This window comes from Streptomyces sp. NPDC058001, from assembly GCF_042886315.1.
Lineage (GTDB): Bacteria > Actinomycetota > Actinomycetes > Streptomycetales > Streptomycetaceae > Streptomyces.
The window spans coordinates 167512-391373 of sequence record NZ_JBHVQT010000009.1 but is presented as its reverse complement, the minus strand read 5'-3'; the positions used below and the strand labels follow the sequence as shown (position 1 = coordinate 391373).

The window sequence follows — 223862 nt, the reverse complement described above, 5'->3', positions numbered from 1 at the left end:
CTCCGCCGCGACGGCGGGACGTGGGACGGCGTATTCCGGCGGTGCCGAGCCCACTCGGGTGGTTTCGGTGTGGCCTCGGCGTCAGCCGGGTGTTTTTCGGCGGTGCAGAGCCGCCCCGGGTCGGTTTCGGTGTGGCCCCGGCGGCAGCGGGGCCTTTCTCCGCCGCGACGGTGGGGCGTGGGACGGCGCATTCCGGCGGTGCCAAGCCGTCCCGGGGTTGGTTGGTGTGGTCCCGGCGGCGGCTGGGCCTTTCTCCGCCGCGACGGCGGGACGTGGGACGGCGTATTCCGGCGGTGCCGAGCCCACTCGGGTGGTTTCGGTGTGGCCTCGGCGTCAGCCGGGTGTTTCTCGGTGGTGCCAAGCCGCCCCGGGGTTGGTTCGGTGGTGGTCCCGGCGGCGGCTGGGCCTTTCTCCGCCGCGACGGCGGGACGTGGGACGGCGCATTCCGGTGGTGCCACGCCCGCCCGGGTGGTTTCGGTGTGGCCTCGGCAGCGGCCGGGATTTCTCCGTCGGGGCGGCGGGAAAAGGGACCGCGCAGCCCGGCCGGCAAGGCCAATGCACCCGCAGGGGGAACCGCCGGCACAAGCCCCGGTCACCCGCCGGGACGGCACCCGGCTTTCCGCTGTCAGACCAAGATGGCAACCTTGGACCCGTGACCGAGATTGACGCAAAGATCGATGCTCTCGTCCCCGCCTGGCTCACCGTCCCCGACATCGCCGAACAGATCGGCGTCGAGGTGACGCGCGTCCGGCAGCTGGTCAAGGAGGGCCAGCTGATCGCGGTGCGCCGTGGCGAGAACAGGGCGCTGCATGTGCCCGCCGCCTTCATTGACGGCGACAAGGTCGTCAAGGGCCTCAGCGGCACCCTGACGCTCCTGCGGGACGACGGCTTCAGCGACGAAGAAATGCTGGAGTGGCTTTTCACCCCGGACCCGAGCCTGCCCGGCACCCCCGCGCAGGCGCTCAGTGAGAATCGCGGCACGGAGGTGAAGCGCCGCGCCCAGGCGCTCGCCGTCTGAGCACTCAGAGCAGTCCCGGTGGTCCGGGCACAGGTAGCCCGGACCGCTGAACAGCACAACCGCACGCGTACGGACCTCGGACCACGGCCCTGGCGGCAGCGGCCCGGGTCCGTACGCCACCGACCACACGCCCAGGGGGGCCTTCGCCATGCCCAACCGTCTCGACGACGCCCGGCTCTACCTCTGCACGGACGCCCGCACCACGCGCGGCGACCTCCCGGAGTTCCTGGACGCGGTCCTGGCCCAGGGCGTCGACGTGGTGCAACTGCGCGACAAAGGCATGGAGGCGGCCGAGGAACTGGAGCACCTCCAGGTCGTCGCCGACGCCTGCCGGCGCCACGGCACCCTCCTCGCCGTCAACGACCGCGCGGACATCGCCCACGCCATAGGCGCCGACGTCCTGCACCTCGGCCAGGGCGACCTCCCCGTCCCGGCGGCCCGCGCGATCCTCGGCGACGGCATCCTCGTCGGCCGCTCCACCCACGCCCCCGCCGAGGCGGACGCCGCCGCGGCCCAGGACGGCGTGGACTACTTCTGTACGGGCCCCTGCTGGCCCACCCCCACCAAGCCGGGCCGGCACGCCCCGGGCCTCGACCTCGTACGCCACACGGCGTCCCTGGGCACCGACCGCCCCTGGTTCGCCATCGGCGGCATCGACCTCGGCAACCTCGACCAGGTGCTCGACGCGGGCGCCCGCCGGGTCGTCGTCGTACGGGCGATCACCGAGGCGGACGACCCGGGAGCCGCGGCGGCGGAGTTCGCCAAGCGCCTGCGCGCGGCCGTCTGACCCCCGGCCCGCACTCACGCCCGCTGTCCAGCGGGTGTCCGAGGCGTGGACAACAGTCCGGCATTCGCGACAAAAGGCATGCGCCCGGTTGGGGGACTCACGCCACCTGGCTAACCTGCCGGTATGGCCCTTGGCACAGCTTCCACCAGGACGGATCGAGCCCCCACGGTGCGCGACATGCTCGCGTCGGGCAAAACCACGTACTCCTTCGAGTTCTGGGCGCCCAAGACCCCGAAGGGCGAGCGCAACCTGTGGAACGCGCTGCGCAGGGTCGAGGCCGTCGCCCCGAGCTTCGTCTCCGTGACGTACGGCGCGGGCGGCTCCACGCGCGCGGGGACCGTGAAAGCCACCGAGCGGATCGTCGAGGACTCGACGCTGACCCCGGTCGCCCACCTCACCGCCGTGAACCACTCCCTCGCCGAACTGCGCAACATCATCGGCCAGTACGCCGACGCGGGCATCCGTAACATGCTCGCCGTCCGCGGCGACCCGCCCGGCGACCCGATGGGCGACTGGATCCCGCACCCCGAGGGCCTGACGTACGCGGCCGAACTGGTCCGGCTCATCAAGGAGTCCGGCGACTTCTGCGTGGGCGTCGCGGCCTTCCCCGAGACCCATCCGCGCTCGGCGGACACGGAGTCCGACGTACGGCACTTCGTGGACAAGTGCCGCGCGGGCGCCGACTACGCGATCACGCAGATGTTCTTCCACCCCGAGTCGTATCTCCGGCTCCGCGACCATGTCACCGGGGCGGGCTGCGCGACCCCGATCATCCCCGAGGTCATGCCCGTGACCAGCGTGAAGCAGTTGGAACGGCTGGCCCAACTCAGCAACGCCACCTTCCCCGCCGGGCTGAAAGAGCGGATCCTCACGGCGCGGGACGATCCGGCCGCTGTACGCTCCATTGGCATCGAGTTCGCGACCGAGTTCTGCGCGAGGCTGCTGGACGAAGGTGTCCCCGGGTTGCACTTCATCACGCTCAACAACTCGACGGCGACACTGGAGATCTACGAGAATCTGGGGCTGCATCACCCGCAGGTCTAGACCGGCCGTACGCGGTGGGGCACCGACCGCAGGAGAGGGGCGTACATGGGCTGGATGGTCCTGTACATCGCGTTCGGCATCGTCGCCTTGTGGCTGCTCGGTGAGGTGCTGCTCCAGTACAAGGCACGGCTGCGCTGGCGCGCGCTCGCCTTCTGCGGCTTCCTCGGGGTCGTCCTCGGGGTCCTGATCCCCTCGATCGTGGTGATCGCGCTGGGCGCCATAGCCTTCGCCGTGGGGCAGACGTACGTCACGCTGTCGTTCCGCCGCGGCTTCTCCACCGGCTGGGCCATCGGCGGCCGGCCGGGCGGCAGCAAGCGCCGCAGGACCGGCTCGCGCGGGCGCCAGGAGCCCACCCTTGAGGTGTCGGACCTGGAACCCGCCGACGGCTACTACGCCCCGGGCGAGCAGCACGCAGACGGCACCCACGCCGACGACGGCGCCTACGCGCGCGACACCACCGCTTACCCCGGTGACACCGCCTACGCCGACGACGACGTGTTCCGCAACGACCGCGACCCCAGCTACGCCGCCGAAGCCGCCACCCACGCCGGAGCGGCGGCCTACGGGTACGACCAGTTCGGCGCCGGACCGGCCTCCACGGTCTACGAGCCGGAGCCACTGCCCGACGACACCGGCCAGTACGGCGTGTACAGCGACACGGCCTACGCGGCAGCCGCCGCCCAGGGCCAGGGCGGCACCCCGGACCCCACCCAGAACCAGGGCACCCCGGACTACGGCTACGACTCCTACGCCGGATACGACCAGCAGCAGGGCTACGACCAGGACGCACATCAGTACGCGGCCTACTCCGACCCGTACATCGGCACGCAGGGCTACGACGGGCAGGCATACGACCCGTACGCCCAACAGGCGTACCCCCAGGACGCCTACGCGCCCGGTGGCTACGGCGAGACCCCGCCCGGTGGCGTCTGGGTCCCGCAACAGCGAGGCGTCGAGGGCCAGTCCGACCCGTACGGCGGCGAACTCCCGCCCGAGCAGCCGTATCCGTACCAGAACGACGGCTATCCGGCCGCCGACCCGGGCGCCGGGTACGACGGGCAGCAGCAGTACCGGTACTGACTCCCGTCTCCCCGCGCTCAGCGTGAGCCGCGGAACTCCGGTCCCTCCACGACGAGTCCGGCCACCAGCGTGCCCGACATGCCCGCGTGCGGCAGCCCGCCGCCCGGGTGCGACCAGCCGCCGACCGTGAACAGGCCCGGCAGGGACGTGCTGTTCGACGGGTGCAGCAGCCGGCCCCCGGCCGCCGCCAGGGCGGGCGCGGGAACCGCCCCTCCCGGCGCGCCCGTGGCCGCCTCGATGTCCGCCGGGGTCCGTACCTCGCGCCAGAGCAGCCGCTCACGCAGCCCCGGTATCGCCCGCTCGGCGGCCTCGATCATGCGGTCGGCCTGCCGGTCGTGGTCGGCGGGCGGACCGTCGGCGCGGTGGGACGGGACCGTCGTCGTCAGGGTGACCGCCTCGTGCTCCGCGTCCGGGACGCCCGCGGGGTCGCCGGGACGCAGCACCGTGACCGTGGGACGCTCCGGGGGGCCCGGGGCGGTCCCGAAGACGGCGTCCAACTCGGCGTCGCGGTCCGCCGCGTGGACCACCGTGCGGTGCGGGGTGCCGTCAGGGCGGGCGCCGCGCAGCGCCAGCAGGACGATCAGCCGGCTCGGCATCCCCGACCGGGGCGCCATGCCGTCCCCCGCGCGCGGGTCCGTACCCGGCAGCATCGCGGCGAGGGGACCGGGCGCGACGCCCGCCACCACGAAGTCGGCCTCCTCGACGGTGCCTTCGGCGCACTCCACGCCCGCCGCGCGCCCGTCCTTCTCGACGATCCGCGTCACCTCCGCGCCGAAGCGGAACTCGACCCCGCGCGCGAGGCACCGCTCGTACACGGCACGCGCGAGGGAGCGCGTCCCGCCGCGCACCGCCCACACGCCGAACGTCTGCTCCAGATACGGCAGCACCGCCGCGCTCGGCGGTGCCGTGCGCGGGTCGAGGCCCCACACCAGCGCGTACTGCTCCAGGAGCGCCCGCAGGCCGGGGTCGGCTTCCAACTCCAGCTCGGCGACCTCACTCAGCGTGGCCGCCACCCGGTCCTTGCGCAGCAGTCTGCGGTACGGCACCGCCGGATAGGGCTCACGGTCGGCCAGCACCTGCCAGTTCGGCCACAGGGGCTCTTCGAGGAGCGGCCGGCGTGAGCGGTCCCACGCCTCCCGCGCGCGGTTCATGAAACCGGCCCACAGCGCGCCCCTGCCCGCGCCGAGCGCCGCGTCCAGGGCCTCGCCGACGCCCGCGCGCGACGCGTTCGGCAAGGAGACCTCGGTGCCGTTCGCGAAGACATGGCGCACCGCGGGCTCCACCTGGGACAGCTCGACGCGGCTCTCCAGAGGCTCCTTGCCGGTCTTGAGGAACAGGTCCCGGTAGACGGCGGGCAGGAGCAGCAGCCCCGGTCCCGTGTCGAACGCGAAACCGTCCCGCTCGACGGCGGCCACCGCCCCGCCGTACGTCTCCGCGCGCTCGAACACCACCACCCGGTGGCCCGCGACGGCCAGCCGGGCGGCGGTCGCCAGGGCGCCCATCCCCGCGCCGATCACCACGATCCGTGCCATGTCAGGACTCTATCGGCCACCACTGACAACCCCGCCGGGAGCCCGTTCCGAGCCGGCCCCGCGGCCTACCAGCGGCGCACGGGGCCCGGTTCGCCGGGTGGCGCACCAGCCCCGGGCGGTGCTCCGAGTGGCCCTCGGCGGCGCTCCTCGCGGCGCTGTGCGCGCCGCCGCAGGAACCGTCTGATCCGCGAGATCAGGAACACCGTGAGGACCAGGCCCAGGAGCAGCAGCACGCCCGCGATGACCGCCGCGGTCCGCGGATAGAACATCGCGAACGTCACGAGTCCGCCGACACCCAGGTCCTCCGCGGTGCTCACGATGAAGTTGCTGAACGGCTCGGGCGAGGAGTTGATCGCCATCCGCGTACCGGACTTGACGGCGTGACTGGCCAGCGCCGTCGACCCCCCGATGGCGCCCGCCGCGATGTCCGGGAGCGAACCGCTCTGCCCCGCCAGGAGCGCCGCCACGACGGCCCCCGACACCGGACGGATCACCGTGTGGACGGTGTCCCAGACCGAGTCCACATAAGGGATCTTGTCCGCGACGGCCTCGCACAGGAAGAGCACCCCGGCGGCGATCAGTACCGGAGTGCTCTGGAGCGAAGCGGGCACCTCGTCGGTGACACCGGTCGCGCCGAATATGCCGAGCAGCAGGACCACCGCGTACGCGTTGATCCCGCTCGCCCAGCCGCTGGTGAAGACCAGGGGGAGTACGGACACGGACGCGATCGTAACCAGTAGGCGACGTCGCGTCCTGAGGTTGCGTGCGCAGGTCTGAGTATCCGTACCTAGTACGGGAGATGAGTACGGACGCGGATGGGGTCCGACCTGCGCGGAAGGAAGAGTGGTGTCACGGAAGGGGCGTCCCGCCGGTACCGCGGACACGGGGCTGCGGAACGGCGCGGGCGCCCTTGGCCGACTCGTCCCGGTGACCACGGGAGCGAGGACCGATGGGCCCGAAGTAAGGACCGTACGGGCCCGACGGGGGAACGAAACGGGGGATACGCCGGTCCGGTGCGGTCTCAGAGGGATGAGACCGCGCCGGACCGGCGCCGTCCGGCCCGCACCGCCCCTGCCCGCTGTCAGCCCTTTCCGGTCACGCGCCCCTGCAACAGCCGTGACAGCGTGGCGTGGACGTCGTCGAGGGAGCGCTCCGGCTGGAACGCCTGCCGGTCCAGGGCGGCGACCAGCACCATGCCGACCAGCGCGGCGGCCGTCAGCGGGATGTCGACCTCCTCGCTCACCTCACCGTTCGCGACACCTTCGCGCAGTACGCCCTCCACGACCGCGAGGACCTCTTGGCGCACCACCATGAGGGTGGACTGCCAGGCCCTGTTGGTGCGCCACAACTCGGCGACGTACAACTGCGTGAAGGCCGGAGAGCGGTCGATGAAGGCGAGTCCCGCGCGGATCATCGCGTCCAGCGCGTCGGCCGTGCCGCCGCCCTCGCGCGCGGTGCGCTCGGCGGCGTCGCGCAGCGAGGCCGTGAGCAGGCCGACGCCGTGCCGCAGCAGGTCCTCGAAGAGGACGGACTTGCTGGCGAAGTTGTAGTAGACCGTGCCTTTCGCGACCCCGGCCCGTTCGGCGATCTCGTCCACCGTCGTGGCCGAGAAGCCCTGCTCGGCGATGAGCGTGACGGCCGCGTCGTACAGCTTCTGCCGGGTCGCCCGACGGCGGGTGCTGCTGCTGTCCATGGCCCCGATTCTCCCAGGCTTGGCTGTCTCGAATGTGCGATCGAAACAAAACCGCAGGTCAGGCCGCGTTGTCAGTGGCGTCGTTCACGATGGACACATACGGCCACCACGCCGTGACACAGACGACAGGAGGTTCGTCATGGCCAGCTCTTCCGCAGCCGCCGCCCACCGGCGCCGCGCCGGCGGCCCTGCCCCCTCACTGACCGGCCCGCCGAGCGATGTGCACCCCGTGCTCCGCCGGGCCACGGCACCGCCCGCCGCCCTCGATCTGCTCGCCCAGGCCCGCGCGGGCCTGGAGGAGGCGAGCCTGCTCGAAACGTCGAACGAGCGCTATGCGACCGCCCACCTCGCCGCCCTGCGCACCGCCGCGGCCGTGCTCGCGGCCCGGGGCCGCCCGGCACCCACCGAGCGACGGCGCGCCAGAATCCGGAGCGCCTGGGAAGTGCTCCCCGAGATAGCCCCCGAACTCACCGAGTGGAGCGCCCTGTTCGCCTCCGGAGCGAGCCGCCGCGCCCGCGCCGAGGCGGGCATCCGGGGCGCGGCGACCACGCGCGACGCCGACGATCTGCTGCGCGATGTCGCGATGTTCGTGCGCCTGGTCGAGCGGATGCTCGTCCTCCAGCCGGTGCTGCCCCAGCCACGCGCCGATGACGGGCCACCGGGGACGCCGACGGCGGAGGGAGGTCCGGGGGCGGCCTGAGGGCCGGACACCAGAGGGACGGAGCGCGGGGCAGCCGGTCCGAGGCCATAGGGTGGGAAAGCCTGAACCTCCCCGTCCGCCCCGGATCATCCGCCGGACGACGGAGGACGCCCATCGCTCCGCCCCACGACAGGCGGTGCCGCGCCGAGGAGTCAACTGCCGTGTCGGACCCGATGCGCCCCCGCGCTTCTCTCCGAACCGCCGTGGTCTGGGACGTTCTCAAGGACGCCCTCGACCGCCGGGTCAAGACCACGGGACGCGACGCGCTCGACGTCCTCGACACGGGCGGCGGCAGCGGCAACTTCGCCGTGCCCGTCGCCCGGCTCGGCCACCGCGTCACGGTGGTCGACCCCAGCCCGAACGCGCTGTTCGCACTGGAGCGCCGGACCGCCGAGGCCGGCGTCGCCGACCGGGTCACCGGCGTCCAGGGCGACGCGCTCGGCCTGTTCGACGTGGTCGAGCGCGAGGGGTACGACGCGGTGCTCTGCCACGGCGTCCTGGAGTACGTGGACGACCCGGCCGAAGGCGTCCGCAACGCCATCGGCGCGCTCCGCCCGTCCGGCGTCCTCAGCCTGCTCGCCGCGGGCCTGGGCGGCGCCGTCCTCGCGCGGGCCCTCGCCGGCCACTTCAAGGAGGCCCAGCGGGCGCTGACCGACCCCGACGGGCGCTGGGGCGACGGCGACCCGGTACCCCGGCGCTTCACCACCGAGCAGTTGACCGGTCTTGTCGAGGCCGCCGGTGTCCGCGTCGACGCCGTGCACGGCGTACGGGTCTTCGCCGATCTGGTCCCCGGAGTCCTCGTGGACACCGAACCGGGCGCGCTCGAAGCCCTGCTGAAACTGGAAGCAGCGGCGGCGGAACAGCCCGCCTTCCACTCCGTGGCGACGCAACTCCACGTGCTCGGCGAGAAGCGTGGAACGGCCGAGGCGTGAGTCGACACCCGGGGCGTCCCGGGAGTCAGCCGCTGATCAGGGGCGCAGCGGCACATGGAGTACGCCACAGGCGTCCCGATCGGGCGCCACTCGCCGTATGATCGAGGGGGAAGGTTCGGCATGACGGACGGCCCGCCGGGGAATGGACGCCTCAGCGAGCTGGAGCGCCATGGCGGGTTCTGACTGGCGAATTGGCGTAGAGGGGCGGGTTTCACGGGGGCGATTCCCTGCCTATCCTGAAGGGAACCCCCCGGTCGCCCCGGCGACTGCACGATGAGGAGGACTCCGTGCCGCTCTCGGAGCACGAGCAGCGAATGCTCGAGCAAATGGAGCGAGCGCTGTACGCCGAAGATCCCAAGTTCGCGACAGCGCTTGAGGGAAGCGGGCTGCGTACGTACACCCGGCGACGGGTATACCAGGCGGTCGCAGGCTTCCTGGTGGGTATCGCGCTCCTCATGGCCGGAATGGTCGCCCAGCAGATCTGGGTCAGCGTGGTGGGATTCCTCGTCATGCTGGGCTGCGCGGTACTTGCCGTCACCGGTTGGCGTAAGGCCCCGAAACCAGGTGAGCAGCCCAGTGCCGGTGCGGCGCCGGGTGCTCCGCCGTCACCCCGGCGTCAGAGCCGGCAGCGCAAGGGGATGATGGACCGGATCGAACAGCGCTGGCAGCGACGGCGTGACGACCAGGGTGGCCATCAGTAGCCCCCGTAGCCCTACTCGCGTGGGGCCATCCAAAACCGAAGCTGTGTGAGGGGCGACCGAGAACGGTCGCCCCTCTCTCATGCCCTCCGGACGACAAGATCCGCTGCGCGGGGCCCAGGCGCGGCGGAGACCATACCCCTGCGCGGTACCCCCGGCTCCGGCCCGGCACCGAGAACACCCCTGCGGGGTACCCACCAGGAGCACCCCGCGCTTGGGCACCGTACGTGCCCTGCCGGTGTCGGACCGTTACCCCGTGTGGCTGGGGTTTTCCTTTCCGGGGCGGTGGGGCCAGGACCGGGCGGTTCGGATACGGAGGGATGTCAGGCGGTCCGATGCGGCCCACAGGACGCGGACCGTCGAGCGGGGGACGAACAGGGCGCGTAGGCGCGTGCCGCGGCTCACCGACGCGCTCAGGGCCGCCCGTACCCGACGTACGTCCTCCGCCGACCCCGGCACCGGTTGCGGCGCCGGTGCGTACAGGGCTTGCTCCACCGCCGCTGCGAGGCGCTGCACGGACTCCGCCGCCGCCGGGTCGAGCGGGCCGAGGCGGATGATCCGGGCGGCTGTCCCGCGCGGTGTCAGTGAGTCGTCGGGAACGATGCCGAAGTCCCAGGCGGTGTCGGTGAGTTCGAGCCAGGCCGCCAGTGTTCTCGCCGTCGCGTCCGCCTGCGTACGACCCGATGAGCCGAGCCGTACGGACCGCGTGCGCATCCGCGACAGCATCGGCAGCAGCGGCAGCCCAACGGCCAGGACCACACCGAGCGCGATCAGGAAGATCGTCTTCAGCGGAGGGCCGCCGCTCCCGGAGCTGTCCTCGGCGGAGGGGGCCGTACTGGCACAGCCGTCCAGCTTCTTCTGCTGCGCCGTGCAGCTCTCGGACTGCGAGGGCGCGGCGGACGGTGCGGTGCTCGCCGACTGCGAGGGCGCCGCCGGATCGCTGGGCGTACCGGCCGGGGTGTCCGCCCGGGTGTAGTCGGGCACCGTGCCCCGGTTCGGCGTCGGCTCGAAACGGGTCCAGCCCACACCCTCGAAGTACAGTTCCGGCCACGCGTGCGCGTCCTTGAGGCCCACCGACATTGTGCCGTCGGCCTGCGGGGTGCCCGGCGTGAAACCGACCGCTACGCGCGCGGGTATCCCCAGCGTCCGCGCCATCGCCGCCATCGAGAACGAGAAGTGGACGCAGAAGCCCTCCTTCTGCTCCAGGAACCGGGCGATCGCCGCCGAGCCACTGCCCGCCGAGACCTCCGTGTTGTACGTGAAGCCGCCGTTCATGGCGAAGTAGTCCTGGAGCTTCACCGCGCGCTCGTAGTCGTTCGCGGAGCCCGCCGTCACCTTGAGGGCCGTCTCCGAGACGACCGGCGGCAGCGACGCCGGCACCTTCGTGAACTCGCGCGCGAAGTCCCGTGACGGCGCGGGCGCGTTCGCCAGTTGGTCGGCGGTCGGCTGCACGATCAGGCTGGTCACCTGGTAGTTCGCGCCCCGCGTCGTCTGGCCGTGGTCACCGACGAGGGTGCGGCCGACCGGCTCGTACCGCCAGCGGCCGTCGATGCGGACCTGGCTCGCCGGATAGGGCATCGGCAGCCAGTCCTGGGCGTACCAGTCGGCCGCCGAGATCCGGGTCGTGACCTCGGTACGGCGTACGTCGCCGCCGAGCCCGGGGGGCGCCGGCAGGGACGAGGGCACATCGCTGATGCGCCGCACGGACGGCTTCCAGGCGGTGCCGTCGAACTCGTCGAGCGAGACGATCCGCAGATACAGGTCCTGCTTCTCCTCGGAGTCCGTGTCGTACGACATGACCTCGCGGTCCTCGGGCTGGTTCAGGCTGTTCTGGAGCGACACCAGCGGGTTCACCGCTGAGATGGTGCCGCCGCCCCCGGGGCCGGTGCCCGCGCCGCCGCCCGTCCCGCCCAGGAGTCCGCCGTCCAGCGCGGGCAGCGCCATCGGCACCACGACCGCGATGCCCAGCGCGAGCGCGCCGATCCGGCGGCCCGTACGCACCGGAGCGACCGCCCCGCCGCCCGAGGTGTCCAGGCCGCCCGCGACGCTGCCGGGACGGCGTGGTGTGCCGCCGAAGACCCGCCCCCACTGCGCGAGCCGGTCCCGGCCCTCCGCGAGGAGCAGCAGCAGATACCCGGCCGCCGCGAACAGGAACCAGAGCCAGCCCCAGCCGCCCTCGCCGAGTCCCGCGGCCACCGAGTACAGCGCGAGCAGCGGAAGTCCCGCAGGGGCCGCGCTGCGGAACGTCACCGCGAGCGCGTCGACCGCGAGACCGATCACCACGACGCCGCCCACCAGCATCAGCCGGATCCCGGGGGACAGCGGCGCCGGTATCGCGTACCGGCCCACGTCGTCCCCGCCGGCCTGGAGCAACTCGCCCATCCGCCGCACCGCGTCGGGGCCCGGGATCAATCCGGCGACGGCCTGCTCGCGCGCGAAGACCAGCGTCAGCAGCAGCAGCGTCACCAGGGCCTGCACGGCCACCGTCAGCGGCCGGGCCACCGGCACCCGCCGCGCGGCTGCGCCCACCGCGGTCTGGATCGCCAGCAGGATCGCCGCCTGGAGGAACCAGGTCGCCGGATCGACCAGCGGCAGCAGCGCGGTAGCCGCGAGCAGCGTCGCCGCCGCCGAGCACAGCGCGAGCCGTGCGCGCCCACTCATGACCAACCCCCTGTCGTCCCCGCCGACGGCGTCGGGCCCGCGGTGATGCGTTCCCGGTCCGCCTGCTCCCACAGCGCGGCGACCGACCTGCCCGGTGGCGCGGCGACCGCGGTCCAGCCCGCCTCACGCAGCATCCGCAGCCGCTCCTCGCACCGCTGGATCGGCGCGCCGCCGTCCGCACCGCGTGCCCAGGCCGCGCTGTCGAGCACGAACGCGATGGCGGCGCCGCTGCGTTGGCGCATCTTGGCGACCATGGTGGCCTGTTCCTCGTCCAGGTCGCCCAGGAAGGCGACCAACAGCCCTTCGTGTCCGCCGCGCAGCACGTCGTACGCGCGCGAGAGGCCCGCGCCGTCGGAGTGGTCGACGACGGCGAGCGTGTCCATCATGATTCCGGCCGAGTCCGCCGACCCCTGGCTCGTCCCGGCGAATCCGTCGGAACCCTCACCCGGCACGGAGGTGCCGGTGTCCGTCAACAGCCGTACCGAAAAGCCTCGTTCGATCATGTGCACCAGGACGGACGCCGTACCCGATACCGCCCATTCGAAAGCCGAGTCGGGACCCGCGCCGTGGAACGCGAGGTACCGGGTGTCCAGGAGCACCGTGCACCGCGCGCGTTGCGGCTGTTCCTCGCGGCGCACCATCAACTCGCCGTAGCGCGCGGTCGAGCGCCAGTGGACGCGGCGCAGATCGTCGCCGTAGCGGTACCCGCGCGGGATGACGTCGTCCTCGCCGGCGAGCGCGAGGGAGCGCTGACGGCCGTCGCCGTACCCCTTCGCCTCGCCGGTCAGTCGTACCGACGGCAGCGGTTCCACGCGCGGGATGACCGTCAGCGTGTCGTACGTCGAGAAGGAGCGGGTCAGTTCGCACATGCCGAACGGGTCGTTCAGCCGCAGTTGCAGCGGGCCCAGGGGGTATCGGCCGCGCAGATCGGAGCGCACACGGTACGACACCTCGCGGCGCCCGCCGGCCTCCACCCGGTCCAGGACGAACCGGGGGCGCGGTCCCAGTACGTACGGCACCCGGTCCTGGAGCATCAGCAGGCCCGTGGGCAGCCGCGAGACGTTGTCCATACGCAGATGGACGCGGGCCTCGGAGCCGGCGGGCACCCGCGCGGGCGCCAGCCGGCGGCTGCCCGCAACGCGGTAGCGGGTGCGGTACAGGACGGCCGCGCAGACCAGCGGCAGCACGGCGAGCAGCAGTCCTACCTGCAGCAGATCGCTCTGCCCGAGCACATAGGCGCACACGGCCGCCGCGACGCCCGCGGCCAGGAAGGAGCGACCTCGGGTGGTGAGCCCCGCGAGTGCCGTCCGCAGACCGCTCTTGTCACCCGCGTCGCCGCCGTCCCCGCCGATCCCGTGGTCCTCGTCGGCCCGCGTCGCCGCGGGGCCGCCGGGTGCCGTCATCACAGCCTCCGGGTGCCCGGCGGACGCTCACCGAATCCCATGACCGACGAATTCGGCGTACGGCCGGTGTAGCCGCCGTGGGAGTTCGTCTGGGGCGCGGCGGGCACCGGGGTGCGCTGAAGGATCTCCTGTACGACCTGCTCGGCCGACCGGCGGTTGAGCTGGGCCTGGGCGGTCGGCAGCAGGCGGTGTGCCAGGACCGCGACGGCGAGGGCCTGGATGTCGTCCGGCAGGGCGTACTCGCGCCCGGCGAGGGCCGCCGCCGCCTTTGCCGCGCGCAGCAGATGCAGCGTCGCGCGCGGTGACGCGCCGAGTCTCAGGTCCGGGTGGCTGCGCGTCGCCGAGACGAGGTCGACGGCATAGCGCCGGACCGTGTCCGCGACATGCACCGTACGGACCGCGTCGATCAGTTTCACCATGTCGTGCGCGTGCGCCACCGGCTGGAGGTCGTCCAGGGGCGAGACGCCGCCGTGCACGTCCAGCATCTGGAGTTCGGCCTCCGCGCTGGGATAGCCGATGGACACCCGCGCCATGAAACGGTCGCGCTGCGCCTCCGGCAGGGGATAGGTGCCCTCCATCTCGACCGGGTTCTGCGTCGCCACCACCATGAAGGGGCTGGGCAGTTCGTAGGTCTGCCCGTCGATGGTGACCTGGCGCTCCTCCATGGACTCCAGGAGCGCGGACTGTGTCTTGGGCGACGCGCGGTTGATCTCGTCGCCGATCACGATCTGCGCGAAGATCGCGCCCGGTTTGAACTCGAAGTCCCGCTGCTGCTGGTCCCAGATGGACACACCGGTGATGTCCGACGGCAGCAGGTCGGGCGTGAACTGGATACGGCGCACCGAGCAGTCGATCGACCGCGCGAGCGCCTTGGCGAGCATGGTCTTTCCCACGCCCGGTACATCTTCGATGAGCAGATGCCCCTCGGCGAGGAGCACGGTCAGCGAAAGCCGTACGACCTCCGGCTTGCCCTCGATCACACTCTCCACCGACCTGCGGACACGCTCCGCTGTGGTGGTCAGATCAGTGAGGCTCGCTCGATCGTCATAGGTCGTCACCCGGCCCTCCTCGGCCCTACCCCGCGCTCGGTCAGGAGCGGGGGATACCCCAACTTCCGGGCCGACGCTCTGCGATGCGGACCGGCCCACCCCGAAACAACGGACACCACACACGAATGATTCAGCGTGCTGTCACATCCGCATTCTTGTTGCCGTTACCGGTTCGTGTCACTCGCTGTGGACAACTGGCGGTGATATGTCCAGCTTCTCGGTGCTCCGTTGATCGCTTTGTTGATCTCAGGGTAGGCGGTCCGCACGCAGGAAGGCTCGTTCAGACGGTTCTCAGAGGATTCTCAAAGGTTCGCCGCGCCGCTCGTCACGGGAGTCGCCGCTCGTTCGCGCCGGACGTCACGTCGGGTCGATCTCGCGGAGCAGTCCCGTCTTCACATCGAAGACAAAGCCCCGGACGTCGTCGGTGTGCACCAGGAACGGTGAGGTCCGCACCCGCTGCATCGACTGCCGTACGTCCTGGTCGACGTCACGGAACGCCTCGACGGCCCACGCGGGCCGCTGGCCGACCTCCATCTCCAGTTCGTGCCGGAACTCCTCGGTCAGGCTCTCCAGACCGCAGCCCGTGTGGTGGATCAGCACCACGCTGCGGGTGCCCAGGGCGCGCTGGCTGATGGTGAGGGAGCGGATCACGTCGTCGGTGACGACACCGCCCGCGTTGCGGATGGTGTGACAGTCGCCCAGCTCAAGGCCGAGGGCGTCGTGCAGGTCGAGCCGGGCGTCCATGCAGGCCACCACGGCGACGTGGAGGACGGGACGGGCGTCCATACCGGGATCGGAGAAGGCGGAGGCATAGCGCTGATTCGCATCGACGAGACGGTCCGTGACCGTGCCACCGGTTCGTATGGCGCCTTCGGTGCCTGCGGGGAGGGATGCAGAAGTCGTCATACCTACGACGGTAGTGGTCAGAGGCGGTCCGGGCAGGTGATGGGAGTGGACAAAGAAGGTCAATGAGCCTTGTTGTGAGGTAACCCACAAGGAGGGCATCGGCTCACCCGTACGGGTGGCTCCGCCCGGTTTGCGGCTTCGGACGACGCGGAGCCGCGCCGCGCACGCCGGTTGATTGACCGCGCGACACCGTGGACTAAAGTGACGCGAAGTGGGAGGCCGGACACGCTCCCCGCTGGACTGTTGTTCCCGGAGATCTGGCGATCTCCCCACGCGCGCGGTCGCGTACGTACGGCTCGGCCTCCTCCCGCTCACGGTCGGCTGACGCCATTCCCGGCGCCGGTGGGCCATCCCCTTCACGAGCGGGCGGGGACCCGGCGGTGCGTGCGCGGCGCCGGACCTGAGAGGGCGCCTTGAGCCAGACCCGACATGTCCCGGTGATGCTGCGACGGTGCCTGGACCTGTTGGCCCCCGCACTCGACCGCCGCGGCGACGGTCCGCCACCGGTCGTCGTGGACTGCACCCTCGGACTCGGCGGCCACAGCGAGGCCCTGCTCACCGCCTTCCCCGAGGCCCGCCTTGTCGCCCTCGACCGCGACAAGGAGGCCCTGCGCCTCTCCGGTGAACGCCTCGCCCCCTTCGGTGACCGGGCCACCCTCGTGCACGCGGTCTACGACGAGCTGCCCGACGTACTCGACCGGCTCGGCACCCCCCATGTCCAGGGCATCCTGTTCGACCTCGGTGTGTCGTCCATGCAGCTCGACGAGGCCGAGCGCGGCTTCGCGTACGCCCAGGACGCCCCCCTCGACATGCGCATGGACCAGAGCACCGGAATCAGCGCCGCCGAGGTCCTCAACACCTACCCGCCCGGTGAGCTGGTGCGGATCCTGCGCGCGTACGGCGAGGAGAAGCAGGCCAAGCGGATCGTGAGCGCGATCGTGCGGGACCGTGAGAAGGAGCCGTTCAGCACCAGCGGGCGGCTCGTCGAGCTGATCAGGGACGCGCTGCCGCAGGCCGCCAAGCGCACCGGCGGCAACCCGGCCAAGCGCACCTTCCAGGCCCTGCGGATCGAGGTCAACGGCGAACTCTCGGTCCTGGAACGGGCCGTGCCCGCCGCCGTGAAGGCGCTCGCCGTCGGTGGCCGGATCGCCGTGCTCTCGTACCACTCGCTGGAGGACCGTCTCGTCAAGCAGGTGTTCGCGGCGGGCGCCGCGAACACCGCGCCGCCCGGGCTGCCCGTCGTGCCCGAGCGCTACCAGCCCCGCCTCAGACTCCTGACCCGGGGCGCCGAACTGCCCACCGAGGAAGAGGTCGCCGCGAACCGCAGGGCCGCCCCCGCGCGGCTGCGGGGCGCCGAGCGGATCCGCGAGGAGGAGACGGGATGAGCGGGAAGCCGCGGCTACGGGGGCGGGCCGCGCGGCTGGCGCGGCTGCTGCCCGCCGGGCCCAGCCAGGCCGCCCGCACCCCCTTCGTGCTGCTCGTGGTGCTGCTGCTCGGCGGCGGGCTGATCACGCTGCTGATGCTCAACTCCTCGCTGAACGAAGGGTCGTTCCAGCTGAGCGCGCTCAAGAAGGAGACCACCGAACTCACCGACGAGGAACAGGCACTCCAGCGCGACGTGGACGCCTATGCCGCGCCCGACGCGCTGGAGCGCCGCGCCCGCGAGCTGGGCATGGTCCCCGGCGGCGACCCCGTCTTCCTCGGCCCGGACGGGAAGGTACGCGGCGTGCCGGCACCGGCGCCCTCCGCGCTGAGCGAGCCCGCCGCACCGCTCGGGCAGCCGCCCGTACCGGCCCCGTCGCCGGAACCCCCGGCGCCGCCCGGACCGAGCGGCGCCCCCTCGGGCCCGCCGTCCGCCGCGCCCCCGGCACCCCCGTCGGATCCCGGCCCGCCGGCCCTCGCACCGTCGGCCGCCGCCACGCCCGCTCCCACGACCTCCGGCAGGTGACGCCGTGACCGACAGGGAACCGCCACGTCGCCGGGTGCCAGGACCCGCCAGGCCCGACCGCTCCGAGCGCGCCGGGCGCGGCGACCGCGCGGGACGCCCCGCCGGGCGCCGCCCGGGACCCGGGGCCCGGCCCCCGCGCCGCCCCCGCCCGGCCGCACCCAACAAGGCCCGCGCCATCCGGCTCGGCAGCCCCCGGCCCCGCCTCCGCATGATCAGCCTCGGCCTCACCCTGGTCCTGATGGTCTTCGTCGTACGGCTGCTCCAGGTGCAGGCCGTCGACGCGAACGCCTACGCGGGCAAGGCCGAGAAGAACCGCTACCTCACCCACGTCCTGGCCGCCGAGCGCGGCGGCATCACCGACCGCAACGGTGTCGCCCTCGCCACCAGCGTCGACGCGTACGACATCACCGCCGACCCGACGATGTTCACGCGCGAGGAGACCAAGACCGACGACGCGCCCGAGCAGGCCGCGGCGCTCCTCGCGCCGATCCTCGGCCAGGACGCCGGCGAGGTGGCCAAGAAGCTCAGGACGCCCAAGACCCGGTACGTGATGCTCGCCCGTCGCCAGACCCCGCAGGTCTGGAAGCAGATCAAGGACATCAAGAGCACGCTCGCCGACCGGGCCCGTACCGACAAGACCGCGCCGAACGTCCTCGCCGGTGTCTTCCAGGACCCCAGCAGCAAACGCGTCTACCCCAACGGCGACCTCGCCGCCGGGATACTGGGCTGGGTCAACGCCGACGGCAAGGGCGGCGGCGGAGTCGAACAGCAGTGGGAGAAGGACCTCGCGGGCAAGGCAGGCGAGATCACCTACGCGCAGTCCGGCGGACGTCAGGTGCCGACCGCGGGCAGCACCGAGACCCCCGCGGTGCCCGGCTCCGAGGTCGAGCTGACCATCGACCGCGACATCCAGTGGGCCGCGCAGAACGCCATCACGGAGCAGGTCAAGCAGTCCAAGGCGGACCGCGGCTACGTCATAGTGCAGGACACCCGCACCGGCGAGATCCTGGCGATGGCGAACGCGCCCGGCTTCGACCCCAACGACCTCTCCCGCGCCGGATCCGGATCGCTCGGCAACGCCGCGCTCCAGGACGCCTTCGAACCCGGCTCCACCGCCAAGGTCATGTCGATGGCCGCCGTCCTTGAGGAGAACGCGGCGACCCCCGCGACCCGGGTCACGGTGCCCAACCGGCTGCACCGCGGCGACCGGCTCTTCCAGGACGACATCGACCACCCGACCTGGTACCTCACGCTCAACGGCGTCCTCGCCAAGTCCAGCAACATCGGCACGATCCTCGCCACCGGACAGCTCGGCAAGACCCAGCCCGAGGCCAACCGCACCCTCTACTCGTATCTGCGCAAGTTCGGCATCGGCAGCCCCACCGGGCTCAGGTTCCCCGGCGAGACCCCCGGCATCCTCGCGGCCCCCGACAAGTGGTCGACCTCGCAGCAGTACACGATCCCTTTCGGCCAGGGTGTGTCGATCAACGCGATGCAGGCGGCGTCCGTCTACTCCACCATCGCCAACGGCGGCGTCCGCGTCGAACCCACCCTCGTCCGCGGCACCAAGGGACCCGACGGACGCTTCACGCCCGCGCCGGAGCCCGGCAAGAGCCGGGTCGTCAGCGAGAAGACCGCAAAGACCCTGGCACAGATGCTGGAGTCGGTGGTCGACGACGAGGAGGGCACCGGCGTCAAGGCCCGCATCCCCGGCTACCGGGTCGCGGGCAAGACCGGCACCGCCAACCGCGTCGATCCGGCCACCGGCAAGTACCGCGGCTACACGTCGTCGTTCGCCGGATTCGCCCCCGCCGACAACCCCCGTATCACCGTCTACTGCGCGATCCAGAACGCCACCAAGGGCAGCTACTTCGGCGGCCAGATCTGCGGACCCATCTACAAGCAGGTCATGGAGTTCGCCCTGAAGACCCTCCAGGTACCGCCCACCGGCACACCGCCCGCCCGGCTCCCCGTCACCTACACGCCGTGACCCCGGGAACCGGCCGTGACCACCGAGGACCCGCGAGGGACCACCGAGGACCCACCAGGAACCGCTCAGGAACCGCCCGTGACCATGATCACTCCCGGCTCGGGGAACCAGCCCGGCAGCCACCCCACGCCACGCCCCTCACTTCGCTCCCGGGCCGCCGCGCCCGGTACGCTCACCGCCGTGCCACACGCTGATCACTCCCAAACCACCCAGAAGGGCGCTTCCGTGACCTATCCGGGACCGCCACGACCGGTTCACGTCACCGCGACACCGCTCGTGGAACTCGCCGATCAGCTGGGCATCGCCGCCCCCGGATCGGGCGAGGTCACCGGCATCACCCATGACTCACGGGCGGTACGCCCCGGCGATCTCTACGCGGCCCTGCCCGGCGCCCGCGCGCACGGCGCCGACTTCGCCGCGCAGGCCGCCGACCTCGGCGCCACCGCCGTCCTCACCGACCCGGCGGGCGCCGGCCGCGCGGGCGCCACCGGACTGCCGGTGCTCGTCGTGCCCGACCCGCGCGGCCGGATGGGCGAACTGGCCGCGACGGTGTACGGCCACCCCGGCGACGGTCTCCTCCAGATCGGCATCACCGGCACCTCCGGCAAGACCACGACCGCGTACCTCGTCCAGGGCGGCCTGGACGAGGCGGCGGGCGGTGTCTCCGGACTCATCGGCACCGTCGAGACCCGGATCGGCGACGAGAGCGTCAAGTCCGAGCGGACCACGCCCGAAGCCACCGACCTCCAGGCGCTGTTCGCCGTCATGCGCGAGCGTGACGTCCGGTCCGTCGCCATGGAGGTCTCCAGCCACGCGCTGGTACTCGGCCGGGTCGACGGCTGCGTCTTCGACCTCGCCGTCTTCACCAACCTCAGCCCGGAACACATGGAGTTCCACTCCGACATGGAGGACTACTTCCGGGCCAAGGCGCAGCTCTTCACACCGAAACGCAGCAAACAGGGCGTCATCAACTACGACGACGAATACGGCCGCAGGCTGGTCAAGGAGGCGTCCGTCCCGGTCGTCACCTTCTCCGCCGAAGGCCACCCGGACGCCGACTGGCGCGCCGACGACGTCGAGGTAGGACCGCTCGGCTCCACCTTCACCGTCCTCGGCCCGGGGGGCGAACGGATCACCGCCAGGGCGCCCCTGCCCGGCCCCTTCAACGTCGCCAACACCCTCGCCGCGATCGTCACGCTCGCCGTCGCCGGACTCGACCCGCGGACCGTCGCCGACGGTGTCGCCGCCGTCCCCGGCGTCCCCGGCCGCCTGGAGCGCGTCGACGCGGGCCAGCCCTACCTCGCCGTCGTCGACTACGCGCACAAGACGGACGCCGTCGAATCGGTCCTGCGGGCGCTGCGCAAGGTGACCGAGGGCAAGCTGCACATCGTCCTCGGCTGCGGCGGCGACCGGGACATCACCAAACGCGGGCCGATGGGCGCCGCCGCGGCCCGGCTCGCCGACACCGCCGTACTGACCTCCGACAACCCCCGCTCCGAAGACCCCCTCGCGATCCTCGCCGCGATGCTCGCGGGCGCCGCCGGGGTACCCGCCCACGAACGCGGCGAGGTCCAGGTGTTCGAGGACCGGGCCGCCGCCATCACCGCCGCCGTCGCACGCGCCGAGCCGGGCGACACCGTACTTGTCGCCGGCAAGGGCCATGAACAGGGCCAGGACATCGCCGGGGTGGTCCGTCCCTTCGACGACCGCCAGGTGCTGCGCGCAGCAATCCAGAAGACCCAGGGATGAACTTGTGATCGCCCTCTCTCTCGCCGAGATCGCCAGAGTCGTCGGCGGGCAGACCCACGACATACCGGATCCATCGGTGCGCGTCACCGGGCCGGTCGTCCGGGACTCCCGTGAAGTGGTACCCGGCAGCCTGTTCGTCGCCCTTGCGGGCGAGCGCGTGGACGGCCACGACTTCGCCGCCGACGTGGTCGCGGCGGGCGCCGTCGCGGTCCTCGCCGCGCGGCCCGTCGGCGTCCCCGCCGTCGTCGTCGACGATGTCCAGACCGCGCTCGGCGCCCTCGCGAGGGCCGTCGTGGAACGCCTCGGCGCGACCCTCGTCGCGCTCACCGGCTCCGCGGGCAAGACCAGCACCAAGGACCTGATCGCGCAGGTGCTGCGGAGCAAGGCGCCCACGGTTTTCACGCCCGGCTCGTTCAACAACGAGATCGGGCTGCCGCTGACCGCGCTGAGCGCCACCGACGAAACCCGTTACCTCGTCCTGGAGATGGGCGCGCGCGGCACCGGCCACATCCGCTATCTCACCGGCCTGACCCCGCCCCGTATCGGCGTCGTCCTGAACGTCGGGACCGCGCACATCGGCGAGTTCGGCAGCCGGGAGCAGATCGCCGAGGCCAAGGGCGAACTCGTCGAATCCCTTCCCCCGGAGGGCGAGAACGGCGGAATCGCGATCCTCAACGCGGACGATCCGCTCGTCCGCGCGATGGCCACCCGGACCAAGGCACGCGTCGTCCTGTTCGGGGAATCCGACGAAGCGGACGTAGGTGCCAAGAACGTCCGGCTCACGGACAACGGACAGCCCGCCTTCAGGCTTCACACACCCTCCGGGTACGCCGACGTGACCTTGCGCCTGTACGGTGAGCACCACGTGTCGAACGCGCTCGCAGCAGCCGCCGTCGCCCATGAGCTGGGCATGTCCGTGAACGAGATCGCCCTCGCGCTCTCCGAGGCGGGCACCCTCTCCCGCTGGCGGATGGAAGTCACCGAGCGCCGGGACGGCGTCACAGTGGTCAATGACGCCTACAACGCGAACCCCGAGTCCATGAGGGCCGCTCTGCGCGCGCTGGTCGCGATGGGCGCCACCGCGCGGGAACGAGGGGGACGTACGTGGGCGGTGCTCGGCCCGATGGCCGAGCTGGGCGACGAGGCGCTCACCGAACACGACGCGGTCGGACGGCTCGCCGTCCGGCTCAACGTGAGCAAGCTCGTGGCAGTCGGGGGCAGGGAAGCGGCCTGGTTGCGCATGGGCGCCTATAACGAGGGTTCGTGGGGTGAGGAGTCGGTGCACGTGTCCGACGCACAGGCGGCGATCGACCTGTTGCGCAGCGAGCTGCGCCCGGGGGACGTCGTCCTCGTGAAGGCATCCAGGTCGATCGGCCTGGAGCGGGTTGCCATGGCGCTGCTCGACGCGGACGCGACCGGCGAGGGTGAGGTTGCCGCCCGATGATGAAGCAGATCCTGTTCGCGGGAGTCATCGGCCTCTTCCTGACTCTCGTGGGCACACCGCTGTTGATCAAACTCCTTGCCCGCAAGGGGTACGGCCAGTACATCCGCGACGACGGCCCGCGTGAGCACCACGCCAAGCGCGGTACGCCGACGATGGGTGGTATCGCCTTCATCCTGGCGACGATCATCGCCTACTTCATGAGCAAGGTGATCACGGGCGCGCCCCCCACCTTCTCGGGCCTGCTGGTCCTCGGGCTGATGGCCGGCATGGGTCTGGTCGGCTTCCTCGACGACTACATCAAGATCGTCAAGCGCCGGTCGCTCGGTCTGCGGGCCAAGGCGAAGATGGCCGGACAGCTCATCGTCGGCATCTCCTTCGCGGTCCTCGCGCTCCAGTTCGCGGACAACCGCGGCAACACCCCGGCGTCCACCAAGCTGTCCTTCATCACGGACTTCGGCTGGACCATCGGACCCGTACTCTTCGTGGTCTGGGCGCTGTTCATGATTCTCGCGATGTCCAACGGCGTGAATCTGACGGACGGTCTGGACGGTCTCGCGACCGGCGCGTCCGTGATGGTGTTCGGCGCCTACACCTTCATCGGCGTCTGGCAGTTCCAGGAGTCCTGCGCCAACGCGGCGACCCTGACCAACCCGGCCGCCTGCTTCGAGGTACGCGATCCACTCGACCTCGCCGTCGTCGCCTCCGCCCTGATGGGTGCCTGTTTCGGCTTCCTGTGGTGGAACACATCGCCGGCGAAGATCTTCATGGGCGACACCGGTTCGCTGGCACTGGGCGGCGCGCTCGCCGGTCTGGCGATCTGCTCCCGCACCGAACTGCTGCTCGCGCTCCTCGGCGGCCTGTTCGTCCTCATCACGATGTCGGTCGTCATCCAGGTCGGCTCCTTCCGGCTCACCGGGAAGCGGGTCTTCCGGATGGCCCCACTCCAACATCACTTCGAACTCAAGGGCTGGTCCGAAGTCCTGGTCGTGGTCCGCTTCTGGATCATCCAGGGCATGTGCGTGATCGTCGGACTCGGCCTCTTCTACGCAGGGTGGGCGGCCGACAAGTGACGCACTCGTCCCCGGGGGGCACGGCGGAGTTCGCGGGGCGGCACATCACCGTCGCCGGTCTGGGAGTGAGCGGCATCAGCGCCGCCCGCGCCCTGGCCGGCCTCGGCGCGTCGGTGACCGTGGTGGACGGCGGCTCGTCACCGGCGCACCGGGAACGGGCGGACGCCCTCGCGGCGGACGGCGTCGCGGTACGTCTCGGGGACGCGGCGACGCTGCCCGAGGGCACCGAACTGGTCGTCACCTCACCCGGCTGGAAGCCCGATTCACCGCTGTTCGCCGCGGCGGCCGACGCGGGCGTGGACGTCGTCGGGGACGTGGAGATCGCCTGGCGGCTGCGCGGCCCGGACGCGGCGCCCTGGCTCGCGATCACCGGCACCAACGGCAAGACCACGACCACGCAGATGCTCGCCTCGATCCTGAGCGCCGCCGGACTGCGCACCGCCGCCGTCGGCAACATCGGGACGCCGATCATCGACGTCGTCACGGGCGACGAGACGTACGACGTGCTCGCCGTCGAACTCTCCAGCTACCAGCTGCACTGGGCGCCGTCGCCGCGCGCGCACTCCGCCGCGGTCCTCAACCTCGCCCCCGACCACCTCGACTGGCACGGCTCCATGGAGGCGTACGCCGCCGACAAGGGCCGGATCTACCACGGCAACCAGGTCGCCTGCGTGTACAACGTCGCCGACAAGGCCACCGAGGACCTGGTGCGCGCGGCCGATGTCGAGGAGGGCTGCCGGGCGATCGGCTTCACGCTCGCGGCGCCGGGGCCGTCCCAACTCGGCGTCGTGGACGGCATCCTGGTCGACCGCGCGTTCGTCGAGGACCGGCAGCGGCAGGCGCAGGAACTCGCGGAGGTCGCGGACGTCCGGCCGCCCGCGCCGCACAACATCGCCAACGCACTCGCCGCCGCCGCGCTCGCCCGCGCCTTCGGGGTGCCCGCCGGCGCCGTACGGGACGGGCTGAGGGCCTTCCGCCCCGACGCGCACCGGATCGAACACGTCGCCGATGTCGACTCGGTCGCGTACATCGACGACTCCAAGGCCACCAACACCCATGCCGCCGAGGCGTCCCTCGCGGCCTACGATTCGATCGTGTGGATCGCCGGCGGGCTCGCCAAGGGCGCGACCTTCGACGAGTTGGTCGCCAGGTCGGCGACGCGGCTGCGCGGCGCGGTGCTGATCGGCGCCGACCGTGCCCTCATCCGTGAAGCGCTCGCGCGACACGCGCCCGAGGTCCCGGTGGTCGACCTCGACCGGACCGACACTGGGGCGATGTCCGAGGCGGTCCGGGCCGCGCGGCGGCTTGCGCGGCCGGGCGATACGGTGCTGATGGCTCCGGCGTGCGCCTCGATGGACATGTTCACCAACTACAACCGGCGCGGTGACGCTTTCGCGGACGCGGTTCGTGCGCTGGGCGCCGCCGACGCCTGAGCCCTCCGGGAGGGACGCGGTGACCGCGATGTGGCCAGGGTTTCGTGGGCGGCCTTCCGCCGGTGGCAGGGCGCCGTACCTGAGAGGTGGCCGTGGTCGGCACTAGCGGGCGGGCCTCCGCGCGGACCGTCAAGCGGCCCGCCGTACGCGTGCCACGGCAGCGTCGGGAGAATCCGCTGCGACGGCTGCGGGGGCAGGTCAAGCGGGCCTGGGACCGGCCGCTGACCGCGTACTACCTGATCCTCGGCAGCAGTCTGCTGATCACCGTGCTCGGTCTGGTGATGGTCTACTCGGCCTCGATGATCAAGGCGCTCCAGCTCTCGCTGCCCGCCTCCTACTTCTTCCGCAAGCAGTTCCTGGCCGCCGCGCTCGGCGCCGTCCTGCTGGTGGTCGCCTCCCGGATGCCCGTGAAGCTGCACCGCGCGCTGGCGTACCCGATGCTCGCCGGGTCCGTGTTCCTGATGGTCCTGGTGCAGATCCCCGGGATAGGGATGGCCGTGGGCGGGAACCAGAACTGGATCGCGCTCGGCGGGCCCTTCCAACTCCAGCCGAGCGAGTTCGGCAAGCTGGCCCTCGTCGTATGGGGCGCGGATCTCCTCGCCCGTAAGCAGGACAAGCGTCTGCTGGCGCAGTGGAAGCACATGCTGGTGCCGCTCGTCCCGATGGCGTTCCTGCTGCTCGGGCTGATCATGCTCGGCGGCGACATGGGCACGGCGATCATCCTCACGGCGATCCTGTTCGGGCTGCTCTGGCTCGCGGGCGCGCCGACCCGGCTGTTCGCGGGGGTCCTCTCGGTCGCCGTGCTGATCGGCGTGATCCTCATCAAGACCAGCCAGAACCGGATGTCCCGGCTCGCCTGCCTCGGCGAGACCGAACCGGGACCCGGTGACTCGTGCTGGCAGGCCGTCCACGGGATCTACGCCCTGGCCTCCGGCGGATTCTTTGGTTCCGGGCTCGGTGCGAGTGTGGAAAAATGGGGTCAACTGCCGGAAGCACACACGGACTTCATCTTCGCCATCACCGGGGAGGAACTGGGTCTCGCGGGGACGCTGTCGGTACTCGCCCTCTTCGCGGCTCTAGGCTATGCGGGTATCCGCGTGGCCGGACGCACGGAGGACCCCTTCGTGAGGTATGCCGCGGGTGGCGTGACCACCTGGATCACGGCGCAGGCCGTGATCAACATCGGTGCGGTGCTCGGCCTGCTGCCGATCGCCGGAGTCCCGCTCCCGCTGTTCTCGTACGGGGGATCCGCCCTGCTGCCGACCATGTTCGCCATCGGGTTGCTGATCGCCTTCGCGCGCGACGAACCCGCTGCGCGGGCGGCGCTCGCGATGCGGCAGTCCGCCTTTGCCAGAAAGCGGGCCGCGGTGAGAGGGTCCCGGACGGAGCGGGGACCTCGCAGATGGAACACGATGCGACGGCGCGTCAGTGCGCGTTCGTCCGGAGAGCGGTGAATTTCGGTGCATGTCGTACTCGCCGGTGGGGGGACCGCCGGCCACATCGAGCCCGCGCTCGCCCTCGCGGACGCCCTGCGCAGGCAGGACCCCACCGTGGGTATCACGGCCCTCGGCACGGAACGCGGCCTCGAAACCCGGCTCGTTCCCGAACGGGGCTACGAACTCGCGCTGATCCCCGCCGTCCCCCTGCCCCGTAGGCCGACCCCCGAGCTGATCACCGTCCCGGGGCGGCTGCGCGGCACGATCAAGGCGGCCGAGCAGATCCTGGAGCGCACCAAGGCCGACGCGATCGTCGGCTTCGGCGGCTATGTCGCGCTGCCCGGCTATCTCGCGGCCAAGCGGCTCGGCGTACCGATCGTGGTCCACGAGGCGAACGCGCGCCCCGGCCTCGCCAACAAGATCGGCTCCCGGTACGCGGCCCAGGTCGCCGTCTCGACGCCGGACAACAAGCTGCGCGGCGCCCGCTACATCGGCATCCCGCTGCGCCGCTCCATCGCCACCCTCGACCGGGCCGCCGTACGCCCCGAGGCGCGCGCCGCCTTCGGGCTCGATCCGAACCTGCCGACGCTGCTGGTCTCCGGCGGCTCGCAGGGCGCCCGGCGCCTCAACGAGGTCGTCCAGCAGGCCGCGCCCTACCTCCAGCAGGCCGGAATCCAGATCCTGCACGCGGTCGGCCCGAAGAACGAACTGCCGCACATCGACAACATGCCCGGGATGCCGCCCTATGTCCCGGTACCGTACGTGGACCGGATGGACCTCGCGTACGCCGCGGCGGACATGATGCTCTGCCGTGCGGGCGCGATGACCGTCGCCGAACTCTCCGCCGTCGGGCTCCCGGCCGCCTATGTCCCGCTGCCCATCGGCAACGGCGAACAGCGGCTGAACGCCCAGCCGGTGGTGAAGGCGGGCGGCGGACTGCTCGTCGACGACGCCGAGCTGACGCCGCAGTGGCTGCAGGGCAACGTCCTGCCGGTACTCGCCGATCCGCACCGGCTGTACGAGATGTCCCGCGCCGCGTCGGAGTTCGGCCGTCGGGACGCCGACGAGCTTTTGGTCGGCATGGTCTACGAAGCGATCGCGTCACGCGCCAGGGCGTGACCCAGGGCGCGTCACACCACGGTGTGTGACAGAAGGCAGGGAGCGTGGCCGGACCGACGACCGCCGAGCGCGGCACACGGCAGCAGTCGATGTCCGGCCCACCCGGGCCGCCCCGGGGCCCGTTGCTGCGACGGCTGCGGCTCCCAAGGCCCCGGCTGCCGCGCGGGCGCGTGCTGCTCGTACTGATCGCCGGCACGGCGCTCCTCCTCGGGGGCGCCGCGTGGGTGCTCTACGGCTCGCAGTGGCTGCGGGTGGACCGGGTGACCGTGTCCGGCGCGCGGGTCCTGACGGCCGACGAGGTGCGTACGGCGGCGGCCGTACCGGTCGGCTCGCCATTGATTTCCGTCGACACCGGTCGTATTGAAGAACGACTTCGCCAGAAATTGCCCCGAATTGACTCGGTTGATGTCGTCCGTTCCTGGCCCCAGGGAATCGGACTGAAAGTGACCGAGCGAGTGCCGGTACTGATTGTCGAAAAGGGCGGAAAGTTCATCGAAGTGGACGCCGGAGGGGTACGGTTCGCGACCGTATCCGATCCACCCAAGGGCGTACCGACACTGGAATTGGCCGCCGGTGGATCACCGAGCCTGCGGCGATTCGGGACCGACCGTCTGGTGCGCGCCGCGGTGCGCGTCGCCGGTGACCTCCCGGCCCAGGTCGCCCGCGACACCCGGAACATCAAAGTCCGTTCATACGACTCCCTCACCCTGGAGTTGAGCGCGGGACGCACCGTCGACTGGGGAAGCAGTGAGAAGGGTGACGCGAAGAGCGTCACGCTCACCGCACTCATGAAAGCGGCTCCCAAGGACCGGCACTTCGACGTGAGTGTTCCCACCGCCCCTGCGTCATCAGGGAGTTGACGCACAACTGCGCAGGCCAACCCCCTGGCTGGGCACCGCAACGGCTGATCACATAGGGTGAAAAGAAAAACGGGAGGTTCGGCGTGTTCGTTGAACGCGCGCCACTTGTCGACTTAGTGTCCTGTTCGGAAGCGTGAGAAGAAACGCAGCAACGGACACACTGGTAACCCTAAACTTCAGCGTTAGGGTTCGGGTCGGCGTTCGGACCGTCCCATTCGGCATCAAGTCGTCGCACCGCGACAAAGCAAGCGACGACACGTAATCGAGGCGAGAGGCTCTCGACGTGGCAGCACCGCAGAACTACCTCGCAGTCATCAAGGTCATCGGTGTCGGCGGCGGTGGTGTCAATGCCATCAACAGGATGATCGAGGTCGGTCTCAAGGGCGTCGAGTTCATCGCCATCAACACCGACGCGCAAGCCCTGTTGATGAGCGACGCCGACGTCAAGCTCGACGTGGGCCGTGAACTCACCCGCGGCCTCGGCGCCGGCGCCAACCCGGCCGTCGGCCGCAAGGCGGCCGAGGACCACCGCGAGGAGATCGAGGAGGTCCTCAAGGGGGCCGACATGGTCTTCGTGACCGCCGGAGAGGGCGGCGGCACCGGCACCGGCGGCGCGCCCGTCGTGGCCAACATCGCCCGCTCGCTCGGCGCCCTCACCATCGGCGTGGTCACCCGGCCCTTCACCTTCGAGGGCCGCCGCCGCGCCAACCAGGCGGAGGACGGTATCGCGGAACTCCGCGAAGAGGTCGACACCCTCATCGTCATCCCCAACGACCGGTTGCTGTCCATCTCGGACCGCCAGGTCAGCGTGCTCGACGCGTTCAAGTCCGCGGACCAGGTACTGCTCTCCGGTGTGCAGGGCATCACCGACCTCATCACCACGCCCGGCCTGATCAACCTCGACTTCGCCGACGTCAAGTCCGTGATGTCCGAGGCGGGTTCGGCGCTCATGGGCATCGGCTCGGCACGCGGCGACGACCGCGCGGTGGCCGCCGCCGAGATGGCGATCTCCTCGCCGCTGCTCGAAGCGTCGATCGACGGCGCCCGCGGTGTGCTCCTGTCCATCTCCGGCGGTTCGGACCTCGGTCTCTTCGAGATCAACGAAGCCGCCCAACTGGTCAGCGAGGCCGCGCACCCCGAGGCCAACATCATCTTCGGCGCGGTCATCGACGACGCGCTCGGCGACGAGGTCCGGGTCACCGTCATCGCCGCGGGATTCGACGGCGGCCAGCCGCCGGCCAAGCGGGACACCGTCCTCGGGTCCACGTCCGCCAAGCGCGACGAGCCGACCCCGGGCCGGGGCACCGAGGCCCGCCCGTCCTTCGGCGGACTCGGCAGCGTCACCTCGCGCGACGAGCCCGTGAAGTCCGCGCCCGCCGAGACCACTTCGGCGAGCGAACTGTCCTCGGGGCCGCACTCCTCGCCGCAGGTTCCGCCCGCGCGCTACCAGGACAGCGCCGCCGAAGAGCTGGACGTGCCGGACTTCCTCAAGTGATAGCCCGGCCTGACGCGGTGACCTCCGAGAACGGCGCGCACTTCGCCTTCACCGACCGGTGGGGCGGGGTGAGCGCCGTTCCGTACGAGGAGCTGAACCTCGGCGGAGCGGTCGGCGACGACCCCGACGCCGTACGCGCCAACCGGGAGCGCGCCGCACGGGCCCTCGGACTCGAACCGGGGCTCGTGGTCTGGATGAACCAGGTGCACGGCACCGAGGTCGCCGAGGTCGAGGGACCGTGGACCACCCGGCTCACCCCGGAGGTCGACGGTCTGGTGACCGCCCGCCGCGGACTCGCCCTCGCCGTGCTCACCGCCGACTGCGTCCCGGTCCTGCTCGCCGATCCGGTCGCCAAAGTGGTCGCCGCCGCCCACGCGGGACGGCCCGGAATGGTCGCCGGGATCGTGCCCGCCGCCGTCGACGCCATGAAGTCCCTGGGCGCCGACCCCGCGCGGATCGTCGCCCGCACCGGACCCGCCGTCTGCGGCCGGTGCTACGAGGTACCGGACACCATGCGCGCCGAAGTCGCCGCCGTGGAACCCGCGGCGTACGCCGAGACGAGTTGGGGCACCCCCGCCGTGGATGTCGCCGCCGGGGTGCACGCGCAATTGGAACGGCTGGGGGTGCGCGACCGGGCGCGTTCGCCGGTCTGCACGCGGGAGTCGCACGACCACTTCTCGTACCGCCGCGACCGGACCACCGGTCGCCTCGCGGGCTATGTCTGGCTGGACTGATGGGGCATGACGGACCGTAAGGCACAAATCGCCGCGAATCTGGCGAGAGTAGAGGACCGGATCACCGCGGCCTGCGGGGCGGCGGGTCGTGAGCGTGCGGAAGTGACCCTCATCGTGGTCACCAAGACCTACGCCGCGAGCGATGTGCGGATTCTGTCGGAACTCGGTGTACGTCATGTCGCCGAGAACCGTGACCAGGACGCGGCGCCCAAGGCCGCCGCCTGCTCCGATCTGCCCCTCATGTGGCATTTCGTCGGTCAGTTGCAGACCAACAAGGTACGTTCTGTGGCGGGTTATGCCCAGTTCGTGCAGTCCGTCGACCGGGCCCGACTCGTCACCGCGCTCTCCCGGGAAGCGGTTCGCGCTGAGCGGGAGATCGCCTGTCTCATCCAGGTGGCGCTCGACGCCGGGGAGAGCGGACGCGGTGAGCGCGGCGGTGTCGGACCGGACGGGATCGGGGAGTTGGCCGACCTGCTGGCCGGGGCCGAGGGGCTGCGGCTCGGCGGGCTGATGACGGTCGCGCCGCTGACGGGTCCCTACGCCGGACGGCAACAGGTCGCGTTCGAGCGGTTGATGGATTTGTCGACTGCCCTGCGCGCGGACCATCCTGCTGCGAACATGGTGTCAGCAGGGATGAGTGCGGACCTCGAACAGGCCGTGGCGGCGGGAGCGACACATGTGCGCGTCGGCACTGCGGTACTCGGAGTCCGACCCGGGCTCGGGTAACGTCGCCAAGAAGTCGGACCACAGCAGAAAATATGGTCATTCCCGCCGATCGGCGGGGCGGGCCTCGTGGATCGCGGAGACTTGGTTGGCGTCAAGCCGATCCACCACGCCGATCCACCACAGAGCGGAGGACTCAGAGCATGGCCGGCGCGATGCGCAAGATGGCGGTCTACCTCGGCCTCGTGGAGGACGATGGGTACGACGGCCGGGGTTTCGACCCCGACGACGACTTCGAACCCGAGCTGGATCCGGAGCCCGAACGGGACCGTCGACGGCATGAGCCGTCCCATCAGTCCCACCAGTCTCACCTGTCCCAACGGGACGATTCGGTACGAGTGGTGCAGCCGCCCGCCCCGCGCGATCCGGTCCCCCATGCGACCGCGCTGCCCTCGGAGTCAGGGCGTCCGGCGCGAATCGCCCCCGTGGCATCCATCACACCTGAACGCCAGAACCTGGAGAAGAACGCACCGGTGATCATGCCCAAGGTCGTGTCCGAGCGGGAGCCCTACCGGATCACCACACTTCACCCCCGGACCTACAACGAGGCCCGTACCATCGGGGAACACTTCCGCGAAGGCACCCCGGTGATCATGAACTTGACGGAGATGGACGATACGGATGCGAAGCGACTTGTCGACTTTGCCGCCGGCCTTGTGTTCGGTCTCCATGGGAGCATCGAGCGGGTGACGCAGAAGGTGTTCCTGTTGTCGCCTGCTAACGTCGATGTCACGGCGGAGGACAAGGCTCGCATCGCAGAGGGCGGGTTCTTCAACCAGAGCTGAGACGCAGTACCGGTCAACAGAGGCGAAACAGGGGAGAGGGAAGCACGAGATGCGCGTGTTCTTGGATGTGGTCTACATCGCGCTGATGTGTTTCCTCATCGTGCTGATCTTCCGGTTGGTCATGGACTATGTGTTCCAGTTCGCCCGCTCATGGCAACCCGGCAAGGCGATGGTGGTCATTCTGGAGGCCACCTACACTGTCACTGATCCACCGCTCAAGCTTCTGCGGCGGTTCATCCCGCCGCTGCGTCTCGGGGGCGTGGCGCTCGACCTGTCCTTCTTCGTATTGATGATCATCGTCTACATCCTGATCTCCGTGGTGATCCGGCTGTGAGCGATGATGGGGCCCCTCATGCCCAGGGGTATCCCGATACGGTCTTGCCGATTGCCGACGACTACGTTGAGGTGAAGAGATGCCATTGACCCCCGAGGACGTGCGGAACAAGCAGTTCACGACCGTCCGCCTCCGAGAAGGCTATGACGAGGACGAGGTCGATGCCTTCCTCGACGAGGTGGAGGCGGAGCTGACCCGCCTGCTCCGGGAGAACGAGGACCTGCGGGCGAAACTGGCCGCCGCGACGCGCGCCGCCGCCCAGAACCAGCAACAGGCCGGCATGCGCAAGCCGCCAGAACAGCAGGATCGACCCGGCGCCCCCGTGCCCGCCGCCATATCCGGACCGCAGCCGGTACCGCCCCAGCAGCATCAGATGGGGGGCCCGCCGCAGCAGCACCAGATGGGCGGCCCGCCCCAGCTGCCGAGTGGCGCCCCGCAGCTGCCCGCCGGTCCCGGCGGCCACGGACCGCAGGGCCACGGCCCGGGTCCGATGGGCCAGGGTCCCATGGGTCAAGGTGGTCCGATGGGCCAGCAGATGGGCGGCCCGATGGGCCAGGGCCCCATGGGTCAGGGCGGTCCGATGGGCCAGCAGATGGGCGGCCCCATGGGCGGTCCCATGGGTCATCCGATGCAGCAGCAGCAGCCCGGTCCCCCTCAGGGCGGCCCCGGTGGCGACAGTGCCGCACGGGTGCTCTCCCTCGCGCAGCAGACCGCCGACCAGGCGATCGCGGAGGCCCGTTCCGAGGCCAACAAGATCGTCGGCGAGGCCCGCAGCCGCGCCGAGGGCTTGGAGCGGGACGCCCGTTCCAAGGCCGATGCCCTGGAGCGGGACGCCCAGGAGAAGCACCGCGTCGCGATGGGCTCCCTGGAGTCCGCCCGCGCGACCCTGGAGCGCAAGGTCGAGGACCTGCGGGGCTTCGAGCGTGAGTACCGGACCCGGCTGAAGTCCTACCTGGAGTCGCAGCTGCGTCAGCTGGAGACCCAGGCCGACGACTCGCTGGCTCCGCCGCGGACGTCCGCCGCGGCCTCTCTGCCGCCGTCGCCCGCGCCCTCGATGGCGCCGGCCGGTGCGAGTGCGCCGTCCTACGGCGGTAACCCGTCCATGGGCGGCGGTATGGGTGGGGGCATGGGCGGTAACCCGCCCGGTGCGCCTTCCTATGGTGGGCAGCAGCAGATGTCGCCCGCGATGACGCAGCCCATGGCGCCGGTGCGGCCTCAGGCTCCGCAGCCCATGCAGCAGGCTCCTTCGCCGATGCGGGGTTTCCTTATCGACGAGGACGACAACTGAGCAGCGCGAGTACTGCGTAGGCGTCGGCAGCCTAAAAGGGCGGGGCCCCGGATCTCTCCGGGGCCCCGCCCCTTTGCGTTGCTTACGGTGCCGGGCTACTCGGCCTTGCGTAGGTGGAAGGTCAGGGACAAGGGTTCGTCTGTGAAGGCGGGGCCGTAGGTTTCGTCTGGGTCGGCCTGGGTGAAGTCTGTGGCCAGGACCTCGTCCGCGATCAGGGTGGTGTGGTCCGCGAGGGCGGTGATGACTGCCGGGTCCGTGGAGGTCCAGCGGAGGGTGATGCGGTCGGCGACGTCCAGGCCGCTGTTCTTGCGGGCCTCCTGGATCAGCCGGATCGCGTCACGGGCGAGCCCCGCGCGGCGCAGCTCCTCCGTGATCTCCAGGTCGAGGGCGACCGTGGCGCCCGCGTCCGAAGCCACCGACCAGCCCTCGCGCGGCGTCTCCGTGATGATGACCTCGTCCGGGGCCAGCGTCACCGTCTCGCCGTCGACCTCGACGGACGCGGTGCCCTCGCGCAGCGCGAGCGACAGGGCGGCGGCGTCGGCGTCGGCGACGGCCTTCGCGACCGCCTGGACGCCCTTGCCGAAACGCTTCCCGAGCGCACGGAAGTTCGCCTTCGCGGTCGTGTCGACCAGCGAGCCGCCCACCTCGGCCAGGGAGGCCAGCGAGGACACGTTCAGCTCCTCGGCGATCTGGGCGTGCAGCTCCGGTGACAGGGACTCGAAGCCCGCCGCCGAGACCAGCGCGCGGGACAGCGGCTGGCGGGTCTTCACGCCCGACTCGGCGCGGGTCGCCCGGCCCAGCTCGACCAGACGCCGGACCAGGACCATGTGCCGGGACAACTCGGGGTCGATCGCCGTCAGGTCCGCCTCCGGCCACGACGACAGGTGCACCGACTCGGGGGCGTCCGGGGTCACCGGCACCACCAGGTCCTGCCAGACCCGCTCGGTGATGAACGGGGTCAGCGGCGCCATCAGCCGGGTCACCGTCTCGACGACCTCGTGCAGGGTGCGCAGGGCCGCCTTGTCGCCCTGCCAGAACCGGCGCCGGGACCGGCGTACGTACCAGTTCGACAGATCGTCGACGAAGCCCGACAGGAGCTTGCCGGCGCGCTGGGTGTCGTACCCCTCCAGGGCCTGTGTCACCTGGTCGGTGAGGGCGTGCAACTCGGACAGGAGCCAGCGGTCGATGAGTGGGCGCTCGGCGGGCGCCGGGTCGGCGGCCGAGGGTGCCCAGCCCGACGTACGGGCGTAGAGCGCCTGGAAGGCGACCGTGTTCCAGTACGTGAGGAGGGTCTTGCGGACGACTTCCTGGATCGTGCCGTGGCCGACCCGGCGGGCCGCCCACGGGGAGCCGCCGGCCGCCATGAACCAGCGCACCGCGTCCGCGCCGTGCTGGTCCATCAGCGGGATCGGCTGAAGGATGTTGCCCAGGTGCTTGGACATCTTGCGGCCGTCCTCGGCGAGGATGTGGCCGAGGCACACCACGTTCTCGTACGAGGACTTGTCGAAGACCAGGGTGCCGACCGCCATCAGCGTGTAGAACCAGCCACGGGTCTGGTCGATGGCCTCCGAGATGAACTGCGCCGGATAGCGGCTCTCGAACAGCTCCTTGTTCTTGTACGGGTAGCCCCACTGCGCGAACGGCATCGAACCCGAGTCGTACCAGGCGTCGATGACCTCCGGGACACGGGTCGCCGTGCCCGCGCACCGCTGGCAGGGGAACGTGACGTCGTCGATGTACGGGCGGTGCGGGTCGAGGGCCGACTGGTCGGTGCCGGTCAGCTCGGTCAGCTCCGCGCGGGAGCCCACCACCGTGAGGTGGTCCTCCTCGCAGCGCCAGATGGGCAGCGGGGTGCCCCAGTAGCGGTTGCGGGACAGGGCCCAGTCGATGTTGTTGTTCAGCCAGTCCCCGTACCGGCCGTGCTTGACGGAGTCGGGGAACCAGTTCGTCTTCTCGTTCTCTTCGAGGAGGCGGTCCTTGACGGCGGTCGTGCGGATGTACCACGACGGCTGCGCGTAGTAGAGCAGCGCCGTGTGGCAGCGCCAGCAGTGCGGATAGCTGTGCTCGTACGGGACGTGCCGGAAGAGCAGACCCCGGTCGTGCAGGTCCTGGGTCAGCGCCTCGTCGGCCTTCTTGAAGAAGACCCCGCCGACCAGCGGGACGTCCTCCTCGAAGGTGCCGTCGGGGCGGACCGGGTTGACGACCGGCAGGCCGTACGCCCGGCAGACCTTGAGGTCGTCCTCACCGAACGCGGGGGACTGGTGGACCAGTCCGGTGCCGTCCTCCGTCGTCACGTACTCGGCGTTGACGACATAGTGCGCCGGGGCCGGGAACTCGACCAGCTCGAACGGACGTTGATAGGTCCAGCGCTCCATGTCGGCGCCGGTGAAGGTCTCGCCCGTGGTTCCCCAGCCCTCGCCGAGCGCCTTCTCGACCAGCGGCTGGGCGACGACCAGCTTCTCGGTGCCGTCGGTCGCGACGACATAGGTGACATCGGGGTGCGCGGCGACCGCCGTGTTGGACACCAGCGTCCAGGGCGTGGTCGTCCAGACCAGGAGGGCGGCCTCGCCCGCGAGCGGACCGGAGGTGAGAGGGAAACGGACGAAGACGGACGGGTCGATCACCGTCTCGTAGCCCTGCGCCAGTTCGTGGTCGGACAGGCCCGTGCCGCAGCGCGGACACCAGGGGGCGACACGGTGGTCCTGGACCAGCAGGCCCTTGCCGAAGATCTCCTTCAGCGACCACCACACGGAGTCGATGTACTCCGGGTCCATCGTGCGGTAGGCGTCGTCGAGGTCGGTCCAGAACCCCATACGGGTGGTGAGCGCTTCGAAGGCGTCGGTGTGCCGGGTCACGGACTCGCGGCACTTGGCGTTGAACTCGGCGATGCCGTACGCCTCGATGTCCTTCTTGCCGTTGAAGCCCAGCTCCTTCTCGACGGCCAGCTCGACCGGCAGGCCGTGGCAGTCCCAGCCGGCCTTGCGGGCCACGTGATGGCCGCGCATGGTGCGGAAGCGCGGGAAGACGTCCTTGAAGACGCGGGCCTCGATGTGGTGGGCGCCCGGCATGCCGTTGGCCGTGGGCGGGCCCTCGTAGACCACCCACTCGGGGCGGCCCTCGGTCTGCTCCAGGCTCTTGGCGAAGATCTTGCTCTCGCGCCAGAAGTCGAGCACGGCGTGCTCAAGGGCGGGCAGATCTACCTGGGCGGGCACCTGGCGGTACTGCGGCGGCGTCATCGACGGCTCCTCCAACGGACTGCTTTCTTCCGTCGGAGGGACGAGAGCCGGTCGCCGTGCGGCGGTGCTCCCGCGGTACCACCCTCCTTGGCCCTCCGGCGTGCCCGCCGGGGAGCCCCCTCATTGGGGTCGCGACACCGGGTCTACTCGCCAGGGCCCCTGGCTTTCTTCCGGCGGCTCCGGGGTGATCTTCACATCGCGCTCGCCCCCGGGCTCTCACCGTCCCCGGGTCGCTCCTGGCCGCTCACGGCGCTACTCGTCCCCATCCACGCTTTTCGCTCTGCCCAGTGTACGGGGCCCGCAGGGGCGTGGCTCACCGGTTTTTCGGGGGGCCGGTGTGACCCGAATGGCCATGGGGGCGGTACGGGATCCGGGGGCGCGGCCGTCCGGGCGGGGACCCGGTCGGTTACCGGGCGGATTACCTGGCGGGGAGCGGGGCACAACCCGTGGGGCGGGCGAATCGGGCGGCGTGCCCCGTTGCCGCCGGGCTGTTGTCGATTTATCGTCCCAGCACGATTCGCGTGCAAGATCACAATATGTGAAGGGGCCGCGGCCATGGTGGCGAAGAAGACCGCCGTACAGCGTTCGGCGTCCAGCAGATCCACCCGGCCGGCATCGGCGCCGGCCGGCGGGGAGAGCGCGGCCAAGGCTCACGTCGGTGCCCGGACCGCCGCGAGGAAGCCCGCGAAGAAGACCGTCACGCGCGGTGGGGCGGCTGTCTCCGGTGCCCCCGCCGGGGTCGAGGGCGAGGACGTCACGACGGGGAAGAAAGCCGCTGTCCGGAAGGTTGCGGGCGGCGCGGGTGCTGCCAAGAAGGTGGCGTCCAAGAAGGCCGCGCCCAAGAAAGTGGCGTCCAAGAAGGCCGCGTCCCCTGCGCGGGACGCTTCCGGCGAGGGCGGTGCCGAGGGCGTGGAGGGCGGTGCCGATCGTGCGGCGCCCGTCAAAAAGGCCACTAAGAAGGCCACTAAGAGAGCCACCAAGAAGGCCGCCACGAAGACCGTACGTGGCAGGAAGACGGTCGGCGGGAAGAAATCCGTTGCCGTCGTCGGCGACGGCACGGAGGCTGTTCCCGCTGGTGGCGAGGGCCGCAAGGCGGCCGGAGGCCGGGCCTCCGGTGGTGTGAAGGCGTCTGGTAAGAAATCGGCTGCGAAAACGACGGGAGCCACGACGGTGGTTGCGAAGAAGACCCGGGGCACGGCCACTGCGGCCAAGAAGCCCACCCCCGTGCCCAAAGCGCGTATCGCCGCAGCGGAGCCGGGCGAACTCGCGGTCCGTCCGGGCGAGGACCCCTGGACCCCGGAAGAGGTCGAGGAGGCCCGTGCGGGGCTCCTCACGGAGGCCCAGCGGCTGCGCGACGAGATCGCGTCGTCCGAGGCGTCGATCGTCGGCCTGATGCGTGACTCCGGCGACGGCGCGGGCGACGACGAGGCCGACACCGGCACCAAGAACATCACCCGCGAACACGAGATGGCCCTCGCGGCCAACGCGCGCGAGATGCTCGAACAGAGCGAACGCGCCCTGGAACGCCTCGACGCCGGCACCTACGGCATCTGCGAGAACTGCGGCAACCCGATCGGCAAGGCCCGTATGCAGGCGTTCCCCCGGGCCACCCTCTGTGTGGAGTGCAAGCAGAAGCAGGAGCGCAGGTACTGAGCGAACAGGGACGCGGATACCGGCTCGGATACAGGGCACACGCGGGTTCCGGCCACCGGTACCGGACAGGGGCGGTGAGGCGCCGGGGGCCGCGGACCTGTGCCGTACCCTCGTCCTCAGTCAGGTACCTAACTTGAGGGACTCACGTGACAGAGGCGGAGCGCATCATCGGTACTCCGGACATCCCCGAGACGGCGGGAGCCGAGCCGGACCCGGCCGACGAGCGGGACAAGAGCGCCGACGAGCGGGACGAGAACAAAGGCGCGAGCGAGGAGCAGTCCCGCGGCAAGCGCCGTATCGCCGTGCTCTTCGCCGTCGCCGTCCTCGCGTACGCGCTCGACCTCGGCAGCAAGATGCTCGTCGTCGCGAAGCTGGAGCACCACGCGCCGATCGATGTGATCGGTGACTGGCTCCGCTTCGAGGCGATCCGCAACGCGGGCGCGGCCTTCGGCTTCGGTGAGGCGTTCACCGTCATCTTCACGGTGATCGCCGCGTCCGTGATCGTCGTGATCGTCCGCCTCGCGCGCAAGCTGTACAGCACGCCCTGGGCGATCGCGCTCGGCCTGCTCCTGGGCGGGGCGCTGGGCAATCTCACCGACCGGATCTTCCGCGCGCCCGGTGTGTTCGAGGGCGCGGTCGTCGACTTCATCGCGCCGAAGCACTTCGCCGTGTTCAACCTCGCCGACTCGGCCATCGTCTGCGGCGGCATCCTGATCGTCCTGCTCTCCTTCCGCGGCCTCGACCCGGACGGCACGGTCCACAAGGACTGAGCCCCGACAAGGGTTCGGTCCGGGGTGTCCGAGGCGTCCGGCATACTCGACAGGTGAGTACGCTTCCCGAGATCCGAACCCTGCCCGTGCCGGACGGCCTGGAGGGCGAGCGCGTCGACGCCGCCATCTCCCGGATGTTCGGCTTCTCCCGTACCAAGGCGGCCGAGCTGGCCGCGGCGGGCAAGGTGCTGGTCGACGGCACGGCGGTCGGCAAGTCCGAGCGGGTGCGGGGCGGCGCCTGGCTGGAGGTCGAGATGCCCGGGGCCCCCGCGCCCGTGCAGATCGTCGCCGAGCCGGTCGAGGGCATGGAGATCGTGTACGACGACGACGATGTGGTCGTCATCGACAAGCCGGTCGGTGTCGCCGCGCACCCCAGCCCGGGCTGGACCGGCACCACGGTGATCGGTGGCCTCGCCGCCGCCGGGTACCGCATCTCCACCTCCGGCGCGTCCGAGCGCCAGGGCATCGTGCACCGGCTCGACGTCGGGACCTCGGGCCTGATGGTGGTGGCCAAGTCGGAGTACGCGTACAGCTCGCTGAAGCAGCAGTTCCGGGAGCGCACGGTCGACAAGCGCTATCACGCGCTGGTGCAGGGCCACCCCGACCCGACCAGCGGCACCATCGACGCTCCCATCGGACGGCACCCGAACCACGACTACAAGTGGGCGGTCACCGCCGAGGGCAAGCCGTCCGTCACGCACTACGACCTGATCGAGGCGTTCCGCGCGGCCTCGCTGCTCGACATCAAGCTGGAGACGGGCCGTACGCATCAGATCCGGGTGCACATGGCGGCCCACCGGCACCCGTGCGTCGGCGATCTGACCTATGGCGCAGATCCCACGCTCGCCAAGCGGCTCGGTCTGACCCGGCAGTGGCTGCACGCGATGCGGCTCGGTTTCGAGCACCCCGGCGAGGCCCGCTGGGTGGAGTTCGAGAGCAGCTATCCCGACGATCTTCAGCAGGCGCTCGACCGGGTCCGCGCGGAGAGCGCGTGAACGCCCCTACCGGCGCCCCCACCGGGGCGGGCGCGTTCGTGGTGCGCGTGGCCGGGGACGACAGCGACCGCGCGGCGTGCTTCGCGGTCCGCAAAGAGGTCTTCGTCGGGGAACAGCGGGTCCCCGAGGACATCGAGTACGACGCGTTCGACGCCGAAGCCCTGCATCTACTGGCCATCAGCGCCGACGGGGTGCCGCTCGGCACGGGTCGGCTGCTGCACGGTCCCGCGGCGCTCGACCGGACCGGCGGCGACCCCGCCGTCGGCTCGCTCGGACGGCTCGCGGTCGTCGGGGCCGCCCGTGGCCTGGGGGTCGGGGCCGCGCTGGTGCGGGGCATCGAGGACGCGGCCCGGGAGACCGGGCTGAGCGCGGTGGACCTGCACGCGCAGACCCACGCGCTCGGCTTCTACGAGCGGCTGGGGTACGAGGCGTACGGGCCCGAGTTCCCCGACGCCGGGATCCCGCACCGGGCGATGCGCAAGCCACTCCGACCGTAAGCGGCTCCGGCGACCGTAAGCGGCTCGACGCCGTAAGCCTCCCTCACCGTAGGCCGGTGGAGCGGGTCTCGTCAGTCCGGCAGCCCCCACCCCGTCCACGCCCCCAGCGAGGGCACGTCACGCGGGCCGGTGCCGGCCGTCCCGCCCTTCGGTGTGATCACGGCGGTGCGTTCCCTCGGCAGGTTGACGCGTACCCGGCCGGGCCCGGTCTCGCGCCACGGCAGCGGACGGCCCCGCTCGTCCCGTACCGTCACGGCGCCCGGTATCCCGTGCTGGACGGTCAGCGGTGACCCCGCCTCGCTGTGCACCCGGACCCAGCGCGTCGTACCGGCGCTGCGGTCCGCGTCGACGAGGAAGGCGCCCGGGGTGCGCAGGGACGTGAACGAGGCGTCCGGCCAGCGGGCCGAGACCGACGGGAAGACCTTCACGACGCCGTCTTGGCCCTGCACCGCCATGTCGAGGAGCGACTGGGCCGCGCTCAGCGGGCTCTCCAGGGCGAAGTTCCGGCCCTCCCGGTACATGGTGTTACGGGTCATCGCGCAGTCCGCGACCACCTTCAGATCCGTGAAGAAGGTCAGGAAGTCCAGGGCCGGTTCGGGTTGGTCCATGACCGAGTACATCGAGGACGCCGTCGCATAGCTGTAGCCGTGCCACAGGTCCCGCATCGACACCCAGTGGTCCATGCTGCGGCGCATCACGTCACGGTCGCCCGGCCGGTCCCAGGTGCGCTCGCGCAGCGGGTACAGCCACAGCAGATGCGAGTGGTGGCGGTGCGAATCGGCGAGCGGCACGTCCTTGCCGATCATGACTCCGGCGGTCGGGTCCTCCGCGTACGGGGTGAGGCGCCGGGCGATGTCCCGCCAGCGTGGTGCGCGCGGGTCGTCGGTCCGCAGCAGCCGTGCCGCGTCGAGGAGGGTGCGGGCGCCCCAGCGGATCAGCGAGAGGTCGTAGGCGCAATCGGCGGCGTTGGCGTACTCGGGGGAGCGGGTCGTCGGGAGGTGCAGTATTCCGTCGGGGCCCTCGTGCAGGAAGTGCGCGTAGAAGTTGATCGCGCGGGCCAGGACGGGCAGCACGACATCGCGCAGGACCGCGCGGTCCATCGAGTGCCGGTACGCCTGCCACACGTTGTGCAGGGCCCAGGTGAGATTGCCGAAGTTGTCGGAGATCCGGTCGCCGCCCGGTGTCCCCACGTCGTACTGGTCGCCGGCACGCAACTGCCAGTCCGACGGGTGCCCGAGCGCATAGGTCTCGCCGTCGCGGTGGGCGGCCGGGACGGAGGTCGGCAGGTTCTTCTCGAATTGGGCGAACGTGCTGGTGACCGAGTCGAGTTCGGGATGGTTCGAGCCGAGCACCGGCGCCATACCGATCTGGACGTTGAGGTTCCACCACACCGCCGTCCAGTTGTTGCCGACCTCCGGGAACCACGGCCCCCACTCGGAGATCGTCGGCCCGCCGGACCGGGTCGCCGACGCGAGTTTGTAGAGCTGGATGACGTAGAAGGACTGAAGTCGCTTGTCCGGTACGGACAGCAGGCTGCGGTGGTGGAAGCCGTGCCACCAGTGGCGGTGCCGGGCCACCGAGGTCTCCAGGTCCTGCCCCAGGGTCCGGTCCACCGCGCTTCTGGCCGCGCGGGTCGCCTCGGTCGCCTCGCCGGGGAAGCGGTACACGAGATGCGCGGCCAGCAACCGGCCGCCGCCCTCGCGCCGTTCGCGCCACGCGGTGCTCCAGCCGCCGCCCGCGAGCAGGGGCTGCTGTACGTAGCCGTCGCCGACCTCGGGGTCCGGGTTCGGGGTGTACTCGGGGGGCTTGCCCGAGGTGCGGGTGGTCGCGGCGGTCAGCCAGGTGAACGTCCACGCGGCGGACTCCTCGCCCGCGCTGGGCCGGGTCGCCACCAGGAGGGCGCCGGTGTCGTTGTGGATCAGTGCCGTGAACGCCACACTGCCGCGCGTCGTGGTGACCGTGCCGCGCAGCTCGGCGTCGTACACGTCGAGCGTCCAGTCGACCTCGGTGATCGTGCCGGCGAGGGTCAGGGTGAAGTACCCGATGGGCAGGCGTGAGTAGCCGATGCCGCCGCGCCACTGGCCGCGCTGGTCCTGCACCTCGGTGTGGCTGAGGATCAGCTTCAGGGTGCCGGCCCGCTCACCCGCGTAGAGCTGGGCGCCGAGTCGGCCGTTGCCGAGGAACGGGCCGTCCTGCCAACTGGTCGGCAGCCGCCGCCAGAGCGGGGACGCGGCACGGACGAGCCGTTCGTGGACGTCCTGTTCATGGACGCCTTTGTCGACAGGTCGGCCCGGCGCGGCCCACGCGGTGCCGGACGAGGCCGACCAGAGGGCGGCGCCCGTCGTCGCGGCGGCGGCGACGAAGGTGCGGCGGGTCAGGGGCGAGGGGGGTTCGGCCCTGTCGGGCGTCGCGGGGTGGCCTGCGAAGGGCATACGCACTCCAGTCAGCGGCGGAACGGCAGTTGTAGCCGACGGTCACATATGTGGTGCCTGTTCTGGTTCCTGATCGATGCCACTTCGCATAGTGCCCGTACCGACCTCGGACCGGAACCCCCTGTGCGCCACAGACATCGGATGAAAGTCGCCGTCAGTTCGCCACCCGGTCGGCGAATTCGACCACTCTTGTTCCGATTACCGCCCAAACGCGTGGCAGGCTGGACCCGTTGATCGTCCAACCCCCGTCCAGCCCCGTCCAGCCCTCGCCCCACCCTCGCCGAACCGTCGTCGGAGCGCACCCCGTGAATCAGTTGGCCCTGTTGTTCGTCCTGCTGCTCGGGGCCGTGGTGAGCGTGCCGCTCGGCGACAAGATGCGGCTGCCGGCGCCGGTCCTGATGACCCTCGCCGGAATCGTCCTGGCGCTGCTCCCGTTCGTCCCGAATATCGACATCCCGCCCGAGCTGATCCTGCCCGTCGTCCTGCCGCCGCTGCTCTACGCCTCCGTACAGCGCACCTCCTGGCGGCAGTTCGCGGCGAATCTGCGGCCGATCCTGCTGCTCGCCGTCGCGCTGGTCTTCGTCACCATGGCCGCCGTCGCCTTTGTCGCCCACGCGATCGTGCCCGGACTGCCGCTCGCCGCCGCCCTCGCACTCGGCGCGCTCGTGGCGCCGCCCGACCCGGTCGCCGCGACCGCCGTCGCCGGACAACTCGGACTGCCCCGCCGGCTGGTGTCGATCCTGGAGGGCGAGGGGCTGTTCAACGACGTGACCGCGATCGTGCTCTACCACGTCGCCATCGCCGCCGTCGTCAGCGGCAGCTTCTCGCTCCCGCACGCCGCCTTCGAGCTGGTCCTCTCGGCCGTCGTCGCCCTCGCCGTCGGACTCGGGCTCGGCTGGGCCGCGAACAAACTGATGGGCCTCCTCGGCGACCCCACGCTCCAGATCGGCCTCACCCTCCTGGTGCCCTATGTGTCCTACGTCATCGCCGAGGCACTCAAGGGCTCCGGCGTGCTCGCCGTACTCGTCACCGCGCTGTTCCTCGCCGAGTACGCGCTCGGCGCCGACGACGTCACGGCCCGCCTGGCCGGCAACACCTTCTGGGAGATCGTCGACACCCTCGTCACCGGAGTCGCCTTCGGACTCATCGGACTCGAACTGCACAACGCCATCAGGACCGCCCAGGGCCACTGGAGCGAGATGCTCGGCTGGGCCGGGGCGATCGTCGCCGTCGTCGTCATCGTCCGCCTGCTGTGGCTCCTCCCGGCGACCTGGCTGACGAAACGGCTGCACGCCCGCCGGGACGTCGACGAGGAGATCCCGACGAGCCTGCGCGAAACCGTCGTCATGTGGTGGGCCGGTATGCGCGGCGTCGCCTCGGTCGCCCTGGCGCTCGCCATTCCGCTCAAGGTGGACGACGGATCGCCGTTCCCGGACCGCGACGAGATCATCTTCATCGCCTTCGGGGTGATCATGGCCACCCTCGTCGTCCAGGGACTCAGCCTGCCCTGGCTGGTACGGAAGCTGAACGTCCGGGCGGACACCGACGCCGAGGCCGCCTTCGAGAAGGAACTCGCCGTCCGCGCCACCAGGGCCGCCCGCCGGCGTCTCAAGGACATCGAGGAGGTCGAGGAACTCCCCGAGGAAATCTCCGAGCAACTGCTGCGCCGCGCCTTCGAGATCGGCGTACGCATCAGCCCCGACATGGGCGACGACGAGCGGCGCGAGGCGCATACGCAGCGCATCCAGCGGATCAAGAAGGTCCGACGTATCCAGGGCGAGATGCTGTCCGCCGCGCGCCACGAGGTCCTCGCGGCGCGCAGCGAGCCCGGCGCGGATCCGGAGGTCGTGGACCGGGTCCTACGGCATCTGGATGTCCGCAGCCTGCGGTGAATCGGGGGACCGGTGCGGTCCTGCGCCGGCGCGGGTGTTGACGGCTGTCGCCCGGTGTCGGCGGGTGTTGGTGGGTGTCAGCCTCGGCCGCGGCGCGGAATCTCGCCGTCCGGCGCGTGCTCCGGATGCGGGACGCCGCCCGGCGCGGGGATCGCCGGGGCCGTGGTCACCCGGGGCAGCGCGTACGGATGGTGCTCCGCGAGCCAGCCGATCAACTGCTCGCGGACCGTGACCCGTACCGTCCAGATGTCGTCGGCGTCCTTCGCCGTGACCAGCGCGCGGACCTCCATCGTGGTGGGCGTCGTGCCGGTCACCGCGAGCCCGTAGTCACGGCCGTCCCACGCCGGGCACGCGCGCAGGATGTCCCGCAGCTTCTCGCGCATCTCGTGGACCGGGGCGCTGTGGTCGAGATGCAGGAAGACGGTCCCGGTCATCTGGGCACCGCCGCGCGACCAGTTCTCGAACGGCTTGCTGGTGAAGTACGACACGGGCATCGTGATGCGCCGCTCGTCCCAGGTCCGTACGGTCAGGAAGGTCAGCGTGATCTCGTCGATCGTGCCCCACTCGCCGTCCACCACCACGGTGTCCCCGAGCCGCACCATGTCCCCGAACGCGATCTGCAACCCCGCGAAGAGATTGCTGAGCGTGGACTGCGCTGCGATACCGGCGACCACCCCGAGGACTCCCGCCGACGCGAGGAGCGACGCACCGGCCGCCCGCATCGCCGGGAAGGTCAGCAGCATCGACGCGACCGCCACCACCCCGACGACCGCCGAGACCACCCGCTGGATCAGCGTCACCTGCGTCCGCACCCGGCGCACCCGCGCGGGATCACGGTGCGCGCTCGCGTAACGGGTGTACGTGGCGTCGACCACGGCGTTCGCGATCCGCACCGCCAGCCACGCGGCGGCGCCGATGAGCACCAGCGTCAAGGTCCGGCCCACGCCCGCCACATGCCCGTCCGCGAGACCCGTCTCCCGGTACGACCCTCTCAGCAGGGCCGCGCAGAGCACGAGTTGGAGCGGTAGCCGGCAGCGGCGCAGGAGGCCCCACAGCGGGGTCTCGCCGTGTCGTGCGTCGGCCCGGCGCAGCAGCCGGTCCACCGCCCAGGTGACGAGCAGCGTGAGCACGACCGAGCCACCGATGACGATCAGCGGACGCAGTACGTTCTCCATGCCCCCGACCGTAACCGGACCCCGCCCGTCCTGAACATGGCGCCGGGTACCGACCGTGCGGGCCGGCGTCGTCGGTGACGAGGGCCGGCGTTGTCGGTGGTGGCTGGCACCATGGGCCTCATGAACATCATGCTTTTTCACTCGACCTATGGACCGCGGCCGGCGGTGCGCGCGGCTGCGGACCGGCTGCGGGCGGCCGGACACGAGGTGTGGACCCCGGACCTCTTCGAGGGCCGCACCTTCGACACCGTCGAGGACGGCATGGCCTTCAAGGACGAGATCGGCAAGGACGAGTTGCTCAAGCGCGCCGTCCTGGCCGCCGCGCCCTACTCGGACCGGGGCCTGGTGTACGCCGGGTTCTCGTTCGGTGCCTCCATCGCGCAGACCCTGGCCCTCGGCGACGAACGCGCGAAGGGCCTGCTCCTGCTGCACGGCACCTCGGACATCGCGGAGGGCGCCCACGTGGACGAACTGCCGGTGCAGTTGCATGTGGCCGAGCCGGACGCCTTCGAGACCGACGACTGGCTCAGCTCCTGGTATCTCCAGATCCGCCGGGCGGGCGCCGACGTGGAGGTGTACCGCTACGCGGGAGCGGGACACCTCTACACCGACCCGGACCTCCCGGACTACGACGAGGAGGCCGCCGAGACCACCTGGCGCACGGCCCTCGGCTTCCTGGAGACCTTGTAGGGCCGAAGCCGAAGAGCGGGCGAACAGCATGTGCTCGCCCGCTCTTTCACCGTATGCCGCCGTGAGCGGCCCGCCCGGTGACCGGCCGCCCGGCGGTGGCTCAGCCCTTGAGGGCCGCGTCGATCGCGGTGTTGTACGCCTCGACCGTCATCGGCGCGTTCTGCCCGCCGGAGTCGGTGACCTTCTTGCCGTCCATGACGAACGACGGGGTGCCCTGGACACCGTCCTTGTTGTCGTCGAACACCTTCGACATCTCCAGCGCCCAGCGGTCGTAGGTGCCGTTGTTGACCGCCGACTGGAACTTCGCGTTGTCCTTCAGCGCGGGCACCTGGTCGGCGATCTCGATGAGATACGCGTCGTTCTTGAACTTGTCGTCCGTCTCCTCGGGGTGGTACTTCGCCGAGTAGAGCTGCGTCTTGTAGGCGAGGAAGGCGTCCGGGCTGACGTTCAGCGCGGCACCCAGCGCGCTGAGCGCGTTGCGCGAGCCCTCACCGGTGCGGTCGAGGAATGTGGCGCCCACGAACTGGATCTTGTACTTGCCGTCCTTGAGGTCCTTGTCGACCGTGGAGCCGACGGTCTGCTCGAACTGCGCACAGACCGGGCAGCGCGGGTCCTCGTACACCGTCAGCGTCTTCTTGGCGCTGCTCTCGCCGAGGATGACCGTCGTGCCGTTCTTGCCGGAGGTGTTCGCCGGCTCGACCAGCTTGGCGTTCTTCGCGGACTCCCAGTACGACGGCTTGGTCGTCTGCACGACCGCGTACGAGATACCGCCCGCGGCGGCCAGTACACCGACGATCGACAGGGCCACGACCACCTGCCGCTTGGCCTTCGTCTTCTTCGCCTGCCGCTCGCGCTCTTCCCGAAGCCGCTCGCGCGCCGCCGACTTCGCGGCCTGGCTGTTCCTCTTGCTCATGATGGGGTTCTCCGTGTGATGACGTACCCGCCCAGGGCGGGTACGGGGTGGGGGACTGCTCCTGCTCGGCCGAATCCTGCTCAGTCGAAGACCGGCGTACGGGGCGGTCCCCGCCGTCCCACGGAGTGCGCCCACAGCCGGGGGCGCGCGATCCGGGCGCGCAGTGCCGGGCGGGGCGCGCGGCGCACCGGCTCCCGGCGCGCCGTGACCGCGGCGACCGCGATCAGCAGCGGCCGGAACGTGCTCGCGGCCACCGCGCCGATGAGCTGGGCCAGCGCCCGCTCGCCCCGCCGCAGCCAGGCCGCGGCGAGCAGTCCGACACCGACATGCGCGCCGAGCAGCAGCCAGGCGGTGCCCGGCTCGGCCTGGGCCAGCAGGGCCGCCGTGCGGCCGTCCTCGCCGCCCGTCATCCGGGCCAGCGGGATGCCCACACCCGTACCGCCGCAGAGCACGTCCAGGCCGACCGAGCGCAGGGGGCCCGCGACCGGGCCGCCCGCCGGTCCGTAACAGACGTGCTGGCCGGTCGTGAACACCGTGTCGGCGGCCAGTTCCAGCGGGATCAGCAGTGCCGCGATCCGGCCGAAGCCGCGCTCACGGCGGCCGGCGAGCACATACGCGACGCCGAAGACGGCTGCCGCGATCACGCCGACGGTGGCCAGCGGCAGCGGGGCCCGGGACAGCAGGACGTGCGACGCGGTGGAGAGCGTCACGACAACCGCCGTGAACAGGGCCGCGCGCACGGCCCTGAGCTGGGTCCCTGATATGTCCATCGCCGAGGAGTGTCCCATGGCCGCCCATAAGAGACCCCTAAAGGGTTCCTGTGGGTGCCTGACTGGTGCTGACTGGTGCTGAGCGGGTGCCGGACCGGTGCCGGACGGGGGTGCCGGTGGCTCCGTGCCGTGGCCCTACAGGCCCGGTATCCGGCCGTTGCGGAAGAGGTCCACGAACGTCTGGTGGTCACCCCGCGCGCGGGCGCCGTAGCTGTGCGCGAAGTCCACCAGGAGGTCGCCGAAGCCGTCCTCGTCGGCGGCGATCGCCGCGTCGATGGCGCGCTCAGTGGAGAACGGGACCAGCTCCGAGTGGCCGCTCTCGTCGTCCGCCGCCGCGTGCATCGTCGCCGTCGCCCGGCCCAGGTCGGCGACGACCGCCGCGATCTCCTCCAGGTCGTCGATGTCGGACCAGTCCAGATCCACCGCGTACGGCGACACCTCCGCGACGAGCTGTCCCGAACCGTCCAGCTCGGTCCAGCCGAGCCACGGGTCGGCGTGCGCCTGGAGGGCGCGCTGCGAGATCACCGTGCGGTGGCCCTCGTGCTGCCAGTACTCCCGGATCGCGCGGTCCGTGACATGCCGCGAGACCGCGGGGGTCTGGGCCTGCTTGAGGTAGATCACCACATCGTTCTCCAGGGCGTCGCTGTTGCCCTCCAGAAGGATGTTGTACGACGGCAGTCCCGCCGACCCGATGCCGATCCCGCGCCGCCCGACGACGTCCTTCACGCGATACGAGTCCGGACGGTCGAGGGACGAATCCGGCAGCGTCTCCAGATAGCCGTCGAAGGCCGCGAGGACCTTGTACCGGGTGGCCGCGTCCAGCTCGATGGAGCCGCCGCCCGGCGCGAAACGGCGCTCGAAGTCACGGATCTCGGTCATCGAGTCGAGCAGCCCGAAACGGGTCAGCGAGCGGGCGTCCCGCAGCGCGTCCAGGAGCGGCCCCTCGGCGGTGTCCAGCGTGAAGGGCGGCACCTCGTCGCTCTTCGCGCCGGTCGCCAGCGCGTGGATCCGCTCGCGGTACGCGCCCGCGTAGATCCGCACCAGTTCGGTGATCTGCTCGTCGCTCAGCGCCTTGCCGTACCCCACGAGCGCGACCGACGCGGCGAAGCGCTTCAGGTCCCAGGTGAAGGGGCCGACATACGCCTCGTCGAAGTCGTTCACATTGAAGATCAGGCGGCCCTGGGAGTCCATGTACGTGCCGAAGTTCTCCGCGTGCAGGTCGCCGTGGATCCACACGCGCGCGGTGCGGTCGTCCAGATAGGCACCGCCGGCCGTGTTCCCGCCGGACCCGTCCGGGCCGACTGCGTCCAGGTCGTGGTAGAAGAGGCACGCCGTGCCGCGGTAGAAGGCGAACGCCGAGGACGCCATCTTGCGGAACTTCACCCGGAACGCGGCCGGATCGGCGGCCAGCAGCTCACCGAAGGCGGTGTCGAAAACGGCGAGTATCTCTTCGCCACGCTGCTCGGCGCTGGGCTGCGGGACCGACATCGCTGGGTGCCTCCTGGTGCGGATCGTGCGGGACCATGGTGCGTGACGTGCGGGACATGGCGGAAGGTGCCGTGACGCCCTCCCCCTTCAACGGACGAGCCCTTCGGCTAGTGCCCGGTGACGGTACTCGCCGCGTTCTTCCCGGATACGAGTTCTCCCCGGAAACGCCACGGCGAATCCCGGGTGCGGGCCGACCGTACCCCCGAGCGCCCGTCCACTGTCAGTGCGGAGACGTAGACTTCCACGCTGTTCCCCCAGACCGTCGCCGACTGTTTCCGCTGGAGGCCGCACCGTGTCGAAACCGCCGTTCACGCACCTGCACGTCCACACCCAGTACTCGCTGCTGGACGGTGCCGCGCGGCTGAAGGACATGTTCAACGCGTGCAATGAGATGGGCATGTCCCATATCGCGATGAGCGACCACGGAAACCTGCACGGGGCGTACGACTTCTTCCATACGGCGAAGAAGTCGGGGGTGACGCCGATCATCGGGATCGAGGCGTATGTGGCGCCGGAGTCGCGGCGCAACAAGCGGAAGATCCAGTGGGGGCAGCCGCATCAGAAGCGGGACGACGTGTCCGGTTCGGGTGGTTACACGCACAAGACGATCTGGGCGGCGAACAGTACCGGTCTGCACAATCTGTTCCGGCTCTCCTCGGACGCGTATGCCGAGGGCTGGTTGCAGAAGTGGCCGCGGATGGACAAGGAGACCATCGCGCAGTGGTCGGAGGGGCTGATCGCGTCGACCGGGTGTCCGTCGGGTGAGCTTCAGACCCGGTTGCGGCTGGGGCAGTTCGACGAGGCGGTCAAGGCCGCCGCCGACTACCAGGACATCTTCGGCAAGGACCGGTACTTCCTGGAGTTGATGGACCACGGCATCGACATCGAGCGGAGGGTACGCGACGACCTGCTGCGCGTCGGCAAGAAGCTCGGCATTCCGCCGCTGGTCACCAATGACTCGCATTACACGTACGCGCATGAGGCGACGGCGCATGACGCGCTGCTGTGCATCCAGACGGGTAAGAACCTTTCCGATCCGGACCGGTTCAAGTTCGACGGCACCGGCTATTACCTGAAGTCGACGGACGAGATGTACGCGATCGACGCGTCGGACGCCTGGCAGGAGGGGTGTGCGAACACGCTTCTGGTGGCCGAACAGGTCGACACGTCGGGCATGTTCGAGTCGCGGAACCTGATGCCGAAGTTCGACATCCCGGACGGCTACAGCGAAGTCACCTGGTTCCAGGAGGAGGTCCGGCGCGGGATGGAGCGCCGCTTCGCCGGCGCTGTCCCCGAGGACCGCCAGAAGCAGGCGGACTACGAGATGGATGTCATCATCCAGATGGGGTTCCCCGGCTACTTCCTGGTGGTCGCCGACTTCATCATGTGGGCCAAGAAGCAGGGCATCGCGGTCGGCCCCGGGCGCGGATCGGCGGCCGGCTCGATCGTCGCGTACGCCATGGGCATCACCGACCTCGACCCCATCCCGCACGGCCTGATCTTCGAGCGGTTCCTCAACCCCGAGCGCGTCTCGATGCCCGATGTCGACATCGACTTCGACGAGCGCAGGCGCGTCGAAGTGATCCGGTACGTCACCGAGAAGTACGGCGCCGACAAGGTCGCCATGATCGGCACCTACGGAAAGATCAAGGCGAAGAACGCCATCAAGGACTCCGCGCGCGTACTGGGTTATCCGTACGCGATGGGGGACCGGCTCACCAAGGCCATGCCCGCCGACGTCCTCGGCAAGGGCATCGATCTCGACGGCATCACCAACGCCTCGCACCCGCGCTACAGCGAGGCCGGCGAGATCCGCGCGATGTACGAGAACGAGCCGGACGTGAAGAAGGTCATCGACACCGCCAAGGGTGTCGAGGGTCTGGTCCGGCAGATGGGTGTGCACGCGGCCGGCGTCATCATGTCCAGCGAGCCCATCGTGGATCACGCCCCGATCTGGGTGCGGCACACGGACAATGTGACCATCACGCAGTGGGACTACCCGCAGTGTGAGTCGCTCGGCCTGCTGAAGATGGACTTCCTCGGCCTGCGCAACCTGACGATCATGGACGACGCCGTCAAGATGGTGAAGTCCAACAAGGGCGTCGACATCGACCTCCTGAGCCTCCCGCTCGACGATCCGACGACCTTCGAACTCCTCCAACGCGGCGACACACTTGGCGTGTTCCAGTTCGACGGCGGCCCCATGCGCTCGCTGCTGCGGCTGATGAAGCCCGACAACTTCGAAGACATCTCCGCCGTCTCGGCGCTCTACCGTCCCGGCCCGATGGGCATGGACTCGCACACCAACTACGCCCTGCGCAAGAACGGCCAGCAGGAGATCACCCCCATCCACAAGGAGCTGGAGGAGCCCCTCAAGGAGGTCCTGGACGTCACCTACGGCCTGGTCGTCTATCAGGAGCAGGTGCAGAAGGCCGCCCAGATCATCGCCGGGTACTCCCTCGGTGAGGCCGACATCCTGCGCCGCGTGATGGGCAAGAAGAAGCCCGACGAACTCGCCAAGAACTTCACCATCTTCCAGGCCGGCGCCAAGAAGCACGGCTACAGCGACGAGGCGATCCAGGCCCTGTGGGACGTCCTGGTCCCGTTCGCCGGATACGCGTTCAACAAGGCGCACTCCGCCGCGTACGGACTCGTCTCGTACTGGACCGCCTACCTCAAGGCGAACTACCCCGCCGAGTACATGGCCGGGCTGCTGACCTCCGTGAAGGACGACAAGGACAAGTCGGCGGTGTATCTGAACGAGTGCCGGCGTATGGGGATCAAGGTGTTGCCGCCGGATGTGAACGAGTCGATGGCGAACTTCGCGGCGCAGGGTGACGACGTGATCCTGTTCGGTCTGTCGGCGGTGCGGAATGTCGGCACGAACGTGGTCGAGTCGATCATCAAGTCCCGTAAGGCGAAGGGAAAGTACGCGTCGTTCCCGGACTATCTCGACAAGGTGGAGGCGGTCGTGTGCAACAAGCGCACGACGGAGTCCTTGATCAAGGCGGGTGCGTTCAGCACGATGGGGCACACCCGTAAGGGTCTGACCGCGCAGTACGAGCCGATGATCGACAATGTGGTGCAGGTCAAGCGCAAGGAGGCCGAGGGGCAGTTCGACCTGTTCGGCGGGATGGGTGACGAGGCGGACAGTGAGCCGGGGTTCGGGCTTGATGTCGAGTTCTCGGACGACGAGTGGGAGAAGACATATCTGCTCGCGCAGGAGCGGGAGATGCTCGGTCTGTATGTGTCGGACCATCCGCTGTTCGGTCTGGAGCATGTGCTGTCGGACAAGGCGGACGCGGGGATCGGGCAGTTGACCGGGGGTGATTACTCGGACGGTTCGGTGGTGACCATCGGGGGGATCATTTCGGGGCTTCAGCGGAAGATGACCAAGCAGGGCAATGCGTGGGCGATCGCGACGGTGGAGGATCTGGCGGGTTCGATCGAGTGCATGTTCTTCCCGGCGACGTATCAGCTGGTGTCGACGCAACTCGTCGAGGACGCCGTGGTGTTCGTGAAGGGGCGGCTCGACAAGCGCGAGGACGTGCCACGGCTCGTCGCCATGGAAATGCAGGTCCCCGACCTGTCGAACGCCGGGACCAACGCGCCCGTGGTGATCACCATTCCGACCGTCAAGGTCACCCCGCCGATGGTCAGTCGCCTCGGCGAGATCCTCAGCCACCACAAGGGCAACAGCGAGGTACGGATCAAGCTTCAGGGCGCCCGTAAGACCACCGTGCTGCGGCTCGACCGGCACCGGGTGCAGCCCGATCCCGCGCTCTTCGGCGACCTCAAGGTGCTGCTCGGCCCGTCCTGCCTCGCGGGCTGAGCAGACACCCGAGAGGGGCACCCGGTGATCCGGGTGCCCCTCTTTTCTTCGTCCTTCTCTTCGTCGTGCGTAGGTGATGCGTGGTGCGTATGTGGAGGGTGTGCGCGCTGTGGCGGCGACGTCAGTTGTGGCCGAAGCGACGCTGGTGCTTACGGGCAACGTCCGTGGGAGTGCCCTGTCCTATCGACTGCGATTCCGAACGGGCCTCCGTGGAGGACGACTGGGCCCGCTCCGCCGCGTGCTCGGCCTGCGAGCCGCGCTTGTGGTCACTGCCCTTGTGGTCACTGCCCTTACGGTTCTTGTTCTTGGCCATGGTGATGCCTCCTGAGGGGGATCTGGCGGCCAGCGACGCGACCAGATTCACATACGATGACAAGCAGCGCATTTCGGAGAATTACCGTGCGTCATAAGGGCTGTCGGAGAGCGAACTCCGGATCCGCCACGCCGAAGATCGAGTTCGGGCCGTTAAGCCCCGCACGGTCGGGCAGACTCCAAGGAAACCCGAAGCGAACCCGCATGCGTTGCCCCGTGCGGGCCTCCGAATGTCCTGGAGGGGACCTTCAGGACACCTCATCAGGGAAAGAGGGTGGATCGCGTGGACCGCTGCATCGTCCTGGTGGACGCCGGGTATCTGCTGGGGGCCGCCGCGAGTCTCCTCGCCGGGGAGCCGTCCCGCTCACGCATCACCGTCGACCACGCCGCCCTGATCCAGGGGCTGCGCGAGCGCGCCGAGTCCGACACGGAGCGCCCGCTGCTGCGGATCTACTGGTTCGACGGTGCCCCCGACCGGGTGCCGCAGCCGGAGCACCGCAGGCTGCGCGTCATGCCGCGCGTGACGGTACGCCTCGGTGCGCTCACCCGGAGTGACGGGCGGTGGGCGCAGAAGGGCGTCGACGCCGCCATGCACGCCGAGCTGACGGAACTCGCCCGTAACCGCGCGTGTTCGGACGTGGTCCTGGTGACCGGGGACGGCGATCTGCTGCCCGGGATGATGGCCGCCAAGGAACACGGCGTCGCCGTCCACCTGTGGGCCGTCCAGGCCGCCGACGGCGACTACAACCAGTCCGAGGACCTGGTCGCGGAGGCCGACGAGCGGCGGGTACTCGACCGGGCCTGGATCACCAAGGCCGTCCGTGCCAAGGACCTCGGCGGGGTGTGCGCCCCGCCGCCCGCGCCGCGGCCCGAGATCGCGGCGATCCTGTCGGCGCCGCTGCCGGATTCCGCGATGGCCGCCGCAGCCGCTGAGCGGGCCGCCGCCGAGCGGGCCAGGGACGAGGAGCAGGCCGGGGTCCAGCACGAGTCGGCGGGGCGTACGGAGAACGGCGCAGGGGAGCGCGGAGCCGCCGCCAAAGGGGTGCCCACGCCCAAGGACCTCGCCGCACTGCGCGGGCCCGGGGCGCAGCCCGCGCAGCACCCGGCGCAACACCCCGCCAGTGCCACGCTGCGGTGGTCGTCGGACAAGGGGTGGGTGGACCGGCCCGGTCTGGTGACCGAGCCCGCCGACGCCGCGTCCCTGCCGACGCTCGCGCAGCTCACCACGGCGGAGCAGCGGTGGGCCGACCGCGAGGAGGACATCACCACGGTCGGCGGTGATCCCTTCGAGGTGGGGCAGGTGTTCGCACGGCGCTGGATGGCGCGGATGCCGGAGTCGGCGGTACTCCAGAGACTGTCGACCATGTACCCACGGATTCCGCACCGCATCGACGGTGAACTGCTGCGGTACGCCGCCCGGTTCGGGCTCCTCGCGCACAAGGACGACCAGATCGACGAGCACGACCGGTATGCGATCAGGGCCGGATTCTGGCGAGAATTCGACATCAACACAGACATCAACACAACGGAACCGGCCACACCGACACCCGGAAGCTGACCGGTCCGCACCAGGCGGCCCGGAACACCGCCGGGCGGCCGGGTTGACCCCGGAGGGGTGGCGTGGCGGCGGGACCCCGTAGGCTCTCTGATCGTGAGTACGCGTGTCGCATATCCGGGTCAACACGGCGATGTGGTGTGCGCGGTGCGCGATCTCGTGAAGACCTACCCGGCGACACGGGGCCGGCGGGGGACTCCCGCGACGCCCGAGGTGCGGGCCAACGACGGTGTCCGGCTCGATATCCGACGGGGTGAGATCTTCGGACTCCTCGGCCCCAACGGCGCCGGCAAGTCCACCCTCGTACGCCAGTTGACGGGCCTGATGCGGCCGGACTCCGGCACCGTCGAGATCCTCGGCCACGACATCGTCCGCCACCCCGACCGGGCCGCCCGCGTCCTCGCGTACCTCGGTCAGGAGTCCAGCGCGCTCGACGAGCTGACCGTCGCCCTCGCCGCCGAGACCACCGCACGGCTGCGCGGCCTCGACATCCGCGCCGCCCGCAGGGCACGGGACACCGTCCTGGACGAACTCGGCCTCACCCCGCTCGCCGGGCGCCCCCTCAGCAAGCTCTCCGGCGGCCAGCGCCGCCTCGCCTGCGTCGCCTCGACGCTCGTGGGCGAGCGGTCCCTGCTCGTCCTGGACGAGCCCACCACCGCCATGGACCCGGTCGCCCGCCGCGCCGTATGGGCCGCCGTCGACCGCCGCCGCGCCGAACACGGCACCACCGTCCTGCTCGTCACGCACAACGTCATCGAGGCCGAGACCGTACTGGACCGCGTCGCCGTACTCGACCGGGGCCGCGTCATCGCCTGCGACACCCCGGCCGGACTCAAGGAACAGGTCGCCGGCGAGGTACGGGTCGACCTGGTCTGGCGCGAGCGCGCACCGCTGGACATCCCGGAGGTGGCCGCGCTGCGGTCCTCCGCCGTCGTGTCGGGGCGCCGCTGGGTCATGCGGCTCGCCCCCGACGAGGCCCGCGCCGCCGTCGCGGCCGTCACCGGCGGCGCCGCCTTCGCCGCCCTGGACGACTTCACGCTGGCCACCCCCAGCCTGGAGGACGTCTACCTGGCACTCGGCGGCAGCGACCACACCGCCAAGGGCCTGGTGAAGGCATGACCCCGACCACCCGCAGCCGCCGCCACAGAGACAGTCACAGAGACAGCCGCAGAGAGACAGGAGCCGCGCACGGTGAGTGTCGTACCCGCTGAGGCGCTGCCCGGTGCCCGCCGGACGCAGGACGGACACCCGGCGGCCCCGGAGGGCCCCGCGCCCCTCGCGCCCCGCACCCGGCTGCGTCCCGCCCTCGCCGCCGTCTACCGCGCCCAGCTCTCCCGCGCCCGCGTCGCCAGGATCCCGCTGCTGTTCGTCGCCACCTTCCAGTCCGTCGGGATCATGATCCTGATGCGGGGAGTCGTCGACGGTGGGGCGGAGGCCCGTGCCGTGGTCGCCGGATCGAGCGTCCTGGTCGTCGCGTTCGTCGCCCTGAACCTGCTCGCCCAGTACTTCGGCAGGCTCCGCTCCGACGGCGGCCTCGACCACTACGCCACCCTTCCGGTCCCCCCGGCCGCCGTCGTCCTGGGCGCCGCCGCCGCGTATGCCTCCTTCACCGTTCCCGGTACCCTCGCCACCGCTGTCGTCGGCTGTGTCCTCTTCCAGTTGCCGCTCACCCATCTGTGGATCCTCGCCGCCGTCATCCCGCTCGCGGGCGCCGCGCTCGCCGGGCTCGGCGCCGCCCTCGGCCTGCTCGCCCCCCGGCCCGAACTGGCAACACTGCTCGGCCAGTTGGGCATGTCCGCCGCCCTGCTCCTCGGCGTGCTGCCGGCCGACCGGCTGCCCGTCGCCGTGCAGTACGCCCGCGACCTGCTGCCGTCGACGTACGGCGTGGAGGCGTTCGCCCGTACCTTCGGACCGCACCCGGACTGGGCGGCCGTGGGGGTCGACCTGGCCGTCTGCGCCGCCGTCGGCGTCATCTCACTGGCCGCGGCCACCTGGGCGTACCGCCGGGCAGCCGTCCGGTGACGCGCGGGCGCGGTGGGCCTGGCACGATGTCAGGGTGACCGCACCGCTGACTCCGCCGCCGCACCACCAGCCGCCGCACCAGCCCTGGGGGGCCGCGTACACCGGTGGGCGGGTACCCCCTGCGGCGTACGAGGAGGACGGTCCCGGAATGAAGACCGAACTGCGGCAGGCCGCCGTGATCACCCTCGCGACCACCGTCGGCGGACTCCTCCTCGGCTTCCTCTGGCTCTGGCTGACGCCGCGGGTGCCGCTGATCGCGTCCGGCGACGCGGTGTACCTCAAGGACACCGAGGGCGAGCAGTCCATCGCCATCGACGGAACGTTCACGCTGCTCGGCCTGGGGTTCGGTGCCGTCACCGCCCTGGTGGTGTTCCTGGTGCGCAGGCGCGGCGGGATCCCGCTGGTCGCCGCGCTGGCGCTCGGCGGGCTGCTCGGCTCGGTCGTCGCCTGGCGCTTCGGCGTCTGGCTGGGCCCCATGCAGGACGTCGTGGCGCACGCCAAGGAGGTCGGCAGGGGCATCACCTTCGACGCGCCACTGGAACTCAAGGCGAAGGGCGCCCTGCTCGCCTGGCCGGTCGGCGTCCTCCTGGTGCACCTCGGTCTGACGGCTCTGTTCGGCCCGCGCGACCCCGACCCGTACCCGTACCCGAGCCCGTACATCCCGGCGGGGCAGAACTCGTTCGCCTACGGCCCCGAGGCCGGCCGGCCCACTCAGCCGCCGGTCGGGCCCTACGGGAAGCAGCCGCCGAGGCCCCCGCACCACGAGGGACCGCCCCGCGATCAGCCGTAGCGGCGGTACGGGCCCGGGAGGGGGCCGTACTCAGGCCGGGCGGCGTCCGTGGTTGGCCCGGCGTTTCCTGATCCGCCACTTGCGCTTCCGCGTCCTCTTCGACATGTCCTCGGTACTTAACCGAAGACGGGCCGTCCGTCGAGGGGTCGCGCGCCGGCGGTGGCGTCCGTCAGCCGCGTCCCACGGGTGCGAGCACGGCGTCCGTGAGGGCCGCCAAGTCGCCCGGGGCCAGCTCGACTTCGAGACCCCGGCGGCCCGCCGACACACAGATCGTCGGATGCGCGCCCGCCGACTCGTCCAGGACCGTCCGCAGCTTCTTGCGCTGCCCGAGCGGCGAGATACCGCCCCGCACATAGCCGGTGACCCGCTCGGCCGCCGCCGGGTCGGCCATCGTGGCGCGCTTGCCGCCGACGGCCGCCGCCAGCGCCTTCAGGTCCAGCGAACCGGCGACCGGCACCACGGCGACCGTCAGCTCGCCGTCCACGTCCGCGACGAGCGTCTTGAACACCCGCTCCGGAGAGACCCCCATCGCCTCGGCCGCCTCCTCGCCGTACGAGGGGTGCGCCGGGTCGTGCTCGTACGCGTGGACCGTGAAAGCCGTACCCGCGGCCGTGAGGGCGACCGTGGCGGGCGTACCACCGGACTGCTGCTGCTTCTTGGACTTCTTGGCCATGTAAGGGGACTTTCGTGAGATCGGGGAGCGCCCCGCCAGGGGCGCGGGGAACTGCACGACCAGCCACCGACGGCCCGCAGTCTCCGCACCGGCCCGAAGCCTCCGCACCGGTTCCGCAGCGGAACGCCTAGTTCAGGCTGGTCGGGCCTCGGGTCAGGTCGATCGCGGGCAGGGACGGCAGATTGCGGATCACGGCGGTCTCGGCGCGCAGCAGGGTCAGCTCGTCCCGGAGCCGCGACGCCGTGTCCGGGGCCTGGAGCAGCCGCTGCTTCGTGGGTGTGTCGAGCACGGCGGCTGCCGCGACCAGGTACGACACCACGGACGGCTCGTCGGGCAGGTCCGCACTGGTCGACAGGGAACGCTCACGGGCCCCCGCCAGCCGCTTCTGATACGCGCGGAACGCCCGCAGCACACCCTCGGCCAGCGCGCCCGCCTCGTCCCCCGGCTCCTCGGGCAGCTCCTCGAACTCGGCCGTGAGATAGGGGCCCGAGGCGTCGACCGACAGGATCTTCACCCGGGTCGTGCCGGTGGCCAGGACCTCGAAGCCGCCGTCGGCGCGCTCCCTCAGCGTGGCGGCGTCGGCGACGCAGCCGACGGTGTGGAACGCCGCCAGCGGGTCGTCGCCGAAGCCGGCGGTGGGGCCGCGCTCGGGTACGGCGGTCTGGTCGGGCAGCCCCGGCGCCGAGGTCGCGACCTCGTGGCCGTCGCGGATCGCGACGACGGCGAACCGGCGTGGTTCGCCCTCCGGGGTCTTGAGCAGGTCGCGCATCATGGCGCGATAACGCTCCTCGAAGACGTTCAGGGGCAGGACGAGCCCCGGGAACAGCACCGAGTTGAGCGGGAAGAGCGGGAGCCGGGCGGTGGTCACGACCGGCAAGCCTAGTGGCCACCGGGCCTGGCGGGATCCGGGGAGCCTCCCCGGGGGGCGGGCCGGGCGCCCCGCGAGGCGTCGACGGCCGCCTGTCAGCCTCGGCTGAGAAGTCTCGTCGCGCCCGCCGCCACCGCTGTGGCCAGGATCCAGCCCAGGATGACGAGGGCCGATGCCGCCCACTGCCAGGTGCCCGTCAGTCTCCAGTAACCGTCCTGGCCCAGGTTCATCACCGGGATCAGCAGGTCCAGGGCGAAAAGTGGCGCGTTCCACTCGGGGTGTTCGCCCGGTCGCACGGGTGGGTGGTCGGCGTGCGAGAACGCCACCGTGGACACCGCCCACAGCACCGCCATCCATACGGCGGCGCGGCCGGGCCGGTACCCGTACGCGACGGTCCAGTCCTGGGCGTACCCCCACAGCTTCGCGGCGGGGGGCAGGGTCTCGCGGCGGCGGCGCTGTTTCGCGAGGAGGACCTCGCGCGCGTCGGCGTCCTCGCCGCTGTCACGCAGCACGGTCGCCAGCCGCTCATACGGCTCCGGGTTGTACTCCGGGGTCGCCGTCGCCACCCACTCCAGGCGCCGGGTGAGCGGGAAACTGCCCAGGGGCACCAGATTGTCGTAACTGAAGCCGCCCATCTGGAGGTTCCCGGGGCCGGGCCAGCTCGTGGACTTGTCGACCAGATTGCCCACCCGGGCGCCGGACAGGACGACCCGGCCGTGCGCGGGCCGCTCACCGAGGAACCGCAGCTCCGGGGTCTGGACGCGGCGCAGGGACAGCTCCTGGTCGTCCCTGAGGGTGAACCGGGCATGCGTCAGGTCGAGCGCGTCCCCGAACCTGCCGTCGTCAAGGCGGATCCCGCCCTGGCACTCGAACCGCTGCACCAGGGTGCCGCGCGCGGGGGTCGTGCCGCTGCTGAACAGCGGGTCGCCCACGCTCGCCGGGGTCAGATACAGGGACCGCTCGACGGTCAACTGCGGGGCGTTCAGGGCCTGTCGGCCGTAGGGATGGCTGAGTCGGCTGCCGCGCAGGCTGAGCGAGACGCCGATCTTGGCGCCGCGCAGGCTCAGCTCGCCGTCCGCCTCCATCAGTTCGGCCTGGAGGTCTTGGCCCACGCTCAGCCCGTCGCCCATGACCGCCTTGCCGCGCCGGTCGCCGTGCACGACGGCCTGGTTGAGCAGCAGGTCCGTGGTGATGTGCGCGTCGGTGAGGCGGATGCCGTGGCGGAAGCGGCAGCGCGGCAGATGGAGATCGCCCTCGGTGTGCAGCCGGGCCGCCTCCAGGCGCGGTACCGCGCAGTCGACCAGCCGCAGGGTGGTGAACCGGGCCTCCGGCAGCAGCACCTCCTGGTCGAAGCGGCACCACTTCAGTTCGACGAACGGCACGACATGGCCGCCCGCCAGGTCCAGCACGTCAGTGATGCACACGCCCGTCAGCTTCAGGGACGAGACCCGGCCGGACAGCGCGGGCGGGCCGTCCAGGAGGAGCATGCACACCACGCGCGCCCGCACCGTCCGCTCCGGACCCCAGGGTGGGCCGTTGTGCGGGTCGTCGGCCGCCGGGTCACCTCTGCGCAGGTCGTACACACTGCCGTTGCGGAACGCCTGCCACATGCCGATCTCGGTGGCGGTGAGCCCGTCCGGCGGGTCCCCGATGCCGATCCCGGTGCCGTCGATCACCACGCTCGCCCTCTCCGTACTCTCCGTGACTCTCCGTGTTCTCCGTGCCCTGCTCCCCGTACTCACTCGTGCTCCCCGTGCTGTTCGCGCCCCGTGCGACCCACCTACTCGCCGGTTCTCACAGTCGGCATGCCCGCTGAGTGACGGGGCGAACACGAAAAGTGATGATGATTTCACGCAGAGTGTGTCAGGAGGTCTCATGGGGCGTGTATCAGCCACTGATACGGGCGTCCGGCGATCTCGGCCGGTCTGCGAGAATTGGCCTCGTGCACTCTCTTTCCCTGGCCCGAATCGATCTGCGCGGCGACGCCCTCCCCGAGGGTGGAGCGCTCCGCGATCTGCTGCCCCGTGCCGAGTTCGACGTGGAAGCCGCCCTGGAGAAGGTCCGGCCCATCTGCGAGGACGTGCATCATCGCGGCGACGCGGCGCTCATCGCGTACGCGCAGAAGTTCGACGGTGTCCAGCTCGACCACATCCGGGTGCCGGCCGCCGCGCTCACCGAGGCGCTCGACCGGCTCGACCCGGCGGTCCGCGCGAGCCTGGAGGAGTCCGTACGCCGCGCCCGGACCGTGCACCGCGCCCAGCGCCGCGCCCCGCACACCACCCAGGTCGTCCCGGGCGGCACGGTCACCGAGAAGTGGGTACCCGTCGAGCGCGTCGGCCTGTACGCGCCGGGCGGCCGGTCGGTCTACCCGTCGTCCGTGATCATGAACGTGGTCCCCGCGCAGGAGGCCGGGGTCGCGTCGATCGCGCTCGCGTCGCCGCCGCAGAAGGAGTTCGGCGGACTGCCGCACCCCACCATCCTCGCCGCCTGCGCCCTCCTCGGCATCGACGAGGTGTACGCCGCCGGAGGCGCCCAGGCCGTCGCGATGTTCGCGTACGGCACCGAGTCCTGCGCCCCGGCGAACATGGTCACCGGCCCCGGCAACATCTGGGTCGCAGCGGCGAAGCGGTACTTCACCGGCCGGATCGGTATCGACACCGAGGCGGGCCCGACCGAGATCGCGATCCTCGCCGACGACACGGCCGACCCGGTGCATGTCGCCGCCGACCTGATCAGCCAGGCCGAGCACGACCCGCTCGCCGCCGCCGTCCTCGTCACCGACTCCGCCGAACTGGCCGACGCGGTCGCCAAGGAGCTGGAACCGCAGATCGCCGCGACCAAGCACGTCGAGGACCGGATCGTGCCCGCCCTTGAGGGCCGTCAGTCCGCGATCGTCCTGGTCGACGGCGTGGACGAGGGCCTGCGCGTCGTGGACACCTACGGCGCCGAGCACCTGGAGATCCAGACCGCCGACGCCGCCGCCGTCGCCGACCGGGTCAAGAACGCCGGCGCGATCTTCGTCGGCCCCTTCTCGCCCGTCTCGCTCGGCGACTACTGCGCGGGCTCCAACCACGTCCTGCCGACCGGGGGCTGCGCCTGCCACTCCTCGGGCCTGTCCGTACAGTCCTTCCTGCGCGGCCTGCACATCGTGGACTACACCCGCGACGCGCTCGCCGACGTGGCCCACCATGTCGTGACGCTCGCGGAGGCGGAGGACCTGCCCGCGCACGGAGCGGCGGTCAAGGCGAGGTTCGGATGGAAGGTTCCGGAGAGCAAGTGACCGACGAGCACCAGACCGACGTACGCGACGAGCAGTTGACCGGCGTACGCATTGACGACCTGCCCGTCCGCGAGGAACTGCGCGGCAAGTCGCCCTACGGCGCGCCCCAACTCGACGTCCCCGTACGGCTGAACACCAACGAGAACCCGTACCCGCTGCCCGAACCGCTGGTCGAGCGGATCGCCGAGCGGGTCCGAGAGGCCGCCCGGCACCTCAACCGCTACCCCGACCGGGACGCGGTGGAACTCCGCACCGAACTGGCCGCCTACCTCACCCGCACCGCGGGACACCGGGTCACCCGCGAGAACGTCTGGGCGGCCAACGGCTCCAACGAGGTCATCCAGCAACTCCTCCAGACCTTCGGCGGCCCCGGACGCACGGCGATCGGTTTCGAACCGTCGTACTCCATGCACGCCCTCATCGCGCGCGGCACCGGCACCGGCTGGATCTCCGGGCCGCGCCGCGAGGACTTCACCATCGACGTCGAGGCGGCCGGGCGCGCCATCGCCGAGCACCGCCCCGACGTCGTCTTCCTCACCACCCCCAACAACCCCACGGGCAACGCCGTTCCGCCCGAGACGGTCCTCGCGCTGTACGACGCGGCGCAGGCCGCGAAGCCGTCGATGGTGATCGTGGACGAGGCGTACGTCGAGTTCAGCCACGGCCACTCGCTGCTGCCTCTTATCGAGGGACGGCCGCATCTCGTCGTCTCACGGACCATGTCGAAGGCGTTCGGCGCCGCCGGGCTGCGCCTCGGCTATCTCGCCGCCGACCCCGCCGTCGTGGACGCCGTGCAACTCGTGCGGCTCCCGTACCACCTGTCCGCGGTCACCCAGGCGACCGCGCTGGCCGCCCTGGAGCACACCGACACGCTCCTCGGGTACGTCGAGCAGCTGAAGGCCGAGCGGGACCGGCTCGTCACCGAACTGCGGGCCATCGGCTACGAGGTCGTGGAGTCCGACGCCAACTTCGTGCAGTTCGGCCGCTTCGACGGCGAGGGCGGCGCGCACGCGGCCTGGCGGAGCATCCTCGACCGGGGCGTCCTGGTCCGGGACAACGGCGTACCGGGATGGCTGCGGGTCTCCGCCGGAACCCCCGACGAGAACGACGCGTTCCTCGACGCGGTACGTGAACTGAAGAAGGAGCAGAGCGCATGAACCGCGTGGGCCGAGTCGAACGCACCACCAAGGAGACCTCCGTCCTGGTCGAGATCGACCTGGACGGCACCGGCAAGGTCGAGGTGTCGACCGGGGTCGGCTTCTACGACCACATGCTCGACCAGCTGGGCCGGCACGGCCTGTTCGACCTCACCGTGAAGACCGAGGGCGATCTGCACATCGACTCGCACCACACCATCGAGGACACCGCCCTCGCGCTCGGCGCCGCCTTCAAGCAGGCACTCGGCGACAAGGTCGGCATCTACCGCTTCGGCAACTGCACGGTCCCGCTCGACGAGTCGCTCGCCCAGGTCACCGTCGACCTCTCGGGCCGCCCCTACCTCGTGCACACCGAGCCCGAGAACATGGCGCCCATGATCGGCGAGTACGACACGACGATGACCCGGCACATCCTGGAGTCCTTCGTCGCGCAGGCGCAGATCGCCCTGCACGTCCACGTGCCGTACGGGCGCAACGCCCACCACATCGTGGAGTGCCAGTTCAAGGCCCTCGCCCGCGCCCTGCGGTACGCCAGCGAGCGCGACCCGCGCGCCGTCGGCATCCTTCCCTCCACGAAGGGCGCGCTGTAATCCCATGAACGGACTCGCCACCGTCCTCATCGTCGTCGGGCTCTTCCTCGTCGGCGGGATCATCTCCTTCTTCAAGCAGGGGATGCCCCGGAGCCTGATCACCCTGCTGTCCATCGGCGCCGGCATGTGCCTGGTCGCCGGTGTGCTGCGGCTCGACTACTGGAACTGAGGAGGCCGCCGATGAGCACCTCGCCCAAGAAGGTGGTCGTCTTCGACTACGGCTTCGGGAACGTCCGCTCCGCCGAGCGCGCCCTCGCCCGCGCGGGCGCGGACGTCGAGATCACCCGCGACTTCGACCGGGCCATGAACGCCGACGGACTCCTCGTCCCCGGCGTCGGCGCGTTCGCCGCCTGCATGAAGGGTCTGCTCGACGCGCGCGGCGACTGGATCATCGACCGCCGGCTGTCCGGCGGCCGGCCCGTCCTCGGCATCTGCGTCGGCATGCAGATCCTCTTCGCACGCGGCATCGAACACGGCGTCGAGGCGGCGGGCCTCGACGAATGGCCCGGCACCGTCGCGCCGTTGAAGGCCGAGGTCGTGCCCCACATGGGCTGGAACACCGTCGAAGCACCCCCGCGGTCGCAGCTCTTCGCGGGCCTCGACGCCGACGCCCGCTACTACTTCGTGCACTCCTACGCGGTCCACGACTGGTCCCTGGAGACGACGAACCCGGCGATACGCGCCCCGTTGGTCACCTGGGCCACCCACGGCGAACCCTTCGTCGCGGCCGTCGAGAACGGCGCCCTGTGGGCCACCCAGTTCCACCCCGAGAAGTCCGGCGACGCCGGCGCCCAGCTCCTCACCAATTGGATCGAGACCCTCTGATCATGGCTCAGAAGCTTGAACTCCTCCCCGCCGTCGACGTCCGCGACGGCCAGGCCGTCCGTCTGGTCCACGGCGAGTCCGGTACGGAGACCTCGTACGGCTCCCCGCTGGAGGCGGCGCTGGCGTGGCAGCGGTCGGGCGCCGAGTGGCTGCATCTCGTCGACCTGGACGCCGCGTTCGGCACCGGCGACAACCGGGACCTGATCGCCGAGGTCACCCGCGCCATGGACATCAAGGTCGAGCTGTCCGGCGGCATCCGCGACGACGCCTCGCTCGCCGCCGCCCTCGCCACCGGCTGCACCCGCGTCAACCTCGGCACCGCCGCCCTGGAGACCCCCGAGTGGGTCGCCAAGGTCATCGCCGAACACGGCGACCAGATCGCGGTCGGCCTCGACGTACGCGGCACCACGCTGCGCGGCCGGGGCTGGACCCGCGACGGCGGCGATCTGTACGAGACGCTGGAGCGCCTCAACTCCGAGGGCTGCGCCCGCTATGTCGTCACCGACATCGCCAAGGACGGCACCCTCCAGGGCCCCAACCTGGAGCTGCTGCGGAACGTCTGCGCGGCCACCGACCGCCCGGTCGTCGCCTCCGGCGGGGTCTCCTCGCTGGACGACCTGCGCGCCATCGCCGAACTGGTCCCGCTGGGTGTCGAGGGCTCCATCGTCGGCAAGGCGCTGTACGCCAAGGCGTTCACGCTGGAAGAGGCACTGAAGGCGGTGGCGTCATGACCGAGCCCGTGCGGCGGGTGCAGGACGGGTCCCCCTGGGAGGACTCCATCGGCTTCGCGCGCGCCGTGGCGGCCGGGGACCGGGTCCTGGTCGCCGGCACCACGTCCTTCCGGGGTCCGGTGCTGCACGGCGAGGGCGACCCCTACGAACAGGCCAAGGCCGCCTTCGCCAACGCCCTCGCTGCGATCGGCGAGTTCGGCCTCGGCGTTGAGGCCGTGATCCGTACGCGGATGTACCTGACTCATGTACGGGACGTGGACGCGGTGGGCCGGGCCCATCTGGAGCTGTTCGGCGCGGTCCGCCCGGCGGCGACCCTCGTCGTCGTGACCGGCTTCGTCGACCCGCGCATCATGGTCGAAGTGGAACTCGAAGCCTTCAGGGGAGCCCCCGCCGAAGGCACGGCGGAGGAGTCCGAGCGGTCATGACCCTCGCGGTCCGAGTCATTCCCTGCCTGGACGTGGACAACGGCCGGGTCGTCAAGGGCGTCAACTTCCAGAACCTGCGCGACGCGGGCGACCCCGTCGAGATGGCCAAGGTGTACGACGCCGAGGGCGCCGACGAACTCACCTTCCTGGACATCACCGCCTCGTCCGGCAACCGCGCGACCACCTATGACGTGGTCCGCCGCACCGCCGAGCAGGTCTTCATCCCGCTCACCGTGGGCGGCGGCGTGCGGACCGCCGACGACGTGGACAAGCTGCTGCGGGCCGGCGCCGACAAGGTCGGCGTCAACACCGCCGCCATCGCCAGGCCGGACCTGATCCGGGAGATCGCGGAGCGGTTCGGGCGGCAGGTGCTGGTGCTGTCCGTGGACGCCCGCCGTACCCCTGCCGGGGGGTTCGAGGTGACGACTCACGGGGGCCGTGAGGGTACCGGTATCGATGCCGTGGAGTGGGCGCATCGGGCCGCCGAGTTGGGGGCCGGGGAGATTCTGCTCAACTCCATGGACGCGGATGGGACCAGGGACGGGTATGACCTGGAGATGATCGCGGCGGTGCGTCGGCATGTGACCGTGCCGGTCATCGCTTCGGGGGGTGCGGGGCGCCTCGCGGATTTTGCGCCGGCCGTTTCCTGCGGCGCTGATGCGGTGCTCGCTGCCTCCGTTTTTCACTTCGGGGATTTGCGGATCGGGGACGTGAAGAGGGCGTTGCGTGAGGCCGGGCATCCTGTGAGGTAGCCGGTGCGTCCGTGCGGGTTGTTGCGCAGTTCCCCGCGCCCCTTATTGGGTGGGTTCCGGTTCGTTGTCCGGTGCGGGTCGTGCGTGGCTGGGTGCGCAGTTCCCCGCGCCCCTTGAGGGGGTGGGTGCCGGTTCGTTGGCCGGTGCGCGCAGTTCCCCGCGCCCCTGATGGGGCGCTATTGGCGGCGGAGCCAGTGGGCTCTGCGTTGGGTGTGTTGGGGTGTCGGGGGCTGTTGAGGGGTGGGCGTCGGGGGTGGGGTGTCCTTCGGGGGGTGTAGGCCCTCTGTTGAGTAGTCCGTTCGGGCGATGGCCTCCACCATCTGGTCGTCGGTGAACTCCTCCGAGCCCGGGATGTGCGGGACGAAGCCGACCAGGGAGCCCTCGCTGACGACCTCCGCGTCGAGTCCGGCGGCCCCGTCGATGTCCCAGAGGGCCTCCAGGTCCTGGTCCAGGACGACCCGTACCCCGAACTCGTAGACCCCCGCGTCGACCACGTGAGCCATCACGTTCCTGGCCCGCAGTGCCGTCACCAGACGGCGCGCCCGTTCCTCATCCATGCCGGTTACTCCTCGCTCTCACTTCTTCTCGGGCGACCGCAGGCTCGGGCGGCCGTTGACCGCCGGGTCCGCCGGGGGAGTCGTCGGCTGGAGCGAGTGCAGGATCGCCAGGCCCTGCCCGACCACGCCGGCCGCCACCTCGTTGACGCCCTCGGTGCCGTTGAGGACGGTCAGCGACGCGCCCGACATGGCGCGGGCCGCCGCCTCGGCGAGCGCCGGCAGGTTCTCCACGACACGGTTGGCCGCGATGAGTTCCTGGTTGCCGTCGCGCAGCGAGGCCGCGCGGGCGGAGTTGGCGTCCGCCTGGGCCTGGGCGAGGGTCCGCTCGGCGTAGGCACCGCCGTCCGCCTCGAACTTGACCTGGTCGCGCTTGGCCTCGGCGAGCGTGCGCTGCCGGTACGCCTCGGCGTCCGCCGGACGCCTGACCTCGGCCTCCAGTCGCTGCGCCGCGAGACCGGCCTGGCGCTGTGCCAGCGACGTCTGCTCCTCGATGACCTGCTGGGACGCCTTGGCCTGGGCCAGTGGGCCCGCCTGCGCCGCACGGGCGTTGTACTGCTCGGTCTCGGCCAGGAAACCGGCCCGCTTGATCGCGGTGTCCCGCTCGTACTCGGCCTTCAGCGCGGAAGCCTGCTGCTCGCGCTCGGTGGCCTCCTGGTCGGCCCTGGCCTGGGCGATCCGGGCCTGGCTCGCGACCGCCGCCGCGTGCGGTGCCGCGAGGTTGTTGATGTAGCCGGTGGCGTCCTCGATCTCCTGGATCTGGAGGGCGTCCACGACGATGCCGAGCTTCTCCATCTCGCCATGGCTGCCCGCGACGACCTCCTGCGCGACGCGGTTGCGTTCCCGGATGATCTGCTCGACGGTCAGTCCGCCGATGATGGACCGAAGGTGTCCGGCGAAAATTCGGCCGACCAGTTCGTCCATCCGGTTCTGTTCCGAGAGGAAGCGCCGGGCGGCGTTGGCGATCGACACGGTGTCGTCGCCGACCTTGAAGACGCATACCGCGCGTACCGCGAGGCGTATGCCCTGCTGGGTGACGCAGTCCTCGGCGATCTCCGCCTCGCGCAGCGCCAGGGACAGCATGCGGGCCTTCTGCTTGACGGGCATGACGAAGCTGCCGTGCCCGGTGACGATACGGAACTGTGTGTCCTGCACCTGCCGCTTGGAACCCGAGATGAGCATCGCCTCATTCGGTGCGGGAACCTGCCAGAACAACATGAGAGACCACCTGACCTGCTTCATGGTGGGGAAGACGCCGGACGAGCCGACGCCGGGAAGGACCGGGAAGACTCGGGGGAGGGGGCCCGAAGGACGTCCCTCATGTCGGCAGCGGCTCGACCATCACCGACCGCGCCGAGATCATGTCGACGACAATGACGCGGATGCCTCTGCCGATCGACGTGCCGGACCAGGCGGCGTAGACCTCCGAACCGCCCCGCACGCTCACCAGTACCTCGCCCGGCCCGTCCGGCGGGATGGGCACGGTCACTCTGCCGACCGCCCCGACCGGGCTCTGTGCCGCATCATCGTCCTCGCGCATAGGCCCTCAGCAGCCGACGACCACCATCCCTTGCGTTCAACGGTACTCCGGGACGCCCCACTTGGTTCTGCGAGAAGTTCCCGGCGAGTTCCCAGGAAGCCCCCTTTACGAAGCTCCCTTGAGGGTCCGGGTTCCGCAAGGAAAGTTGCGCAATTTCTGTTGCGCAATATTTCTTTCCTATCTACGGTGACTGCATGGCCGAGAACAAGAGAAACCGCATCACCGACCTGGAAACGCTCAAGGCGTTCGGGCACCCCCTGCGGATGAAGCTGTACCGCGCGCTGTTCATCGCCCGGACCGCCACCGCGTCCCAACTCGCCGAAGGCGTCGACGAAGCGGTCTCGCTGGTCAGCTACCACCTGCGCAAACTCGCCGAGCACGGTCTGATCGAGGAGGCCGAGGGGGAGGGCACGGACGGCCGGGAGCGCTGGTGGAAACCGGCCTCGCAGGGCCTCAGCTTCCGCGACGCGGACTTCAGCGACGCCCCCGAGAAGGTCGCCGTGAAGGCCGCCGTCACCCGCCTGTCCTTCGAGCAGCAGGCCGAGCTGTACCGGGGCTATCTGGACCAGACGGGTGTCTGGTCCACCGAGTGGAGCGGCGCCGCCACCGCGTCCGAGTACATGCAGCGGCTGACCGCCGCCGAGCTGGCCGAGCTGACCGCCGAGATCGACGGCGTCATCAAGCGCTCCGACGAGCGTGCCAGGGCCGCCGAGGCCGCGGGCGACACCGAGGGGCGGGAGAACGTCGCGGTACACGTGTACGCCTTCCCGTTCCGGGCCTGAGGGGGGCACGGCATGCGACAGGAGAGCGGGAAAGGGACCGGGACGGAGGCGGACCCCACGGCGGCCGGGACCGTGGGCGCGCCCAGGGCACCCGAGGCCCGGGCCGCCCAAGGCACCCCGGCAGCCCCGCGCCCCGCCCACCGCGACGGCAACGTCCTGCGCTGGGTCGGCGCCTATGCCTCGTCGATGATCGGCGACAACATCTACTACCTCGCCCTGTCCTGGGCAGCCGTCAGCGCGGGCAGCCCCGCCCAGGCCGGGCTCGTGATGGCCGTCAGCGCCGTGCCCCGGGCCCTGCTGATGCTGTTCGGGGGCGTGATCGCCGACCGGTTCGGACCGCGCCGGGTCGTCATCGTGTCCGACGCCGCCCGCTGCGCCGCCGTCCTCGCGGTCGCGGGTGCCCTCCTCGCCACCAGCCCGGCCGTCTGGCTGCTCGCCGTCCTCGCGGTCGTCTTCGGCACCGTGGACGCCGTCTTCATGCCCGCCGTCGGCGCCCTCCCGGCCCGGATCACCACCCGCGACCAGCTCGCCCGGGTCCAGGGCATGCGCGGCATGGCGGTCCGCGTCGCCCACGTCCTGGGGGCACCCCTGGGCGGCCTCTGCGTCGCACTCGGCGGGGCCGCCACCGCCTTCGGGTTCGCCGGTCTGCTCTTCGCCGCCTCGGTGCCGCTGCTGATGGCCGTACGCGTCCGGGACCTCCCCGGCAAGGCCGAGGGGCGCGCGAGCGGTGCGTGGGGGGACCTCGCGGACGGGATGCGGCACATCCGGCGCAGCCGGGTTCTCGCGCCGCTCCTCGTCCTCATCGCGCTCAGCGACCTCGGTTTCGTCGGCCCGCTCAACGTCGGCCTCACGCTCCTCGCCGACCAGCGCGGCTGGGGCGCTTCCGGCCTGGGCTGGATCCTCGCCGGGTTCGGCGTGGGCGCCGGGGCCGCGTCCCTGACGCTGACCGTGTGGGGGCGTGTCCCGCGCGCGGGGCTCGTGCTGTCCCTGGCCGGTATCGCCGGCTCGCTCGCCATCGCGGGCCTGGCCCATGTCCCGGGTGTCTGGTACGCCGTCGGCATGGCCGGCGCCGTGGGCCTGCTCGCCGGGCTCAGCGGCGCCCTGTGCGGCGCTCTCGTCCAGACCGAGTCCGATCCGGCGTACGTGGGCCGGGTGACGTCCGTGTCGACGTTCTTCAGCCTCGGTATCGCCCCGCTCACCTTCCCCGTGACGGGCGCCGCCGTCGACCTGTGGGGCACCGGGCCGGTCTTCACGGTGAGCGCCGCTCTGAGCTGCCTGGGCGGGATGTACGGGCTGCTGCGCGGGCCCCTGCGCAGGGCGGAGCTACCGCGCTGAGCGCCGGGCCCGGGTCGCCGTGGCTCAGATACCGAGCTGCTTGGTGCCGTGGAGCTTCTCGACGGCGTCCTTGTCGCCCTCCACCTGCACGTCCGCGACGTCCTGGCGGCCGAACGCGAACATCGTCAGCTCGCCCGGCTCCCCGGTCACCGTCACGGCCGGTGCGCCCCGGTGCGCCACCACCGTCTGGCCGTCCGGGCGCCGCAGCACCAGACCGACCGGCGCCTTACGGCCCAGCATCCGGGCGGCCCGCTCCAGACGCGACCACAGCGTGTCCGAGAAGACCGGGTCCAGGGGGCGCGGCGTCCAGTCCGGCTGCGCACGGCGTACGTCCTCGGCGTGGACGTAGAACTCGACCGCGTTCGACACCTCGTCGATCTGCTTCAGCGCGAACGGCGAGAACCGGGGCGGACCCGTACGGATGAGCTGGATCAGCTCCTCGTACGGCTTCGCGGCGAATTCGGCCTGCACGCGTGCGAGGCGATCGGCCAGTGGCTTGATCAGAATTCCGCCCGCCGCGTCCGCGCGGCGCTCACGCACCACGACATGCGCGGCCAGGTCACGCGTCTGCCACCCTTCGCACAGGGTCGGCGCGTCGGGGCCCGTGGCCTCCAACAGGTCGGCGAGGAGCAGTCGTTCACGCTTGGCATGGGTCGACATGCCGTCAGCCTACGGCGGCGCCTGTCGCCCTGCCACGGGACGTACGCCGCTTCGGGGAGCCGGCGAGTCGGTCGGCGAGCCGGTCGGCGGGGCGTCCGGCGGCCGGACGGTCGCACCGGGATGTCGTACCCGTCGCGCACAATGGCAGACATGACCAGCACGCCCGCCGGGCCCAGCCCGCTCGACCCGGAGATCGCCGCCCGCCTCAAGCGCGGCGCCGACGGTCTCTTCCCCGCCATCGCCCAGCAGTACGACACGGGGGAGGTGCTGATGCTGGGCTGGATGGACGACGAGGCGCTGCACCGCACCCTGACGACGGGCCGCTGTACGTACTGGTCCCGCAGCCGCCGGGAGTACTGGGTGAAGGGCGACACATCGGGCCACGTCCAGTACGTGAAATCGGTGGCCCTCGACTGTGACGCGGACACCGTTCTGGTGAAGGTCGACCAGGTCGGCGCCGCGTGCCACACCGGCGACCGGACCTGCTTCGATGCCGGCGACCTGCCGCTGGGCCAGTAGGGTCACCGGCCATGGACCTGGAGACCTTCCGCAAGCTGGCCGGCGACCGCCGTGTGATCCCCGTGAGCCGCAAACTCCTCGCGGACGGGGACACGCCCGTCGGGCTCTACCGCAAGCTCGCCGCCGAGCGCCCCGGCACGTTCCTGCTGGAGTCGGCGGAGAACGGCCGTTCGTGGTCCCGGTACTCGTTCGTCGGCGTCCGCAGCGCCGGCACCCTCACCGAGCGTGACGGCCAAGCACACTGGCTGGGCACCCCGCCCGTCGGCGTCCCCGTCGACGGTGACCCGCTCGCCGCGCTGCGCGCCACCGTCGAGGCCCTGCACACCCCCCGCGACCTGGCCTCCGGGATGCCCCCGTTCACCGGTGGCATGGTCGGCTATCTCGGGTACGACATCGTGCGCCGCCTGGAGAAGATCGGCCCCGGTGAGCGCGACGACCTGAAGCTCCCCGAACTGACGATGCTGCTCACCTCCGACCTCGCCGTCCTGGACCACTGGGACGGCTCGGTGCTGCTCATCGCCAACGCCATCAACCACAACGACCTCGACACGGGCGTCGACGAGGCGTACGCGGACGCGGTCGCCCGGCTCGACGCCATGGAGGCCGACCTGTCGCGGCCGGTCGCCCAGCCGCCCGCCGCGCTCCCGCCGTCCGAACTGCCGCCGTTCACCGCCCTGTGGGGCGGCCCGGACTACCAGGTCGCGGTCGAGGACATCAAGGAACGCATCCGCGCGGGTGAGGCGTTCCAGGTCGTGCCCTCGCAGCGCTTCGAGACGCCCTGCACGGCGAGCGCCCTCGACGTCTACCGCGTACTGCGGGCCACCAACCCGTCGCCGTACATGTACCTGTTCCGCTTCGACGGCTTCGATGTCGTCGGGTCGTCGCCCGAGGCCCTGGTCAAGGTCGAGGACGGCCGCGCGATGGTGCACCCCATCGCCGGTACGCGACCACGGGGCGCGACACCGCAGGAGGACCAGGCACTCGCCGAGGAACTCCTCGCGGACCCCAAGGAGCGCGCCGAACACCTCATGCTGGTCGACCTCGGCCGCAATGACCTGGGGCGCGTCTGCGAGCCCGGCTCCGTCGAGGTCGTCGACTTCATGTCCGTCGAGCGGTACTCGCACGTGATGCACATCGTGTCCACGGTCACCGGCCGCGTGACCGAGGGCCGCACGGCGTACGACGTCCTGACCGCCTGCTTCCCCGCGGGCACCCTCTCCGGCGCCCCGAAGCCACGGGCGATGCAGATCATCGACGAACTCGAACCGTCCCGGCGGGGGCTGTACGGCGGCTGCGTCGGGTACCTCGACTTCGCCGGCGACTCGGACACCGCCATCGCCATCCGCACCGCCCTCCTCCGCGACGGCACGGCGTACGTCCAGGCCGGAGCGGGGGTCGTCGCCGACTCGAACCCACAGGCGGAGGACACGGAGTGCCGCAACAAGGCGGCGGCGGTACTGCGGGCGGTCCACACAGCGAACCACCTTTAGGCGCACCGGCCCCCTTCCGACGCTCCGCGGGCCGCTGCGCGCGGGGCGGGACCGGACCCACTGCCGACCGCTCCGCGTCGGCCCAAGGCATCCGCCTGCTCGGCACCGCCGGTCAGGAGGCCGTGGGCCGAGCACCGCTGCGGCGGAAAGGAAATCCCGGCGAACCGGAACCCTTCCGGCTCCGCCGGGCCACCGGGCTGGTCCTGGCCGCAGGCCGGAGTTTCTTTTCCGCCGCGGCGGTGCTCAACCCGCGCCGGGGTGACCGGCGGTGCTGAACCGCTGTGGCGGGGCAGGGAATCCGGCGAGGCCGGGCCCCGCGCGGGCGGCGCCCCGCCGTGGCGGGCTGGTCCTGGCCGTAGGCCGGGTTTTCTTTCCGCCGCAGTGGTGCTCAACCCCCGCCGGGGTGACCGGCGGTGCCGAACTGTCTCAGCCCCCGGTCTCCTACCGTCTCGGGGTCTGGTGGATAGTAGGGAGGTGACTTCTGCCGTGCCGCCCCATTCCGTCCCCGGTGCCGACGCCGCCCTCGGTGCGAGAACCGGTGCCCGAACCCGGTCCACCGCCGGAGGCACAGGCGCGCGCCGGAGTCTCGGTGCCGCCCTCCTTCTCGGTGCCGTGGGCGCGGCCGTCGCGCTGCTCGCGACCCGGCAGGGCTGGGCCTCCGGCACGGCGTTCGTGCCGGGCGGTACCTACCCGGTGAGTGCCAAGGGCAGCGACGTCACCGGCGTCCCCGCGGCGCTCGCGATAGTCGGCCTCGCCGCCCTGGTCGCCGTGTTCGCCGTCCGCCGCTCCGGCCGTCTCCTGGTCTCCGCGCTCCTCGCGCTCAGCGGCGCCGGTACGATCGCCGCCGCCCTGATCGGCGCGGGCGACAGCGCCGCGCTGGACGAGAAGGCCGCCGAGGTGTGGTCCGGTGGCGCGGCCGGCGTCAGCGACCTCAGCCACACCGCCTGGCCCTACGTCGCCGCGGTCGGAGGCGCCCTGATCCTCGTCGCGGGCCTGCTCGCCCTGCGGTACGGCAGCGGCTGGCCCGCCATGTCGGGCCGCTACGAGCGCGACGGCACCCCCCGTCCCCGTAAAGCTCCCACCGTCGACCCCGACCGTCCCGAGGACATCTGGAAGGCCCTCGACCGCGGCGAGGACCCCACGGGCTGACGGCGCGCTGCCGTCCCACCCCGCGCTCACCCTCGGCGATCGCGTACGGGACAATGGGCGACGAGCGTCCGGCTCACCACGCACACACCAAACGCATACAGCAACCACGCTTACAGCAACGAGGAGCAAGTCATGGCGGGCAGCAGCCACGGTCACACCCCGGCCGCCTGGACCGGTGTCATCATCGTCTTCATCGGTTTCTGCGTCGCGGGTGCCTTCATGGTCATGGCGAACACGGCCGGATTCTGGGTGGGCATGGCGGTCATCGCCGCCGGTGGCATCGTCGGCGGCGCCATGCGCCTGGCGGGCCTGGGCCAGCGCCGCCCGCAGCTTCCCGCCGGCTCCGAGAGCTGAGGCAGCACACCCCACTGCACACCCCGCGACACCCCGCGGACCGCACCGGAGGCGGGCACCGGCAGCACGCCGGCGCCCGCCTCCCGCGCGTACGGAACCGGTCACACGGACCGCACGCGCACCCGTACCCCCGCCCGTCGCGCACCCCGTGCGTGGGCGGGGCAGAATGCTCGGGTGACCGCCGAACCCGAGAGCGCCCAGGCCCCAGGCCCACCGCGGATGCCCCCGCCACCACCGGCCCGGTACCTCGCGTTCGCCCCCGCCCCGCCCCAGGGCAACCTCTTCCGGAGGCTGCTCACGCCCGTCGGGGTGCTCGGCTCGGTTGCCGCCGCCTTCGCATACGTCGGCAGCGTCGACCCCAACCAGCCCGGCCACTACCCGGCCTGCCCCCTGCTGCGCCTCACCGGCCTGTACTGCCCCGGCTGCGGCGGCCTGCGCAGCGCGCACGCCTTCATCCACGGCGACCTGGTGACCGCGCTCGGCGCCAACGCGCCCGCCGTCATCGGCTACGTCGCCTTCGCCGTCCTGTGGGTCGTCTGGGCCGTCCGGGCGGCCCGGGGACAGCCACTGAGGATCGTGCCGCGCCCGGCGGTGCTGTGGAGTGCCGGCGCGCTGGTGCTGATCTTCACCATTGTCCGAAACCTGCCGTTCGGTGGCTGGCTGCATCCTTGATCACCAGGGGAACGTCCAGGTAGTGGGACCGCGCGCCACCGGATGCGAGGCAGGCCCCGTGCTGCGGATATCATCGCTGTGACCACCGGAACCGCTTTTCGGGCCGGCCGGTCGACAGCTTCACCAGTTCACCGTCAGGGAAAGGGGTCCGCTCGCGTGAGTGTGCTCGACGAGATCATCGACGGAGTCCGTGCCGACCTCGCGGAACGACAGGCGCACGTCAGCCTCGACGAACTCAAGGAGCGCGCCGCGAAGGCTCCCCGGGCGAAGGACGGCGTGGCCGCGCTGCGCGGTGAAGGCGTCAAGGTCATCTGCGAGGTCAAGCGGTCCAGCCCCTCCAAGGGAGCCCTCGCCGCGATCGCCGACCCGGCGGCCCTGGCCGCGGACTACGAGGCGGGCGGCGCCGCCGTCATCTCCGTCCTCACCGAACAGCGCAGGTTCGGCGGCTCACTCGCCGACCTGGAGGCCGTCCGCGCCAAGGTCGAGATCCCCGTCCTGCGCAAGGACTTCATCGTCACCTCGTACCAGCTGTGGGAGGCCCGCGCGTACGGCGCCGACCTCGCCCTGCTGATCGTCGCCGCCCTCGACCAGCCCGCCCTGGAATCCCTCATCGAGCGCGCCCAGTCCATCGGGCTCACGCCGATCGTCGAGGTCCACGACGAGGACGAGACCGAGCGCGCCGTCGACGCGGGCGCGCGCGTCATCGGAGTCAACGCGCGCGACCTGAAGACCCTCAAGGTCGACCGGTCCACCTTCGAGCGGGTCGCCCCCGAGATCCCCGACGAGATCGTGAAGGTCGCCGAGTCCGGTGTCCGCGGGCCGCACGACCTGATCGCGTACGCCAACGCGGGCGCCGACGCCGTACTCGTCGGCGAGTCCCTGGTCACCGGCAAGGACCCCCGGGCCGCCGTCTCCGACCTTGTCGCGGCGGGCGCCCACCCGGCACTCCGGCACGGCAGGAGCTGACCCCACCATGCCCATCGCGTCCCGCCTCGCGCGCGGTTGCCGCCCCCGCGGCTGCCGGGCGCCCGCGCGGCGCGTGCACGGGCGGCGGGTGCGGTACGTCATCGGGGACGAGCCCGGTCAGGTCAACGGCAGGCGATGGCGCCGGTGCCGGGGCTGAGCCCCGGCACCGCTCCATGACCTCTGTCAGACCCAGACCCAGGGTGCCGTCGCGCACCCGGTGAGGTACCGCATGTCCAGTGAGTTCTTCATTCCCGATCCCGACGGGCTCGTGCCCAGCGCCGAGGGGTACTTCGGTGCCTTCGGCGGGAAGTTCATTCCCGAGGCGCTCGTCGCCGCCGTGGACGAGGTCGCCGTCGAGTACGACAAGGCCAAGTCCGACCCCGCCTTCGCCGCCGAGCTGGAAGACCTGCTCGTGCACTACACCGGGCGGCCCAGCGCGCTCACCGAAGTGCGCCGGTTCGCCGAACACGCCGGTGGCGCACGGGTGTTCCTCAAGCGCGAGGACCTCAACCACACCGGCTCACACAAGATCAACAATGTCCTCGGCCAGGCGCTGCTCACCCGGCGCATGGGCAAGACCCGGGTGATCGCCGAGACCGGCGCCGGACAGCACGGCGTGGCCACCGCCACCGCCTGCGCACTGTTCGGCCTCGAATGCACCATCTACATGGGCGAGATCGACACACAGCGGCAGGCGCTGAACGTCGCCCGGATGCGGATGCTCGGCGCCGAGGTCATCGCCGTGAAGTCCGGCTCCCGCACCCTCAAGGACGCCATCAACGAGGCGTTCCGCGACTGGGTCGCCAATGTGGACCGTACGCACTACCTGTTCGGGACGGTCGCGGGTCCGCACCCCTTCCCCGCCATGGTCCGGGACTTCCACCGGGTCATCGGCGTCGAGGCGCGGCGGCAGATCCTGGAGCGGGCCGGGCGGCTGCCCGACGCGGCCGTCGCGTGCGTCGGCGGCGGATCCAACGCCATCGGCCTCTTCCACGCCTTCATCCCCGACGCCGCCGTACGCCTCATCGGCTGCGAGCCCGCCGGACACGGCATCGAGACCGGGGAGCACGCGGCGACCCTCACCGCGGGCGAGCCCGGCATCCTGCACGGCTCCCGGTCCTACGTACTCCAGGACGAGGAGGGCCAGATCACCGAGCCGTACTCGATCTCGGCGGGCCTCGACTACCCGGGCATCGGCCCCGAACACGCGTACCTGAAGGACACCGGGCGCGGCGAGTACCGGGCCGTCACCGACGACGCGGCCATGCAGGCGCTGCGGCTGCTGTCCCGTACCGAGGGCATCATCCCGGCCATCGAGAGCGCCCACGCGCTCGCGGGCGCCCTGGAGGTCGGGCGCGAGCTGGGCCCGGACGGACTCATCGTGGTCAACCTCTCCGGACGCGGCGACAAGGACATGGACACCGCCGCGCGCTACTTCGGCCTGTACGACACGGACGCCGCCGTCGAGGCGGACGCGAACGGCGGCGCCGCCGAGATCCAGGGGGACGCGAAGTGACCGGGACACCTTCCGGCGGCGGCAAGGGACAGTTGCTCGGCGACACGCTCGCCGCGGCCAGGGCCGAGAACCGCGCGGCCCTCATCGCCTACCTCCCGGCCGGTTTCCCCACCGTGGACGGCGGCATCGAGGCGGTCAAGGCGGTCTTCGACGGCGGCGCCGACATCGTCGAGGTCGGCCTTCCGCACAGCGACCCGGTGCTCGACGGGCCCGTCATCCAGACCGCCGACGACATCGCGCTGCGCGGCGGCCTCAAGATCGCCGACGTGATGCGTACGGTCCGTGAGGCCCACGAGGCCACCGGGAAGCCGGTCCTCGTGATGACGTACTGGAACCCGATCGACCGGTACGGCGTCGAGCGGTTCACCACCGAGCTGGCCGAGGCGGGCGGCGCCGGGTGCATCCTGCCCGACCTGCCCGTCCAGGAGTCCGCGACCTGGCGCGAACACGCCGAGAAGCACGGACTCGTCACCGTCTTCGTGGTCGCGCCCAGCAGCAAGGACGCACGGCTCGCGGAGATCACGGCGGCCGGTTCCGGCTTTGTCTACGCGGCGTCCCTGATGGGTGTCACGGGCACCCGTGCGTCGGTCGGCGCACAGGCGCAGGACCTGGTGCGGCGCACCCGCGCCACCACCGACCTGCCGGTCTGCGTCGGCCTCGGCGTCTCCAACGCCGACCAGGCCGCCGAGGTCGCCGGCTTCGCGGACGGCGTCATCGTCGGCTCGGCCTTCGTCAAGCGGATGCTCGACGCGCCCGACGACGCGGCGGGGCTCGACGCGGTGCGGGAGCTGGCGGGCGATCTCGCGCGGGGAGTGCGACGAGGCGCGTAACTCGTCCGAGTGGACCTGGGACCGGGGAGGCACGCTGGTGCCTCCCCGGTTCGTTGGCGGGGTGTGAGTGAGAAGAACCGTGAGGGAAAGCGCACTGCGCGTGAGCGACTGGCCGCCGAGCGACAGCGCGACAAGAGCCGGGACAAGCGGCGCCGGGGCCTGATCGTGGGCGGAGCCGTCGTCGGCGTCCTCGCCCTGGCCGCCGTTATCGGCGTGATCGCCGCGAACACCGGCGGCAGCAAGAGCGACACATCGGGGCCGGTCGTCGCGCCCAAGGGGGCGAGCGGCAAGGACTCGCTGGCCATTCCGGTCGGCCAGGACAGCGCCAAATCGACCCTCACGATCTGGGAGGACTTCCGCTGCCCCGTCTGCAAGCAGTTCGAGGACATGTACCGCTCGACGATCCATGAGCTGACCGGCAGCGGAAAGCTCAAGGTCGAGTACCACTTCGCGACCCTCATCGACGGCAATCTCGGCGGCAGCGGCTCGCTGCACGCGGCGAACGCGGCGGCGTGCGCGCAGGAGGTCGGCAAGTTCCCCGAGTACCACGACACGCTCTTCGAGAACCAGCCCGCCGAGACCGACGACGCCTTCGCGAACAACGGCAAGCTGATCGAGCTGGCCGGCAAGGTGAACGGCCTGGTCACGGACAGTTTCAAGAAGTGCGTGGACGACGGGACGCACAACAGCTGGGTCGCCCAGTCCAACAAGGCGTTCCAGGCCGGCAAGTTCCAGGGCACCCCGACGGTCCTGCTCGACGGCAAGAATGTCTACGCGGACCAGCAGAATCCGCTGACCCCCCAGAAGCTGACACAGATGGTGGACGCGGCGAACAAGTAGGGCCGTGCGGGGGGCCGGAAGTGGCCGGGACAGGGGGTGGGGACCGGGCGGTGGCGGGGTCCTGTCGCAGCGGTCCTGTTATGGAGCCGTAGCCGTGGGGGTTGTCGCCCGTCCGGTCCAGCAGGGTAGCGTCGACCCTGCCATGGAACTTGCCTTCATCCCCAGCCCCTCGCGCGGTGTGGTGCACCTCGGTCCCATTCCGCTGCGCGGCTACGCGTTCTGCATCATCATCGGCGTCTTCGTGGCGGTGTGGCTCGGCAACAAGCGCTGGGTCGCCCGCGGCGGACAGCCCGGCACGATCGCCGACATCGCCGTCTGGGCCGTGCCCTTCGGCCTGGTCGGCGGCCGGCTCTACCACGTGATCACGGACTATCAGCTGTATTTCAGCGACGGTCGTGACTGGGTGGACGCCTTCAAGATCTGGGAGGGCGGCCTCGGTATCTGGGGCGCCATCGCGCTCGGCGCGGTCGGTGCCTGGATCGGGTGCCGTCGGCGGGGTATCCCGCTGCCCGCGTACGCCGACGCGGTCGCACCCGGTATCGCCCTCGCGCAGGCCATCGGACGCTGGGGCAACTGGTTCAACCAGGAGCTGTACGGCAAGGCGACCGATCTGCCCTGGGCCGTGAAGATCACGTCCACGACGGACGGACGAGTGCCGGGGACCTACCACCCGACGTTCCTGTACGAGTCCCTGTGGTGCATCGGGGTCGCGGTCCTGGTGATCTGGGCGGACCGGCGGTTCAACCTCGGGCACGGGCGGGCGTTCGCGCTGTACGTCGCCTCGTACTGCGCGGGGCGGTTCTGGATCGAGTACATGCGGGTCGACGAGGCCCACCAGGTGCTGGGCCTGCGCCTCAACAACTGGACCGCGCTCGGCGTCTTCCTGCTCGCGGTGCTCTACTTCGTCCTCTCGGCGAGGTCCCGTCCGGGCAGGGAAGAGATCGTCGAACCGGCGGCCTCCGGCCAGGCCGACCAGGAATCCACCGAGGCGGTCGACTCCGTCGACACCGCCGAGGCAACCGGGGACGACCCGGCCCCGGACCCGACAGAACCAAAGCCCAAGGCCGACAAGGTCTGACACCCGCCGGGTGGGGTTGGACGCACAGGTGCCTTTCACCAGTTCCGCCGCGGCGGTGCTCAGCCCCGTGAGTCCTGTCCGGCGGTGACCGCCGGGCCACGCGGTGGGGCGTCTCGCCGTCGCGGCGGGAAGAGCGCCCGGTGGGTGTGGGGTGGCGTCCTGGGCGGGTGCCGGGGCGTGTCTTCGGCAGGCAGCGTCTTCCCTTGCCGGTCGCCTCTTTTCTTCCGCCGCAGCGGTGCTCAGCCCCGTGGGTCCTGTCCGGCGGTGATCGCCGGGACGCGCCGTGGGGCGTCTCGCCGTCGTGGCGGAGAAGAAAGAAACACCCGCCGGGTGCTTACTCGGTCTGTTGGGTCATCGTCAGGGTGTGGTGGGCTGCTCTGACGATGGCCGCGTCGATGAAGTGGCCGTTGGGGAGGGCTTGGGCGCCTTCCTGGTGGGAGGCCGCTGCCAGGACCTCCCTCGCTCGGGTCACCTCCTCCTCCGAGGGGAGGAACGCTTTCTCGATCACCGGGAGCTGGCGGGGGTGGATCGCCATACGGCCGAAGAAGCCCAGGGCACGACCCCGCGCACAGGAGGCCGCCAGGCCGTCCAGGTCCCGTACATCGGGGAACACCGACTGCGGGGGCGCCGCGAGCCCGGCCGCGCGGGCCGCGACGATGACCCGGCCCCGCGCCCAGTCCAACGCCGAGTCCTCCCGTACGCCCAGGTCGGCCCGTAGATCCGCCTCGCCGAGCGCGAGGCCCCGTACCGACGGATGGGCCTCCGCGATGGCGAAGGCGTGCTCGATGCCCAGGGCCGATTCCAGCAGGGGATGCAGCGCCGGCACCTCCGTGATGTCCCCGCCGTCGCCCGGGGCGCAGCACTCGCCGGTGCCGAAATCCGCACGGGGAGCGCACTGCCGCGCCACGCCCCGGACCTGGACAGGACCGGTCACCTTCGGGAGCCGCAGCCCCGACACCCCCGCCAGACCCGCCATCGCGGCCACGTCGGCCGAGGCCAACGGCCCGTCGACCGGGTTCACCCGGACATGCACCGGCAGCGGCTGCGGCGCCGACAGACGCTCGGCAGTGGCCGCTCGGGCGTACTCCTTGCGGTCGGGGGCGACCGCGTCCTCCAGGTCGATCACCACGACATCCGCACCCGCCACCAGCGCCTTCGTGACCACATCGGGCCGGTCCCCAGGCACGTAGAGCCAGGTCAGAGGCGTCATACGGCACCTTCCGCGCGCAGCGCCCCGATCTCCGCGCCGGTCAGGCCCAGCTCGGTCAGTACCGCGTCCGTGTCGGCGCCGTGCGCCCGGCCCGCCCAGTGGATCGCGCCGGGCGTCTCGGAGAGGCGGAAGAGGACGTTCTGCATGCGCAGCGGGCCGAGTTCCGGGTCGTCCACGGTGGTGACCGTGTCCAGGGCCCCGTACTGCGGGTCCGTCATGACGTCCCGTACGTCCTGGATCGGCGCCACCGCCGCCTCCGCCTTCTCGAACGACGCCACCACCTCCTCGCGGGTGCGCAGGGCGATCCAGTCGCCGACCGCCGCGTCCAGGACGTCCGCGTGCCGGGCCCGTTCGACGCCCGTCGCGAACCATGGCTCGTCGACCAGGTCCGGGCGCCCCACCAGCCGCATCACCCGCTCCGCGACGGACTGCGCCGACGTGGACACGGCGACCCAGGCGCCGTCCGCCGTGCGGTAGAGGTTGCGCGGCGCGTTGTTCGTGGAGCGGTTGCCGGTCCGGGGCTGCACATGGCCGAGCTGGTCGTACCAGAGGGTCTGCGGGCCGATCGCCAGCAGGATCGGCTCGATGATCGCGAGGTCCACGACCTGCCCGCGCCCGGTACGGTCCCGGGCGGCGAGCGCCGTCATCACCGCGTACGCCGTCGCGAGGCCCGCGATGGAGTCGGCGAGCCCGAAGGGTGGCAGCGTCGGCGGCCCGTCCGGCTCCCCGGTCGCCGCGGCGAAGCCGCTCATCGCCTCGGCGAGCGTCCCGAACCCGGGGCGGCGGGCGTACGGCCCGAACTGGCCGAAGCCGGTGACCCGCGCGAGCACGAGCCGGGGGTTCGCGGCCGACAGTTCCTCCCAGCCCAGGTCCCATTTCTCCAGGGTTCCCGGGCGGAAGTTCTCGATCACCACATCCGCGTCGGCGACCAGGCGCAGCAGCGTGGCGCGTCCGCCGGGCGCCGACAGGTCGAGCGTGATCGGCCGTTTGTTGCGGCCGAGGAGCTTCCACCACAGGCCCACGCCGTCCTTCGCGGGACCGTGGCCCCGGGACGGGTCGGGCCTGCGCGGATGCTCGACCTTGATCACCTCGGCGCCGAAGTCCCCGAGCATCGTCGCGGCCAGCGGTCCGGCGAAGAGGGTCGCGAGATCGAGGACGCGCAGTCCGGAGAGGGGCGAGGGACGGGGCGTTTTCGTCGGGTCGGTCATCAGGTGTCGGTTCCTGTCCGTGCGTCGGCGGCGGGTGTCACGGGCCGTGCCACCGTGAGTTCGTGGGTGAGGGCGGCCAGCGCGTCGAAGCCGATGCCGTCGAAGTCCGCGACCGAGGTGGCGAGCCGGTTCTTCAGCGGCGCCGTCCAGCGGGACGGCAGCGCGTCCGGGTGACCGGCGATGAGACCGGCGATCGAACCGGCCGTCGCGCCGTTCGAGTCGGTGTCCCAACCCCCCGACACCGCACGGCAGATGGACCCGCCGAAGTCGCCGTCGGCATGGGTGAGGGCGGCGGCGACCAGGGCGGCGTTGGGCAGGACGTGCACCCAGTGGTGGTCGCCGTACACGGTGTGCAGCTGGTCCACGACCGTGTCGAAGTCGCGTTCCTGCCGGGCCAGCCGAATGCCCTGCCGTACCGCGCGCGCGAGCCGTGACTCCGGCGGCACGACGGCGAGCCCGGCCCGCAGACAGGCGTGCACGTCGGCCGAGGAGCGTCCCGCCGTGCCGGTGGCCGGCCCGCCCGCCGCCGTGGCGATGACGGCGGCCGTGAACATCGCCCCGTACACGCCGTTCGCGGTGTGGGTCAGGGTCGCGTCGCGGTGGGCCTGCGCGGCGGCGGCACCCGGGTCGCCCGGATGGGTCCAGCCGTGCAGATCGGCGCGGATCAGCGCGCCGATCCACTCCCGGAACGGATTGCGGCGCCGGGCCGTGTCCGGTGGCTCGACCCCGTCGAGGAGATTGCGGTACGCGATCCGCTCGGCGGTGAACGTCCGGCCCGCGGGGAGTTCGTCCAGCCAGAGCCGGGCCACGTCCGCGGTACTGAATCCGGGGCCGTGGCGGCGCAGCAACAGCAGGTTCAGGAGCGGGTAGTTGAGGTCGTCGTCCTCGGGCATGCCGTCGATGTTCTCGGCGAGCGAGGTCGTGGCGGAGCGCCGGTTCCAGGGGTGGGCGCGGGCGAGGTCCCCGGGGACGCCGCGTGCCGTGAACCAGGTGCGCAGCGGCCAGTTCCCGGTGATCCCGGCGAGTGCGCGGATCCCGGCCAGCGGCAACTTCTCGACCGGTTTGCCGAGCAGACAGCCGACGGACCGGCCGAGCCAGGCGGCCTCAAGCCGGGCCACCGGTACGGCGCCCATCGGGGTCGCCGGAGAGGCCGGCCAGTGCGCGCACAGTGCCTTGATCTCGGCGAGGTCGGTGGGCTCGTGGGCGGCCGAGGGACACGGCAACGCGTCCAGCGCGTCTAGGAGTTCGACGGCCAGTGCCTGCAGCTCGGGGGACGCCGGCGCCGGGGACGCGCCGGCCCGGTCGGGCGCCGCCGGGCCGCCGGCCGCGCGCCAGCGGGCCGCGATCGCCGAGGCGTCGCGGCCGTCCTGCGCGGCCTGCCGCAGCTCGTGCCCGACCAGGTCCTCGGGCTGCACCCAGGTGAGCCGCAGCGGGTCCGCCGCCGGGCGCATGAGGGAGGTCATCGCGGGTCCGCGGAAACGTCCGAAGCGGTCAGGCGGGCGAATTCCGTGTCGCGCGTTTGGTGCCGCTCCCGGTCCCGGGCCGCGATCTCGTACGTGACCTCCGTGAGCGTCCTGGCCGGGCCGTCCAGATCGAGGCGGCTGGCCGTGCACACGGTGTCGGTCCACTCCTCGGGCACCGGCGAGCCCAGGGCGCCCGCGAGCGCGCCCGCCATCGTGGCGATCGAGTCGCAGTCCCGGCCGTAGTTGACCGCGCCGAGCACCGCCTGCCGGCAGTCGCCGGAGGCCACCAGGAGCATGCCGAGCGCGATCGGCAACTCCTCGATCGCGTGCAGCCGGGACGGTCGGCGGGCACCGAGTCCCGGCGCGCGGTAGTCGGGTCCGACCGTGTCGTACGGCGCGACGGCGGCCCGCAGCGGACCGAGCGCGGACTCGAATTCGTCGTGGCGGGCGGCGACTTCGCAGACCGCCTCGATCGCGGTCCGCGTGCCGTCCTTCGCGAGGCCGAGGCAGGCGTCGACCACGGACTCGGCCGTCGCGCCCGGCCGGCACGCGACGGCGACGGCCGCCGCGAACACACCGGCCGCCTCCCGCCCGTACGACGACTGGTGGGCGCCCGCCATGTCGAGGGCCTCGGCGTAGGCGCCGCGCGGATCGGCCGCGTTGACCAGGCCGACGGGGGCCATGTACATCGCGGCGCCGCAGTTGACGATGTTGCCGGTGCCCGCCTCACGCGGGTCCACATGCCCGTAGTGCAGCCGGGCCACCAGCCACTTCTCGGCGAGGAAGATCCGTTGCAGCGGCAGCGCCTCGGCCTCCAGCTCCGGGATCCAGACCGGCTTGGTCATCAGCTCGGGCACCAGATGCTCGGCGACGGCATACGCGTCGAGGTGGTCGCGGACCTTGCCGTACACGCGGATCAGGGCGTGCGTCATCAAGGTGTCGTCGGTGACATGCCCGTCGCCCTTGTGGTACGGGGCGATCGGCCGGGCGGTGCGCCAGTCGTCGCCGTACCAGGGGCCGACGACGCCCCGCACCCGGCCGCCGTGCCGTTCGGTGATCTGCTCGGGTGTCCAGCCCTCGACCGGGCCACCGAGCGCGTCGCCGACCGCGGCGCCCGCGAGCGCGCCGGCCACCCGGGCGGCGAGGTCGGGCTCCCGGTGAGGGATTCCGGCGGCGGTTCCGGTCTCTGCCCCGGTATCCGTCCCGGTGTCCCCTGCGATGTCCCTTTCGGTGTCTGCGAGCGTCATGTCCGGATCAGCCTCCTGGCGTGGTCGGTTCGGTGGCGGTGAGATGGTCGGCCAGCTCCACGAGGTCCGTACCCGTCAGACGGGGGAGCGCACAGCCCGACAGGGTGCGGCACGCGGCGCGCCAGGTGGCGGGCAGCGCGTCGCCACCGCCGAGCGCGCCGGTGAGCGCGCCCGCGAGGGCCGGCGCGGAGTCCGCGACTCGCGACAGACAGGCCGCGGCGGGCACGGCCTCGGCGATACGGCCACGCGCGGCGATGGCGAGCGCGAGGGCGACCGGGACGGTCTCGGCGGCGGCGATGCCGTAGCTGTAGACGTGGTCCACGATTTGGTGTTCGAGGAGCGGTACGAGGGCGAAGGCGCCGTCCGTGTCGCGGGCGAGCCGGATCGCGTGCCGGGCGTTGCGGCCGATCTCGGTGGGCTCGGGGAGCTGGGCGAGCGCCGCGCTCACACAGGCGTCGACGTCCCCGCCGCCGAGCGCGACCGCGACGGCGGCGGCCATCGCGCGGGCGCCGTGCACACCGTCACCGTCCTGGGTGTACCGGGCGTCGAACTCGGCGAGTTCCGCGGCCTGTTCGGGGTCGCCCGGGTGGACCACGGCGAGCACACAGGCCCGTACGCAGGCGGCGTCGTCGAAGTAGTGCGGATTGTCGTGGCCGGTGGCGGGCGGGCGCAGTCCGGCGGCGAGATTGCCGAGTCCCGCACGGACCGAAATCCGGGCGCGCAGGGGGAGTACGGCCGACTCGACCTCGGGGGCGCGGTCCGCCGCGGCGGCGATCTCGGCGGCGAGGCGGGTCCAGGACAGATCGAGCGCGGAGCGGGTACGGCGACTTCGGCTCAGGTCGTCGAGCGACCCGGCGTCGGCGGCGCGCAGAACGGCCTCCGCCGTGAACACCGCCCACTCGGCGTCGTCGGACGGGCCGAGGCGGAGGGGTTCCGGCGGCTGGTTGAGCGCGATCGGTACGGGCAGGGTCGTGGTCGCGTTCTGCTCGGCGAAGGTGTCCAGCTCCCGGGTGAGACGCCGGGTCCACTCGGGCATCCGCGCGGCCCGATGCCGCGCGGCGGGCCATCCGGCGGCGTCCCCGGCGGCGAGACCGATGAGCAGCCCTTCGATACGGCGGGGCGGGCGGGGTGTGGGGGGCGCTGTCGGGGGGGTAGCGGGGGCGCGGACTGTGATGTGGGGGGTAGCCAAGGTTGTGTGGACGGCGGTGCCTGCGGCGGTGTGGTGGGTGGTGACTGCGGCAGTCCCCGCGCCCGTGTCGACGGCAGTCCCCGTACCCGTGTCCACGGCAGTCCCCCCGTCCGTCGTGGCGCGGGTGGCGCTTGTCGCCGTGTCGTGGGTCGATTCGCCGGTGGGGGATTCGGTGCCCCCGGCGCGCGGGTCCACCTGGCCCTCCGGGTCTCCCTGACCGGAGGCCACATACGCGGGGCTCACGCGATCACCCCGTGGCGGGCGATACGGCACTCGGGGACGTCCTCGTCCGGGGTCAGGAGATCCGCGATGTCCAGGACGTGGTGGCCCTTCATCGACGGGAGACAACTGCCCCGGCACGGGCCGATGGGGGTGGTCCAGTCGGGTGGGATCGCCGCGACGCCGCGGGTCGCGCCCGCGAGCGCGCCGGCCACGGCCGCCGTGGTGTCGGCGTCGCGACCCATGTTGACCGCCGTCAGCACCGCCTCGGTGAAGTCGCCGTCGGCGGCGGCGTACGCGCCGAAGGCCAGACCGACCGCCTCCGGTGCGAGGTCCGTCCACGGGTAGCCGCCGATCACCACCGCCGACCGCACCGCCCGCTCCCCGAGGTGCGCGACCGTGACCGCGCGGCGCAGTGAGCGGGCGGTCCAGCAGTCCTCGGGGATGACCGACAGCGCCGCCGCGACCACCGAGACCGTCGGCGCGCCCGCCATCGCCGCCGCGACTCCGGCGGCCACCGCCTGGCCGCCGTAGATGCCCTCGCCGTCGTGACTGACCGTGCCGTCGATGGCGACGAGCCGGGCGGCCTCGGCGGGGCGGCCCGCCGCGAAGACGCCGAAGGGCGCCGCCCGCATCGCGAGTCCGTCGCTCCACGCGTGCCGGTGCTGTGCCGAGATCGGGGCGGCGAGACCGCGCCGCAGATTCTCCAGGGTGCCGCGTTCGCTGAAGCCCGCGCCCCGGAACGGGCCCTCGTCCAGGTCCGCGATCCACTGGTGCCAGGCCGCCTCGACATGGGCCACGGTGAGTGCGGAGCCGTGCCGGGCGAGCAGCAGGCCCGAGAAGATCGCGTACTCGGTGTCGTCGGTGCCGGCCGGGCTGTCCACCACGTATCCGGTGATACGGCCCCAGCGGGCGCGGATCTGTGACGGTCGCATGTTCTCGGCGGGTGCGCCGAGGGCGTCGCCGACGGCGAGGCCGAGGAGCGCGCCGCGGGCCCGTTCGCGCCGGCCGCCGGGGGGCGGCGGCGGGAGTAGGGGAATGCGGGCAGGGGACGCCATGGAAGTGCCGCCTCTCCGAGGCTGGGTCTGCTTCATGGATCTGTCCCACATTGCGCTCTCACTGGACCTCGGCGGGGCGAGTGTCACCCCTTCGACATATGTGCGGCCCTCTCTTCGAATGAGCGACACCGTGACGGAACCAACGGGCCGCACCCTTGCCGCACCCTGTCGAACCGGTCCCTCACGGCGCCCATTTCCCTAGGTAAGTACGGCCTTCCTTGCTGGCGGGAGGCGTTTTTCGTGCGTAGGTTCGACGGTGTTCAAGGGGGAGCGGTAGCCCGTGGAGCGTCGCTTCGGGGTGCCCGTTTCCGTGGGGAGAGGAGTACGGCGACCATGGCGATCATCGACACCGAGGCGAGCCTGCACGAGGCGCATCGCGACAATCACACGCACCGCGATGTCAACGGGGGCTGGCTGCGTCCGGCCGTCTTCGGCGCCATGGACGGACTGGTGTCCAACCTCGCCCTGATCACCGGTGTGGCCGGCGGAGCCGTCGCGCAGCAGACCGTCGTCATCACCGGCCTCGCCGGGCTGGCCGCCGGTGCCTTCTCGATGGCCGCCGGCGAGTACACCTCCGTCGCCTCGCAGCGTGAACTCGTCGAGGCCGAGCTGGCCGTCGAGCGCCGTGAGCTGCGCAAGCACCCCCAGGACGAGGAGGAGGAACTCGCCGCGCTGTACGTGGCGCGGGGTGTCGATCCCGAGCTGGCCGGTGAGGTCGCCCGGCAGCTTTCCAAGGACCCGGAACAGGCGCTGGAAATCCACGCGCGCGAGGAACTGGGTATCGACCCCGGCGATCTGCCCTCGCCGACCGTGGCCGCCGTGTCGTCCTTCGGCTCCTTCGCGCTGGGTGCCGTGCTCCCGGTCCTGCCCTATCTGCTGGGCGCGACCAGCCTGTGGCCCGCCGTACTGCTCGCCTTCGTCGGACTCTTCGCGTGCGGTGCCGTCGTGGCCAAGGTGACGGCGCGATCCTGGTGGTACAGCGGTCTGCGGCAGCTCGCCCTGGGCGGCGCGGCGGCCGGTGTGACGTACGCCCTGGGCACACTGTTCGGTACGGCGCTAGGGTGACCCCCGCCGCCCTCCGATCGCGCACCTATGCAAGGGACCGCATAGCTAGCCGTTACGTGGCGGTTTCGATTCCTTGACGGCGGGGCATGAGCCGTAAGCGCCGCGGGCAATGACGCCTGCTCCGTCATCTCGCAGTACCTCTCGCAGTACATCTCGTACGTACATGTCGCAGTACCTCTCGCAATACACCCCGCAGCATCCCTCGCAGTACCGGACCGGCGGTCATCGATCTGTCCGCCATGGTCCCCAGACGTCACCAGAAGTCCGGGCCTCAGCCGTCACCCACGCGGCGCCACCACCGCACTGCCATCGCTCTGACACCGCACCAGCAGTGTCCGCATGCTGGAATGAAGTATCCACTTTTCGAGAAACATTCCATCATGTAACCTGCACGAAATTTCTCGCAGAGGGCCAACGTCGTCCCTCGGCACCTGCTATATGCCACCGACGACGACGGGAGAGCCGATGCGTACGCCGCGCCAGCCGTCCCAGCACTCCATGAGCGGCCAGAACTGGTCACACATGGATGCTCGCCCTGCCGCGCAGGGGATGTACGACCCGCGCAACGAGCACGACGCCTGCGGCGTCGGCTTCGTGGCCACCCTCACCGGCGAGGCGAGCCACACGCTGGTCGAGCAGGGGCTCACGGTTCTGCGGAACCTGGAGCACCGTGGCGCCACCGGCTCCGAACCCGACTCCGGCGACGGCGCCGGAATCCTCTCCCAGGTCCCCGACGCGTTCCTCCGCGAGGTGGCCGGATTCGAGCTGCCCGAGGCCGGCGCGTACGCCGTGGGCACCGCGTTCCTGCCGCCGCACGGCACCGAGGACGCCGTCTCACGCATCGAGACGCTGGCCGCCGATGAAGAGCTGACGGTCCTCGGCTGGCGTGAGGTCCCCGTCGCCCCCGGACTCCTCGGCGCCACGGCCCGTTCCACCATGCCCGCCTTCCGGCAGCTCTTCGTCACCGACGGCCGCAGCACCGGCATCGACCTCGACCGCAAGGTCTTCGTGCTGCGTAAGCGCGCCGAGCGTGAGGCCGGGGTGTACTTCCCCTCGCTGTCCGCGCGGACCCTCGTCTACAAGGGCATGCTGACCACCGGCCAGCTGGAGCCCTTCTTCCCCGACCTGTCGGACCGCCGCTTCGCCAGTGCCATCGCCCTGGTGCACTCCCGGTTCTCCACGAACACCTTCCCGAGCTGGCCGCTCGCCCACCCGTACCGCTTCGTCGCGCACAACGGTGAGATCAACACCGTCAAGGGCAACCGGAACTGGATGCGGGCCCGCGAGTCGCAGCTCGCCTCCGACCTGTTCGGCCCCCAGGACGCCCTGGCGCGGACCTTCCCCGTCTGTACGCCCGACGCGTCCGACTCGGCCACCTTCGACGAGGTCCTGGAACTGCTCCACCTCGGCGGACGCTCCCTGCCGCACAGCGTGCTGATGATGATCCCCGAGGCATGGGAGAACCACGCCTCCATGGACCCGGCCCGCCGCGCCTTCTACCAGTTCCACGCCACGCTGATGGAGCCCTGGGACGGGCCCGCCTGCGTCACCTTCACCGACGGCACCCAGGTCGGCGCCGTCCTCGACCGCAACGGACTGCGCCCGGGACGCTACTGGGTCACCGACGACGGCCTCGTCGTCCTCGGCTCCGAGGTCGGCGTCCTCGACATCGACCCCGCCAAGGTCGTCCGCAAGGGCCGCCTCCAGCCGGGCCGGATGTTCCTCGTCGACACCGTCGAGCACCGCATCATCGAGGACGACGAGATCAAGGAAGGACTCGCCGCCGAACAGCCGTACCGCGAATGGCTGGAAGCCGGCGAGATCGAGCTGGAGGACCTGCCCGAGCGCGAGCACATCGTGCACACCCACGCCTCGGTCACCCGCCGCCAGCAGACCTTCGGCTACACCGAGGAAGAGCTGCGGGTCCTCGTCGCGCCGATGGCCAAGGCCGGCGCCGAACCGATCGGCTCGATGGGTACGGACACCCCGATCGCGGCCCTGTCCACCCGCCCCCGGCTGCTGTTCGACTACTTCACCCAGCTCTTCGCGCAGGTCACCAACCCGCCGCTGGACGCCATCCGCGAGGAACTCGTCACCTCGCTGCGGTCCTCGCTGGGCCCGCAGGGCAACCTCCTGGAACCCTCCGCCGCGTCCTGCCGCAGCGTCACGCTGCCGTTCCCGGTGATCGACAACGACGAGCTGGCCAAGCTCATCCACATCAACGCCGACGGCGACATGCCGGGCATGAAGGCCGTGACCCTCTCCGGCCTCTACCGGGTCTCCGGCGGCGGCGCGTCGCTCGCCGCCCGGATCGAGGAGATCTGCGGCGAGGCCGACGCGGCCATCGAGGCCGGCGCCCGGCTCGTCGTGCTCTCCGACCGGCACTCCGACGCCGAGCACGCGCCGATTCCGTCGCTGCTGCTCACCGCCGCCGTGCACCATCACCTCATCCGGACCAAGCAGCGCACCCATGTGGGCCTGGTGGTGGAGGCGGGCGACGTCCGCGAGGTCCACCATGTCGCGCTGCTCATCGGTTTCGGCGCCGCCGCCGTCAACCCGTACCTCGCGATGGAGTCCGTCGAGGACCTGGTCCGGGCGGGCACCTTCCTGCCCGGCACCGAGTCCGAGACCGCCATCCGCAACCTGATCCACGCCCTCGGCAAGGGCGTACTCAAGGTCATGTCCAAGATGGGCATCTCCACCGTCGCGTCCTACCGCGGCGCCCAGGTCTTCGAGGCCGTCGGACTCGACGAGGGCTTCGTCGAGAAGTACTTCAACGGCACCACCACGAAGATCGGCGGCGTCGGCATCGACGTCATCGCCCGCGAGGTCGCCGCCCGGCACGCCAAGGCGTACCCGGCGTCCGGTATCGCGCCCGCGCACCGCGCCCTCGACATCGGCGGCGAGTACCAGTGGCGCCGCGAGGGCGAGCCGCACCTCTTCGACCCGGAGACCGTCTTCCGGCTCCAGCACGCCACGCGCAGCCGCCGCTACGACATCTTCAAGCAGTACACCGGCCGCGTGAACGAGCAGTCCGAGCGGCTGATGACCCTGCGCGGCCTGTTCGGCTTCGCCCGTGGCCGGCAGCCGGTCCCGCTGGACGAGGTCGAGTCGGTCTCCGAGATCGTCAAGCGGTTCTCCACCGGCGCCATGTCGTACGGCTCCATCTCGCGCGAGGCCCACGAGACCCTCGCCATCGCGATGAACCAGCTCGGTGCCAAGTCCAACACCGGCGAGGGTGGCGAGGACGCCGACCGGCTCTACGACCCGGCGCGCCGCTCCAGCATCAAGCAGGTCGCCTCCGGCCGCTTCGGCGTCACGTCCGAGTACCTGGTCAACGCCGACGACATCCAGATCAAGATGGCCCAGGGCGCCAAGCCCGGCGAGGGCGGCCAGCTGCCCGGCCACAAGGTGTACCCGTGGGTCGCCAAGACCCGGCACTCCACGCCCGGCGTGGGCCTGATCTCGCCGCCGCCGCACCACGACATCTACTCCATCGAAGACCTCGCCCAGCTGATCCACGACCTGAAGAACGCCAACCCGCAGGCCCGGATCCACGTCAAGCTGGTCTCCGAGGTCGGCGTCGGCACGGTCGCCGCTGGCGTCTCCAAGGCCCACGCGGACGTCGTCCTCATCTCCGGCCACGACGGCGGTACGGGCGCGTCGCCGCTCACCTCGCTGAAGCACGCGGGCGGCCCCTGGGAGCTGGGCCTCGCCGAGACCCAGCAGACCCTGCTGCTCAACGGGTTGCGGGACCGGATCGTCGTACAGACCGACGGCCAGCTCAAGACCGGCCGTGACGTCGTCATCGCCGCGCTGCTCGGCGCCGAGGAGTTCGGCTTCGCGACCGCGCCGCTCGTCGTCTCCGGCTGCGTCATGATGCGCGTCTGCCACCTCGACACCTGCCCGGTCGGCATCGCCACACAGAACCCGATACTGCGGGAACGGTTCTCCGGCAAGGCCGAGTTCATCGTGAACTTCTTCGAGTTCATCGCCGAAGAGGTCCGCGAGATCCTCGCCGAGCTGGGCTTCCGCACCCTTCAGGAGGCCGTCGGGCACGCCGAGCACCTCGATGTCGCCCGCGCCGTCGACCACTGGAAGGCCCAGGGCCTCGACCTGGCGCCGCTGTTCCACGTCCCCGCGCTGCCCGAGGGCGCCGTACGCCACCAGGTCATCGCGCAGGACCACGGCCTGGAGAAGGCGCTCGACAACGAGCTGATCAAGCTCGCCGCCGACGCGCTCGCCGCGAACGCCCAGTCCGACGCGCAGCCCGTACGCGCCCAGGTCGCCATCCGCAACATCAACCGCACCGTCGGCACCATGCTCGGCCACGAGGTGACGAAGAAGTTCGGCGGCGCCGGTCTGCCCGACGACACCATCGACATCACCTTCACCGGCTCAGCGGGCCAGTCGTTCGGCGCGTTCGTGCCGCGCGGGGTGACCCTGCGCCTGGAGGGCGACGCCAACGACTACGTCGGCAAGGGCCTCTCCGGCGGCCGGATCGTCGTCCGCCCGGACCGGGGCGCCGACCACCTCGCCGAGTTCTCCACCATCGCGGGCAACACCATCGCGTACGGAGCGACCGGCGGTGAGCTGTATCTGCGCGGCCGGACCGGTGAGCGGTTCTGCGTCCGCAACTCCGGTGCCACCGTCGTCGCGGAAGGTGTGGGCGACCACGGCTGCGAGTACATGACCGGCGGCCACGCCGTCGTACTGGGCGAGACGGGACGCAACTTCGCGGCCGGCATGTCCGGCGGTATCGCCTATGTCGTCGACCTCGACCGGGACAACGTCAACGCCGGGAACCTCACCGCGATCGAGGCCCTGGACGACACCGACAAGCAGTGGCTGCACGAAGTGGTGCGCCGCCACCAGGAGGAGACCGGCTCCACGGTCGCCGAGAAGCTCCTCGCCGAGTGGGACACCGCGGTGGACCGCTTCACCAAGATCATCCCCAGTACGTACAAGGCCGTGCTCGCCGCCAAGGACGCCGCCGAGCGAGCCGGACTCTCCGAGTCCGAGATCACCGAGAAGATGATGGAGGCGGCGACCAATGGCTGATCCCAAGGGCTTCCTGAACCACGGCCGTGAGGTCGCCAGGACCCGCCCGGTCGACGAGCGCCTGCGCGACTGGAACGAGGTCTACGTCCCCGGCTCCCTGCTGCCGATCATCAGCAAGCAGGCCGGCCGCTGCATGGACTGCGGCATCCCGTTCTGCCACAACGGCTGTCCGCTGGGGAACCTGATCCCCGAGTGGAACGACTTCGCGTACCGCGAGGACTGGAGCGCCGCGTCCGAGCGGCTGCACGCCACCAACAACTTCCCCGAGTTCACCGGGCGGCTGTGCCCCGCTCCCTGCGAGTCGGCGTGCGTCCTCGGCATCAACCAGCCGGCTGTGACCATCAAGAACGTCGAGGTCGCCATCATCGACAAGGCGTGGGAGGGCGGCAGCGTCGCCGCGCAGGCCCCCGAGCGGCTGTCCGGCAAGACGGTCGCCGTGGTCGGCTCGGGCCCCGCGGGGCTCGCCGCCGCCCAGCAGCTCACACGGGCCGGCCACACCGTCGCCGTGTACGAGCGCGCCGACCGCATCGGCGGGCTGCTGCGGTACGGCATCCCCGAGTTCAAGATGGAGAAGCGGCACATCAACCGGCGGATCGAGCAGATGCGCTCGGAGGGCACCAAGTTCCGTACGGGCGTGGAGATCGGCCGGGACATGGACGCCGCGAAGCTCCGTAAGCGCTATGACGCGGTGGTCGTCGCGGCCGGTGCCACCGTCTCGCGTGACCTGCCGGTGCCGGGCCGCGATCTGAACGGCATCCACTTCGCGATGGAGTATCTGCCGCTCGCCAACAAGGTGCAGGAGGGCGACTACGTGGCGCCCCCGCTCACCGCCCAGGGCAAGCATGTCGTCGTCATCGGCGGCGGCGACACCGGCGCGGACTGCGTGGGTACCGCCCACCGACAGGGCGCCGCCTCGGTCACCCAGCTGGAGATCATGCCGCGCCCCGGCGACGACCGGGCGCCGGGCCAGCCCTGGCCGACGTTCCCGATGCTCTACAAGGTGACATCGGCGCACGAGGAGGGCGGCGAGCGGGTCTACTCCGTGTCGACCACCCACTTCGAGGGCGACGAGGACGGCAACGTCCAGTTCCTGCACCTCATCGAGGTCGAGTTCACCGACGGCAAGCTCACCCAGAAGCCGGGCACCGAGCGGAAGATCCCCGCCCAACTCGTCACCCTCGCCATGGGCTTCACCGGCACCGACCAGGAGAACGGTCTGGTCGCGCAGTTCGGCCTGGAGCTGGACGCGCGCGGGAACATCGCCCGCGACGCCGACTTCCACACCAATGTCCCCGGAGTCTTCGTCGCCGGTGACGCGGGCCGTGGCCAGTCCCTCATCGTGTGGGCCATCGCCGAGGGCCGCTCAGCGGCGCGCGGCGTGGACCGCTTCCTCACCGGTGCCAGCGAACTGCCGGCCCCGATCCGCCCCACGGACCGCGCCCTGACGGTCTGACCACATACCGGACCTGACGGCACGCCCTGACGGTCCCTCAAAAACGTCCCGTACAAAGGCGTACGGAACACAGCGCGGCGCCTGCCTCCCTGTCCCCGACCGGACGACTTGGCAGGCGCCGTGACGTATCCCTCTGTGGGGGCCTCGGCGGGATGTGTCAGTTGACGTGGTCCACGCGGAAGGTTTCGCCGTAGACCTTCCACTCCAGCGGGGTGCGCAGGGTGAGGTTGCCGTCGTAGAGGAACTGGCGCTGGGCCGTGTCGATGCGGGTGGTGTCCTGGTGGCTCTTGTCGGACCTCATCGCCGTGCGGCGGATGTCCAGGAAGATGTCGAGGTAGTTCTTCTCCGTGCCGCCCTGTGCCGGGGTGTCGGCCTCGGCCATGGCGGCTTCGCGCAGGCCGTAGAAGCCGTCGGGTTCCGTGCCGGGGCCGTGCAGGACCATGGCGTCGTAGTAGATGAACTGGCCCAGTGTGCCCAGGCCGTCGAGTTTCGCGAGGCGGACCGCCGGGTTGAAGTAGAAGCGGTCACGCTCGGCGTTCTGGGCCGCGCGGAAGGCGGGTACCTCGGCCTCCTTCTTCCAGGCGGCGGTGAATCCGGGGTCGAGGCCCTGGTGTGACGGGGTGCCGTCTACCGCGCGCAGGGCGGGGAGATAGCGGGCAAGGCCGTTGTCCGGGTGGGCCTTCGTATAGCGCTCGACCATGGCTACCAGGTCATGCGTGCCGGTGCAGAAGCCGATGATGCCCGCGGTGTAGCCCTGGCCGTCGCCTATGTCCTCTATGTAGGAGTACTGCGCCTTCCAGTCGAGCGAGGAGTTCTCGGCGCTGGCGATGATGCGCTGCGCGAGTTCCTTCTTGTCGGGTGCCGCGAGACCCGGCGGAAGCGTTTTGAGGTACGCGTCGTCCCGCTTCTTCTCGGTCGCCGTCCGCTCGTCGGCGCCGTTCGTCGCGGTCGGCTCCGCGGATGCCTTTCCTCCGCTTTCCGACCCTTGGGCCCCGGAGTCCGCGACCGCCGAGTACAGGAACACACCCGCCGTGGCCAGCGGCGCGACAAGGAGAAGCAGCAGTCCGGGACGTTTCATTTCGGCAGGATACGGGGGCCTTCGGCGGGCTCGGTTCCAGGGCTCCGGCGGGCTCGATTCATTGACATGTGACCATCTGGTCACCTATCTTTTGTGGTGTGACCGATGACGACCGCGTGTTCAAGGCGTTGTCCGACCCGACCCGCAGGCTGCTGCTCGACCGACTCTTCGAGCGGGACGGACGGACGCTCACCGACCTCGAATCCGATGTCGACATGACGAGATTCGGTGTGATGAAGCATCTGCGGCTCCTTGAGGAGGCCGGGCTCGTCATCGCCCGAAAATCAGGCCGGGAGAAGCTGCACTTCCTCAACGCGGTGCCCATCCGGCTCATCCACGACCGCTGGATCGACAAGTACACCGAGCCTCAGGTATCGGCCCTCGTCGACTTGAAGAACGAGTTGGAGACAGCCATGACGACCACCGAGAAGACCGGGACGACCGTGCAGGTGCACCGCGTCTACATCAAGGCGACCCCGCAGCAGATCTGGACCGCGATCACCGACCCGGAGTGGACGCGCCGCTACGGATACCGCGCCGTGTCCGAGTACGACCTGCGCCCCGGTGGCACCTTCCGCGCCCTCGCCGGTGACGGTATGCCCGGTATGGACGCCGACGCCTGCATGGTCGAGGGCGAGGTCGTCGAGGTCGACCCGCCGAGCCGACTGGTGCAGACCTGGCGGCCGACCTGGCTGGACGAGCCCTTCACCAAGCTCACCTACGAGATCAAGGAGGGCGAGAACGGTGTGTGCTCGCTGACCCTGACCCACGACGTGCGGGACGCGCCGCAGACCGGTGCGCAGGTCGCGGGCGAGGCCGAGGGCGCCGGCGGCGGCTGGCCGGAGACGCTCAGCGACCTCAAGTCGCTGCTGGAGACGGGCGAGAGCCTGTACGCCTGAGTCTGTAGGCGCGCCTGTCCGCCTGAGCCTCCGTCAGGCGTCAGCTCTGGGGTCGCCGGCCGCCCGGTCCGTGGGGTCGGCGGCCCAGGAGTGCCAGGAACTCCCGGGTCGCCGGCGAGGGTGTGAAGCCGCTCGCCGTGGCCGCGTACACCTGGCGGGGCGGGATGTCGTCGGGGTGCAGCAGTGCCAGCGCGATGTCGGGGCGCACGGCGTCGGCCGCGAGCGAGGGGACCAGGGTGATGCCGACCCCGGCGGCGACGAAGCCCTGCTTGGCCATCCAGTCCCGCGCGACGAACCCGATACGCGGCTGGAACCCGGTCCGCAGACAGGAACTGATCAGGGTGTCCTCCGGCCGTGAACTCCCCGCGATCCACTCCTCGTCGGCCAGATCGGCGAGCCGCAACTGCCGGGCCCCGGCGAGCCGGTGGTCGGCGGGCAGGGCCACGTACATGTAGTCGTCGCACAGCTTGCGCAGGTCGAAGCCGTCGATGTGGTGCGGTCCCGGATAGCTGACCACGGCGACATCGGCGTCCCCGGCGGCCAGCAGGGCGAGGAGTTCCGGCGTGAACCCCTCCCTGAGCGTGACCGTGACCTCCGGGTAGCCGCGCCGGAACGCCGAGACGGCCCGCGGTACGAGGGCCGCGTCGGCGGTGGCGAAGGCGCCCACGCGCAGCCGTCCGGTGGCCAGTTCACGCAGATCGGCCAGATCGCGGCGGGCGGTGTCGAGCCGGTCGAGTACGGCCTCCGCGTGGCCGAGCAGCCGCCGCCCCGGCTCGGTGAGCCGCACCCCGCGCGGCAACCGGTCGAACAGCACCGTCCCGGCCTCGTCCTCAAGCGCGGAGATCTGCCGGGAGATCGCCGACTGGGTGTACCCGAGCACGGGACCGGCGGCGGTGAAGGACCCCAGCCGGGCCACCTCCACGAACACCCGGAGCAACGGTGTGGACAAATCCCGTGATCCGGGCGCGGAACCGGGCGCGTCATGCGGGATGGGCATGGAGCCCATGCTAGACATTCGCTTTTCACATCGCAAAGGGAGTACCTAGCGTGGAGAGCGTGAACACGGACAGCGAAGACCAGAAGGCGGGACACCCGCGCGTGGCGTTCCTCGGCCTCGGCACCATGGGGGCGCCCATGGCACGGCGAGTACTGGCCGCCGGCCACCCGCTGACCGTATGGAACCGTTCCCCGGAACGCTCGGCGCCGTTCGCCGACAGCGGTGCCCGCGTCGCGGACTCGCCCGCCGACGCGGTACGGGACGCCGACGTCGTCATCACGATGCTCGCCGACCCGGCGGCGGTCCGCTCGGTGGTCACCGCGATCGCCCCCGCGCTGCGTCCCGGCACCCGACTGGTCGAGTCGTCGACGATCGGTCCCGAGGCGCTGCGCGAGGTCGCGGCCCTGCTGCCCGAGGGTGTGACGCTGATCGACTCACCGGTGATGGGCAGCGCCGACCGGGCCGCGTCCGGGGAACTCTCGCTGCTCGTCGGCGGCGACGCGGACCCGGTACTGCCGCTCCTTGAGGTGTTCGGCACGGTGACGCGTACCGGCCCGGTCGGTACGGGGGCGGCCCTGAAGGTCGTCCTCATCAACGGTGTGATCAACGGCGTCGCCGTGGTCGCCGAGGCGATGGCCGTCGCGGACGCGCTCGGTCTGCCGGAGGAGTTGGTGAAGGGCGCGATGGCGTCGTCACCGCTGGCGGGAATCGCGGGCCGCGCGTTCGCACGGTGCGCCCACTACCCGATGCGCCTCGCGGCGAAGGACGTGTCCCTCGCCCTGTCCTCCACCGGAACCGAACTGCCGGTCGCGGCGGCGGTACGGGATCTCCTGCTCGCGGACCCGGCGGCGGCCGACGATGACCTCGGACAGGTCGTCGGGCACATGCGGTCGGCGCGAAAGTAGCTCCCGCCGAAAGCCGAAGTAGCCCGCGCCGAAACCGGTCCGCGTCACACGTCCCGCAGTACCGTTTCCCGGCACTCGCCCGGGGTGCCCCACGCGTCCCTCAGCGGGCGGGCCTTCCGTAGCCAGAGGGAGAGGTCCAGTTCCTCCGTGTAGCCGATGGCGCCATGGAGTTGGAGTGCCGTGCGGGCCGCCGTGTACGCGGCCTCGCCCGCCGTCGCCTTGGCCGCCGCCACATCCGCCGGGGCCATCGTCACCGCCGCCCCCAGCGCCAGGGGGCGCGCGAACTCCAGCGCCAGCAGGGTGTCCGCCAGACGGTGCTTCACCGCCTGGAACGAGCCGATCTCGGTGCCGAACTGCCGTCGCTGCCTGGCGTATTCGACCGTCCGGTGCAACAAGGCCAGCCCGACACCCAGTGATTGAGCAGCCGTCAGAAGCCGGGCCCACGTCAGGGCGCGGGACATCGCCTCCGCCATGTCCCCGCCGCGCGCCAGCAGTTCGCCGCCCTCCGGCACCCGGTACAGCCTCCGTGCCGGGTCGGCGGACGCTTCCATCGGGCCGTGTCCCGGCGCGATCCGCAGGGCGTCACCCTCGACCGTCAGCACCACGTCCACCGCGTCCGCGTCCAGCGCGAACGGCGACCCCGGCGGACGTACCGACAGCATCACCTCGCCCACAGCCACCCTCGGCAGCCACACCTTCGAGGCGTCCGGCGCCGCGTGCGCCAGGAGGGAGACCGCCACCGCCGTCTCCACCAGCGGACCCGGTACCGCGTGACGGCCCAACTCCACGTAGGTGATGACCAGTTCGACCGGGAGTGGCCCGAGCCCGCCCTCGTACGCCACCGGGACCGCGAGCCCGGTCACGCCCGCGTCCGCCAGCCGGGACCAGATGGCGCGGCCCGGTCCGTGGTCGCCGGCCGCCCAGGCCCGTACCGCACCCGGGGTGTCGGCCGCCGTCAGCATCCGGTCCAAGGTTCGCCCGAACTCCCGCTGCTCCGGCGTCGGCAGGAACCCCATCAGCGGCGCCCCTTCGGCAGGCCGAGCAGCCGCTCGGCGATGATGTCGCGCTGGATCTCGTTCGTACCGGCGTAGATCGGTCCCGCGAGAGAGAACACATACCCCTCCGCCCAACCGTCGCCGCCGTCCGCCACCTCGGCCTCCGGGCCCAGCAGATCGAGCGCCGTCTCGTGCAGCGCGATGTCGTACTCGGACCAGAACACCTTGTTCAGGCTCGACTCCGCGCCCATCGGCTCACCGGCGGCGAAGCGGGACGCGGCGGCCCGGGTGAAGAGCTGGTAGGCACGGGCCCCCATCCGCGCGTCCGCGACCCGGTCCCGCAGCGCCGGATCGCGGCCCCGGTCCCGCCACAGCGCCGTCAGCCGGTCCGCCGCCGCGAGGAACCGGCCCGGCGAACGCAGCGTCAGGCCCCGCTCGTTCCCCGTCGCCGACATCGCGATCCGCCAGCCCTGGCCCGGCTGCCCGATCACGTCCTCGTCGGGCACGAAGACACCGTCGAGGAAGAGTTCCGCGAACGCCGGCTTCCCGTCGAGACGGCCGATCGGCCGGACCGTCACACCGGGCGCACGCAGGTCGAACATCAGATACGTCAGCCCCTGATGGGGCTTCGGCGCCTCGGGATCCGTACGGAAGATGCCGAACGCGCGATCGGCGAAGGCGGCACGTGACGACCAGGTCTTCTGGCCGTGCAGGAGCCAGCCCCCGTCCACGCGGACCGCGCGCGAGGTGAGCGAGGCGAGGTCCGAGCCCGCTTCCGGCTCGGACCACGCCTGCGCCCACACCACCTCACCTCTCGCCATCGGCGGCAGCACACGGGCGCGCTGCTCGGGAGTTCCGTGGTCGAAGAGGGTCGGCGCGAGGAGGTTGATGCCGTTCTGGCTGACGCGACCCGGTGCGGTGGCCGCGTAGTACTCCTCCTCGAAGATCAGCCAACTGAAGATGTCGGCGCCCCGGCCCCCGTACTCCTCGGGCCAGGACACCACCGACCAGCGGTCCGCGGCGAGCGTCGCCTCCCACGCGCGGTGCCGGGCGAAGCCGTCCTCGGTCTCCAGCGAGGGCAGCGGTGCGGCGGGGACATGGGCCGCCAGCCAGGCGCGTGCCTGTGCGCGGAAGGCGTTCTCCTCCGGCGTGTGGTCCAGATCCACGCGTCACCCACTCCCTTCATCCCACCGATGACCGGTTCCCTAACAAGTGTTTGGTAGGTTAGCCTGATGAGGTGACAGACAACAAGCCGTCGTACGTTTCCGGGCACGGCCTCCTCGACGGGCGCACCGCCGTCATCACCGCCGCCGCGGGCGCCGGCATCGGCGGGGCCACCGCCCGCCGGTTCCTGGAGGAGGGCGCCCGGGTCCTCATCAGCGACGCCCACGCGCGGCGGCTGACGGAGACGCGGGCGGACCTCGCGGACACGTTCGGCGCGGAACGTGTCACCGCGCTGCCCTGCGACGTCACCGACGAGGACCAGGTCACCGCCCTGTTCGCGGAGGCCGGGCGGGTGCACGGCGGAGGGGACATCGTCGTCAACAACGCGGGACTCGGCGGCACTTCGGACCTCGTCGACATGACCGACGACCAGTGGTCACGCGTCCTCGACGTCACCCTGAACGGCACCTTCCGCTGCGTACGGGCCGCTCTGCGGGGCTTCCGTGACAGCGGGCGCGGCGGTGTCGTCGTCAACAACGCGTCCGTCGTCGGCTGGCGTGCCCAGGCCGGACAGGCGCACTACGCCGCCGCGAAGGCCGGCGTCATGGCACTCACGCGGTGCGCCGCGATCGAGGCCGCCGCCTACGGGGTGCGGGTCAACGCCGTGTCGCCGAGCCTCGCCATGCATCCGCACCTGGTGAAGGTGACCTCCGCCGAACTCCTCGACGACCTCACCGCACGGGAGGCGTTCGGGCGGTACGCGGAACCGTGGGAGGTGGCCAACGTCATCGTCTTCCTGGCCTCCGAGTACTCGTCGTACATGACGGGCGAGACGGTATCCGTGAGCAACCAACATGCCTAGACCGACAATGGGTGGGTGCCCAGGACCCATGACCATCAGCCCAAGAAGCCCCCGGTGACCCCCTCGCCCGCGCGGCGTCGTGAACTGCTCGACACCGCCGCCGAGGTGTTCGCCGCGCAGGGCTACAACGCCACCACCGTCCGCAAGATCGCCGACGCCGCCGGGATGCTCGCCGGCAGTCTCTACTACCACTTCGACTCCAAGGAATCGATGGTCGACGAGATCCTGTCGACCTTCCTGGACGAGCTGTGGGGCCGCTACGACGCCGTGCTCGCCGCCGGGCTCGGGCCGCGCGCCACCATCGAGGCGCTGGTCACCGAGTCGTTCCGGGAGATCGACCGGCAGCTCGCCGCCGTCGCGATCTACCAGAAGGAGGCACGGCACCTGTCCACGCAGCCCCGCTTCCAGTACCTCGCCGACTCCCAGCAGAAGTTCGAGAAGGCTTGGCTGGGCACGCTGGAGCGCGGGGTCGTGGACGGCACCTTCCGTAAGGACCTCGACATCCGTCTGACCTACCGCTTCGTGCGCGACACCGTATGGGTCGCCGCGTCCTGGTACCGGCCGGGCGGGCACCACAGCCCCGAGGAGATCGCCCGCCAGTACCTGTCGATGGTCCTGGACGGCATCGCCGTACGGGAGACCTGAACACGAGAACCGAGCACACGCTGAGAACGACTTGAGCACCACCGGCAGCGCGCTGGACGCGCATGAAGCGGAGGATCGGTCATGGCCGAGGCGTACATAGTCGAAGCGGTCCGCACACCCGTCGGGCGGCGCAGGGGCGGACTCGCCGCCGCGCACCCCGCCGACCTGGGAGCGCACGTCCTGACGGCCCTTGTCGAGCGGTCCGGCGTCGACCCGGCCGCCGTAGAGGACGTCGTCTTCGGTTGTCTCGACACGGTCGGGCCGCAGGCCGGGGACATCGCCCGCACCTCCTGGCTCGCGGCCGGACTGCCCGACGAGGTACCGGGCGTCACGATCGACCGGCAGTGCGGATCGTCGCAGCAGGCCGTCCATTTCGCCGCGCAGGGCGTCCTGTCGGGCACCCAGGACCTGGTCGTCGCGGGCGGCACCCAGAACATGTCCATGATCCCCATCGCCTTCGCGTCCCGGCAGGCCGCCGAGCCGCTGGGGCTCACCGAGGGTCCCTACGCGGGCAGCGAGGGCTGGCGGGCGCGGTACGGGGACCAGCCGGTGAACCAGTTCCACGGCGCCGAACTCATCGCGACCAAGTGGGGCATCTCCCGGCGCGACCAGGAGGAGTGGGCGCTGCGGTCGCACCAGCGGGCGATCCACGCCATCGACGAGGGGCGCTTCGCACGCGAGACCGTCGCCTACGGTGACGTGTCCCTGGACGAGGGGCCGCGCCGTGACACCTCGCTGGAGAAGATGGCGGGCCTGAAGCCGGTGATGCCCGGCGGCACCATCACGGCGGCCTGCTCCTCGCAGGTGTCGGACGGCGCCGCCGCACTGCTCATCGCCTCCGAACGGGCCCTACGCGAACACGGGTTGACGCCCCGCGCCCGCATCCACCATCTCTCCGTACGCGCCGAGGACCCCATCCGGATGCTGTCCGCGCCGATACCGGCGACCGCGCACGCGCTGAAGAAGACCGGCATGGGCATCGGCGACATGGACCTGGTCGAGATCAACGAGGCGTTCGCGCCCGTCGTCCTCGCCTGGCTGAAGGAGACCGGCGCGGACCCCGACCGGGTCAATGTCAACGGCGGGGCCATCGCCCTCGGCCACCCGCTCGGCGCGACCGGAGCGAAGCTGATGACGACCCTGCTGCACGAACTGGAGCGCACGGGCGGCCGGTTCGGGCTCCAGACGATGTGCGAGGGCGGCGGCCAGGCCAATGTGACCATCGTGGAACGGCTGTAGTCCCCCCGGTGGCCGAGGCGGTCAGTCCTGCGGGCTCGGTACGCCGATCGGGTTCGGGAAGCGGAGGGTGCGGGCGGCGGCTCGGGCCAACGGGGCGAGCGTGGACCGGAGTTCGGCCGCCGCCTCCGGGTCGAGTCCGGGCCAGGCGCGGGCCGCCGCGCGTTCCGTGGCGCGCTCCACCCCGGCGAGCAGATCGCGTCCGGCCGGGGTCGCCCGGCCGTCCCCGGTGAGCAGCCCCCGGTCCGTCAGCCGTCCGGCCGCCGCGTCCCACTCCTCGTGGGTCCAGCCCCGGTACGGCTGAAGTTCCGTACGCGGAAGGTCCGTTCCGGCGCGCAGGGCCAGGGTCTCGCAGCCGTCGAGGCCGGCCGCGACCAGCGCCGCGACATGGCCGTCGCCCCGGTGCTCACGCAGCAGCGTCGTGCTGTGCCAGAGCAGGTCGAGGGGTGCGCCGGGGACGGGCAGCGCGGCGTTCGCCCCGGCGAGGACGCGGCCCGCGCTGTCGAGGCCGGTGGCGTACGGGGCCAGCAGCGCGGCGGCGCGTTCGACCTCGGCGTCCAGGCCCGCGAGCAGGCGGCGCAGGGCGTCCCGCGCACCGGTGCGCCGCGCCTCCAGGGCGCCTTCGGGGTCGGTCAGCTCCCATACGGACGGCAGCGCCCGCGCCACCATCGACGGCGCGAAGGAGAAGAACGCCGCCGTGACCTGCGGCGCCCCCACCGCCCCGAAGGGCGCGGCCCGCCCCGCGAAGTACCCACGCCAGAAGCCCCGCAGCCCGGCACCCTCGAACGCGGCGGCGGCCTCGGGCGCGAAGTAGGTGACGGCGTGCACGGGTTCGAAGAGGGTCCAGAGGGCGCGGGGGAGTCCGGGGTCGGCCGCGGCGCTCGTGTCGGTGGTCATGGCAGGCATTCTGCTACGCGTGCCGGCCGGTCCCGGACTGTTGCGAATCTGTGAACCGAATTCACAGGCAAGCAGGGTGAGTCTGGTGTCAAAATGCTGCCATGGGAAACCGAACTCCATCGAACAAGCCGCAGCGCCTCCTGGGCACCGCGGCCGGGGTCTGCGTCGCCGTCGCCGTCCTGCCCGGGATAGCCGTCGAGGGACAGATGTCCAAGGCCGTGTCGCTCTTCTTCGCCGTCGCCGTCTTCGTGGCCGCCAACCAACTGATCTACAGCTACCCGGAATCCATCAGAACCGCCCCGCCGCTCATGGTGGTGGTCCTCGCCCTGATCGGCTTCGTGCAGGACACACTCCTGTGGCTGCTCGTGTCCTGGCTGGCGGGCACCATGGGCGGCGGCGTCGATGTCGACGGTTTCGTCCCGGCACTCCTGGGCGGAATGATCGTCCGCACGGCCGTCCTGGTGTTCCTCACGATCGCCCCGGCACCACGCGCCACCGCGTCGGACTAGGGCGCCGGAAGCCGGTGGAGTACGTCCGTGGCCTCCCGCACGATCCGGGTGATCAGCTCCTCGCAGCTCGGCAGGTCATCGATCACGCCCGCCACCTGCCCCGCGGCCATGACACCCAGGTCCGTCCGGCCCTCCACCATCGACGCCCGCAGCAGCATCGGCGTGTTCGCGGCCAACAGGACCTGACTCCAGGTCAGTTCGCGGCCGTGCCGCATCGCCAGACCGTCCCGCACCAGCCGGGGCCAGCTCAGCCCCGACAGCTTCCGGAAGCCCGCCGCATGCCGCACCGCCCGCGCCAACGTCCGTACCCTGCCCGCCTGTTCGAGGGAGCGCACCAGATCGGACCGGAGCATCCGGTGCGGCATGCCGTCCACCGCCGTCGTCACCGTCACATCCCGCACCGTCGCCGCCAGATACGCCGCCTTCACCGCGTCCGGCACCGCCGAGTCCGACGTCAGCAGGAACCGCGTCCCCATCGCGATCCCCGCCGCACCGTACGCCAGCGCCGCCACCAGACCCCGGCCGTCGTGGAAGCCGCCCGCCGCGATCACCGGGATGTCCACCGCGTCGACCACCTGCGGCAACAGCACCGTCGTCGCCACCTCGCCGGTGTGGCCGCCGCCCTCACCGCCCTGCACAAGGACCGCGTCCGCGCCCCACGCGGCGACCTTCTCGGCATGCCGCCGCGCCCCGATCGACGGGACGACGACCACACCCGCGTCCTTCAGTTCGGCGATCAGCTCCCGTGAAGGCGCCAGCGCGAAGGACGCGACCCGCACGCCCTCCTCGACCACGATCCGCACCCGCTCCCGCGCGTCCCCCGCGTCCGCCCGCAGATTCACCCCGAACGGCGCGTCCGTACGGGACCTGACCTTCCGTACCGCCGCGCGCAGTTCGTCCGGGCTCATGGTCGCCGACGCCAGGATGCCCAGCGCCCCCGCGTTCGCGGTCGCCGACACCAGACGGGGGCCCGACACCCAGCCCATCCCGGTCTGGACGATCGGATGCCGGACCCCGACAAGCCGCGTCAGCACCGTGTCCAGCACACCGTCCCCGCTCACCCCCCGACCTCCCGGTTCCGCAGCCCCTTCGGGTCCAACTCCTCCCGGATGAGCGCCAGTTCACCGGCGGTCGGCTCCCGCGTGTACGGGACGCCGTCCGGAACCACCAAGGGGAACGCCGTCGCCGCGCGGACCTCCTCCACCGTCACCCCCGGATGCAGCGACGCCAAGCGCATCGCGTGGTCCGGGGCCGCGAAGTCGAAGACACCCAGGTTCGACACGACCCGGGGGATCCGGTGGAAACGGGTCGCCGAAGGGCTGGCCGCCGCCGCACGGTCGTACCCGACCCCGCACACCATGTCGACCCGCTCCACGAAGACCCGCCGCGAATGCTTCGGCACCCAGTAACTCGTCGGATTGTTCAGGGTGTTGACCGGCGCGCCACGCACCCCGAGGAGTTGGCGGGTCGGCCGCTGCCAGTCGCCGATACAGGAGATGTTCTGGTTGCCGTACCGGTCGATCTGGCTCGCGCCCATCATCACGTGCCGCCGCCCACCGGTCACCAGCGCCAGATGCTGCCGGTACGGAAGCCACCCCTCGCACTCCCCGTCCGCGCCGACGAGCATCGCCTCACCGTCCGTGAGCAGCAGATCCGGCGCGAACGTCCGCCGGGCCAGACGCGCCCCCACCGACGGGATCAGGCCCATCGGGCTCGCCAGGATCTCCCCGCCGCCGCGCCATGCCTCGGCGCAGGCGATCACGCAGTACTCGGCCCGGGTCACGGCACCGTTCGTCATTGAGACTCCTCGTGCCAGGACTGGACGGCGGACTGGTACGCGCGCTCGTCGCCCCGCAGGAAACGGTCGGCGAACTCCGCCCAGGGCGTGCTCGCGTACAGCCGCTGGAAGGGCTCGTCGCGGTCGTAGTCGGGGGCGCAGGACGTGAAGTGCGCGCCGTTCGGGGTCTCGACCACCCCCGTCACCGTGTGCCGCTTGACCAGCAGACTCTGCGGCGGACCCGCCTTCGACAGTTCCGCCGTGTCCACGATCCGCTCGCAGGACATGTACGCGGTGTCGGCGGCCTCGCAGAACAGGTCGTCGAAGTACGGGTCGGGCCCCAGATACTGACCGTTGCCGAGCCGGTCGGCGCGATTGAGATGCACCAGCGCCGCGTCCATCCGCAGCGCCGGCATCGCGACCAGCTCCTCACCGTCCTCGTACGGCGAAGTCACCGTCCGCAGACCGGGGTTGACCCGCATCACGTCCGAGCCGATGCCCGCGCGGACCGGCAGGAAGGGGAGCCGGTGCGCGGCGGCGCGCAGCCCCCACATGAACATCGCCTCGTCCACCTCCGTCAGCTCGAACGCACCGCTCTCACGCGCCGCCCGATAGCGAGGCTCCAGCGGGATCGAGTCCAGCGTCACAAAGGCCGCGACCAGCTTGCGGATCCGCCCCGCCGCCGCGAGCAGCCCGACATCAGGACCGCCGTACGAGATCACCGTCAGATCCGTCAGATCCGACGCGAGGATCGCCCGGACCAGCGCCATCGGCTTGCGCCGCGACCCCCAGCCGCCGATCCCGATCGTCATCCCGCTACGCAGCCGGGAGACGACATCGGACGGGGACATGGTCTTGTCGCTCATGACGACCCGCCCTCCTTCCTCTCGTTGGGGCTCTCGGTGGGGCCTTCGCCGGGACCTTCGTCAGGGCTTTCGGCAGGGCTTTTGTCGGGCGCCCCGAAGGTGTCCCGCACCCGGGCGGCGACACCGCTGAGTCCCGCCTCGAAGGTGAACCCCTGCTCGAACCGGTAACTGCGACGCACGTCGACCGGGTCAATACCGTTGATCGCGGCCTTCGCCAGCCGGATCAGCCGCCCGTCCTTCGCGGCGATCTCGTACGCCAACTCCCGTGCAGCGTCCAGCAGTTCGGCACGCGGTACGACCCGCCACACGGAACCGTGGGCATGCAGCTCGGCGGCCGTGACGGTACGGGACGTGTAGTACAGCGTCCGCATCAGATGCTGCGGGACCAGCCGGGCCAGATGCGTGGCCGCACCGAGCGCGCCCCGGTCCAGCTCCGGCAACCCGAAGGTCGCGTCGTCCGACGCCACGATCGCGTCCGCGTTGCCGACCAGACCGACCCCGCCGCCGAGACAGAACCCGCCTACCGCCGCGACGACCGGGACCTCGCACTCGTAGACCGCCGCGAACGCCTCGAAACAGCCCCGGTTGGCGCCGATCAACGCGTCGTGGCCCGGATCGTCCCGCAGCTCCTTGATGTCGACGCCCGCGTTGAAGCCGCGCCCCTCGGCGGTCAGCACGACACAGCGGACCTCGGGGTCCCGGCCCGCCGCGCGCACGGCGTCCGCCAGGTCGTACCAGCCCTGCACGGGAAGGGCGTTGACAGGTGGATGGTCGACGGTCACGAAGGAAACGCCCTTTTCCGGGCCGGTGGTGGAGACACCCATGAGCGGATCAGCTACCTTTCCACCAAACATTTGTTAGGTGATTCGTCAGGTAGGGAAGGTAGCACCGCATGGAACTGAAGGGGAGGGTCGCCGTCGTCACGGGCGGCACACGCGGGGTCGGCGCCGGCATCGCACGGGCGTTCCTCGCGGCCGGCGCGCACGTCGTCGTCTGCGCCCGCCGCTCACCGGACCGGCCGGTGACCGCCGGGGGCCGTACGGCCGAGTTCCGCGCCCTGGACCTGCGGGACACGGACGCCGTGGACGCCTTCTTCCCCTCGATCGCCGCCGCGCACGGGCGACTTGACGTACTGGTCAACAACGCGGGCGGCGGCCCCTACCGGCCGCTCGCCGTGGGCGGCGCCGCTCGGCACGCCCGGGTCCTCGCGCTCAACCTCACCGCGCCGCTGACGGCGAGCGTCGCCGCGTATCCCCAACTGCGGGCCGCGCGGGGCTCGGTGGTGATGATCGGCAGCGTCAGCGGGACCCGGGCCTCACCCGGTTCGGCGGCCTACGGCGCGGCCAAGGCGGGCCTGGACAACCTCGCCCGCTCGATGGCCGTGGAGTGGGCGCCCGAGGTCCGCGTCAACACGCTGGTCCTCGGCATGGTCCGCACCGAACTCGCCCATCTGCACTACGGCGACGAGGACGGCGTGGCCTCGGTGGGCCGCACGGTACCGCTGGGCCGCCTCGCCGAACCGGACGAGATCGGCGACGCGGCGGTGTTCCTGGCGTCGCCCCGGGCCGCGTACATCAGCGGGGCGAGCCTGTTGGTGCACGGGGGCGGCGAACGGCCGGCGTTCCTGGACGCGGCGACGGTGAACAAGGCGGAAGAGGCTGAAGAGGCTTACGGGAAAGGGGAGTTGACGTGACGGACATATCGGTGGACGGGGCGGACCGGGGCGGGCTGTGCGCGGGGCGGGTGGTCGTGGTCACCGGGGCCGGGCGGGGGCTGGGACGCGCCCATGCGCTGGCGTTCGCCGCCGAGGGCGCGCACGTCGTCGTCAACGACCTCGGGGTCACGCTCGACGGCTCACCCGACGGCACGGAGGCGGGTCCGGCGGACCTCGTGGTGGCGGAGATCCGTGCGCTGGGCGGCAGCGCGGTGGCCCACGGCGGGGACATCGCGACCACGGCCGGCGCCGCGTCCCTGGTCGCGGCGGCCCTGGACACCTTCGGCCGCCTGGACACCCTGGTGAACAACGCCGGTTTCCTACGGGACCGGATGCTCGTGAACCTCGACGAGGACGAGTGGGACGCCGTGATCCGGGTCCACCTCAAGGGCCACTTCCTGCCGTTGAAACACGCGGCGGCGCACTGGCGGGCGGAGACCAAAGCGGGCCGCACACCCGTGGCCCGGGTCGTCAACACCAGTTCCGGAGCTGGCCTGTTGGGGTCCGTGGGGCAGGGCAACTACAGCGCCGCGAAGGCCGGCATCATCGGCCTCACACTGGTCGCGGCGGCGGAACTCGCCCGGTACGGGGTCCAGGTCAACGCCATCGCCCCCGCGGCACGCACCCGTATGACCGAGCGGACCTTCGCCGGGACGATGGCCGCGCCCGGCGCGGGCGCCTTCGACGCGATGGCCCCCGACAACGTGTCCCCGCTGGTCGTCTGGCTGGGCGCCGCCGCCAGCGACGGGGTCACCGGCCGCGTCTTCGAGACCGAGGCGGGCCGCATCACCGTCATGGAGGGCTGGCGCCCCGGCCCGACCGTCGACAAGGGCGCACGCTGGACCCCGGCGGAGGCGGGCGAAGCGGCCCGTGAACTGCTGACGCGGGCGGAGGCGCCGGGGGCGGTGTACGGGGCGGGGGACTGATCGGGGTGTACGTCAATCGGTGCCGGACGCCGCCGCCTCCAGCAGGGCGACGATCGCCGCGTGACCGTTCTCCTGGCTGTTGCCGGCGGAGGGGGTGCCGTTCCGGAGGACGTCGACGGTGATGGTCTCGGTACCGTCGTCATGCCGCGCACGGGTGGTCCGCGTCTCCTGGTCCCGCCCATAGGTCTCGGCGAGTCCCGCGCGCAATTCCGCCTCGACGTCCCGGTTCCGCCAGGTACGGGCCTCGGCGAGGGCGGCGGTGATGTCACGGGCGCCGTGCGCGAGGAGCGCCCGCACACTCGCCGGGGCGCCGCGTCGGGCCGCCGCCACGAGGGGCGGTACGCCGTCCGGTCCCGGCAGGTCCGGGTCGGCACCGCCGTCCAGCAGAACCTCGACCGTCTCACCGTGACCCCAGCGGACCGCCCAGGTCAGCGCCGTGAACCCGAATTCCTCCCGCAGGTCGGGCAGGGCACCGGCGCCGAGCAGGGCGCGTACGACCTCGGCGTATCCGCCGCAGGCGGCGGCACAGAGCGGGAGGTCGGCGTCGGCGCTCAGCCGACCGGGATCGGCACCGCCGGCGAGCAGCAGCCGCACGATGGCGGCCTCGCCCTGCACGGACGCGACATACAGAGCGGTCCGCCCGTCCTCATCAACGGCATCGACCCGAGCCCCACCCTCCAGCAACCCCGCCACGCCCCGAACATCCCCACCGTAAACAGCCCCAACGAGCCCATCACCCATCCCCCAACCCTGCCCACCCCACCCCCCACCCGCAACACATTTCCCTCCGGGGGAGGCCGCCGGCCGGGGCTCGCGGTGTGGGGTGCCGGTAGGGGAGTTCGGGTCAGCTTCCTGCAAGGGTCACGTGTCGCAGTCCAGTACCGTGCCGCACACCCCGCACCGCACCCGCACAGGCCCCCGTACCGCCACCCTGATCCGCTGACGGCAGGTCGGGCAGGGGAACGCCACCCGCAGGGGTGAACCTGGGTCGAAGGAGTACGGCCCCGTCTGCAGGCCCGAACCCCCGTGGTCCTGCGCGTACCGCCGGTCCTTCGCGTACCGTCGCCGCCCCGTCCATCCGGCGGCTGTCAACGGTGGCTGCCGCTCGTCGCGCCGTGCGAGGGACAGCCCCCGCGTGTACGCCGGATACGCCTGCGGACTCGTGAACCACGGCGAGGGATCCTCGTCGAAGACCAGCGCCCGCTTCGCCAGCACATACCCGTACTCCTCAGGAGTGAGATACCCCAGCTTCTGCGACGACGTGGCGTCCTCCCGGTACGCGTCGAGCAGCAGCCACCCCGCCCCCAGATACGCCGCCGCCGTGTCCGTGAGGATCTCGTTGTCCCGTGTCCCCGGGAACGACAGGTCCAGGCGGTGCAGGTACACATGCATCACCTCATGCGCGAGCGCTGCCCCAATATCACGCCGATGCGTCCGGAAGCGGTCGTTCAGTTCGATGAAGTACTCGGGTCCCGCCGCCAGTTCCACATGCGCGGCATGATGCATCTCCCGGAAGCTGATGATCATCCGCGCGTTCGGCAACCGATAGTGCCGCACCAACTCGTGCGCCACCCGCTGCGCCCCCAGATGGAGATCGTCCTCGTCGGAAAAGGCCACGTCGGACGGGACGACGCTGGTCGCGAAGGTCCGCACCGTGTCGGGAGACAGTCGCCGATACAGCGCGGTGATCGCCGCCCGCACCGTCTCCAGATGCGGATAGCCGTGCTCGACCGTTCCGCCGTTCGCCACGTCCATACCCCCTGAAGGCGCTGAACCGATTTCCACTGTAGGTGGATTCGCGCCGGTGGGGCGTGACGAGTGACCGGAAACCGGCCCTTGTCGTGGACGTCCGGCGATCTCCATAATCCAACAACGCTTTGGCGGGTCCATGCCACCCACGGGTTCCTGTGCGGGGGAGGCCGGGACCCATCACGGCGCGCACCCCCCACGCACCATCCCCACGCTTTACCCCCCACGCACCACCCCCCACGCACCACCCCCCACGAAAGGACGTACGGTGAAGTTCCTCAAGAAGCTCAGCGGCGTAAGACGACTCCTCGCCGTCACCGCGGTGGCCCTCGCCGCTGTCTCGCTCCAGCCCCTCACCACCGCGCAGGCAGCGCCCGCGCCCGTCGTCGGCGGAACCCGTGCCGCCCAGGGCGAGTTCCCGTTCATGGTGCGTCTGTCCATGGGCTGCGGCGGCGCCCTGTACACCCAGCAGATAGTCCTGACCGCCGCGCACTGCGTCAGCGGATCCGGCAACAACACCTCCATCACCGCCACGGCCGGCGTCGTCGACCTCCAGAGCGCCAGCGCCATCAAGGTCAAGTCGACCAAGGTCCTCCAGGCCCCCGGCTACAACGGCGTGGGCAAGGACTGGGCGCTCATCAAGCTCGCCCAGCCGATCAACCAGCCCACCCTCAAGATCGCCACCACCACCGCGTACAACTCGGGCACCTTCACCGTCGCGGGCTGGGGCGCCGCCACCGAGGGCGGCGCCCAGCAGCGCTACCTCCTCAAGGCCAGCGTCCCCTTCGTCAGCGACGCCACCTGCCAGCAGTCGTACGGCTCCGACCTCGTGCCGAGCGAGGAGATCTGCGCCGGGTACGTGGCGCAGGGCGGCGTGGACACCTGTCAGGGCGACTCCGGCGGACCGATGTTCCGCAAGGACAACGCGGGCGCCTGGATCCAGGTCGGCATCGTGAGCTGGGGCCAGGGCTGCGCGCGGCCGGGCTACCCCGGCGTCTACACCGAGGTCTCGACCTTCGCGTCGAACATCGCCTCGGCGGCGGCCACCCTCTAGCCACCCGTACGTGAGGACCCCGCGGGACCGGAGCCGAGCACTCCGGTCCCGCGCGGTACCCGCACCGGATCCGCGGTGTCCGCCTGGTCCACCCCGTCCGTCCCTCAGCTCAGCGAAACCCGCGCCGCCCCACCTTCCGGAGCCCCCTCCAACTCCAGCACCCACACCTCGTTCCCCCCGTCCCGCAGCACAGGCCCCGGCACATACAGCGACCGCTGCGGCCCCACCGACCAGTACCGGCCCAGCGCGAATCCGTTCACCCACACGAACCCCCGTGTCCACCCCGGCAGTTCGAGCCCCGCGTCCCCCACGCCCCGCACGTCGACCACCCCCCGGTACAGACCGGGCGCCCGGTCCGCCGGCACCGGGCCCACCGGAATCGCGCGCACCCGGTCCGCCTCGTCAAAGGCGTCGAGCCGCAGCCCCCGCGCGCGTACCCCGTGCAGGAACTGCCGCTCGTGCAGGACACCCCCGGTGATCCCCTTGGACTCACCCGTGCGTGGCCCGTAGTTGACGCGGCCCAGCGACTCCACCCACAGCTCCACGCGCGCGTGCCCCGCGACCGGCGCCGCCAAGGCCGGCGACTCCTCCGTCAGCACCCCGGCCCGCACCCCGTCCACGGCGACCACAGCGCGGTCCTGCAACCCCCGCACCCACAGCGGATACGGCTCCCGGGGCCCCGGCACCGTCACCGCGTACCGCACCAGACCCCGGTCCACGTCCAGTTCCTCGAACGTCGGCGGCACCGCGTACCACCCCTCCGGACCACCGAGCGCCTCCAGGACCGTGTCCAGCGGCGCCCAGCCGTCGAGTTCCGCCGTGACCGGAACGGCGAGCACCGGCGGCGCGGGCGGCACCTCGGGCAGCGGCCCGTCCGCGTACTCGGCGAGAACGTCCCGCATCAGCCGGAACTTCTCGGTGGGGCGCCCGCGTTCATCCACCGGGGCGTCGTAGTCGTAGGAGGTGACGTCAGGCTGGAGCGGCCCGTCGTGCAGCTCACCGCCCCGGTTGGCACCCGCCCAGCCACCGAAGCTCGTACCGCCGTGCGCCATGTACAGATTCACCGAAGCCCCGCACTCCAGGATCTCCCGCAGCGCTTCCGCCGCGTCCCGAGGATCCCGTACGACGGGCTCGGCACCCCAGTGGTCGAACCAACCGCACCAGAACTCCATACACATCAACGGCCCCTTGGCCCGGTGCCGCCGCAACGTCTCGAAGCTCAACGCCGCGTGCGAGCCGAAGTTGACGGTCGCGAGCACATCCGGGACCGAACCCCCGGTGATCATGTGGTCCTCGGGCCCGTCCGACGTGAACAGCGGCACCGTCACGCCGAGATCCGTCAGCACCCCCGCCAGATGCCGCAGATAGACACCGTCCGAACCGTAGGACCCGTACTCGTTCTCGACCTGCACCATGATCACCGGCCCCGGCCGCCGATCACCACCTTGACCACCCGGACCCCCCGTCCCCGACCCCGCGCCACCCGGCCCCACCTGCCGCCCCGTGACCTCCGGCAACAGCACCTCGAACCACCGCGTCACCGCCGCCAGGAACTCCGGATCCCGCGTCCGTACCCGCGAACCCAGCGGTCCCGTCAGCCAGTGCGGCAGCCCACCGTTCTCCCACTCCGCGCAGATGTACGGGCCCGGCCGCACGATCGCCCACATCCCCGCGGCACGCACGGCGTCCAGAAACCGCCCCACCGCCGCCACATCACGGAACTCACCGGGACGCGGCTCGTGCAGATTCCACGGCACATACGTCTCCACACAGTTCAGGCCCAGCGCCCGCAGCATCGCGAGCCGGTGATCCCACTGCGCCTCGTGCACCCGGAAATAGTGCAGGGCGCCCGACAGGAGCCGGACCGGCCGCCCGTCCACCTCGAAGTCGTCCTCGCCCACCCTGAACTCGGCCATCGCGTCCCTCCCGCTTCCCGTACCGCCGCCACGATCACCTCTGGCGGGCGACACGGTCCATGGACAAAGATCGGAGGTGATTGGACGGACGGAGACCGAAAGAAACGGACAGAGAGGGGACGACCGCGGATGTACCACACCTGGATGCGGTATTTCACGCCGAGCCCCGTCCACCACCGCCTCGGCCTCGTCTGCCTCGGCGTCGGCCTCCAGTACGGCACCCTGCCCACCGTCGGCCCCCGCACCCTCGACCACCACGTCGCCGTCGTCATCAGCGCGGGCGGCGGCTGGTTCCGCGCCCCCGACGGCCGCCGCATCCCCGTCACGGCCCCCGCCCTGCTCTGGCTCACCCCCGGCGTCCCCCACCACTACGGGCCCGACCCCGGCACCGGCTGGGACGAGTGCTTCGTCGACTTCACCGGACCCGCCACCGCCACCTACACCGAACTCGGCTACATCGAACCCGACCGGCCCGTCGTCCCCCTCTCCGACCCGACCGGAGCCCGCACCGCCGTGGGCCGCATCGCACGGGCCGCCCGACGCGGCAACCCACTCCTGGAGGTCGAGACCGGCGCCGCCGTCCATGAACTCCTCGTCGCCCTGCGCCGCGCCCGCGCCGACCTCGCCCCCGACGGCGACCCCGTCCTGAAGGCACTCGCCCGCGACGCCTTCCAGCCGCTGTCCGTCGCCGAACACGCCGCCCGGCACGGCATGACCCCCGCCGAACTGCGCACCGTCGTCCGCCGCGCCGCGGGCCGCAGCCCCAAGGACTACCTCCTCGGCATCAGACTCGGCCGCGCCAAGGAACTCCTCGCCGCCACCGAACTGCCCGTCGCCTCGATCGCCCGCCGTATCGGGTACGACGATCCCGCGTACTTCTCACGTCTGTTCACCCGCCGGGTCGGCATGGCACCGGTCCGCTTCCGCGAGCAGCAGGGCCGGACCGTACCCGGCGGCTGGAGCAATACGGTCCCCGACCCCGACGACCCCCCGACCCTCCGGTCACCGTAGGGTGAACTCTCATGACCACCAGCAACACCGACGACGTGGACCCCGCCGTACGCGCCGAACTCGCCCGGCTGCGCGACAGCATCGACAACATCGACGCCGCCGTGGTGCACATGCTCGCCGAACGCTTCAAATGCACCCAGCAGGTAGGCCACCTCAAGGCCGCCCACCAGTTGCCCCCGGCCGACCCGTCCCGCGAGGCCGAACAGATCACCCGCCTCCGCCGCCTCGCCGAGAACGCCAAACTGGACCCGGCCTTCGCGGAAAAACTCCTCACCTTCATCATCGCCGAGGTAATCCGCCACCACGAACAAATCGCAGACGGATCCCAGTAAGCCCACCTCGCTGTGGGCAGGCGTTCTGGGCACAGCAGCCAAGTACCGGGCACCCGCGAAGGGGCGGCCCACCGCAGGTGCCCCCGGGGCGCCCGATACCCCCTAGGCTCAGCGCCCAGCGATCCGGCAGCATGTGCAACATGTCCGTACTGACGCGCGACGAAGCGCACAACCGAGCCCAGCTCCTAGACATCCACCGCTACACGATCGACCTGGACGTCACCGGGGGAGACGCCACCTTCGCCTCCCGCACCGAAATCCGTTTCACCTCCCGCGCGGACGCGGACACCTTCGTGGAGATCAAGCCCACCGACCTCCACACCGTCACCCTCGACGGCACTCCCCTCGCCCCCGACACCCTCGTCGAGAACCGTCTCCCCCTCACCCTCACCGAGGGCGAACACGAACTGCGTATCGAGGCGACGATGCGCTACTCCCGTACCGGCGAAGGCATGCACCGCTTCACCGACCCCGCCGACGGCGAGACCTACCTCTACACCCAGCTCTTCCTGGACGACGTGCAACGCGTCTTCGCCGCCTTCGACCAGCCCGACCTGAAGGCCGTCTTCGACCTCACCGTCACCGCCCCCGAAGGCTGGACCGTCCTGTCCAACGGCATCACCGAACACCTCGGCGACGGCCGCTGGAAAGCCGCCGAGACCCCCCTGATCTCCACCTACTTCTTCTCCGTCGCCGCTGGCCCCTGGCACTCCGTCCGCACCGAACACCGCGGCCTGCCCTTCGGCCTGCACTGTCGCCGCTCCCTCGCTCCCCACCTTGACACCGACGCCGACGAACTCTTCGAGATCACCCGCGCCTGCTTCGACCGCTTCCACGAGAAGTTCGAGGAGCCCTACCCCTTCGACTCCTACGACCAGGCGTTCGTCCCCGAGTTCAACGCCGGCGCCATGGAGAACCCCGGACTCGTCACCTTCCGCGAGGAGTACGTGTTCCGCTCCGCCGTCACCGACACCGAGCGCCAACTCCGCGCCGTGGTCATCGCCCACGAGATGGCGCACATGTGGTTCGGCGACCTCGTCACCCTCAAGTGGTGGGACGACATCTGGCTCAACGAGTCCTTCGCCGAGTACATGGGCTACCAGATCCTCACCGAAGCCACCCGCTTCACGGACACCTGGGTCGACTTCGGAATCGTCCGCAAGACCTGGGGATACGACGCCGACCAGCGCCCCTCGACCCACCCCGTCGCCCCCGACGCCGTCGACGACACCGCGTCGGCGCTCCTCAACTTCGACGGCATCTCCTACGCCAAGGGCGCGTCGGCCCTGCGCCAACTCGTCACCTGGCTCGGCGAGAAGGACTTCCTCGCCGGGATCAACACCCACTTCGCCCGGCACAAGTTCGCCAACGCCACCCTCGCCGACTTCATCGACTCCCTCGCATCCGCCACGGAACGCGACGTCCACGCCTGGGCCGAAACCTGGCTGCGCACCACCGGCGTCGACACCCTCACCGCGTCCGTCGCCACCGAACCAGGCCGGTGGACCCTCGCCCTCGACCGCGCCGGCAGCCGCCCCCACCGCATCACCGTCGGCGCCTACGACCGCGACCCCATCGACGGCCGCGCGCTCGTCCTGCGCGAACGCCACGAGACCGACGTCCCGCACGACAACGCGCCCGCCGCCTTCCCCGGCGTACGCCCCGCGCTCGTCGTGCCCAACGACCAGGACCTCACGTACGCCAAGATCCGCCTCGACGAGCAGTCCACCGAGGCCGCCCTGCGCGCACTCTCCGGCGTCCCCGACCCGCTGACCCGCACAGTCCTGTGGAGCACCCTGCGCGACATGGTCCGCGACGGCGACCTCGCACCCGTCGTCTACCTGGAGACCGCCCGCGCCCACCTCCCCGAGGAGACCGACCTCGCGCTCGTCCAGGGCGTCCTCGGCTTCGCCCGCACCCAGATCGCCGACCGCTATCTGGAGCCCGCCGGACGCGACGACGCGCTCGCCACCCTCACCGACCTCTGCCGCGACCTCATCCGCCGCACCGAGGACGGCCGCGACCCCCGCCTGCGCCTCCTCGCCGTACGCCACCTCATCGACTCCGCCGCCCGCCCCGGCACCCTCGCCGCCTGGCTCGCCGACGGGACCGTACCCGGCGGACCCGAACTCGACCCCGAGCTGCGCTGGCGCGTCCTCGCCCGGCTCGCCGTACTCGGCGCCACCGACCACACCGCCATCGACGCCGAACTCGCCCGCGACCCCAGCGCCACCGGACAGGAAGGCGCCGCCCGCTGCCGCGCCGCACTGCCCGACCCGGCCGCCAAACAGACCGCCTGGGACGCCCTGTTCGGCTCCGACCACCTGTCCAACTACGTGTTCACCGCCACCGCCCAGGGCTTCTGGCAGCCCGAACAGGCCGCTCTCGTAAGGGAGTACGTGCCCCGGTACTTCACCGACGTCGTCGCCCTCTCCGCACGGCGCGGACCCGCCATCGCGACCGCCGCCGGACAACACGCCTTCCCCACCCACGCCGTGGACACCGACACCCTCGAACTCGGCGAAGCCTGCCTGCGCGGTGACGGGCCCTCACCCGCACTGCGCCGCAAACTCGCCGACCAACTGGACGACTTGGCGCGGGCCCTGCGGGTACGGGGCGCCTGACAGCGGTTCGTCCCGAGGCTCACCCTTTCGGGTTCGGTTCCCCGTACCGGGCGCTTTCCGCACCGGTACGGGGTACAGGCTGGTGCCCTCTGGCCTCACGGACCCGAAGGGCACCACCACATGAGCAGTCTGCCGCCTCTCGCCGGAGGCGTTCATGGGCCGGTGGCGCTGCGGCCGTTGGTCGACACCGTGCTGGACGCGCTACGGGACGGAGCCGAAGCGCGGGGTGGACCACTGCCGCGCGGGGGACCCGACGCCGTCGCCCATCGGGTACGGGAGGTCTGCGAACCGCTGTTCCCGGAGCGGGGGATCGGGGACGACGCCGCCGTGCGCGCCCTCGTACGGGTACTGGCCGAAGGCGCGGCCGATCCCGCCGAGCCACTGTGCGCGGCACACCTGCACTGTCCGCCGCTCGCCGTCGCCACGGCGGCCGACCTCGCCGTATCGGCGCTCAATCCGTCCCTGGACTCCTGGGACCAGGCCCCCGCCGCCTCCGAGTTGGAAACGCTCGTGGTGGAGGCGCTCGCCGCCGAGGTCTACGGGACCGGCAGGACGCCCGCCCCCGGCGGAATCGTCACCACGGGCGGTACCGAAGCCAACCAACTCGCCCTGCTCCTCGGACGGGAGACCCTCGGACCGGTCCAGGTCGTCTGCGGCGGGAACTCCCACCATTCCGTGGCCCGAGGGGCCTGGATGCTCGGACTGCCCCCCGCACGGGTACTGCCCACGCCTCGCGGAGTCCTCGACCCCGACGCCGTGACGGAGGCCCTGGACCGGATCGACGGGCCCGCACTCGTCGTCGCCACCGGTGGCACCACCGACGCCGGACTGATCGACCCGCTGCCCCGCATCGCCGACCTGTGCGCCGCCCACGGCGCCCGCTTCCACGTCGACGCCGCCTACGGAGGCGGCCTCCTGTTCAGCGACATCCTCCGCCCCCGCGTCGACGGCATCGCACGCGCCGACACCGTCACCCTCGACCTGCACAAACTCGGCTGGCAACCCGTCGCCGCCGGACTCCTCACCGTCCGCGCGCCCGGCGACCTCGACACCCTCGCCCACCAGGCCGACTACCTCAACGCCGACGACGACACCGAAGCCGGCCTCCCCGACCTCCTCGGCCGCTCCCCGCGCACCACCCGCCGTCCCGACATCCTCAAGATCGCCGTCACACTCAAGGCACTCGGCCGCACCGGACTCGCCACCCTCGTGGACCAAGTCTGCGCCCACGCACGGGACTTCGCCGACCTCGTCGCCGCACACCCCGCCTTCGACCTGTACGCGCCACCCACCATCAGCACCGTCCTGTTCCGGCCCCGCGACGCCGACGACGACCACATCGCGTCCGTACGCCGCACCCTCCTCGACGGCGGACACGCCGTACTCGGCCGGGCCCGCGCCGACGGGCGGCTCTGGCTCAAGGCCACCCTCCTCAACCCGCACATCCGCCCCGGCGACCTCACCGCGCTCCTCAACCTGGTGGAAGGACACACCCCCCGATGAGCCCGACCCGACCCACGCTCCCTGCGCCCCGCCACGAACCCGACGCACCCCGCGACCTGGTCGGCATCGGCATCGGCCCGTTCAACCTCTCCCTCGCCGCCCTCGCCCAACCCCTCGGCGGACTCGACACCGCCTTCTACGAGCAACGGCCCGCCTTCCACTGGCACCCCGGCCTCCTCATCGACGGCGCCACACTCCAAGTACCGTTCCTCGCCGACCTGGTGACCCTCGCCGACCCCGTCAACCCCTGGTCGTTCCTCAACTACCTCCGCACCCGCGACCGGCTCTTCCCCTTCTACTTCGCCGAACGCTTCCACATCCAGCGCGCCGAATACGACGCCTACTGCCGCTGGGTCAGCGAGAACCTCCCCGGACTCCACTTCGGCCACCAGATCGACGCCGTCCGCTGGAACCCCGAACGCATCCTGTACGAAGTCGACTTCACCCAGATCGACAGCGACGGAGAAGTCGAAGCCCTCGGCCGTACGTACACCAAGAACATCGTCCTCGGCATCGGCACCGCACCCCACGTACCCGAACCCCTCAAACCACTCGCCGACGCCCACGGCGTCCCCGTCATCCACTCCGCGGACTACCTCCGCCACCGCGACACCATCCTCGCCGCCGACCACGTCACCGTCATCGGCTCAGGACAGTCCGGCGCCGAAATCTTCCTCGACCTCCTCACCGCACGCCCCCCGGGCCGCGAGAAAATCCACTGGCTCGCCCGTACCGAAGCGTTCGCACCCATGGAGTACTCAAAACTCGGCCTCGAACACTTCACCCCGGACTACACCCGCTACTTCCACACCCTGCCCGAACCCGTACGCGACAGCCTCGTCCCCCGCCAATGGCAACTCCACAAAGGCATCGACACCGACACCATCACCGCCATCCACCACGAGCTGTACCGACGCACCCTCAACGGCGGCTGGCCCGACGCCGTCCTCACCCCCGGCGTCACCGTCCGCACCGCGGGCCGCGTCGCCACCACCCGCGTCGAACTCCACCTCGAACACACCCAGCAGGCCACCCGCTCCCGCCTCACCACCGACGCCGTCGTCCTCGCCACCGGCTACCGCGAACGCCCCCTCGACCAACTCCTCGCCGGACTCACCCCCTACCTCCGCCGCGACGCCTCCGAACGCCCCCGCGTCGACCAGCACTACCGCCTCGGCCTCGAACCGTCGATCAGCCGCACCGGACGCCACATCTACGTCCAGAACGCCGAACGCCACACCCACGGCGTCGGAGCCCCCGACCTCGGACTCGCCGCCTGGCGCAGCGCCACCATCCTCAACGCCCTCACCGGCACCAACCCCTACCCACTGCCCCGCCGCACCGCGTTCACCAGCTTCGGCCTCGACCGGCCCGAGCACACCACACCCGGACCGGCCAAAACCCTGACACCGCTGGTGGAACCCCGTTAGGCGGGATGCGCGCCCCGCAGGGGCGCGGGACTGTGACATGTGCGGCTCCGCCGCGTGGGCGCGACCAGCCACCGACTACCCGCAGTTTCCGCACCGGCCTTCCAGTGGAACCCTCGCCTAAAAGACCGGGGCGCCGTCGCGCGTCAGCTTCCAGTCCACCGACGCGAACTCCGCCGGGTCAATGGAACCCTTGGCCTTCACCCACGAGATCATCGTGTTACGGATCTCGTCGGAATTCGCCCACACCTGCTTGGCGGCGGCGACATGCGGGAAGTTACCGCCACCATTCGCACGGTAGTTGTTCACCGCGAACACGAACTGCGCGCCATCCGCGAGCGGAGCGCCCTCGAACATCACCTTCGTCACCCGCGACCCCGCCGGCTTCGCGATGTCGATCTCGTACGTCAGCCCACTCACCACGTCGTAGTTGTAGTCCGGCGTGTTGTTCGCGTTCGTCAGCTTCGCCGGATCCACCGGAGCACCCGCCGCCGTCTGCACGAAGTAATTCGCCGAGAACTCCAGATACGCCTTCATCTGCGCACCCGTCATCAGACGCGCCTCCAGCGTGTTCTCGAAGACATACAGACCCGCCACATCACGGATCGTCACCTCACCCGCCGGAATCACCGCGCTCCGCGAGAAACACGCCGCCTGCGAAAGCACCGGAAGCGCCGCGTACTCCGTACCCGCCACCGCGTCCTTCACCGCCGCCGCCTGAATGTGATTGATCAGATCGATGATCGGCACATCCTTGTACGGCGCCTCCGCCGACGTCATCGCCACCGAGTTCGTCCCGACCACCTGATTGACGTACGCCACGACCTTCTTGTGCTCGTCCGACAGCAAGCCCGTGATCTTCGGGTCCTCCGCCACCGTATTCGAGTTGAGGACCTTCGCCCCGGCCTTCTCGACCGTCCACTGGCCCCGCTCCCACACCAGCTCGAAGTCGAACACCGTCAACCGCTGACCCCATTTCAGCGGCTCCGACAACAGCACCTGCTTACCGGTCTTCTTGTTCGTCACGAACTTCTCGGCGATCTCCGCATGCGCGTGACCCACCAGAATCGCGTCGATCCCCGGCACCTGCTCAGCGACCAGACCCGCCGCGTTCTCCACATACGGCACCTGATCGCCGTACGACGACGTACCGCTCGACCCCGAATGCGCCGACACGATCACCACGTCCGCACCCATGGACCGCAGCTTCGGCACCCACTTCGCCGCCTGCTCCTCCAGGCCGGGGAACACCATCTTCCCCTGCACATTCGCCTTGTCCCAGATCGCGATCCCCGGATTCGTCAGACCGAGCACCGCCACCCGCACATCCCGCCCGTGCGGCGTACGCAGCTTCTTGATCACATACGGCGCGAAAGCCGGCTTCAACGTCTTCGCGTCCAGCGCGTTCGCACCCAGCAGCGGAAAATTGCACTGCTCCTCGAACTTCCGCAGCACCGGAATACCGTAATTGAACTCATGGTTACCGAGCGCCGCCGCGTCATAACGCATCGCGTTCATCGCCTGCGCCATCGGGTGCACCGGACCGCGCTTCGCCGTGATCGGATCGACCTTGGCGTAGTAATACGACAGCTGCGTGCCCTGAATCGTGTCACCCGCATCGATCAGCAGCGTGTTCCCGCGCCCCTTCTCCTTGCGGATCTGCTCCACCAGCGTCGAGATCTTCGCCAGACCGATGTCATTGTGCGCCGAGTCGTCGAACTCCTTGTCCGTGAAGTAGTCCCAGTTGAAGACATTCCCGTGCAGGTCCGTCGTGCCAAGGACGGTGAACGAGTACCGCTTCGCCCCGTCCTTCGGCGCGCCACCGGACCCCGACGCCACCGCAGGCGACGCCACCGCGGGCGACGCGACCGAGGCCGCCAACGCGACCCCCGCCCCCGTCGCGGCGGTCTGACCCAGGAACGACCTTCTGTCGAGCGGCATTTCTACTCCCTGACACCTTCGAAGACAGTGGACACGGTCGGCGACCGTGCACGCGTGGGGGTGGGCGCGTGCCGCCAAGAGCCGTGACACAACGCGCGTAGATTCTGGACCACCCACCCCCTCCCGCAACACCCCCCACACGTTTCCATCCGATGACGAGCCGCTGACCACCCCGAGACCGGGGCCCCGATGCCACAGTGGGGACATGACCACCCACGAACCCCCACCCCCCGTCCCCTACGGCACCCCCGACGCCCCCCGCATCGCCGTCCGCGGCGAAGCCCACCTCGACGTCGACCCCGAAATCGCCCGCATCGGCATCACCGTCACCGCCCGCGGCACCGACCGACGTGAAGCACTCGACGACCTCACCCGCCGCAACACCACCGTCCTCGACCTCGTCAAAACCTACGGAGACGCCGTCGAAAAACTCGAAACCGGCGCCTTCTCCATCAGCCCCCAACTCACCAAACACGGCCGCGCCGAACGCATCCGCGCCTACCACGGCCGCGTCCACCTCACCGCCGAACTCACCGACTTCACCGCACTCGGCGAACTCACCACCCGCCTCGCCGACCTCGACCTCACCCGCGTCGACGGCCCCTGGTGGGACCTCCGCCCCGACTCACCCGCCCACCGCGAAGCCCGCCGCACCGCCGTCCACGAAGCCGTCCAACGCGCCCGCGAATACGCCGACGCACTCGGCACCACCCTCGCCGCCCTCGTCGAACTCGCCGACATCGGCGCCGAGAACGCCACCCCCTACACCACCCTCGACGCCGCCGCCGGCGGCGGGATGCGCATGGCCGCCTACAGCGGCGCCGCCGAAGAAGCCGCACCCCTCGACCTCGAACCCCAACGCCAACACGTCTACGCACAGGTGAACGCCCGCTTCACCATGGCCCCACCCCACCTGTGACCCGAACAGCACCGGCAGTGACACCAACCCCCGGGAAAACAGCGCCCGGGGGCGCTCCATTCGCTCATCGGAGCACCCCCGCGCACAATTCAACACTTGTCAAGAGTCCTTCACGCAAAGGTTGTTGAGTAGTCATGCGCGACCAATTCTCTACCCACCGGTAAGCCCTAGGCTCGACCCATGCGCCGAGCAAAAATCGTCTGTACCCTGGGCCCCGCCACCGACTCGTACGAGCAGATCAAAGCACTCGTAGAAGCCGGAATGGACGTAGCCCGCTTCAACCTCAGCCACGGCACCTACGCCGACCACGAGGACCGCTACCAGCGCGTACGCAAAGCCGCCGACGAGACCGGCCGGAGCGTCGGCACCCTCGCCGACCTTCAAGGTCCGAAGATCCGCCTCGGCCGCTTCAGCGAAGGCCCCGTACTCCTTGAACGCGGCGACACCTTCACCATCACCGTCGAAGACGGCCACCAAGGCGACCGCCACACCTGCGGCACCACCTACGACGGCCTCGCCGCCGACGTCACCACCGGCGAACGCATCCTCGTCGACGACGGCAAAGTCTGCCTCGAAGTCACCTCCGTCGACGGCCCCCGCGTCCACACCACCGTCATCGAAGGCGGCATGGTCTCCGACCACAAGGGCCTCAACCTCCCCGGCGTCGCCGTCTCCGTCCCCGCACTCTCCGAAAAGGACGAAGCAGACCTCCGCTGGGCCCTGCGCACCGGCTTCGACGTCATCGCCCTCTCCTTCGTCCGCACCGGACGCGACATCGACGTCGTCCACCGCATCATGAAAGAAGAAGGCCGCCACCTCCCCGTCATCGCCAAGGTCGAAAAGCCCCAAGCCGTCGAGAACATCGACGACATCGTCGCCGCCTTCGACGGCATCATGGTCGCCCGCGGAGACCTCGGCGTCGAAATGCCCCTCGAACAGGTCCCCATCGTCCAAAAGCGCGCCATCAAACTCGCCAAGCGCAACGCCAAACCCGTCATCGTCGCCACCCAGATGCTCGACTCGATGATCGACAACTCCCGCCCCACCCGCGCCGAAGCCTCCGACGTCGCCAACGCCGTCATCGACGGCACCGACGCCGTCATGCTCTCCGGCGAGACCAGCGTCGGCAAATACCCCGTCGAAACGGTCCGCACGATGTCCCGCATCGTCGAAGCCGCCGAAGAGGACATCCTCGCCAAGGGGCTGCCGCCACTCACCGAACGCAACAAACCCCGCACCCAGGGCGGAGCCGTCGCCCGCGCCGCCGCCGAAATGGGCGACTTCCTCGGCGCCAAATTCCTCGTCGCCTTCACCCAGTCCGGCGACACCGTCCGCCGCCTCTCCCGCTACCGCTCACCCATCCCCCTGCTCGCCTTCACACCCGACCCCGCGACCCGCTCCCAGCTCAGCCTCACCTGGGGCGTCGAGACCTTCCTCGGCCCGCACGTCGACTCCACCGACGCGATGGTCGACCAGGTCGACGAGCAGCTGCTGCGGATCGGGCGCTGCGAGAAGGGCGACATCGTCGTCATCACCGCCGGCTCCCCGCCCGGAGTCTCCGGCTCGACCAACCTGGTCCGCGTCCACCACATCGGCGAGGACGACTCCCCGAAGTAACACCACCCCCGCCACGGCGGGAGGGCAACCAGGGCCGGGGTACTGAGCACGGATCAGTACTTCGGCCCGATGTGTTGGTCCATGAGAACAACGGATGCTTTGCGGGCCACGGATATGTTGAACGGGTCGCTGCCGCGCGCGAGTGTGGTCCACCCGACGCCGACCTTGTCGAGCGCGTCCGTGAAAAGCTTCCGGATGTGGTCGGACTTGTTGGCGAAGAAGTACCGCGGATACTCATAGCGTTTGGTGGTGCCCGCGACGAGCCGGGTGGTCCAGTTCATGATCCGGCAGCCGTCGGAGTGGATGAGCCCCCGGATGAACTCCCATGGATACTCGTCCACGATGTCCTGCTGCCATGGCTCCAGAGCGATGACCCGGTCGTGTTTCTTGCCGGGGCCGTGCTGAGGGAACAGACAGAGCCAGTGCTTGCAGTGTGACTTCACTTCTGTGCAGCCATTCCTGTGCCTGTGTGAGACACGGGAGCTGGGCATCACGCTGCGCATGGCCCCCTCGGCTGCCGAGATCAGGCCGAGGTACTTCGCGTCGCAGAAGATCGACAGATGGTGCTGCTTGGGCTTGGAGATGATGTGCCCGTCGCCGAGGTAGAGGCCGAGGAGATAGGCGTATGCCTCTCGGTCGAGCGCCTGGTCCGTGCAGAGCGGGCAGTCCGTCGGCTGCTTGTACGTCTCACCGCGTAATCGGCGGTCTTCGCTGTGCCACCAGCCGACGGTCCCGCGAGGAACGCCGAACTGTTCGGCGACGACGCGGTTGGGGACTCCCTGGCGCATGAGTACGACCGCTTGTTCGCGGGTCGAAGGGCTGTGCTGTTCCATGTGACTACCCTGCGTCACTGGGTGCTGCTTTGGGTAGCGAAAAAGCGGATGTTCACGAGAACGTGGACATCCGCTTCAGGGGTACCGGGTGCGGGACTCGAACCCGCAAGCCCTCTCGGGCAGAGGTGTTTGAGACCTCCGTGTATACCGTTCCACCAACCCGGCTGGATCGCTGCTCAGGAAGCATACCGGGTCATCGGGTGTCGCCGCTGCTGGGTAGGCTGCGTAAGCAGTAGCAGACCCGGCCCGCCATGAGGAGCCCCCGTGACCGCCCCCGAGTCGCACCAGCCCGTTGCCGACGACGACAAGTCGCATGTGCCTCCGCTGACGACCCGTGTCGTCATCGCCGAGGACGAGGCGCTCATCCGTCTCGACCTCAAAGAGATGCTGGAGGAAGAGGGCTACAGCGTCGTCGGCGAGGCGGGCGACGGTGAGGCCGCTGTCGCGCTGGCCCGTGAGCACCGTCCGGACCTGGTGATCCTGGATGTGAAGATGCCGAAGATGGACGGCATCTCGGCGGCGGAGAAGATCGCCGAGGAGTCCATCGCCCCGGTCCTGATGCTGACGGCGTTCTCGCAGCGCGACCTGGTCGAGCGGGCCCGTGACGCGGGTGCGATGGCGTATCTGGTGAAGCCGTTCAGCAAGAGCGATGTCGTCCCGGCGATCGAGATGGCGGTGTCGCGGTTCACGGAGCTGCGGACGCTGGAGAACGAGGTCGCGGACCTCACGCAGCGCCTGGAGACCCGGAAGCTGGTGGACCGTGCGAAGTCGGTGTTGCAGACGGAGTACGGGCTGACGGAGCCGGCGGCGTTCCGCTGGATTCAGAAGACGTCGATGGATCGGCGTCTGTCGATGCAGCAGGTGGCCGAGGCCGTGATCGAGGACGCCAAGGAGAAGAAGTCGGCGAAGGGGTCGTAGCGGGGCCGACGGTCGACCGTAACGGAGTGGAGGGCGGTATCCCCGGGATTCCCCAGGGATACCGCCCTCCGTCGCGTTCTGCTGTGTTGTTGCCGGTGCTTTCTCAGTCCTCGCCGAGGTATGCCTTCCGTACGGATTCGTCGTGCAGGAGGTCTTGTCCGGTGCCGGAGAGGACGATTTTGCCGACTTCCATGACATGGCCCTGGTCGGCGAGCGAGAGCGCGGCCTGTGCGTTCTGTTCGACGAGCAGGATGGTGGTGCCCTGTGATTTGAGTTCGGCGATGGTCGCCATGATTTTCTGCATCATGATCGGCGAGAGGCCCATGGAGGGTTCGTCGAGCATGAGGAGTTTGGGCTGTGACATGAGGGCGCGGCCCATGGCGAGCATTTGCTGTTCGCCTCCGGAGAGCGTTCCGGCGGCCTGCTTCTGGCGTTCTCCGAGGATGGGGAAGAGGTCGTAGGCGCGCTGGATGTCTTTCTGGATGCCTGCCTGGTCCTTGCGGAGGAATGCGCCGAGCTTGAGGTTTTCCGCGATGGTGAGGCGGGGAAAGATGCGCCGGCCCTCGGGGGAGTGTGCGAGACCGAGGGAGACGATTTTGTGGGCGGGGGTGCCGGTGAGGGGTTTCCCGTCGAAGGTGATCTTCCCGCTGAGCGGCTTGAGGAGTCCGGAGAGGGTGCGCAGGGTGGTGGTCTTGCCGGCGCCGTTGGTGCCGATGAGGGTGACGACCTGTCCGGCCTCGACGGTGAAGGAGATGCCTTTGACGGCTTCGATCTTGCCGTAGGCGACTTTGAGGTCCTCGACCTGGAGGAGGGTGGTCACTGGTCGTCTCCTTCCGAGGGACGGGGTGCCTTGGAGGGGGCGGCGTCCGCTGCGGGGGCGTCGGCTTCGTCGCTGTCGGCGATGGCGGCTTCGGCTGCCTGGACCTCTTCGATGGCGGAGTCCTCGGGTGCCCCTTCGAAGGGGGTGCCGAGGTAGGCGGCGATGACGCGTTCGTCGCTCTGGACGACGTCGCTGGTGCCTTCCACGAGTTTTTCGCCCTGGACGAGGCAGGCGACGCGGTCGCAGAGGTTGAAGATGAAGCGCATGTCGTGCTCGATGACGAGGACGGCGGTGCCTTTTTCCCGGATGGCGAAGACGAGTTCTTCGGTGGCGCGGGTTTCCTGCGGGTTCATGCCGGCGGTGGGCTCGTCGAGGAGGAGGAGTCCGGGGTCGCTGGCGAGGGCGCGGGCGATTTCGAGCTTGCGTTGTTCGCCGTAGGGGAGGTTGCGGGCGAGGTGGTCGCGCTTGTGGGCGAGGCCGATGAAGGTGAGGAGTTCCATGGCGCGTTCTTCGGACTCGGCTTCGGCCCTGCGGAAGCCGGGGCCGCGCAGGAGTGCGGACCAGAGGCCCTCTTTGGTGCGGGTGTGGCGGCCGACGAGGACGTTCTCCAGGACGGTCATGTTGGAGAAGAGCCGGATGTTCTGGAAGGTGCGGGCGACGCCTGCCTGGGTGACGAGGTGGGGCTTTGGCGGCAGGACGGTGCCTTTGTAGGAGACCTGGCCTTCGGTGGGGATGTAGAGGCCGGTGAGGCAGTTGAAGAAGGTGGTTTTGCCGGCGCCGTTGGGTCCGATGAGTCCGACGATTTCGCCGCTGTTGACAGTGATGTCGACGGAGCGTACGGCGGTGAGGCCGCCGAAGCGCATGGTGACGCCGCTGGCTTCGAGGACGGGGGCGCCGGTGGTGGTCTCGGTGGTGGTGGTCATGGTGGTTACGCCCCCGCCTTGGTGACGCCGACGGTCTGTTCGGCCGATTCGGGGCTGAGCCCTTGTTCGGGTACGTCGAGTTGCCCGGTTTCGTGGAACTCCAGTTGCTGGCGGCGGTTGGCGATGATGCCTTCGGGCCGGAAGCGCATGAGGAGGACGAGGGCGATGCCGAAGGCGAGGAGTTGCTTGTCCTTGAGGAAGACGAGTTTCTCGGGCAGCAGGTAAAGGAGTGCGGCGCCGAGGAGGGGGCCACTGACGGTGCCCATGCCGCCGAGGACGACGGCGGCGAGGAGGAACGCGGAGTTGGGCGCTGTCGATCCGGCGAATTGGTAGGGGTTGGGTACCACGTTGTAGGTGACGTGGGCGCTGACCGTGCCGGCGAGTCCGGCGAGTGTGGCGCCGAGGGCGAAGGCGATGAGCTTGACGCGGAAGCCGTTGATGCCCATGGCGGTGGCGGCGGTCTCGTCCTCGCGGATGGCGACCCAGGCGCGGCCGATACGGGAGTCGGACGCCCGGTTGTATACGAGGACGACGATGGCCATGATCAGCACCATCAGCAGGTAGTAGTTGGCGAACCGGCCCAGGGTGATGCCGCCGATGTCGTGGGATTCTCCGAGGTTGAAGCCGAAGAACTCCAGGTCGGGAATGGAGGGGATGCCGTTGGGGCCGTTGGTGATGTCGGGTCCGGAGTCGCCGTCCATGTTGTTGACGGCGATGCGGAAGATCTCCCCGAAGCCGAGGGTCACGATGGCGAGGTAGTCGCCGCGGAGCCGCAGGGTGGGGGCGCCGATGAGGACGCCGAAGATGAGGGATGCGGCGGCGCCGGTGAGGGCGGCGGCCCAGAAGGGGAACTGGACGCCGGAGAAGCGGGAGAACTCGGAGCCGGAGACGAGGGCCGCGGCGTAGGCGCCGACGCCGAGGAAGGCGACGTAGCCGAGGTCGAGGAGTCCGGCGAGGCCGACGACGATGTTGAGGCCGAGGGCGACGGTTCCGAAGATGAGGATGTTGACGCCGATGTTGGCGTAGTGGTCGTTGCTCTGGGTGAAGGGGAAGGCGATGGCCACGATGAACCCCATGGCGAGGGTGAAGGCGCGGTTGTCGGCGGCGAGTCGGGAGAGGCGGTCGACGATGCCGGCGGTGATGAGGGCCCAGGCGATGAAGACGACGACGATGAGGTATCCGATGAAGGTTTCGCCTTCTTCGGAGGGGGTGTCGATGCCGTAGGTGAAGACGATCAGGCCGATGACAGCGGTGAGGGTGATGACGGCGCGCTGGATCCAGGGCCGGAGTTCCTGCGGTGCGGGGAAGCGGTCGGGCTTCCTGATGAGGGTGCGCAGGGTTTCTTTGACCTGGTTGGTGCCGTCGCCGCGGGTGGTGTCGGTGTGCTGGGGAAGGCCCAGGGCGCCGATGACGGGGAGCAGGCTCGCGACGGCGGCGATGTATCCGCCGGGTTCGAGGTTGGCGACGCCGCCGAGTTTGGCGGCGATGGCGATGACCGTGAACCAGGTGGTGCCGAAGGCGCCGAGTGCGGCGAGGAAGAGGGGGGCGTCGGTGCCGCCGGGGTTGACGCGGCGCAGGGCCGGGATGTCGTAGGCGGCGAGGGCGTAGAGGGTGGTGATGAGCCCGGCGATGAGGGTCATCCACTGGAGGCCGCCGGGGTAGCCGTAGACCGTGAGGTCGCCCGGGAAGTCGCTGGTCCAGGTCCAGGCGAGGAAGGCGGAGACGGCGGTGGCGATGCCGCCGACGACGGTGAGCGCGCGGGCGGTGGCCAGGGGCAGCGGGATGACGGCGGTGGCCGGCTGTGCGGTGGACGTGTCCTTGGTGGTGGTCGTCATCGTGATCACGCCCTGTCCGCGACGCGTTCGCCGAGCAGGCCCTGTGGCCTGAACAGGAGGACGAGGATGAGGAGGCAGAAGGCCCAGACGTTGGCCCAGCTGGCGCCGCCGAGCTGCTGCATGCCGGGGATGCCGTCGATGTAGGCGCTGGCGAGGGTCTCGGCGAGGCCGAGGACGACGCCGCCGAGCATGGCGCCGTAGATGTTGCCGATGCCGCCGAGTACGGCGGCGGTGAACGCCTTGAGGCCCATGAGGAAGCCCATGCGGTATTCGACGTGTCCGTACTTCATGCCGTACGCGACTGCGGCGACGGCGGCGAAGAAGCCGCCGATGGCAAAGGCGATGACGATGATGCGGTTGGTGTCGATGCCCATGAGCTGCGCCGTGTCGGGGTCCTGGGCGGTGGCCTGCATGGCGCGGCCGGTGCGGCTGCGGCGGACGAACAGGGCGAGCGAGGTCATACAGACGACGGCCGCGCCGATGAGGAAGATGTCGGCGTTGCTGACGGTGATGGAGCCGATGTCGTAGGAGCCGGTGCCGAGTTCGGGGAAGACGCGGGGCTTGTCGGCCTTGGGGTAGAAGTTGCGGACCAGCTCCTGGAGTGCGAGGGAGAGGCCGATGGCGGTGATGAGGGGGGCCAGGCGTGGGCCGCCGCGTAGTGGTCGATAGGCGAACCGTTCCGCCCCGACGGCGAAGAGGACGGCGACGAGGCCGCCGCCTATCAGCATCAGGGGCAGAGCGGCCCAGATCGACATTCCGGATGGCAGCACATAGACGTACACGGTGAGAGCACCGAAGCCGCCGGTCATGAAGATCTCGCCGTGGGCGAAGTTGATCAGCTGGACGATGCCGTACACCATCGTGTATCCGATGGCGATCAGCCCGTACATCGAGCCGAGGAGCAGCCCGTTGGCCAGCTGCTGCGGCAGGGTGTTCACCGCATGGCCTCCATTGTCGCTGGGGGTGAATGCATGGGTGGGGGTAACAGGTGGGCCGCGCGGTTGGGGTCGACCTTCCGCGCGGCCCTGGTGTGGTGCAGGTGTGGTGCTGGTGTTCTGGTGGGGTCAGCCGGTGTAGGTGCCGGTCTTGACGGCCTCCCACTTGCCGCTCTTGACCTGGTAGACGGTCAGCTGCTTGTTGCCGGTGTCGCCGAACTCGTCGAAGGAGACCTTGCCGGTGATGCCTTCGAAGTCGCTCTTGCCGACCTCTTCGACGACCTTGGAGCGCAGGTCGTCACCGGTGGGGAGCTTGTCGCCGTTGGCGGCCTTGGCGGCCTTCACGGCGTTGATGATGGCGCTGGCGGCGTCGTAGGCGTAGCCGCCGTAGGTGCCGTAGTCACCCTTGTAGCCCTTGGCCTTGTAGGTGGCGATGAATTCCTTGGCGGCGGGCAGGGTCTCGACGGGGACGCCGACGGAGGTGACGAGGTCGCCTTCGGCGGCGTCACCGGCGGTCTCGATGTAGGTCGGCGTGAACATGCCGTCACCGCCGAACAGCGGGATCTTGGCGCCGGCTGCCTTGAGCTGCTTGGTGATCAGCTCGGACTCGTCGTACTGGCCGCCGTAGTAGACCATGTCGGCGCCCGCGGCCTTGATCTTGGTGACGAGGGAGCCGAAGTCCTTGTCGCCGGTGTTGACGTGGTCGGTGCCGACGGCCTTGCCGCCGAGCTTGACGAACTGCTCCTTGAAGATCTTGGCGAGGCCGGCGCCGTAGGTCTGCTTGTCGTCGACGACGAAGACCTTCTTCTTCTTGAGGCCGTTGAAGGCGTAGTCGGCCGCGAAGCCGCCCTGGAGGGCGTCGGTGGTGGCGGTGCGGAAGTACGTCTTGTACGGGCGCTTCTTGTCCGTCTGCCAGTTCTTGCCCTGGGTCAGCTCAGGGTTCGTGTTGGACGGCGAGATCTCGACCAGGTTGGCGGTTTCGAAGACCTGCTGCATGGACTGGGCGACGCCGGAGTTCAGCGGGCCGACGACGCCGACGACGGTCTTGTCGCCGACGAGCGCGCTGGCGTTCTGCTGGCCCGTGGCGGGCTGCGCCTTGTCGTCGAGGGCCTTGAGCTGGAACTTCACGCCCGGCACGGTGTTCTTCTTGTTGGCGTCGTCGACGGCGATCTGGGCGCCGTACTGGATGCCGAGGCCGGTCGCGGAGTTCTCGCCGGACAGGGGGGCGTCGACGCCGATGGTCAGCGTGGTGGTGTCGCCGTCGCCGCCGCCTTTGGCGTTGTCGTCACGGGAGCCACACGCGGTGAGGGTCAGGGCTCCGGTGGTGAGAACGGAGGTAAGGATCAGCAAAGAACGCTGTCGCACAATCAGTCCTTTCCGCTGGCGGGGGCCTCTCTGTTGAGTCGACCCGCTGCCGCGCTGGTACCGAACTCCCGATGGAGCGGTGACTGGCGGTGACTCTAAGCCTGGTCCTTGGCCTTAGGCAGCGATGCTGGCGTGCTTGTGACTCTCTTGTTATGACGGGGCGGAATTTGAGGTTCCGCAAAGGGGAGTATCGGCTGGTCTGGCGCTATGCCCCTGGAGTCCACATTCTGAGAACCCCCACTTCCGGTTGGCCGTCGGGCGGGGTCCGGAGTTCTTGGAATCGGCGGTCGCCCGAAGCGGCCGGGAAAGATCACGGAGGCGGGTACTCGCGGGGATCGGTCGTGGCGGCCGTATTGCGCGCGTGTTACGTAGCGTTACCGCGACCGGAGCCGGAAGGGAAGATCGCCATTCAGCCGTAGTTCAAAGGAATCGGCCACTTATGTCCGCTCAGTGATACGCCGAGTTGTCCGACTGTCCACGGCAAAAGGCGATTTCGGGAGGGTCGGGAACGGAAGTCCGGAGAATCCGGAATCAATGGGCTTGAGCGCTTGAGCGCTTCTGGGGAGTTGCGTGTTGGAGGACTGGGGGCTGGCGGGCCGGTGGCCGGGGAGGTGCGGCTGCCGGGGTGGCCGCCGCACCCGCCGTCTCAGCGTGGGGCGTCGCCCGGGGAGACCTCGCGCAGCAGGCACGTCAGTCGCGCGCTGCACACCCGCTTGCCGTCCTCGTCACTGATCACGATGTCGTACGTCGCCGTGGAGCGGCCCTGGTGTACGGGTGTGGCGACCCCGGTGACCAGGCCGGACCGCGCGCCGCGGTGGTGGGTGCAGTTGAGGTCGACGCCGACCGCGAGCTTGCCGGCGCCGCCGTGCAGCATGGAGCCGATCGAGCCGAGGGTCTCCGCGAGCACCGCGGACGCGCCGCCGTGCAGCAGTCCGTACGGCTGGGTGTTGCCCTCGACCGGCATGGTGCCGACGACACGGTCCGCCGAGGCTTCCTTGATCTCGATGCCCATCCGGGCGCCGAGATGGCCTGCCGAGAACAGTGCGACCAGGTCGACGCCCAGGGCCGCGTACTCCTCGATGACCTCTTGCGGGAACTGCACGGTGTGCTGCTCGCCCATGGGGCAGGCTCCGTTCGTCGTCGTACGGCGTTACGTGCCGTGTGCACGTGGTGTGCGACCTGTTCTTATCAGGTCCACTGAGCAAACGCTTAGGCCGTGGTGGTTTGTTCCAGTCGGACGACGACGGACTTACTGGCGGGCGTGTTGCTGGTGTCGGCGGTCGCGTCCAGCGGCACCAGCACATTCGTCTCCGGGTAGTACGCGGCGGCGCACCCGCGCGCGGTGGGGTAGTGCACCACCCGGAACCCGGGCGCGCGCCGCTCCACACCGTCCTGCCACTCACTCACCAGATCGGTGTACGAGCCGTCGGCGAGGCCGAGTTCACGCGCGTCCTCGGGATTGACCAGGACGACCCGGCGGCCGTTCTTGATGCCCCGGTAGCGGTCGTCGAGGCCGTAGATCGTGGTGTTGTACTGGTCGTGCGAGCGCAGTGTCTGGAGGAGCAGCCGGCCGGCGGGCAGCTTCGGGTACTCGACGGGCGCCGCCGTGAAGTTGGCCTTGCCGGTCGCGGTCGGGAAGCGCCGTTCGTCACGCGGCGCGTGCGGCAGCGCGAAGCCCCCGGGGTGCGCCACGCGCGCGTTGAAGTCCTCGAAACCAGGGATCACGCGCGCGATGCGGTCGCGTACGGTCGCGTAGTCCTTCTCGAACTCCTCCCACGGAGTGTCGCTGTAGGGTCCCAGGACGGCGCGGGCGAGGCGGCACACGATCGCCGGTTCGGACAGCAGTTGGGGACTCGCGGGCTCCAGGCGTCCGCGTGACGCGTGCACCATGCCCATGGAGTCCTCGACGGTGACGAACTGTTCGCCACCGCCCTGGAGATCGCGCTCCGTGCGGCCGAGCGTGGGCAGGATCAGCGCGCGCGCCCCGGTCACCGCGTGCGAACGGTTCAGCTTGGTCGACACATGCACGGTGAGACGGGCACGCCGCATCGCCGCCTCGGTGACCTCGGTGTCGGGCGACGCGGACACGAAGTTGCCGCCCATCGCGAAGAACACCTTCGCCTCGCCGTCCCGCAGCGCGCGGATGGCGCGGACGACGTCATAGCCGTGCTCGCGCGGGGGAGCGAACCCGAACTCCTTCTCCAGGGCGTCCAGGAACGCGGGCGCGGGGCGCTCGAAGATGCCCATGGTGCGGTCGCCCTGCACGTTCGAGTGGCCGCGGACCGGGCACACGCCCGCGCCGGGGCGGCCGATGTTGCCGCGCAGCAGCAGGAAGTTGACGACTTCCCGGATCGTCGGCACCGCGTGCTTGTGCTGCGTCAGGCCCATCGCCCAGCACACCACCGTGCGCTGCGAGGCGAGCACCATGCGCAGCGCCTCCTCGATGACCGGCCGCTCCAGGCCGGTCGCCGCGAGGGTCTCGTCCCAGTCGGCGGCGCGCGCGGCGGCCACGAACTCCTCGTACCCGTGGGTGTGTTCGCGGACGAAGTCCTCGTCGACCGCCTGGTCCGCCTCCAGGATCAGCTTGTTGAGGAGCCGGAACAGGGCCTGGTCGCCGCCGAGCCTGATCTGCAGGAACAGGTCGTTGAGCGGCGCGCCTTTGAGGAGGCCCTTGGGGGTCTGCGGGTTCTTGAACTTCTCCATGCCCGCCTCGGGCAGCGGATTCACCGAGATGATCTTCGCGCCGGACGCCTTGGCCTTCTCCAGGGCGGACAGCATGCGCGGGTGGTTCGTGCCCGGATTCTGTCCGGCGACGATGATCAGGTCGGCCTGGTAAAGGTCCTCCAGGAGGACGCTGCCCTTGCCGACGCCGATGGTCTCCGTGAGCGCCGAACCCGACGACTCGTGGCACATGTTGGAGCAGTCCGGCAGATTGTTGGTGCCCCACTCGCGCGCGAAGAGCTGATACAGGAACGCGGCTTCGTTGCTGGTGCGACCAGAGGTGTAGAAGACGGACTCGTCCGGCGAGTCGAGCGCGGCCAGTTCCTCGGCGACGATCGCGAAGGCCCGCTCCCAGGTCACCGGCTCGTAGTGATCGGCGCCGTCGGCCAGATACATGGGGTGCGTGAGACGGCCCTGCTGGCCGAGCCAGTACCCGCTGCGGGTCGCCAGGTCCGGCACCGGATGCGCCGCGAAGAAGTCGGGGGTGACCCGGCGCAGCGTCGCCTCCTCGGCGACCGCCTTCGCGCCGTTCTCACAGAACTCCGCCGCGTGTCGGTGGTCCGGCTCGGGCCAGGCGCACCCCGGGCAGTCGAAGCCGTCTTTCTGGTTGACGCGGAGCAGCGTCAGCGCGGTGCGCCGGACGCCCATCTGCTGCTGGGCGATGCGCAGGGTGTGACCGATCGCGGGCAGCCCCGCCGCGGCGTGCTGTGGCGCGGTGACCTGCGGCGCGTCCTGCACCGGATCACTCTGGGGCGGCTTGCTGGCCATCTCGGCTCCTCTTCGAGCACACGCTTCGGGGTACCGATTCGAGTCTCCCACGTGCCTCTGACACCGATCCGGTCCCCTATGACACCTGTCGGGTCCGGAGGGACACCCGTCCGGTCCGGACTCGGGGCGGGGCCGGTTGTCAGTGGGGCGTGGCAGGATCGGGGACGTGGCAGAGAAAGCATCGAAGAAGACCGTTACCCCGGCGAATCCGGCCGACCCGGCGAAGGCGACCGCGGGCGGTGACCGGCCGCGCCTGCTCCTCATGGACGGGCACTCGCTGGCGTATCGCGCGTTCTTCGCGCTGCCCGCGGAGAATTTCACGACCGCGACGGGCCAGCCGACGAACGCGATCTACGGCTTCGCGTCGATGCTCGCGAACACCCTGCGTGACGAGGCGCCCACGCACTTCGCGGTCGCCTTCGACGTCTCCCGCAAGACCTGGCGCTCCGAGGAGTTCACGGAGTACAAGGCGAACCGTTCGAAGACCCCCGACGAGTTCAAGGGCCAGGTCGAGCTGATCGGTGAGCTGCTGGACGCGATGTCCGCGGTGCGGTTCGCGATCGACGGCTTCGAGGCCGACGACGTGATCGCGACGCTCGCGACACAGGCCGAGGCCGCGGGCTTCGAGGTGCTGATCGTCACCGGCGACCGGGACGCGTTCCAGTTGGTCAGCGAGCACACCACGGTCCTGTATCCGACGAAGGGCGTCTCCGAGCTGACCCGCTTCACACCGGAGAAGGTCCAGGAGAAGTACGGTCTGTCGCCCCAGCAGTACCCCGACTTCGCCGCCCTGCGCGGCGACCCGTCCGACAATCTGCCGGGCATCCCCGGGGTCGGTGAGAAGACCGCCGCGAAGTGGATCAACCAGTTCGGGTCGTTCGCCGAGTTGGTCGAGCGGGTCGAGGAGGTCAAGGGCAAGGCCGGGCAGAATCTCCGCGACCACCTGGACGCGGTGCGGCTCAACCGCCGGCTGACCGAGATGGTGCGCGACGTCGAGCTGCCGAGCACGGTCGTCGACCTGGAGCGCGCTCCCTACGACCGCAAGGCCGTCGCCCTCGTCCTGGACACCCTGGAGATCCGTAACCCGTCGCTGCGGGAGCGGCTTCTCGCCGTCGACCCGGGCGCCGAGGCCGAGACCCCGGCGCAGCCCGAGGCGGGCGTCGAGGTCGACGGCACCGTGCTCGGCACCGGCGAGGTCGCCCCCTGGCTCGGGGAGCACGGCGACGAGGTCCTGGGTCTGGCCGCCGTCGACTCCTGGACGCTGGGCACCGGTTCGGTGACCGAGGTCGCGCTGGCCGGCGCGGACGGGACCGCCGCCTGGTTCGACCCGGCGCAGCTCGACCAGGACGACGAGACGGCGTTCGCCGCGTGGATCGCCGACCCCGCGAAGCCGAAGATCATGCACAACGCCAAGAGCGTCATGCGGGTGTTCGCCGAGCACGGCTGGCGCGTCGAAGGCGTCACCATGGACACCGCGCTCGCCGCGTATCTCGTCAAGCCGGGCCGCCGCTCCTTCGCGCTGGACGCCCTGTCGCTGGAGTATCTCGGCCGGGAGTTGGAGCCCGCTTCGGCCGCCGACGGCCAACTCGCGTTCGGCGCGGACGACCAGGCCGAGGCCGACGCGCTGATGGTGCAGGCCCGCGCGATCCTCGACCTCGGCGAAGCGTTCGACGGCCGGCTCACCGAGGTCGGCGCGGCCGATCTCCTGCGGGACGTCGAGCTGCCGACTTCGGCGCTGCTCGCCCGGATGGAGCGGCACGGCATCGCGGCCGACCGCGCCCATCTGGAGGCGATGGAGCAGATGTTCGCGGGCGCCGTGCAGCAGGCCGTGAAGGAGGCGCACGCGTCCGTGGGGCACGAGTTCAACCTCGGCTCGCCCAAGCAGCTCCAGGAGGTGTTCTTCGGCGAGCTGGACCTGCCGAAGACGAAGAAGACCAAGACCGGTTACACCACGGACGCAGACGCCCTCGCGTGGCTCGCCACCCAGACCGATCACGAACTGCCCGTGATCATGCTGCGCCACCGGGAGCAGGCGAAGCTGCGGGTCACCGTCGAGGGTCTGATCAAGACCATCGCGGCGGACGGCCGTATCCACACCACGTTCAATCAGACCGTGGCCGCGACGGGCCGCCTGTCGTCCACCGACCCGAACCTCCAGAACATCCCCGTCCGCACCGACGAGGGCCGCGCCATCCGCCGCGGGTTCGTCGTCGGTGAGGGCTTCGAGTCGCTGATGACGGCGGACTACAGCCAGATCGAACTGCGCGTGATGGCGCACCTCTCCGAGGACGAGGGCCTCCTTGAGGCGTTCACCTCCGGCGAGGACCTGCACACCACCGTCGCGTCCCAGGTCTTCGGCGTCGGGCGTTCCGGTGTCGACGCGGAGATGCGCCGCAAGATCAAGGCCATGTCCTACGGCCTGGCGTACGGCCTGTCGGCGTTCGGCCTCTCGCAGCAGCTGAACATCGAGGCGGCGGAGGCCCGCGGCCTGATGGACACCTACTTCGAGCGCTTCGGAGGGGTACGGGACTATCTGCGCCGCGCCGTCGACGAGGCCCGCGCCACCGGGTACACCGAGACCCTCTTCGGCCGCCGCCGCTATCTGCCCGACCTCAACAGCGACAACCGCCAGCGCCGCGAAATGGCCGAGCGGATGGCGCTGAACGCCCCCATCCAGGGCACCGCGGCCGACATCGTCAAGATCGCCATGCTGAACGTCGACGCTGCCCTCACCGAGGCCGGCCTGACCTCCCGCATGCTGCTCCAGGTCCATGACGAAGTGGTCCTGGAAATCGCCCCCGGCGAACGCAAGAAGGTCGAAGCCCTGGTCCGCAAGCACATGGCCGACGCCGTGCACTTGCGGGCACCGCTGGATGTGTCGGTGGGGGTGGGGGAGGACTGGGAGTCGGCGGCGCATTAGGCAGCGCGTCAGGTGGGCAGCGCATCAGATGGGTGGCGCATCGGGTAGGTGGGGGAGCGGGGCGCTCGGAGGGGTTGGGGCGGGCACGGGGCGGCGGGTACGGGGCCGGGGGGTCACTCCGTACGCGGTGGAATGGCCCCCGGTCACCCGCTTGGACCCCGTCCCCGGGCCGCCCCCCTGACCCCCCGCGAGGATGCCTGGCATGGGTCACATGCTGCGCGCACGGCTCGACGGGGGCGTCGCCGGTGTTCTCCTGGTCGTTCTCGCGCCGATATCCCGGGTCGGCGCCGCCGCCCAGCGCCTGCGCCGCGCCGCCAGGGAACGGGAACACGCCGTCCGGATGTCACCCGACATCCGGGCGGCGCTGTCGTACCGGCCCCGCGCCCGGCACCGGGATTCCGGCGGGCCCGTCTGCCCCGATGTCAGCGTGCGCCGCGAACACCCCGAAGACCGTCCGATCGTCGGTCCGGCACTTCGCCGCGCGCTCGCTCGGGCTGTCTCTTTCCGCCATTCCGGCATCGGGAGCCCGAACCGTCCGGACCCCGAGGGACGTTGGCACTGACCTCCGGATCCTCGCCGGTCCACAGCACCACCAGCCCGTTCCCGCCGAACGGCGGGCTCGTGGACAACCGGTGAATATCGGGCACGAACAACTGTATGCGCGGCGGAAGTTGCCGTAGGGTCGCCTGGGTCGGAGCGCTGGGGAGCGCGAGACACGGACGTCAACTACGGAGGGGCCCACGGCATGGCGGCGCAATTCGGCAGGAGGCTGCGCAGAGGTGCGGTAACCACCGCGGTGGCCGCGGCAGCGGTCGCGGCGCTGGCCGCGTCCCAGGCCCCGGGGGTGAACGACGCGGGCGGCGGCCAGCGTACGGCCGGGTCCGAACCCTCGGCCGACGGCGGCGGCGAAGGCGACGGCAGCGCCACCGGCGACTCCCCGTACTACACCGAGTTGCCCCCGCTCAACAGCCCCACCGCACCGCCCACCATCGGTGACCCCGCCAGCCGTGGCCCCGCGGAAGCGGGCATCCCGGCCACCGTCCTCGACGCGTACAAGAAGGCCGAGGAGTCCCTCCGCGCCTCCAAGCCGGGCTGCAACCTGCCCTGGCAACTCCTCGCCGCGATCGGCAAGGTCGAGTCCGGCCACGCGAGCGGCGGTCGCGTCGACACCGACGGCACCACACTCACGCCGATCCTGGGCCCCGTACTCAACGGCAACGGCTTCGCCCGGATCACCGACACCGACAACGGTGTCTACGACGGCGACACCGTCCACGACCGCGCCGTCGGCCCCATGCAGTTCATCCCCTCCACCTGGGCCCAGGGCGGCCCCGACGGTCAGGGCTGGGGCGCCGACGGCAACGGTGACGGCAAGAGGGACCCCAACAACATCTACGACGCGGCCCTCGCCGCCGGCCGCTATCTCTGCGCGGGCGACCGCGACTTGGCGGTGACCTCCGATCTCCGCGCGGCCATCCTCAGCTACAACCGTTCGACGGAGTATCTGAACACCGTGCTGTCGTGGCTGGAGTACTACCGCCGCGGCACCCACGAGGTCCCGGACGGCACGGGCAGCGTGCCGGGCGACCGCAGCGACGGCACGTCACCCGGCTCCGGGTCTTCGCCGGACCCGGGGCCCAGCCCGAAGCCGCCGGCGTCGGACCCGACGAAGGACCCGGGCAAGGAGCCGTCCAAGCCTCCCGGCAGCGGCACACCGACGCCACCGCCCACCACCAAGCCGCCCACGAGCACCGATCTGGTGGCGAGCCTTCAGGACGCGGGCACCGGTACGCTCACCGCGACCGCCGGTGACGCCTTCGCCGCGCAGGCCAAGGCGCGCGCCCAGACCAGGGCGGGCACGCCCGTTTTGAAGGTCCGGATCCGGTTCACCCTCGTCGGGGACACGGACACCACCTTCACCGGCGGCGAGCGGGTCGCCACGGTCGTCACCGGCGCCGCCGGCGTCGCCACCGCGCCCGCGCTGCGGGCCGGCGAGAAGACCGGCAGCTTCACCGTCCGCGCCACCGTCGTCGGCCGCACTCTCCAGGGCCTCGACTTCGCGGCCACCGTCACCGCCCGGGAGGCCGACGCCCTCGCCCGGACCAGCGAGGCGCCACTGACCTGCGTCCCGGGCGGCGAGTTCGCCGACGAGGTCGAGGTCAAGGCCACCCGTCAGGGCGCCGTGGCCGACGGTGTCGCCGCGACCGCCACCCTCGTCAAGGCGGCCGACGACGCCACCGAGAACGACAAGGGCCCCTACTTCAAGGGCGCCGACGGGCAGCCCGTCCGCACGCTGAAGGACCTCACGACCGACGCGAACGGACTCCTCAAGCTCCCCAAGCTCTACGCCGACGACACCACCGGCACCTTCCTGCTCCGCATCACCACCACCGGCGGAGCCACCCTCACCGTCGAACTGAAGGTCGAGGCACCCCCCGCCGCCTGACATCCCCGGCACGGGCCCCGGCCCCGCACCCGCGGCCCGTGCCCCGTAACCAGCGATCGGCGTCACCGGCGCCCCTCCGCCCACTCCATGGGCCGAGGGGCGCCGCTGTGTGTGCAACGTGTTCTCATCTCGCCCCTCCATTGCTACGGTGCCCCAGCCCTGACGCAGCATCAGATTTCTGTCGCACCGGGAGGCCCAGCCATGCGCGCCCTCATCGCCGCAGCCATCGGCCTCTCGGTCGCCCTCGCCCTGGTTCTGACCGTCTCGGCCGTCGGCACACCGCCCGGCAAGACCTCACCCGAACCCCTGCTCACCACCGTCCCCGCACATCCGTAACCGGTAAGGGAGGCCGTCGCGATGCGCCGAAAGGCCAGCCTGATCCTGCTCGCCCTCGCCGTGTTCTTCACGGCCCTGTCCCCGCTGCTGCGCTGGTACGCCTTCCCCCGGCTCGCGAAGATCCCGCCCAGCCAGTACCAGGAGATGGTCCTGGAGGCGAAGCCCGCGACCCTCCTCGACTACGGGACGATGCGGGCCAAGCAGGTCGACAAGATCACCATCGTGCAGACCCTCAAGGGCAACGTCGAGGAGGCGCAGAAGATCGGGAAGAGCGCCGGACGCGATGTCGTCGTCTGGGACTCCCTCTCCTATGTGCAGGGCCCCGACGGCAAGATGGTCTCGAAGATCCCCGAGCGTTACATCTTCGACGCCCACAGCCAGGACCCCGTCCATGCCACCGGTGAGATGGTCGACGGCGACCCCGTCAAACGTCAGGGCATCGAGTTCAAATGGCCCTTCCTCACCGAGAAACGGGACTACGAGTACTTCGACGCCCAGACCCGCACCACCGCGCCCATCCACTACAAGGGCACCCAGAACTTCCGCGGTCTGGACGTCTACTACTTCGAGCAGACCATCCCCTGGACCAAGGTCAGCATGCCCAAGATCATGCCGGTCAAGGGCATCACCCCCGAGGCCGTGGCCAAGACCGGCACCACCCGCTGGTATACGACCGTGCGTAAATTCTGGGTCGAGCCCGTCACCGGCGCACCCGTCTACGGCGAGGAGATCCACCAGGAGGAACTGCGCGGCGGCACCCTCCTCGGCGACCGCGACAAGGTCACCGCCTTCTCCGGACACGTCAAGATGCGCGAGGACTACATCAAGTACACCGTGGACCTCGTCAAGTCCCAGCGCGTCCTCGTCATGCTGCTGACCTCCTACCTTCCGTGGGGATTCCTCGGACTCGGCGCCGTCCTGCTCACCCTGTCGCTCGTCCTGGAGGCACGCAGCCGCCGCCCCGGCGACCCGGCTCCCCACGGCGACCGGGAACCGGCCCCCGAACCCGTCAACGTCTGAGCCGCGCCGTCGTATGCCGCGTGGGCTTCGCCGTCGCCGGGTCCTCGGGCCAGGGATGCTTCGGATACCGCCCCCGCAACTCCGCCCGCACCGCCCGGTATCCGTCCCGCCAGAACGACGCCAGGTCCGCCGTCACCGCCGCCGGCCGCCCCGCCGGCGACAGCAGATGCACCAGCAGCGGCACCCCCGCCACCTCCGGCGTCGCCGTCAGCCCGAACATCTCCTGCAACTTCACCGCGAGCACGGGCCGTTCCGGATCGGCGTAGTCCACCCGGACGCGTGATCCGCTGGGCACCTCCACTCGCTCCGGCGCCAACTCGTCCAGGCGCGCCGCCTCACCGGTCGCCCACGGCAGCAACCGGGTCAACGCCTGCCCCGCGTCGATCCGCTCCAACTGGGCACGGCCACGCGCCCGGCCCAGCTCCGGCTCCAGCCACTCTCCGGCCCGGTCCAGCAACGCCTCGTCCGCCATGTCCGGCCACGCGCCGCCCAACCGCCGGTGCAGAAACGCCAGCCGCTGCCGCAGCACCTCGCCGTCCCTGCTCCACCGCAGCACCCCGAGCCCGTCGCGCCGCAGCCCGTCGAGCAACGCGTCCCGCACCAGCCCGGGATCGGGGTTCCGCAGTGGGCGCACCGTCAACTCGACGGCCCCGAGCCGCTCGACGCGCCGCGCCACCAGGTCACCGTCCACCCACGCGACCTCCTCACCCTCGCCGTACAGCGGGGCGGCGGCACGGCGGGCCACGTCCTCACCGATCACCGCCCCCAGTCGTATCCGCGCGTGCCCCGCGCCCACCGGCCGGTCCGCGACGGCCACGGCCAGCCATGGAGTGCCCCGCAGCGCCGACCCGTCGGCCAGCTCCGCCCTCGTACCGGACACCATCTGATACGTGCCCTCGCCCCGGTCCCGCGCGACCCGCTCGGGGAAGGCGAGCGCCGCGACCAGCCCGGCGGCATGGTCCTGGCCGTCCCCGCCCGCGACGCCCGCCGACCCCACTCCCTGCTCGGCCGACGGGTTCCGGCCCGGCGACCCGCCCCGGTCCGGCGGGGTGCCCAGGGCCGATGTCAGCCGCCGCACCTCCGCACCCCACCGCGCCCCGTACGCGTCGCCCCCGCGCCGGGCCGCCCGCCACGCACCGGCGAGATCGTCGCCGTACTCACGCGGTGGCTCCTCGCTGAGCAGCGCCACCACCTCGGCCGCCCGTCGCGCGCCGATTTCTTCGGAGCCGTCGAGCAGGGCCCGCCCGAGCCGGGGATGCAGCCCGAGCCGCGCCATCCGCGCACCGCGCGCAGTCGGCCGTCCCGAGTCGGCGTCGACCGCGCCGATCGCTGTGAGCACCGACCTGGCCGCCGCCATCGCCCCGGCGGGCGGCGGATCGAGCAGGGCGAGGCCGGAGGCGTCCGGATCTCCCCAGCACGCCGTCTGCAACGCGAACGGTGTCAGGTCCGCGAGCTTGATCTCCGGTGCGGGGAACCTCGGCAGTCTGCCGTTCTCCGCTTCTGTCCAGCACCGGTACACCGCGCCCGGCGCCTCTCGCCCCGCCCGTCCCGCGCGCTGGCGTCCCGCGGCCTGCGACGCCCGCACCGTCGTCAGCGCCCCGAGTCCCCGAGCGTGGTCGACTCGGGGTTCCCGCGCGAGCCCCGAGTCGACGACGATCCGCACCCCCGGCACCGTCAGACTCGACTCGGCGACCGATGTGGCGAGCACCACCCGTCGACCGGAGCCTCCCGCGAGGACGGCGTCCTGCACTGCCGCGGGCGCCCGCCCGTGCACCTGGAGTACCTCGACGTCCGGCAGGTCGCCCAACTGCGCTGCCACCCGCGCGATTTCACCGACTCCGGGCAGAAAGCACAGCACGTCCCCGGCCCGCTCGGCGAGGGCTCCGCGCACCACCGACGCCACATGGGTGAGCAGCGCCGGATCGACCCGCATCCCGTGCGGCGGTCGCACCGCGCGCGGAGGCGGCGCCCACACCACGTCCACCGGATGGGCGGTGCCCTCCGCCTCCACCACGGGGGCCCCGCCGAGCAGCCGGGCCCAGCCCTCCGCGTCGGTCGTCGCCGAAGCTGCCACCAGCCGCAGTTCGGGCCGCAGCGTCGCCCGCACGTCCAGGAGGAACGCCGCGACGGTGTCCGCGTCGAGATGCCGCTCATGGCACTCGTCGAGCATCACGGCGTCGACCCCGGACAACTCCTGGTCCCGCTGGAGGCGCTGGAGCAGGACACCGGTCGTGACGACCTCCACGCGGGTGTGCCGTCCGACGGACCGCTCGCCGCGCACCGTGAATCCCACACTCTCGCCGACCCGCTCACCGAGCAGCCAGGCCATACGACGCGCCGCGGCCCGCGCCGCGATCCGCCGCGGCTCAGCGACAACGACCCGCCCGGCGCCTATGGCCGTGTCCCCGAGCAGCCCCGCCAGCACCAGCGGCACCAGCGTCGTCTTGCCCGTGCCCGGCGGAGCGCACAGCACGGTGGTGCCGTGTGCGTCCAGGGCGGCGAGCAGGCCGGGTACGGCGGCGCGTACCGGGAGTCGGTCGAGTGCGTCGATTCGGATCATGCGTTCAGTCTGGGCCTCGGCGCCGGGCGTCGTGCCGGGTTGTCCACAGGCACGGTACGTCTGTCAGTTCGTATGACTGACTCTGGTCGTGTGGCTAGCTCTGCCGGCTGTTCCGGTCGGCCGTCCCCGTCGACCGGTCCCGTGCGCAGACGAAGATCGCCGTCCCCGGGATCAGATGGCCCCGCAGCGGCGACCAGCCGCCCCACTCCTGGTTGTTCCAGGCCGGCCACTCCGGCTCCACCAGGTCCAGCAGACGGAAACCGCCCGCGACGACGTCCCGCACCCGGTCGCCGATCGTCCGGTGGTGCTCGACGTACACCGCGCGACCCTCCTCGTCCTGCTCCACATAGGGCGTGCGGTCGAAGTAGGAGGCCCCGACCGACAGACCCTCCGGACCCGGCTCGTCCGGGAAGGCCCAGCGGATCGGATGCGTCACCGAGAACACGAAGCGCCCGCCGGGGCGCAGCACCCGGTGCACCTCCCGCAGGACCCGCACCGGATCCGCCACGAACGGCAGCGCCCCGTACGCCGAACACGCCAGGTCGAACGAGCCGTCCGCGAAGGGCAGCGCCCCCGCGTCCGCCTCCACCAGCGACACGCCGTCGCCGCCGATCCGCAGCGCGTGCTGCAACTGCCGGTGCGAGAGGTCCAGGGCGACGGGCCGCGCGCCCTGGGCGGCGAGCCAGCGCGAACACTGCGCCGCGCCCGCGCCGATCTCCAGCACGCGGCGGCCCGCGAGGCCGGACGCAGGGCCGAGCAGACCCGCGTCGGCCTCGTCGAGCCCCTCCGGGCCCCACACGAAACGGTCGTCGCCGAGGAACACGCCGTGATCGCTCTGGTACTCGTCCGCGTTCCGGTCCCACCAGCCGCGGTTCGCGCGGCTGCTCTCCGTGCCCGAAGCGGTACGCCGGGTGGCCTCCGGTTCGGGCAGTTCGCGCTCTTGGATGATCGGCTCCCTCGTCGTACTCTTCCGTCGAAAACCACCGCGGTACCACTGCGGAACCACCGTGGGACGTCACGCGGGAGCGCGCTGCGGCCCATGTGGCCTCATACAACAGTTCTTGTGCCGGGTATGCGGCGATCCGCCCCGGGTGTGCGCCTTCGCGCATTGACCCTGCCCTGCGGCCCCCGTATGCTACAAGTTGCGCTGCGAGCCTGCGCTCCTCAGACCTAGCAGGCTGCGCTCGCATCTGTTGTATGTCCCTCGGTTGTCGAGGCGCGTTCCGTTCTCCCTTCGGGGAGGAGCCGGAATCGCGCTTCTTGAGCTGTCCGGCTTCATCAGAGCGACACGGGCTCCCGGCGTAGCAGTACCTACGACTTCAATGTCCGTACCGGAGCCCTTTCCCACATGACGAGCAGCACCGAGACCACCGCCACCACCCCGCAGGTAGCGGTCAACGACATCGGTAACGAGGAAGCTTTCCTCGCCGCGATCGACGAGACGATCAAGTACTTCAACGACGGCGACATCGTCGACGGCGTCATCGTGAAGGTCGACCGGGACGAGGTCCTGCTCGACATCGGTTACAAGACCGAAGGCGTCATCCCCTCCCGCGAGCTTTCGATCAAGCACGACGTCGACCCCAATGAGGTCGTCGCCGTGGGCGATGAGATCGAGGCCCTGGTTCTCCAGAAGGAGGACAAGGAAGGCCGTCTCATCCTGTCCAAGAAGCGTGCGCAGTACGAGCGCGCCTGGGGCACGATCGAGAAGATCAAGGAAGAGGACGGCATCGTCACCGGTACCGTCATCGAGGTCGTCAAGGGTGGTCTCATCCTCGACATCGGCCTCCGTGGCTTCCTCCCGGCTTCCCTGGTCGAGATGCGCCGCGTTCGCGACCTCCAGCCCTACGTGGGCAAGGAGCTCGAGGCGAAGATCATCGAGCTGGACAAGAACCGCAACAACGTGGTCCTGTCCCGCCGTGCCTGGCTCGAGCAGACCCAGTCCGAGGTCCGCCAGACGTTCCTCACCACCCTCCAGAAGGGACAGGTCCGCTCCGGCGTCGTGTCCTCCATCGTCAACTTCGGTGCCTTCGTGGACCTGGGTGGCGTCGACGGCCTGGTGCACGTCTCCGAGCTGTCCTGGAAGCACATCGACCACCCCTCCGAGGTTGTCGAGGTCGGTCAGGAAGTCACCGTCGAGGTCCTCGACGTCGACATGGACCGCGAGCGTGTCTCCCTGTCGCTCAAGGCGACGCAGGAAGACCCGTGGCAGCAGTTCGCCCGGACGCACCAGATCGGTCAGGTCGTCCCCGGCAAGGTCACCAAGCTCGTTCCGTTCGGTGCGTTCGTCCGCGTCGACGAGGGCATCGAGGGCCTGGTGCACATCTCCGAGCTGGCCGAGCGCCACGTGGAGATCCCGGAGCAGGTCGTCCAGGTCAACGACGAGATCTTCGTCAAGGTCATCGACATCGACCTGGAGCGTCGCCGCATCAGCCTCTCGCTGAAGCAGGCCAACGAGTCCTTCGGTGCCGACCCGGCCTCGGTCGAGTTCGACCCGACGCTCTACGGCATGGCCGCGTCGTACGACGACCAGGGCAACTACATCTACCCCGAGGGCTTCGACCCCGAGACCAACGACTGGCTCGAGGGCTACGAGACCCAGCGCGAGGCGTGGGAGCACCAGTACGCCGAGGCGCAGACCCGCTTCGAGCAGCACCAGGCTCAGGTCATCAAGTCCCGCGAGGCCGACGCCCAGGCGGCGGCCGAGGGCGGCGACACGGCGGGTGCGGCTCCGGCCGCGTCCGGCGGTGGCGGCGGCTCGTACTCCTCGGAGTCTGCGGACAACTCCGGCGCCCTGGCGTCGGACGAGGCCCTGGCGGCGCTGCGCGAGAAGCTGGCCGGCGGCCAGAGCTGATCGCTCACCGCTGAGCGGTAGTACGTAGACGAGTGCCCGCGCCCCTCTGGGGGTGCGGGCACTCGTGCTGTGTACGGGGCGACTACGGCGTCACGGTGATGTTCGTCAGGCCCTTGCCGCCCGACACCGTGTTGCTGCCGTAGACCGTGGTCTTGCAGCTGGAGCTGTAGTTGGTGACGTTGACCGCGAGCTGGTTGGCGCCGTTCGAACCGCTCAGGTTCGACGTGTTGCCGCGGAAGACCGTGCCGCAGCCCCAGCCGGACTGCTGCGTGTGGGTCTCGTAACCGTTGTTGGTGGTGTTCTTGCCGGTGTTGTTCTCCACGACGACGTTGTTGCCCTTCACGTCGACCCAGGAGTCGTCGTAGTTGGCGCCCGTGAGGCCGTTGCCGTCGAAGGTGTTGCCGGAGATCTTCGCTCCGGTGGTGCCCTCCTTGATGTCGACGTTCTCGCCGCCGACATTGGGACCGATCGTGTTGTTGAGGATCTGCACCCGGTCGCTCTTGTCGGACAGCGTGTTCGCCGAGCCGACATAGACGCCCTCACCCATGCCGCGTCCGTCTTTGCCCGTGTCGTGGATACGGGAGTTCTTGATGGTGCCGTCCGTGCTGGAATTGCGGAAGTGCACGCCCTCCATGTCGAGCCCGTACACCGTGACGTCGTCCACGACGACCCCCTTGGCGGAGTCGATCATGATGCCCTTCTGGCCGCCGGTCACGGTCACCCCCTGGACCGTCCAGTACGAGGCGCCGTTGAGGTGCAGGCCGTAGCCGCCGCTCGCCTTCAGTACGGCCTTGGACGAGCCCTTGAGCGTGATCTTGGCGTCCGAGCGGGCCACGAGCGTGGTCTTGAAGTTGCCCGTGTACGTGCCGTCCGCCAGCTGGATCGTGTCGCCGGGCGCCGCCGAGGTGAGCGCGGTCTTCAGCTGGGCGGCGGTGGTCACGTTGATGACCGCGGCGGCGGATTCAGGGGCGGCCACGGCGGTGGCGGCGCCCAGGCCGGACAGAGCGGTGACCGCCGCGATCGCGGCGGCGGCCGGTGTGAGCAGTGTTCGGGTGCGCATGCGGATCAGCCTTCCCGTAGGCGTACGCTGCATTCTTGTATGTGAACTCTGGGCGCATCGGTGAACGCTCAGTGTCCCGGGACGGTAGAGGTACTGCATGTCCGCGTCAAGGTTTGACTCGGAAACGGATACAGAGGGATTCATGAACGTGAACTCGCTGAGGGAGTTGGTGTGCGTCGGGTGAGAGTCGGATGTGAGGAGCGCCGGAGGGGAATGCTCGTGTCCCGGGGCGCGTTCTGACTTAGCGACACGAGGAGGAGCGGTCACAGTGCTAGATCCGCAGGGTTTGTACGCATGGGAGCCGAAGGGCCTGGCTGTCGTCGACATGGCACTCGCCCAGGAATCGGCCGGACTGGTCATGCTCTACCACTTCGACGGCTACATCGACGCGGGCGAGACCGGCGACCAGATCGTAGAGAGGCTTCTCGACTCGCTGCCCCACCAGGTGGTGGCCCGCTTCGACCACGACCGGCTCGTGGACTACCGCGCGCGACGCCCCCTGCTGACCTTCCGGCGCGACCGCTGGACGGACTACGAGGTGCCCACGCTGGAGGTCCGGCTCGTCCAGGACGCCACCGGCGCGCCCTTCCTGCTGCTGTCCGGGCCCGAACCGGACGTGGAGTGGGAGCGGTTCGCCGTCGCCGTCCAGCAGATCGTCGAACGCCTTGGTGTGCGTCTTTCCGTCAGCTTCCACGGCATCCCCATGGGCGTCCCCCACACCCGCCCGGTGGGCCTCACGCCGCACGGCAACCGCACGGACCTGGTACCGGGTCACAGCAGCCCCTTCGACGAGGCGCAGGTCCCAGGAAGCGCCGAGTCGCTGGTCGAGTACCGCCTGATGGAGGCCGGACACGACGTGCTGGGCGTCGCCGCGCATGTGCCGCACTACATCGCCCGCTCCCCGTACCCGGACGCGGCGCTGACCGTCCTGGAGGCCATCACATCGGGTACGGGCCTGGTCCTGCCCGGTGTCGCGCACTCGCTGCGCACCGAGGCGTACCGCACGCAGATGGAGATCGACCGCCAGATCCAGGAGGGCGACGAGGAACTGGTGGCGCTGGTCCAGGGACTTGAGCACCAGTTCGACGCCGCCGCCGGAGCCGAGACCCGCGGCAACATGCTCGCCGAGCCGACCGACATCCCCTCGGCCGACGAGATCGGCCAGGAATTTGAGCGATTCCTCGCGGAGCGTGAGGGCGACGGCTGAGCGGCGAGGCCACCCGGGGCTGATCGCCGAGTTCACCCACGGCTGACCGAGTTCACTCCCCGGCTGACCGGTGAGAGCACAGTGGGCGACCGGCTGGGGCGCACCCCGAGCCGCACGCCCTAAGCTTCCGGACATGCTGAAAGTGGGCCTGACCGGAGGCATCGGAGCCGGCAAGAGCGAGGTGTCGCGTCTCCTCGTGGAACGTGGCGCCGTCCTGATCGACTCGGACCGGATCGCACGCGAGGTGGTGGCACCGGGAACTCCCGGACTCGCCACGATCGTTGAAACCTTCGGCGAGGAGGTGCTCGCCGAGGACGGTTCGCTCGACCGGCCCGCACTGGGCGCGATCGTCTTCACCGACGCCGACAAGCTGACGACGCTCAACTCGATCGTGCACCCCCTGGTCGGCGCCCGCTCCGCCGAACTGGAGGCCGCGGCCCCCGAGGACGCCGTCGTCGTCTTCGACGTCCCGCTGCTCGCCGAGAACGGCCTGTCGGGACTGTACGACCTGGTCATCGTCGTGGACGTGGACCCCGCTACCCAACTGGACCGGCTGACACGGCTGCGCGGCATGACCGAAGAGGACGCCCGCGCGCGGATGGCGGCACAGGCCACCCGCGACAAACGGCTGGCCGTCGCGGACATCGTCATCGACAACGACGTGTCGCTGCCCGAGTTGGAGACCCGGGTACGGGAGGTCTGGGAAGACCTCGCCGCGCGCGCGAGGACCTGACCGCCACGAGGGCCCGACCGCAGGGTGCCGCGATGCCGCCGGGGGAGGGCCGGGAGGAATACCGGCGCGCGTGGCGCGCGTTGAAACCGTACGGCGAGGGAAGGACTTATTCGTGCCCGAGAGCAGCGGACCCATTCGACGTACTCCGGAAACGCATGTCATCGACTTCCGTGCGGCCGAACACCTCCTCGCCGCCCGCGACCCCCGGGGAGCCGTGAAACTCCTCGACCCGGTCATCGCGGAGCACCCGGAGAACACGGCGGCGCGGCTCTTGCGCGCGCGTGCCTTCTTCGCCGCCGCGCAACTGCGTCCCGCCGAACTCGAATTCACCATCGTCCTGGAGCGCGAACCGGACAACGCGTTCGCGCACTTCGCGCTGGCCCGCACCTATGAGCGTGCCGGACGCCCCCAGCAGGCCGTGCGGCACTTCCGGCTCGCGGCGGCCCTCGACCCCTGCCCGGAGTACCTGGCAGCCGCCCGCTTCGAGGACTGACGCCGCTGCCCCACGAAGGGACGCCGCCCGGTCAGCGGTCGGGCGGTGGCTGGTACGGCGGTACGTCCCGGCCCGGCTGGAAATGCGGGCCCTGCCGGATGTGCCGGACGATCATCACCATGTCCACGGTGACAATCAGCCACAGCACGGCACAGGCCGCCGCCCAGCCCGGCCGCCCGGCCAAGGCGAACGCCACGGTTCCCGCGACCGTCCAGATCAGTCCCCACACGCTCAACCAGAAACGCATCCGCAGGGGACTGCGCGCGGTCATCGGCTCACTGCCCGTACGCATCGCGCATCATCACTCCTTCTTGCAAAGTACCTCCCCCGTCCTGCGGAGCACGACAAAGTGGACGTACGGGATGGACGAACGAGTCAGGCGAGCGGAGAGGGGCGGGCCGTGCTGGATGACCTCAGGGGCGAGGACGGATTCGCGCGATGGCTGAAGGAACTGGAGAACCCGGACCTTCCGCAGGTGGAGGCCACGCTGCCGACCGCCGACGAGTTGCCGGAGGTCCTGCTGGACCTCGCCGTGCCGCACGGGGACATCAACGAACTCGTCGCCCTGCGCCGCCGCCTCACCGGCGACCGTGACCTGCGGTGGCTCCTGGAACGCGCCGTGAGCGGACTCGTCCACGGCATGGGCGATCCGAACCAGGGCATCGCCCCCCGGCCCCTGCCCGACGAGACGGACCCGCTCGGCCGCTGTTTCACCGTGTTCGTGTTCGTCGCCGCGCTGCCCCATGTGCGGGCCTACCACCGTGAGCGTGGCATACCGGACGACGTGTCCCGGCGCACCCTCGCCGACCTGGGCCGTCACTTGGCCGTCCACCGCAGGCGACGCGGCACCTGCGGGCTTCTCTTCCCGTGGTGGAACTCGCTCCACTTCCATGGCGAGCTGTATCAACTGGGCCGGCTCCAGTTCCAGCGGACTCGGCTCGGCGGGACCCTGGGGCCCCTTGTCCAGGCCGCCGGAACGGCCGCCGGGACCGGCGACCCCTGTCTCAGCCTGCACATCGCCGACTTCCGCGGCCCCCTCACCCCGACCGCCTGCGACGCCTCGCTCACCTGGGCGCGGGAGTTCTTCCCCCGGTACTTCCCCGAGGAACGCCACGAGGTCGCCGTCTGCCACTCCTGGCTGCTCGACCCGCAGTTGAAGCGGTATCTGCCGGAGGAGTCCAACATCGTCCGGTTCCAGAACCGATTCCGGGTGCCGGACGTGACGCACGAACCGCGACTCCGGCCCGACGACACGGCACCGGTCGGATTCGTCTTCGGCGACCCGGACCGTGCGCCGGATCTGCTGCCCCGGCGCACCGCGGTCGAGCGGGCGGTCGGCGACCATCTCCGGGCCGGCGGGCACTGGTACGTACGGCACGGATGGTTTCCGATGTGACGGAAAGTACATCGGCGGGAACTGACGTGAGGGCGTGGCGCGTTGGAAGGGCATGAAGGTCGAGATGCGTGAGGGATACGAGGGCGCGGGGCCCGGCGCGATCACGCCGGACGGCTGCGCGGTGGAGCTGTACAGTCGCCTGCCCGTGGGAGACGAGCCGGCGATCATCGCGGCGGCCGTACCGGCGGGAGCCCGTCTGCTCGAACTGGGCTGCGGAGTGGGGCGGGTGACCCATCCGCTCCTTGAACGGGGATTCGACGTCACCGCCGTGGACGAGTCGCCGGACATGCTGGAGCGGGTCCGGGGCACGCGCACCATATGCGGCCCGATCGAAAGGCTGGACCTGGCGGAGACCTTCGATGTGGTGATGCTCGCGTCGTTCCTGGTCCACGCGGGGAACATCGATGTGCGCCGGGGATACCTCGACACCTGCCGTCGCCATGTCGCCGACGACGGCTGTGTGCTCATCCAGCGCGAAGGCGCCGACTACCACGAGAACCTGCCGCGCGAGCGGGTCGACCCCCATGGGTTCACGGTGCGGATGCTGTCGGCTGAGCCGGTGTCGGAAGGAGCCCACTCGGTGCGCGCGGAGTATGTGTTCCCCGACGCGACCTGGACCCAGACGTTCCTGTCCCGTCCGCTGACCAAGGAAGCCTTCGAGGAAGCGCTCGCGGAGTCCGGGCTGAGGGTCGACCGGTATCTCACGGAGGACGGGATATGGGTCAGGGCGGTACCGGAGCCGGTGCGGGGGGTTTGACCGGACGCCGGTGCGGGGCGTTCGGCACGGTGTCGGAGTGGATCGTGGCCGAAAAGTGAGTTCTGGAAAGTTCCCTGGGTTGCGATGAGTTGGTGCCGGGTCCGTCGTCTACCTCTGTGACAGCAAATGCAGCGTCCCCACAGAGGAGAACGTCATGTCCGACTCCACCGCCGCGACCGCGGGCACCGGCGACATCGCCGCCACCGACACGGCCCGGTCCGCCCCCGGGAACGGTACGCGGCGCGTCGGGCGCCGGGCCGATATCGCGCTGCGGTCGCTGCAGATCCTGCTCGCCCTGTTCTACGTGATCGCGAGCGCGCTGCCGAAGCTGATCGGGCACTCGTCCGCCGTCGAGACGTTCGACAAGATCGGTTGGGGCAGTCCGGGCATGTACACCGTCGGGGTCCTGGAACTCCTGGGCGGCGTCGCCCTGGTGATACCGGCACTGGTGTCGGTGGCGGCGGTCGCGCTCAGTCTGCTGATGGTCGGCGCCTTCATCACCCAGGTGACGGTGTTCGACGGTGAGAACGCGGCCACCCCGCTGATCCTGATCGTGCCGCTCGCCCTGATCGCCTGGGCCCGCCGACACGGCACCGGTGACCTGCTGCGGCTGGTGAGACAGCGGGTCTGAGCGGACCCGGCCGGGTTGATCGCCCGGCCGGGCCGGTGGCTCAGATCAGCACCGCGAGATCACCGGAGATCACCGCGAGGTCAACGCGAGGACTTTCCCGGTGCGCCCGGGGGAGTCCTCGGCCGCCGTCGACGCGGCTCGGCGGGCGCACCGGATACGCCGGATGTGCCGGGTGCGCGAGGTGTACCCGATGTACCGGTCGGGCCTCCCGGGCCGATCACTCCGCGCAGGCGTTCCATCTCGCGCCGGTCGCGCTTCGTCGGGCGGCCGGCGCCCCGGTCCCGTACCCCGGCCGGGGCGATCGCCTCGCGCGGCGGCGGGGGAGGGCTGTTGTCGACGTAGCACTCGACGGCGACAGGGGGGCCGACGCGTTTGCGGATGACGCGCTTCACCACGACGATCCGTTCGCGGCCCCCGTGCCGGAGGCGGACCTCGTCGCCGACCCGGACCGCGTAGGCGGGCTTCACCCGCTCACCGTTGACCCGTACATGGCCACCACGGCAGGCGGTGGCGCCCATGGACCGGGTCTTCACCAGCCGTACGGACCAGATCCAACTGTCGACCCGGACGCTGCCCTGGGACGGGTCGGGGGCGACGGTTCCGCCCGGCGACGTACCGGCACCGGAGGTCGCACCGGAACCGGCACCCGTATCGGAACCGGAACCGGCGGCCGTACCGGCGTCGGATCCCGCGCCGAGGTCCGATCCCGCGTCCACATCCGCCTCCGCACCCGGCCTCCGCCGGTCATCCCCGCCCGAAGTCTCCGCAGTGTCCGAAGCCGCTCCCGCGATGTCCTCTCCAGCCATGTCCCCGACCTTAGTCGTCCGCTGTGTCCGTTGTCCGGGCATATTTCGCCCGGCCGGACCACCCCGGATGCGGCCCCTGACCTACCGTGGACGCATGGACACGCCGGTGGGCGGAGACGATGGAGATCTGGGGTCGCTGGTCGACCTCGATGCCCGGATCTCGGACTGCGCGGCCTGCCCCCGCCTCGTCGCCTGGCGTGAGGAGGTGGGCCGTACCAAGCGGGCCGCCTTCCGGGACTGGACGTACTGGGCGCGGCCCGTGCCCGGGTTCGGGCCGCCGGACGCCTCGCTGCTGATCGTCGGGCTCGCGCCCGCCGCGCACGGCGGCAACAGGACCGGCCGGATGTTCACCGGCGACCGTTCCGGCGATGTGCTGTTCGCGGCGCTGCACGATCTCGGGCTCGCCTCACGCCCCGACGCCGTCTCGGCCGACGACGGGCTGACGCTGCGCGGTGTCCGTATCACCTCGCCCGTCCACTGCGCCCCGCCCGCCAACAAGCCGACCCCGCAGGAACGGGACACCTGCCGCCCCTGGCTGGTACGGGAACTGGAGCTGTTGCGGCCCGAGTTGCGGGCGGCGGTCGTGCTCGGGGCGTTCGGCTGGCAGGCGGCGCTGCCCGCGTTCGAGGCGGCCGGGTGGACGGTGCCCCGGCCCCGGCCGGCGTTCGCGCACGGCGCGCGGGTGACGCTGGAGCGGGGCGCGGATGGAGGCGGGGCGCTGGAGGTGTTCGGTTGCTACCACGTCAGCCAGCACAACACCTTCACCGGCCGGCTCACCCCGGCGATGCTGCGGGACGTGCTGCGCGAGGCCGCGGGCGTGGCGGGGATCCCGCCGTACGGGCGTCCGTCCGAGGCGTTGAACCGCGCCCGTAGAGTGCCGAGATGAGCCTTTACCCCGAGATCGAACCGTACGAGCACGGGATGCTCGACGTCGGCGACGGCAACCGTGTGTACTGGGAGGTCTGCGGCAACCCGCGCGGCAAGCCCGCCGTCGTCCTGCACGGCGGACCCGGGTCGGGGTGCACGCCCGGCTTCCGCCGGTGGTTCGATCCGGAGGCGTACCGGATCGTGCTGCTCGACCAGCGCGGCTGCGGGCGTTCGACGCCGCACGCGAGCGCGTACGGGACCGACATGAGCGTCAACACGACCCCGCGTCTGATCGCCGACCTGGAGCTGTTGCGTGAACGGCTCGGGATCGAACGGTGGTTGGTCTGGGGCGGGTCGTGGGGTTCGGTGCTCGGGCTGCGGTACGCGCAGACGGTCCCCGGTGTTGTCTCGGAGCTGGTCCTCACCGGCATCGCGACCGGTTCACGGGCCGAAGTCGCCCTGCTCACAAGGGGGCTGGGGCAGATCTTTCCCGAGGCGTTCGCACGCTTCCGGGACGAGGTGCCGGTCGGTGAGCGGGACGGGGACCTGGCCGTGGCCTACGACCGGCTGCTCGCGTCGCCCGATCCGGAGGTACGGGCGCGGGCCGCGCGGGCGTGGACCGACTGGGAGACGGCGATCGTGCCGGCGCCGCCACGCTCGGTCCCCCGGTACGAGGACGCCGTGTTCCGCGCCGGGTTCGCCCGGACGGTCGCGCACTACTTCGCCCACGACCACTTGCTCGGCGAGGACGGCGTCGTCCTGCGCGATGCGCCGCTGCTCGCCGGGATTCCGGGAACGCTGGTCCAGGGCAGCCTCGACTTCGGAAACCTGCTCGGCACGGTCTGGCGCCTGCATCAGGCGTGGCCCGACAGCGAGTTGGTCATCGTGGACGAGGTGGGGCATGACGCGGGGGCACCGGGGGTGGGGGCGGAACTGGTGCGGGCGACCAACAAGTATCGGCCCGCGGCCCGCTGACCCGGTGCCTTGGCCTCAGGCTTCGTCCGGGGTGTCTCTCAGCGCGGCGGGAGCCATTCGTACTGGATGTCCGGTTCCCTTTCCTCGTTGCGGGAGCCGTCCGTGCGGGCCGTGGGGGTGAAGCCGTGGCGTTCGTAGAAGCGGTGGGCCGGGGTGTTCACCTGGAAGGTCCACAGGGAGAGTCCGGTCGGACTGTGGGCCTTCGCGACGGCCATGAAGCGGTCACCGATGCCGTGGCCGCGCCATTCCGGTGCCAGGTAGAGCTGGGACAGCTCCCGGCCGTCCAGGGCGAGCACGCCCACGATCTCGCCGTCCATGACCGCGACCCAGGTGTCCTGTAGCGGCACCACCACCTCGCGGAAGTACCAGAGCACCTCGTCGTCGGTACGGGGACGGACGACGGTCGGTAGCGCCGCCCTGAAGGAGCGCAGCATGACATGGGCGGTGGCCGTGGCGTCGGCGGCCTCCGCGCGCCGCAGGGTGATCACAGGACGACGGCCGTGGCGGTGATCTCCACGAGCTGGCCCGGGTAGCCGAGGCACGCTACGCCGAGCAGCGTCGAGGAGTGCGGGCCCGTGCTCAGGCCACTCGCCTGCACCACCTCCCACACGGCGGCCAGCCGGCCCGGCTCGTCCGAGACGACATAGACGTCCGTGTACGCCACGTGCGCGAGGTCGCTGCCCACCGCGCGCAACTGCTCCGTGAGGTTGGCGATCACCTGCTCGGCCTGCCGCACCGGATCGCCCTCGCCGACGAGCCTCCCTTCGGCGTCGAGCGGCACGGATCCCGCGAGGAAGGCGATACGGGTACCCGCCTCGACCACGGAGGCGTGCGCGTACATGGGCGGGGCGAAGAGGGACGGGACGGTGGTACGGCGGATCACGACGGCGGCTCCACGGACAGATGCGGACAGATATGGGCGTATGGGTGCGGATTCCGGAGGATCTCAGGGGATCTCGGTGGGTCTCGGGGGGGAACTCCCGCGATCATGCGCGGAGACCCCGCAGCGCCGCATCCCAATTTCCCCGCGCCGCTCACCGCCGCGCCGCCCCCCCCCGCCGTACCGCCCCCCGCCGTACCGCCCGCCCCCTCTGCTTACGATGAGGTCATGACCACCCCGAACACCCCGGCCGGCGACCCCGTGATCAGCTACGCCGACGTCAAAGCCGCGACCGGACGGATCGCCGGACTCACCCGCCCGGTCACTGTCGTCGCGGCCGACGCCGGTGAACTCGGCGCGGCGGACGGCTGGTTCGCCTACGAGTTCACTCAGCACACCGGTTCGTTCAAGGCACGTGGCGCCGCCAACTTCACGGCGGCGCACGTCGAGGCCGGTGACATGCCCGACGCCGGAGTGGTCATCGCGTCCGGCGGCAACGCGGGCCTCGCCTGCGCCTGGGCGGCCCGCCGGCGCGGGGTCGACGCCACCGTGTTCCTGCCCGAGAACGCCCCGGCCGTGAAGGTCGCCAAGCTGCGGAGCCTCGGCGCCGACATCCACCAGGTGGGCACCGAGTACGCGACGGCCCTGGAAGCGTCACGGCGATACGCGGCCGACAGCGGCGCGATCCTGTCCCACGCCTACGACAACCCGCTGATCGCCGCCGGCGCCGGCACCCTCCTGGAGGAGATCCACTCGGCGCTGCCCACCCTGGACACGGTGGTCGTCGCGGTCGGCGGCGGCGGACTGTTCGCCGGAGTCGCGGCGGCGGCCCATGAGTACGGGGTACGGGTCGTCGCGGTCGAACCGGAGCACTCCCGCGCCCTGAACGCGTCGATCGAGGCCGGCCGGCCGGTCGACGTCCCGGTCGACTCCGTCGCCGCGGACTCGCTCGGCGCCCGGCGGGCCTCGGCAGCCGCGCTCGACTGGGCTCTGCGGACGGACTGCGTCTCGGTCCTGGTCCCCGACAGCGCCATCGTGACGGCCCGTCAAGACCTGTGGGACCAGCGGAAACTGGCCGTCGAACACGCCGCGTCCACCGCGCTCGCGGCGATACGGACCGGTGCGTACACGCCCGCCGACGGGGAGCGGGTGTGCGTGGTGCTGTGCGGGGCGAACACGGACCCGGGCGACCTGACCCGGGCGACTTGACCCGGGTGATCTGACTCGGGCGATCCGACCCGGTCGACCTGACGGCTCACCTGTGGTCGACCTCAGCTCCCCTCGGCCCCCGCCACCCATCGCCGATACGTTGGGCACTCCGTGATGTCCTCGTGCGCGCAGGTCAGGGCGTGTTCCACCAGGTCGAGGGAGGTCCGCGTCGCCGTGAGCCGGGCGCGCAGATCGGCGGCCGTGGTGCGCAGCGCGGCCCGGCGCTCGTGCGGATCCGCGTGCAGCATCGTCCGGATCGCGTCCAGGGACAGGCCCGCCTCCTTGGCGCGGAGTACGACGGCGATACGGCGCCGGTCGTCGGGACCGTAACGCCGTCGCCCCGCGCCGTCCCGCGCCGGTTCCAGGAGGCCCATGGACTCCCAGTGCCGCAGGACGTGCGTGGCCAGACCGAAATGCTCCGCGAGCGCGCCGATGGACAGGGTCTCCGAGGGCGGAACCGGACCGCTTGACTTCATGTCGACATTAAGTCGCAGCCTGGCCGTATGGACAATGCCGGACCCGTACCGATGTTCGCCCGCCTCGACTCCTTCGAGCGGCTGCCCGAAGCCACCGAACTGCGCCATGCCTCATACGAGTTGCTGCGCGCCGCACCCGGCGACCGCGTCCTCGACGTCGGCTGCGGTACCGGACTCGCCGTGGCCGAACTGCTCGACCGTGGAGTGCGTGCCGTCGGGGTCGACCACGAGCCGGGCGCTCTGGAGTCGGCGCGGCACCGGATCCCGGGCGCCGATCTCCGGGTCGGCGACGCGGAGGACCTGCCGTTCCCCGACGGCACTTTCCACGCGTGCCGTGCCGACAAGGTGCTGCACGAACTCGCCGATCCGGCACGGGCGGTGGCCGAGATGCGTCGCGTGGTGCGTCCCGGTGGACGGGTCGTGCTCGTCGGGCAGGACTGGGAGGCCCTGGTCATCGACTCCGACCGGCCCGAGGTGACCCGCGCCCTGGTCCGGGCCCGCGCCGACCGGGTGCCCGCTCCCACGGCCGCCCGGCGGTTCCGCGCGCTGCTCGTCGACGCGGGCTTCGCGGATGTCGCGGTTGGGGCCAGGACCCTTGTCCTCAGCGAACCCGAACCTGTCTTCGCGCTCGGGCTGTTGAGGGCGCTCGCCGCACCCACCGGGGACTCCGGTCCCGTACCGCCCGACGACGTCACCGCCTGGCTGGCCGAGCAGGAGGCGCGGGCCCGTGACCGTCGGCTGTTCCTCGCCGTACCGTTCTTTCTCGCGTCGGGGCGTGTTTGCTAGCGTCAACGGCCTGATGCGTACTGCCACTTTCACCGATGACACGTTCCTCGACCTGGTCGCCGACCGGCTCGCCGGACTGCCGACCGTTCTCGCCGTCGCCCTCGGGGGCTCCCGGGCGCAGGGCACCGAACGGCCCGACAGCGACTGGGACCTCGCCGTGTACTACCGGGGCGCTTTCGACCCGGACGACCTGCGGGCCCTGTGCCGCACACTCGGCTGGGAGGGCGAGGCGTCCGACGTCGGCGGGTGGGGTGGGGGCGTGTTCAACGGCGGGGCCTGGCTGACGATCGACGGGCGCCGCGTCGACGTGCACTACCGGGACCTCGACGTCGTGGAGCACGAGTGTCGGGAAGCGGCGGAAGGCCGGTTCCACTGGGAGCCGCTGATGTTCCATCTCGCGGGAATCCCCAGCTACTTGGTGGTCGCCGAACTGGCCGTCAACCGGGTGCTGCGCGGCGAACTGCCCCGCCCCGGCTACCCCGAGGCGCTACGCCGCACCGCGCCCGAGCACTGGCACGGCCGGGCCCGCATCACCCTCGCGTACGCCAAGGGCAACCACGTCACGGCGGGCCGCCTGACCGAACTCGCCGGCGCGCTTGCCACCTCCGCGATGGAGGCGGCGCACGGAGTGCTGGCGGCGCGCGGCGAGTGGGTCACCAACGAGAAGCGGCTCCTGGAGCGGGCCGGACTGCGGGGCGTCGACGCGATCATCGCGGAGCTGAGCGCCGACGACCCGGAGTCCCTGGTGCGGGGCGTCACGGCGGCCGAGGTGCTGTTCGACAAGGCGGCCGGACCGGAGCCCCGTACGTGATGGACCGCACCGGTCCGGCCGCCGCGTGCCGCTACGGCTTGGGCAAGGTGCACCCCGGCGCGTTCAGGTCGATCTTGCTTGCCGCGCCGACGCACGCGGGAATCCCGTACGTCTGCTGGCCGTAGTTGATGCCCTGGCGCACGGTGACGGTGCCGTTCTGGTCGACCTCACAGGGGTTGTTGTCGGTGCAGCGACCGCCGTTCTCGTTGCCGGTGTTGTTGACCGCGACGACCTTTCCGGTGGCTTGGTCCACGACGGGCGAGCCCGACGTACCGCCGATCGTCTGGCAGGCCGAGGTGTAGCGGACCGAGTCCTTCCAGGTCCAGGAGCCCTCCTTGAGGCGGTAGGCGAAGCCGTCGATGTTGCAGTTGTAGATCCGCTTCCAGTAGCCCGAGACCACGCTGATCGCGGTGCCCTGCGTCGGGTGCTGGTCCGAGAGTTCCAGGGCCGCGATGCCGTAGGAGGTCTGGATCTGCTGATACGTGCTGGTCAGCTGGTACAGCGAAACATCGGTGTCGGTCATCGTGCCGTACGCGATCTTGCTGGCGCGCAGGGTACCGACCTGGGTCCCGGCCGAGTTGAGCAGCCCGAAGGTCCTGCTCGACGCCCGGTCGACGATGACCTGGCCCGCGGCCGGGAAACCGGTCTCCAGGCAGTGGCCGTTGGACATGACGAGCGCGGGGTCCGTCGGCAGCGAGTCGGGCATCCGCACGACCGAGCCGGAACAGTTGCTGAGCGCGACGGTTCCGGCGAAGTTGACGGCCTGGACGCGGGCGCCCTTCTGGATACCGGCGTCCGTCTGGACGCGGGTGGGGGCCTCCGTCCGGGGTGCCGCCGGTGCCTGGCTCGCGGCGGCCACGGGCGCGGCCCCCGCTCCGAGGAGCAGAAGCGCAGTGAGCGCGCCGACGAGGGGTGTCTTCATGTGGGGGGTTCCTCTCCGGTGCGGAGTCGCGTGGGACTCCTGTGGAGTGGTGCTGTTGTCATGCGCATTGTGATGGTGTCGGGCTCAGCGGACAACAGGGCCCAGCAATCGAACATCCCGCGAGGGAGAAGCAGTTGAACGACTTCGGCCTCTGACAGCCTTCCCGCAGTGCGGGGTTGACACCCCGTCCGGGCGCGGGACAGAGTCCCCGCGATGGAGATCACCGACCTGACCCCCGCCGAACGCCGACTGTGGGAGGCGTTCCCGAGCGGCGCCGGGGTCGACTTCCGGCCGGACGGCGAACCGGACGACGCGGTGGTCTCCGGCGCCTGGGGCCCCGAACGGACCGTACGCGCCGAGGTGTTGCGGGCCCTGCTCCTTTCGGGCCCCCGCGCGGACGGCGAGATACCCGCGCTGCGCCTCTCGGGAGCCCGCGTCACCGGTCGGCTCGACCTCCAGTACGCGACCGTCGACTGCGCGATACGCCTGTGGGTCTGCCGGTTCGACGAGGTACTCAATCTCTACGGCGCCCAGGTCAGACAGCTCAACCTCAGCGAATCGGTACTGCCGGGGATGCGGGCCGCGACACTGCGGGTCGACGGCGTGCTACGGATCACCGGGTGCCGGATCGCGGGTCCTGTACTGCTCGGCGGGGCCAGGATCTCCGGGGCCTTCTTCCTGGACCGGGCGCGGTTGGGGGCGCCGGACACCGGGGGCGACGGGGGTGACGCCCGCCGGAGAGGCGCCGGTGACTCGGACCCACGGCCCGGCGACTCCGTCCGCGAACCCTTGCTCCAGTTCAACCAAGGCGCCTGCGAGGACGACATCTGGGGCCGCGGACTGGTCTCGTACGGCGAAATCCGCCTGGACGGCGCGACGGTGGCCGGAAACGTCGACCTCGACGACGCCCGTCTCGTCCACCCGGGCGCCACCGTCCTCCAGGCGGAACGGCTCACCGTCGGCTCCGACCTCCGCGCGATGCGGCTGCACGCCGAGGGCCGGGTGGACCTGCGCGGCGCCCGCATCCCCGGCCAGCTCAACCTCTCCTACGCCCGGCTCACCAACCCGGGCGGCATGGCCCTGCGCGCCAGCAGCATGGTCTGCGGCGAGATGTGGCTGCGCGCGTCACCGCCCGTCCGGGGCACGGTCAACCTCCGCCGCTCCCAGCTCGAACTCCTCCACGTCGCCCCCGAGACCTGGCCCCGCGAGGTCAGCCTCGACGGACTCATGTACACCACCCTCGCCCCGCACGAACCGGCCGCCCGGCGACTGCCGGTGTTCGACCGGGACAGCGCGGGCTATGTGCCGTTCTCCTACGAACAACTCGCCACCGCCTACCGCCGTATCGGCGACGAGGCCGCCGTGCGCGAGGTGCAGCTCGCCAAGCAGCGCCGGCACCGGACCACACTGCCCTGGTACGCGAAGATCTGGGGCCATGTCCAGGAGATGACCGTCGGCTACGGCTTCCGGCCGATACGGGCCGCCGGCTGGCTCGCGTCCCTGCTCGCCGTCGGCTCGCTCGTCTTCGCGCTCCACCACCCGCCCGCGCTCAAACCCGGCGAGGCCCCCCACTTCCAGCCCGTCTTCTACACCCTGGACCTGCTCCTGCCGGTGATCGACTTCGGCCAGGAACAGGCGTACGCGCCGGAGGGCTGGTACCAGTCGCTCTCCTACGCCCTGATCGTCATGGGCTGGATCCTCGCCACCACCATCGCGACCGGCATCACACGGGTGATCAGCCGGCAGTAGCGGGGCGTAGGGACTTCCAGCGGCGGGGGCGTACGGACGGGCTTCCAGCAGCGGGGTCGTACGGACTTCGGGGCGCGCCGATCCGGGTGCGCGCCCCCCGGCAGGTGACCGAACGCACACGCCGTCGCGCGAAGTGTCACACCGCGGAAACACGCACGCCGCTTTCCCTCCGGAAACGCCACGTAGCGTGGACAGCGCACGCCCGGCCGATGTCGTCCGACGGCACACCCCGCCCCGTCCGACAGGAGTCCCGTGCGCGCCCGCACCACCCCACGACCGCCCTCGCTCGCCCTCCCGCTCTCCCGCGTCCTCCCGCGCTCCGTACCGCCCTGGCTCGGGCACGCCCTGCGCGCCCAGCGTGGGCCCGTGCCGTGGAGCGCCGTCGTGCGCGGGGCGCTGGCCGCCGGGCCGCTGCTGCTTCTCGCCGTGCTCGCCGGGCACCCGACGGCCGGGGTCGTCGCCGCGCTCGGCGCGATGTTCGCCGGTATCAACGACCGGCCGGGCAGCCGCCACGCGTCCGTGCACCGACTCGGCGTCCCCGCGCTCGCCGGCGCCACCGGGCTGCTCATCGGCTCCTACGCGGCCGGACTGCGCGGCGGCGAGGGACCCGCACTCCCCGTCACACTCGGACTGACCGCGCTGCTCGCCGGGCTCGGATTCATCGGCGGCGCCCTCAGCGCGATCGGGCCCGTCGCGTCCGGCGCCGGAACGCAACTCCTCGTCGCCGCCGCCGTCGGCGTGGGCATGCCGCTGCCCGAACCGCCCATACAGCGCGCCCTGTTGTTCCTCGCGGGCGCCGGCTGGCTGCTTACGCTGCGCCTCGTCCTGCCGTCGCCGGGCGCCCGCCGTCTCGACATCGAACGGGCCGCCGTCGCCGACGTGTACGAAGCCGTCGCCGCGCTCCTCCGGGCCGCCGGGGGAGCGGACGCCGTCGCCCGGCGCGTCGCGCTCACCGCGGCGCTCGACCAGGCGCAGGACGCGTTGCGCGGACCGCGACCCCTGCGCCGCCGCCACTCCGGCGCCGAGCGGAAGCTGCGCGCGCAGTACGCCGCCGCGCTGCCGCTCGCCGAGGCGGCGACGGCACTCGCCTGGCGCGGGGCCCCGCTGCCCGCCCGCGCGGCGGACGGCCCGTCCCGGCTGGCCGAGGCCGTCCGCGAGGGCAGGGCCCCTGGCCCGCTCCCGGCCCCCGCCCGCTCGACGGCGGGCCTGCGCGCCCTGGACGACGCGCTGCTGCACGCGGCCGAGTCCTTCGACACGGGCACCACCGCCCACGCGGCCCCCACGCCGACGGGCCCGGCACTGCGTACGTACGCCCGCCGCGCGCTCGGACCCGCCGGGCGCGAGTACGGCGTACGGGTCGCCCTCTGCCTCGGCGTCTCCACGGCCGTGGCCCAGTCGCTGCACCACCCGCACTGGTACTGGCTCCCCGCCACCGCCGTCTTCCTCGTCAAACCCGACCTGGGGCCGCTGGCGTCCCGCGTCCTGTGCCGCGCGCTCGGCACCCTCCTGGGCGCGGGCCTCTTCGCCGGACTCGCCGCGCTGCTGCCCTCGCCGTACGGGATCGTCGGTGTCGTCGCCGTCGCGGGCGCCCTCATCCCCGTGGCGACCCGGCACTTCGCCGCCCAGACCGCCGTCGTCACGGTCCTCGTCCTGGGCCTGGTCCTGGTCGGCGGGGAACCGCAGGCCGCCGCGAGCCGGATCGGCGAGACGCTGCTCGCGTGCGCGATCGTGCTGCTCGTCGGCCATCTTCCGCTGCCGGGTCAGCGCGGCCACGGGGTACGGACCCGGCTCGACATCGCCACGCGGGCCGCCGACGACTATCTCGGCCATGTGCTCGGCGGCTCCGAGGACCGCGCGGCCAGTTGGGCTCTGCGCCGCGAGGCGTACCGCTCCCTCGCGCAGGTACGGGCCGCCGCCGCGCTGTCCGCCGCCGAACTCACCGTGCTCGCCCGGCACACGGCCGGCACCGCCGAGACCGCGGCTCGCCTCGAACTCCTGGTCGACGCCACCACGGCGACAGCGGTCCACCTGAACGACAGCCCTCGCCCACTCTCCACCCGGTAAGCCGCCGTCTTCCCTCGCGCCACACAACTCCCTTACGTTTCCCTTGAGTTGACGGAAGCGACGGAGAGGGGTTGGGGAATATGGGGAGTACGAAGAGGGTCGCGGGGACCGTGGTGACCTTGGTGGCGGTGGGGGCGCTGGTCGCGGCGGGCGGGCCCGCGGTGGCTGTGGATCCGGCGCAGTCGCCCTATTCGTCCACCACCGGTGTCGGCGTGCACAACGCCTACGAGAAGACCAAGTACCCGTACTTCGCTGACGCGTTGGACTCCGGTGCCGCGATGCTCGAACTCGATGTGTGGACCAATGTGTTCGGCAGCGGCTGGCGCGTGTCGCACAGCAATCCGCTCGGCAACGACAACAACTGCGAGAACGCCACCACGCCGGCCCAGTTACGGACGAAGGCCCGTAACCAGAGCCTCACCGGCTGCCTCTCCGACATCAGGAGCTGGCACGACGCGCACCCCGGCCACCGGCCGATCGTCCTCAAGGTGGAGATGAAGGACGGCTTCCTCGCCAACAACGGACGCGGCCCCGCGGAGCTGGACGCCCTGCTCTCCGCCAAGCTCGGCGACGCCCTGTTCCGGCCGGGCGACCTGGCCGCGGGCCACGCCACGCTCGACGAGGCCGTCCAGGCGAACGGCTGGCCCCAACGCTCCGCGCTCGCGGGCAAGTTCATCGTCGAGCTGATCCCCGGCACCGTCGAGGAGAGCAACCCGCTCGACACCCTGTGGACGGACCGCGAGTACGCCACGCACCTGAGGGACCTCGCGGCGAACGGCCGCCTCGGCACCGCCGCCGCCTTCCCCGCCGTGCACAAGGCGGCGACCGGCGACCCCCGTACCCGGTACACCGACCCGTCGATCCGCCCCTGGTTCGTCGTCTTCGACGGCGACGCGTCGACCTTCGCGGGCGGCTCCATCGACACGAAGTGGTACGCCGACCGGAACTACGTCGTCATCATGACCGATGCCCAGAACGTGGCCCCGGCCATCGACGGCACCAACCCGACCGAGGCCCAGGCCCGCGACCGCGTGGCGCTGCTCGCCAAGAACCAGGCGAGCATCGTCTCCGCGGACTGGTACCCGCTGCCCCAGGTCCTCGCCACGGTCCTGCCCCGGGGCTGACCCGAGGCTGACCCGAGCCGAGGACCGCCCCCGTCCGTCCCGCTCCGCCCCGGCACGGGCCCGTCGGCCCGCGCCGGGGCACTCCTCTGACGCCCCGCATCCGAGTGGATAAGTTTTCTGGAGAATCCGCGCGCCGAGCGATGAGTTCCCGATGACGGGACGGTCCACCTCCGTGAGAACCACCGAACCGTCCGGAGGAGGAACGATGTCACTTCCCCAGATCGTCTCGCGCGACGACTGGCTGGCAGCCCGCACCGCACTGCTGGCCAAGGAGAAGGCCGCCACCCGCGCGCGTGACGAACTGAACGCGGAGCGGCGCGGGCTGCCCATGGTGGAGGTCGACAAGGAGTACGTGTTCGAGGGCCCCGACGGCAAGGCGACCCTCCTCGACCTGTTCGACGGCCGGGACCAACTCGTCGTCTACCACTTCATGTTCGACCCCGCGTGGGACGCCGGCTGCCGTAGCTGTTCGTCCTTCCTCGACCAGGTCGGCCACCTCGCGCACCTGAGGGCCCGCGGCACCTCGTTCGCGGCCGTGTCCCGGGCGCCCTTCACCAAGATCCTCCCGTTCAAGGCTCGGATGGGCTGGACGGTGCCCTGGTACTCCTCCTACGGCAGTGACTTCAACTTCGACTTCCACGTCTCCTTCGACGAGGACGTCGCGCCGATCTCGTACAACTACCGCACCAAGGAGCAGCACGAGCGCTCCGGCACCGACTACTACATCAGCGGCGAGCAGCCCTTCGAACTGCCGGGCCTGAGCTGCTTCCTGCGCCATGGCGACCGCGCGTACCACACGTACTCGACGTTCGGCCGCGGTCTCGACGGCCTCGGTTCCACGAGCACCTTCCTCGACCTGACCGCGCTCGGCCGCCAGGAGGAGTGGGAGGAGCCCCAGGGCAGGTCATCGGCGCTCGGCGCACCCGCCGGCAGCCCCGGGGTCCGCTACCACGACGAATACGAGGACTGACGGTGACTGACGGCGACTACGGAGGGGTGACGGCAACGTAATGTCACCGAATCGGTGTCGGTCCCGTCACATCGCGACCCGAAACGGCCTTTGACGCGTTCTCCTACTTGAACGGCCCGTGAAGGAACAGTGGGCCGATGTTCAGAACAGGAGTACGCCGGTGAACAGACGCATGGTGCTGGAGCGCTTCCCGGCCGGGGGGCCTCGCGGGTCCTGGCCCGCGGAGGAGTTCGCGCAGGCGCGCCGCAGCGAGGGTCAGCAGGCCGAGGTCGTCATGGACCTCACGTCGGACGCGTTCCTGGTCATCGTGCGGGCCCGCGAGGCGTCGGACTGATCAGACCGACCGGAACCGTCATCAGGGTGACATACCCGTACCGAACCGTACAGTCCGGGCAGCGTGGTCAGAGTGTCCGAAGAGGGCGTGTGATCGGGGGGATGTGTGATCGGGACGTGTGATCGGAAAGAGCGGTCCGACCGGCGGCACCCCCACGGGCCGCCGGTCGGACCCGGTGACCGGGCGACACCCCCAGCATCGCCGGTCAGGCCGTCACGGGACGCGACCAAGCAGGCGTCGTCCCCGTGACTCGGCAGAGGGCAAGATAAAGCGGGATCGGCGGCGTGTACGGCACCGTCCCGTCAGGCCGGTGGATCAGTCCGGGCGGTCGGCCCGGGTCCGGCAGCAGGGCCCCGGTCGCGTACCGCGCGGGCGCCGGCCAGTCGAGGGCCACATCGGAGTCCGACGGGACGATCCACCACCAGTGCGCCGGATCCGCGTAGACACAGCCCACGCGGGGCAGCCGGGCCAGCACCCGGCGTGCGTAGGGCGCCGGTACCGACACCGCGTCGCAGCCGAGCGGGACGGTCATCCCGGACGGCACCTCAAGACGCCGCGGGCGTATCTCGCGGGTCCCGTGGGGCCGTCTGCGTTCGAGTGCGACCAGTGTGTCGAGGCTCAGTGTCCGTGCGGTCGTCACACCCATTCGGCCCCCGTTCCACGGCCCCCGTCCGCATCGGCCCCCGTCGTCACCGTGCTCGGCGACGCGGAGCCCTGCGTCTGTGCGTCCTGCGTGTTCATGCCTTGCTTCTGTGCGTCTTGTGTCTGTGTCCCGTGCGGCTCCGCGTTCCGCGCGCGGGGCGGCGCGGGGTCCTCTTCGGCGTTCTGCTCGGCTCGCGGCAGCTCCGCCCAGACCAGGAGTCCGGGCTCCGTCTCGTGTGCTCCCCAGGCGCTCGCCACGGCCGCCACCAGCAGCAGTCCCCGCCCGTGCTCCTCCTCGGGCCGCTGCGGCGAGGGCCGCGGCTCACCCGGAGCGCACCCCTCGTCACGGACCGCTATGCGCACCTTTTCGACCTCGTCATGCAGCTCGCAGACGATCAACTCGGACGCGGTGTGCACGATCGCATTGGTGACCAGCTCGGAAACGACCAGGTCAGCGGCGTCACAGGTGTCCTCGCCGACGGCCCATCCCGTCAGCCTCGCCCGTGTCAGGCGCCTGGCCTGGGCGGGCGAGCCGGGATGTGCGGCCAGCTCGAAGCGGAAGCGGCGCCCAGCAGGATCGCCGGGGGTCGCCCCGACGGCTGCGGGATCTGTACCCACTTCGGTGGCTTCTGTTCCTAACGGCGCGGACGGAGTCACGTTTGCCACTATCTCCCCGCCGTGAACACTTGGCAAGTGGCACTCTGAAATATGCAGAGTGCAGTGTGCCCCGGCGGGCGCCCATGGCACACTGCTCGCAACAGCACGCCACGCGGCCCCAGTTGGGTCGCGTCCTTGTGCTGCCGTGATCATCATGACTGTCTGGAGGTGGACGTGAGCGAACCGCGGTCCGCGCCGACTGTCGGCCAGGTCGTACTCGGCCGACGCCTCCAGGACCTGCGGGAACGCGCCGGCCTCAAGCGTGAGGAGGCCGCCAAGGTCCTCCGTGTCGCCCCGGCGACCGTGCGCCGCATGGAGATGGCCGAAGTCGCGCTCAAGATCCCGTATCTCCAGCTTCTGCTGAAGTCGTACGGCGTCTCCGACGAGGAGGCCGACGCCTTCGTCACGCTCGCGGAGGACGCGAATCTGCCCGGCTGGTGGCAGCGCTTCCACGACATCCTGCCCGGCTGGTTCTCGATGTACGTGAGCCTCGAAGGCGCCGCGAGCCTCATCCGGGCGTACGAGCCGCATTTCGTTCCCGGACTACTCCAGACGAAGGACTACGCCCGCGCCGTGATGCTCTCCGGAGCGGTCGGCCAGACCAGTCCCGAGGACATAGAGCGCCATGTCGACCTGCGGATGCAGCGACAGGACCTGCTCACCCGTGAGGACGCACCGCGACTGTGGGTGGTCATGGACGAGACCGCCCTGCGCCGCCAGGCGGGCGGGCCCGAGGTGATGCGTGACCAGATCGACAAGCTCCTGAAGGCCGCGAAGCTGCCGAATGTGACGCTCCAGATCGCCGAGTTCGCCGCCGGGCCGCACCCCGGCACCTACGGGCCCTTCGTGCTGTTCCGCTTCGCCGTGCCGGAACTGCCCGACATGGTCTACAGCGAGTACCTGACCGGCGCCGTCTATCTCGACGGACGCACCGAGGTGGCAACCCACCTGGAGGTCATGGACCGCATGGCGGCTCAGGCCGCCACAGCACATCGCACGAAGGAGATCCTGCGGGATCTCCGCAAGGAGCTGTGAATGGATCGACCCGGGATATACAACGGTATGCCCGCCCGTGAACTCGGCAGCGAGGGCTGGCACAAGCCCTGGAGCGGTGGCAACGGCGGCAACTGCGTCGAGGCCATGATGCTGGCCGACGGCAGAGTGGCCGTACGCCAGTCCGCCGATCCGGACGGGCCTGCCCTGATCTACACCCGCGGGGAGATCACCGCGTTCATCCAGGGGGCCAAGGCGGGCGATGCGGACTTCCTGCTCCAGTGACGCGGGCCGCCTCCGAACTGTGGACACGAGTAAGCCGCGGCCGATGTGGACGCGGGGGCCTGGGGTGAGGGGGTCGGGGGCGCGGGGGTCGAGGTAGCGGGGGCCGAGGTAGTGGGTACGGGAGTGGCGGTCCGTTCGGGAGCGGCGGTCCTGGCCGGCGGTCCCGGGTGACGGTCCCCAGGGTGGCGTCGGGGGCGTCGGGGGGTGGCGTCTTGGTGTCGCCGGGGGCCCGTGGTGTCGGTCATGCCGTCATCGGGCGGTCCTCGGGTCCGATCGGGGTCGGCAGTCGGTCCGTGCCGGTGAGATGGCGGTCCACGGCCGCCGCCACCGACCGGCCCTCGGCGATGGCCCACACCACCAGGGACTGGCCGCGCGCCGCGTCCCCGGCGGCGAAGACCCCGGGCACGTTCGTCGCGAAGTCCCGGTCCCGGGCGATCGTCCCTCTGCCGTCCAGGACGAGCCCCAGCTGATCGACCAGACCGTCGTGCCGCTCGGGACCCGAGAAACCGAGCGCGAGCAGCACCAGATCGGCGGGCAGCGTCCGGTCGGTCCCCGGAACAGGGCGGCGGCACTCGTCGACCCCGGTCAGCCGCAGCCCGCTCACCCGCCCCGCCGCGTCCCCGACGAACCGCAGGGTCGACGCCGCGAACAGCCGGGCGTCCGCGTCCGCGAGCGGCGCGGTCGTCAGATCCCGGGCCTCCTCATGCGCACCCGACATCCGGTACACCTTCGGATACGTCGGCCACGGCTCGTCCTCGGACCGCTCCTCCTCAGGGCGCGGATAGATGTCGAGCTGGGTCACGGAGGCCGCGCCGTCCCGCACCGCCGTGCCCAGGCAGTCCGCGCCGGTGTCCCCGCCGCCGATGATGACGACATGCCGTCCGGCCGCCGACAGCGGCGAAACCCCGAGGTCGCCCTCACCCACCCGGTTCGCGAGCGGCAGATACTCCATCGCCTGATGGATACCCGCCAACTCCCGCCCGGGAAGCGGTAGTTCACGCCAGGCCGTGGCACCGGTCGCGAGCACCACGGCGTCGTACCGGGTCCGCAACTCGTCCGCCCCGACATCCCGCCCCACCGCCGTACCCACCCGGAACTTGGTGCCCTCCGCCCGCATCTGCCCGAGCCGGCGCTCCAGATGCCGCTTCTCCATCTTGAACGCCGGAATCCCGTACCGCAGCAGCCCACCGACCCGGTCGTCCCGCTCGTACACCGCGACCGTGTGACCGGCCCGCGTCAACTGCTGCGCCGCCGCCAGACCGGCGGGGCCCGAGCCGACCACGGCCACCGTCCGGCCCGAGAGCCGGTCCGGCGGGCGCGGCGCCGCGAAACCTTCCTCCCACGCCCGGTCCGCGATCGCCACCTCGACGTTCTTGATGGTCACGGCGGGCTGGTTGATCGCCAGCACACATCCCGCCTCGCACGGCGCCGGACAGAGCCGCCCGGTGAACTCCGGGAAGTTGTTCGTCGCGTGCAGCCGCTCACTCGCCGCCCGCCAGTCGTCACGGGCCACCAGATCGTTCCAGTCCGGAATCAGGTTCCCCAGCGGGCACGCCTGATGACAGAACGGAACCCCACAATCCATGCACCGATCGGCCTGCGCGGCGATGATCGGCAGCAGCGCCCCCGGGACATACACCTCGTCCCAGTCCCGGACCCGCTCCTCGACCGGGCGGCGCGGCCACTCCTGCCGGGAGGTGGTGAGAAAACCCTTGGGGTCGGCCATCGCCGTCTCCCTCACGAACGCTCTCCGGCCACGATACGTCCGCCCCGCCCCACTGGCATGCCCCACAGGCAGGCCCCCGCCGAACCCCCGGAACGACCATGTCAGCCAGGTCAGCCAGGTCGGCCGGGAGCCGGGCCGACACGTCGGCCGGGGGAGCGCGCCAGGGCCCGGAGGTCAGCGCGACTTGGCGTAGACGCTCTCGACCCAGGTGGCGATCTGGTCCTCGGACAGATGCTTGGCGAGATCCGCCTCGCTGATCATGCCGACCAGTCGCTTGTCCTGGACGACCGGAAGCCGGCGGATCTGGTGCCCCTGCATCTCATGGAGTACCTCGCTGACGTCGGCACCCGAGTCGACCCAGCGCGGGGTTCCCTGGGCCAGGTCGCCCGCGGTGACCTTGGCCGGGTCGTGGCCCATCGCCACACAGCCGACCACGATGTCGCGGTCGGTGAGAATGCCGCAGAGTCGCTCGTTCTCGTCGCTGATGGGCAGCGCCCCCACGTTCAGGTCGCGCATCAACTGCGCGGCGCGATCAAGGGTCTCGTGGGCGGGGATCCACTGGGCGCCGCGGTGCATGATGTCTCCGGCGGTGGTCATGGCGTACCTCCCGGTGCCGGACGGCCGGCGCGGCGCGGGCGGCGTCGCTAGTCCCGGCGCCCTACATTCTCGCCGCGCCCCGAGAGGCGCGCACCCGCTGCGGGATCGTCAGCCGTGCCAGGCCGGGTGCCGGGGGTCGTCGGCGCGTACGAGAACGTCGGCCGTCCCGGCCGGGTCCACCTCGGATTCGTACCGCTCGAAGGCCGGGAGGGTCCAGTGCTGGTCGGGGGGTGTACGGCGGGACAGGGCGCCGGGTGACAGACGCAGATGGACGGTGAGGTCGAACGGGTACCAGCGGCCCAGCAGAAACGGACCGTGCAGCAACAGCAACCCACCGGCGGCAAGGGGCACATGGGGGCTACGGGTCGCGCGGTCGGTGACCGGGTCCCAGAGGTCGGGCAGGACCCGGCCGGTGCCGCCGCTCTCCAGCGGACCGAAGACCTCACGCCACAGCGCCGCGCTGTCGAACCAGCCGTCGTAGTAGGAGTCGGCGTCCTCGCGCCCGTGCTCGAAGCGGAGCGACGCGGGGCGCAGGAACCCCTCGGTTCCGACGACCAGGGCGGACCGACCACGTATCCGCAGGGCGTCCGCGACCCGCTGCGCCAGCTCGTCCGGGCGAACGGCGGGGGCTCCGTCGAAGGCGACGCGGGGCCACGGACTGCCGTCGTCCGGTTCCAGGTCGAGCAGCCGTTCGGCGAGGGCGTCGCCGAGCCGTTCCCAGGTGATCGCATCGAGTCGCACGGTGCCCATGATGCCGCGTGACCGGCGAGCGACGGCGCGGGAGCCGACGGGCCGGGGCGGGAGGCTCCCGGGGCGCGGCTGAGACGGGTGCTTATGGGGGTGCGGGTCTGGGCCATGGGCTGAACGGGGCCGAGGGAATTGACTGGTGGACGGATCGGGCGGCATGCAAGATCGGGTTCTTCATGGGGTCGCGCCCTTCACGGAAGCGGGAGTTGTCGTAATGGACGGGCTGTACTTGGTGCTGACGCTGGCGGGAGCGATCACCTGCGGGTTGACCGCGGGGGCGCTGTACGCGTTCTCGACGTTCGTGATGAAGGGGCTCACCGCGCTGCCGCCCGCCCAGGGCATCGCGGCGATGCAGGCGGTCAACAAGGCGGCGCCGAGTCCCGGCTTCATGCTGGTGTTCATGGGCGGGGCGCTCTTGAGTGCGGCGGTCGCCGTGATGACGTTCGTGGCGTGGCCCGACCAGGGTGCGGTGGAGGCGCTGATCGGCTGCGGGCTCTATCTGTTCGGCTCCTTCGGGGTGAGTGTCGTGGCGCACTTCCCGCGCAACGACGCCCTGGACAAGGTCGACCCCGAGGGGCCGGAGAGTGTCGCGTACTGGAAGACATGGGCACGTGAGTGGACGCGGTGGAACCACATCCGTACGGGTGCGGCGCTCGCGGCCTCGGTGTCGTTCGTCCTGGCGCTGACCGCCTGACGTGGTGGTGGTGTTGGTGTTGGTAGCGCGGTGACTTGCTCAGGCCGATGTGATGGCTCGCGCCCCTGGCGGACGTGACGGGCCATACCCCCGGCGGAGACAGTGGCGTCCTGGTGCCCCCGGCGCACCCAGTTCCGCCGGCGCGTCACAGCCAGCCGTTGCGCCGGAACCCTCGGTACAGCGACAGACAGATTCCCGCTATCACCGTCAGCACCATCGGGTACCCGTAGGTCCACCGCAGTTCCGGCATGTGGTCGAAGTTCATGCCGTACATCCCGCAGACCATCGTCGGTACCGCGATCACCGCCGCCCACGCCGTGATCTTCCGCATGTCCTCGTTCTGAGCGACCGTCACCTGGGCGAGGTGGGCCTGGAGAATCGAGTTCAGCAGTTCGTCGAAGGCGGCTATCTGTTCGGCGGTGCGCAGCAGATGGTCGGAGACGTCCCTGAAGTACGCCTGTATCTCCGGGGCGACCGTGCGCATCGGCTGGGTCGCCAGCACATGCAGAGGACGGTCGAGGGGGACCACGGCCCGCTTCAGCTCCAGGAGTTCACGCTTGAGCTGATAGATACGGCCCGCGTCGACGCGCGCCCCGCCCTCGGCGAACACGTCCGACTCCACCTGGTCGATGTCGGCCTGCATCGCGTCGGTGACCTGGAGATAGTCGTCGACGACCTGGTCCGCTACGGCGTGCAGCACCGCGGCCGGCCCCTTCGCCAACTGCTGCGGATCGGCTTCGAGTGCCTCACGGACCGGACCGAGCGAACCATGCCGTCCGTGCCGCACCGTGATGACGAAGTCCTCGCCGACGAAGACCATGAGTTCACCGGTGTCGACCACCTCGCTGGTCGCCGTCAGTTCGCTGTGCTCCACATAGCAGACGGTCTTGAGCACGGCGAACAACGTGTCCCCGTACCGCTCGACCTTCGGGCGCTGGTGGGCGTGCACCGCGTCCTCGACCGCCAGCGGATGCAGGTCGAACAGCTCGGCGATGCCCGCGAACTGATGCTCCGTCGGCTCATGGAGTCCGAGCCAGACGAATCCGTCACCGGACTTGCGCACCCGCTCGACGGCGTCCACGAGATCGCGCCCGCCCGGCCCGCGGACACCGTCGTGGTACGTCACACAGTTGACCACCGCGGAGCCGAGCGGTGACCGGACGGGGTGACTGAGATCGACTCGGGGGCGGCGGCGGGTCAGGCGCGCCACCTTCCGGAGGCTGCCGACACCACGGAGGCTGCCGACCTTCCGCAGATTGTCCGTCATCGACATGTCGGGCTCCTCGCGTTGGACTTGCGACTTGGCGAAAGTCTGCCAGTCACTGCCGACCTCCGGAAAAGAGTGCCCGCAACCTGTGGGAACGGAGCCTTCCGTTCAGCAATGCGAGCCCCATGGCATGCAGGTCAGAACAGATAAATGGGATGATCTGGCCATGACGCGAACCGATGGCTATCTTCTCGACAACGGGCAGGCCGAGGCGGGGCGGCGCTTCGATGCCTTCGCCTCGCTGTTCGACCCCACGACCTTCCGGCACATCGAAGCGCTCGGTATCGGGCTGGGCTGGCGGTGCTGGGAGGTGGGCGCGGGCGGTACATCGGTGGTGTCCTGGATGGCCAAGAAGGTCGGCCCGACCGGCCAGGTGCTCGCCACCGACATCGACACCTCCTGGGCGACCTCGGCGGCACGGCAGCCCGTCCAGATCCTCCGCCACGACGTCGGCGCCGACGAACCGCCCGGCGAGGACTTCGACCTCGTGCACGCCCGGCTCGTCCTCGTCCATGTGCCCGACCGTGAACGGGCGCTGCGCTCCATGGTGAGCGCGCTCCGTCCCGGCGGCCGGCTGCTCGTCGAGGACGCGGACCCGATGCTCCAGCCGCTCGCCTGCCCCGACGAGCACGGCCCCGCCCAGGAACTGGCGAACCGGCTGCGGCGCGGATTCCGCGAGCTGCTCGCGGAGCGCGGCGCCGACCTGTCGTACGCGCGCGGGCTGCCGCGGCTGCTGCGCGAGGCAGGGCTGCACCGGGTGGCGGCCGACGGCTACTTCCCGCTGTCCTCGGCCGCGTGCTCCGCCCTGGAGACCGCGACGATCCGGCAGATCCGCGAGCGGCTCGTGGCGGCCCGGCTCGCCACGGACGAGGACATCGACCGCCACCTCGCCCATGTCGCGGCCGGCGCCATGGACCTGGCGACGGCACCCCTGGTCTCGGCGTGGGGACGCAAGGGCTGACACGCGGGGCCGCTGACATGCGGGGCCCAAGACGCAACGGCTGAACCGCCAATGACCACGGGGGAGCAGGCGATCGAGGGGGAGCAGGCGATCACGGGGGAGCAGGCGATCCCGGTTCCATCGGAGAAGGGGGTCGGGCCCCGACCCGTGCCACCGCCCGCGCCCCCGCACGGCACCCCTCCGCCGCCGCGTCCACCAAAGAGGCACCCGCGAGCAACGCGGCGAGCAGGGCGCCGGTGAAGGCGTCCCCCGCGCCCGTGGAGTCCCGCGCCCGCACCGCCGACACCGCGGGAACCCGGTCGCGCACCTCACCGGCGCGCCCCACCAGCGCCCCCCGCCCGCCCCGCTTCACCACGACCGCAGGGAAAAGGTGGCTCAGCTTCGCCGCCGCGTCCGCCGGATCGGGCTGCCCGGTCAGCAGCCGTGCCTCGTCCTCGCTGGGCAGCAACAGGTCGACGCCCTCGGCCAGCGCGAGAAACCGCTCCACGCCCAGCTCGGTGAGGAACCCCGCCGACGCTGGATCCACACTCACCGGCACACCCCGCGCGCGGGCCGACGACAGCGCCGCCCCGACCAGCGTGCGGGTCCGCTCGGCGAAGAACAGATACCCCGAAAGATGCAACCGCCCGACCCCATCGAGCAGCGACGCCGACCAGTCGTCCGCCGACAGCCGCAGCGACGCCCCGCTGTCCGTGAGAAAGGTGCGCTCCGCCGACGCGCCCCCGTCGACCAGCGAGATCACCGTCCCGGTCCGCGCCTCCGGGTCGACGACCAGAAGCGGCCGTACACCGGCGGCGGACAGTTCCCGCTCGTGCCAGGCCGCGGAATCGGCCCCCACGCACCCCAGCAGGCGCACCTCCGTGCCGCCCCCGCGCGCCGCCCAACAGGCGACGTTGGCACCGGCGCCGCCCGGCAGCGTACGGATCTCGGCGGACGTGTCGGTGCCGGGCGCGAGCGGGGTGCGATGCCGGGCGACGACATCGGTGACCACATCGCCGACGACCAGCAGCGCCCCCGTCATCCCGCCGCCCACTCCGCCGCGATCCGGCCCGCCAGACGTACGTTGCCGCGCACGGCGGCCAGATTCGCGCTCAGGGACGCGCCGGCCGTGTGCCGCACCAGATAGTCCAGCAGGAACGGCGTCACGGCCTGACCCGTCACGCCCTGCTCGGCACACGCCGCCAGCGCCTCGTCGAGCACGCGCGCGTGGAGTGCGGGATCGAGCTGCTCCGACTCCGGCACCGGCTGCGCGACGATCAGTGCTGAATCGATTCCTCCGACCGCGTCCTGCGCGCGCATGACGTCCGCGACCTCGGCGGGCGACTCCAGCGTCCAGTCCACCGGGTGACCCGAATCCGACAGATAGAAGCCGGGGAACCGCCCGGTGCCGTAGCCGACCACGGTCACGCCCAGGGTCTCCAGGCGTTGCAGGGTCGCCGGGACGTCCAGGATCGACTTCACGCCCGCGCACACCACGGTGATCCGGGTCCGCGCGAGCAGCCCCAGGTCGGCGGACTCGTCCTGGGTCACCGTCCACTCCCGGTGCACCCCGCCGAGGCCACCCGTGGCGAAGACCCGTACCCCCGCGCGGGCGGCCAGGAGGGCCGTAGCGGAGACCGTGGTCGCCCCGCTGGCGCCTCTCGCCACGGCAAGCGGCAGGTCGCGGTGGCCGAGCTTGCGGATGCCGTCCTCGTTGGCGATCCGCTCCAACTGCTCCTTGTCCAGGCCCACATGGGGCCGCCCGTCCAGGACGGCGATCGTCGCCGGGACACCGCCCTGCGCGCGGACCACCTCCTCCAGCTCCCGTGCCACCCGCAGATTGCGCGGGCGCGGCAGCCCGTGCGCGATGATCGTCGACTCCAGCGCCACCACCGGCCGCCGCGCGTCGAGTGCCTCCCGTACTTCGTCGGACACGACCAGGACCACAGTGCTCCCGCCTCTCCCGTCACTTCCATCCGATGAACCCACTGTCATCCCTGGCGGGCGCGGCACCCCCGCAAACCCGTACGAGGCACCCGACAGGACCCGAACCCTTGCGAGGCGGGACGTCCGGCAGCAGCCTGGTGACCATGACGGACATCGCACGCCTCGACCATGTCGTCCTCTGGGTACGTGATCCGGTCGCATCGGCCGAGTTCTACGAGAGCGTGCTGGGCCTCACCCCGCTGCGGCTGACGGAGTTCATCGAAGGGAGGCTCGCCTTTCCTTCCGTACGGCTCAACGACGAGACCATCTTCGACCTCACCCCGCTGACCCTCGCCCCCCGCATGAACGTCGTCCCGGGCGCCGCCGACAGCGCGGGACACCCCGTGAACCATGTCTGCGTCGCGCTCACCGAAGCCGGATTCACGACCCTGCGCACGCGCCTGGAGGAACGGGGCGTCGCGCTGTCGGACCTCTCGTACGGCGACTTCGGTGCCCGGGGCGAGGCCCGCCGCAGCTTCTACTTCCGTGACCCGGACGGCAACATCTTCGAGGCCCGGCACTACGACGAGGACGACGCGTGAACGCCCCGCGCGCGTAGACACACGCCTACGCGCGCGGGACGGTTTGGCGTCGTCCACGCGCGCGTGGCGTGTTCCTCCCGAGCCGTTCCCGGACAGGCTCGTCAGACGGGCCGGGCCGAGTCCAGGGCTCCGTTCGGATTGAGCACGTACTTGCGGCTCGCTCCCTGGTCGAACTCGGCGTACCCGCGCGGGGCGTCCTCCAGGCCGATGACCGTCGCGTTGACCGCCTTGGCGATGTGCACCTTGTCGTGCAGGATCGCCATCATCAGGCCCCGGTTGTACTGCATCACCGGGCACTGCCCCGTCGTGAACTGGTGGCTCTTCGCCCAGCCCAGGCCCAGCCGCACCTTCAGCGTGCCGCTCCGCGCGTCCTGGTCGATGCCGCCCGGGTCGTCCGTGACGTACAGCCCCGGAATACCCAGCGCGCCGCCCGCGCGCGTGACACCCATGAGCGAGTTCAGCACCGTCGCCGGCGCCTCCTCTGTGTCCTTGCCGTGTGCCCGCGCCTCGAAGCCGACCGCGTCGACCGCCGCGTCGACCTCCGGCTCACCGAGGATCTCCGCGATCTGGTCCTCCACGGTCCCGCGCGTCAGGTCCACGGTCTCGCAGCCGAAGCTACGGGCCTGTGCCAGCCGCTCCGCGTTCAGGTCACCGACGATGACCACGGCCGCGCCCAGGAGCTGTGCGGCTGCGGCGGCGGCCAGACCCACCGGGCCCGCTCCGGCCACGTACACCGTGGAGCCCACCTCGGTGCCCGCGGTGACGGCGCCGTGGAAGCCAGTCGGGAAGATGTCCGACAGCATCGTCAGATCCAGCAGCTTCTCGCGTGCCTGGTCCGCGTCGGGGAACTTCAGCAGGTTGAAGTCCGCGTACGGGACCATCGCGTAGTCGGCCTGGCCGCCGACCCAGCCACCCATGTCGACATAGCCGTATGCCGCTCCGGGGCGTGCCGGGTTCACGTTCAGACAGATTCCGGTCTTGCGTTCCTTGCAGTTGCGGCACCGGCCGCAGGCGATGTTGAAGGGCACCGAGACGACGTCGCCCACATTGATGAACTCGACGTCCGGCCCTCGCTCGATCACCTCGCCGGTGATCTCGTGCCCGAGGACCAGGCCCTCGGGTGCGGTGGTGCGACCGCGCACCATGTGCTGGTCGCTGCCGCAGATGTTGGTGGCGAGCACCTTGAGAAGCACTCCGTGCCGGCACTTGCGGCCGACGTTCGCGGGAGCCACTCCCGGCCCGTCATGAAGTTCCAGCGTCGGGAACTCGATCGTCCGTACTTCGACCGTCCCCGGCTTGAGATAGGCGACTGCCCTGTTGTCGGTCATGCTGTTCGCCGTCCCTTCGGCTCCGTATGGTCCGGATCCCCGTTGGGCTGTGCGTACGGCGGAGTGTGCTACCGCGTGAGCGGTACGGCCACCCTTCGCGGCGATACCTACCCGATGACCGCCAGGTCGCCGAGGAACGGCCCCTGTGCCGGTCCGGCCGCCCGGTGCGGGCCCGGCCGTCGGGATGCGGCACTCCGCCCCATCCACCCCTCCAGTGTCGGACACTCCGACCGGCGACGCGACGGCTGAGCCGATGGAGCGCTCATCGGAATGCCGCGAGGGCCGGGCGCGGGACGGGCCGACCGCCCCGCTAAGGTGACCGGCCATGAACACGAATGATCAGACTCTTTCCTCATTTGCCGTGCACATTCCGGATGTCGTCCTTGACCCGGAGCCGCTCGATCCGGCCCAGATCGTCTCCGGCACCCCGGTCGTCAGCGGCAAGGTCCTGTGGGAGTCGGCCGACGGCAAGCAGTTGCGCGGTATCTGGCAGATCACGCCCGGCGTGGTGACCGACACGGAGGCGAACGAACTCTTCGTGGTCGTCAGCGGACGCGCCACCATTGAGGTCGAGGGCGGCGACGTCATCACCGTGGGCCCCGGAGACGCGGCGGTCCTGCGCGAGGGTGACCGTACGACCTGGACGGTGCACGAGACGCTGCGCAAGGCGTACCACATCAGCCTTTAGGAAGGGCCCCTCCGGGCGGGCGCCGCGTGAACAGCGCCAGCGCGCCCAGGGGCAGCAGCAGACAGGCCGCGGCGAGGTTGAGCCAGCCGTAGCCCGCCACGGCGACCACGAGTCCCGCGGTGGCGCCCCCGACGCCGGCTGCCGTGTTCATCGTCAGGTCGGACAACCCTTGCGCGGCGGCCCGCGCGGGCTGCGGCACGGAGTCCGTGAGCAGCGCGGAGCCCGACACCAGCGCGGCCGACCAGCCCAGACCCAGCAGGAACAGTCCGGCCGCCGTCTGCGGGTGACTGGGGCCCGCGGTGCCCGCGAGCAGCGCGGCACACGCCAGCAGGGCCAGCGCGAGACCGATCACGGAGATCCTGCCGAACCGGTCGGACAGCCGTCCCATCACCGGCGAGAACGCGTACATCCCCGCGATGTGTCCGCTGATGACCAGCCCGATCAGATCGATGCCCGCCCCGTGGTGTCCGAGCGCGACGGGTGTCATCGACATGACCGAGACCATCGCCGTGTGCGCGATGGCGACCGTCACCAGCGCCAGTCGCGCGCGTGGCGACGCCGTCACCGCCGCGAACCCGGCCGGCAACGAGCGCGCCGCCGGCGATTGTTCGTCGGCCGGGGCCAGCGCCCGCGCGGTCAGCAGCGGGTCGGGCCGCAGCAGTACGGCGACCAGCAGCGCGGACAGCAGGAACACCACCGACGCCCACAGGAAGGGCCCGGCCGCCGCTGGTATGCCCAGACCGCTGACACTGCGGCCCGCGGGCGCCGCGATGTTCGGACCGAGTACCGCGCCGATCGTGGTGGCCCACACGACGTTCGAGATCGCGCGCGCCCGGTGCTGCGGCTCGGCGAGGTCGGCCGCCGCGAACCGGGACTGGAGATTCGCCGATGAGGCCGCGCCGAACGCCGCCATGCCGACGAGCAGCAGCGGGAAGTTGCCCAGCGCGGCGGCCACTACCACGAGCCCGCCGCCGACCGCGCCGATCAGATACGCCAGGACGAGCCCGGGGCGCCGTCCCCGCGCGGTCATCAGCGCGGCCAGCGGCATCGACAGCACCGCGGTACCGGCGACCATGGCCGTCGGCGCGAGTCCCGCCAGCGACTCCGTCCCGCTGACCTGCTGCGCGAGCACCGTCGCGAGCGCGATACCGGTGGCCACCCCGAGCCCGCCGAGTATCTGCCCGGCTATCAGCACCGCGGATATGCGGCGCCGCAGCGCGGGCAGGTCCTCGGCCGCGACGGGCACAGCGTCCCCGTCGCCTCGCCCGCCGTCGTACCCCTCGACCTGCTGTTCGACCCGCTGCTCGGCCCGTTCCTCGTCCTGTGTCACCGGCGCAGTCTCCCAGGGCCGGTCAGAACAGCGGTTCGGGGAGCACGCCTTCCAGGGCCAGCAGCTTCCGTTTCGTCTCCAGGCCGCCGCCGAATCCGCCGATGCCGCCGTCGCTCTCGACCACGCGATGGCAGGGCACCACCACGGGCAGCGGATTCGACCCCATCGCGACGCCGACGGCCTGCGCGGCACCGGGCTGGCCGACCCGGCCCGCGAGATCGCCGTACCCCACGACCGCGCCGTACCGCACGCCGGACTCCAGCGCGCGCAGTACCTCACGGTTGAACCCGGAGCTGAGCGACCAGTCCAACGGCAGGTCGAAGTCGCGCCGCTCGCCCGCGAAGTACGCCGCGACCTGACGTATGGACTCGGCGAGCAGCGGGGAGCCCGGCGCCTCGACCGGCTCGGTCCCCAATCGGGACGCGAGCCGCCCGAGAGCCTGGTCACGCACTTCGTCGGTGGCGTGGAAGACGACATTCACCAGGCCCTGGGCCGTCGCGACCAGCAGCAACGGCCCGATGCCGGTGTCCACCACGGCCCACACGGCCTGACGTCCGTCGTGCCCGCCCCGCCCATCGATGTTCATGCGGACCACGACCCGGCACTGACAACGCCGCACGGCCCGCCCGCCGTCAGGAGCGGCCGAGCGCCTTCTCCACCACGTCCGGGTAGTTCGAGATGATCCCGTCCACCCCGTAGTGGGCGACGCGGCGCGCGGTGGCGGCGTCGTTGACCGTCCACGTCTGGACTTCGAGCGGCCGTCCGTGCGGGCCCGTGAACGCCTGCACCGCGGCGACGTACGTCCGCGAGATCGTCGTGTTGCTCGGGTTGATCTGATCGGTGAAGGACGCGTACGTGTGCAGTTGCGACACCCGAGGCGTGCCGAGGAAGCCGGTCTTCACATCGGGGCGCCGGTGGTGGACCGCGCGGATGCTGTCCGCGCTGAAGCTCTGCACGATCAGCCGGTTCTTGACATGACTCCGGTCCAGCCACCGCTCCTTGCCGAGCAGCCGGACGACGTCCGCCTCGATGCCCGGGTACAGCTCGGGGGACTTGATCTCCATCAGGAGCTTCTGACCGTGGGCGTCGACACGCCGCAGATACTGCTGGAGCGTCGGCACGCGCGTGCCCGCGTACGTGGCGCTCTTCCAACTGCCCGCGTCGAGCTTGGCGATCTCGGCGGAGGTGAAGTCCCTGATGTTCCACGGCGCGCGCTTCGGGAACACCTGCTCGACATTCGTGGTGCGCTTCAGGTTGGTGTCGTGCATGACCACCAGGACACCGTCCTTGGTGCGCTGCACGTCGTTCTCGACCCAGTCGACGCCCAGGGACGCGGCCTTGTCGACGGCGGCCAGGGTGTTCTCGGGCGCGTACCCCGAGGCACCGCGATGGGCCACCACGACGGTTCCCCCACCGACGTCCGCGGCCTGCGCGGACGTGGCGGGGAGGACGAGAGCGGCGGTGCCCACCAGAGCCGCGGTCGTCGCTGCTGCGGCGCGTACGTACACATGTACTCCTCGCATCGTATGAACACGGACGGTTCGACAGTGACAGCAGAGAGTCAACGGGGGGTGGTCGGCCACTGGACACGGGCTGAACGGATGAGCTATTCACACCGACACCGATGTGGCGCTCCGGCGAGCCGATGTGTGCATCTGCGACAGCGACGTGATTCTTTGCCGGAAAATCGTTCGTACGTTCCGGCCGGGCCATACCCTCGGCGTCAGCCCGAGGCGGTTCCGTTACCTCGGGGCGGGGCGAACGACACCAAGGCACCGGACGGTGAAAGGGCTACCGCGCATGCAGGGGACGGTCGAAGGCTTCAGCTACGGACTCGTCACACCGGTGGTGGCGTACGTCATGGCCTGCCTGGGCGGGGCACTCGGGCTCCGCTGCACGACAAGAGCGCTGCTCGTCAGACAGTCCTGGCGGCCCGGCTGGCTCATGCTCGGCTCCGCCGCCATCGGGTCCGGAGTCTGGACCATGCACTTCATCGCCATGATGGGCTTCACCGTGCGCGAGGCCCCGGTCCACTACAACCCGGCGCTCACCTTCGCCAGCCTCGGCGTCGGCGTCGTCATGGTCGGCATGGGCATCTTCATCGTCGGCTACCGCGGGGGGACCGGCGCCGCGCTCTTCACCGGTGGCACCGTCACCGGTCTGGGCATCGCCTCCATGCACTACCTCGGCATGGCCGGACTGAGCCTCGACGGGCGCCTGGAGTACAACACCCTCACCGTCGCCGCGTCCGTCGTCATCGCCGTCGTGGCCGCGGTCACCGCCCTGTGGGCCGCCGCACAGGCGCGGGGCTTTCTGTGGAGTCTGGGCGCGAGCCTGCTCATGGGCCTGGCCGGTACCGGGCTGCACTACACCGGCATGGCCGCCGTCCACGTGGAACTGCACGGATCGCCCGACACCCCGCTCGGCACTCCGTCCGCCGAACTCCTCGCGCCGATGCTGATCGGCCCGCTCGCCTTCCTGCTCGTCGCCGCGGTCGTCGTCCTGTTCGACCCGCTGCTCGTCATCGGCAGGGCGGAGTGGACCCGCGCCGCGCACCTCCCGGAGCCGGTCGTCGACCGACCCACCCTCGTCGGGGCACCACCGGCCCACCACGCCCCGCAGCGCAGGTGACGGACCCGGCCCGCACAAAGCCCCCCACAAAGCCCCGCAAGCGCCCTGAACAAAGCACCCTCACAGAGCCGCCCAGCAGGGGGCATCCAGGCACCCGCCGACCGCCCCCGACCGCCTCCCCGGACCGGCTGACGGGACCGGTTGTCAGTGGGGGGTCGTACCGTGGAATCCATGCGGCCCGTATCCAAGATCGAACGCACGGTGGCGCCCTTCGAGGTCGTCAGCCACTTTCAGCCCAGCGGCGACCAGCCGGCGGCCATCGCCGACCTGGACCGTCGCATCCGCGCGGGCGAGAAGGACGTCGTCCTGCTCGGCGCCACCGGTACCGGCAAGTCCGCCACCACCGCGTGGATGATCGAGAAGCTCCAGCGCCCCACCCTGGTCATGGCGCCGAACAAGACCCTGGCCGCGCAGCTCGCGAACGAATTCCGGGAACTCCTCCCGAACAACGCCGTCGAGTACTTCGTCTCGTACTACGACTACTACCAGCCCGAGGCGTATGTCCCGCAGTCGGACACCTACATCGAGAAGGACTCCTCGATCAACGAGGAGGTGGAGCGCCTGCGCCACTCCGCGACGAACTCCCTGCTGACCCGCCGCGACGTCGTCGTGGTCGCGTCCGTCTCCTGCATCTACGGCCTCGGCACACCGCAGGAGTACGTCGACCGGATGGTCTCCCTGAAGCTCGGCGACCAGATCGACCGGGACGACCTGCTGCGCCGCTTCGTCGACATCCAGTACGCGCGCAACGACACCGCGTTCGCCCGCGGCACCTTCCGCGTGCGCGGGGACACCATCGAGATCTTCCCGGTCTACGAGGAACTGGCCGTCCGGATCGAGATGTTCGGCGACGAGATCGAGGCGCTCTCCACGCTGCACCCCCTCACCGGCGAGGTCATCTCCGACGACGACCACCTGTACGTGTTCCCGGCCTCGCACTATGTGGCGGGCCCGGAGCGCATGGAGCGCGCGGTCAACGACATCGAGAAGGAGCTGGAGGGCCGCCTCGCCGACCTGGAGAAGCAGGGCAAGCTCCTGGAGGTCCAGCGGCTGCGCATGCGCACCACCTACGACCTGGAGATGCTCCGCCAGATCGGCTCCTGCTCCGGCGTCGAGAACTACTCGATGCACTTCGACGGCCGCGAGCCCGGCTCCCCGCCGAACACGCTCATCGACTACTTCCCGGACGACTTCCTGCTCGTCATCGACGAGTCGCACGTCACGGTCCCGCAGATCGGCGCGATGTACGAGGGCGACGCCTCCCGCAAGCGCACCCTCGTGGACCACGGCTTCCGGCTGCCGTCCGCTCTCGACAACCGCCCGCTGAAGTGGGAGGAGTTCCAGAAGCGCATCGACCAGACCGTCTATCTCTCGGCGACCCCGGGCAAGTACGAACTCTCGCGCGCGGACGGGTACGTGGAGCAGATCATCCGCCCCACCGGGCTGATCGACCCCGAGGTCGTCGTCAAGCCCACCGAGGGCCAGATCGACGACCTGGTGCACGAGATCCGCCAGCGCAGCGAGAAGGACGAGCGCGTCCTCGTCACCACCCTCACCAAGAAGATGGCCGAGGACCTCACCGACTACTTCGTGGAACTGGGCATCCAGGTCCGCTATCTGCACAGCGACGTCGACACCCTGCGCCGCGTCGAACTGCTGCGGGAACTGCGCTCGGGCGAGTTCGACGTCCTCGTCGGCATCAACCTGCTCCGTGAGGGCCTCGACCTGCCCGAGGTGTCCCTGGTGTCGATCCTCGACGCCGACAAGGAAGGCTTCCTGCGCTCCGGTACGTCACTGATCCAGACCATCGGCCGCGCGGCGCGCAATGTCTCCGGCCAGGTCCACATGTACGCCGACCGGATCACCCCGGCGATGGAGAAGGCCATCGAGGAGACCAACCGGCGCCGCGAGAAGCAGGTCGCGTACAACAAGGAGAAGGGCATCGACCCGCAGCCCCTCCGTAAGAAGATCAACGACATCGTCGCGACCATCGCGCGCGAAGAGATCGACACCGAGCAACTCCTCGGCAGCGGCTACCGCAAGTCGACGGACGGCAAGCCCGCCAAGGCGCCCGTCCCCTCGCTCGGTTCCGCGGCGGCCAAGCGCGGCGGCTCCGCCAAGGGCAAGGGCAAGGCCAAGGAGACCGTCCCGACGGACCGCCCCTCGGCCGAACTCGCCGAGCAGATCGAGGAGATGACCGACCGGATGCGGGCCGCCGCCGCGGATCTCCAGTTCGAGATCGCGGCACGACTGCGCGACGAGGTGTCGGAGATGAAGAAGGAACTGCGGCAGATGCGCGAGGCGGGCATCGCCTGACGGGACGATCGGGGCCGGTCGGCCGCGAGGGACCGGTCCCTCGCGGCCGTCGTACGCCTTCCCGAGCCGCCCCGACCCGCCCTGCGCCCCGCCCCGGCCCACGCTGTGTTGCAAGACCGACACAAAGTGCGGTCCACGGTGCGGCGTTGTCAGCGGTCCTGCGTAGGGTTCAGGGCAACCGCATGAGACTGCGGTGCAGGGGACAGTTCGAGAGGGGAACAGCGCGTGACGGTCAACATGACCAAGGGTCAGGCCATCAGCCTGCAGAAGAGCGACGGGGGCACCCTGACCGCGGTGCGTATGGGGCTCGGCTGGCAGGCCGCTCCCCGGCGGGGCCTGTTCGGTTCGCGCACCCGGGAGATCGACCTCGACGCGTCGGCGGTGCTGTTCGCCGACAAGCAGCCCGTGGACGTCGTCTTCTTCCGCCACCTCGTCAGCGACGACGGCTCGGTGCGGCACACCGGTGACAACCTCGTCGGCGGCGCCGGCCAGGGCGGGGACGACGAGTCCGTTCTCGTCGACCTCCAGCGTGTCCCGGTCCACATCGACCAGATCATCTTCACGGTGAACTCGTTCACCGGGCAGACGTTCCAGGAAGTGCAGAACGCCTTCTGCCGTCTGGTCGACGAGACCAACGGCCAGGAGCTGGCGCGTTACACGCTGGACGGCGGCGGCCAGTACACGGCGCAGATCATGGCGAAGGTGCACCGGGCGGGCTCCGGCTGGGCGATGACCGCCATCGGCACCCCGGCCAACGGCCGGACGTTCCAGGACCTGATGCCGGCGATCCTGCCGCACCTGTAGGACGCGTACCTGGTAGGACGCGTACCTGTAGGACGCGTACCGGTCCGTAGGACACGGACCGGCGGAAACCGCGGGCATCCACCCGCGGTCGTTGACAGCCGCCGCGGTCAGGCGCGGTGGCCCGACAAGGGGGACAAAGGCGATGACGGCCGAGCTGGTCCGGGGGCAGAACCACCCCCTCACCCAGACCCGTCTGGAGATCCGGGTGTCGGTCGGCAGGCCGGTCGTGGCGGGTGCCACGCTCGCCGACGACCAGGGGAGGGTCCTCGGCACCGAGTGGGTGGCCCACCCCGGTGCGCCGACCCTGCCGGGACTTGAGGTGTCCAAGCAGGCGGCGGCCGACCATCGCCTCGCGGTGGACCTCGACGCGCTGCCCGAGCAGGTCGGCCGGGTCCATGTGCTGCTCGCCCTGCCCATGGGCGTCGGCGGCCCGGTCCGGTTCGGCGCGCTCCCCGCCCCCTTTGTCGCGGTCACCGGCCTGGACGGCGCCGAGGTCGCCAGCTACACCGTCACGGGCCTCGACGCCGAGTCGGCCGTCGTCGCCATGGAGCTGTACCGCAGGCAGGGCGCCTGGAAGGTCCGCGCCGTCGGCCAGGGCTATGCCGGTGGGCTCACCGACATGCTCGCCGACCAGGGTCTGACCCAGGCGAAGGACCTCGCGACCGCCATCAACGACGCCGTGTCCCGGGGCCTCGCCCGCTCGGTCGCGCCCCCGCCGCCCCGCTCGTCCGGCGAGGCCCGCGTCCGCACCACCCGGTCGGAGGCCGACACCACCGCCGACCATCCGGCACAGAGCGGAGCCGGGCAGCCCGGCCAGTCCGTCCAGCCGGGCCGCACCCCCGACACACCCGCCGGAGGACAGTCCCCGGCACCCCAGACCCCGGCCGCGGCGCCACAGCCGCCGGGCGGCCCCGTCGACTACCAGCACCCCGGCCGCCGCACCGGCGCGCCTCCGCCGCCCCCGCCCACCGCACCGCCGTCCCGCCCCGGCGAGAGCGCGCGGCCCGTAGCCGGTGACGCGACCGGGTGGTCCATGGAGGAGCGGCTCTACAACCAGGTCTGGGGCATGTTCGAAGACCTGGCCCGCACCACCGCCGCGTATCGTAGCGCCGTCGACTTCGCCGACTCCCGCCGCGAGCAGGAGCTGGACAGCGCGCTGTCCGACCCGCGCAACCGCATCGGAGGCGCCGGCGACGCGGCCCGTGAGGCCGCCCGCGCCAAGCACGCCTCCCTGGTCGACCGGGCCCGCGAGGCCCTCGACCGGGATCTGGCCCACCTCACCGCCGAGTCGGCCGTCGTGGAGCCCGCCCTGCCCACGGCGTACGCCCGCTGGGACAACCCGGCGTGGCAGGCGTACTCCGTCCCGATGGAGATCCCGATGGCCGTGCGCCTCGGCGATCTGCACCTCCCCGAGAGTGACCGACTGCGCATCCCGATGCTGGTCCGGCTGCCGCTGGAGCGCGGGCTGTGGATCGACAGCGGCCGACTCGCGTCAGGAGCCTCGACCTTCGCCGACGGCGGTGACCTGCGGCGCCTCGCCATGGACACCGCCGTCACGCACGCCGCACGGCTGCTCGCGGTCTATCCGGCGGGCGAGTTCGCGGTACACGTCATCGACGCGGCCGGCGCGGCGGCCGGATCCCTCGCCCCGCTCCTCGGTGCCGGTGTGCTCGCCGAACCCCCGGCCACCGGAGCGGCCGGAGTCACCGCGTTGCTCGCCCAGCTCACCCGCCGCGTCGACCTCGTACAGATGGCGATCCGCAGCGGCGCCGCCGACGCCCTGCCGCCGGACGTGGACACCGCGCAGCACCTTCTCGTGGTGAACGACTTCCCGCACGGCTTCGACGACCGCGCCGTGACCCAGCTGAGGTATCTCGCCGACGAGGGCCCGGACGTCGGCGTCCATCTGCTGATGGTCGCCGACCGCGAGGACGCCGCCGGGTACGGGCCGCTGCTCGACCCCTTGTGGCGCTCCCTGCTGCGGCTCACATCGGTCGTGGACGATCACCTGGCCGATCCCTGGGTCGGCCACACCTGGACGTACGAGCCGCCGATCGTCCCGCCCGGCAGTCAGGTGCTCGGCCAGGTGCTGTCCCGGGTGGCGGCGGCCCGCCGCCCCTGGAATCAGTGATCCATCTTGACGCTTCCTTGACGCCTATAACGCTCTGACCAGCGAACTTGATCATCGCTTTACCATTTACTTTACCTTTCCTTGGTGATTCGGGTACTCTTCTCAGTGCGGAGGGGAGTACTCCCTAACCTGCGGCGCACCCGTCAATACGGATCCGATCGGATCCCGGGGCGTCGGCCCGAGTCAGTTTCGGGTGGAAGAGACCTCCGGCAGCGGACGACGCTGGATACCTGCCGTTACGTACTGCCGGAGGCGCAGTGGATGTTTCCGTGACCCTTTGGGTCCTCACAGTGGTGGGCCTTGGTGCCCTCATCGCGGTCGATTTCTTCATCGGCCGCAAGCCCCACGATGTATCGATCAAGGAAGCCGGAATCTGGACGATCGTCTGGATCGTGCTGGCCGCCCTGTTCGGCGTCGGGCTGCTCCTCTTCTCCGGCGGACAGCCGGCCGGAGAATTCTTCGCGGGTTACATCACCGAGAAGTCCCTCAGCGTCGACAACCTCTTCGTCTTCGTCCTGATCATGGCGAAGTTCGCGGTTCCGACGCAGTACCAACAGCGAGTGCTGCTGTTCGGTGTGCTGATCGCCCTCGTGCTCCGCACGATATTCATCGCCGCCGGCGCAGCGATCATCGCGAGCTTCTCGTGGGTGTTCTTCATCTTCGGCGCCTTCCTCATCTACACGGCGTGGAAGCTGGTCCAGGAGGCGCGGGCCGACGAGGACGACGACGACTTCGAGGAGAACCGGCTGCTCAAGGCCGCCGAGAAGCGCTTCGGCGTCGCCGACCGGTACCACGGCACCAAGCTGTGGATCCGGGAGAACGGCAAGCGCGTGATGACGCCCATGCTGGTCGTCATGCTGGCCATCGGCACCACCGATGTCCTCTTCGCGCTCGACTCCATCCCCGCGATCTTCGGCCTGACCCAGGACCCGTACATCGTCTTCACCGCCAACGCCTTCGCCCTGATGGGTCTGCGACAGCTGTACTTCCTGATCGGCGGACTGCTCAAGAAGCTCGTCCACCTCAGCTACGGCCTGTCGATCATCCTCGGATTCATCGGCGTGAAGCTGGTCCTGCACGCGCTGCACGAGGCCGGTGTCAATGTCCCCGAGATCTCCATCCCGGTCTCGCTCGGCGTGATCTGCGCCGTCCTGATCGTCACCACGATCACCAGCCTGTTCGCCTCCAAGAAGAAGGCACAGGCGGAGGCCGAGGCGGCCCGCCGGGACAGCGTCGACATCTGACGGGACAACGTCGACATCTGACGGACAACGTCGACATCTGCATCCGATCCGAGCGGTCGGGCGCCCCACGACGACGTGCGGCGCCCGACCCCGGCCGGAGTGGACGTCACCTGGCTACACAGCGGCGCCACCGGAATGCGGGTGCCGGAAGGGTCTGGAAGCATCAACGCCATGATCGTTCGGCTCCGGGCGCTCCCGTCGCAGTGGACCACCGCCGCGCCCGTACTGGCGGTGGTCCTCCTCGTTCTCACCTGGGGACGCAGCCTGCCCGGCGCGGGGGTCGCCCTTGTCACACTGGTCCTCGCCGGCGCCGTGCTCGCCGCCGTTCACCACGCCGAGGTCATCGCCCACCGCGTCGGCGAACCGCTCGGCTCCCTCGTCCTCGCGGTCGCCGTCACGATCATCGAAGTCGCGCTGATCGTGACCCTGATGATCGACGGCGGCGACAAGAGCGCCACGCTCGCCCGCGACACCGTGTTCGCCGCCGTGATGATCACCTGTAACGGCATCGTCGGACTGAGCCTGCTCATGGCCTCACTGCGGCACCGGGTCGCCGTCTTCAACCCCGAGGGCACCGGCGCGGCCCTCGCCACGGTCGCCACCCTCGCCACCCTCAGCCTGGTCCTGCCGACCTTCACCACCAGCAAGCCGGGCCCCGAGTTCTCCACCTCGCAGCTCACCTTCGCCGCCCTGGCGTCCCTGGTCCTGTACGGCTTGTTCGTCGCGACCCAGACGATCCGACATCGCTCGTACTTCCTGCCGCTCGACCGCAAGGGCGAGGTGATCGACTCCGACGAGCACGCCGAGGTGCCGTCCACCCGTACCGCCGTCCTCAGCCTGATCCTTCTCGCGCTCGCCCTGGTCGGCGTCGTCGGCCTCGCGAAGGGCGTGTCGCCGACCATCGAATCCGGCGTGGAAGCGGCCGGAATGCCCCACTCCGTGGTCGGTGTGATCATCGCGCTGCTCGTGCTGCTCCCGGAGACCATCGCCGCCGCGCGGGCCGCCCGCCGCGACCGGGTGCAGATCAGCCTCAACCTCGCCCTGGGCTCCGCGATGGCGAGCATCGGCCTGACCATCCCCGCGGTCGCCGTCGCCTCCATCTGGCTCTCCGGACCGCTTGTTCTCGGCCTGGGCGCCACCCATATGGTGCTGCTCGCGCTGACCGTCATGGTCACCACCCTGACCATCCTCCCCGGCCGGGCGACCCCCCTCCAGGGCGGTGTCCATCTGGTACTCATGGCCGCGTACCTGGAGCTGGCCGTCAATCCCTAGGGTCTTCCGTTCGGACCTGGCCGGTCGGGGCCGCGTGATAGACCTCCCCTGACGCGCCGATCCGACCGGAGGCCCCGCCATGACCCGCCCAGCCCGTACCCTCGCGACCGCACCCGTCATGATCCTCAACGGGCCCAATCTGAACCTCCTGGGACAGCGGCAGCCGGAGATCTACGGGAGCGACACCCTCGCCGACGTCGAGGCCCTGTGCGCCAAGACCGCCGCCGCGCACGGCGGCACCGTCGACTTCCGGCAGTCCAACCACGAGGGCGAACTGGTCGACTGGATCCACGAGGCCCGCCTGCACCACTGCGGCATCGTCATCAACCCCGCCGCCTACTCGCACACCTCGATCGCCATCCTGGACGCCCTCAACACCTGCGACGGACTGCCGGTGGTGGAGGTGCACATCTCCAACATCCACCAGCGCGAGGAGTTCCGGCACCACTCGTACGTGTCCGTCCGCGCGGATGGCGTGATCGCCGGGTGCGGGGTGCAGGGGTACGCGTTCGCGGTGGAGCGGGTCGCGGCGCTTGCCGGCCGGTAGGCGACGAGGGCGCCCACTGGCGTGCCCCGCCTCCCCGCAGCGGTTCGCGCACCCCGCAGCGACCTGGCCGCCTCCCCGCAGCGGTTCGCGCACCCCGACGGCAGCAACTTGTCCGACTCCCCGCCGACCTACCACCCGCGCGCGTGCCACTCCGGCAGATGGGGGCGCTCCGCGCCGAGGGTGGTGTCGTTGCCGTGGCCCGGGTACACCCAGGTCTCGTCGGGGAGCGCGGCGAAGATCTTCGTCTCCACACCGTGCAGCAGGCTCGCGAACGCCTCCGGATCCTTACGGGTGTTGCCGACACCGCCCGGGAAGAGGCAGTCCCCGGTGAAGATGTGCGGGTGGCCGTGCGGGTCGTCGTACACCAGGGCGACGGAGCCCGGGGTGTGGCCGACCAGATGGACCGCCCGCAGCTCGACCCGGCCGACCCGGACCGTGTCGCCGTCGTCGAGCGGCACGTCCGTGGGGACGGGGATCCCCTCGGCGTCGAGACGGCCCGCGTACGTACGGGCGCCGGTCGCCGCGACGACCTCGGCCAGCGCCTGCCAGTGGTCGCTGTGGCGGTGCGTGGTGACGACGGACGCGATGCCGTCGTCACCGATCAGCGTCAGCAGGGTCCCGGCGTCGTTGGCCGCGTCGATCAGCAGTTGCTCGTCCGTGGTGCGGCAGCGGAGCAGATAGGCGTTGTTGTCCATCGGCCCGACCGCGACCTTCGAGATCATCAGGTTCTGCAACTCGTGCACATCCGCAGGACCGCCGACCGTCACCGCTCCGCTGTACGTCATGGAGTTCAGCCTACTCAGCGGCCCCGCGGCACGGGGGAGTTCCCCGACGGCTCACAGTGCCGTTCACAGCGCGGGCAGCGTCGGGAGGCTGCCGCCGGTGGCGGTGAGCCCGGAGTCGTCGCGCCGGCCCGCGAGCCAGCCGAGGAGATCGGCCTGGCGGCCGGTCACGGTCACCGGCTCCTCGTCCTCGGCGCAGTGGCGCCCGGTGCGGATCGCGCGCCCGTCGTCCTGCCGGATGAGCACGGCCGGTACGCCCGCGTTACCGCGGAACCGCTCGGCGAGGAAGGTGATCTCCTGCTGGGTGAACTCGGCGGGCAGATCCTCCAGCTCGTACCCGATGCCGAGATCCACATGGTGGAGTTCGACCTCGACGAGACGGCGGAACGGGATCCGCGAGGCCGAGTCCGTCACACCGTTGCGCAGCTCCACCGTGCGGGACCAGTCCGCCGGCGAGCCCGTCGCGTCCGTAGCGTCCGTCGCGGCCAGGAACCGGGCCGCGCTGTCCCGTACGTCCGCGAGCTGCACCTTCAGCTCCCTGGGGGCGTCCCGGTCGATGTCGACGTCACGTGCCGCCGCGCTCGCGTACATGGGCCGGCCCGCGAAGACGTTCACCAGGGCGTCGGCGTTACGCGCGAGGTGGGCGAGGACATGTCCACGGGTCCAGCCCGGAAGCCGTGACGGCTCGGCGAGCGAAGCGTTGTCCATCGTGGCGGCTGCGCTGAGGAGCCGCTCGGTCGCGTCACGTACAGACGCCAGGTCGCGCACATGATCGTTCATGGCTCCGACGATAGCCCCGCCACACGTTCGGGTGAAGGTGGCACCTCGCCCCCTCAAATCGAATGCACGTGCTATAAGCTCGGTCGAGGCATCGGGCATCCTTGGTAGTCCGGGATTGAATGAACCGGATCCCGCCAACCACACAATCCTGTCCACCGCTGACGGCGGCCCCCCATAGTCTGAACAGACGACTCCGAAAGCCTGACCGGACGAGTCTGAAAGACGGGGGCCCCGCCCCCTCGCTTCACTCAAGAAAGGTGCGGACCGGCGTGGCCGACCGTCTCATCGTCCGTGGCGCGCGCGAGCACAACCTCAAGAACGTCTCGCTCGACCTCCCGCGTGACTCGCTCATCGTCTTCACGGGTCTGTCCGGGTCGGGCAAGTCCTCGCTCGCGTTCGACACGATCTTCGCCGAGGGGCAGCGGCGCTACGTCGAGTCGCTCTCCTCGTACGCCCGGCAGTTCCTCGGTCAGATGGACAAGCCGGACGTCGACTTCATCGAGGGACTGTCCCCGGCGGTCTCCATCGACCAGAAGTCCACCTCGCGCAACCCGCGCTCGACGGTCGGGACCATCACCGAGGTCTACGACTATCTGCGGCTGCTCTTCGCGCGGATCGGCAAGCCGCACTGCCCCGAGTGCGGGCGCCCCATCACCCGGCAGTCGCCGCAGGCCATTGTCGACAGGGTCCTGGAGCTGCCCGAGGGCAGCCGCTTCCAGGTCCTTTCGCCGCTGGTGCGGGAGCGCAAGGGAGAGTTCGTCGACCTGTTCGCCGACCTCCAGACCAAGGGCTACAGCCGCGCGCGGGTCGACGGCGAGACCGTCCAGCTCACGGAGCCGCCGACGCTGAAGAAGCAGGAGAAGCACACCATCGAGGTGGTCGTCGACCGCCTCACCGTCAAGGACGGCGCCAAGCGCCGGCTCACCGACTCCGTGGAGACCGCGCTCGGCCTCTCCGGCGGCATGGTGGTCCTGGACTTCGTGGACCTCCCCGAGGACGACCCCGAGCGCGAGCGGATGTACTCGGAGCACCTGTACTGCCCGTACGACGATCTGTCGTTCGAGGAGCTGGAGCCGAGGTCCTTCTCGTTCAACTCGCCCTTCGGCGCCTGCCCGGACTGCACCGGCATCGGCACCCGCATGGAGGTCGACCCCGAGCTGATCGTCCCGGACGAGGACAAGTCCCTGGACGAGGGCGCCATCCACCCCTGGTCGCACGGACACACCAAGGAGTACTTCGGGCGGCTCGTCGGGGCGCTCGCGGACGCGTTGGGCTTCCGGACCGACATTCCCTTCGCCGGGCTGCCGCAGCGCGCGAAGAAGGCCCTGCTGTATGGCCACAAGACACAGATCGAGGTGCGCTACCGCAACCGCTACGGCCGCGAGCGGGTGTACACCACACCGTTCGAGGGTGCCGTGCCGTTCGTGAAGCGGCGGCACAGCGAGGCCGAGAGCGACGCCAGCAGGGAGCGCTTCGAGGGCTATATGCGCGAGGTGCCCTGCCCCACCTGTGAGGGCACCCGGCTCAAGCCGATCGTCCTGGCCGTCACGGTCATGGAGAAGTCCATCGCGGAGGTCTCCGCGATGTCGATCAGCGACTGCGCGGACTTCCTGGGCGCGATGAAGCTGGGCGCGCGCGACAAGAAGATCGCCGAGCGCGTCCTCAAGGAGGTCAACGAACGGCTGCGGTTCCTCGTGGACGTCGGCCTCGACTATCTGTCGCTCAACCGCGCGGCCGGCACCCTCTCCGGGGGCGAGGCGCAGCGCATCCGGCTCGCGACCCAGATCGGCTCGGGCCTGGTCGGCGTGCTGTACGTACTGGACGAGCCGTCCATCGGCCTGCACCAGCGCGACAACCACCGGCTGATCGAGACCCTGGTCCGGCTGCGTGACATGGGCAACACCCTCATTGTCGTGGAGCACGACGAGGACACCATCAAGGTCGCCGACTGGGTGGTCGACATCGGCCCCGGCGCCGGTGAGCACGGCGGCAAGGTCGTCCACAGCGGCACGTTGAAGGACCTCCTCACCAACAGCGAGTCGATCACCGGCACCTATCTGTCGGGCAAGAAGTCGATCCCGATGCCGGACATCCGCCGCCCGGTCGACCCCACCCGGCAGCTCACGGTGCACGGAGCGCGCGAGAACAACCTCCAGGACATCGACGTGTCGTTCCCGCTGGGCGTCCTCACGGCCGTCACCGGTGTCTCGGGCTCCGGCAAGTCGACCCTGGTCAACGACATCCTGTACACCCACCTGGCGCGCGAGCTGAACGGCGCCCGGAGCGTCCCGGGGCGCCACACGCGCGTGGACGGCGACGACCTGGTGGACAAGGTCGTGCACGTCGACCAGTCGCCCATCGGCCGGACCCCCCGCTCGAACCCGGCGACGTACACCGGAGTCTTCGACCATGTCCGCAAGCTGTTCGCGGAGACCACCGAGGCGAAGGTACGGGGCTATCAGCCGGGCCGGTTCTCCTTCAACGTGAAGGGCGGTCGCTGCGAGAACTGCTCAGGCGACGGCACGATCAAGATCGAGATGAACTTCCTGCCGGATGTGTACGTCCCGTGCGAGGTCTGCCACGGAGCGCGCTACAACCGGGAGACCTTGGACGTCCACTACAAGGGCAAGTCCATCGCCGAGGTCCTGGACATGCCCATCGAGGAAGCACTCGACTTCTTCGAGGCCGTGCCCGCCATCTCACGGCACCTGCGGACCCTCAACGACGTGGGTCTCGGGTATGTCCGGCTCGGCCAGTCCGCGCCGACCCTCTCCGGCGGTGAGGCCCAGCGCGTGAAGCTCGCCTCGGAGCTTCAGAAGCGTTCCACGGGCCGCACGGTGTACGTCCTGGACGAGCCCACCACGGGCCTGCACTTCGAGGACATCAGCAAGCTGATCACCGTGCTGTCGGGCCTCGTGGACAAGGGCAACACGGTCATCGTCATCGAGCACAACCTTGATGTGATCAAGACCGCCGACTGGGTCGTGGACATGGGCCCCGAGGGGGGCAACGGCGGTGGCCTGGTCATCGCCGAAGGCACCCCGGAGCGGGTCGCGGCGGTTCCGGCCAGCCACACCGGCAAGTTCCTGCGCGGGATCCTGATCCCGGAGGGCATCAGCGACGCGGAGGTGCCCCCGGCGCGCCGGAGGGCCACCAAGAAGACCGCGGCGAAGGCGACCCCGGCCAGGACGGTCGCGGCGGCCAAGGTCAACTCCGTGAGCAATGTGGCCAAGGCGAACGCCGTCACCAAGAAGACGGCGGCCACGAAGCAGGCGGGCGCGGCGAAGAAGGCGACGCGGGCGCGGAAGGCTTGAGCCGCGTGTGAGGGGCGGTCGTCTTCGGACGGCCGCCCCACCTCGTCACCCGGAAGCCTCCCCGGATCCCTGCGGAGCCTTCCCGGATCCCTCCAACTCCCACGCGTACGGCGGTTGCGCGCCCGGACGGGAGCAGGTCAGGGCCGCCGCGCGGGCCGCGTACCCGAGGATGTCCCGCCACTCCGGCTCACCCAGCGCGGCCACCGCCGGTACCGACAGCGCGTCGTGCGCCGCCAGCCGGTGCAGCAGCGCCGCGTTCACCGTGTCGCCCGCGCCGATCGTGTCGACCACCTCGACCCGCTCGCCCGGCACCGCGAACTCCGCGCCGTCCCGGGTGAGTACGGACAGCCCGTCGCCACCGCGCGTCAGCACGACCGCAGCGGGACCCGCCGCCGGCCACTCCTTGGGGGAGCCGCCCAGCCAGGCGGCGTCCTCCACCGACAGCTTCACCAGCCCGACGGACGGCAGCCAGGACCGGAAACGGGCACGGTACGCGTCCGGGTCCGCGATCAGACTGGTGCGGATGTTCGGATCCAGGGTGGTGAACACGCCCTGCGCCGACGCGGTCCGCATCAGCTCCTCGTACGCGCTCGCGCCCGGTTCGAGGATCAGCGAACAGGTGCCGAACGACACCGCCCGCGTCCCCTCCGGAAGCCGATCGGGCGCCCTGAACAGGCGGTCCGCCGTGCCCTCCACATAGAAGGAGAACGCGGCGGAACCATCGGCTCCGAGCGTGGCCAGGGCGAGCGTCGTCGGCTCCGGTCCGCGCTGCACCGACGTCACATCCACAGCCGCGTCCCGCAGCCCCGCCAGCAGGGAGTCACCGAACGCGTCGTCGGACACCCGGGAGCAGAAGGCCGTGGGGGAGCCCAACCGGCCCAGCGCCACAGCCGTGTTGTACGGACCGCCACCGAGCCGCGGGGACAGCGGCGCCAGCGCACCCACCCCCTCGGGCACCAGATCGATCAGGGCCTCTCCGGCGACGACGATCACGACATGGTTCCCTTCTCGGCGGCGTTCGGTGTGACGGGCCAGTGGCGCGGGGCGCCGGAATCCGGGGTGCCGCGAGGGCGCGGGACCTCCGGGCACCCGCATGACGTGCGGTGGATCAGGGTGCACGGCAGTCGTACGGTCCGCGGTGGCGCGCCGGGCGACGCCAGCCGTTCGAGCAGCAGCCGTACGGCGGTCTCGCCGATCTCCCGGCTCGGCTGGGCCACCGCCGTCAGCCGGGGCGAGAACAGGTCCGCCCATGAGAAGTCGTCGAAGCAGACCAGGGCCAGGTCCTCCGGCACCCGAAGCCCCCTGTCCCGCAGCGCGCGCAGGGCACCGATGGTCATCGCGTTGTTCGCGGTCACCAGGGCGGTCGGCGGCGCCGGCACCGACAGCAGCGTCCGGGTCGCCCGCTCGGCGGCCCCCGCCTCGGAATGCCCGCTCGCCACCAGGTCTTCGCGGTACGCGAGCCCGGCGCCCGCCAGACCCGTGCTGTACCCGGTGATCCGCTCGGACGTGGTGCTCAGCCCCGGTAGCCCCGCGACCAGCCCGATCCTGCGGTGTCCGAGGCCCGCCAGATGCCTCACCAACTCGTCGACCCGCTCGCCGCCGGCCGCGCAGACCTGGTCGAAGGGGGCGTCGACGATCCGGTCCAGGAAGACCGTGGGCACCGCACGGCTCCGTACGTACTCGACCAGGCCCGAGGGTTCGGCGGACGGTGCGACGATCAGGCCGTCGACGCGGCGCTCGTGCAGCAGCCGGACCACCTCGCGCTCATGTGCCGGGTCGTCGTGCGGGTCCGCGATCAGCAGGCTGTACCCCTGCTCCAGGGCCCGGGACTCGACGCCTTGCAGGATCTCCGTGAAGTACGGGTTGCTGATCGCCGACACCGCGAGACCGATCGAGCGGGTCCGTGCCGTCACCAGCGAACGCGCGAGTGTGTTGTGCGTGTAGCCCAGTTCGTCGATCGCGTCGAGCACCGCCCTGCGGGTGTCGGGGAGCACCGTCCGCGTCGCGTTCAGCACATGCGACACCGTCGCCGTCGACACCCCGGCGCGCCGCGCCACATCGACCATCGTCGCCATCCCAACCCCTCCCGCCCACCCGGTCCTTGCCCCTGCCCTTGCCCGCGCACGCCGGAAGCTATCCCATTTCACGGGAGACGTAAACGCTTACGTAAGCGTTTACGTCACCCGCGGGCGTCCGCGCTCACATACGCCGCCCACCCGCCACCCCCGGCCCGCCCGGCGCGATCCCTGCCGGTATCGTCGGCACGGAAGAGACCAGCCCTCGGCGCCCGTGTGCGCGTCATCGGGCGACGCAGAACCCGCAGAACCCGTGGAGACGCCATGTCAGGCCGCCCGATCCCCAGCCGTCGCACCGTGCTGCGCGGGGCCGCCGTCGCCCCCGTCGCCTGCCTGGGCCTTACCGCCTGCTCGACCGATTCCGGCCGCGCGACCTCCGCGGCACCCACCGTGCCGGTCGAGCTGGGATCCGCCGGGGAGGTCCCCAAGGGCGCCACCAAGCTGTTCACCGGCGAGCGGATCGTGGTCACGCACGCGGACGACGGGACCTACAAGGCGTTCAGCACGGTCTGTACGCACGCGCAATGCCCCATCAACACGCTGGAGGGCACCGAGCTGATCTGCTCGTGCCACGGCAGCAAGTTCGACGCGACGACCGGACAGGTCCTGCACGATCCGGCGACCGTGCCGCTGCCCGAGGTGCCGGTCACCGTCAAGGGCGGCAAACTCGTCGCGGGCCCCGAGGCGTAGCCGGACCCGACCTAGTCCCAGTCCCAGCCGATCCCCAAAAGCCCGGCCCGTACCTGCTGTTCGACGAAGTGGACCGAGCGGTGCCGGCCGCTCAGGGTCAGTTCCCCGCGTCCGCTCCGGGGTGCCGCCGCCGAGTGCTGGGCGAAGCGGTGACAGCGCACGGGCAGCGCCTCGTCGGCGAAGCGCACCTGGAGCGCGTACTGCCCGCCCGCGAAACTGAACCCCCTTACGTACTCGCTGGACTGCCCCGCCGTACCGTCCTCAAAGGCGTACCGGAACAAATGCGTGTCCCCCGCGCGCAGGCGCGCGTCGAAGAGGAGTTCCGCGACCAGCACCCCCGTCTCGGAGTGCCACCGCACGCGCCCCGTACGACAGTTCTCCAGGGCGTGCACCGCGACCCGCTCCGGGGCGCAGCCCGGGTCGCCGTGGTGGATGGCCACATAGCGGTCGATGCCGTCCTTGTGCGCGCGCACGATGTGGTGCGACTCGCGCCCCAGCAACTCGCGGCAGGCCCCGATCCGTACCCGCTCGTGGTGGCCGACGGTGTGCAGGCCGCCGTCGAGCGGGGACTCCAGGTCCGCGAGCAGCCGCTCCAGGACACCCGACGCCTCCACCAGGGAGCGGTACGAGCGGGCGGGCGGCCGTTCCGCGCCGGGGCCGCCGCTCTGCAGCGCGAGCAGCCGGATCAAGGACTCCTCGGGCAGCCGCAGGATCTCCTCCAGGGCACGCACGGCCCGCAGCGACTCGGGGCGCTGCGGACGGCGGGCGCCCTGCTGCCAGTAACTCAGGCTGGTGATACCGACCTTGACGCCCTGTCGTTCGAGGTGGTGCTGGACGCGCTGGAGCGACAGACTGCGGGCGGCGATGGCGGCCCGCAGCGCGACATGGAACGGACCCGCGCTCAGGGCGGTGTCCAGCTCCACGGCCGGAGCGTCCATGGGGTGTGTGCCGTGCCGCATGCGGGGGCCTCTCTGTGAATGTTCACAACGGCTGGTCGGGCCGTCAGCGCCGGTAGCAGGGGTCAGGCAGGTCGGCGTACCCGGCTTGTTCACATCCGTACGCCGCCGTTCACTGCCCCAAGTCACCCCGCATTGAAGCGTGTTGACCTGCACTGGACAACACTTGATGCTCAACATCAGCGTCCGGACGCGCTCCTCCAGTCCCCACCCCACGCGGGAGGATCGCGATGCGCCACACCAGCACTACCCACGGCACCAGACGAGGCATCAGAACCCTTGCACGCACAGGTACGAGGACGGGCGTCTCACTGTTCACGGCAGCCGTCGCCGCGCTCAGCCTGATCGCCCTTCCCGGCACCGCGACAGCGGCCCCGGGCGTCACCGACGGGTCGGTCGGCACCACCGGCGCGGCGGCCACCAAGCGCCTGGACATCACCATGCAGGCGCAGCAGAAGACCAACTGGTGCTGGGCGGCGGCCGGCAACACCATCGCCGCCTGGTACGGCCGCGGCTACTCGCAGAACCAGTTCTGCAACGCCGCCTTCGGGCGCGCCCAGGGCGGCGACTGCCCCAACTCGCAGGCCAACCTGGCCAACGTCCAGACGGGCCTGAACTGGGCGGGCGTCAACCCGGGTTCCTACGTCACCGGATGGCTGCGCTACCCGACCGTACAGAGCGAGATCAACGCGAACCGGCCGATCGAGACCCGGATCCAGTGGTCCAGCGGCGGCGGTCACATGCATGTGCTGTACGGCTACGACGACGCCGACAGCTGGGTCTACTGGGGCGATCCATGGCCTTCGAACACGCGTTACAACTGGGCCTCTCACGCGTGGTACGTCGACAACAACACCTTCAGCTGGACCCACTCGCTGTACAGGATCGGGGCGTGAGAACCGTGAGACGCATGATGCGACGTATTCCGCGAGCCCTGCTCGCCGGCACCGCGGCGACCCTGGTGCTGGGCCTCGCCGCCTCGCAGGCCACCGCCGACGGCGCCCCCTCGGACGCCTCCCGCGCCGCCGCCCACCGGGTGGCCACCCAGCCCGCGACGCTCGACACGCTGGCCCGCTTCTTCGCGCGCGACGGCGCCCTCACGCGCGCGGCGGCCAAGCCCCGTATCGAGGGCGAGGCCGTGCCCGTGTACCACCTGTCGGCGGACTTCGTCGCGGGCCGCGAGGACGCCCCCGTCGCCGACCTGGAGTTCCTGGCCAGCGAGGCCGTCGCGTCCGACGGGCGCAAGGCGTCCCTGTGGACCGCGCGGCTGGACGGCGCCTGGCGGATCGTGAACATCGCGTCCGGCGACGACGAGACCCGGTACGCCGCCCTCGGCGAGCGAAAGCTGCCCGGCGGAACCGTCTTCCAGGAACCGCAGATCGACGCCTGGTACGTCCAACGGAACGCGCGCGTGGTGCCGCTCGACGAGGACGCGCGCCGGGCGATCGGCGCGAAGGCCATCACGCTCGACGCGTACCGTGAGCGGGTCCACCGCGCCTACGGCGACAAGCTCGCCGGATCGGCGTACGCGAAGTCCGGCAAGGCGGGCGGCTACGGCGCGTCCCCGCAGCAGCCCGCGTCGGCGACCCCGGAACCCGGGGACACCATGGGCGGTCCCGTCACCGTGGCCTCGGCGCTGGCCGGGCTCGGCGCGCTGGCCGCCCTGGCGCTGATAGGGGGCGCGGCGCTGCGACGCCGCCGAGGCACCACGGGCAGGTGACGCACGGGGCGCCCCCAGACGTATCCGCCTCACCGGTCGGAGGCGCCCCGGCCCGTATCGCATCCCGCGCGAAGGCGCGCCCACCCGCGCCCGACGGACCCCCGGCGGCCATCCCTCCCCAGCCCGGCCGCCGGGTGATCGCGACCGTGCCCCCGGCGGCCCCGGAACCCCGGGCGGCACGGTCACGCGGCCCGTGTCCGACCGCCGTGCACCGGCCTGCCCGGACCTCGCTCTGTCGGTGCGCGCCAGTAGGGTGTGAGGCATGGCAGACCCCTCCAGCTACCGCCCCAAGCCGGGACAGATCCCCGACTCGCCGGGGGTCTACAAGTTCCGTGACGAGTACCGGCGCGTGATCTACGTCGGCAAGGCCAAGAGCCTGCGCCAGCGCCTCGCCAGCTACTTCCAGGACCTGGCGAATCTGCACCCGCGCACGCGCACCATGGTGACCACCGCGGCCTCCGTGGAGTGGACCGTGGTGTCCACGGAGGTCGAGGCCCTTCAGCTGGAGTACTCCTGGATCAAGGAGTACGACCCCCGGTTCAACGTCAAGTACCGCGATGACAAGAGCTATCCGTATCTCGCCGTGACGATGAACGAGGAGTTCCCGCGCGTACAGGTGATGCGTGGACACAAACGCAAAGGCGTGCGCTACTTCGGCCCGTACGGACACGCGTGGGCGATCCGCGACACCGTCGACCTGCTGCTGCGGGTCTTCCCCGTACGGACCTGCTCCGCCGGGGTGTTCAAGAACGCCGCCAGGACCGGCCGCCCCTGCCTCCTCGGCTACATCGGCAAGTGCTCGGCGCCCTGTGTCTCCCGTGTCTCGGCCGAGGAACACCGCGAACTGGCCGAGGAGTTCTGCGACTTCATGGCCGGCCGTACGGGCACCTACATCCGCCGACTCGAACAGGGGATGAGGGAAGCCGCCGAGGAGATGGAGTACGAGCGGGCGGCCCGTCTGCGCGACGACATCGAGGCGCTGCGCAAGGCGATGGAGAAGAACGCCGTCGTGCTCGCGGACGCCACCGACGCCGACCTCATCGCGGTCGCCGAGGACGAGCTGGAAGCGGCCGTCCAGATCTTCCACGTCCGGGGCGGACGCGTGCGCGGTCAGCGCGGCTGGGTCACCGACAAGGTCGAGGCCGTCACCACCGGTGACCTCGTGGAGCACGCGCTCCAGCAGCTCTACGGCGAGGAGAGCGGCGACTCGGTGCCCAAGGAGGTGCTCGTCCCGGCGCTGCCCGACCCGGCCGAACCGGTCCAGGAATGGCTGACCGGGCGCCGAGGGTCGCATGTGTCCCTGCGGATCCCGCAGCGCGGCGACAAAAAGGCCCTCATGGAGACCGTCGCGCGCAACGCCCAGCAGTCACTCGTCCTGCACAAGACCAGGCGGGCGTCCGACCTCACCACGCGCTCGCGCGCGCTGGAGGAGATCGCCGCCGCACTCGACCTGGACAGCGCACCGCTGCGGATCGAGTGCTACGACATCTCGCACCTCCAGGGCGACGACGTCGTCGCGTCGATGGTCGTCTTCGAGGACGGCCTCGCGCGCAAGAGCGAGTACCGCCGCTTCCAGATCAAGGGCTTCGAGGGCCAGGACGACGTCCGGTCCATGCACGAGGTGATCACGCGCCGCTTCAAGCGCTACCTCGCCGAGCAGGAGAAGACGGGGGAGTGGGCGGGCGACGACGGCGCCGGCGGCCTCACGGACGACGACGGAAAGCCCCGGCGCTTCGCCTATCCGCCGCAGCTCGTCGTGGTCGACGGCGGGCAGCCGCAGGTCGCCGCCGCCCACCGGGCCCTGGACGAGCTGGGCATCGACGACATCGCCGTCTGCGGCCTCGCCAAGCGCCTCGAAGAGGTGTGGGTGCCGGACGAGGACGACCCGGTGGTCCTGCCGCGCTCCAGCGAGGGCCTGTATCTCCTCCAGCGCGTACGTGACGAGGCGCACCGCTTCGCCATCACCTACCAGCGCAGCAAGCGGGCCAAGCGCTTCCGGGCAGGGCCGCTCGATGACGTGCCCGGTCTGGGAGAGACCCGTAAACAGGCGCTGATCAAGCATTTCGGCTCGGTGAAGAAGCTGCGGTCCGCCACAATCGACGAGATCTGCGAGGTCCCCGGGATAGGTCGCAAAACGGCCGAGACGATCGCTGCGGCCTTCGCGCGGGCGGCGCCCGCCGCACCCGCCGTGAACACGGCGACCGGAGAGATCATTGAAGACGAGGAACCCGTGTCCGCGGGCGCCTCGGACCAGCGACGGGGGCAGGAGCCATGAACGAGCACGACGCGCACACCGCGCATGACGAACACACCGCGCATGACGAACACGAAGACCGCGACGCCCGCGCGGAGGGCGACACGGCGGCGGAGCCGGACGAGGGCGGAGCACAGGTGAGTACGGGCGCGACCGTCGAGGCCGCGGGGGTCCCCGAGGCGGCGATCCCCGAACTGGTGATCATCTCGGGCATGTCGGGCGCCGGACGGTCCACGGCCGCCAAGTGTCTGGAGGACCTCGGCTGGTTCGTCGTGGACAACCTGCCGCCCGCGCTGATCCCCACCATGGTGGAGCTGGGCGCCCGCTCGCAGGGCAATGTCGCCCGGATCGCGGTCGTCGTGGACGTCCGGGGCCGCCGCTTCTTCGACAACCTGCGCGAATCCCTCGCCGACCTGGAGACCAAGGGCGTCACCCGGCGCATCGTCTTCCTGGAGTCCTCCGACGAGGCGCTCGTACGCCGTTTCGAGTCGGTCCGCCGCCCGCACCCCCTCCAGGGCGACGGCCGTATCGTCGACGGCATCGCGGCCGAGCGGGAACTCCTGCGCGAACTGCGCGGCGACGCCGACCTGGTGATCGACACCTCCAGCCTCAACGTCCACGAGCTGCGCGCCAAGATGGACGCCCAGTTCGCCGGCGAGGAGGAGCCCGAGCTGCGGGCCACGGTGATGTCCTTCGGCTTCAAGTACGGCCTGCCCGTCGACGCCGACCTCGTGGTGGACATGCGCTTCCTGCCGAACCCGCACTGGGTGCCCGAACTGCGCCCGTTCACCGGTCTCAACGAGGAGGTGGCCGGCTATGTCTTCAACCAGCCGGGCGCCAAGGAGTTCCTCGACCGGTACGCGGAGCTGCTCCAGCTCATCGCCGCCGGGTACCGCCGCGAGGGCAAGCGCTATGTGACCATCGCCGTCGGCTGCACCGGCGGCAAGCACCGCTCCGTCGCCATGTCGGAGAAGCTCGCCGCGCGCCTCGCGGCGGAAGGCGTCGAGACCGTCGTCGTCCACCGGGACATGGGCCGCGAATGACCGCTCGCACGCTCCGGTTGAGCCGACTGGGCCGACTGCGCGGGACCACTACCGGCCATCCGGGTGAAAAGCCCGAGCGGGTCCGCCGCCGCGGCACCCAGCCGAAGGTCGTCGCGCTCGGCGGCGGCATGGGCCTGTCCGCGTCCCTCGCCGCGCTCCGCCGGATCACCGGAGACCTCACCGCCGTCGTCACGGTCGCCGACGACGGCGGCTCCAGCGGACGACTCCGCGACGAGCTGGGCGTACTGCCGCCCGGCGATCTCCGCAAGGCGCTGGCCGCGCTCTGCGGGGACGACGACTGGGGCCAGACCTGGGCCCGCGTCATCCAGCACCGCTTCCAGTCCCAGGGCGAGATGCACGGCCACGCCGTCGGCAACCTTTTGATCGTCGCCCTGTGGGAACAGCTCGGCGACCATGTACAGGCCCTTGACCTGGTCGGGAAGCTCCTCGGCGCGCACGGCAGGGTCCTGCCGATGTCCGCCGTACCGCTGGAGCTGGAGGCGCTCGTACGGGGTCATGACCTGGCCCGTCCGGACGACATCGACACGGTCCGCGGACAGGCCACCGTCGCGCTCACACCCGGCGAGGTGCAGTCCGTGCACCTGGTGCCGAACGACCCGCCGGCGGTCCCCGAGGCCGTCGCCGCGGTGCTCGACGCGGACTGGGTGGTGCTCGGACCGGGCTCCTGGTTCTCCTCGGTGATCCCGCATCTGCTGGTGCCGGAGCTGCGGGACGCGCTGGCCGGGACAAAGGCGCGCCGTGTCCTGTCACTGAACCTCGCCCCTCAACCGGGAGAAACCGAGGGGTTCTCCCCGCAGCGTCATTTGGAGGTTTTGGGACGACACGCCCCTAAACTCGCCCTGGACGTGGTGCTGGCCGACGAGGCAGCCGTGCCCGACCGGGAGTCGCTGACCGAGGCAGCCGAGCGGTTCGGTGCCGCGGTCGAGCTGGCCCCGGTGGCCCGGCCCGACGGCAGCCCGAGGCATGACCCGGAGCTGTTGGCCGCCGCGTACGACCGTATTTTTCGGATGCATGGAAGGATCGGCCCATGGCGATGACGGCAGCGGTGAAGGACGAGATCTCCCGGCTTCCCGTCACCCGGACCTGCTGCAGAAAGGCGGAGGTCTCGTCGATCCTGCGGTTCGCGGGCGGGCTGCATTTGGTGAGCGGACGCATCGTGATCGAGGCGGAGCTGGACACCGCGATGGCGGCGCGCCGGCTCAAGCGGGACATCCTGGAGATCTTCGGGCACAGCTCCGAGCTGATCGTGATGGCCCCGGGCGGACTGCGCCGGGGTTCCCGCTTCGTGGTCCGGGTCGTCGCGGGCGGCGACCAGCTGGCCCGCCAGACGGGCCTCGTGGACGGCCGTGGGCGCCCCATCAGGGGTCTGCCGCCGCAGGTGGTCTCGGGGGCCACCTGCGACGCCGAGGCGGCCTGGCGCGGGGCCTTCCTGGCGCACGGCTCGCTCACCGAGCCGGGCCGCTCGTCCTCGCTCGAAGTGACCTGCCCCGGACCGGAGGCGGCGCTCGCCCTGGTCGGCGCCGCTCGTCGGCTCTCGATCGCCGCGAAGGCCCGTGAGGTACGGGGCGTGGACCGGGTCGTCGTCCGCGACGGCGACGCGATCGGCGCGCTGCTGACCCGGCTCGGCGCGCACGAGTCGGTGCTGGCGTGGGAGGAGCGGCGGATGCGGCGCGAGGTGCGCGCCACCGCCAACCGGCTCGCCAACTTCGACGACGCCAATCTGCGCCGCTCGGCGCGCGCCGCCGTCGCCGCCGGCGCGCGCGTGCAGCGCGCCCTGGAGATCCTCGGCGAGGAGGTGCCGGAGCATCTCGCGGCGGCCGGACGGCTGCGTATGGAGCACAAGCAGGCATCCCTGGAGGAACTGGGCGCGCTCGCCGATCCGCCGCTGACCAAGGACGCGGTCGCCGGACGGATCCGCCGGCTGCTCGCGATGGCCGACAAGCGCGCGTCCGACCTGGGAATTCCGGGGACGGAGTCGAACCTGACCGAGGAGATGGCCGACAACCTGGTCGGCTGACCCTCTGCGGCCCCCCGTACCGGCCCCTCGTACACACCCGCAAAGGCAACCCCCCGCACCGGCACTTTCGCCCGGTGCGGGGGTGGTACGCCATATTGACATGATCATGAAGCGTCATGAGCCTGGCGTCTGCGCACACATGTGCCGGACAACAGCAAGGGGGGCTCATGAGACGAAGAGCGAGATCGATCCTCGCCGCGGGCGCGCTTCTCCTCGGCGGCATCGCCGCCGCACCACTGGCCCAGGCCACGACCCAGAAGGCGGCCGAGGATCCGGCCGCCGTCAAGGTCTTCGAGGCCGATGTCACCCGGGAGCAGATCCCGCTGCTCCTGAGGGCCGGGCAGGACGCCCACGAACTCAGCGCGCAGGCACCCGCCAAGGGCACCGCCCGCGTCGAGCTGTACCTCACCGACACCCAGGCCGCGAAACTGGAGCGGCAGGGCGTCGAGGTCACCGAACACACCGTCTCCGCGAAGACCGAGAAGAGGCTGAGCGCCGCCGGCGACGGCGTCTTCCGGCCGTACAGCGGCAAGGGCGGCCTCCAGGAGGAGATCGTCAAGACGGGACAGGCCCATCCCGACCTCACCAAGGTCGTCTCCATCGGCAAGACCGTGGGCGGTCAGGACATCCTCGCCCTCAAGCTGAGCAAGGGCGCCCGTACGTCCAAGGACGGCGCCAAGCCCTCCGTGCTCTACATGTCCAACCAGCACGCGCGCGAGTGGATCACCCCGGAGATGACCCGGCGGCTGATGCACTACTACCTCGACAACTACCGCAAGGACAGCCGGGTCAAGAAGCTCGTCGACTCCACCGAACTGTGGTTCGTGCTGTCCGCCAACCCCGACGGCTACGACTTCACGCACGCCTCCGACGCCAACCGCCAGTGGCGCAAGAACCTGCGGGACGTCGACGGCGACGGGCAGATCACCAGCGGCGACGGCGTCGACCTGAACCGCAACTTCGCCTACAAGTGGGGCTACGACAACGAGGGTTCGTCCCCCGAACCCGCGTCGGAGACCTACCGCGGCGCCTCACCCATGTCCGAGCCCGAGACCACGGCACTCGACCGGTTCCAGAAGCGCATCGGCTTCACCTACGGCATCAACTACCACTCCGCCGCCCAACTCCTGCTCTACGGCGTCGGGTGGCAGGTCGCGACCCCCACCCCCGACGACGTGCTCTACAAGGCACTCGCCGGCACCCCCGAGAAGCCCGCGATCCCCGGCTACCGCCCCCAGGTCTCGTCGGAGCTGTACACCACCAACGGCGAGGCCGACGGACAGGCGGGCAACGTCAACGGCATGGCGATGTTCACGCCCGAGATGTCGACGTGCCAGACCGTGTCCGCGCTCGACCCGAACGACGCCTGGGAGGCCCGCGACTGCGCCTCCGTCTTCACCTTCCCCGACGACGAGAAGCTGATCCAGGAGGAGTTCGAGAAGAACGTCCCCTTCGCGCTCGCCGTCGCCGAGACCGCGTCCCACCCGGACCAGCCCGTCTCGGTCCCCGGGATCGACGCCCCCGACTTCACGCCCGACACCTTTTCCACCTCCTACGCGCGCGAGGACGACCAGGAAGTCGCCGTGACGGCACGCAGGTCCGTACGCGACAAGGAGGTCGCCTACCGCGTCAACGGCGGCCGGGTCCAGCACGAGCGCCTCAAGGCGTGGAAGGGCGGCGAGACCTACGGAGGCGAGGACAACCTCTACTTCGACGAGTACCGCGCCGAGATTGAGCACGCGCGCGTGGGCGACAAGGTCGAGGTGTGGTTCATCGGCAGCGCCACGCGCGGGAAGACCGTCTCCAGTGAGCACTTCACCTACACGGTCGCCGCACGCCCCAAGGCGTCCGTCCTCGTCGTCGCCGAGGAGGGCGCGGCGGCCCAGCACGCCCAGGAGTACGTCGACGCCCTCAAGGACAACGGCCGCACCGCGGTCGTCTGGGACGTCGCCACGCAGGGCGTACCGCACCCCGGTGCCGTCCTGGCGCACTTCGGAGCCGTCGTCCACTACACGGGCGCCGGCGTCCCGGGAGCGGCCACCCAGCTCGCCCTGCGGGACTACCTCAACGAGGGCGGCAAGCTGATCGAGGCCGGCGAGCGGGCGGGCGGCAACGTCAACCTGGGCCGCGCCCTGTCGGACGATTTCGCGCAGTACTTCCTGGGCGCCTACGAACGCCTCTCCGCACCCGGTGCGGACGGCTTCGCGGGCGCGGGCGCGCTCGGCGGCGTCACCACCCCGCTGGCCGGTGCGACCGGCAACCCGCTCGACGCGGCGGGCCGCTACTCCGTCACCTCCGAGAGCCTGCCCGCGAAGGAGTTCCCGCAGTTCAGGAGCGCCGCCGGGGGCGGCTACCCGGCGCTCACCAACCCGTACGCGCCGTACGCGGGCCATGGCATGGCGTCCGCCGTCCACACCGACCAGGACTGGAAGCGGCTGACCCGGACCGTGGACCTCACCGGGGTCTCGGCGGCCGACGCGCCCCAGCTGCGGGCCGCCCTGAACTGGAACGTCGAGCCGGGCTACGACCACGGCCTCCTGGAGGCCCGTACCGCGGGCGCCGAGGACTGGACGACGCTCCCCGACCGGAACGGCGGCACCTCGACCACCGTCCCCGAGGAGTGCGGCGCCGGGTTCTTCATCAACGGCCACCCGTTCCTGCGCCACTATCTGACGCAGACCACGGACGGCTGCACCGCCACCGGTACCAGCGGCGCCTGGAACAGCTTCACGGGCTCCTCCGGCGGCTGGAAGCAGGTCTCCTTCGACCTGAGCGCCTACGCGGGCAAGAAGGTCGAACTGTCCCTGAGCTATGTCACCGACCCGTCCAGCGGAGGCCGCGGCCTCTTCGCCGACGAGGTACAGCTGGTCGTCGGCGGCGCGGTCAAGGACACCGAGGGCTTCGAGGCGTCGCTCGGCGCCTGGACCGCCACCCCGCCACCGGCCGGCAGCCCCCGCGCGAGCGGCGCCTGGGCGCGCACCGGCGAGCTGTACCGGACCTACGCGGCGGTCACCACGCGTGACACCGTCCTGCTCGGCTTCGGGTTCGAGCACGTGCCCGGCGCCAAGGAGCGGGCGAAGCTCATGGGCAAGGCACTGGCGTCCCTGAAGCGCTGATCCGCACGTACGCGCGCGTGGGGGCACGCATGAGCACACGTGCCCCCACGCGTGAGGACCCCAGGTCCCCGGGCCCGTACCGCTACTCAGCGGTACGGGCCCGCGTGCCGCTCCCGCGCCGGTGCTTCGGCGCGGAAGGGCACGCTGGATGTCACCGCGGGCGCCCCGGGGAGGTAGGGTCGGAGGCGGTCGGGGACATCCCATACAACTCGCCGGCGTCGAAAGCCGGCGTACCTAACGAGGAGATCGGTTCGTGACGATCCGCGTAGGCATCAACGGCTTTGGCCGCATCGGTCGTAACTACTTCCGCGCGCTGCTGGAGCAGGGTGCAGACATCGAGATCGTGGCTGTCAACGACCTGGGTGACACTGCGACCACGGCCCACTTGCTGAAGTACGACACCATCCTGGGCCGCCTCAAGGCCGAGGTGACCCACACCGCCGACACCATCACCGTCGACGGCCACACCATCAAGGTGCTCTCCGAGCGCAACCCCGCCGACATCCCGTGGGGCGAGCTGGGGGTCGACGTCGTCATCGAGTCGACCGGCATCTTCACCAAGAAGTCCGACGCCGAGAAGCACATCGCCGGCGGCGCCAAGAAGGTCCTCATCTCGGCTCCGGCCAAGGACGAGGACATCACCATCGTGATGGGCGTCAACCAGGACAAGTACGACCCGGCGAACCACCACGTCATCTCGAACGCGTCCTGCACCACCAACTGTGTGGCGCCGATGGCCAAGGTTCTCGACGAGAACTTCGGCATCGTCAAGGGCCTGATGACGACGGTCCACGCCTACACCAACGACCAGCGCATCCTGGACTTCCCGCACAAGGACCTGCGCCGCGCCCGCGCCGCCGCGGAGAACATCATCCCGACCACCACGGGTGCCGCCAAGGCCACCGCGCTGGTCCTCCCGCAGCTCAAGGGCAAGCTGGACGGCATCGCCATGCGCGTGCCGGTCCCGACCGGTTCGGCCACCGACCTGGTCGTGACGCTCCAGCGCGAGGTCACCAAGGACGAGGTCAACGCCGCGTTCAAGAAGGCGGCCGACGACGGCGACCTCAAGGGCTACCTGGTCTACACCGAGGACGAGATCGTGTCGTCGGACATCGTCAGCGACCCGGCCTCCTGCACCTTCGACGCCTCCCTGACCATGGTTCAGGACGGCAACACGGTGAAGATCCTCGGCTGGTACGACAACGAGTGGGGCTACTCCAACCGCCTCGTCGACCTCACCGTCTTCGTCGGCGAGCAGCTCTGAATCCGTAGAGCCGATACGGCAGGCAACTCCATGTGGGTCACAGGGCTCGGGCTGGCGCGACGCGGCGCCGCCCGAGCCCTGTGACGCGTGCACGGCCGATCTGCGCAGCCGGTAAGCGCGGTCGGCGTGCACAGCCCTGATCAGAGCCCTCCCAAGGAGCCACTCTTGAAGACCATCGAGGAACTTCTCGCCGAAGGCGTCGACGGCAAGCGGGTCTTCGTCCGCGCCGACCTCAACGTGCCGCTCGCCGACGGCATCATCACCGACGACGGCCGCATCCGCGCCGTCCTGCCGACCGTCAAGGCACTCGTCGCGGCGGGCGCCAAGGTCGTCGTCGCCTCTCACCTGGGCCGCCCCAAAGGCGCCCCCGATCCGGCGTTCTCGCTGCTGCCCGCCGCCGAGCGGCTCGGTGAACTCCTCGGCGGGCCCGTCGCGTTCGCCCAGGACACCGTCGGCCCCGCCGCGCACGAGGCCGTCGACGGGCTTCAGCCCGGCCAGGTCGCCGTGATCGAGAACCTGCGCTTCAACCCGGGCGAGACCTCCAAGGACGACACCGAGCGCGGCGAGTTCGCCGACCGGCTCGCCGCCCTCGCCGACATCTACGTCGGCGACGGCTTCGGCGCGGTCCACCGCAAGCACGCGTCGGTGTACGACCTCCCCGCCCGGCTGCCGCACTACGCGGGCTACCTCATCGCCACCGAGGTCGGCGTCCTCAAGAAGCTCACCGAGGACGTCCAGCGGCCCTACGTCGTCGTCCTCGGCGGCGCCAAGGTCTCCGACAAGCTCGGCGTGATCGACCACCTCCTGGAGAAGGCCGACCGCATCCTCATCGGCGGCGGCATGGTCTTCACCTTCCTCAAGGCCCAGGGCCACGAGATCGGCACGTCCCTCGTCCAGGAGGACCAGATCTCGGCGGTACGGGAGTACCTCACGCGCGCGAAGGAGCGCGGCGTGGAGTTCGTGCTCCCCGTCGACGTCCTGACCGCGCCGGAGTTCCCCGACCTCAAGAGCAAGGCCCCGGCGCACCCGAACACGGTCGCCGCGGACGCCATGCCCGACGACCAGATGGGCCTCGACATCGGCCCGGAGTCCCGCAAGCTGTATGCGTCGAAGCTCGCCGACGCCGCCACCGTCTTCTGGAACGGACCCATGGGCGTCTTCGAGCACCCCGACTACGCCGAGGGCACCAAGGCGGTCGCCCAGGCACTCCTCGACTCCCGGGCCTTCACGGTCGTCGGCGGCGGCGACTCCGCCGCGGCCGTGCGGATCCTGGGCTTCGACGAGCAGGCATTCGGCCATATCTCGACCGGTGGCGGCGCCTCCCTCGAATACCTTGAGGGCAAGACGCTCCCCGGCCTCGCCGCACTGGAGAACTGACACCCGCCATGACGAATCAGACCACCCGCACGCCGCTGATGGCGGGCAACTGGAAGATGAACCTCAACCACCTTGAGGCCATCGCCCACGTCCAGAAGCTCGCCTTCGCGCTCTCCGACAAGGACTACGACGCCGTCGAGGTCTCCGTCCTGCCGCCCTTCACCGACCTGCGGTCCGTACAGACCCTCGTCGACGGCGACAAGCTGAAGATCAAGTACGGCGCCCAGGACATCTCGGCCCACGACTCCGGCGCCTACACCGGCGAGATCTCCGGATCCATGCTGGCCAAGCTGAAGTGCACCTATGTCGCCGTCGGCCACTCCGAGCGGCGCCAGTACCACGGCGAGACCGACGAGCTGTGCAACGCCAAGGTGAAGGCCGCCTACAAGCACGGCCTCACGCCGATCCTCTGCATCGGCGAGGGCCTGGACGTCCGCAAGGCGGGCGAGCAGGTCTCCTACACGCTGAACCAGCTCGACGGCGCCCTCAAGGACCTTCCCGCCGAGCAGGCCGAGTCGATCGTGATCGCCTACGAGCCGGTGTGGGCCATCGGCACCGGTGAGGTCGCGACCCCCGAGGACGCGCAGGAAGTCTGCGGCGCGATCCGCGGCCGGCTCGCCGAGCTGTACAGCCAGGAGCTGGCCGACCAGGTCCGTATCCAGTACGGCGGCTCCGTGAAGTCCGGCAACGTCGCCGCGATCATGGCGCAGCCCGATGTCGACGGTGCTCTCGTCGGCGGCGCGGCGCTCGACGCGGACGAGTTCGTCAAGATCGTGCGCTTCCGAGACCAGTGAGTATGCGCTAGCCGCGATCCGTCGTACTCTTGCGGGGGCCGACGCCCGGCCCACCGGGTAGGCTTCGGCCCCCGCGTCGTCCATCAAGATCCGAGGGAAGACCCCGGAAAGGGAGTTCAGCTGTGGTCATGGGGTTTTCGATCGCCCTGATCGTCTTCAGCCTGCTGCTGATGCTGCTGGTGCTGATGCACAAGGGCAAGGGCGGCGGTCTGTCCGACATGTTCGGTGGCGGTATGCAGTCGTCCGTCGGCGGCTCTTCGGTCGCCGAACGCAACCTGGACCGCATTACCGTCGTGGTCGGTTTGCTGTGGTTCGTGTGTGTTGTCACGCTCGGTGTGATGATGAAGGTCAACAACTGACGTTCATCGCCATCGCACACAGCACACCTGGGCCCCATGTCCGGTCCGCGCCCTCGGGCGCGGCCTATCATGGGGCTTGCGTCTAAGGGGTGGGGGTGTAACTCCAATCACTGGACGCGCGTTGGGCCTTACGTAGACTGAGGCGCCCGCAGCGAAGCGACTCGCCGACTCGTTTCGCGGCACCATCACGCAGGGAGTTACGACCGTGGCAAGTGGCAACGCGATCCGAGGAAGCCGGGTCGGGGCGGGGCCGATGGGCGAGGCCGAGCGTGGCGAGTCCGCGCCACGGCTGCGCATCTCCTTCTGGTGCTCGAACGAGCACGAGACGCAGCCGAGCTTCGCCAGCGACGCGCAGGTTCCCGAGACCTGGGACTGCCCGCGCTGCGGCTTTCCGGCCGGGCAGGACCGGGACAACCCCCCGGACCCGCCGCGGACCGAGCCCTACAAGACGCACCTCGCTTACGTCCGTGAGCGGCGCAGCGACGCGGACGGCGAGGCGATCCTCGCCGAAGCCCTCGCCAAACTGCGGGGCGAGATCTAGGCCCTGTCGTCAAACTGCCGTCTGCCGCGCTCCGGGCGAACGACGCCATTTTGACGACAGGACCTAGGAGTTGAGACCGGCCGGACACCACAAGGTGTCCGGCCGGACCTGTCTTCGCCGTCGCCGGACCTCTGCGCGGTCGATTGTCAGTGCTGCCCTCTACCTTTGCCGTCAAGGTGATCGGGAGGGGAACGAGTGACGACGACCGAAGCGGTGGCGGTCCGTGCGCCGGCCTGGCGCGGGGGATTCGGACGGCTGTGGACGGCCGCCGTGCTCTCCCGCTTCGGGGACGCGCTGCGCACCGCGGCGCTTCCCCTGCTGGCCGCCTCGCTCACCGATGAGCCGCTGCTCATCGCGACCGTGACGGCGTGCGGCTATCTGCCCTGGATCGTCTTCGGACTCCTCGGCGGAGCGGTCGCCGACCGGGTCGACCAGCGCCGCGCCATGTGGTCGGCGGATGTCGCGCGGGGCCTGCTCGTCGCCGCCTTCGCGGTGGCCGTGGCGCTCGACCACGCCACCATCGGGCTGCTCATCGCGCTCGCCTTCACCCTCACCACCCTCCAGACGCTCTTCGACAACGCCGCCACCGCCCTCCTGCCCACCCTCGTGGACCGCGAGGCACTGGCCGGGGCGAACGCCCGGCTCATGACCGGACAGCAGATCGCGGGCGGCCTCCTCGCCACCCCGCTGGTGCCGCTGATCCTCACCCTGGGCGCCGCGGCGCCCTTCGCGGCCGACGCGGTGACCTATCTGCTCGCCGCCGCCCTCCTCGCCACCCTGCGCGTCCCCACGCCCACACGCGACCCGCGCCCCTCCGGCAGCACCCTGCGCGGCGACATCTCCGAGGGGATACGCGCCCTGTGGCGGGACCGGGCCCTGCGCGCGCTGTGCACGGCCACGGCCCTGACCAATGTCGGCATGGGCGCCCTCATCGCCACACTGGTCCTGCTCGCCACCGGCTGGCTGGACGCGGGCACGGGAGGGTACGCGGCGGCGATGACGTCGTACGCGGTCGGCAGTCTGGTCGGCGGCTTCGTGGCGCGGCGCCTCGCCGACCGGACCGGGCGGATACGGGCGGTGCTGATCGCCGGGGGCGTCCAGACCGGCGCCCTGGTCGTGATGGGCACCGTGCGCAGCCTGATCGCGCTGACCGTGGCGCTCGCCGTGTTCGGACTGATGGGCATGGTCTGGAACGTCAACCAGGTGACCCTGATGCAGCAGCGCGCACCCGCGCCGATGCTCGGCCGGATCAGCTCGGCGTTCCGCACCCTCAGCATCGGCGCCGCGCCGATAGGCGCGATCCTGGGCGGCGCGGTGGCCACCGCCTGGGGGCTGAACACCCCGGCCCTGCTCGCCGCCGCCGTGTTCGCGCTCGCCGTCATGGTGCTGACCGTCCGCGTCACCGACACCTGACGGTCGACCGCGGGCGGCCCTGATCAATTAGGTTGGGAGGTGCAGCGGGGCAAGGTACGCACCGAGGTACGAGAAGAAGGACGAAGCCCGAGATGAACGCAGAAAGCCGTACCAGGCTCAATCAGACGCCCGAGTGGAGCGCGCTGGCGAAGCACCGGGAGGAGCAGGGCGAGGTACAGCTGCGCGAGCTGTTCGCGGCGGATCCGGACCGCGGCGGCACGTACACGCTCCAGGTCGGCGACCTGTACGTCGACTACTCCAAGCACCTGGTCACGGACGAGACATTGCGGCTGCTGCGGGAGCTGGCGGCGGCGGCCGACGTGTACGGACTGCGTGACGCGATGTTCCGCGGTGACAAGATCAACACCACTGAGGACCGCGCCGTCCTGCACACCGCGCTGCGCGCCCCCAGTGACGCGGTGATCGAGGTCGACGGGCGCAATGTCGTGCCCGAGGTGCACGCCGTACTCGACAAGATGAGCGCCTTCGCGGACAAGGTGCGCTCCGGCGAGTGGACCGGGCACACCGGCAAGCGGATCAGGAACGTCGTCAACATCGGTATCGGCGGCTCCGACCTCGGTCCGGCGATGGCGTACGAGGTGCTGCGGTCCTTCACCGACCGCGATCTGACGGTGCGTTTCGTGTCGAACGTGGACGGTGCCGATCTGCACGAGGCGGTCCGGGACCTGGACGCCGCCGAGACGCTGTTCATCATCGCGTCGAAGACGTTCACGACGATCGAGACCATCACCAACGCGACCTCCGCGCGCGGTTGGCTCCTCGGTGAGCTGGGGGCCGGTCAGGACGCCGTGGCCAAGCATTTCGTGGCGCTGTCGACCAACGCCGGCAAGGTCGCCGACTTCGGCATCGACACGGCGAACATGTTCGAGTTCTGGGACTGGGTCGGCGGGCGTTACTCGTACGACTCGGCGATCGGTCTGTCGCTGATGATCGCGATCGGTCCGGACCGGTTCCGCGAGATGCTCGACGGCTTCCACACCGTCGACCGCCACTTCCGTAACGCGCCGCCCGAGCAGAATGTGCCGCTGCTGCTCGGTCTGCTCGGCATCTGGTACGGCAACTTCCATGACGCGCAGTCGCACGCGGTGCTGCCGTACTCGCACTATCTGTCCAAGTTCACCGCGTATCTCCAGCAGTTGGACATGGAGTCCAACGGTAAGTCCGTCGGGCGGGACGGGGTGCCCGTCGAGTGGCAGACC

At 70.7% G+C, this 223862-nt stretch carries 200 protein-coding genes and 1 tRNA gene (1 of these 201 running past the window's edge); 126 read left to right on the top strand and 75 right to left on the bottom strand.

Annotation, left to right across the window (positions count from 1 at the left end; genetic code table 11):
• Nucleotides 1–652: 652 nt before the first annotated feature.
• The 4 genes from ACFVT5_RS24505 to ACFVT5_RS24490 all read left to right on the top strand — a co-directional run bounded on the left by ACFVT5_RS24505 (nucleotide 653) and on the right by ACFVT5_RS24490 (nucleotide 3929).
• On the top strand, nucleotides 653–1018 hold the full coding sequence (locus tag ACFVT5_RS24505) for an Rv2175c family DNA-binding protein (protein ID WP_389891766.1): 366 nt from the start codon (nucleotides 653–655) through the stop codon (nucleotides 1016–1018).
• A 148-nt stretch (nucleotides 1019–1166) separates the two neighbouring features.
• Complete coding sequence (thiE, locus tag ACFVT5_RS24500; protein WP_389891763.1) at nucleotides 1167–1805, top strand: thiamine phosphate synthase; 639 nt, start codon at nucleotides 1167–1169, stop codon at nucleotides 1803–1805.
• 123 nt (nucleotides 1806–1928) lie between these two features.
• Nucleotides 1929–2849: a methylenetetrahydrofolate reductase [NAD(P)H] gene (gene metF / locus ACFVT5_RS24495; RefSeq protein WP_389891760.1), complete on the top strand. Its 921-nt coding sequence runs from the start codon at nucleotides 1929–1931 to the stop codon at nucleotides 2847–2849.
• 45 nt (nucleotides 2850–2894) lie between these two features.
• Nucleotides 2895–3929 (top strand): hypothetical protein, encoded by a 1035-nt coding sequence (locus ACFVT5_RS24490; RefSeq protein ID WP_389891757.1) that lies wholly within the window; start codon nucleotides 2895–2897, stop codon nucleotides 3927–3929.
• A 17-nt stretch (nucleotides 3930–3946) separates the two neighbouring features.
• Here the strand turns inward: ACFVT5_RS24490 and ACFVT5_RS24485 are convergent, their stop codons facing one another.
• The 3 genes from ACFVT5_RS24485 to ACFVT5_RS24475 form a co-directional block, all read right to left on the bottom strand.
• On the bottom strand, nucleotides 3947–5461 hold the full coding sequence (locus tag ACFVT5_RS24485; RefSeq protein ID WP_389891754.1) for a phytoene desaturase family protein: 1515 nt from the start codon (nucleotides 5459–5461) through the stop codon (nucleotides 3947–3949).
• Between the two features lie 65 nt (nucleotides 5462–5526).
• Nucleotides 5527–6180: a DUF4126 domain-containing protein gene (locus ACFVT5_RS24480; RefSeq protein ID WP_389891752.1), complete on the bottom strand. Its 654-nt coding sequence runs from the start codon at nucleotides 6178–6180 to the stop codon at nucleotides 5527–5529.
• 362 nt (nucleotides 6181–6542) lie between these two features.
• Nucleotides 6543–7154 (bottom strand): TetR/AcrR family transcriptional regulator, encoded by a 612-nt coding sequence (locus ACFVT5_RS24475; protein WP_389891749.1) that lies wholly within the window; start codon nucleotides 7152–7154, stop codon nucleotides 6543–6545.
• Nucleotides 7155–7293: 139 nt separating this feature from the next.
• On the opposite strand from ACFVT5_RS24475, the gene ACFVT5_RS24470 reads away from it, so the two are divergent.
• The 3 genes from ACFVT5_RS24470 (at nucleotide 7294) to ACFVT5_RS24460 (ending at nucleotide 9487) form a co-directional block, all read left to right on the top strand.
• Complete coding sequence (locus ACFVT5_RS24470; RefSeq protein ID WP_389891746.1) at nucleotides 7294–7854, top strand: SAV_6107 family HEPN domain-containing protein; 561 nt, start codon at nucleotides 7294–7296, stop codon at nucleotides 7852–7854.
• A gap of 161 nt (nucleotides 7855–8015) precedes the next feature.
• Nucleotides 8016–8786 carry a methyltransferase gene (locus ACFVT5_RS24465; RefSeq protein WP_389891743.1) on the top strand — a complete coding sequence of 257 codons (771 nt, stop codon included), beginning with the start codon at nucleotides 8016–8018 and terminating at the stop codon, nucleotides 8784–8786.
• A gap of 287 nt (nucleotides 8787–9073) precedes the next feature.
• The gene (locus ACFVT5_RS24460) at nucleotides 9074–9487 is read left to right on the top strand and encodes a DUF3040 domain-containing protein (RefSeq protein WP_389891740.1); all 414 of its coding nucleotides are present in this window, start codon (nucleotides 9074–9076) and stop codon (nucleotides 9485–9487) included.
• A 246-nt stretch (nucleotides 9488–9733) separates the two neighbouring features.
• Here ACFVT5_RS24460 and ACFVT5_RS24455 read toward each other — a convergent pair whose 3' ends face one another.
• The 4 genes from ACFVT5_RS24455 to ACFVT5_RS24440 all read right to left on the bottom strand — a co-directional run bounded on the left by ACFVT5_RS24455 (nucleotide 9734) and on the right by ACFVT5_RS24440 (nucleotide 15503).
• Nucleotides 9734–12145 carry a transglutaminaseTgpA domain-containing protein gene (locus tag ACFVT5_RS24455; protein ID WP_389891737.1) on the bottom strand — a complete coding sequence of 804 codons (2412 nt, stop codon included), beginning with the start codon at nucleotides 12143–12145 and terminating at the stop codon, nucleotides 9734–9736.
• Nucleotides 12142–13548 (bottom strand): DUF58 domain-containing protein, encoded by a 1407-nt coding sequence (locus ACFVT5_RS24450; RefSeq protein WP_389891734.1) that lies wholly within the window; start codon nucleotides 13546–13548, stop codon nucleotides 12142–12144. Before ACFVT5_RS24450 ends, ACFVT5_RS24455 begins: the two co-directional genes overlap by 4 nt.
• Nucleotides 13548–14606 (bottom strand): AAA family ATPase, encoded by a 1059-nt coding sequence (locus ACFVT5_RS24445; RefSeq protein ID WP_389891732.1) that lies wholly within the window; start codon nucleotides 14604–14606, stop codon nucleotides 13548–13550. The genes ACFVT5_RS24450 and ACFVT5_RS24445 overlap by 1 nt, the downstream gene beginning before the upstream one ends.
• Before the next feature lie 348 nt (nucleotides 14607–14954).
• Nucleotides 14955–15503, bottom strand: coding sequence for a beta-class carbonic anhydrase (locus ACFVT5_RS24440; RefSeq protein WP_389891729.1), 549 nt, complete (start codon nucleotides 15501–15503; stop codon nucleotides 14955–14957).
• 413 nt (nucleotides 15504–15916) lie between these two features.
• On the opposite strand from ACFVT5_RS24440, the gene rsmH reads away from it, so the two are divergent.
• From rsmH to ACFVT5_RS24360, 16 genes are all read left to right on the top strand, one after another.
• Nucleotides 15917–16888, top strand: coding sequence for a 16S rRNA (cytosine(1402)-N(4))-methyltransferase RsmH (gene rsmH, locus ACFVT5_RS24435; protein ID WP_389891727.1), 972 nt, complete (start codon nucleotides 15917–15919; stop codon nucleotides 16886–16888).
• Complete coding sequence (locus ACFVT5_RS24430) at nucleotides 16885–17451, top strand: septum formation initiator family protein (protein WP_389891724.1); 567 nt, start codon at nucleotides 16885–16887, stop codon at nucleotides 17449–17451. Before rsmH ends, ACFVT5_RS24430 begins: the two co-directional genes overlap by 4 nt.
• Nucleotides 17452–17455: 4 nt before the next feature.
• Nucleotides 17456–19441, top strand: coding sequence for a peptidoglycan D,D-transpeptidase FtsI family protein (locus ACFVT5_RS24425; RefSeq protein ID WP_389891721.1), 1986 nt, complete (start codon nucleotides 17456–17458; stop codon nucleotides 19439–19441).
• 78 nt (nucleotides 19442–19519) lie between these two features.
• A complete protein-coding gene (locus ACFVT5_RS24420; protein ID WP_389891719.1) occupies nucleotides 19520–21190 on the top strand; it encodes a UDP-N-acetylmuramoyl-L-alanyl-D-glutamate--2,6-diaminopimelate ligase in 1671 nt (556 codons plus the stop codon).
• A gap of 4 nt (nucleotides 21191–21194) precedes the next feature.
• Nucleotides 21195–22634: a UDP-N-acetylmuramoyl-tripeptide--D-alanyl-D-alanine ligase gene (gene murF / locus ACFVT5_RS24415; protein ID WP_389891716.1), complete on the top strand. Its 1440-nt coding sequence runs from the start codon at nucleotides 21195–21197 to the stop codon at nucleotides 22632–22634.
• A complete protein-coding gene (gene mraY / locus ACFVT5_RS24410; RefSeq protein ID WP_389891714.1) occupies nucleotides 22631–23704 on the top strand; it encodes a phospho-N-acetylmuramoyl-pentapeptide-transferase in 1074 nt (357 codons plus the stop codon). Before murF ends, mraY begins: the two co-directional genes overlap by 4 nt.
• Nucleotides 23701–25137 carry a UDP-N-acetylmuramoyl-L-alanine--D-glutamate ligase gene (murD, locus tag ACFVT5_RS24405; RefSeq protein WP_389891711.1) on the top strand — a complete coding sequence of 479 codons (1437 nt, stop codon included), beginning with the start codon at nucleotides 23701–23703 and terminating at the stop codon, nucleotides 25135–25137. Before mraY ends, murD begins: the two co-directional genes overlap by 4 nt.
• Before the next feature lie 92 nt (nucleotides 25138–25229).
• A complete protein-coding gene (ftsW, locus tag ACFVT5_RS24400; protein ID WP_389891708.1) occupies nucleotides 25230–26591 on the top strand; it encodes a putative lipid II flippase FtsW in 1362 nt (453 codons plus the stop codon).
• A gap of 6 nt (nucleotides 26592–26597) precedes the next feature.
• A complete protein-coding gene (gene murG / locus ACFVT5_RS24395; RefSeq protein WP_389891706.1) occupies nucleotides 26598–27692 on the top strand; it encodes an undecaprenyldiphospho-muramoylpentapeptide beta-N-acetylglucosaminyltransferase in 1095 nt (364 codons plus the stop codon).
• Between the two features lie 44 nt (nucleotides 27693–27736).
• Nucleotides 27737–28552, top strand: a complete 816-nt coding sequence (locus ACFVT5_RS24390; protein ID WP_389891703.1) for a cell division protein FtsQ/DivIB — start codon at nucleotides 27737–27739, stop codon at nucleotides 28550–28552.
• A 283-nt stretch (nucleotides 28553–28835) separates the two neighbouring features.
• Complete coding sequence (gene ftsZ / locus ACFVT5_RS24385) at nucleotides 28836–30047, top strand: cell division protein FtsZ (protein ID WP_389891700.1); 1212 nt, start codon at nucleotides 28836–28838, stop codon at nucleotides 30045–30047.
• A gap of 17 nt (nucleotides 30048–30064) precedes the next feature.
• Nucleotides 30065–30781, top strand: coding sequence for a peptidoglycan editing factor PgeF (pgeF, locus tag ACFVT5_RS24380; protein ID WP_389891698.1), 717 nt, complete (start codon nucleotides 30065–30067; stop codon nucleotides 30779–30781).
• Between the two features lie 6 nt (nucleotides 30782–30787).
• On the top strand, nucleotides 30788–31507 hold the full coding sequence (locus tag ACFVT5_RS24375) for a YggS family pyridoxal phosphate-dependent enzyme (RefSeq protein WP_389891695.1): 720 nt from the start codon (nucleotides 30788–30790) through the stop codon (nucleotides 31505–31507).
• A gap of 140 nt (nucleotides 31508–31647) precedes the next feature.
• A complete protein-coding gene (locus ACFVT5_RS24370; protein WP_389891692.1) occupies nucleotides 31648–32289 on the top strand; it encodes a cell division protein SepF in 642 nt (213 codons plus the stop codon).
• Between the two features lie 49 nt (nucleotides 32290–32338).
• Nucleotides 32339–32623 carry a YggT family protein gene (locus ACFVT5_RS24365; RefSeq protein ID WP_389891689.1) on the top strand — a complete coding sequence of 95 codons (285 nt, stop codon included), beginning with the start codon at nucleotides 32339–32341 and terminating at the stop codon, nucleotides 32621–32623.
• 79 nt (nucleotides 32624–32702) lie between these two features.
• Nucleotides 32703–33911, top strand: coding sequence for a DivIVA domain-containing protein (locus ACFVT5_RS24360; protein ID WP_389891686.1), 1209 nt, complete (start codon nucleotides 32703–32705; stop codon nucleotides 33909–33911).
• 95 nt (nucleotides 33912–34006) lie between these two features.
• Here the strand turns inward: ACFVT5_RS24360 and ileS are convergent, their stop codons facing one another.
• Nucleotides 34007–37147: an isoleucine--tRNA ligase gene (gene ileS, locus ACFVT5_RS24355; RefSeq protein WP_389891683.1), complete on the bottom strand. Its 3141-nt coding sequence runs from the start codon at nucleotides 37145–37147 to the stop codon at nucleotides 34007–34009.
• Nucleotides 37148–37702: 555 nt separating this feature from the next.
• Here ileS and ACFVT5_RS24350 point away from each other — a divergent pair.
• The 4 genes from ACFVT5_RS24350 to ACFVT5_RS24335 all read left to right on the top strand — a co-directional run bounded on the left by ACFVT5_RS24350 (nucleotide 37703) and on the right by ACFVT5_RS24335 (nucleotide 41062).
• Complete coding sequence (locus ACFVT5_RS24350; RefSeq protein ID WP_389891681.1) at nucleotides 37703–38800, top strand: TraR/DksA family transcriptional regulator; 1098 nt, start codon at nucleotides 37703–37705, stop codon at nucleotides 38798–38800.
• A gap of 146 nt (nucleotides 38801–38946) precedes the next feature.
• A complete protein-coding gene (lspA, locus tag ACFVT5_RS24345; protein ID WP_389891677.1) occupies nucleotides 38947–39570 on the top strand; it encodes a signal peptidase II in 624 nt (207 codons plus the stop codon).
• A gap of 53 nt (nucleotides 39571–39623) precedes the next feature.
• Entirely contained in the window at nucleotides 39624–40565 is a 942-nt protein-coding gene (locus tag ACFVT5_RS24340; protein ID WP_389891674.1) for an RluA family pseudouridine synthase, read from the top strand.
• Entirely contained in the window at nucleotides 40562–41062 is a 501-nt protein-coding gene (locus ACFVT5_RS24335; protein ID WP_389891671.1) for a GNAT family N-acetyltransferase, read from the top strand. Before ACFVT5_RS24340 ends, ACFVT5_RS24335 begins: the two co-directional genes overlap by 4 nt.
• Nucleotides 41063–41133: 71 nt before the next feature.
• Here the strand turns inward: ACFVT5_RS24335 and ACFVT5_RS24330 are convergent, their stop codons facing one another.
• Complete coding sequence (locus ACFVT5_RS24330) at nucleotides 41134–43494, bottom strand: hypothetical protein (RefSeq protein WP_389891669.1); 2361 nt, start codon at nucleotides 43492–43494, stop codon at nucleotides 41134–41136.
• A gap of 305 nt (nucleotides 43495–43799) precedes the next feature.
• Here ACFVT5_RS24330 and ACFVT5_RS24325 point away from each other — a divergent pair, with 305 nt between their 5' ends.
• Complete coding sequence (locus ACFVT5_RS24325; protein ID WP_389891666.1) at nucleotides 43800–45386, top strand: Na+/H+ antiporter; 1587 nt, start codon at nucleotides 43800–43802, stop codon at nucleotides 45384–45386.
• Nucleotides 45387–45463: 77 nt separating this feature from the next.
• On the opposite strand, the gene ACFVT5_RS24320 is transcribed toward ACFVT5_RS24325, so the two are convergent.
• Nucleotides 45464–46561 (bottom strand): mechanosensitive ion channel family protein, encoded by a 1098-nt coding sequence (locus tag ACFVT5_RS24320; protein ID WP_389891663.1) that lies wholly within the window; start codon nucleotides 46559–46561, stop codon nucleotides 45464–45466.
• Nucleotides 46562–46681: 120 nt separating this feature from the next.
• Between ACFVT5_RS24320 and ACFVT5_RS24315 the strand changes: the two genes are divergently transcribed.
• Nucleotides 46682–47251, top strand: a complete 570-nt coding sequence (locus ACFVT5_RS24315; RefSeq protein WP_389891660.1) for a dienelactone hydrolase family protein — start codon at nucleotides 46682–46684, stop codon at nucleotides 47249–47251.
• Between the two features lie 100 nt (nucleotides 47252–47351).
• Here ACFVT5_RS24315 and ACFVT5_RS24310 read toward each other — a convergent pair whose 3' ends face one another.
• The 3 genes from ACFVT5_RS24310 to ACFVT5_RS24300 form a co-directional block, all read right to left on the bottom strand.
• Nucleotides 47352–48164, bottom strand: a complete 813-nt coding sequence (locus tag ACFVT5_RS24310) for a DsbA family protein (protein ID WP_389891657.1) — start codon at nucleotides 48162–48164, stop codon at nucleotides 47352–47354.
• An 80-nt stretch (nucleotides 48165–48244) separates the two neighbouring features.
• Entirely contained in the window at nucleotides 48245–48934 is a 690-nt protein-coding gene (locus tag ACFVT5_RS24305) for a hypothetical protein (RefSeq protein WP_389891654.1), read from the bottom strand.
• A 135-nt stretch (nucleotides 48935–49069) separates the two neighbouring features.
• Nucleotides 49070–50422, bottom strand: coding sequence for a DUF2252 domain-containing protein (locus ACFVT5_RS24300; RefSeq protein WP_389891651.1), 1353 nt, complete (start codon nucleotides 50420–50422; stop codon nucleotides 49070–49072).
• Nucleotides 50423–50714: 292 nt separating this feature from the next.
• Between ACFVT5_RS24300 and dnaE the strand changes: the two genes are divergently transcribed.
• Nucleotides 50715–54254 carry a DNA polymerase III subunit alpha gene (gene dnaE / locus ACFVT5_RS24295; RefSeq protein WP_389891648.1) on the top strand — a complete coding sequence of 1180 codons (3540 nt, stop codon included), beginning with the start codon at nucleotides 50715–50717 and terminating at the stop codon, nucleotides 54252–54254.
• A 121-nt stretch (nucleotides 54255–54375) separates the two neighbouring features.
• Here the strand turns inward: dnaE and ACFVT5_RS24290 are convergent, their stop codons facing one another.
• Nucleotides 54376–54567, bottom strand: coding sequence for a hypothetical protein (locus ACFVT5_RS24290; protein WP_389891645.1), 192 nt, complete (start codon nucleotides 54565–54567; stop codon nucleotides 54376–54378).
• Between the two features lie 282 nt (nucleotides 54568–54849).
• Between ACFVT5_RS24290 and ACFVT5_RS24285 the strand changes: the two genes are divergently transcribed.
• The 4 genes from ACFVT5_RS24285 (at nucleotide 54850) to ACFVT5_RS24270 (ending at nucleotide 58933) form a co-directional block, all read left to right on the top strand.
• Nucleotides 54850–56124 (top strand): NYN domain-containing protein, encoded by a 1275-nt coding sequence (locus tag ACFVT5_RS24285; protein ID WP_389891642.1) that lies wholly within the window; start codon nucleotides 54850–54852, stop codon nucleotides 56122–56124.
• A 93-nt stretch (nucleotides 56125–56217) separates the two neighbouring features.
• Nucleotides 56218–57240 carry an ABC transporter ATP-binding protein gene (locus ACFVT5_RS24280; RefSeq protein ID WP_389891639.1) on the top strand — a complete coding sequence of 341 codons (1023 nt, stop codon included), beginning with the start codon at nucleotides 56218–56220 and terminating at the stop codon, nucleotides 57238–57240.
• Nucleotides 57241–57312: 72 nt separating this feature from the next.
• Nucleotides 57313–58143 (top strand): ABC transporter permease, encoded by an 831-nt coding sequence (locus tag ACFVT5_RS24275; RefSeq protein ID WP_389891637.1) that lies wholly within the window; start codon nucleotides 57313–57315, stop codon nucleotides 58141–58143.
• 34 nt (nucleotides 58144–58177) lie between these two features.
• Entirely contained in the window at nucleotides 58178–58933 is a 756-nt protein-coding gene (locus ACFVT5_RS24270; protein ID WP_389891635.1) for an AAA family ATPase, read from the top strand.
• A gap of 169 nt (nucleotides 58934–59102) precedes the next feature.
• Here ACFVT5_RS24270 and ybaK read toward each other — a convergent pair whose 3' ends face one another.
• The 3 genes from ybaK to ACFVT5_RS24255 all read right to left on the bottom strand — a co-directional run bounded on the left by ybaK (nucleotide 59103) and on the right by ACFVT5_RS24255 (nucleotide 62150).
• Nucleotides 59103–59606 carry a Cys-tRNA(Pro) deacylase gene (gene ybaK, locus ACFVT5_RS24265; protein ID WP_389891633.1) on the bottom strand — a complete coding sequence of 168 codons (504 nt, stop codon included), beginning with the start codon at nucleotides 59604–59606 and terminating at the stop codon, nucleotides 59103–59105.
• 127 nt (nucleotides 59607–59733) lie between these two features.
• Nucleotides 59734–60474 (bottom strand): LON peptidase substrate-binding domain-containing protein, encoded by a 741-nt coding sequence (locus tag ACFVT5_RS24260; protein WP_389891631.1) that lies wholly within the window; start codon nucleotides 60472–60474, stop codon nucleotides 59734–59736.
• 95 nt (nucleotides 60475–60569) lie between these two features.
• Entirely contained in the window at nucleotides 60570–62150 is a 1581-nt protein-coding gene (locus ACFVT5_RS24255; protein ID WP_389891966.1) for an oxidoreductase, read from the bottom strand.
• 266 nt (nucleotides 62151–62416) lie between these two features.
• On the opposite strand from ACFVT5_RS24255, the gene hisD reads away from it, so the two are divergent.
• Genes hisD through hisF form a run of 8 tightly spaced genes read left to right on the top strand, consistent with a single transcriptional unit; the run spans nucleotide 62417 to nucleotide 68234 of the window.
• The gene (hisD, locus tag ACFVT5_RS24250; protein WP_389891628.1) at nucleotides 62417–63754 is read left to right on the top strand and encodes a histidinol dehydrogenase; all 1338 of its coding nucleotides are present in this window, start codon (nucleotides 62417–62419) and stop codon (nucleotides 63752–63754) included.
• A 35-nt stretch (nucleotides 63755–63789) separates the two neighbouring features.
• Nucleotides 63790–64911 carry a histidinol-phosphate transaminase gene (locus ACFVT5_RS24245; RefSeq protein ID WP_389891963.1) on the top strand — a complete coding sequence of 374 codons (1122 nt, stop codon included), beginning with the start codon at nucleotides 63790–63792 and terminating at the stop codon, nucleotides 64909–64911.
• A complete protein-coding gene (gene hisB / locus ACFVT5_RS24240) occupies nucleotides 64908–65501 on the top strand; it encodes an imidazoleglycerol-phosphate dehydratase HisB (protein WP_389891625.1) in 594 nt (197 codons plus the stop codon). The genes ACFVT5_RS24245 and hisB overlap by 4 nt, the downstream gene beginning before the upstream one ends.
• A gap of 4 nt (nucleotides 65502–65505) precedes the next feature.
• Nucleotides 65506–65670, top strand: a complete 165-nt coding sequence (locus ACFVT5_RS24235) for a hypothetical protein (RefSeq protein ID WP_389891622.1) — start codon at nucleotides 65506–65508, stop codon at nucleotides 65668–65670.
• 11 nt (nucleotides 65671–65681) lie between these two features.
• Nucleotides 65682–66326 carry an imidazole glycerol phosphate synthase subunit HisH gene (gene hisH, locus ACFVT5_RS24230; RefSeq protein ID WP_389891619.1) on the top strand — a complete coding sequence of 215 codons (645 nt, stop codon included), beginning with the start codon at nucleotides 65682–65684 and terminating at the stop codon, nucleotides 66324–66326.
• A 2-nt stretch (nucleotides 66327–66328) separates the two neighbouring features.
• Nucleotides 66329–67057, top strand: a complete 729-nt coding sequence (gene priA / locus ACFVT5_RS24225) for a bifunctional 1-(5-phosphoribosyl)-5-((5-phosphoribosylamino)methylideneamino)imidazole-4-carboxamide isomerase/phosphoribosylanthranilate isomerase PriA (RefSeq protein WP_389891617.1) — start codon at nucleotides 66329–66331, stop codon at nucleotides 67055–67057.
• A complete protein-coding gene (locus ACFVT5_RS24220) occupies nucleotides 67054–67482 on the top strand; it encodes a Rid family hydrolase (RefSeq protein WP_389891614.1) in 429 nt (142 codons plus the stop codon). The genes priA and ACFVT5_RS24220 overlap by 4 nt, the downstream gene beginning before the upstream one ends.
• A complete protein-coding gene (gene hisF / locus ACFVT5_RS24215) occupies nucleotides 67479–68234 on the top strand; it encodes an imidazole glycerol phosphate synthase subunit HisF (protein WP_389891611.1) in 756 nt (251 codons plus the stop codon). Before ACFVT5_RS24220 ends, hisF begins: the two co-directional genes overlap by 4 nt.
• Nucleotides 68235–68410: 176 nt before the next feature.
• On the opposite strand, the gene ACFVT5_RS24210 is transcribed toward hisF, so the two are convergent.
• The 3 genes from ACFVT5_RS24210 to ACFVT5_RS24200 all read right to left on the bottom strand — a co-directional run bounded on the left by ACFVT5_RS24210 (nucleotide 68411) and on the right by ACFVT5_RS24200 (nucleotide 70277).
• A complete protein-coding gene (locus tag ACFVT5_RS24210) occupies nucleotides 68411–68791 on the bottom strand; it encodes a hypothetical protein (protein ID WP_389891608.1) in 381 nt (126 codons plus the stop codon).
• An 18-nt stretch (nucleotides 68792–68809) separates the two neighbouring features.
• Nucleotides 68810–70006, bottom strand: coding sequence for an SPFH domain-containing protein (locus ACFVT5_RS24205; RefSeq protein ID WP_389891605.1), 1197 nt, complete (start codon nucleotides 70004–70006; stop codon nucleotides 68810–68812).
• A 100-nt stretch (nucleotides 70007–70106) separates the two neighbouring features.
• Nucleotides 70107–70277, bottom strand: coding sequence for a hypothetical protein (locus ACFVT5_RS24200; protein WP_389891602.1), 171 nt, complete (start codon nucleotides 70275–70277; stop codon nucleotides 70107–70109).
• A 245-nt stretch (nucleotides 70278–70522) separates the two neighbouring features.
• Here ACFVT5_RS24200 and ACFVT5_RS24195 point away from each other — a divergent pair, with 245 nt between their 5' ends.
• Together ACFVT5_RS24195 and ACFVT5_RS24190 are read left to right on the top strand one after the other, a co-directional pair.
• On the top strand, nucleotides 70523–71110 hold the full coding sequence (locus ACFVT5_RS24195) for an ArsR/SmtB family transcription factor (RefSeq protein ID WP_389891600.1): 588 nt from the start codon (nucleotides 70523–70525) through the stop codon (nucleotides 71108–71110).
• Nucleotides 71111–71122: 12 nt separating this feature from the next.
• Nucleotides 71123–72445: an MFS transporter gene (locus tag ACFVT5_RS24190; RefSeq protein ID WP_389891597.1), complete on the top strand. Its 1323-nt coding sequence runs from the start codon at nucleotides 71123–71125 to the stop codon at nucleotides 72443–72445.
• Between the two features lie 24 nt (nucleotides 72446–72469).
• Here ACFVT5_RS24190 and ACFVT5_RS24185 read toward each other — a convergent pair whose 3' ends face one another.
• Nucleotides 72470–73105 carry a TIGR03085 family metal-binding protein gene (locus tag ACFVT5_RS24185; protein ID WP_389891594.1) on the bottom strand — a complete coding sequence of 212 codons (636 nt, stop codon included), beginning with the start codon at nucleotides 73103–73105 and terminating at the stop codon, nucleotides 72470–72472.
• Between the two features lie 150 nt (nucleotides 73106–73255).
• Between ACFVT5_RS24185 and hisI the strand changes: the two genes are divergently transcribed.
• From hisI to lgt, 11 genes are all read left to right on the top strand, one after another.
• The gene (hisI, locus tag ACFVT5_RS24180; protein WP_389891591.1) at nucleotides 73256–73624 is read left to right on the top strand and encodes a phosphoribosyl-AMP cyclohydrolase; all 369 of its coding nucleotides are present in this window, start codon (nucleotides 73256–73258) and stop codon (nucleotides 73622–73624) included.
• A gap of 11 nt (nucleotides 73625–73635) precedes the next feature.
• The gene (locus ACFVT5_RS24175) at nucleotides 73636–75114 is read left to right on the top strand and encodes an anthranilate synthase component I (protein WP_389891588.1); all 1479 of its coding nucleotides are present in this window, start codon (nucleotides 73636–73638) and stop codon (nucleotides 75112–75114) included.
• A gap of 474 nt (nucleotides 75115–75588) precedes the next feature.
• Nucleotides 75589–76263 carry a TIGR02234 family membrane protein gene (locus tag ACFVT5_RS24170; protein WP_389891585.1) on the top strand — a complete coding sequence of 225 codons (675 nt, stop codon included), beginning with the start codon at nucleotides 75589–75591 and terminating at the stop codon, nucleotides 76261–76263.
• Nucleotides 76264–76395: 132 nt separating this feature from the next.
• Nucleotides 76396–76617 carry an HGxxPAAW family protein gene (locus tag ACFVT5_RS24165; protein WP_389891583.1) on the top strand — a complete coding sequence of 74 codons (222 nt, stop codon included), beginning with the start codon at nucleotides 76396–76398 and terminating at the stop codon, nucleotides 76615–76617.
• A 219-nt stretch (nucleotides 76618–76836) separates the two neighbouring features.
• A complete protein-coding gene (locus ACFVT5_RS24160; RefSeq protein WP_389891960.1) occupies nucleotides 76837–77289 on the top strand; it encodes a DUF2752 domain-containing protein in 453 nt (150 codons plus the stop codon).
• 156 nt (nucleotides 77290–77445) lie between these two features.
• The gene (trpC, locus tag ACFVT5_RS24155; protein WP_389891580.1) at nucleotides 77446–78255 is read left to right on the top strand and encodes an indole-3-glycerol phosphate synthase TrpC; all 810 of its coding nucleotides are present in this window, start codon (nucleotides 77446–77448) and stop codon (nucleotides 78253–78255) included.
• 7 nt (nucleotides 78256–78262) lie between these two features.
• The gene (gene trpM, locus ACFVT5_RS24150; RefSeq protein WP_389891577.1) at nucleotides 78263–78412 is read left to right on the top strand and encodes a tryptophan biosynthesis modulator TrpM; all 150 of its coding nucleotides are present in this window, start codon (nucleotides 78263–78265) and stop codon (nucleotides 78410–78412) included.
• Between the two features lie 72 nt (nucleotides 78413–78484).
• Nucleotides 78485–79771 carry a tryptophan synthase subunit beta gene (gene trpB, locus ACFVT5_RS24145; RefSeq protein ID WP_389891574.1) on the top strand — a complete coding sequence of 429 codons (1287 nt, stop codon included), beginning with the start codon at nucleotides 78485–78487 and terminating at the stop codon, nucleotides 79769–79771.
• On the top strand, nucleotides 79768–80601 hold the full coding sequence (gene trpA, locus ACFVT5_RS24140) for a tryptophan synthase subunit alpha (protein ID WP_389891571.1): 834 nt from the start codon (nucleotides 79768–79770) through the stop codon (nucleotides 80599–80601). Before trpB ends, trpA begins: the two co-directional genes overlap by 4 nt.
• Before the next feature lie 63 nt (nucleotides 80602–80664).
• Nucleotides 80665–81441: a DsbA family protein gene (locus ACFVT5_RS24135; RefSeq protein WP_389891568.1), complete on the top strand. Its 777-nt coding sequence runs from the start codon at nucleotides 80665–80667 to the stop codon at nucleotides 81439–81441.
• Nucleotides 81442–81583: 142 nt separating this feature from the next.
• The gene (gene lgt / locus ACFVT5_RS24130; RefSeq protein ID WP_389891565.1) at nucleotides 81584–82519 is read left to right on the top strand and encodes a prolipoprotein diacylglyceryl transferase; all 936 of its coding nucleotides are present in this window, start codon (nucleotides 81584–81586) and stop codon (nucleotides 82517–82519) included.
• 334 nt (nucleotides 82520–82853) lie between these two features.
• On the opposite strand, the gene ACFVT5_RS24125 is transcribed toward lgt, so the two are convergent.
• The 6 genes from ACFVT5_RS24125 to ACFVT5_RS24100 form a co-directional block, all read right to left on the bottom strand.
• Complete coding sequence (locus ACFVT5_RS24125; RefSeq protein WP_389891562.1) at nucleotides 82854–83729, bottom strand: HpcH/HpaI aldolase/citrate lyase family protein; 876 nt, start codon at nucleotides 83727–83729, stop codon at nucleotides 82854–82856.
• Entirely contained in the window at nucleotides 83726–84937 is a 1212-nt protein-coding gene (locus ACFVT5_RS24120) for a CaiB/BaiF CoA transferase family protein (RefSeq protein WP_389891559.1), read from the bottom strand. Before ACFVT5_RS24120 ends, ACFVT5_RS24125 begins: the two co-directional genes overlap by 4 nt.
• On the bottom strand, nucleotides 84937–86400 hold the full coding sequence (locus ACFVT5_RS24115; protein ID WP_389891556.1) for an ADP-ribosylglycohydrolase family protein: 1464 nt from the start codon (nucleotides 86398–86400) through the stop codon (nucleotides 84937–84939). Before ACFVT5_RS24115 ends, ACFVT5_RS24120 begins: the two co-directional genes overlap by 1 nt.
• A complete protein-coding gene (locus ACFVT5_RS24110; RefSeq protein ID WP_389891553.1) occupies nucleotides 86397–87647 on the bottom strand; it encodes an ADP-ribosylglycohydrolase family protein in 1251 nt (416 codons plus the stop codon). Before ACFVT5_RS24110 ends, ACFVT5_RS24115 begins: the two co-directional genes overlap by 4 nt.
• A 7-nt stretch (nucleotides 87648–87654) precedes the next feature.
• Nucleotides 87655–88821, bottom strand: a complete 1167-nt coding sequence (locus tag ACFVT5_RS24105; RefSeq protein ID WP_389891957.1) for an ADP-ribosylglycohydrolase family protein — start codon at nucleotides 88819–88821, stop codon at nucleotides 87655–87657.
• Between the two features lie 254 nt (nucleotides 88822–89075).
• Nucleotides 89076–90113: an ADP-ribosylglycohydrolase family protein gene (locus ACFVT5_RS24100; protein WP_389891550.1), complete on the bottom strand. Its 1038-nt coding sequence runs from the start codon at nucleotides 90111–90113 to the stop codon at nucleotides 89076–89078.
• A gap of 333 nt (nucleotides 90114–90446) precedes the next feature.
• Between ACFVT5_RS24100 and ACFVT5_RS24095 the strand changes: the two genes are divergently transcribed.
• The 3 genes from ACFVT5_RS24095 to ACFVT5_RS24085 all read left to right on the top strand — a co-directional run bounded on the left by ACFVT5_RS24095 (nucleotide 90447) and on the right by ACFVT5_RS24085 (nucleotide 97692).
• Complete coding sequence (locus tag ACFVT5_RS24095; protein ID WP_389891547.1) at nucleotides 90447–91178, top strand: VIT1/CCC1 transporter family protein; 732 nt, start codon at nucleotides 90447–90449, stop codon at nucleotides 91176–91178.
• 549 nt (nucleotides 91179–91727) lie between these two features.
• A complete protein-coding gene (gene gltB, locus ACFVT5_RS24090) occupies nucleotides 91728–96239 on the top strand; it encodes a glutamate synthase large subunit (RefSeq protein WP_389891954.1) in 4512 nt (1503 codons plus the stop codon).
• On the top strand, nucleotides 96232–97692 hold the full coding sequence (locus tag ACFVT5_RS24085; protein ID WP_389891544.1) for a glutamate synthase subunit beta: 1461 nt from the start codon (nucleotides 96232–96234) through the stop codon (nucleotides 97690–97692). Before gltB ends, ACFVT5_RS24085 begins: the two co-directional genes overlap by 8 nt.
• Before the next feature lie 157 nt (nucleotides 97693–97849).
• Here ACFVT5_RS24085 and ACFVT5_RS24080 read toward each other — a convergent pair whose 3' ends face one another.
• Nucleotides 97850–98770, bottom strand: coding sequence for a chitosanase (locus tag ACFVT5_RS24080; RefSeq protein ID WP_389891542.1), 921 nt, complete (start codon nucleotides 98768–98770; stop codon nucleotides 97850–97852).
• Between the two features lie 98 nt (nucleotides 98771–98868).
• On the opposite strand from ACFVT5_RS24080, the gene ACFVT5_RS24075 reads away from it, so the two are divergent.
• A complete protein-coding gene (locus ACFVT5_RS24075) occupies nucleotides 98869–99669 on the top strand; it encodes an SRPBCC domain-containing protein (RefSeq protein ID WP_389891539.1) in 801 nt (266 codons plus the stop codon).
• Between the two features lie 40 nt (nucleotides 99670–99709).
• Here ACFVT5_RS24075 and ACFVT5_RS24070 read toward each other — a convergent pair whose 3' ends face one another.
• Nucleotides 99710–100666: a LysR family transcriptional regulator gene (locus tag ACFVT5_RS24070; RefSeq protein ID WP_389891536.1), complete on the bottom strand. Its 957-nt coding sequence runs from the start codon at nucleotides 100664–100666 to the stop codon at nucleotides 99710–99712.
• Nucleotides 100667–100725: 59 nt separating this feature from the next.
• Here ACFVT5_RS24070 and ACFVT5_RS24065 point away from each other — a divergent pair, with 59 nt between their 5' ends.
• Nucleotides 100726–101571 (top strand): NAD(P)-dependent oxidoreductase, encoded by an 846-nt coding sequence (locus ACFVT5_RS24065; protein WP_389891533.1) that lies wholly within the window; start codon nucleotides 100726–100728, stop codon nucleotides 101569–101571.
• Nucleotides 101572–101615: 44 nt separating this feature from the next.
• On the opposite strand, the gene ACFVT5_RS24060 is transcribed toward ACFVT5_RS24065, so the two are convergent.
• Both ACFVT5_RS24060 and ACFVT5_RS24055 read right to left on the bottom strand, forming a co-directional pair.
• Complete coding sequence (locus ACFVT5_RS24060) at nucleotides 101616–102587, bottom strand: acyl-CoA dehydrogenase family protein (protein ID WP_389891530.1); 972 nt, start codon at nucleotides 102585–102587, stop codon at nucleotides 101616–101618.
• Nucleotides 102587–103732, bottom strand: a complete 1146-nt coding sequence (locus tag ACFVT5_RS24055) for an acyl-CoA dehydrogenase family protein (RefSeq protein ID WP_389891527.1) — start codon at nucleotides 103730–103732, stop codon at nucleotides 102587–102589. Before ACFVT5_RS24055 ends, ACFVT5_RS24060 begins: the two co-directional genes overlap by 1 nt.
• 71 nt (nucleotides 103733–103803) lie before the next feature.
• Here ACFVT5_RS24055 and ACFVT5_RS24050 point away from each other — a divergent pair, with 71 nt between their 5' ends.
• The 3 genes from ACFVT5_RS24050 to ACFVT5_RS24040 all read left to right on the top strand — a co-directional run bounded on the left by ACFVT5_RS24050 (nucleotide 103804) and on the right by ACFVT5_RS24040 (nucleotide 106476).
• Entirely contained in the window at nucleotides 103804–104592 is a 789-nt protein-coding gene (locus ACFVT5_RS24050) for an SDR family oxidoreductase (protein WP_389891524.1), read from the top strand.
• Between the two features lie 54 nt (nucleotides 104593–104646).
• Nucleotides 104647–105237, top strand: a complete 591-nt coding sequence (locus tag ACFVT5_RS24045) for a TetR/AcrR family transcriptional regulator (RefSeq protein WP_389891951.1) — start codon at nucleotides 104647–104649, stop codon at nucleotides 105235–105237.
• Nucleotides 105238–105318: 81 nt separating this feature from the next.
• A complete protein-coding gene (locus tag ACFVT5_RS24040) occupies nucleotides 105319–106476 on the top strand; it encodes an acetyl-CoA C-acetyltransferase (protein ID WP_389891522.1) in 1158 nt (385 codons plus the stop codon).
• A gap of 21 nt (nucleotides 106477–106497) precedes the next feature.
• On the opposite strand, the gene ACFVT5_RS24035 is transcribed toward ACFVT5_RS24040, so the two are convergent.
• Nucleotides 106498–107370 carry a hypothetical protein gene (locus ACFVT5_RS24035; protein ID WP_389891519.1) on the bottom strand — a complete coding sequence of 291 codons (873 nt, stop codon included), beginning with the start codon at nucleotides 107368–107370 and terminating at the stop codon, nucleotides 106498–106500.
• A gap of 101 nt (nucleotides 107371–107471) precedes the next feature.
• Between ACFVT5_RS24035 and ACFVT5_RS24030 the strand changes: the two genes are divergently transcribed.
• The gene (locus ACFVT5_RS24030; protein ID WP_389891516.1) at nucleotides 107472–107879 is read left to right on the top strand and encodes a phage holin family protein; all 408 of its coding nucleotides are present in this window, start codon (nucleotides 107472–107474) and stop codon (nucleotides 107877–107879) included.
• Here the strand turns inward: ACFVT5_RS24030 and ACFVT5_RS24025 are convergent.
• The 4 genes from ACFVT5_RS24025 to ACFVT5_RS24010 are packed head-to-tail and all read right to left on the bottom strand — an operon-like array spanning nucleotide 107876 to nucleotide 111346.
• Entirely contained in the window at nucleotides 107876–108922 is a 1047-nt protein-coding gene (locus ACFVT5_RS24025; protein ID WP_389891948.1) for an NAD(P)H-dependent flavin oxidoreductase, read from the bottom strand. The two genes, ACFVT5_RS24030 and ACFVT5_RS24025, sit on opposite strands and share 4 nt — an antisense overlap.
• Nucleotides 108923–108936: 14 nt before the next feature.
• On the bottom strand, nucleotides 108937–109677 hold the full coding sequence (locus tag ACFVT5_RS24020; RefSeq protein ID WP_389891513.1) for a CoA-transferase subunit beta: 741 nt from the start codon (nucleotides 109675–109677) through the stop codon (nucleotides 108937–108939).
• Entirely contained in the window at nucleotides 109674–110522 is an 849-nt protein-coding gene (locus ACFVT5_RS24015) for a CoA transferase subunit A (RefSeq protein WP_389891510.1), read from the bottom strand. Before ACFVT5_RS24015 ends, ACFVT5_RS24020 begins: the two co-directional genes overlap by 4 nt.
• The gene (locus ACFVT5_RS24010) at nucleotides 110519–111346 is read right to left on the bottom strand and encodes an enoyl-CoA hydratase family protein (protein ID WP_389891507.1); all 828 of its coding nucleotides are present in this window, start codon (nucleotides 111344–111346) and stop codon (nucleotides 110519–110521) included. Before ACFVT5_RS24010 ends, ACFVT5_RS24015 begins: the two co-directional genes overlap by 4 nt.
• 68 nt (nucleotides 111347–111414) lie before the next feature.
• Here ACFVT5_RS24010 and ACFVT5_RS24005 point away from each other — a divergent pair, with 68 nt between their 5' ends.
• Nucleotides 111415–112215, top strand: coding sequence for an SDR family oxidoreductase (locus ACFVT5_RS24005; RefSeq protein ID WP_389891505.1), 801 nt, complete (start codon nucleotides 111415–111417; stop codon nucleotides 112213–112215).
• Nucleotides 112212–113162, top strand: a complete 951-nt coding sequence (locus ACFVT5_RS24000; RefSeq protein WP_389891502.1) for an SDR family oxidoreductase — start codon at nucleotides 112212–112214, stop codon at nucleotides 113160–113162. The genes ACFVT5_RS24005 and ACFVT5_RS24000 overlap by 4 nt, the downstream gene beginning before the upstream one ends.
• 12 nt (nucleotides 113163–113174) lie before the next feature.
• Here the strand turns inward: ACFVT5_RS24000 and ACFVT5_RS23995 are convergent, their stop codons facing one another.
• Complete coding sequence (locus ACFVT5_RS23995) at nucleotides 113175–113903, bottom strand: ankyrin repeat domain-containing protein (protein ID WP_389891499.1); 729 nt, start codon at nucleotides 113901–113903, stop codon at nucleotides 113175–113177.
• A gap of 120 nt (nucleotides 113904–114023) precedes the next feature.
• On the bottom strand, nucleotides 114024–114911 hold the full coding sequence (locus tag ACFVT5_RS23990) for a hypothetical protein (protein WP_389891496.1): 888 nt from the start codon (nucleotides 114909–114911) through the stop codon (nucleotides 114024–114026).
• Nucleotides 114912–115179: 268 nt separating this feature from the next.
• On the opposite strand from ACFVT5_RS23990, the gene ACFVT5_RS23985 reads away from it, so the two are divergent.
• Nucleotides 115180–115965 (top strand): S1 family peptidase, encoded by a 786-nt coding sequence (locus tag ACFVT5_RS23985; RefSeq protein WP_389891493.1) that lies wholly within the window; start codon nucleotides 115180–115182, stop codon nucleotides 115963–115965.
• A gap of 104 nt (nucleotides 115966–116069) precedes the next feature.
• On the opposite strand, the gene ACFVT5_RS23980 is transcribed toward ACFVT5_RS23985, so the two are convergent.
• Nucleotides 116070–117881, bottom strand: a complete 1812-nt coding sequence (locus ACFVT5_RS23980) for a beta-galactosidase family protein (protein ID WP_389891490.1) — start codon at nucleotides 117879–117881, stop codon at nucleotides 116070–116072.
• A gap of 129 nt (nucleotides 117882–118010) precedes the next feature.
• On the opposite strand from ACFVT5_RS23980, the gene ACFVT5_RS23975 reads away from it, so the two are divergent.
• From ACFVT5_RS23975 to ACFVT5_RS23955, 5 genes are all read left to right on the top strand, one after another.
• On the top strand, nucleotides 118011–118892 hold the full coding sequence (locus ACFVT5_RS23975; protein ID WP_389891488.1) for a helix-turn-helix domain-containing protein: 882 nt from the start codon (nucleotides 118011–118013) through the stop codon (nucleotides 118890–118892).
• An 11-nt stretch (nucleotides 118893–118903) separates the two neighbouring features.
• The gene (locus ACFVT5_RS23970) at nucleotides 118904–119224 is read left to right on the top strand and encodes a chorismate mutase (RefSeq protein ID WP_389891485.1); all 321 of its coding nucleotides are present in this window, start codon (nucleotides 118904–118906) and stop codon (nucleotides 119222–119224) included.
• 131 nt (nucleotides 119225–119355) lie between these two features.
• Nucleotides 119356–121848: an aminopeptidase N gene (gene pepN, locus ACFVT5_RS23965; protein ID WP_389891482.1), complete on the top strand. Its 2493-nt coding sequence runs from the start codon at nucleotides 119356–119358 to the stop codon at nucleotides 121846–121848.
• A gap of 120 nt (nucleotides 121849–121968) precedes the next feature.
• Nucleotides 121969–123351: a pyridoxal phosphate-dependent decarboxylase family protein gene (locus ACFVT5_RS23960; protein ID WP_389891479.1), complete on the top strand. Its 1383-nt coding sequence runs from the start codon at nucleotides 121969–121971 to the stop codon at nucleotides 123349–123351.
• Nucleotides 123348–124781 (top strand): lysine N(6)-hydroxylase/L-ornithine N(5)-oxygenase family protein, encoded by a 1434-nt coding sequence (locus ACFVT5_RS23955; RefSeq protein ID WP_389891476.1) that lies wholly within the window; start codon nucleotides 123348–123350, stop codon nucleotides 124779–124781. Before ACFVT5_RS23960 ends, ACFVT5_RS23955 begins: the two co-directional genes overlap by 4 nt.
• 117 nt (nucleotides 124782–124898) lie before the next feature.
• On the opposite strand, the gene ACFVT5_RS23950 is transcribed toward ACFVT5_RS23955, so the two are convergent.
• Nucleotides 124899–126719, bottom strand: coding sequence for a bifunctional metallophosphatase/5'-nucleotidase (locus ACFVT5_RS23950; RefSeq protein WP_389891473.1), 1821 nt, complete (start codon nucleotides 126717–126719; stop codon nucleotides 124899–124901).
• Nucleotides 126720–126924: 205 nt separating this feature from the next.
• Here ACFVT5_RS23950 and ACFVT5_RS23945 point away from each other — a divergent pair, with 205 nt between their 5' ends.
• Together ACFVT5_RS23945 and pyk are read left to right on the top strand one after the other, a co-directional pair.
• Entirely contained in the window at nucleotides 126925–127638 is a 714-nt protein-coding gene (locus tag ACFVT5_RS23945) for an SIMPL domain-containing protein (protein ID WP_389891471.1), read from the top strand.
• Nucleotides 127639–127818: 180 nt separating this feature from the next.
• Entirely contained in the window at nucleotides 127819–129255 is a 1437-nt protein-coding gene (pyk, locus tag ACFVT5_RS23940; protein WP_389891468.1) for a pyruvate kinase, read from the top strand.
• 53 nt (nucleotides 129256–129308) lie between these two features.
• On the opposite strand, the gene ACFVT5_RS23935 is transcribed toward pyk, so the two are convergent.
• Both ACFVT5_RS23935 and ACFVT5_RS23930 read right to left on the bottom strand, forming a co-directional pair.
• Nucleotides 129309–130088, bottom strand: a complete 780-nt coding sequence (locus tag ACFVT5_RS23935) for a helix-turn-helix domain-containing protein (protein WP_389891465.1) — start codon at nucleotides 130086–130088, stop codon at nucleotides 129309–129311.
• Nucleotides 130089–130170: 82 nt separating this feature from the next.
• Nucleotides 130171–130253 (bottom strand) — tRNA-Leu (locus ACFVT5_RS23930).
• Nucleotides 130254–130352: 99 nt separating this feature from the next.
• Between ACFVT5_RS23930 and ACFVT5_RS23925 the strand changes: the two genes are divergently transcribed.
• Nucleotides 130353–131006 carry an ANTAR domain-containing response regulator gene (locus tag ACFVT5_RS23925; RefSeq protein WP_389891462.1) on the top strand — a complete coding sequence of 218 codons (654 nt, stop codon included), beginning with the start codon at nucleotides 130353–130355 and terminating at the stop codon, nucleotides 131004–131006.
• A 103-nt stretch (nucleotides 131007–131109) separates the two neighbouring features.
• Here the strand turns inward: ACFVT5_RS23925 and ACFVT5_RS23920 are convergent, their stop codons facing one another.
• The 7 genes from ACFVT5_RS23920 to ACFVT5_RS23890 all read right to left on the bottom strand — a co-directional run bounded on the left by ACFVT5_RS23920 (nucleotide 131110) and on the right by ACFVT5_RS23890 (nucleotide 140373).
• Nucleotides 131110–131826, bottom strand: a complete 717-nt coding sequence (locus ACFVT5_RS23920) for an ABC transporter ATP-binding protein (RefSeq protein ID WP_389891459.1) — start codon at nucleotides 131824–131826, stop codon at nucleotides 131110–131112.
• Nucleotides 131823–132749 (bottom strand): ABC transporter ATP-binding protein, encoded by a 927-nt coding sequence (locus ACFVT5_RS23915; RefSeq protein ID WP_389891456.1) that lies wholly within the window; start codon nucleotides 132747–132749, stop codon nucleotides 131823–131825. The genes ACFVT5_RS23920 and ACFVT5_RS23915 overlap by 4 nt, the downstream gene beginning before the upstream one ends.
• Before the next feature lie 5 nt (nucleotides 132750–132754).
• Entirely contained in the window at nucleotides 132755–134584 is a 1830-nt protein-coding gene (locus ACFVT5_RS23910; protein ID WP_389891453.1) for a branched-chain amino acid ABC transporter permease, read from the bottom strand.
• Between the two features lie 5 nt (nucleotides 134585–134589).
• The gene (locus ACFVT5_RS23905) at nucleotides 134590–135522 is read right to left on the bottom strand and encodes a branched-chain amino acid ABC transporter permease (RefSeq protein WP_389891450.1); all 933 of its coding nucleotides are present in this window, start codon (nucleotides 135520–135522) and stop codon (nucleotides 134590–134592) included.
• A gap of 126 nt (nucleotides 135523–135648) precedes the next feature.
• On the bottom strand, nucleotides 135649–136869 hold the full coding sequence (locus ACFVT5_RS23900; protein WP_389891945.1) for a branched-chain amino acid ABC transporter substrate-binding protein: 1221 nt from the start codon (nucleotides 136867–136869) through the stop codon (nucleotides 135649–135651).
• 661 nt (nucleotides 136870–137530) lie between these two features.
• Nucleotides 137531–138004 (bottom strand): PaaI family thioesterase, encoded by a 474-nt coding sequence (locus tag ACFVT5_RS23895; RefSeq protein ID WP_389891447.1) that lies wholly within the window; start codon nucleotides 138002–138004, stop codon nucleotides 137531–137533.
• Nucleotides 138005–138093: 89 nt separating this feature from the next.
• Nucleotides 138094–140373 carry an FdhF/YdeP family oxidoreductase gene (locus ACFVT5_RS23890; RefSeq protein WP_389891444.1) on the bottom strand — a complete coding sequence of 760 codons (2280 nt, stop codon included), beginning with the start codon at nucleotides 140371–140373 and terminating at the stop codon, nucleotides 138094–138096.
• Between the two features lie 166 nt (nucleotides 140374–140539).
• Between ACFVT5_RS23890 and polA the strand changes: the two genes are divergently transcribed.
• From polA to ACFVT5_RS23865, 5 genes are all read left to right on the top strand, one after another.
• On the top strand, nucleotides 140540–143293 hold the full coding sequence (gene polA / locus ACFVT5_RS23885) for a DNA polymerase I (protein ID WP_389891441.1): 2754 nt from the start codon (nucleotides 140540–140542) through the stop codon (nucleotides 143291–143293).
• A 202-nt stretch (nucleotides 143294–143495) separates the two neighbouring features.
• The gene (locus tag ACFVT5_RS23880) at nucleotides 143496–143855 is read left to right on the top strand and encodes a hypothetical protein (RefSeq protein ID WP_389891438.1); all 360 of its coding nucleotides are present in this window, start codon (nucleotides 143496–143498) and stop codon (nucleotides 143853–143855) included.
• A 183-nt stretch (nucleotides 143856–144038) separates the two neighbouring features.
• Complete coding sequence (locus tag ACFVT5_RS23875; protein ID WP_389891435.1) at nucleotides 144039–145739, top strand: lytic transglycosylase domain-containing protein; 1701 nt, start codon at nucleotides 144039–144041, stop codon at nucleotides 145737–145739.
• Nucleotides 145740–145940: 201 nt separating this feature from the next.
• Nucleotides 145941–146075, top strand: coding sequence for an SPW_0924 family protein (locus tag ACFVT5_RS23870; protein WP_389891432.1), 135 nt, complete (start codon nucleotides 145941–145943; stop codon nucleotides 146073–146075).
• A gap of 21 nt (nucleotides 146076–146096) precedes the next feature.
• The gene (locus tag ACFVT5_RS23865) at nucleotides 146097–147095 is read left to right on the top strand and encodes a DUF3068 domain-containing protein (protein ID WP_389891429.1); all 999 of its coding nucleotides are present in this window, start codon (nucleotides 146097–146099) and stop codon (nucleotides 147093–147095) included.
• On the opposite strand, the gene hrpB is transcribed toward ACFVT5_RS23865, so the two are convergent.
• On the bottom strand, nucleotides 147085–149655 hold the full coding sequence (gene hrpB, locus ACFVT5_RS23860; RefSeq protein WP_389891426.1) for an ATP-dependent helicase HrpB: 2571 nt from the start codon (nucleotides 149653–149655) through the stop codon (nucleotides 147085–147087). The two genes, ACFVT5_RS23865 and hrpB, sit on opposite strands and share 11 nt — an antisense overlap.
• A gap of 94 nt (nucleotides 149656–149749) precedes the next feature.
• A complete protein-coding gene (locus tag ACFVT5_RS23855; protein ID WP_389891942.1) occupies nucleotides 149750–150604 on the bottom strand; it encodes a class I SAM-dependent methyltransferase in 855 nt (284 codons plus the stop codon).
• Nucleotides 150605–151003: 399 nt separating this feature from the next.
• On the opposite strand from ACFVT5_RS23855, the gene rpsA reads away from it, so the two are divergent.
• Nucleotides 151004–152509, top strand: a complete 1506-nt coding sequence (gene rpsA, locus ACFVT5_RS23850) for a 30S ribosomal protein S1 (RefSeq protein ID WP_389891423.1) — start codon at nucleotides 151004–151006, stop codon at nucleotides 152507–152509.
• An 82-nt stretch (nucleotides 152510–152591) separates the two neighbouring features.
• Here rpsA and ACFVT5_RS23845 read toward each other — a convergent pair whose 3' ends face one another.
• Complete coding sequence (locus ACFVT5_RS23845) at nucleotides 152592–153569, bottom strand: right-handed parallel beta-helix repeat-containing protein (protein ID WP_389891420.1); 978 nt, start codon at nucleotides 153567–153569, stop codon at nucleotides 152592–152594.
• A 268-nt stretch (nucleotides 153570–153837) separates the two neighbouring features.
• Here ACFVT5_RS23845 and ACFVT5_RS23840 point away from each other — a divergent pair, with 268 nt between their 5' ends.
• The 3 genes from ACFVT5_RS23840 (at nucleotide 153838) to ACFVT5_RS23830 (ending at nucleotide 156002) form a co-directional block, all read left to right on the top strand.
• Nucleotides 153838–154776, top strand: a complete 939-nt coding sequence (locus ACFVT5_RS23840) for a PAC2 family protein (RefSeq protein WP_389891417.1) — start codon at nucleotides 153838–153840, stop codon at nucleotides 154774–154776.
• A gap of 133 nt (nucleotides 154777–154909) precedes the next feature.
• A complete protein-coding gene (coaE, locus tag ACFVT5_RS23835; protein ID WP_389891414.1) occupies nucleotides 154910–155509 on the top strand; it encodes a dephospho-CoA kinase in 600 nt (199 codons plus the stop codon).
• Nucleotides 155510–155621: 112 nt separating this feature from the next.
• Entirely contained in the window at nucleotides 155622–156002 is a 381-nt protein-coding gene (locus tag ACFVT5_RS23830) for a tetratricopeptide repeat protein (protein ID WP_389891411.1), read from the top strand.
• A 31-nt stretch (nucleotides 156003–156033) separates the two neighbouring features.
• Here ACFVT5_RS23830 and ACFVT5_RS23825 read toward each other — a convergent pair whose 3' ends face one another.
• A complete protein-coding gene (locus tag ACFVT5_RS23825; RefSeq protein WP_389891408.1) occupies nucleotides 156034–156294 on the bottom strand; it encodes a DUF6343 family protein in 261 nt (86 codons plus the stop codon).
• 108 nt (nucleotides 156295–156402) lie between these two features.
• On the opposite strand from ACFVT5_RS23825, the gene ACFVT5_RS23820 reads away from it, so the two are divergent.
• The 3 genes from ACFVT5_RS23820 to ACFVT5_RS23810 all read left to right on the top strand — a co-directional run bounded on the left by ACFVT5_RS23820 (nucleotide 156403) and on the right by ACFVT5_RS23810 (nucleotide 158786).
• On the top strand, nucleotides 156403–157398 hold the full coding sequence (locus ACFVT5_RS23820; RefSeq protein WP_389891406.1) for an acyltransferase domain-containing protein: 996 nt from the start codon (nucleotides 156403–156405) through the stop codon (nucleotides 157396–157398).
• Between the two features lie 64 nt (nucleotides 157399–157462).
• A complete protein-coding gene (locus ACFVT5_RS23815) occupies nucleotides 157463–158155 on the top strand; it encodes a class I SAM-dependent methyltransferase (RefSeq protein WP_389891939.1) in 693 nt (230 codons plus the stop codon).
• 154 nt (nucleotides 158156–158309) lie between these two features.
• Nucleotides 158310–158786, top strand: a complete 477-nt coding sequence (locus ACFVT5_RS23810) for a DoxX family protein (RefSeq protein ID WP_389891403.1) — start codon at nucleotides 158310–158312, stop codon at nucleotides 158784–158786.
• A gap of 80 nt (nucleotides 158787–158866) precedes the next feature.
• Here the strand turns inward: ACFVT5_RS23810 and ACFVT5_RS23805 are convergent, their stop codons facing one another.
• On the bottom strand, nucleotides 158867–159592 hold the full coding sequence (locus ACFVT5_RS23805) for an RNA-binding S4 domain-containing protein (RefSeq protein WP_389891401.1): 726 nt from the start codon (nucleotides 159590–159592) through the stop codon (nucleotides 158867–158869).
• A gap of 94 nt (nucleotides 159593–159686) precedes the next feature.
• On the opposite strand from ACFVT5_RS23805, the gene ACFVT5_RS23800 reads away from it, so the two are divergent.
• Together ACFVT5_RS23800 and pip are read left to right on the top strand one after the other, a co-directional pair.
• Nucleotides 159687–160478 carry a uracil-DNA glycosylase gene (locus ACFVT5_RS23800; RefSeq protein ID WP_389891398.1) on the top strand — a complete coding sequence of 264 codons (792 nt, stop codon included), beginning with the start codon at nucleotides 159687–159689 and terminating at the stop codon, nucleotides 160476–160478.
• Nucleotides 160475–161434 (top strand): prolyl aminopeptidase, encoded by a 960-nt coding sequence (gene pip, locus ACFVT5_RS23795; RefSeq protein WP_389891395.1) that lies wholly within the window; start codon nucleotides 160475–160477, stop codon nucleotides 161432–161434. The genes ACFVT5_RS23800 and pip overlap by 4 nt, the downstream gene beginning before the upstream one ends.
• Before the next feature lie 38 nt (nucleotides 161435–161472).
• On the opposite strand, the gene ACFVT5_RS23790 is transcribed toward pip, so the two are convergent.
• Together ACFVT5_RS23790 and ACFVT5_RS23785 are read right to left on the bottom strand one after the other, a co-directional pair.
• Nucleotides 161473–161868, bottom strand: a complete 396-nt coding sequence (locus ACFVT5_RS23790) for a GNAT family N-acetyltransferase (RefSeq protein WP_389891936.1) — start codon at nucleotides 161866–161868, stop codon at nucleotides 161473–161475.
• A 50-nt stretch (nucleotides 161869–161918) separates the two neighbouring features.
• Nucleotides 161919–162317 carry a RidA family protein gene (locus ACFVT5_RS23785; protein ID WP_389891392.1) on the bottom strand — a complete coding sequence of 133 codons (399 nt, stop codon included), beginning with the start codon at nucleotides 162315–162317 and terminating at the stop codon, nucleotides 161919–161921.
• A gap of 225 nt (nucleotides 162318–162542) precedes the next feature.
• Here ACFVT5_RS23785 and ACFVT5_RS23780 point away from each other — a divergent pair, with 225 nt between their 5' ends.
• Nucleotides 162543–163523 carry a threonine/serine dehydratase gene (locus tag ACFVT5_RS23780; protein WP_389891389.1) on the top strand — a complete coding sequence of 327 codons (981 nt, stop codon included), beginning with the start codon at nucleotides 162543–162545 and terminating at the stop codon, nucleotides 163521–163523.
• 62 nt (nucleotides 163524–163585) lie between these two features.
• Here ACFVT5_RS23780 and ACFVT5_RS23775 read toward each other — a convergent pair whose 3' ends face one another.
• A complete protein-coding gene (locus tag ACFVT5_RS23775; protein ID WP_389891387.1) occupies nucleotides 163586–163999 on the bottom strand; it encodes a MerR family transcriptional regulator in 414 nt (137 codons plus the stop codon).
• Nucleotides 164000–164026: 27 nt separating this feature from the next.
• Here ACFVT5_RS23775 and ACFVT5_RS23770 point away from each other — a divergent pair, with 27 nt between their 5' ends.
• Complete coding sequence (locus ACFVT5_RS23770) at nucleotides 164027–164785, top strand: methyltransferase domain-containing protein (RefSeq protein ID WP_389891384.1); 759 nt, start codon at nucleotides 164027–164029, stop codon at nucleotides 164783–164785.
• A gap of 13 nt (nucleotides 164786–164798) precedes the next feature.
• Nucleotides 164799–165596, top strand: a complete 798-nt coding sequence (locus ACFVT5_RS23765; protein ID WP_389891381.1) for a nucleotidyltransferase domain-containing protein — start codon at nucleotides 164799–164801, stop codon at nucleotides 165594–165596.
• A gap of 31 nt (nucleotides 165597–165627) precedes the next feature.
• Here the strand turns inward: ACFVT5_RS23765 and ACFVT5_RS23760 are convergent, their stop codons facing one another.
• A complete protein-coding gene (locus ACFVT5_RS23760; protein WP_389891378.1) occupies nucleotides 165628–166518 on the bottom strand; it encodes a serine protease in 891 nt (296 codons plus the stop codon).
• 213 nt (nucleotides 166519–166731) lie between these two features.
• On the opposite strand from ACFVT5_RS23760, the gene ACFVT5_RS23755 reads away from it, so the two are divergent.
• The 5 genes from ACFVT5_RS23755 to ACFVT5_RS23735 all read left to right on the top strand — a co-directional run bounded on the left by ACFVT5_RS23755 (nucleotide 166732) and on the right by ACFVT5_RS23735 (nucleotide 172759).
• Nucleotides 166732–168267: a membrane-associated oxidoreductase gene (locus ACFVT5_RS23755; protein ID WP_389891375.1), complete on the top strand. Its 1536-nt coding sequence runs from the start codon at nucleotides 166732–166734 to the stop codon at nucleotides 168265–168267.
• A gap of 252 nt (nucleotides 168268–168519) precedes the next feature.
• A complete protein-coding gene (locus ACFVT5_RS23750; protein ID WP_389891372.1) occupies nucleotides 168520–170331 on the top strand; it encodes an FUSC family protein in 1812 nt (603 codons plus the stop codon).
• 80 nt (nucleotides 170332–170411) lie between these two features.
• Nucleotides 170412–171455 carry a phosphatidylinositol-specific phospholipase C domain-containing protein gene (locus ACFVT5_RS23745; RefSeq protein ID WP_389891369.1) on the top strand — a complete coding sequence of 348 codons (1044 nt, stop codon included), beginning with the start codon at nucleotides 170412–170414 and terminating at the stop codon, nucleotides 171453–171455.
• 205 nt (nucleotides 171456–171660) lie between these two features.
• The gene (locus ACFVT5_RS23740; RefSeq protein WP_389891366.1) at nucleotides 171661–172425 is read left to right on the top strand and encodes a DUF899 domain-containing protein; all 765 of its coding nucleotides are present in this window, start codon (nucleotides 171661–171663) and stop codon (nucleotides 172423–172425) included.
• Nucleotides 172426–172585: 160 nt separating this feature from the next.
• A complete protein-coding gene (locus ACFVT5_RS23735) occupies nucleotides 172586–172759 on the top strand; it encodes a hypothetical protein (protein ID WP_389891363.1) in 174 nt (57 codons plus the stop codon).
• A gap of 205 nt (nucleotides 172760–172964) precedes the next feature.
• Here the strand turns inward: ACFVT5_RS23735 and ACFVT5_RS23730 are convergent, their stop codons facing one another.
• The gene (locus ACFVT5_RS23730; RefSeq protein ID WP_389891360.1) at nucleotides 172965–173405 is read right to left on the bottom strand and encodes a hypothetical protein; all 441 of its coding nucleotides are present in this window, start codon (nucleotides 173403–173405) and stop codon (nucleotides 172965–172967) included.
• Nucleotides 173396–174067: an ATP-binding protein gene (locus ACFVT5_RS23725; protein WP_389891358.1), complete on the bottom strand. Its 672-nt coding sequence runs from the start codon at nucleotides 174065–174067 to the stop codon at nucleotides 173396–173398. The genes ACFVT5_RS23730 and ACFVT5_RS23725 overlap by 10 nt, the downstream gene beginning before the upstream one ends.
• A gap of 165 nt (nucleotides 174068–174232) precedes the next feature.
• Between ACFVT5_RS23725 and ACFVT5_RS23720 the strand changes: the two genes are divergently transcribed.
• On the top strand, nucleotides 174233–175093 hold the full coding sequence (locus ACFVT5_RS23720) for a helix-turn-helix domain-containing protein (protein ID WP_389891355.1): 861 nt from the start codon (nucleotides 174233–174235) through the stop codon (nucleotides 175091–175093).
• Nucleotides 175094–175336: a DUF397 domain-containing protein gene (locus tag ACFVT5_RS23715; RefSeq protein ID WP_389891352.1), complete on the top strand. Its 243-nt coding sequence runs from the start codon at nucleotides 175094–175096 to the stop codon at nucleotides 175334–175336. It abuts the gene before it with no gap.
• A 241-nt stretch (nucleotides 175337–175577) separates the two neighbouring features.
• Here the strand turns inward: ACFVT5_RS23715 and ACFVT5_RS23710 are convergent, their stop codons facing one another.
• From ACFVT5_RS23710 to ACFVT5_RS23700, 3 genes are all read right to left on the bottom strand, one after another.
• On the bottom strand, nucleotides 175578–177062 hold the full coding sequence (locus tag ACFVT5_RS23710; RefSeq protein WP_389891349.1) for a glutamate synthase subunit beta: 1485 nt from the start codon (nucleotides 177060–177062) through the stop codon (nucleotides 175578–175580).
• Between the two features lie 174 nt (nucleotides 177063–177236).
• Nucleotides 177237–177659 carry a CBS domain-containing protein gene (locus ACFVT5_RS23705; RefSeq protein WP_389891346.1) on the bottom strand — a complete coding sequence of 141 codons (423 nt, stop codon included), beginning with the start codon at nucleotides 177657–177659 and terminating at the stop codon, nucleotides 177237–177239.
• Between the two features lie 108 nt (nucleotides 177660–177767).
• Nucleotides 177768–178409, bottom strand: coding sequence for a uridine kinase (locus ACFVT5_RS23700; RefSeq protein WP_389891343.1), 642 nt, complete (start codon nucleotides 178407–178409; stop codon nucleotides 177768–177770).
• 211 nt (nucleotides 178410–178620) lie between these two features.
• On the opposite strand from ACFVT5_RS23700, the gene ACFVT5_RS23695 reads away from it, so the two are divergent.
• Complete coding sequence (locus tag ACFVT5_RS23695) at nucleotides 178621–179100, top strand: DUF1772 domain-containing protein (protein ID WP_389891340.1); 480 nt, start codon at nucleotides 178621–178623, stop codon at nucleotides 179098–179100.
• A 145-nt stretch (nucleotides 179101–179245) separates the two neighbouring features.
• On the opposite strand, the gene ACFVT5_RS23690 is transcribed toward ACFVT5_RS23695, so the two are convergent.
• Complete coding sequence (locus ACFVT5_RS23690) at nucleotides 179246–180373, bottom strand: magnesium and cobalt transport protein CorA (RefSeq protein ID WP_389891337.1); 1128 nt, start codon at nucleotides 180371–180373, stop codon at nucleotides 179246–179248.
• A 160-nt stretch (nucleotides 180374–180533) separates the two neighbouring features.
• On the opposite strand from ACFVT5_RS23690, the gene ACFVT5_RS23685 reads away from it, so the two are divergent.
• The gene (locus tag ACFVT5_RS23685; protein WP_389891334.1) at nucleotides 180534–181328 is read left to right on the top strand and encodes a methyltransferase; all 795 of its coding nucleotides are present in this window, start codon (nucleotides 180534–180536) and stop codon (nucleotides 181326–181328) included.
• 91 nt (nucleotides 181329–181419) lie between these two features.
• Here the strand turns inward: ACFVT5_RS23685 and ACFVT5_RS23680 are convergent, their stop codons facing one another.
• Together ACFVT5_RS23680 and ACFVT5_RS23675 are read right to left on the bottom strand one after the other, a co-directional pair.
• Complete coding sequence (locus tag ACFVT5_RS23680) at nucleotides 181420–182349, bottom strand: carbohydrate kinase family protein (RefSeq protein ID WP_389891331.1); 930 nt, start codon at nucleotides 182347–182349, stop codon at nucleotides 181420–181422.
• On the bottom strand, nucleotides 182346–183254 hold the full coding sequence (locus tag ACFVT5_RS23675; protein WP_389891328.1) for a pseudouridine-5'-phosphate glycosidase: 909 nt from the start codon (nucleotides 183252–183254) through the stop codon (nucleotides 182346–182348). Before ACFVT5_RS23675 ends, ACFVT5_RS23680 begins: the two co-directional genes overlap by 4 nt.
• Nucleotides 183255–183397: 143 nt before the next feature.
• Here ACFVT5_RS23675 and ACFVT5_RS23670 point away from each other — a divergent pair, with 143 nt between their 5' ends.
• The gene (locus ACFVT5_RS23670; RefSeq protein WP_389891325.1) at nucleotides 183398–183835 is read left to right on the top strand and encodes a VOC family protein; all 438 of its coding nucleotides are present in this window, start codon (nucleotides 183398–183400) and stop codon (nucleotides 183833–183835) included.
• 101 nt (nucleotides 183836–183936) lie between these two features.
• Here the strand turns inward: ACFVT5_RS23670 and fdhA are convergent, their stop codons facing one another.
• On the bottom strand, nucleotides 183937–185163 hold the full coding sequence (gene fdhA, locus ACFVT5_RS23665) for a formaldehyde dehydrogenase, glutathione-independent (RefSeq protein WP_389891322.1): 1227 nt from the start codon (nucleotides 185161–185163) through the stop codon (nucleotides 183937–183939).
• 325 nt (nucleotides 185164–185488) lie between these two features.
• On the opposite strand from fdhA, the gene ACFVT5_RS23660 reads away from it, so the two are divergent.
• Complete coding sequence (locus ACFVT5_RS23660) at nucleotides 185489–185851, top strand: cupin domain-containing protein (RefSeq protein WP_389891319.1); 363 nt, start codon at nucleotides 185489–185491, stop codon at nucleotides 185849–185851.
• Here ACFVT5_RS23660 and ACFVT5_RS23655 read toward each other — a convergent pair.
• The 3 genes from ACFVT5_RS23655 to ACFVT5_RS23645 form a co-directional block, all read right to left on the bottom strand.
• Nucleotides 185841–187097, bottom strand: coding sequence for an MFS transporter (locus tag ACFVT5_RS23655; RefSeq protein WP_389891933.1), 1257 nt, complete (start codon nucleotides 187095–187097; stop codon nucleotides 185841–185843). The genes ACFVT5_RS23660 and ACFVT5_RS23655 overlap by 11 nt on opposite strands.
• Nucleotides 187098–187203: 106 nt before the next feature.
• The gene (locus ACFVT5_RS23650; RefSeq protein ID WP_389891316.1) at nucleotides 187204–187767 is read right to left on the bottom strand and encodes a methylated-DNA--[protein]-cysteine S-methyltransferase; all 564 of its coding nucleotides are present in this window, start codon (nucleotides 187765–187767) and stop codon (nucleotides 187204–187206) included.
• A gap of 46 nt (nucleotides 187768–187813) precedes the next feature.
• Nucleotides 187814–188689, bottom strand: coding sequence for a glycerophosphodiester phosphodiesterase (locus tag ACFVT5_RS23645; protein ID WP_389891313.1), 876 nt, complete (start codon nucleotides 188687–188689; stop codon nucleotides 187814–187816).
• A gap of 292 nt (nucleotides 188690–188981) precedes the next feature.
• On the opposite strand from ACFVT5_RS23645, the gene ACFVT5_RS23640 reads away from it, so the two are divergent.
• From ACFVT5_RS23640 to aroQ, 7 genes are all read left to right on the top strand, one after another.
• A complete protein-coding gene (locus tag ACFVT5_RS23640) occupies nucleotides 188982–189812 on the top strand; it encodes an MHYT domain-containing protein (protein ID WP_389891310.1) in 831 nt (276 codons plus the stop codon).
• 171 nt (nucleotides 189813–189983) lie between these two features.
• Entirely contained in the window at nucleotides 189984–192128 is a 2145-nt protein-coding gene (uvrB, locus tag ACFVT5_RS23635; RefSeq protein WP_389891307.1) for an excinuclease ABC subunit UvrB, read from the top strand.
• Nucleotides 192129–192353: 225 nt separating this feature from the next.
• On the top strand, nucleotides 192354–192932 hold the full coding sequence (locus tag ACFVT5_RS23630; RefSeq protein WP_389891304.1) for a TerD family protein: 579 nt from the start codon (nucleotides 192354–192356) through the stop codon (nucleotides 192930–192932).
• 142 nt (nucleotides 192933–193074) lie between these two features.
• Complete coding sequence (locus tag ACFVT5_RS23625) at nucleotides 193075–195063, top strand: TerD family protein (protein ID WP_389891301.1); 1989 nt, start codon at nucleotides 193075–193077, stop codon at nucleotides 195061–195063.
• Between the two features lie 257 nt (nucleotides 195064–195320).
• Complete coding sequence (locus ACFVT5_RS23620) at nucleotides 195321–196307, top strand: TerC family protein (RefSeq protein ID WP_389891298.1); 987 nt, start codon at nucleotides 195321–195323, stop codon at nucleotides 196305–196307.
• 171 nt (nucleotides 196308–196478) lie between these two features.
• Nucleotides 196479–197579, top strand: a complete 1101-nt coding sequence (locus ACFVT5_RS23615) for a calcium:proton antiporter (protein ID WP_389891295.1) — start codon at nucleotides 196479–196481, stop codon at nucleotides 197577–197579.
• Between the two features lie 79 nt (nucleotides 197580–197658).
• Nucleotides 197659–198126 carry a type II 3-dehydroquinate dehydratase gene (gene aroQ, locus ACFVT5_RS23610; protein ID WP_389891293.1) on the top strand — a complete coding sequence of 156 codons (468 nt, stop codon included), beginning with the start codon at nucleotides 197659–197661 and terminating at the stop codon, nucleotides 198124–198126.
• A gap of 128 nt (nucleotides 198127–198254) precedes the next feature.
• Here the strand turns inward: aroQ and ACFVT5_RS23605 are convergent, their stop codons facing one another.
• Together ACFVT5_RS23605 and ACFVT5_RS23600 are read right to left on the bottom strand one after the other, a co-directional pair.
• Entirely contained in the window at nucleotides 198255–198911 is a 657-nt protein-coding gene (locus ACFVT5_RS23605; RefSeq protein ID WP_389891290.1) for an MBL fold metallo-hydrolase, read from the bottom strand.
• A 63-nt stretch (nucleotides 198912–198974) separates the two neighbouring features.
• Nucleotides 198975–199688 carry a maleylpyruvate isomerase family mycothiol-dependent enzyme gene (locus ACFVT5_RS23600; RefSeq protein ID WP_389891287.1) on the bottom strand — a complete coding sequence of 238 codons (714 nt, stop codon included), beginning with the start codon at nucleotides 199686–199688 and terminating at the stop codon, nucleotides 198975–198977.
• 269 nt (nucleotides 199689–199957) lie between these two features.
• On the opposite strand from ACFVT5_RS23600, the gene uvrA reads away from it, so the two are divergent.
• Nucleotides 199958–203002, top strand: coding sequence for an excinuclease ABC subunit UvrA (gene uvrA / locus ACFVT5_RS23595; protein ID WP_389891285.1), 3045 nt, complete (start codon nucleotides 199958–199960; stop codon nucleotides 203000–203002).
• Between the two features lie 45 nt (nucleotides 203003–203047).
• On the opposite strand, the gene ACFVT5_RS23590 is transcribed toward uvrA, so the two are convergent.
• Together ACFVT5_RS23590 and ACFVT5_RS23585 are read right to left on the bottom strand one after the other, a co-directional pair.
• Nucleotides 203048–203995 carry a carbohydrate kinase gene (locus ACFVT5_RS23590; protein WP_389891282.1) on the bottom strand — a complete coding sequence of 316 codons (948 nt, stop codon included), beginning with the start codon at nucleotides 203993–203995 and terminating at the stop codon, nucleotides 203048–203050.
• On the bottom strand, nucleotides 203992–205077 hold the full coding sequence (locus ACFVT5_RS23585; protein WP_389891279.1) for a LacI family DNA-binding transcriptional regulator: 1086 nt from the start codon (nucleotides 205075–205077) through the stop codon (nucleotides 203992–203994). Before ACFVT5_RS23585 ends, ACFVT5_RS23590 begins: the two co-directional genes overlap by 4 nt.
• A 264-nt stretch (nucleotides 205078–205341) precedes the next feature.
• On the opposite strand from ACFVT5_RS23585, the gene ACFVT5_RS23580 reads away from it, so the two are divergent.
• Complete coding sequence (locus tag ACFVT5_RS23580) at nucleotides 205342–205767, top strand: Rieske (2Fe-2S) protein (RefSeq protein WP_389891276.1); 426 nt, start codon at nucleotides 205342–205344, stop codon at nucleotides 205765–205767.
• An 11-nt stretch (nucleotides 205768–205778) separates the two neighbouring features.
• On the opposite strand, the gene ACFVT5_RS23575 is transcribed toward ACFVT5_RS23580, so the two are convergent.
• Nucleotides 205779–206726: a hypothetical protein gene (locus ACFVT5_RS23575; protein ID WP_389891273.1), complete on the bottom strand. Its 948-nt coding sequence runs from the start codon at nucleotides 206724–206726 to the stop codon at nucleotides 205779–205781.
• Nucleotides 206727–206953: 227 nt separating this feature from the next.
• On the opposite strand from ACFVT5_RS23575, the gene ACFVT5_RS23570 reads away from it, so the two are divergent.
• The 14 genes from ACFVT5_RS23570 to pgi all read left to right on the top strand — a co-directional run.
• A complete protein-coding gene (locus ACFVT5_RS23570; RefSeq protein WP_389891270.1) occupies nucleotides 206954–207619 on the top strand; it encodes a papain-like cysteine protease family protein in 666 nt (221 codons plus the stop codon).
• Nucleotides 207620–207636: 17 nt separating this feature from the next.
• Nucleotides 207637–208443: a hypothetical protein gene (locus ACFVT5_RS23565; RefSeq protein WP_389891930.1), complete on the top strand. Its 807-nt coding sequence runs from the start codon at nucleotides 207637–207639 to the stop codon at nucleotides 208441–208443.
• Between the two features lie 262 nt (nucleotides 208444–208705).
• A complete protein-coding gene (gene uvrC / locus ACFVT5_RS23560) occupies nucleotides 208706–210718 on the top strand; it encodes an excinuclease ABC subunit UvrC (protein ID WP_389891267.1) in 2013 nt (670 codons plus the stop codon).
• A complete protein-coding gene (rapZ, locus tag ACFVT5_RS23555; protein WP_389891263.1) occupies nucleotides 210715–211740 on the top strand; it encodes an RNase adapter RapZ in 1026 nt (341 codons plus the stop codon). The genes uvrC and rapZ overlap by 4 nt, the downstream gene beginning before the upstream one ends.
• Nucleotides 211737–212798: a uridine diphosphate-N-acetylglucosamine-binding protein YvcK gene (yvcK, locus tag ACFVT5_RS23550; protein ID WP_389891260.1), complete on the top strand. Its 1062-nt coding sequence runs from the start codon at nucleotides 211737–211739 to the stop codon at nucleotides 212796–212798. Before rapZ ends, yvcK begins: the two co-directional genes overlap by 4 nt.
• Complete coding sequence (gene whiA, locus ACFVT5_RS23545; RefSeq protein WP_389891257.1) at nucleotides 212789–213778, top strand: DNA-binding protein WhiA; 990 nt, start codon at nucleotides 212789–212791, stop codon at nucleotides 213776–213778. Before yvcK ends, whiA begins: the two co-directional genes overlap by 10 nt.
• A gap of 167 nt (nucleotides 213779–213945) precedes the next feature.
• Entirely contained in the window at nucleotides 213946–216894 is a 2949-nt protein-coding gene (locus ACFVT5_RS23540) for a M14 family zinc carboxypeptidase (protein WP_389891254.1), read from the top strand.
• Between the two features lie 253 nt (nucleotides 216895–217147).
• Entirely contained in the window at nucleotides 217148–218158 is a 1011-nt protein-coding gene (gene gap / locus ACFVT5_RS23535) for a type I glyceraldehyde-3-phosphate dehydrogenase (RefSeq protein WP_389891251.1), read from the top strand.
• Between the two features lie 165 nt (nucleotides 218159–218323).
• Complete coding sequence (locus ACFVT5_RS23530) at nucleotides 218324–219535, top strand: phosphoglycerate kinase (protein ID WP_389891248.1); 1212 nt, start codon at nucleotides 218324–218326, stop codon at nucleotides 219533–219535.
• Between the two features lie 8 nt (nucleotides 219536–219543).
• On the top strand, nucleotides 219544–220329 hold the full coding sequence (gene tpiA, locus ACFVT5_RS23525; protein ID WP_389891245.1) for a triose-phosphate isomerase: 786 nt from the start codon (nucleotides 219544–219546) through the stop codon (nucleotides 220327–220329).
• Between the two features lie 128 nt (nucleotides 220330–220457).
• Nucleotides 220458–220688: a preprotein translocase subunit SecG gene (gene secG, locus ACFVT5_RS23520; protein WP_389891242.1), complete on the top strand. Its 231-nt coding sequence runs from the start codon at nucleotides 220458–220460 to the stop codon at nucleotides 220686–220688.
• Between the two features lie 205 nt (nucleotides 220689–220893).
• Complete coding sequence (locus tag ACFVT5_RS23515; RefSeq protein WP_362568048.1) at nucleotides 220894–221229, top strand: RNA polymerase-binding protein RbpA; 336 nt, start codon at nucleotides 220894–220896, stop codon at nucleotides 221227–221229.
• A gap of 195 nt (nucleotides 221230–221424) precedes the next feature.
• Nucleotides 221425–222642, top strand: coding sequence for an MFS transporter (locus tag ACFVT5_RS23510; RefSeq protein WP_389891238.1), 1218 nt, complete (start codon nucleotides 221425–221427; stop codon nucleotides 222640–222642).
• Between the two features lie 92 nt (nucleotides 222643–222734).
• Nucleotides 222735–223862: the 5' portion of a glucose-6-phosphate isomerase gene (gene pgi / locus ACFVT5_RS23505; RefSeq protein WP_389891235.1), read on the top strand. Its footprint extends 525 nt past the window's final position; the window shows 1128 of its 1653 coding nt (coding positions 1–1128); it begins with the start codon at nucleotides 222735–222737; its stop codon lies off the right edge, out of view.

Bases quoted from the DNA above. Each gene is read 5' to 3' on its own strand.
- thiE (WP_389891763.1), top strand. From the start codon at position 1,167: ATGCCCAACCGTCTCGACGACGCCCGGCTCTACCTCTGCACGGACGCC.
- metF (WP_389891760.1), top strand. From the start codon at position 1,929: ATGGCCCTTGGCACAGCTTCCACCAGGACGGATCGAGCCCCCACGGTG.
- ACFVT5_RS24490 (WP_389891757.1), top strand. From the start codon at position 2,895: ATGGGCTGGATGGTCCTGTACATCGCGTTCGGCATCGTCGCCTTGTGG.
- ACFVT5_RS24485 (WP_389891754.1), bottom strand. From the start codon at position 5,461: ATGGCACGGATCGTGGTGATCGGCGCGGGGATGGGCGCCCTGGCGACC.
- ACFVT5_RS24475 (WP_389891749.1), bottom strand. From the start codon at position 7,154: ATGGACAGCAGCAGCACCCGCCGTCGGGCGACCCGGCAGAAGCTGTAC.
- ACFVT5_RS24470 (WP_389891746.1), top strand. From the start codon at position 7,294: ATGGCCAGCTCTTCCGCAGCCGCCGCCCACCGGCGCCGCGCCGGCGGC.
- ACFVT5_RS24455 (WP_389891737.1), bottom strand. From the start codon at position 12,145: ATGAGTGGGCGCGCACGGCTCGCGCTGTGCTCGGCGGCGGCGACGCTG.
- ACFVT5_RS24450 (WP_389891734.1), bottom strand. From the start codon at position 13,548: ATGACGGCACCCGGCGGCCCCGCGGCGACGCGGGCCGACGAGGACCAC.
- ACFVT5_RS24440 (WP_389891729.1), bottom strand. From the start codon at position 15,503: ATGACGACTTCTGCATCCCTCCCCGCAGGCACCGAAGGCGCCATACGA.
- ACFVT5_RS24430 (WP_389891724.1), top strand. From the start codon at position 16,885: ATGAGCGGGAAGCCGCGGCTACGGGGGCGGGCCGCGCGGCTGGCGCGG.
- mraY (WP_389891714.1), top strand. From the start codon at position 22,631: ATGATGAAGCAGATCCTGTTCGCGGGAGTCATCGGCCTCTTCCTGACT.
- ACFVT5_RS24375 (WP_389891695.1), top strand. From the start codon at position 30,788: ATGACGGACCGTAAGGCACAAATCGCCGCGAATCTGGCGAGAGTAGAG.
- ACFVT5_RS24370 (WP_389891692.1), top strand. From the start codon at position 31,648: ATGGCCGGCGCGATGCGCAAGATGGCGGTCTACCTCGGCCTCGTGGAG.
- ACFVT5_RS24365 (WP_389891689.1), top strand. From the start codon at position 32,339: ATGCGCGTGTTCTTGGATGTGGTCTACATCGCGCTGATGTGTTTCCTC.
- ACFVT5_RS24360 (WP_389891686.1), top strand. From the start codon at position 32,703: ATGCCATTGACCCCCGAGGACGTGCGGAACAAGCAGTTCACGACCGTC.
- ileS (WP_389891683.1), bottom strand. From the start codon at position 37,147: ATGACGCCGCCGCAGTACCGCCAGGTGCCCGCCCAGGTAGATCTGCCC.
- ACFVT5_RS24350 (WP_389891681.1), top strand. From the start codon at position 37,703: ATGGTGGCGAAGAAGACCGCCGTACAGCGTTCGGCGTCCAGCAGATCC.
- ACFVT5_RS24330 (WP_389891669.1), bottom strand. From the start codon at position 43,494: ATGCCCTTCGCAGGCCACCCCGCGACGCCCGACAGGGCCGAACCCCCC.
- ACFVT5_RS24320 (WP_389891663.1), bottom strand. From the start codon at position 46,561: ATGGAGAACGTACTGCGTCCGCTGATCGTCATCGGTGGCTCGGTCGTG.
- ACFVT5_RS24315 (WP_389891660.1), top strand. From the start codon at position 46,682: ATGAACATCATGCTTTTTCACTCGACCTATGGACCGCGGCCGGCGGTG.
- ACFVT5_RS24310 (WP_389891657.1), bottom strand. From the start codon at position 48,164: ATGAGCAAGAGGAACAGCCAGGCCGCGAAGTCGGCGGCGCGCGAGCGG.
- ACFVT5_RS24305 (WP_389891654.1), bottom strand. From the start codon at position 48,934: ATGGACATATCAGGGACCCAGCTCAGGGCCGTGCGCGCGGCCCTGTTC.
- ACFVT5_RS24300 (WP_389891651.1), bottom strand. From the start codon at position 50,422: ATGTCGGTCCCGCAGCCCAGCGCCGAGCAGCGTGGCGAAGAGATACTC.
- ACFVT5_RS24290 (WP_389891645.1), bottom strand. From the start codon at position 54,567: ATGGCCAAGAACAAGAACCGTAAGGGCAGTGACCACAAGGGCAGTGAC.
- ybaK (WP_389891633.1), bottom strand. From the start codon at position 59,606: ATGGCCAAGAAGTCCAAGAAGCAGCAGCAGTCCGGTGGTACGCCCGCC.
- hisB (WP_389891625.1), top strand. From the start codon at position 64,908: ATGAACCGCGTGGGCCGAGTCGAACGCACCACCAAGGAGACCTCCGTC.
- ACFVT5_RS24235 (WP_389891622.1), top strand. From the start codon at position 65,506: ATGAACGGACTCGCCACCGTCCTCATCGTCGTCGGGCTCTTCCTCGTC.
- hisH (WP_389891619.1), top strand. From the start codon at position 65,682: ATGAGCACCTCGCCCAAGAAGGTGGTCGTCTTCGACTACGGCTTCGGG.
- priA (WP_389891617.1), top strand. From the start codon at position 66,329: ATGGCTCAGAAGCTTGAACTCCTCCCCGCCGTCGACGTCCGCGACGGC.
- ACFVT5_RS24220 (WP_389891614.1), top strand. From the start codon at position 67,054: ATGACCGAGCCCGTGCGGCGGGTGCAGGACGGGTCCCCCTGGGAGGAC.
- hisF (WP_389891611.1), top strand. From the start codon at position 67,479: ATGACCCTCGCGGTCCGAGTCATTCCCTGCCTGGACGTGGACAACGGC.
- ACFVT5_RS24210 (WP_389891608.1), bottom strand. From the start codon at position 68,791: ATGGATGAGGAACGGGCGCGCCGTCTGGTGACGGCACTGCGGGCCAGG.
- ACFVT5_RS24205 (WP_389891605.1), bottom strand. From the start codon at position 70,006: ATGTTGTTCTGGCAGGTTCCCGCACCGAATGAGGCGATGCTCATCTCG.
- ACFVT5_RS24195 (WP_389891600.1), top strand. From the start codon at position 70,523: ATGGCCGAGAACAAGAGAAACCGCATCACCGACCTGGAAACGCTCAAG.
- ACFVT5_RS24190 (WP_389891597.1), top strand. From the start codon at position 71,123: ATGCGACAGGAGAGCGGGAAAGGGACCGGGACGGAGGCGGACCCCACG.
- ACFVT5_RS24185 (WP_389891594.1), bottom strand. From the start codon at position 73,105: ATGTCGACCCATGCCAAGCGTGAACGACTGCTCCTCGCCGACCTGTTG.
- hisI (WP_389891591.1), top strand. From the start codon at position 73,256: ATGACCAGCACGCCCGCCGGGCCCAGCCCGCTCGACCCGGAGATCGCC.
- ACFVT5_RS24175 (WP_389891588.1), top strand. From the start codon at position 73,636: ATGGACCTGGAGACCTTCCGCAAGCTGGCCGGCGACCGCCGTGTGATC.
- ACFVT5_RS24165 (WP_389891583.1), top strand. From the start codon at position 76,396: ATGGCGGGCAGCAGCCACGGTCACACCCCGGCCGCCTGGACCGGTGTC.
- ACFVT5_RS24160 (WP_389891960.1), top strand. From the start codon at position 76,837: ATGCCCCCGCCACCACCGGCCCGGTACCTCGCGTTCGCCCCCGCCCCG.
- trpM (WP_389891577.1), top strand. From the start codon at position 78,263: ATGCCCATCGCGTCCCGCCTCGCGCGCGGTTGCCGCCCCCGCGGCTGC.
- trpB (WP_389891574.1), top strand. From the start codon at position 78,485: ATGTCCAGTGAGTTCTTCATTCCCGATCCCGACGGGCTCGTGCCCAGC.
- lgt (WP_389891565.1), top strand. From the start codon at position 81,584: ATGGAACTTGCCTTCATCCCCAGCCCCTCGCGCGGTGTGGTGCACCTC.
- ACFVT5_RS24125 (WP_389891562.1), bottom strand. From the start codon at position 83,729: ATGACGCCTCTGACCTGGCTCTACGTGCCTGGGGACCGGCCCGATGTG.
- ACFVT5_RS24120 (WP_389891559.1), bottom strand. From the start codon at position 84,937: ATGACCGACCCGACGAAAACGCCCCGTCCCTCGCCCCTCTCCGGACTG.
- ACFVT5_RS24115 (WP_389891556.1), bottom strand. From the start codon at position 86,400: ATGACCTCCCTCATGCGCCCGGCGGCGGACCCGCTGCGGCTCACCTGG.
- ACFVT5_RS24110 (WP_389891553.1), bottom strand. From the start codon at position 87,647: ATGACGCTCGCAGACACCGAAAGGGACATCGCAGGGGACACCGGGACG.
- ACFVT5_RS24100 (WP_389891550.1), bottom strand. From the start codon at position 90,113: ATGGCGTCCCCTGCCCGCATTCCCCTACTCCCGCCGCCGCCCCCCGGC.
- ACFVT5_RS24095 (WP_389891547.1), top strand. From the start codon at position 90,447: ATGGCGATCATCGACACCGAGGCGAGCCTGCACGAGGCGCATCGCGAC.
- gltB (WP_389891954.1), top strand. From the start codon at position 91,728: ATGTACGACCCGCGCAACGAGCACGACGCCTGCGGCGTCGGCTTCGTG.
- ACFVT5_RS24085 (WP_389891544.1), top strand. From the start codon at position 96,232: ATGGCTGATCCCAAGGGCTTCCTGAACCACGGCCGTGAGGTCGCCAGG.
- ACFVT5_RS24080 (WP_389891542.1), bottom strand. From the start codon at position 98,770: ATGAAACGTCCCGGACTGCTGCTTCTCCTTGTCGCGCCGCTGGCCACG.
- ACFVT5_RS24070 (WP_389891536.1), bottom strand. From the start codon at position 100,666: ATGCCCATCCCGCATGACGCGCCCGGTTCCGCGCCCGGATCACGGGAT.
- ACFVT5_RS24060 (WP_389891530.1), bottom strand. From the start codon at position 102,587: ATGGGGTTCCTGCCGACGCCGGAGCAGCGGGAGTTCGGGCGAACCTTG.
- ACFVT5_RS24040 (WP_389891522.1), top strand. From the start codon at position 105,319: ATGGCCGAGGCGTACATAGTCGAAGCGGTCCGCACACCCGTCGGGCGG.
- ACFVT5_RS24035 (WP_389891519.1), bottom strand. From the start codon at position 107,370: ATGACCACCGACACGAGCGCCGCGGCCGACCCCGGACTCCCCCGCGCC.
- ACFVT5_RS24030 (WP_389891516.1), top strand. From the start codon at position 107,472: ATGGGAAACCGAACTCCATCGAACAAGCCGCAGCGCCTCCTGGGCACC.
- ACFVT5_RS24020 (WP_389891513.1), bottom strand. From the start codon at position 109,677: ATGACGAACGGTGCCGTGACCCGGGCCGAGTACTGCGTGATCGCCTGC.
- ACFVT5_RS24015 (WP_389891510.1), bottom strand. From the start codon at position 110,522: ATGAGCGACAAGACCATGTCCCCGTCCGATGTCGTCTCCCGGCTGCGT.
- ACFVT5_RS24010 (WP_389891507.1), bottom strand. From the start codon at position 111,346: ATGGGTGTCTCCACCACCGGCCCGGAAAAGGGCGTTTCCTTCGTGACC.
- ACFVT5_RS24005 (WP_389891505.1), top strand. From the start codon at position 111,415: ATGGAACTGAAGGGGAGGGTCGCCGTCGTCACGGGCGGCACACGCGGG.
- ACFVT5_RS23995 (WP_389891499.1), bottom strand. From the start codon at position 113,903: ATGGGTGATGGGCTCGTTGGGGCTGTTTACGGTGGGGATGTTCGGGGC.
- ACFVT5_RS23980 (WP_389891490.1), bottom strand. From the start codon at position 117,881: ATGGCCGAGTTCAGGGTGGGCGAGGACGACTTCGAGGTGGACGGGCGG.
- ACFVT5_RS23975 (WP_389891488.1), top strand. From the start codon at position 118,011: ATGTACCACACCTGGATGCGGTATTTCACGCCGAGCCCCGTCCACCAC.
- ACFVT5_RS23970 (WP_389891485.1), top strand. From the start codon at position 118,904: ATGACCACCAGCAACACCGACGACGTGGACCCCGCCGTACGCGCCGAA.
- pepN (WP_389891482.1), top strand. From the start codon at position 119,356: ATGTGCAACATGTCCGTACTGACGCGCGACGAAGCGCACAACCGAGCC.
- ACFVT5_RS23960 (WP_389891479.1), top strand. From the start codon at position 121,969: ATGAGCAGTCTGCCGCCTCTCGCCGGAGGCGTTCATGGGCCGGTGGCG.
- ACFVT5_RS23955 (WP_389891476.1), top strand. From the start codon at position 123,348: ATGAGCCCGACCCGACCCACGCTCCCTGCGCCCCGCCACGAACCCGAC.
- ACFVT5_RS23950 (WP_389891473.1), bottom strand. From the start codon at position 126,719: ATGCCGCTCGACAGAAGGTCGTTCCTGGGTCAGACCGCCGCGACGGGG.
- ACFVT5_RS23945 (WP_389891471.1), top strand. From the start codon at position 126,925: ATGACCACCCACGAACCCCCACCCCCCGTCCCCTACGGCACCCCCGAC.
- pyk (WP_389891468.1), top strand. From the start codon at position 127,819: ATGCGCCGAGCAAAAATCGTCTGTACCCTGGGCCCCGCCACCGACTCG.
- ACFVT5_RS23935 (WP_389891465.1), bottom strand. From the start codon at position 130,088: ATGGAACAGCACAGCCCTTCGACCCGCGAACAAGCGGTCGTACTCATG.
- ACFVT5_RS23915 (WP_389891456.1), bottom strand. From the start codon at position 132,749: ATGACCACCACCACCGAGACCACCACCGGCGCCCCCGTCCTCGAAGCC.
- ACFVT5_RS23910 (WP_389891453.1), bottom strand. From the start codon at position 134,584: ATGACGACCACCACCAAGGACACGTCCACCGCACAGCCGGCCACCGCC.
- ACFVT5_RS23895 (WP_389891447.1), bottom strand. From the start codon at position 138,004: ATGGGCGAGCAGCACACCGTGCAGTTCCCGCAAGAGGTCATCGAGGAG.
- ACFVT5_RS23890 (WP_389891444.1), bottom strand. From the start codon at position 140,373: ATGGCCAGCAAGCCGCCCCAGAGTGATCCGGTGCAGGACGCGCCGCAG.
- ACFVT5_RS23880 (WP_389891438.1), top strand. From the start codon at position 143,496: ATGGGTCACATGCTGCGCGCACGGCTCGACGGGGGCGTCGCCGGTGTT.
- ACFVT5_RS23875 (WP_389891435.1), top strand. From the start codon at position 144,039: ATGGCGGCGCAATTCGGCAGGAGGCTGCGCAGAGGTGCGGTAACCACC.
- ACFVT5_RS23870 (WP_389891432.1), top strand. From the start codon at position 145,941: ATGCGCGCCCTCATCGCCGCAGCCATCGGCCTCTCGGTCGCCCTCGCC.
- ACFVT5_RS23865 (WP_389891429.1), top strand. From the start codon at position 146,097: ATGCGCCGAAAGGCCAGCCTGATCCTGCTCGCCCTCGCCGTGTTCTTC.
- hrpB (WP_389891426.1), bottom strand. From the start codon at position 149,655: ATGATCCGAATCGACGCACTCGACCGACTCCCGGTACGCGCCGCCGTA.
- rpsA (WP_389891423.1), top strand. From the start codon at position 151,004: ATGACGAGCAGCACCGAGACCACCGCCACCACCCCGCAGGTAGCGGTC.
- ACFVT5_RS23845 (WP_389891420.1), bottom strand. From the start codon at position 153,569: ATGCGCACCCGAACACTGCTCACACCGGCCGCCGCCGCGATCGCGGCG.
- coaE (WP_389891414.1), top strand. From the start codon at position 154,910: ATGCTGAAAGTGGGCCTGACCGGAGGCATCGGAGCCGGCAAGAGCGAG.
- ACFVT5_RS23825 (WP_389891408.1), bottom strand. From the start codon at position 156,294: ATGCGTACGGGCAGTGAGCCGATGACCGCGCGCAGTCCCCTGCGGATG.
- ACFVT5_RS23815 (WP_389891939.1), top strand. From the start codon at position 157,463: ATGCGTGAGGGATACGAGGGCGCGGGGCCCGGCGCGATCACGCCGGAC.
- ACFVT5_RS23810 (WP_389891403.1), top strand. From the start codon at position 158,310: ATGTCCGACTCCACCGCCGCGACCGCGGGCACCGGCGACATCGCCGCC.
- ACFVT5_RS23805 (WP_389891401.1), bottom strand. From the start codon at position 159,592: ATGGCTGGAGAGGACATCGCGGGAGCGGCTTCGGACACTGCGGAGACT.
- ACFVT5_RS23800 (WP_389891398.1), top strand. From the start codon at position 159,687: ATGGACACGCCGGTGGGCGGAGACGATGGAGATCTGGGGTCGCTGGTC.
- pip (WP_389891395.1), top strand. From the start codon at position 160,475: ATGAGCCTTTACCCCGAGATCGAACCGTACGAGCACGGGATGCTCGAC.
- ACFVT5_RS23790 (WP_389891936.1), bottom strand. From the start codon at position 161,868: ATGCTGCGCTCCTTCAGGGCGGCGCTACCGACCGTCGTCCGTCCCCGT.
- ACFVT5_RS23780 (WP_389891389.1), top strand. From the start codon at position 162,543: ATGACCACCCCGAACACCCCGGCCGGCGACCCCGTGATCAGCTACGCC.
- ACFVT5_RS23775 (WP_389891387.1), bottom strand. From the start codon at position 163,999: ATGAAGTCAAGCGGTCCGGTTCCGCCCTCGGAGACCCTGTCCATCGGC.
- ACFVT5_RS23770 (WP_389891384.1), top strand. From the start codon at position 164,027: ATGGACAATGCCGGACCCGTACCGATGTTCGCCCGCCTCGACTCCTTC.
- ACFVT5_RS23765 (WP_389891381.1), top strand. From the start codon at position 164,799: ATGCGTACTGCCACTTTCACCGATGACACGTTCCTCGACCTGGTCGCC.
- ACFVT5_RS23760 (WP_389891378.1), bottom strand. From the start codon at position 166,518: ATGAAGACACCCCTCGTCGGCGCGCTCACTGCGCTTCTGCTCCTCGGA.
- ACFVT5_RS23755 (WP_389891375.1), top strand. From the start codon at position 166,732: ATGGAGATCACCGACCTGACCCCCGCCGAACGCCGACTGTGGGAGGCG.
- ACFVT5_RS23745 (WP_389891369.1), top strand. From the start codon at position 170,412: ATGGGGAGTACGAAGAGGGTCGCGGGGACCGTGGTGACCTTGGTGGCG.
- ACFVT5_RS23740 (WP_389891366.1), top strand. From the start codon at position 171,661: ATGTCACTTCCCCAGATCGTCTCGCGCGACGACTGGCTGGCAGCCCGC.
- ACFVT5_RS23730 (WP_389891360.1), bottom strand. From the start codon at position 173,405: ATGGGTGTGACGACCGCACGGACACTGAGCCTCGACACACTGGTCGCA.
- ACFVT5_RS23715 (WP_389891352.1), top strand. From the start codon at position 175,094: ATGGATCGACCCGGGATATACAACGGTATGCCCGCCCGTGAACTCGGC.
- ACFVT5_RS23710 (WP_389891349.1), bottom strand. From the start codon at position 177,062: ATGGCCGACCCCAAGGGTTTTCTCACCACCTCCCGGCAGGAGTGGCCG.
- ACFVT5_RS23705 (WP_389891346.1), bottom strand. From the start codon at position 177,659: ATGACCACCGCCGGAGACATCATGCACCGCGGCGCCCAGTGGATCCCC.
- ACFVT5_RS23700 (WP_389891343.1), bottom strand. From the start codon at position 178,409: ATGGGCACCGTGCGACTCGATGCGATCACCTGGGAACGGCTCGGCGAC.
- ACFVT5_RS23695 (WP_389891340.1), top strand. From the start codon at position 178,621: ATGGACGGGCTGTACTTGGTGCTGACGCTGGCGGGAGCGATCACCTGC.
- ACFVT5_RS23690 (WP_389891337.1), bottom strand. From the start codon at position 180,373: ATGTCGATGACGGACAATCTGCGGAAGGTCGGCAGCCTCCGTGGTGTC.
- ACFVT5_RS23685 (WP_389891334.1), top strand. From the start codon at position 180,534: ATGACGCGAACCGATGGCTATCTTCTCGACAACGGGCAGGCCGAGGCG.
- ACFVT5_RS23680 (WP_389891331.1), bottom strand. From the start codon at position 182,349: ATGACGGGGGCGCTGCTGGTCGTCGGCGATGTGGTCACCGATGTCGTC.
- ACFVT5_RS23670 (WP_389891325.1), top strand. From the start codon at position 183,398: ATGACGGACATCGCACGCCTCGACCATGTCGTCCTCTGGGTACGTGAT.
- fdhA (WP_389891322.1), bottom strand. From the start codon at position 185,163: ATGACCGACAACAGGGCAGTCGCCTATCTCAAGCCGGGGACGGTCGAA.
- ACFVT5_RS23660 (WP_389891319.1), top strand. From the start codon at position 185,489: ATGAACACGAATGATCAGACTCTTTCCTCATTTGCCGTGCACATTCCG.
- ACFVT5_RS23650 (WP_389891316.1), bottom strand. From the start codon at position 187,767: ATGAACATCGATGGGCGGGGCGGGCACGACGGACGTCAGGCCGTGTGG.
- ACFVT5_RS23640 (WP_389891310.1), top strand. From the start codon at position 188,982: ATGCAGGGGACGGTCGAAGGCTTCAGCTACGGACTCGTCACACCGGTG.
- uvrB (WP_389891307.1), top strand. From the start codon at position 189,984: ATGCGGCCCGTATCCAAGATCGAACGCACGGTGGCGCCCTTCGAGGTC.
- ACFVT5_RS23625 (WP_389891301.1), top strand. From the start codon at position 193,075: ATGACGGCCGAGCTGGTCCGGGGGCAGAACCACCCCCTCACCCAGACC.
- ACFVT5_RS23615 (WP_389891295.1), top strand. From the start codon at position 196,479: ATGATCGTTCGGCTCCGGGCGCTCCCGTCGCAGTGGACCACCGCCGCG.
- aroQ (WP_389891293.1), top strand. From the start codon at position 197,659: ATGACCCGCCCAGCCCGTACCCTCGCGACCGCACCCGTCATGATCCTC.
- ACFVT5_RS23605 (WP_389891290.1), bottom strand. From the start codon at position 198,911: ATGACGTACAGCGGAGCGGTGACGGTCGGCGGTCCTGCGGATGTGCAC.
- ACFVT5_RS23600 (WP_389891287.1), bottom strand. From the start codon at position 199,688: ATGAACGATCATGTGCGCGACCTGGCGTCTGTACGTGACGCGACCGAG.
- ACFVT5_RS23585 (WP_389891279.1), bottom strand. From the start codon at position 205,077: ATGGCGACGATGGTCGATGTGGCGCGGCGCGCCGGGGTGTCGACGGCG.
- ACFVT5_RS23580 (WP_389891276.1), top strand. From the start codon at position 205,342: ATGTCAGGCCGCCCGATCCCCAGCCGTCGCACCGTGCTGCGCGGGGCC.
- ACFVT5_RS23575 (WP_389891273.1), bottom strand. From the start codon at position 206,726: ATGCGGCACGGCACACACCCCATGGACGCTCCGGCCGTGGAGCTGGAC.
- ACFVT5_RS23570 (WP_389891270.1), top strand. From the start codon at position 206,954: ATGCGCCACACCAGCACTACCCACGGCACCAGACGAGGCATCAGAACC.
- ACFVT5_RS23565 (WP_389891930.1), top strand. From the start codon at position 207,637: ATGCGACGTATTCCGCGAGCCCTGCTCGCCGGCACCGCGGCGACCCTG.
- uvrC (WP_389891267.1), top strand. From the start codon at position 208,706: ATGGCAGACCCCTCCAGCTACCGCCCCAAGCCGGGACAGATCCCCGAC.
- rapZ (WP_389891263.1), top strand. From the start codon at position 210,715: ATGAACGAGCACGACGCGCACACCGCGCATGACGAACACACCGCGCAT.
- yvcK (WP_389891260.1), top strand. From the start codon at position 211,737: ATGACCGCTCGCACGCTCCGGTTGAGCCGACTGGGCCGACTGCGCGGG.
- whiA (WP_389891257.1), top strand. From the start codon at position 212,789: ATGGCGATGACGGCAGCGGTGAAGGACGAGATCTCCCGGCTTCCCGTC.
- ACFVT5_RS23540 (WP_389891254.1), top strand. From the start codon at position 213,946: ATGAGACGAAGAGCGAGATCGATCCTCGCCGCGGGCGCGCTTCTCCTC.
- tpiA (WP_389891245.1), top strand. From the start codon at position 219,544: ATGACGAATCAGACCACCCGCACGCCGCTGATGGCGGGCAACTGGAAG.
- secG (WP_389891242.1), top strand. From the start codon at position 220,458: ATGGGGTTTTCGATCGCCCTGATCGTCTTCAGCCTGCTGCTGATGCTG.